The sequence below is a fragment of the Pseudomonas sp. PGPR40 genome, assembly GCF_022014505.1.
GTDB lineage: Bacteria > Pseudomonadota > Gammaproteobacteria > Pseudomonadales > Pseudomonadaceae > Aquipseudomonas.
The window spans coordinates 1-192,898 of record NZ_JAKLSP010000007.1 but is presented as its reverse complement, the minus strand read 5'-3'; the positions used below and the strand labels follow the sequence as shown (position 1 = coordinate 192,898).

171 protein-coding genes, 2 tRNA genes and 7 pseudogenes are annotated in these 192,898 nt (G+C 58.2%); 85 read left to right on the top strand and 95 right to left on the bottom strand.

The genetic code is table 11. The features are described from left to right. The 5 genes and pseudogenes from MEB48_RS08920 to MEB48_RS08900 form a co-directional block, all read left to right on the top strand. Positions 1-407, top strand: a pseudogene (locus MEB48_RS08920) (S-type pyocin domain-containing protein); the annotation flags it as partial. Between the two features lie 7 nt (positions 408-414). After that, positions 415-699: a bacteriocin immunity protein gene (locus tag MEB48_RS08915; protein ID WP_237883769.1), complete on the top strand. Its 285-nt coding sequence runs from the start codon at positions 415-417 to the stop codon at positions 697-699. Between the two features lie 319 nt (positions 700-1,018). Continuing rightward, positions 1,019-1,915, top strand: coding sequence for a DMT family transporter (locus MEB48_RS08910; protein WP_237883768.1), 897 nt, complete (start codon positions 1,019-1,021; stop codon positions 1,913-1,915). A gap of 541 nt (positions 1,916-2,456) precedes the next feature. Next, positions 2,457-3,155, top strand: coding sequence for a lipid II-degrading bacteriocin (locus MEB48_RS08905; RefSeq protein WP_237883766.1), 699 nt, complete (start codon positions 2,457-2,459; stop codon positions 3,153-3,155). A gap of 52 nt (positions 3,156-3,207) precedes the next feature. Continuing rightward, positions 3,208-3,651: a hypothetical protein gene (locus MEB48_RS08900; RefSeq protein WP_237883764.1), complete on the top strand. Its 444-nt coding sequence runs from the start codon at positions 3,208-3,210 to the stop codon at positions 3,649-3,651. A gap of 168 nt (positions 3,652-3,819) precedes the next feature. Here MEB48_RS08900 and MEB48_RS08895 read toward each other — a convergent pair whose 3' ends face one another. Then, positions 3,820-4,719 (bottom strand): LysR family transcriptional regulator, encoded by a 900-nt coding sequence (locus MEB48_RS08895; RefSeq protein WP_237883762.1) that lies wholly within the window; start codon positions 4,717-4,719, stop codon positions 3,820-3,822. A 152-nt stretch (positions 4,720-4,871) separates the two neighbouring features. On the opposite strand from MEB48_RS08895, the gene MEB48_RS08890 reads away from it, so the two are divergent. Then, positions 4,872-6,119 (top strand): MFS transporter, encoded by a 1,248-nt coding sequence (locus MEB48_RS08890; protein ID WP_442969075.1) that lies wholly within the window; start codon positions 4,872-4,874, stop codon positions 6,117-6,119. Here MEB48_RS08890 and gspM read toward each other — a convergent pair. The 24 genes from gspM to MEB48_RS08770 form a co-directional block, all read right to left on the bottom strand. Then, positions 6,112-6,543, bottom strand: a complete 432-nt coding sequence (gene gspM / locus MEB48_RS08885; protein WP_237883758.1) for a type II secretion system protein GspM — start codon at positions 6,541-6,543, stop codon at positions 6,112-6,114. The genes MEB48_RS08890 and gspM overlap by 8 nt on opposite strands. Further along, positions 6,540-7,643 (bottom strand): type II secretion system protein GspL, encoded by a 1,104-nt coding sequence (gene gspL, locus MEB48_RS08880; RefSeq protein WP_237883756.1) that lies wholly within the window; start codon positions 7,641-7,643, stop codon positions 6,540-6,542. Before gspL ends, gspM begins: the two co-directional genes overlap by 4 nt. Then, positions 7,640-8,491: a type II secretion system protein GspK gene (locus MEB48_RS08875; RefSeq protein ID WP_237883754.1), complete on the bottom strand. Its 852-nt coding sequence runs from the start codon at positions 8,489-8,491 to the stop codon at positions 7,640-7,642. The genes gspL and MEB48_RS08875 overlap by 4 nt, the downstream gene beginning before the upstream one ends. After that, on the bottom strand, positions 8,488-9,030 hold the full coding sequence (locus MEB48_RS08870; RefSeq protein WP_237883753.1) for a type II secretion system protein GspJ: 543 nt from the start codon (positions 9,028-9,030) through the stop codon (positions 8,488-8,490). The genes MEB48_RS08875 and MEB48_RS08870 overlap by 4 nt, the downstream gene beginning before the upstream one ends. Continuing rightward, entirely contained in the window at positions 9,023-9,406 is a 384-nt protein-coding gene (gene gspI / locus MEB48_RS08865; RefSeq protein WP_237883751.1) for a type II secretion system minor pseudopilin GspI, read from the bottom strand. Before gspI ends, MEB48_RS08870 begins: the two co-directional genes overlap by 8 nt. Continuing rightward, entirely contained in the window at positions 9,399-9,866 is a 468-nt protein-coding gene (gspH, locus tag MEB48_RS08860; protein WP_237883749.1) for a type II secretion system minor pseudopilin GspH, read from the bottom strand. The genes gspI and gspH overlap by 8 nt, the downstream gene beginning before the upstream one ends. Positions 9,867-9,869: 3 nt before the next feature. Then, on the bottom strand, positions 9,870-10,325 hold the full coding sequence (gspG, locus tag MEB48_RS08855; protein ID WP_237883747.1) for a type II secretion system major pseudopilin GspG: 456 nt from the start codon (positions 10,323-10,325) through the stop codon (positions 9,870-9,872). A gap of 2 nt (positions 10,326-10,327) precedes the next feature. Beyond that, on the bottom strand, positions 10,328-11,536 hold the full coding sequence (gene gspF / locus MEB48_RS08850) for a type II secretion system inner membrane protein GspF (RefSeq protein WP_237883745.1): 1,209 nt from the start codon (positions 11,534-11,536) through the stop codon (positions 10,328-10,330). Positions 11,537-11,539: 3 nt separating this feature from the next. Then, the gene (gene gspE / locus MEB48_RS08845) at positions 11,540-13,021 is read right to left on the bottom strand and encodes a type II secretion system ATPase GspE (RefSeq protein WP_237883743.1); all 1,482 of its coding nucleotides are present in this window, start codon (positions 13,019-13,021) and stop codon (positions 11,540-11,542) included. Continuing rightward, positions 13,018-14,946 (bottom strand): type II secretion system secretin GspD, encoded by a 1,929-nt coding sequence (gspD, locus tag MEB48_RS08840; RefSeq protein WP_237883742.1) that lies wholly within the window; start codon positions 14,944-14,946, stop codon positions 13,018-13,020. Before gspD ends, gspE begins: the two co-directional genes overlap by 4 nt. Positions 14,947-14,953: 7 nt before the next feature. Beyond that, positions 14,954-15,403, bottom strand: a complete 450-nt coding sequence (locus MEB48_RS08835; RefSeq protein WP_330932700.1) for a hypothetical protein — start codon at positions 15,401-15,403, stop codon at positions 14,954-14,956. Between the two features lie 56 nt (positions 15,404-15,459). Next, a complete protein-coding gene (locus MEB48_RS08830) occupies positions 15,460-16,002 on the bottom strand; it encodes a cytochrome b (protein ID WP_237883740.1) in 543 nt (180 codons plus the stop codon). 77 nt (positions 16,003-16,079) lie between these two features. Then, positions 16,080-17,546 carry an N-acetylglucosamine-binding protein GbpA gene (gene gbpA / locus MEB48_RS08825; RefSeq protein WP_237883738.1) on the bottom strand — a complete coding sequence of 489 codons (1,467 nt, stop codon included), beginning with the start codon at positions 17,544-17,546 and terminating at the stop codon, positions 16,080-16,082. 291 nt (positions 17,547-17,837) lie between these two features. Beyond that, positions 17,838-18,905, bottom strand: coding sequence for a uroporphyrinogen decarboxylase (hemE, locus tag MEB48_RS08820; protein ID WP_237883736.1), 1,068 nt, complete (start codon positions 18,903-18,905; stop codon positions 17,838-17,840). Between the two features lie 251 nt (positions 18,906-19,156). After that, complete coding sequence (locus tag MEB48_RS08815) at positions 19,157-20,575, bottom strand: FAD-dependent oxidoreductase (RefSeq protein WP_192346761.1); 1,419 nt, start codon at positions 20,573-20,575, stop codon at positions 19,157-19,159. 32 nt (positions 20,576-20,607) lie between these two features. After that, positions 20,608-25,053 carry a glutamate synthase large subunit gene (gene gltB, locus MEB48_RS08810; protein WP_237883734.1) on the bottom strand — a complete coding sequence of 1,482 codons (4,446 nt, stop codon included), beginning with the start codon at positions 25,051-25,053 and terminating at the stop codon, positions 20,608-20,610. Positions 25,054-25,403: 350 nt separating this feature from the next. Then, entirely contained in the window at positions 25,404-27,014 is a 1,611-nt protein-coding gene (locus MEB48_RS08805) for an SPOR domain-containing protein (protein WP_237883732.1), read from the bottom strand. Between the two features lie 10 nt (positions 27,015-27,024). Beyond that, complete coding sequence (gene aroB / locus MEB48_RS08800; protein ID WP_237883730.1) at positions 27,025-28,125, bottom strand: 3-dehydroquinate synthase; 1,101 nt, start codon at positions 28,123-28,125, stop codon at positions 27,025-27,027. 151 nt (positions 28,126-28,276) lie between these two features. Next, positions 28,277-28,795 (bottom strand): shikimate kinase AroK, encoded by a 519-nt coding sequence (gene aroK / locus MEB48_RS08795; protein WP_033864863.1) that lies wholly within the window; start codon positions 28,793-28,795, stop codon positions 28,277-28,279. Between the two features lie 4 nt (positions 28,796-28,799). Further along, on the bottom strand, positions 28,800-30,875 hold the full coding sequence (pilQ, locus tag MEB48_RS08790; RefSeq protein WP_237883728.1) for a type IV pilus secretin PilQ: 2,076 nt from the start codon (positions 30,873-30,875) through the stop codon (positions 28,800-28,802). A gap of 13 nt (positions 30,876-30,888) precedes the next feature. Further along, positions 30,889-31,416 carry a pilus assembly protein PilP gene (locus tag MEB48_RS08785; RefSeq protein WP_237883726.1) on the bottom strand — a complete coding sequence of 176 codons (528 nt, stop codon included), beginning with the start codon at positions 31,414-31,416 and terminating at the stop codon, positions 30,889-30,891. After that, entirely contained in the window at positions 31,413-32,036 is a 624-nt protein-coding gene (gene pilO, locus MEB48_RS08780; protein WP_237883724.1) for a type 4a pilus biogenesis protein PilO, read from the bottom strand. The genes MEB48_RS08785 and pilO overlap by 4 nt, the downstream gene beginning before the upstream one ends. Then, positions 32,033-32,599 (bottom strand): PilN domain-containing protein, encoded by a 567-nt coding sequence (locus tag MEB48_RS08775; protein ID WP_237883722.1) that lies wholly within the window; start codon positions 32,597-32,599, stop codon positions 32,033-32,035. Before MEB48_RS08775 ends, pilO begins: the two co-directional genes overlap by 4 nt. Next, positions 32,599-33,663, bottom strand: coding sequence for a pilus assembly protein PilM (locus MEB48_RS08770; protein ID WP_237883720.1), 1,065 nt, complete (start codon positions 33,661-33,663; stop codon positions 32,599-32,601). Before MEB48_RS08770 ends, MEB48_RS08775 begins: the two co-directional genes overlap by 1 nt. A 219-nt stretch (positions 33,664-33,882) precedes the next feature. Between MEB48_RS08770 and MEB48_RS08765 the strand changes: the two genes are divergently transcribed. After that, positions 33,883-36,327, top strand: a complete 2,445-nt coding sequence (locus tag MEB48_RS08765; protein ID WP_442969074.1) for a penicillin-binding protein 1A — start codon at positions 33,883-33,885, stop codon at positions 36,325-36,327. 242 nt (positions 36,328-36,569) lie between these two features. Here MEB48_RS08765 and MEB48_RS08760 read toward each other — a convergent pair whose 3' ends face one another. The 3 genes from MEB48_RS08760 to rpmE all read right to left on the bottom strand — a co-directional run bounded on the left by MEB48_RS08760 (position 36,570) and on the right by rpmE (position 39,067). After that, positions 36,570-37,838 (bottom strand): malic enzyme-like NAD(P)-binding protein, encoded by a 1,269-nt coding sequence (locus MEB48_RS08760; protein WP_052965064.1) that lies wholly within the window; start codon positions 37,836-37,838, stop codon positions 36,570-36,572. A 183-nt stretch (positions 37,839-38,021) separates the two neighbouring features. Continuing rightward, positions 38,022-38,822 (bottom strand): thermonuclease family protein, encoded by an 801-nt coding sequence (locus MEB48_RS08755; protein ID WP_237883716.1) that lies wholly within the window; start codon positions 38,820-38,822, stop codon positions 38,022-38,024. A 14-nt stretch (positions 38,823-38,836) separates the two neighbouring features. Beyond that, positions 38,837-39,067, bottom strand: coding sequence for a 50S ribosomal protein L31 (gene rpmE / locus MEB48_RS08750; RefSeq protein WP_077747612.1), 231 nt, complete (start codon positions 39,065-39,067; stop codon positions 38,837-38,839). 274 nt (positions 39,068-39,341) lie between these two features. Between rpmE and MEB48_RS08745 the strand changes: the two genes are divergently transcribed. From MEB48_RS08745 to MEB48_RS08700, 10 genes are all read left to right on the top strand, one after another. Then, on the top strand, positions 39,342-41,561 hold the full coding sequence (locus MEB48_RS08745) for a primosomal protein N' (RefSeq protein WP_237883714.1): 2,220 nt from the start codon (positions 39,342-39,344) through the stop codon (positions 41,559-41,561). A gap of 228 nt (positions 41,562-41,789) precedes the next feature. Continuing rightward, positions 41,790-43,526 (top strand): arginine--tRNA ligase, encoded by a 1,737-nt coding sequence (gene argS, locus MEB48_RS08740; RefSeq protein WP_237883712.1) that lies wholly within the window; start codon positions 41,790-41,792, stop codon positions 43,524-43,526. A gap of 1 nt (position 43,527) precedes the next feature. Beyond that, positions 43,528-44,235, top strand: coding sequence for an SPOR domain-containing protein (locus MEB48_RS08735; protein WP_030129222.1), 708 nt, complete (start codon positions 43,528-43,530; stop codon positions 44,233-44,235). 233 nt (positions 44,236-44,468) lie between these two features. Continuing rightward, positions 44,469-44,999 (top strand): ATP-dependent protease subunit HslV, encoded by a 531-nt coding sequence (hslV, locus tag MEB48_RS08730; RefSeq protein WP_007899242.1) that lies wholly within the window; start codon positions 44,469-44,471, stop codon positions 44,997-44,999. 54 nt (positions 45,000-45,053) lie between these two features. Beyond that, on the top strand, positions 45,054-46,394 hold the full coding sequence (gene hslU / locus MEB48_RS08725) for an ATP-dependent protease ATPase subunit HslU (RefSeq protein ID WP_095052782.1): 1,341 nt from the start codon (positions 45,054-45,056) through the stop codon (positions 46,392-46,394). A 179-nt stretch (positions 46,395-46,573) separates the two neighbouring features. Then, positions 46,574-46,951: a gamma-butyrobetaine hydroxylase-like domain-containing protein gene (locus MEB48_RS08720; RefSeq protein ID WP_019581848.1), complete on the top strand. Its 378-nt coding sequence runs from the start codon at positions 46,574-46,576 to the stop codon at positions 46,949-46,951. Positions 46,952-47,207: 256 nt separating this feature from the next. Then, the gene (phaC, locus tag MEB48_RS08715) at positions 47,208-48,887 is read left to right on the top strand and encodes a class II poly(R)-hydroxyalkanoic acid synthase (RefSeq protein ID WP_237883710.1); all 1,680 of its coding nucleotides are present in this window, start codon (positions 47,208-47,210) and stop codon (positions 48,885-48,887) included. Between the two features lie 134 nt (positions 48,888-49,021). After that, positions 49,022-49,876, top strand: a complete 855-nt coding sequence (gene phaZ / locus MEB48_RS08710; RefSeq protein WP_237883708.1) for a poly(3-hydroxyalkanoate) depolymerase — start codon at positions 49,022-49,024, stop codon at positions 49,874-49,876. A gap of 114 nt (positions 49,877-49,990) precedes the next feature. Continuing rightward, positions 49,991-51,673: a class II poly(R)-hydroxyalkanoic acid synthase gene (gene phaC / locus MEB48_RS08705; RefSeq protein ID WP_237883706.1), complete on the top strand. Its 1,683-nt coding sequence runs from the start codon at positions 49,991-49,993 to the stop codon at positions 51,671-51,673. A 59-nt stretch (positions 51,674-51,732) separates the two neighbouring features. Continuing rightward, entirely contained in the window at positions 51,733-52,353 is a 621-nt protein-coding gene (locus tag MEB48_RS08700; protein WP_237883704.1) for a TetR/AcrR family transcriptional regulator, read from the top strand. A 271-nt stretch (positions 52,354-52,624) separates the two neighbouring features. Here the strand turns inward: MEB48_RS08700 and MEB48_RS08695 are convergent, their stop codons facing one another. From MEB48_RS08695 to MEB48_RS08685, 3 genes are all read right to left on the bottom strand, one after another. Next, the gene (locus tag MEB48_RS08695) at positions 52,625-53,386 is read right to left on the bottom strand and encodes a phasin family protein (protein ID WP_237883702.1); all 762 of its coding nucleotides are present in this window, start codon (positions 53,384-53,386) and stop codon (positions 52,625-52,627) included. Between the two features lie 10 nt (positions 53,387-53,396). Continuing rightward, the gene (locus tag MEB48_RS08690; RefSeq protein WP_007899266.1) at positions 53,397-53,819 is read right to left on the bottom strand and encodes a phasin family protein; all 423 of its coding nucleotides are present in this window, start codon (positions 53,817-53,819) and stop codon (positions 53,397-53,399) included. 243 nt (positions 53,820-54,062) lie between these two features. Further along, positions 54,063-54,338, bottom strand: coding sequence for a polyhydroxyalkanoic acid system family protein (locus MEB48_RS08685; protein ID WP_237883701.1), 276 nt, complete (start codon positions 54,336-54,338; stop codon positions 54,063-54,065). A 153-nt stretch (positions 54,339-54,491) separates the two neighbouring features. Between MEB48_RS08685 and ubiE the strand changes: the two genes are divergently transcribed. The 12 genes and pseudogenes from ubiE (at position 54,492) to MEB48_RS08630 (ending at position 63,768) form a co-directional block, all read left to right on the top strand. After that, positions 54,492-55,262 (top strand): bifunctional demethylmenaquinone methyltransferase/2-methoxy-6-polyprenyl-1,4-benzoquinol methylase UbiE, encoded by a 771-nt coding sequence (gene ubiE / locus MEB48_RS08680; RefSeq protein WP_237883699.1) that lies wholly within the window; start codon positions 54,492-54,494, stop codon positions 55,260-55,262. Beyond that, positions 55,262-55,885, top strand: coding sequence for a ubiquinone biosynthesis accessory factor UbiJ (locus MEB48_RS08675; RefSeq protein WP_237883697.1), 624 nt, complete (start codon positions 55,262-55,264; stop codon positions 55,883-55,885). Before ubiE ends, MEB48_RS08675 begins: the two co-directional genes overlap by 1 nt. Next, complete coding sequence (gene ubiB / locus MEB48_RS08670; RefSeq protein ID WP_237883695.1) at positions 55,882-57,486, top strand: ubiquinone biosynthesis regulatory protein kinase UbiB; 1,605 nt, start codon at positions 55,882-55,884, stop codon at positions 57,484-57,486. The genes MEB48_RS08675 and ubiB overlap by 4 nt, the downstream gene beginning before the upstream one ends. Before the next feature lie 91 nt (positions 57,487-57,577). Continuing rightward, positions 57,578-57,979, top strand: a complete 402-nt coding sequence (hisI, locus tag MEB48_RS08665) for a phosphoribosyl-AMP cyclohydrolase (RefSeq protein WP_125925768.1) — start codon at positions 57,578-57,580, stop codon at positions 57,977-57,979. Then, positions 57,972-58,304, top strand: coding sequence for a phosphoribosyl-ATP diphosphatase (locus tag MEB48_RS08660; protein ID WP_007899279.1), 333 nt, complete (start codon positions 57,972-57,974; stop codon positions 58,302-58,304). The genes hisI and MEB48_RS08660 overlap by 8 nt, the downstream gene beginning before the upstream one ends. 23 nt (positions 58,305-58,327) lie before the next feature. Beyond that, positions 58,328-58,606, top strand: a complete 279-nt coding sequence (locus tag MEB48_RS08655; RefSeq protein ID WP_237883693.1) for a twin-arginine translocase TatA/TatE family subunit — start codon at positions 58,328-58,330, stop codon at positions 58,604-58,606. A gap of 10 nt (positions 58,607-58,616) precedes the next feature. Beyond that, positions 58,617-59,030: a Sec-independent protein translocase protein TatB gene (tatB, locus tag MEB48_RS08650; RefSeq protein WP_237883691.1), complete on the top strand. Its 414-nt coding sequence runs from the start codon at positions 58,617-58,619 to the stop codon at positions 59,028-59,030. Further along, complete coding sequence (gene tatC / locus MEB48_RS08645; RefSeq protein ID WP_269137427.1) at positions 59,027-59,821, top strand: twin-arginine translocase subunit TatC; 795 nt, start codon at positions 59,027-59,029, stop codon at positions 59,819-59,821. Before tatB ends, tatC begins: the two co-directional genes overlap by 4 nt. After that, positions 59,818-60,525 carry a 16S rRNA (uracil(1498)-N(3))-methyltransferase gene (locus MEB48_RS08640; RefSeq protein ID WP_237883689.1) on the top strand — a complete coding sequence of 236 codons (708 nt, stop codon included), beginning with the start codon at positions 59,818-59,820 and terminating at the stop codon, positions 60,523-60,525. Before tatC ends, MEB48_RS08640 begins: the two co-directional genes overlap by 4 nt. 220 nt (positions 60,526-60,745) lie before the next feature. Continuing rightward, positions 60,746-61,804 (top strand): annotated as a pseudogene (locus tag MEB48_RS29360) (methyl-accepting chemotaxis protein); the annotation flags it as partial. Next, a complete protein-coding gene (locus MEB48_RS29355; RefSeq protein WP_442969073.1) occupies positions 61,790-62,662 on the top strand; it encodes a methyl-accepting chemotaxis protein in 873 nt (290 codons plus the stop codon). The pseudogene MEB48_RS29360 and the gene MEB48_RS29355, both read left to right, overlap by 15 nt. 248 nt (positions 62,663-62,910) lie before the next feature. After that, complete coding sequence (locus MEB48_RS08630) at positions 62,911-63,768, top strand: hypothetical protein (RefSeq protein ID WP_237883684.1); 858 nt, start codon at positions 62,911-62,913, stop codon at positions 63,766-63,768. Between the two features lie 133 nt (positions 63,769-63,901). Here MEB48_RS08630 and MEB48_RS08625 read toward each other — a convergent pair. From MEB48_RS08625 to hutC, 19 genes and pseudogenes are all read right to left on the bottom strand, one after another. Further along, positions 63,902-64,103, bottom strand: a pseudogene (locus tag MEB48_RS08625) (peptide ABC transporter ATP-binding protein); the annotation flags it as partial. An 80-nt stretch (positions 64,104-64,183) separates the two neighbouring features. Further along, complete coding sequence (gene mdoH, locus MEB48_RS08620) at positions 64,184-66,754, bottom strand: glucans biosynthesis glucosyltransferase MdoH (RefSeq protein WP_237883682.1); 2,571 nt, start codon at positions 66,752-66,754, stop codon at positions 64,184-64,186. Beyond that, complete coding sequence (locus MEB48_RS08615) at positions 66,747-68,564, bottom strand: glucan biosynthesis protein G (protein WP_237883681.1); 1,818 nt, start codon at positions 68,562-68,564, stop codon at positions 66,747-66,749. Before MEB48_RS08615 ends, mdoH begins: the two co-directional genes overlap by 8 nt. Before the next feature lie 321 nt (positions 68,565-68,885). Beyond that, positions 68,886-69,323, bottom strand: a complete 438-nt coding sequence (gene dtd / locus MEB48_RS08610; RefSeq protein ID WP_237883679.1) for a D-aminoacyl-tRNA deacylase — start codon at positions 69,321-69,323, stop codon at positions 68,886-68,888. Next, positions 69,320-70,291, bottom strand: coding sequence for a prolyl aminopeptidase (pip, locus tag MEB48_RS08605; protein WP_237883677.1), 972 nt, complete (start codon positions 70,289-70,291; stop codon positions 69,320-69,322). The genes dtd and pip overlap by 4 nt, the downstream gene beginning before the upstream one ends. Positions 70,292-70,405: 114 nt before the next feature. After that, positions 70,406-71,326: an alpha/beta hydrolase gene (locus MEB48_RS08600; protein WP_237883669.1), complete on the bottom strand. Its 921-nt coding sequence runs from the start codon at positions 71,324-71,326 to the stop codon at positions 70,406-70,408. Between the two features lie 210 nt (positions 71,327-71,536). Further along, positions 71,537-72,484: a choline ABC transporter substrate-binding protein gene (locus MEB48_RS08595; protein WP_237883667.1), complete on the bottom strand. Its 948-nt coding sequence runs from the start codon at positions 72,482-72,484 to the stop codon at positions 71,537-71,539. Positions 72,485-72,735: 251 nt separating this feature from the next. After that, on the bottom strand, positions 72,736-73,536 hold the full coding sequence (gene hutG / locus MEB48_RS08590) for an N-formylglutamate deformylase (protein ID WP_237883665.1): 801 nt from the start codon (positions 73,534-73,536) through the stop codon (positions 72,736-72,738). Between the two features lie 10 nt (positions 73,537-73,546). Continuing rightward, on the bottom strand, positions 73,547-74,752 hold the full coding sequence (hutI, locus tag MEB48_RS08585; RefSeq protein WP_237883663.1) for an imidazolonepropionase: 1,206 nt from the start codon (positions 74,750-74,752) through the stop codon (positions 73,547-73,549). A gap of 17 nt (positions 74,753-74,769) precedes the next feature. Continuing rightward, on the bottom strand, positions 74,770-76,179 hold the full coding sequence (locus MEB48_RS08580; RefSeq protein WP_237883661.1) for an amino acid permease: 1,410 nt from the start codon (positions 76,177-76,179) through the stop codon (positions 74,770-74,772). A gap of 145 nt (positions 76,180-76,324) precedes the next feature. Then, the gene (gene hutH, locus MEB48_RS08575) at positions 76,325-77,857 is read right to left on the bottom strand and encodes a histidine ammonia-lyase (RefSeq protein ID WP_237883659.1); all 1,533 of its coding nucleotides are present in this window, start codon (positions 77,855-77,857) and stop codon (positions 76,325-76,327) included. Between the two features lie 130 nt (positions 77,858-77,987). Further along, complete coding sequence (gene hutH, locus MEB48_RS08570; protein ID WP_237883657.1) at positions 77,988-79,511, bottom strand: histidine ammonia-lyase; 1,524 nt, start codon at positions 79,509-79,511, stop codon at positions 77,988-77,990. Positions 79,512-79,669: 158 nt separating this feature from the next. Further along, complete coding sequence (locus tag MEB48_RS08565; protein WP_050681951.1) at positions 79,670-80,500, bottom strand: quaternary amine ABC transporter ATP-binding protein; 831 nt, start codon at positions 80,498-80,500, stop codon at positions 79,670-79,672. Beyond that, a complete protein-coding gene (locus tag MEB48_RS08560; protein ID WP_030129253.1) occupies positions 80,497-81,348 on the bottom strand; it encodes an ABC transporter permease in 852 nt (283 codons plus the stop codon). The genes MEB48_RS08565 and MEB48_RS08560 overlap by 4 nt, the downstream gene beginning before the upstream one ends. A gap of 71 nt (positions 81,349-81,419) precedes the next feature. Then, positions 81,420-82,388 (bottom strand): ABC transporter substrate-binding protein, encoded by a 969-nt coding sequence (locus MEB48_RS08555; protein ID WP_052966803.1) that lies wholly within the window; start codon positions 82,386-82,388, stop codon positions 81,420-81,422. Positions 82,389-82,456: 68 nt separating this feature from the next. Then, entirely contained in the window at positions 82,457-83,929 is a 1,473-nt protein-coding gene (locus tag MEB48_RS08550) for a purine-cytosine permease family protein (RefSeq protein WP_237883655.1), read from the bottom strand. 136 nt (positions 83,930-84,065) lie between these two features. Beyond that, a complete protein-coding gene (hutU, locus tag MEB48_RS08545) occupies positions 84,066-85,748 on the bottom strand; it encodes a urocanate hydratase (RefSeq protein ID WP_237883653.1) in 1,683 nt (560 codons plus the stop codon). Positions 85,749-86,265: 517 nt separating this feature from the next. Then, entirely contained in the window at positions 86,266-86,835 is a 570-nt protein-coding gene (locus tag MEB48_RS08540; RefSeq protein ID WP_237883651.1) for a HutD/Ves family protein, read from the bottom strand. A gap of 23 nt (positions 86,836-86,858) precedes the next feature. Continuing rightward, on the bottom strand, positions 86,859-87,569 hold the full coding sequence (hutC, locus tag MEB48_RS08535) for a histidine utilization repressor (RefSeq protein WP_201087442.1): 711 nt from the start codon (positions 87,567-87,569) through the stop codon (positions 86,859-86,861). Positions 87,570-87,715: 146 nt separating this feature from the next. Here hutC and MEB48_RS08530 point away from each other — a divergent pair, with 146 nt between their 5' ends. Next, the gene (locus MEB48_RS08530) at positions 87,716-89,080 is read left to right on the top strand and encodes a formimidoylglutamate deiminase (RefSeq protein WP_237883648.1); all 1,365 of its coding nucleotides are present in this window, start codon (positions 87,716-87,718) and stop codon (positions 89,078-89,080) included. 118 nt (positions 89,081-89,198) lie between these two features. Here MEB48_RS08530 and MEB48_RS08525 read toward each other — a convergent pair whose 3' ends face one another. Both MEB48_RS08525 and MEB48_RS08520 read right to left on the bottom strand, forming a co-directional pair. Further along, positions 89,199-89,768: a lipocalin family protein gene (locus MEB48_RS08525; RefSeq protein WP_237883646.1), complete on the bottom strand. Its 570-nt coding sequence runs from the start codon at positions 89,766-89,768 to the stop codon at positions 89,199-89,201. Positions 89,769-89,801: 33 nt separating this feature from the next. Then, on the bottom strand, positions 89,802-90,056 hold the full coding sequence (locus MEB48_RS08520) for a hypothetical protein (protein ID WP_008068804.1): 255 nt from the start codon (positions 90,054-90,056) through the stop codon (positions 89,802-89,804). Between the two features lie 281 nt (positions 90,057-90,337). Here MEB48_RS08520 and MEB48_RS29350 point away from each other — a divergent pair. After that, positions 90,338-91,372, top strand: a pseudogene (locus MEB48_RS29350) (HAMP domain-containing protein); the annotation flags it as partial. A gap of 93 nt (positions 91,373-91,465) precedes the next feature. After that, positions 91,466-92,230 (top strand): methyl-accepting chemotaxis protein, encoded by a 765-nt coding sequence (locus MEB48_RS29345; protein ID WP_442969072.1) that lies wholly within the window; start codon positions 91,466-91,468, stop codon positions 92,228-92,230. A gap of 125 nt (positions 92,231-92,355) precedes the next feature. On the opposite strand, the gene MEB48_RS08510 is transcribed toward MEB48_RS29345, so the two are convergent. From MEB48_RS08510 to MEB48_RS08490, 5 genes are all read right to left on the bottom strand, one after another. Continuing rightward, the gene (locus MEB48_RS08510; protein WP_237883642.1) at positions 92,356-92,958 is read right to left on the bottom strand and encodes a DUF924 family protein; all 603 of its coding nucleotides are present in this window, start codon (positions 92,956-92,958) and stop codon (positions 92,356-92,358) included. A gap of 3 nt (positions 92,959-92,961) precedes the next feature. Further along, entirely contained in the window at positions 92,962-93,972 is a 1,011-nt protein-coding gene (locus MEB48_RS08505) for a class 1 fructose-bisphosphatase (RefSeq protein ID WP_237883641.1), read from the bottom strand. 314 nt (positions 93,973-94,286) lie between these two features. Beyond that, positions 94,287-95,654 (bottom strand): DUF3999 domain-containing protein, encoded by a 1,368-nt coding sequence (locus MEB48_RS08500; RefSeq protein ID WP_237883639.1) that lies wholly within the window; start codon positions 95,652-95,654, stop codon positions 94,287-94,289. Next, positions 95,651-99,235, bottom strand: a complete 3,585-nt coding sequence (locus MEB48_RS08495) for a DUF2339 domain-containing protein (RefSeq protein ID WP_237883637.1) — start codon at positions 99,233-99,235, stop codon at positions 95,651-95,653. Before MEB48_RS08495 ends, MEB48_RS08500 begins: the two co-directional genes overlap by 4 nt. 289 nt (positions 99,236-99,524) lie before the next feature. Then, the gene (locus MEB48_RS08490; protein WP_237883635.1) at positions 99,525-101,975 is read right to left on the bottom strand and encodes a glycogen/starch/alpha-glucan phosphorylase; all 2,451 of its coding nucleotides are present in this window, start codon (positions 101,973-101,975) and stop codon (positions 99,525-99,527) included. Positions 101,976-102,232: 257 nt separating this feature from the next. Between MEB48_RS08490 and MEB48_RS08485 the strand changes: the two genes are divergently transcribed. Beyond that, a complete protein-coding gene (locus MEB48_RS08485; RefSeq protein WP_237883772.1) occupies positions 102,233-102,673 on the top strand; it encodes a YkgJ family cysteine cluster protein in 441 nt (146 codons plus the stop codon). Positions 102,674-102,862: 189 nt separating this feature from the next. Here the strand turns inward: MEB48_RS08485 and typA are convergent, their stop codons facing one another. Together typA and thiI are read right to left on the bottom strand one after the other, a co-directional pair. Then, complete coding sequence (gene typA / locus MEB48_RS08480; RefSeq protein ID WP_237883633.1) at positions 102,863-104,683, bottom strand: translational GTPase TypA; 1,821 nt, start codon at positions 104,681-104,683, stop codon at positions 102,863-102,865. A gap of 137 nt (positions 104,684-104,820) precedes the next feature. After that, the gene (gene thiI / locus MEB48_RS08475) at positions 104,821-106,275 is read right to left on the bottom strand and encodes a tRNA uracil 4-sulfurtransferase ThiI (RefSeq protein ID WP_237883631.1); all 1,455 of its coding nucleotides are present in this window, start codon (positions 106,273-106,275) and stop codon (positions 104,821-104,823) included. Positions 106,276-106,606: 331 nt separating this feature from the next. Between thiI and glnA the strand changes: the two genes are divergently transcribed. From glnA to ntrC, 6 genes are all read left to right on the top strand, one after another. Further along, positions 106,607-108,013: a glutamate--ammonia ligase gene (gene glnA, locus MEB48_RS08470; protein ID WP_007907861.1), complete on the top strand. Its 1,407-nt coding sequence runs from the start codon at positions 106,607-106,609 to the stop codon at positions 108,011-108,013. 133 nt (positions 108,014-108,146) lie between these two features. After that, the gene (locus MEB48_RS08465; RefSeq protein ID WP_237883628.1) at positions 108,147-108,695 is read left to right on the top strand and encodes a chorismate mutase; all 549 of its coding nucleotides are present in this window, start codon (positions 108,147-108,149) and stop codon (positions 108,693-108,695) included. Between the two features lie 101 nt (positions 108,696-108,796). Beyond that, positions 108,797-109,312 carry a DUF4124 domain-containing protein gene (locus MEB48_RS08460; RefSeq protein ID WP_237883626.1) on the top strand — a complete coding sequence of 172 codons (516 nt, stop codon included), beginning with the start codon at positions 108,797-108,799 and terminating at the stop codon, positions 109,310-109,312. Next, entirely contained in the window at positions 109,309-109,911 is a 603-nt protein-coding gene (locus MEB48_RS08455) for a DUF4124 domain-containing protein (RefSeq protein ID WP_237883624.1), read from the top strand. The genes MEB48_RS08460 and MEB48_RS08455 overlap by 4 nt, the downstream gene beginning before the upstream one ends. Before the next feature lie 340 nt (positions 109,912-110,251). After that, the gene (glnL, locus tag MEB48_RS08450; RefSeq protein WP_038978561.1) at positions 110,252-111,337 is read left to right on the top strand and encodes a nitrogen regulation protein NR(II); all 1,086 of its coding nucleotides are present in this window, start codon (positions 110,252-110,254) and stop codon (positions 111,335-111,337) included. Then, the gene (ntrC, locus tag MEB48_RS08445) at positions 111,334-112,770 is read left to right on the top strand and encodes a nitrogen regulation protein NR(I) (RefSeq protein ID WP_030129274.1); all 1,437 of its coding nucleotides are present in this window, start codon (positions 111,334-111,336) and stop codon (positions 112,768-112,770) included. Before glnL ends, ntrC begins: the two co-directional genes overlap by 4 nt. Positions 112,771-113,313: 543 nt before the next feature. On the opposite strand, the gene MEB48_RS08440 is transcribed toward ntrC, so the two are convergent. Further along, positions 113,314-113,754, bottom strand: a complete 441-nt coding sequence (locus MEB48_RS08440) for a hypothetical protein (RefSeq protein WP_237883622.1) — start codon at positions 113,752-113,754, stop codon at positions 113,314-113,316. Between MEB48_RS08440 and MEB48_RS08435 the strand changes: the two genes are divergently transcribed. After that, complete coding sequence (locus MEB48_RS08435; RefSeq protein WP_095052739.1) at positions 113,753-114,208, top strand: tRNA (cytidine(34)-2'-O)-methyltransferase; 456 nt, start codon at positions 113,753-113,755, stop codon at positions 114,206-114,208. The two genes, MEB48_RS08440 and MEB48_RS08435, sit on opposite strands and share 2 nt — an antisense overlap. A 205-nt stretch (positions 114,209-114,413) precedes the next feature. Here MEB48_RS08435 and secB read toward each other — a convergent pair whose 3' ends face one another. From secB to MEB48_RS08420, 3 genes are read right to left on the bottom strand one after another with little or no spacing between them, the layout of a single operon-like run. Continuing rightward, complete coding sequence (secB, locus tag MEB48_RS08430) at positions 114,414-114,899, bottom strand: protein-export chaperone SecB (RefSeq protein ID WP_237883620.1); 486 nt, start codon at positions 114,897-114,899, stop codon at positions 114,414-114,416. Positions 114,900-114,954: 55 nt separating this feature from the next. Next, a complete protein-coding gene (grxC, locus tag MEB48_RS08425) occupies positions 114,955-115,209 on the bottom strand; it encodes a glutaredoxin 3 (protein WP_237883618.1) in 255 nt (84 codons plus the stop codon). A 1-nt stretch (position 115,210) separates the two neighbouring features. After that, positions 115,211-115,624 (bottom strand): rhodanese-like domain-containing protein, encoded by a 414-nt coding sequence (locus MEB48_RS08420; protein ID WP_237883615.1) that lies wholly within the window; start codon positions 115,622-115,624, stop codon positions 115,211-115,213. A gap of 152 nt (positions 115,625-115,776) precedes the next feature. Here MEB48_RS08420 and gpmI point away from each other — a divergent pair, with 152 nt between their 5' ends. From gpmI to MEB48_RS08395, 5 genes are all read left to right on the top strand, one after another. Next, positions 115,777-117,306 carry a 2,3-bisphosphoglycerate-independent phosphoglycerate mutase gene (gene gpmI, locus MEB48_RS08415; RefSeq protein ID WP_237883613.1) on the top strand — a complete coding sequence of 510 codons (1,530 nt, stop codon included), beginning with the start codon at positions 115,777-115,779 and terminating at the stop codon, positions 117,304-117,306. 241 nt (positions 117,307-117,547) lie between these two features. Then, positions 117,548-118,840 carry a murein hydrolase activator EnvC family protein gene (locus MEB48_RS08410; protein WP_237883611.1) on the top strand — a complete coding sequence of 431 codons (1,293 nt, stop codon included), beginning with the start codon at positions 117,548-117,550 and terminating at the stop codon, positions 118,838-118,840. A gap of 31 nt (positions 118,841-118,871) precedes the next feature. Then, positions 118,872-120,191 (top strand): S41 family peptidase, encoded by a 1,320-nt coding sequence (locus MEB48_RS08405; RefSeq protein WP_237883609.1) that lies wholly within the window; start codon positions 118,872-118,874, stop codon positions 120,189-120,191. A gap of 1 nt (position 120,192) precedes the next feature. Further along, positions 120,193-120,990 (top strand): divergent polysaccharide deacetylase family protein, encoded by a 798-nt coding sequence (locus MEB48_RS08400; RefSeq protein ID WP_237883607.1) that lies wholly within the window; start codon positions 120,193-120,195, stop codon positions 120,988-120,990. Between the two features lie 106 nt (positions 120,991-121,096). Continuing rightward, complete coding sequence (locus tag MEB48_RS08395; RefSeq protein WP_237883605.1) at positions 121,097-122,335, top strand: trypsin-like serine peptidase; 1,239 nt, start codon at positions 121,097-121,099, stop codon at positions 122,333-122,335. A 3-nt stretch (positions 122,336-122,338) separates the two neighbouring features. Here MEB48_RS08395 and MEB48_RS08390 read toward each other — a convergent pair whose 3' ends face one another. The 7 genes from MEB48_RS08390 to MEB48_RS08360 form a co-directional block, all read right to left on the bottom strand. Further along, entirely contained in the window at positions 122,339-123,094 is a 756-nt protein-coding gene (locus MEB48_RS08390) for a substrate-binding periplasmic protein (RefSeq protein WP_237883603.1), read from the bottom strand. 72 nt (positions 123,095-123,166) lie between these two features. Next, a complete protein-coding gene (gene hisF / locus MEB48_RS08385; RefSeq protein ID WP_007897430.1) occupies positions 123,167-123,937 on the bottom strand; it encodes an imidazole glycerol phosphate synthase subunit HisF in 771 nt (256 codons plus the stop codon). 9 nt (positions 123,938-123,946) lie between these two features. Further along, positions 123,947-124,684 (bottom strand): 1-(5-phosphoribosyl)-5-[(5-phosphoribosylamino)methylideneamino]imidazole-4-carboxamide isomerase, encoded by a 738-nt coding sequence (gene hisA / locus MEB48_RS08380; RefSeq protein ID WP_007939449.1) that lies wholly within the window; start codon positions 124,682-124,684, stop codon positions 123,947-123,949. 42 nt (positions 124,685-124,726) lie between these two features. Beyond that, positions 124,727-124,984 (bottom strand): DUF2164 domain-containing protein, encoded by a 258-nt coding sequence (locus MEB48_RS08375; protein ID WP_018929213.1) that lies wholly within the window; start codon positions 124,982-124,984, stop codon positions 124,727-124,729. Further along, on the bottom strand, positions 124,985-125,623 hold the full coding sequence (hisH, locus tag MEB48_RS08370; RefSeq protein WP_237883601.1) for an imidazole glycerol phosphate synthase subunit HisH: 639 nt from the start codon (positions 125,621-125,623) through the stop codon (positions 124,985-124,987). It abuts the gene before it with no gap. Continuing rightward, entirely contained in the window at positions 125,623-126,216 is a 594-nt protein-coding gene (gene hisB / locus MEB48_RS08365) for an imidazoleglycerol-phosphate dehydratase HisB (protein ID WP_007939452.1), read from the bottom strand. Before hisB ends, hisH begins: the two co-directional genes overlap by 1 nt. A 271-nt stretch (positions 126,217-126,487) precedes the next feature. Beyond that, the gene (locus MEB48_RS08360; protein ID WP_237883599.1) at positions 126,488-128,149 is read right to left on the bottom strand and encodes an OFA family MFS transporter; all 1,662 of its coding nucleotides are present in this window, start codon (positions 128,147-128,149) and stop codon (positions 126,488-126,490) included. A gap of 476 nt (positions 128,150-128,625) precedes the next feature. Here MEB48_RS08360 and MEB48_RS08355 point away from each other — a divergent pair, with 476 nt between their 5' ends. The 5 genes from MEB48_RS08355 (at position 128,626) to MEB48_RS08335 (ending at position 132,853) form a co-directional block, all read left to right on the top strand. Beyond that, complete coding sequence (locus MEB48_RS08355; RefSeq protein WP_237883597.1) at positions 128,626-129,030, top strand: acetyl-CoA sensor PanZ family protein; 405 nt, start codon at positions 128,626-128,628, stop codon at positions 129,028-129,030. A 76-nt stretch (positions 129,031-129,106) separates the two neighbouring features. Further along, entirely contained in the window at positions 129,107-131,341 is a 2,235-nt protein-coding gene (locus tag MEB48_RS08350) for an AsmA family protein (RefSeq protein ID WP_237883595.1), read from the top strand. Then, positions 131,338-132,405, top strand: a complete 1,068-nt coding sequence (gene mutY / locus MEB48_RS08345; RefSeq protein WP_237883593.1) for an A/G-specific adenine glycosylase — start codon at positions 131,338-131,340, stop codon at positions 132,403-132,405. Before MEB48_RS08350 ends, mutY begins: the two co-directional genes overlap by 4 nt. Further along, complete coding sequence (locus MEB48_RS08340) at positions 132,402-132,674, top strand: oxidative damage protection protein (RefSeq protein WP_047272894.1); 273 nt, start codon at positions 132,402-132,404, stop codon at positions 132,672-132,674. The genes mutY and MEB48_RS08340 overlap by 4 nt, the downstream gene beginning before the upstream one ends. Positions 132,675-132,777: 103 nt before the next feature. Further along, positions 132,778-132,853 (top strand) — tRNA-Phe (locus MEB48_RS08335). Positions 132,854-132,937: 84 nt separating this feature from the next. Here the strand turns inward: MEB48_RS08335 and MEB48_RS08330 are convergent. Continuing rightward, positions 132,938-133,387 carry a carboxypeptidase regulatory-like domain-containing protein gene (locus MEB48_RS08330; RefSeq protein WP_237883591.1) on the bottom strand — a complete coding sequence of 150 codons (450 nt, stop codon included), beginning with the start codon at positions 133,385-133,387 and terminating at the stop codon, positions 132,938-132,940. A 262-nt stretch (positions 133,388-133,649) separates the two neighbouring features. On the opposite strand from MEB48_RS08330, the gene MEB48_RS08325 reads away from it, so the two are divergent. The 19 genes and pseudogenes from MEB48_RS08325 to MEB48_RS08235 all read left to right on the top strand — a co-directional run bounded on the left by MEB48_RS08325 (position 133,650) and on the right by MEB48_RS08235 (position 152,902). After that, the gene (locus MEB48_RS08325; RefSeq protein WP_237883589.1) at positions 133,650-134,705 is read left to right on the top strand and encodes a PDDEXK nuclease domain-containing protein; all 1,056 of its coding nucleotides are present in this window, start codon (positions 133,650-133,652) and stop codon (positions 134,703-134,705) included. Between the two features lie 55 nt (positions 134,706-134,760). Further along, positions 134,761-134,904: pseudogene (locus tag MEB48_RS08320) on the top strand (alpha/beta hydrolase); the annotation flags it as partial. A gap of 36 nt (positions 134,905-134,940) precedes the next feature. After that, positions 134,941-135,357, top strand: coding sequence for a hypothetical protein (locus MEB48_RS08315; RefSeq protein ID WP_237883587.1), 417 nt, complete (start codon positions 134,941-134,943; stop codon positions 135,355-135,357). A 6-nt stretch (positions 135,358-135,363) separates the two neighbouring features. Then, positions 135,364-135,816 (top strand): hypothetical protein, encoded by a 453-nt coding sequence (locus MEB48_RS08310; RefSeq protein ID WP_237883585.1) that lies wholly within the window; start codon positions 135,364-135,366, stop codon positions 135,814-135,816. Between the two features lie 180 nt (positions 135,817-135,996). Continuing rightward, positions 135,997-136,227, top strand: a complete 231-nt coding sequence (gene vapB / locus MEB48_RS08305) for a type II toxin-antitoxin system VapB family antitoxin (protein WP_237883583.1) — start codon at positions 135,997-135,999, stop codon at positions 136,225-136,227. Further along, complete coding sequence (gene vapC / locus MEB48_RS08300; protein ID WP_237883582.1) at positions 136,227-136,634, top strand: type II toxin-antitoxin system tRNA(fMet)-specific endonuclease VapC; 408 nt, start codon at positions 136,227-136,229, stop codon at positions 136,632-136,634. The genes vapB and vapC overlap by 1 nt, the downstream gene beginning before the upstream one ends. Before the next feature lie 341 nt (positions 136,635-136,975). Continuing rightward, a complete protein-coding gene (locus tag MEB48_RS08295) occupies positions 136,976-137,749 on the top strand; it encodes an ABC transporter ATP-binding protein (RefSeq protein WP_007897462.1) in 774 nt (257 codons plus the stop codon). Between the two features lie 13 nt (positions 137,750-137,762). Then, entirely contained in the window at positions 137,763-138,509 is a 747-nt protein-coding gene (locus MEB48_RS08290; RefSeq protein ID WP_237883580.1) for an ABC transporter substrate-binding protein, read from the top strand. Positions 138,510-138,587: 78 nt separating this feature from the next. After that, positions 138,588-139,283 (top strand): ABC transporter permease, encoded by a 696-nt coding sequence (locus MEB48_RS08285; RefSeq protein ID WP_223488539.1) that lies wholly within the window; start codon positions 138,588-138,590, stop codon positions 139,281-139,283. After that, on the top strand, positions 139,280-139,969 hold the full coding sequence (locus MEB48_RS08280; protein WP_237883577.1) for an ABC transporter permease: 690 nt from the start codon (positions 139,280-139,282) through the stop codon (positions 139,967-139,969). The genes MEB48_RS08285 and MEB48_RS08280 overlap by 4 nt, the downstream gene beginning before the upstream one ends. Further along, the gene (locus MEB48_RS08275; protein ID WP_237883575.1) at positions 139,950-141,179 is read left to right on the top strand and encodes a methyltransferase; all 1,230 of its coding nucleotides are present in this window, start codon (positions 139,950-139,952) and stop codon (positions 141,177-141,179) included. Before MEB48_RS08280 ends, MEB48_RS08275 begins: the two co-directional genes overlap by 20 nt. 343 nt (positions 141,180-141,522) lie before the next feature. Continuing rightward, complete coding sequence (locus MEB48_RS08270; RefSeq protein ID WP_237883573.1) at positions 141,523-142,338, top strand: FkbM family methyltransferase; 816 nt, start codon at positions 141,523-141,525, stop codon at positions 142,336-142,338. 77 nt (positions 142,339-142,415) lie between these two features. After that, positions 142,416-142,491 (top strand) — tRNA-Thr (locus MEB48_RS08265). Between the two features lie 172 nt (positions 142,492-142,663). Then, positions 142,664-143,986 (top strand): tyrosine-type recombinase/integrase, encoded by a 1,323-nt coding sequence (locus MEB48_RS08260; protein WP_237883571.1) that lies wholly within the window; start codon positions 142,664-142,666, stop codon positions 143,984-143,986. A 909-nt stretch (positions 143,987-144,895) separates the two neighbouring features. Further along, positions 144,896-145,876, top strand: coding sequence for an integrase domain-containing protein (locus MEB48_RS08255; protein ID WP_237883569.1), 981 nt, complete (start codon positions 144,896-144,898; stop codon positions 145,874-145,876). After that, the gene (locus MEB48_RS08250) at positions 145,873-146,226 is read left to right on the top strand and encodes a hypothetical protein (RefSeq protein ID WP_237883567.1); all 354 of its coding nucleotides are present in this window, start codon (positions 145,873-145,875) and stop codon (positions 146,224-146,226) included. Before MEB48_RS08255 ends, MEB48_RS08250 begins: the two co-directional genes overlap by 4 nt. A 372-nt stretch (positions 146,227-146,598) precedes the next feature. Further along, the gene (locus MEB48_RS08245; RefSeq protein ID WP_237883565.1) at positions 146,599-147,111 is read left to right on the top strand and encodes a hypothetical protein; all 513 of its coding nucleotides are present in this window, start codon (positions 146,599-146,601) and stop codon (positions 147,109-147,111) included. Then, positions 147,108-147,554 (top strand): hypothetical protein, encoded by a 447-nt coding sequence (locus tag MEB48_RS08240; protein WP_237883563.1) that lies wholly within the window; start codon positions 147,108-147,110, stop codon positions 147,552-147,554. Before MEB48_RS08245 ends, MEB48_RS08240 begins: the two co-directional genes overlap by 4 nt. 14 nt (positions 147,555-147,568) lie before the next feature. Then, positions 147,569-152,902, top strand: coding sequence for a reverse transcriptase domain-containing protein (locus MEB48_RS08235; RefSeq protein WP_237883561.1), 5,334 nt, complete (start codon positions 147,569-147,571; stop codon positions 152,900-152,902). Positions 152,903-153,625: 723 nt separating this feature from the next. On the opposite strand, the gene MEB48_RS08230 is transcribed toward MEB48_RS08235, so the two are convergent. The 6 genes and pseudogenes from MEB48_RS08230 to MEB48_RS08205 form a co-directional block, all read right to left on the bottom strand. Further along, a complete protein-coding gene (locus MEB48_RS08230) occupies positions 153,626-154,375 on the bottom strand; it encodes a hydroxypyruvate isomerase family protein (protein ID WP_237883559.1) in 750 nt (249 codons plus the stop codon). A 197-nt stretch (positions 154,376-154,572) separates the two neighbouring features. Continuing rightward, positions 154,573-155,283 carry an SDR family NAD(P)-dependent oxidoreductase gene (locus MEB48_RS08225; protein WP_237883557.1) on the bottom strand — a complete coding sequence of 237 codons (711 nt, stop codon included), beginning with the start codon at positions 155,281-155,283 and terminating at the stop codon, positions 154,573-154,575. Between the two features lie 104 nt (positions 155,284-155,387). After that, positions 155,388-155,490: pseudogene (locus MEB48_RS08220) on the bottom strand (DsbA family oxidoreductase); the annotation flags it as partial. Beyond that, positions 155,487-155,708 carry a tautomerase family protein gene (locus MEB48_RS08215; protein WP_237883555.1) on the bottom strand — a complete coding sequence of 74 codons (222 nt, stop codon included), beginning with the start codon at positions 155,706-155,708 and terminating at the stop codon, positions 155,487-155,489. The gene MEB48_RS08215 and the pseudogene MEB48_RS08220, both read right to left, overlap by 4 nt. A 246-nt stretch (positions 155,709-155,954) precedes the next feature. Continuing rightward, complete coding sequence (locus MEB48_RS08210) at positions 155,955-156,239, bottom strand: helix-turn-helix domain-containing protein (protein WP_218536832.1); 285 nt, start codon at positions 156,237-156,239, stop codon at positions 155,955-155,957. Continuing rightward, a pseudogene (locus MEB48_RS08205) lies at positions 156,229-156,547 on the bottom strand (transcriptional regulator). The gene MEB48_RS08210 and the pseudogene MEB48_RS08205 overlap by 11 nt, the downstream one beginning before the upstream one ends. A gap of 725 nt (positions 156,548-157,272) precedes the next feature. Here MEB48_RS08205 and MEB48_RS08200 point away from each other — a divergent pair. Further along, a complete protein-coding gene (locus MEB48_RS08200; RefSeq protein ID WP_237883551.1) occupies positions 157,273-158,199 on the top strand; it encodes a LysR family transcriptional regulator in 927 nt (308 codons plus the stop codon). Here MEB48_RS08200 and MEB48_RS08195 read toward each other — a convergent pair. From MEB48_RS08195 to MEB48_RS08175, 5 genes are all read right to left on the bottom strand, one after another. Beyond that, positions 158,116-158,433, bottom strand: a complete 318-nt coding sequence (locus MEB48_RS08195; protein WP_038978526.1) for an AzlD domain-containing protein — start codon at positions 158,431-158,433, stop codon at positions 158,116-158,118. The genes MEB48_RS08200 and MEB48_RS08195 overlap by 84 nt on opposite strands. Then, on the bottom strand, positions 158,412-159,128 hold the full coding sequence (locus tag MEB48_RS08190) for an AzlC family ABC transporter permease (RefSeq protein ID WP_237883549.1): 717 nt from the start codon (positions 159,126-159,128) through the stop codon (positions 158,412-158,414). The genes MEB48_RS08195 and MEB48_RS08190 overlap by 22 nt, the downstream gene beginning before the upstream one ends. Continuing rightward, positions 159,125-159,538: a GNAT family N-acetyltransferase gene (locus MEB48_RS08185; RefSeq protein ID WP_237883771.1), complete on the bottom strand. Its 414-nt coding sequence runs from the start codon at positions 159,536-159,538 to the stop codon at positions 159,125-159,127. The genes MEB48_RS08190 and MEB48_RS08185 overlap by 4 nt, the downstream gene beginning before the upstream one ends. A 46-nt stretch (positions 159,539-159,584) precedes the next feature. Next, entirely contained in the window at positions 159,585-160,331 is a 747-nt protein-coding gene (locus MEB48_RS08180) for a 2OG-Fe dioxygenase family protein (protein ID WP_095054401.1), read from the bottom strand. Between the two features lie 204 nt (positions 160,332-160,535). Further along, a complete protein-coding gene (locus MEB48_RS08175) occupies positions 160,536-161,207 on the bottom strand; it encodes a DsbA family protein (protein ID WP_237883547.1) in 672 nt (223 codons plus the stop codon). Between the two features lie 254 nt (positions 161,208-161,461). On the opposite strand from MEB48_RS08175, the gene MEB48_RS08170 reads away from it, so the two are divergent. Further along, entirely contained in the window at positions 161,462-163,555 is a 2,094-nt protein-coding gene (locus tag MEB48_RS08170) for a TonB-dependent receptor (protein WP_237883545.1), read from the top strand. Positions 163,556-163,756: 201 nt separating this feature from the next. On the opposite strand, the gene MEB48_RS08165 is transcribed toward MEB48_RS08170, so the two are convergent. The 4 genes from MEB48_RS08165 to MEB48_RS08150 form a co-directional block, all read right to left on the bottom strand. After that, entirely contained in the window at positions 163,757-163,969 is a 213-nt protein-coding gene (locus tag MEB48_RS08165; protein WP_237883543.1) for a hypothetical protein, read from the bottom strand. A gap of 244 nt (positions 163,970-164,213) precedes the next feature. Next, on the bottom strand, positions 164,214-165,320 hold the full coding sequence (gene aguA / locus MEB48_RS08160; RefSeq protein ID WP_237883541.1) for an agmatine deiminase: 1,107 nt from the start codon (positions 165,318-165,320) through the stop codon (positions 164,214-164,216). A 3-nt stretch (positions 165,321-165,323) separates the two neighbouring features. Further along, positions 165,324-166,202 carry an N-carbamoylputrescine amidase gene (aguB, locus tag MEB48_RS08155; protein ID WP_237883539.1) on the bottom strand — a complete coding sequence of 293 codons (879 nt, stop codon included), beginning with the start codon at positions 166,200-166,202 and terminating at the stop codon, positions 165,324-165,326. A 376-nt stretch (positions 166,203-166,578) separates the two neighbouring features. Further along, entirely contained in the window at positions 166,579-169,491 is a 2,913-nt protein-coding gene (locus MEB48_RS08150) for an aminotransferase (RefSeq protein WP_237883537.1), read from the bottom strand. A 178-nt stretch (positions 169,492-169,669) separates the two neighbouring features. Here MEB48_RS08150 and rfbC point away from each other — a divergent pair, with 178 nt between their 5' ends. The 4 genes from rfbC to MEB48_RS08130 all read left to right on the top strand — a co-directional run bounded on the left by rfbC (position 169,670) and on the right by MEB48_RS08130 (position 174,017). Further along, positions 169,670-170,215, top strand: coding sequence for a dTDP-4-dehydrorhamnose 3,5-epimerase (gene rfbC, locus MEB48_RS08145; RefSeq protein ID WP_095054407.1), 546 nt, complete (start codon positions 169,670-169,672; stop codon positions 170,213-170,215). 106 nt (positions 170,216-170,321) lie between these two features. Continuing rightward, a complete protein-coding gene (locus MEB48_RS08140) occupies positions 170,322-172,130 on the top strand; it encodes a sensor histidine kinase (protein WP_237883535.1) in 1,809 nt (602 codons plus the stop codon). Beyond that, a complete protein-coding gene (locus MEB48_RS08135; protein WP_237883533.1) occupies positions 172,127-173,521 on the top strand; it encodes a sigma-54-dependent transcriptional regulator in 1,395 nt (464 codons plus the stop codon). Before MEB48_RS08140 ends, MEB48_RS08135 begins: the two co-directional genes overlap by 4 nt. Before the next feature lie 40 nt (positions 173,522-173,561). After that, positions 173,562-174,017, top strand: a complete 456-nt coding sequence (locus tag MEB48_RS08130; protein ID WP_237883531.1) for a thioesterase domain-containing protein — start codon at positions 173,562-173,564, stop codon at positions 174,015-174,017. 104 nt (positions 174,018-174,121) lie between these two features. On the opposite strand, the gene cysQ is transcribed toward MEB48_RS08130, so the two are convergent. Both cysQ and nudE read right to left on the bottom strand, forming a co-directional pair. Next, entirely contained in the window at positions 174,122-174,955 is an 834-nt protein-coding gene (cysQ, locus tag MEB48_RS08125; RefSeq protein ID WP_237883530.1) for a 3'(2'),5'-bisphosphate nucleotidase CysQ, read from the bottom strand. Next, complete coding sequence (gene nudE, locus MEB48_RS08120) at positions 174,952-175,518, bottom strand: ADP compounds hydrolase NudE (RefSeq protein WP_237883528.1); 567 nt, start codon at positions 175,516-175,518, stop codon at positions 174,952-174,954. Before nudE ends, cysQ begins: the two co-directional genes overlap by 4 nt. A 90-nt stretch (positions 175,519-175,608) precedes the next feature. Between nudE and yrfG the strand changes: the two genes are divergently transcribed. Continuing rightward, entirely contained in the window at positions 175,609-176,271 is a 663-nt protein-coding gene (gene yrfG / locus MEB48_RS08115; RefSeq protein ID WP_237883526.1) for a GMP/IMP nucleotidase, read from the top strand. Positions 176,272-176,396: 125 nt separating this feature from the next. On the opposite strand, the gene lysM is transcribed toward yrfG, so the two are convergent. Then, the gene (gene lysM / locus MEB48_RS08110) at positions 176,397-176,837 is read right to left on the bottom strand and encodes a peptidoglycan-binding protein LysM (protein ID WP_237883524.1); all 441 of its coding nucleotides are present in this window, start codon (positions 176,835-176,837) and stop codon (positions 176,397-176,399) included. A gap of 137 nt (positions 176,838-176,974) precedes the next feature. Between lysM and MEB48_RS08105 the strand changes: the two genes are divergently transcribed. The 4 genes from MEB48_RS08105 to MEB48_RS08090 all read left to right on the top strand — a co-directional run bounded on the left by MEB48_RS08105 (position 176,975) and on the right by MEB48_RS08090 (position 181,983). Continuing rightward, positions 176,975-177,862, top strand: coding sequence for a LysR family transcriptional regulator (locus MEB48_RS08105; RefSeq protein WP_237883522.1), 888 nt, complete (start codon positions 176,975-176,977; stop codon positions 177,860-177,862). A 93-nt stretch (positions 177,863-177,955) separates the two neighbouring features. Then, the gene (gene fdhD, locus MEB48_RS08100) at positions 177,956-178,795 is read left to right on the top strand and encodes a formate dehydrogenase accessory sulfurtransferase FdhD (RefSeq protein WP_237883520.1); all 840 of its coding nucleotides are present in this window, start codon (positions 177,956-177,958) and stop codon (positions 178,793-178,795) included. Next, entirely contained in the window at positions 178,792-181,140 is a 2,349-nt protein-coding gene (locus MEB48_RS08095; protein WP_237883517.1) for an FdhF/YdeP family oxidoreductase, read from the top strand. Before fdhD ends, MEB48_RS08095 begins: the two co-directional genes overlap by 4 nt. A 357-nt stretch (positions 181,141-181,497) precedes the next feature. After that, complete coding sequence (locus MEB48_RS08090) at positions 181,498-181,983, top strand: glycine zipper domain-containing protein (protein ID WP_237883515.1); 486 nt, start codon at positions 181,498-181,500, stop codon at positions 181,981-181,983. A 67-nt stretch (positions 181,984-182,050) separates the two neighbouring features. On the opposite strand, the gene MEB48_RS08085 is transcribed toward MEB48_RS08090, so the two are convergent. Together MEB48_RS08085 and MEB48_RS08080 are read right to left on the bottom strand one after the other, a co-directional pair. Next, on the bottom strand, positions 182,051-182,488 hold the full coding sequence (locus tag MEB48_RS08085; RefSeq protein WP_442969071.1) for an acyl-CoA thioesterase: 438 nt from the start codon (positions 182,486-182,488) through the stop codon (positions 182,051-182,053). A 120-nt stretch (positions 182,489-182,608) separates the two neighbouring features. Then, positions 182,609-183,835 carry a 3-hydroxyacyl-CoA dehydrogenase gene (locus tag MEB48_RS08080; RefSeq protein ID WP_237883511.1) on the bottom strand — a complete coding sequence of 409 codons (1,227 nt, stop codon included), beginning with the start codon at positions 183,833-183,835 and terminating at the stop codon, positions 182,609-182,611. A 309-nt stretch (positions 183,836-184,144) separates the two neighbouring features. On the opposite strand from MEB48_RS08080, the gene MEB48_RS08075 reads away from it, so the two are divergent. Further along, positions 184,145-185,647 (top strand): Fic family protein, encoded by a 1,503-nt coding sequence (locus MEB48_RS08075; protein ID WP_237883509.1) that lies wholly within the window; start codon positions 184,145-184,147, stop codon positions 185,645-185,647. A 24-nt stretch (positions 185,648-185,671) separates the two neighbouring features. On the opposite strand, the gene MEB48_RS08070 is transcribed toward MEB48_RS08075, so the two are convergent. Beyond that, positions 185,672-187,606: a RecQ family ATP-dependent DNA helicase gene (locus MEB48_RS08070; protein ID WP_237883507.1), complete on the bottom strand. Its 1,935-nt coding sequence runs from the start codon at positions 187,604-187,606 to the stop codon at positions 185,672-185,674. A 404-nt stretch (positions 187,607-188,010) separates the two neighbouring features. On the opposite strand from MEB48_RS08070, the gene MEB48_RS08065 reads away from it, so the two are divergent. From MEB48_RS08065 to MEB48_RS08055, 3 genes are all read left to right on the top strand, one after another. Beyond that, positions 188,011-188,289: a hypothetical protein gene (locus MEB48_RS08065; protein ID WP_237883505.1), complete on the top strand. Its 279-nt coding sequence runs from the start codon at positions 188,011-188,013 to the stop codon at positions 188,287-188,289. Between the two features lie 108 nt (positions 188,290-188,397). Continuing rightward, complete coding sequence (locus MEB48_RS08060) at positions 188,398-189,525, top strand: hypothetical protein (RefSeq protein WP_237883503.1); 1,128 nt, start codon at positions 188,398-188,400, stop codon at positions 189,523-189,525. Between the two features lie 385 nt (positions 189,526-189,910). Beyond that, positions 189,911-190,210 (top strand): hypothetical protein, encoded by a 300-nt coding sequence (locus MEB48_RS08055; RefSeq protein WP_237883500.1) that lies wholly within the window; start codon positions 189,911-189,913, stop codon positions 190,208-190,210. 203 nt (positions 190,211-190,413) lie between these two features. Here the strand turns inward: MEB48_RS08055 and MEB48_RS08050 are convergent, their stop codons facing one another. Genes MEB48_RS08050 through MEB48_RS08045 form a run of 3 tightly spaced genes read right to left on the bottom strand, consistent with a single transcriptional unit; the run spans position 190,414 to position 192,134 of the window. Continuing rightward, complete coding sequence (locus MEB48_RS08050) at positions 190,414-190,641, bottom strand: hypothetical protein (protein ID WP_237883499.1); 228 nt, start codon at positions 190,639-190,641, stop codon at positions 190,414-190,416. A gap of 29 nt (positions 190,642-190,670) precedes the next feature. Next, entirely contained in the window at positions 190,671-190,910 is a 240-nt protein-coding gene (locus MEB48_RS29340) for a pyocin S6 family toxin immunity protein (RefSeq protein WP_442969069.1), read from the bottom strand. Positions 190,911-190,925: 15 nt separating this feature from the next. Next, positions 190,926-192,134: an S-type pyocin domain-containing protein gene (locus MEB48_RS08045; RefSeq protein ID WP_237883497.1), complete on the bottom strand. Its 1,209-nt coding sequence runs from the start codon at positions 192,132-192,134 to the stop codon at positions 190,926-190,928. A 194-nt stretch (positions 192,135-192,328) separates the two neighbouring features. On the opposite strand from MEB48_RS08045, the gene MEB48_RS08040 reads away from it, so the two are divergent. Further along, positions 192,329-192,694, top strand: a complete 366-nt coding sequence (locus MEB48_RS08040; RefSeq protein ID WP_237883495.1) for a DUF1493 family protein — start codon at positions 192,329-192,331, stop codon at positions 192,692-192,694. The last annotated feature ends 204 nt before the right edge of the window (positions 192,695-192,898 follow it).

Genomic DNA, 192,898 nt, shown 5'->3' with positions numbered 1-192,898 from the left:
ATATCGTGCTCAATGCCCGGTTTGAACCCGGCGGGGTGACGGGGGTGGGCGAGGATGTGTCGGGGGTTTGGCTCATCGGCGCAAGGTCAGGAATGGGCGCGCCTATTCCTACAGAAGTGGCTGATGCACTGAGAGGACGTAGTTTCAAAAGTTTCGATAAATTCAGATCAGCACTTTGGGAAGCAATTTCAAAGTCGACGGTTGCTGATCAGTTCATCAAACAGAATGTAAGCCGTATGCGCACGGGTAGGGCTCCACGGGCAAGAAAAGCCGACAGGGTCGGGGGGAGGTTGTCTTATGAGCTGCACCACCTCGACAAAGTATCGAACGGTGGTGACGTGTATAACGTTGACAACCTGCGGGTAAACACCCCAAAAAACCACATTGATATTCACCGGAGCGAATAGGCTAGCCATGGCAGACACACTCCTGAAAAACAGCTTCTCGGAGTACACCGAAACCGAGTTTATCGAGTTGCTAAAAGAACTCGCCAAGGAAGATGCAGAAGCCGAAACAGATGATCGTGCCGATCTGCTTCTGCTGCACTTCGAGAAAATCAGCGAGCACCCGGATGGGTCAGACTTGATCTACTACCCGCAAGACGGTGCAGATAACTCCCCTGAAGGCATCACACGGACTGTAAAGGAATGGCGTTCAACTCAGGGCCTGCCAGGTTTCAGAACTGATCCTGAAAACTGAAGCAGTACCCATGAGCAAACGACGTCGCCGACCTGGTTCGATATCGGGGTGACCATTAAAAAGATCGCAGCCTTCGACAATTCCAGATTCGATGTAAGCCGCAATATCGCGGTCGAACACAATCCTGGGTAAGAGCTGCCGAAGGCTGCGATCTTTTGCTTTCAACCAGCGCGGGCTGTGGTGACGCCTCGCCCCTTCATCCTCCGATAAGCAGGAGCTTTTATGGAGTCAATGCAACGCAAAATCCAGTCCCATAAATGACAGGACTACCAGCCATGCCCAGCGTACAAAATCGTGTTGCGTCCAGGATGACGACTTGATGGATACAAGACCCAGCGTAAAAACTGCTCTGGCGGCGATTTTTGTAATTATTTGCTGGGCCTATTCCCCCATTGGAATCCATATTGGGCTAAAGGCTTACGAGCCCGGTCATCTCGCGTTGATGCGATTTCTCATTGCCTCAACCTTCATGGCCGGGGTCGCCTTGGTGATGCGTATTTCACTGCCCCGTCTTAAAGACCTGCCGCTGCTGGCCGTGCTGGGATTCCTTGCCGTCAGCCTGCATCACATAGCCCTCAACTATGGCCAACAAGGCGTTAGCGCCGGGGCCGCCAGCGTACTGGCACAATCCACACCGCTGTTCAGCACGTTATTGGCGCATTTCGCGTTCAAGGATCGGGTCAACGGTTGGCAGTGGATCTGTGTGCTGTGCGGCCTGGTCGGTGCCGCTGTGGTAGTCACCGGGGACCGTGGGTTTGGTGAGCTGGACGCGCACGGGTTACTCATCCTGCTGGCGGCGTTGTCCTGGAGTCTGTATTTCGCCTTGCAAAAACACCATTCCCATCGTTATGACGGGCTGACGATGGTGTGTTACACCATCTGGTCCGGCACGGTATTGCTCCTTGTGTATGTTCCGGGCCTGTGGAACGAAGTGCAAAATGCCTCAACTTCGGTCAACTTGGCGGTGCTCATTCTGGGCATTTTCCCCAGCGCCCTTGCGTACCTCGCCTGGGCATACGTACTGGCGCACAGCAACGTGAGCCGCGCTTCCATTTCGCTTTACCTGATACCGCCCACAGCCATGTTGATGGCCTCATTGGTTCTGAGTGAACGCCCTTCAGCCATGGTCATCGTCGGAACTGTCATTGTGCTGACAAGCGTACTCGCCCTCAATCTGGAACCATCGAAAGTCGCGGTTCCTGCCGACAAAGTTTGAACAGAGATTGACGCAGAAAATTCGTCCGCACCGCGGCCCAACTACTGGAAAGCTTCGCATTTAGAGAGGGTGCTTACAGCGAGCTGGCGCGTGTGTTGGTGACTTCATTGCGCGATGGTTGCGATTTGATGGACATCATTGGTCGACGATTGCAGGTGCAGGTTTTTGCCTGGACAAGAAAAACGGACGATCTTGCTTGGGTCGTCTGTTTTTTGATCAGTGATCTGGAGGCCAATGCAGCATCCCGTATCGCCGGATCATTCCGTAACTTGTGTAATACATTTCCGAGTGTGTATTTACCCCATTGAGCGCTTTTCTGAACCATGGTTAATTATTGATGAGTCTGAATAAAAGCTCAGAAACTTTCTTTCATAAACCTTACTAGATCAAAGCCGACAAGGATGTAGGTAATGACACAAATGGAATTAACTTACCCGCTACAAACGTTACTGGAACCTGGAAAGGTTCGACGGGAGGATACTGGTCTACAGACGGTATCATCATTGATGGCACTTACGTTCTCCCTCCTCCTCAACCCGAGGTGCTTACTGAAGAAAACAAACCCTACAACATCGACATGATAAAGCGTCAGACAGGGCTTGATGACTTCACCTTCAACTTGCGAATCCTGGATAAAGCTTTAAATACAAACGATGCTTACGGAGCAATCAAAGATATTTGGCGCATCGTAGAAAGTGATCGTGGCTGGGTAGACCCGCACTGGAGAATCAACGATGACTTATTCAAAAACAAAGTCGTAAATTTTAGCTTGGCTGACGCCCTTAGCCCAGTCAAGGCACTTGGGCATTACCTATGGGGAAACGGGCAAACACTTGAAGTCGATATAAATACCATCGGTCTTAACATCATAGAGCATAAGTTACCGCTATTAAGACAGGCTATTGAAAACACTAAATCGCCTGGCGCGTATCATCTGGTTGACCCGCGCATTGAATACAATACATTTGACGACAGCGTTGCAACAGGAGCCTATCTGGGCCGCATTACTTTGAACATGGCGGGTGATTTCACACGGAGTCATGATGGGGCCTGGCGATTCATTGGAACGATAAAGGCATATCATGACAGATACGATTTCAACGCAAGCAATAGACCTCGCGCATTAGAAGAGTTAACTACCGCTGGCCGGGCACTGCCGGGGAAAAGTTACGAGATAGATATTTCAGGTGAGCATAAAATACATCTAGTTGGAATGGGGTATAAACCCCAGCCATTCTAACTACTACCTAAGCAGTCAGATCGCATCTGACTGCATTTATCAGGAAGGCGCCATGATTACAATAAACACTAGATTTCCAATACTGTATTTCACGACGCCATTTACTTCTTCACTCACGAGTTACTACATCGTAACTTCAAATTACCGAAGCGGCATCTACCCCGCCACGCAAGACTCGATCGCCATTCCACTCATCGCTACAATTGGAATGCTGGTGATACTTCCAATATCCTCACTGATCCAGCTGCCACTCTACAAACGCTTAAAGCATGAAAAACCAGCGGGCATACTTTCGATTACACTGGCACTATTTGCAACGACACTTTCATCGGCATTGCTTATTGAAAGAGTTCATTACTGGCTTGCCCCAAGCCACTTAACCATCTCCGCACTTTACTTCATCACACTCTCGTTTTATGCAATTCACCAGGTCAAACTTTACAAAAGGCTCATCTCGCGGACAAAAAACTCAAACGGGGCAATGCCAGTCAGTTAAACACGGAACTCTGTAGGTGCGAGTTTGCTCGCGAAGCGGTATGTCAGGCGACATCAATGTTGACTGTAGCCGTCTTCGCGGGCAAGCCCGCTCCTACAGGGTGCATTTAACTGACTGGCATCGCTCAAACGGGGGCTTTTGATTTGATAGAGCATCATCCAAATATCCTTATACGACGGACTCAACCTTGCGCGTCAACAACTCCACAAACGCCTTGGCCATCGGCGACTTCTGATCCTTGCGCTGCACCAGCCATACCGCCGACACCGCTTCCGGATCCAGCAACGGGCGATAGACCACACCATCAATGCGCATCCGCTGATACGACGCCGGCAACACCGACACCCCCAAACCCGCCGCCACCAGCCCAATGATGGTCATCGCCTCGCCAGCCTCTTGCGCAAAGTGCGGGCTGAAGCCGGCATCGCGCGCCAGGCTGAGCAACTGTGCATACAGACCGCTGCCATAGCTGCGTGGGAAAAATACGAAGGGTTCGAGGGCCAGCGCAGAGAGGAATAATCCGTCTTCGCTGCCGCTCACCAGCGGATGCTTGGAGCTGAGCACCGCCACCAAGGGCTCGCGCATCAGTTCCACCACGCTGAGCGAGTCCGGCAAGCCCAGCGGCCGCATGATGCCGACTTCGATTGATTCGTCCACCAATGCATCGGCCACTTGGGTGCTGCTCATTTCCCGCAGGTGCAGGTGCACCGCCGGGAAACGCTGGCGAAACGAAAAGATTGCCTGGGGAATGGTCGAGTTGAACGGTGCCGATGAGGTGAAGCCGATCTTCAACTCACCCAGTTCACCGAGTTGTGCCCGCCGTGCCACGTCCGCCGCTTTGTCGACCTGAGCCAGCACTAAGCGCGCCTCTTCCAGAAACAACCGCCCCGCCTCGCTGAGTTCGACCCGACGATTGGTCCGTTCGAATAACCGGGCGCCGACCTCCTGCTCCAGCGCCTGAATCTGCTGGCTCAGCGGCGGTTGCGAGATGCCTAGCATCTGGGCGGCGCGGCCGAAATGCAGTTCTTCGGCGACGGCGATGAAGTAGCGTAAGTGGCGCAGTTCCATGAAAACTCCATTGGGTCGCTAAACCTATCAAACAGGTCGAACAATATATTGGATAGAAACATTAGCCAGCTATATGATTTTTTCATTGCCTGACCGGCTGCGCCCTCCCGAGGTCTGAAGTGAAAACTGCTGTCGCCCCACTCGCCCATGAAATTCCACCCACTGCGCTGGAAGATGTCGTCGTCGGGAAAAGTGAGATCTACATCGAAAAAGGCACGCCGATGTTCATGCGCACGGTGCTGGCGCTGTTCTCGGGCGGCTTCGCAACTTTCGCGCTGCTCTACTGCGTGCAGCCGATGATGCCGCTGTTGTCCCGCGAGTTTTCCATCAACGCGGCCCAAAGCAGTCTGATCCTGTCGGTTGCCACCGGCATGCTCGCCATCGGCTTGCTAATCACTGGCCCCATCTCTGATCGCATCGGACGTAAACCGGTGATGGTCGCCGCGCTGTTCGCCGCCGCACTCTGCACCATGGCCAGCGCAATGATCCCGAGCTGGCAGGGCGTGCTGGTCATGCGGGCGCTGGTGGGGCTGTCATTGAGCGGTCTGGCGGCGGTCGCGATGACTTACTTGAGCGAAGAAATCCATCCGCAACACCTTGGCTTGGCCATGGGGTTATACATCGGTGGCAATGCCATCGGCGGTATGTGTGGACGGTTGATCGTCGGGGTATTGATCGACTTCGTCAGCTGGCACACGGCGATGCTGGTCATCGGTGGTCTGGCGCTGATTGCCGCAGCGGTGTTCTGGAAAATCCTTCCGGAATCGCGCAACTTCCGCGCCCGCTCGCTGCATCCGCGCAGCTTGCTGGACGGCTTTACCATGCACTTTCGCGATGCCGGTCTACCACTGCTGTTCCTCGAGGCGTTCGTGTTGATGGGCGCGTTCGTCACGCTGTTCAACTACATTGGTTATCGCTTGCTGGCCGAGCCATACCACATGGATCAGGCCTTCGTCGGGCTGCTCTCGGTGGTGTACCTGTCGGGCATCTACAGCTCGGCGAAAATCGGCGCCCTGGCCGACCAACTTGGCCGACGCAAAGTGCTCTGGGCAACCATTGTGCTGATGATTGCCGGCCTCGCCCTGACCATGCTCACACCACTGCCGGTAGTGATCATCGGCATGCTGATCTTTACCTTCGGCTTCTTCGGGGCGCATTCAGTGGCCAGTAGTTGGATTGGACGCAGGGCGATCAAGGCCAGAGGACAGGCATCGTCGCTGTACCTGTTCAGCTATTACGCCGGGTCGAGTATCGCGGGTACGGCGGGTGGCGTGGCCTGGCACTTGGGTGGCTGGAACGGGATCGGGTTGTTTATCGGCGCGTTGCTGGTGGTGGCGCTGTTGATTGCGTTGAAACTGGCTCGTCTTCCATTGCTGCCGGGTAGCGGCTCAACTACCTGAGCACCACTCGCGCCTCAAGGACCACATCGCGCTTTTCCAATGTCAGCGATTGCAGTGCGGCGCCCTCGCGCTCAGCGTGGTCGAGCCATTGCAGCAGCGCCTTTGCATCGCCGCTGAGGGTCAGGCGCAAGAGGTCGTTATCGGCTTCCATCTGATGCAATTCGAGCCCCGCCGCGGTGGTGCTTTCGCTGACTCGCAGAGACAAGGGCTGGTCCGCGACAGTGCGCGCGATGCGTTGGGGTTGTGCGCGTTGCAGCTGTGCAGTCAGGGCCAATTGCTGCTGATACTCGCGCTCGACGGTTTCCAGGCGTTGGCGTGTCGGCTGCCAGATCAGGCTGAACGCTACGACGGCAAGTAAAAAAGCGCCCATGGCCAGCAACAAACGTTGTTCGCGAATGGACAGGCGTTGCCATGCGGTTTTCATGTGTTGTCCTCCACAGCCAGCGTTGCCTGCACGCGGTTGCGTTCTTTGCTTGCGTTGTCGAGCCTGAGCGCCACACCTTGCTGTCGCCCGCGCTCACGCAATTGCTCAAGCTCGGCGAAACTGTTGGCGGTCAGCTGAATTTTCCAACCGTCGCCGGCGCGATATTCAATGCGGCGCACTTCGACAGAACTCGCGCCGATGACCTGTTCGATCAGATTCACCAGAGCGGCGATGCGCGTGTTTTCTGGTTCAGCGGTTTGCCTTTGCAGCACTTTGAGCTGTGTCGCCAGATCGACGATGCGGCTCTGGTCAGGGTAAAGCGCCTTGAATCGCTGCTCGTTCTGGCTGTACAGCCAGCGTGTTTCACTCTCGAGAAAATGCACGCGCGTAGCGCTGGCGCCCCACGTCAGCAGGGCCAGCATCAGCAAAGCCGCTGCGCCGAAATGCCAGGGCAGGCGTTTGCTGCGCGGGGCGAATTCACCTTGCAACAGGTTGATGGCCGGCGAGGGACGCAGTGTCAGGGAGTCGACATTGACCGCATCCTGGCGCTCATCGATCCATTGAGTGTCCACGGGCAAGGTTGATCCGAGCAGCGTCAACCCGTCATTCGACATTGCCATGCGGGCCGGCATTGCGCCGCCCAACAACCATCGACCGAACCATCGGACAGCCATCGGCTGAGACCCGGCCAACACATCGGCATCGACATACGTTGAACGGACCTCAATGCCCGATTCGGCCAGCCGCGCGAGCACCGCGGTCAAGCGTTCGCGAGCCACCACCATCACCGGATAGCGGCCCTCCCGATCGCGAGCACCAATGCTCAGGTGCAGTTTTTCCAGCGGTTCGCTCAGTTGATCTTCCACGGCAAATGCGATGGCTTGCGCGCCGGGATGGCGCCTGGAAGGCCACGGATCACTGCGCACCCAACTGCACAATTCCATGGGTAACAGCAAATCAACCGCCTGCCCATTCAGTGCCTGAGCCGCTTGGCTCAATGGCATGAACTGTCGTTGTCCGGTTGAGGACCAGATGCAGCAAGGCCAATCGGTCGATGCTGTGTCCAGACCCTCGGCGGTCAGGTAAAGCCAGTGGTTCATCGCGGCATCTCGGGGGCACTCGAAGGAAGCAGACGTCGTTGCACAAGGGTGAATTGATGGGTGTCGGGATCACGTTGGACATCAGTGGCCAGCCGCAGACGGCTGCGCCCCTGGATGACCTGCACGGTGATTCGGAACCAGCGGCTGCTGGTGCCCAGGCCGTGACCGCTCAGGCCTGAGCCGGACAGCAGCGGATCCTGAGTGAAGGCCTGAACGCTGGTCCATGGCGCGGTCGAACGCTGCTGGACCAGCGTGTCGGCCATCGTCGCCTCCACGCCATCAAGCATCCTCAGTACCAGCGTCGGCGCGGTGTTGATGTTCAGCGCGGCGTCTGCAGGCAGCAGTGCGACCCACGGTTCCAGTTGACGCAACACCTGGCCGTCAACGCCCGGCAGCAAGCGCAACTGGCTCAGTTCTTGTAATGCACCGACCTGACTCAGCTCCAGCGGCGCAAGATCAAGCACGCCAAGCAAGCGTTCCCAACGGTTGCGGGTGACCTGATCGATCTGCCCCTGACCCAACATCAAATTAAGGTTGAACCGTCCGGCGAGGTCTTCGATATCGACGCGCAGTTGCACATCTTCAATGTCCAAGTCAGGTGTGGCCCGTGCCCATTCCTGAGTCAGGTCGACGGTTTTCTGCGTGCCCTGCGCGGCTTCCTGCAAGCGCAACAGCGCCCAGGTTTCCCCGGCAACCGCGAGTTGGCGCAAGTGGACGTGCTGCAACGCTTGCCCGCTGCTTTGCAGCGACAGGCGATGGCTGCGCAGCAAACCGCTGGTGATCAGCAGTGCCAGGCTCATGACCAGCAACACACTGATCAGTGCGATGCCGCGTTGACGCCCGTTCATGGCAACGCGCCCGGCAACAGCAACACTCGTCGAATCTCTTGGAAACGGCCCACCGACACTTGCAGTTCCACGGCCTTGGGCGCCTTCACATCACGACCGGACGGCCAATCGCTGCGCCAGCCGGACTGTGCGTCGAACAGTCGCCAGCTCACGTCCCGGACCTCGGTCAGTAGCTTTTGCCGCTGCACAGTCTGAGAGCCTTCACCCTGGCTTTCACGCCATAGTGCGCCGTTGTCGAGTCGATACGTCAGTGTCTGGCGTTCGCTGCGAGGTTGATCCAGTGGATTGCGCCAGTGGCTGCGCTGCAATTGCAGTACCCCTTGTTGAAGCACGACAGGCTGTTCAGTGACGTGAAGCAGATCCCGCTCGATCACCGCCACTGCCCGTTGCAGGCCTCTGAACGCTCGTTCGTGCGCCGTTGTGCTCTGCTGTACACGTATCACGCCATCAAACAGCCCCCAACTGGCCAGGCCCAGCAAAGCAAATATCGCCAGGGCAATCACTAATTCCAGCAGGGTGAACCCGGCCTGTTTAATCATGACGATCAGGTATCCAGCCACTGGCGCGGTGGAGGGTTTGTTCGCGACCGGAAAGGCTCACATCAATCTCGACTTGCAGCAGGCGCGGTTCGGTCGAAGCGCTGATGTGCTGACGCAACAACCAATCGCGACGATCCATCTGCATGACTCGCTGTTGCTGGCCTACGGTCAACGCGGGTTGCAAGCGCAGTTCATTCAGAAGGTTGTCTGCCAGCCACGCAGCAAAGAGTCGCTCTTCGACCGCACCGGTCTGCTTCACCACGTATTGGCTCGCGGACATCACCGCCGCCGCCAGCGTCGAGAAGACCGCCAGGGCCACCATGATTTCCAGCAAAGTGAAGCCGCGCATGCGTGACACCGACGCTCCCTTAGTCATCGATCAGCACCTCGCCGAGGCCGTCGCTCGACAGGCTCAGCGACGTCCGGCCAGCGGTCGCGAACGTCAGCGTGAAGGGGCTGGTTTCGTCACTGCTGAACATCAGCAACTGCGGCGCTCCTTCGTCAGCCCCCAGGATCAAGGCATCCCCGTCCTGCTCAAGCCGCAGCTGCAGGTTATCGGGCCATATGTGCAGCGCCGCCATCGGCTCCCAGCCGTAAGCGGTGAGCCGCATCGCGCGATAGCCGCTGTTATTCAGCCGTATGCCGTACTCCTCGCCGTCGAGCACCGCCCGCTCACGCAAATGTTGAATCACACTGATGAAACCATGCGCTTCGAGCCGAGCCTGGCGCGCCGGGTTCGGGCCGGTGGCGAAGCTGACCATGCCCAGCAACACGCCAATCAGGACGATCACAATCATCAACTCAAGCAAGGTAAACCCCTGGCACCGTCGCCGCATGAGTCAGTCGCTCCAGTTGCCGATATCGGCCGCATGCCCTTCGCCTCCTATTGCGCCATCGGAGCCCAGGGAATACAGGTCATAGCTGCCATCAAGCGCTTGCACGCCAGGATTGAGGAATTGATAAGGCGTGCCCCACGGGTCAACGGGCAGGCTTTTCAAATAACCCTGAGGGTTCCAGTGTCTCGCCGCAGGCATGCCCGACGGCCGCTTGCTCAACGCTTCCAGCCCTTGCTGCGTCGAGGGGTAATGGAAGTTATCGAGGCGGTATATTTCCAGGGCGGTGGTAATGGCCTGGATGTCTATTTTGGCGGCGGTGACTTTGGCCTGATCGGGCCGGCTCATGAATTGCGGCACCACGATGGCCCCCAATACGCCGATGATGACCACCACCACCATGATTTCGATCAGGGTAAAACCGCGTTGGGCGGCAGGTTTGCTGCTGCATAGGGATTGCATGATCAATTCACCAATTGGTTGAGGCTGAGAATCGGTAGAAGGATGGCCATCACGATCAGCAACACGACGCCGCCCATCAGCACCAGCACGGCCGGTTCGAAAAGGCTCACGACCAGAGCGATGCGCGCCGCCAGGCTGTTTTCCTGTTGTTCGGCCGCTCGCACCAGCATGCGATCGAGTTCGCCAGCACGTTCGCCGCTGGCGATCATGTGCAGCATCATCGGCGGGATGTCGCCGCTGAGCTCCAGGCCACGGGTCAGCGTTCCACCTTCGCGGACCGAGCGGGCGACGTCGACCATGCGCGCACGAATAGTCAGGTTGCCAATGACGGCGGCAGCGATTTCCAGCGCGTCCACCAGGGGCACCGCACTTTTGCCGAGAATAGCCAGGGTGCTGGCAAATCGTGCCGCTTCCATCGCCCGTAATACCTCGCCCGCTACCGGTATGTTCAACGCCAGTCGATGCCAGCGCAGGCGCCAGAGCGGTTGGCGCAGACTCCAGCGCCACAGGCCGATCAGCGCTGCCACCACGCCCGCCAATGGCAGGAAGTGGCTACGCAGCCCATCGCTCAAACCGATCAGCGCTCGGGTCAGCCAGGGCAATGGCTGGCCGCTGTCGACGAAGATTTTCACTACGTCCGGCACCACATACCCCAGCAGAAACCCGACGATCGCCACGCTGGCCAACATCAGGATCAGCGGGTACACCAGGGCCATCTGGATTTTCTGCCGCGATGACTGACGGGCCTGGGTGTAAGCCGCCAGTTGCTCCAGCACATGCCCCAGATGCCCGGATCGTTCGCCGGCGGCAACGGTGGCACGAAACAATTCAGGGAAGGCTTTGGGAAACAGACCCAGCGCCGTTGACAGGGCATGCCCCTCCATCACACGGCTCCTGACGGCCGACAACAGACCGGCAACCTTTCGCCTGGCACTCTGTTTCGCCACTGCGTCGAGGGCTTCCTCAAGGGGCAAGCCGGCCTGAACGAGGGTGGACAATTGCAGCGTCAGTAGCGCCAGGTCGGCGGCGCTCAAGCGTCCGCTACGAGGCCGCGTCCCGGCGTCGCCTCCGGTCCTGACTTCGTTCAATTCGCGCGGCCATAAACTCCGCTCACGCAGGAGTTGCCGGGCATGACGCGGGCCATCGGCTTCCAGCCGTCCCTTGCAACGTCGGCCCCGGGCATCGTCCGCACGGTAATCAAATGTCGGCATGCGCTAGTCCTCCTGTGTCACGCGCAGCAACTCATCAAGGCTGGTCATGCCGTCCAGCACCCGTTGCCGACCATCCTGAAACAGACTGCGCGACAGCTTGCGTGCCTCTTCGATCAACGCCTGTTCGCCGACACCTTGATGAATCAGCGTCGATATGGCCGGTGTCACGCTGATCAGTTCGTAGATGCCGATGCGTCCGCGATAACCGTGTTGACAGTGTTCGCAGCCCACGGCCTTAAACAGTTGGTGCACCGTCGCAGGATCGAGCCCGAGGCGCTGACACGTCGCGGCATCGGCGCTATACGCCACCTTGCAATGGGGGCACAACGTGCGCAGTAATCGTTGGGCCAGAATGCCCACCAGCGACGACGCCAACAGGTAGGCATCGACCCCCATATCCACCAGCCGCGTCACGGCGCCCACCGCGCTGTTGGTGTGCAACGTCGAGAGCACCAGATGCCCGGTCAGCGATGCCTGAACGGCGATTTCCGCCGTCTCGCGATCACGGATCTCACCGACCATCACCACGTCCGGGTCCTGACGCAGGATCGCCCGCAGACCCCGGGCAAACGTCATGTCGACTTTCGGGTTGACCGGCATCTGACCGACACCCGGCAGGTGATATTCGATGGGATCTTCGACGGTGAGAATGTTGCGCGTGTGGTCATTCAGGCTGCTCAGGGCAGCGTAGAGGCTGGTGGTTTTGCCGGAGCCGGTGGGGCCAGTCACCAGCAGAATGCCGTGAGGTTTGCCGAGCAATTGGCGCAGCGACGCAAGGGTTTCATCCGGCATGCCCAGTCGCTGTAACTCAAGGCGTCCGGCCTGCTTGTCGAGCAGCCGCAGCACCACCCGTTCACCGTGCGCCGAGGGCAATGTCGAAACCCGTACATCGACTTCATGGCCGGCCAGTCGCAGGGCCATTCGCCCGTCCTGAGGGACACGTTTTTCGGCGATGTCCAGACGCGCCATGACCTTGATGCGCGACACCAGCAAGGTCGCCAGTTCGCGCCGGGGCCGGAGCATTTCTCGCAGTTGCCCGTCGACTCGCATGCGCACCGACAAATACTGTTCGAACGTTTCCAGGTGCACGTCCGAGGCGTGCTCGCGCACCGCTTCGCTGAGTAATGCATTGATCAGCCGGATGATCGGCGCGTCACCCTGTTGCTCCAGCAGGTCGGCAGTTTGCGGCACCTGATCCACCAGACTCAGCAGGTCCAGTTCTTCGTCCAGTCCTTGGGCAACCTGCTGCGCCGCGCTCTGACCTTCACGGTAAGCGGCGGCCAGACGCGCGGCGAATTCAGCCGGTTGCAGAATCCGCATCGGCAGGTCCCGACCGCACACCCGGCGCGCTTCGGACAATGCCGTGAGCGACGTATCAGCACGCAGCGAAAGGTTGAAATCGGCGCCTTCGCGCTCCAACAGCACGCCGAAACGCCGGGCGAAACCGAAGGGCAACAACTCGGGAATTTCGCTCGGTCGGCTCATGGCGTTACCGGCGTTCGGTTACGTAAATCGAACACCGGCGCAGTAGGCTGCGAATCGAACAATTGGCGCGCCTCCGCAGGCAAAAGCAGCGAATTGTTGCCTCGCGCGCCAGGCTTGCTCAACTCGCGCAGCGCGTCGTAACGCTGCTGGCTCACGTCGGCCAGGTCTTCTTTGCTGCGGACAATGGTGGGCCGCAAAAAGACCATCAGATTGCTTTTGGTTTGCGTATCCCGGGTCCAGCGAAACAGCGCACCCAGATAAGGAATGTCGCGCAGCAGCGGTACGCCGCTTTGCTGAGTACGGACGCTGTCGCGGATCAGGCCGCCGATCACAATGATCTCGCCATCATCCGCGAGGATGGTGCTCTTGAGCGCACGTTTGTTGGTGATCAGGTCCGAGGAATCAATACCCGACACAGAGGGTGCGATGTCCGAAACCTCCTGTTCGACCTCCAGGCGTAACGTCGAACCTTCATTGATATAGGGCTTGATCTTCAGGCTGATACCCACGTCTTTGCGCTCGACGGTGGTAAACGGATTGTCCGCGCCATTGCTGTTGGTGGCGTAGGAGCCAGTCTTGAACGGGACGTTCTGGCCAACGATGATTTCTGCTTCCTGATTATCCAGGGTCAGCAGGCTTGGCGTGGACAGCAGATTGCTTCGCGTATTGCTCGCCAATGCCGAAATCAACGCGCCGAAGCGGTCACTGCCCAGTTGCAGCACCGCGCCTTCCGGCGCTGATTTTTTCTCGTCGAAGGTCAGCCCGCCAATGATCGGAATGTCGGTGCCGGGAAAGTTGATGAAGCCTTTCGCGTCGCCGCTGCTGACGCCCCACTGCCCACCCACGGCTTGGGCAATGTCTCCGGAGATTTCGACAATGGCGGCGTGGATCAGCACCTGGGCCCGAGGCTGGTCCAATTGGCGCACGATGTTTTCGATGGTGCGGATTTGCGCCGGTTCGGCGATCAACACCAGCGCATTTTGGCTCTCGTCGGCCTTGATCATGAACGTGGTGTTGGCCGACGTGTCCTTGGCGCCGCTGGGGGCGGCAGCCTGTTTTCTGCCTTGGCCCATCGCTTCCAGTACTTCAGCCATTTGCTTGGCATCGCTATGACGCAGGCGAATCACCCGGGCATTGTCGAGGGAGGCGGTACCGGGTGTATCGAGGCTGCGTGCGAGGTCGACCAGACGTTGGCGCACCGACGGTGGACCAATGAGGATCAGTCGGTTGGTTCTGGCGTCGGCCAAGACTTGAATCACCGTATCGGCGGTGCGTTTGCCCAGGGAGGACTCAATCACGGATGCCACATCCGCGGCCTGCGCGTGTTGCATCTGCACCACGGCATGCCGATTGTTCTGGCCTGCGTCCAGTTGCCGAATGACCTCAGAGATACGGTTTACATTGGCAGCGGTATCGGTCACGACCAGTGCATTGGCCGACACCGATGGGCCGACATAACCGTTGACCGATACCAATGGCCGCACCAGCCCGGCAAGGTCGGACGCGCTGCTGGTGTTCAGCTCGATGACCTGAGTGATGAATTGCGACGCCGTGGCGTTTTTTGCAGCGCCCTGACCGGCACGGGTTTTGGCTTCGGCGACTGGGGTAATGAAGATGCGCTCGCCCTCGTCGATCACGGTGAAATTGTGCGCATCCAGCACCGAGTAAAACAACCGGCGAACACCCTCACGGTCGAGGGCCTGATGGGACATGACCGTGACACGCCCGGTGACTCTGGGATCGAGCACGACCGTGGTGCCGAGAATAGTGGAAATTTCTTCGACAATGTCACGCAGTTCCGCGTTGTTCATCGCCAGTTGCCATTTCTCTTCCTCGCTGCGCAACGCGTCATGAAAGAACACTGTCGCGAAAGCAGCAAGAAAAAGCAGGGGGCGCAACATAGGTGCGCGGATGGAGCCGTTCATAGGTAGATCACTCTGACTGCCCAGGGAGCGAGCGTAGGAAATGCGCAGACTTCGCCGGTGTCGGCGCCTCGGCTGATGCGCCGAAGGGACGCAGAAAACGCGATACGGGCATTTGCAGCGTCAACACCTCTTCTCGCCCCTTGTTCCACAACACCGCTTGATTCGCCTCGACGCGGCGCAGCACGCTGCCGCCCGGCAACGGATCGCCGACCTGGTATATCCGCGAGCCTTGAGTGCCTGCCAGTAACGCTCTGGACAGTCCGGTGCCGACGACAAAACTGGCGTGCAAAGTCAGCGGCTCGGCGCTGGGCAGCAACGTGGTGTCAGCCACCAGACCGAGCACCGTTGCGACCGCTGTTGTATCGAGAGGCTCACGGGGCGGGGCTGCCGTGTCCGTCGCGGCGAATGACAATGGCGCAGCAAGGCTTTTGCGAAAAACCGACTCTTGCCACGACAAAAAACCTCCGTAGCCGGCGCAAATCGCCAACAGGAAGAGCTTGTAAAAGCGCGAGTTCACTTGAGTCGTTCACTTCGAACAAGGCTGCACAAGGACATTCGCCGCAGAACGCGGTGGCCGCAGGCCTCGTGGACAATCACCGCGCCGACATGCATCACGATCAGCAGCAAAAGGACCAGGGATGAGCCGAAGTGAATCGTGACAAATCGGGAGATGAGCGCAGGATCAGCCAGTGGCTGCGCAATCTCGAACACCCCGAAGACATCAATCGGGCGATCCATCATCAACACACCGGTCACCAGCACGACTGTCACGGCGACGTAAATCAGCGTGTGGACGAACAGTGCGAGCTTTTCCATCAATGACAACGTGCTCACGCTAATGGAGCGGGCGTGAACCCCAAAAATAAACAGACGCCAGGCGAAAAACGGAATGAACACCGTCGTCAGCGAGACGTTCATGAAGGCGACCCACTCACTCACGCGAACAGGCACTTCGACACAGGCCACATAAAATCCCGACGCCAGCGTCCAGATGATCACAGCCGCCGATAACCAGTGCAGCCAGACACGCTGTCTGGAGTACCCCATAACGGACATTCTTTCACTCGACTTTCAAACAGCAAATGAGCTTCAGGCGATCCGTTACAGATCGCCTGGAGTGTCACAGGGAGGACTTAAAGCTTGTTCCAGGCCATGTGCCAATGTTCACCGTTGCCAGGCTCGAAACCATTGGCGGTCGGGCTGTATTGCTTGCAGTAACCGGACGCGGGGAATGGCTTGCACTCGTAGACTTCGTTGGTCTTCGGTTGCAGCACTTTGGTGCCGGCGGTGTATTCGCTCAGACCTTCAGGGAATACGAAGTCGTATTCGATACCGATACCTTCACCGGTCATATTGGTGGGCTGAGTGTCCTGGCGCGTGGTACGGCCATCCAGCGTGGTACCCACCAGTGTCATGGTGTGCTTACCGGGATTGCTGCGAACGTCGATGGCCAGCCATGTCGAGCCGCTGTCCACCTGGGCCGCTGTCGAGCCAACCGGTTTGTTGTGCTCGTCGAACAAGGTCGCTTCGACGTTCATCTTGCGGTTGGAGAGCATGCTGAACTCGACCTTGGCCCGGCCTTTTTCCAGCACGTATTCGGGTTGCTGGGAAGCGAGGGACATGCGAGCTGCAGCGTCCTCTTGCATAGCAAGCTGTACTTCGTAACGCACGACCCCACTTTCTTTTTGAGCGTACAGGGTGTTGTTGCCCCGTACCGGTTCAATGGCGCCGCTTTCATCACGAATGCCCGCACGGATCAGCGTGTGAGTCTTGTTGATTTTCTCTGCCAGCTTGAATGCCCAGTTGTTTGGCAAACCGTCTTCGGCGGTATCGATGGAGATATCAACGCTGTATTCCGCGCTCTCGCCGTTAGCGGTGAATGCACGAGCCTTGACCTTGTCACCGACCAGCAATTGAGTCGACGCAGCGATGCCGCCGACAGACGACCAGCCACCAGGCAACTCCGCTTCCGCGATGATGTTCACATCGGTGGCATTGTAAAAGGCCGCGTCGGTGTCGCCGACCGTCCAGATCGCCAGAATCACATGCTGGCCAGACTTGTCGGCCGGGATGTTGCAGTTGTGTTTGTCGCTGTTGGATGGCTTTTGATTACCGCCATCGATGGTGCAGAACGGCGTACTTTCGAAGGTGGCGCGTTTCAGCGCTTCGTTCGGATTCCAGCCGTTGCGAGAGATGAAATACTCATGCTTGGTCGCAGGGTGAACAGCGGTATAACGCCATTGGAAATCGATGTTGCGATCCTTGATTTCCGTCAAATGCCAACGGGTGGCGGACTGCGCATCCATAGCGGAGAACAACGGGATACCGCCACTCGCGATCTTGCCGTCGATCGGTCCCTGAAGAGGAGCGCCGCCATTACCGGCCGGAAAACCCTTGAAGGTTTCGCCAACACTTTGTGGTTCATATTGCGCGCCGCCACAGTTGGTATTCGTGCCTTGCTGGCAAAGCAGCGCACGCGAGGGAGGCACTTCCAGATACCCGTGTGCGGAAACACTCTGAGACGCCAACATTGCCGATAACAGGATCATCGAGGAAGTACATGCGGTTAACGCACCTCCCTTATAAAAGGTATTTTTCATGATATGTATTCCAGACTGCTTATCGAAATTAGGGCGCATTTGCTGGCGCCGATGTTCGTAATCTCGTTCGGCGGTACACCGAACGAAGGTCTGGAACCTTACCGGGATGAAGCACAGTTCTATGTAGGACAAGTCATCACTGACCTGAGGATTAATCTCTGTTTTCACTTATCTGACAAAGAGAGAAAACATTCTTACAGGCAGTAATCTTTAAACGGACGAAATTTCAACAAGAACAAAAAAGCCTGCCCGAATTCACGCCGGGCAGGCTTTTGATTATTGCAGTCTGCGTTACTCGTGATACTGCGCCGACAGCTCATGCACCGCACGCAGGAACGCACCCGCATGCTCTGGATCAACTTCAGGCGTAATGCCATGGCCGAGGTTGAACACATGGCCGCTGCCCTTGCCGTAGCTGGCGAGAATACGACCGACTTCGGCACGGATGGCTTCCGGTTTGGCGTAGAGCACCGTCGGGTCCATGTTGCCCTGCAAGGCGACTTTGCTGCCCACGCGCTGGCGGGCCTCACCAATGTCACAGGTCCAGTCCAGGCCCAATGCGTCGGCGCCGGCGTCGGCAATGCTTTCCAGCCACAGGCCGCCGTTCTTGGTGAACAGGATGACCGGCACTTTGCGGCCTTCGTGTTCGCGGATCAGGCCGCTGACGATTTTGCGCATGTAGGCCAGGGAGAATTCCTGATAGGCCGCCGCCGAGAGGTTACCGCCCCAGGTATCGAAGATCTGCACCGCTTGCGCGCCAGCCATGATCTGGCCGTTGAGGTAGCTGGTGACCGACTGTGCGAGCTTGTCCAGCAGCAGATGCATGGCTTGCGGGTTGTCGTAGAGCATGGCCTTGGTTTTGCGGAAGTCTTTCGACGAGCCGCCTTCGACCATGTAGGTGGCCAGGGTCCATGGGCTGCCGGAGAAGCCGATCAGCGGCACGCGACCGTTCAGTTCGCGACGGATGGTGCTGACCGCGTCCATGACGTAGCCGAGGTCTTTGTGCGGATCAGGAATCGGCAGGGCTTCGATGTCGGCCAGAGTGCTGATGACTTTCTTGAAGCGCGGACCTTCACCGGTCTCGAAGTACAGGCCCTGGCCCATGGCATCGGGGATGGTCAGGATGTCGGAGAAAAGGATCGCCGCATCCAGTTGCGGATAGCGGTCGAGCGGCTGCATCGTGACTTCGCAAGCGAACGCCGGGTTCATGCACAGGCTCATGAAGTCACCGGCCTTGGCACGGCTGGCGCGGTATTCAGGCAGGTAGCGACCGGCCTGACGCATCATCCACACGGGGGTGACGTCTACGGGTTGCTTGAGCAGGGCGCGAAGGAAACGGTCGTTCTTCAGGGCAGTCATGTCGGCATCCGGAAAAAAAGTGCGGGCATTTTCTCAGAGCGCGACACAAAAGGCACGGCAAGAGCTTAGCCTTTTGTCTATCGGGTCAATTTGTCGCGGTGGAACACAGCTTTGGCAACACCACAAAACCAATGTGGGAGCGGGCTTGCTCGCGAAGGCGGTGAGTCAGTCGACATCAATATTGACTGTTACACCGCCTTCGCGAGCAAGCCCGCTCCCACATTTGATCGCATTCCAATGTTGGAATACGGTTAAACGCCCAGGTAATCCAGGATCCCTTCAGCCGCATTGCGGCCTTCGAAGATCGCCGTTACCACCAGGTCGGAACCGCGCACCATGTCGCCACCGGCGAAGATTTTCGGGTTGCTGGTCTGGTGCTTGTACTGACCTTGTTCCGGCGCCACGACGCGGCCCTGGCTGTCGGTCTGGATGCTGAACTGCTCGAACCACGACGCCGGGCTTGGACGGAAACCGAAGGCGATGACCACGGCGTCGGCCGGGATGATCTCTTCGGAACCCGGGATCGGCTCGGGGCTGCGACGGCCACGGGCGTCCGGCTCGCCGAGACGGGTCTCGACCACCTTCACGCCTTCGACACGATCTTCACCGACGATAGCGATCGGCTGACGGTTGTAGAGGAATTTCACGCCTTCTTCCTTGGCGTTCTTCACCTCTTTGCGCGAGCCCGGCATGTTCGCTTCGTCACGACGATAAGCACAGGTCACCGCCTTGGCGCCCTGACGAATCGAAGTACGGTTGCAGTCCATCGCCGTGTCGCCACCGCCCAGTACCACGACTTTCTTGCCTTTCATGTCGACGAAATCTTCTGGCGACTTTTCAAAGCCCAGGTTGCGGTTGACGTTGGCGATCAGGAAGTCCAGCGCGTCATGCACGCCCGGCAGATCTTCACCGGCAAAGCCGCCCTTCATGTAGGTGTAGGTGCCCATGCCCATGAACACCGCATCGTATTCTTCGAGCAGTTGCTCGATGGTTACGTCCTTGCCGATTTCGGTGTTCAGGCGGAACTCGATACCCATGCCAGTGAAGACTTCGCGACGATTGCTCAGCACGGTCTTTTCCAGCTTGAACTCGGGAATGCCGAAGGTCAGCAGCCCGCCGATTTCCGGGTTCTTGTCGAACACCACCGGGGTCACGCCGCCACGTACCAGAACGTCGGCACAGCCCAGGCCGGCAGGGCCCGCACCGATTACCGCGACACGCTTGCCGGTCGGTTTGACCTTGGACATGTCCGGGCGCCAGCCCATGGCGAACGCGGTATCGGTGATGTACTTCTCGACCGAACCAATGGTCACCGCACCAAAACCATCGTTAAGGGTGCAGGCACCCTCGCACAGACGGTCCTGAGGACAAACCCGGCCGCAGACTTCCGGCAGGGTGTTGGTCTGGTGCGACAGCTCGGCGGCCTGCAGGATGTTGCCCTCGGCCACCAATTTCAGCCAGTTGGGAATGAAGTTGTGCACCGGGCACTTCCATTCGCAATACGGGTTACCGCAACCCAGGCAGCGGTGGGCCTGGTCGGCCGACTGCTGGGGCTTGAACGGTTCGTAGATTTCCACGAACTCTTTCTTGCGTTGACGCAACAGTTTCTTCTTCGGATCCTTGCGCCCGACATCGATGAACTGGAAGTCGTTATTCAGACGTTCAGCCATTTTAAAACCTCATCAAACTCTTCAGGCGCATATCACTGCGGGTTGGCACGGGTGCTGGAAAGCAACGATTTCAGGTTGGCAGCCTTGGGCTTGACCAGCCAGAAACGACGCAGATAGTCATCGAGGTTTTCAGCGAGGTTACGACCCCACTCGCTGTCGGTTTCCTCGACGTATTCGTTCAGCACGCGTTGCAAGTGGCTGCGATAGGCTTCCATCGCCTCACCGCTGATCCGCTGGATTTCCACCAGTTCGTGGTTGACCCGGTCAACGAAGGAGTTGTCCTGATCGAGCACGTAGGCGAAACCGCCGGTCATGCCTGAGCCGAAGTTGTAACCGGTCTTGCCCAGGACGCAGACGAAACCACCGGTCATGTACTCGCAGCAGTGATCGCCAGTGCCTTCCACGACAGTGTGGGCACCAGAGTTACGCACGGCGAAACGCTCGCCCGCGGTACCGGCGGCGAACAGCTTGCCCCCGGTGGCGCCATACAGGCAGGTGTTGCCGATAATGGCGCTGTCCTGAGTCCGGTAGACGCTGCCCTTCGGCGGCACGATGACCAGCTTGCCACCTGTCATGCCCTTGCCGACGTAGTCGTTGGCGTCGCCTTCCAGATACATGTTCAGGCCACCGGCGTTCCACACACCAAAGCTCTGACCGGCAGTGCCTTTGAAGCGGAAGGTGATCGGCGCGTTGGCCATGCCCTGGTTGCCATGCTTGCGAGCGATTTCACCGGAGATCCGCGCGCCGATGGAACGGTCGCAGTTACAGATATCCAGGGCAAAATCAGCGCCGCTCATGTCGTTGATGGCCGAGGTGGCCAGGTCGACCATTTTCTCGGCCAGCAGGCCTTTGTCGAACGGCGGGTTGCGGTCGACCTGGCAGAACTGAGGCTTGTCTGCCGGGATGTGATCGCTGCCCAGCAATGGCGTCAGGTCCAGGTGTTGCTGCTTGGCGGTCTGGCCTTCGAGGATGTCCAGCAGATCGGTACGGCCGATCAGCTCTTCGAGGGAGCGCACGCCCAGCTTGGCCAGCCACTCACGGGTTTCTTCGCCGACGTAGGTGAAGAAATTCACCACCATGTCGACGGTACCGATGTAGTGATCCTTGCGCAGCTTCTCGTTCTGAGTCGCGACGCCGGTGGCGCAGTTGTTCAGGTGGCAAATACGCAGGTATTTGCAGCCCAGGGCGATCATTGGCGCGGTGCCGAAGCCGAAGCTTTCAGCGCCGAGGATCGCTGCCTTGATCACGTCGAGGCCGGTTTTCAGGCCGCCGTCAGTCTGTACACGAACCTTGCCGCGCAAGTCGTTGCCGCGAAGGGTCTGGTGGGTTTCGGCCAGGCCGAGTTCCCACGGAGCGCCCGCGTATTTGATCGAGGTCAGTGGCGATGCACCGGTACCGCCGTCGTAGCCGGAAATGGTGATCAAGTCCGCGTAGGCCTTCGCCACACCGGCAGCGATGGTGCCGACGCCTGCTTCTGCCACCAGCTTCACCGAGACCAGCGCCTTCGGGTTGACTTGTTTCAGGTCGAAAATCAACTGCGACAAGTCTTCGATCGAATAGATGTCGTGGTGCGGCGGAGGCGAAATCAGGGTCACGCCCGGCACCGCATAACGCAGCTTGGCGATCAGACCGTTGACCTTGCCGCCAGGCAGCTGACCACCTTCGCCCGGCTTGGCACCCTGAGCGACTTTGATCTGCAGCACTTCAGCGTTGACCAGGTATTCCGGGGTGACCCCGAAACGGCCAGTCGCGACCTGCTTGATTTTCGAGCTCTTGATGGTGCCGTAGCGCGCCGGGTCTTCGCCGCCTTCGCCGGAGTTGGAACGCGCGCCGAGGCGGTTCATGGCTTCGGCCAGGGCTTCGTGGGCTTCCGGCGACAAGGCGCCCAGGGAGATCCCGGCGGAGTCGAAGCGCTTGAGAACCGATTCCAGCGGTTCGACTTCGCTGATATCCAGCGGCTGCTCAAGGGTTTTGACCTTGAACATGTCGCGGATCATCGACACCGGACGGTTGTCCACCAGCGCCGTGTATTCCTTGAACTTGCTGTAGTCGCCCTGCTGCACAGCGGCTTGCAGGGTGCTCACCACGTCCGGGTTGTAGGCGTGATATTCGCCGCCGTGAACGAACTTCAGCAGGCCGCCTTGCTGGATCGGCTTGCGCGGGCTCCAGGCTTCGGCCGCCAGGGCTTTCTGCTCGGCTTCGATGTCGACGAAACGCGCGCCCTTGATGCGGCTTGGCACGCCACGGAAGCTCAGTTCGCAGACTTCTTCGGACAGACCGATGGCTTCGAACAGCTGCGCACCGCGGTACGAAGTGACGGTCGAGATGCCCATCTTCGAGAGGATCTTGAGCAGGCCTTTGGTAATGCCTTTGCGGTAGTTCTTGAACACCTCATAGAGGTCGCCCAGCACTTCGCCGGTGCGGATCAGGTCGCCCAGCACTTCATACGCCAGGAACGGATAGACCGCCGAAGCGCCGAAACCGATCAGTACGGCGAAGTGATGCGGGTCGCGAGCAGTGGCGGTTTCCACCAGGATATTGGAGTCGCAACGCAGGCCTTTTTCGGTCAGGCGGTGGTGCACCGCGCCGGTGGCGAGCGAAGCGTGGATCGGCAATTTTCCCGGGGCGATGTGACGGTCGCTCAGCACGATTTGGGTGCGACCGGCGCGAACGGCTTCTTCAGCCTGATCGGCAACGTTGCGGATCGCCGCTTCGAGGCCGACGCTTTCATCGTAGTTGAGGTCGATGATCTGGCGTTCGAAGCCCGGACGATCGAGGTTCATCAGCGAGCGCCACTTGGCCGGGGAAACGACCGGCGAGCTGAGGATCACGCGCGAGGCGTGTTCCGGCGACTCCTGGAAGATGTTGCGCTCGGCACCGAGGCAGACTTCCAGCGACATGACGATGGCTTCACGCAGCGGGTCGATCGGCGGGTTGGTGACCTGCGCGAACTGCTGACGGAAATAGTCGTACGGCGTGCGCACGCGCTGGGACAGCACGGCCATCGGCGTATCGTCGCCCATCGAGCCAACGGCTTCGTAGCCTTGCTCGCCGAGCGGACGCAGCACCTGGTCGCGTTCTTCGAACGTGACCTGGTACATCTTCATGTACTGCTTGAGCTGATCGACGTCGTAGAACGCCGAACCATGGTCGTTGTCTTCCATGGTCGCCTGGATGCGCAGGGCATTCTTGCGCAGCCATTGCTTGTACGGATGACGGGATTTCAAGCGGTTGTCGATGGCATCGGTGTCGAGGATCTGACCGGTTTCGGTGTCCACGGCAAAGATCTGGCCAGGTCCGACACGACCCTTGGCGATCACGTCTTCAGGCTGGTAGTTCCAGACACCGATTTCCGAGGCCAGGGTAATGAAGCCGTTCTTGGTGGTGACCCAACGTGCCGGACGCAGACCGTTACGATCGAGCAGGCACACCGCGTAGCGACCGTCGGTCATGACCACGCCGGCCGGGCCGTCCCACGGTTCCATGTGCATCGAGTTGTATTCGTAGAACGCCCGCAGATCCGGATCCATGGTTTCGACGTTCTGCCACGCAGGCGGAATGATCATCCGCACGCCACGGAACAGGTCGATGCCACCGGTGACCATCAGCTCGAGCATGTTGTCCATGCTGGAGGAGTCGGAACCGACGCGGTTGACCAGTGGGCCGAGCTCTTCCAGATCCATCAGATCGTTGGCGAACTTGGTGCGACGGGCCACTGCCCAGTTACGGTTGCCAGTGATGGTGTTGATCTCGCCATTGTGGGCGAGGAAGCGGAACGGCTGCGCCAGCGGCCATTTCGGCAGAGTGTTGGTCGAAAAGCGCTGGTGGAACACGCAGATCGAGGTTTGCAGGCGCTGGTCGCTCAGGTCTGGATAGAAGGCGGTCAGATCCGCCGGCATCATCAGGCCTTTATAAATGATGGTCTTGTGGGAAAAGCTGCAGATGTAGTGATCGACGTCGGCGGCGTTGGCCACAGACGAACGACGACGGGCGCTGAACAGCTTGATCGCCATGTCCTGATCGCTCAGGCCTTCACCACCGATGAACACTTGTTCGATCTGCGGCAGGCGCTCGAGGGCCAGACGGCCGAGGACACTGGTATCGATCGGCACTTTACGCCAGCCGATAAGTTGCAAGCCTTCGGCCAGGATCTCGCGGTTCATGTTCTCGCGAGCGGCTTCGGCCTTGACCGGATCCTGGTTGAAGAAAACCATGCCCACGGCGTATTGCTTGGGCATTTCGACGCCGAAGGTTTCCTGGGCGATGGCCCGCAGGAATACATCCGGCTTTTGAATCAGCAGACCGCAACCGTCACCGGTCTTGCCGTCGGCGTTGATCCCACCGCGGTGGGTCATGCAGGTCAGGGCCTCAATGGCCGTTTGCAAAAGGGTATGACTGGGCTCGCCCTGCATATGGGCTATCAGGCCGAAACCGCAGTTATCCTTGAATTCATCTGGTTGGTACAGACCTGCTTTCATAGACACTTTCTCACCAGGCTGCCTCTTGTCGAGGCAAATTTCTTTTCAATTCAACCAGTTACCATCCACACCGAACGTACGCCAGCTTTGCGGGGGCAAAAGGGAGGTCATTGTACACACCGACACAAAGGCTCACAAATTTGACGACGAAATGTCGCAAATCCATGTCGCATTTGTGAAAGGTTTAAAGCGATATGCTGTGCTAGTCAAAACTTTTTTAATTTTGACCGCAGCGACTCAAAGACTACTGTGACGCAGACACCACAAGGCACGCGGCCTGGAGAGGCGGCATGCGCTTGCAGAAATTTTGAGGTGCCGGGAGAGGCGGCCTGGGTAAGGCCGCCGAATCTTCAGCGAGTTGTTGCCAGTTCCTGTTGGACGCTGGCGACAGTGCGAGGCCAAGGTTTACCAGCCTGAACCTTCGCTGGCAAGGCCTTGATGGCGGTAACGGCTGCATCGCGGTTGGCGAAGCTACCGTAGGTGATGACGTAAAGCGGCTTGCCGTTGAGTACTTTCTTGAAATAACGGTACTCGCCGCCCTGCTCCTTGACGAAGCTTTGCGCGGCCGATTCGGAGCTGGTGCCGAGGATTTGCACTACGTAGTTACCCGGCGCCTGGCCTGCGTACCAGCTGCCACCGGCGGCTTTGGCCACGGTGACTGGCTTCTCGACAGGTTTGACGGCTGCAGCCGGCTTGGCGGGCGCTGGAGCCGGTTTGGCTACAGGTGCAGGCGCTGGCTTGGCTACAGGTGCAGGCACTGGCTTGGCTGTCGCGACCTGAGTCGGCGCTGGAACCGGTTTGACGGCAGGCGTTGGCGCCGGGCCCGGCTGGATACCCGCAGGCGGCGCAATCGTGGTCACGGTTGGCGGTGTAGCGCTGGAGCCTTCGACCGGCACGCCGTCGTCGCCTTCGGTGATACCCCCGGCCGCTTCGGCCAACGGACCACGCATGACCGGCTGCGAGTTGCCGACCAACGGCAACGGCATCGGTTGCGAATTACCGGCGAATTCCACGGCGGGAGCGCCATTGCTATCAGGTTGTGGCGCGCCCTGGCCCAGCGGCAATTGCGCCTGTTCGTTGGCAGGCGCGCCGGTGGTCGGTGCTTTGCTGCGACCCGGCATCAACCAGGCGGCGGCTACCGCGACCACGACAACGGCGGAAATCGCCAATACGTGTTTCTTCGGCATGTTGAACCCCATACTTGGACGCTTCACCGCTGAGCGGCTGGCAATCATTGCTTCGATCATCGCATCGCGGGCAACCTGGTTGATGGTGCCAGGCCAGCCGTCGGAGCTTTCGTGAATATCAGAGATCTGATCCGCGGTAAAAAGTTCGATACCCCGGCCGGCGCCCTCAAGACGCTGGTCCAGATATTCGCGGGTTTCTTCTTCGGTGTAGGGCTGCAATTCGATGACGTGAAAACGCTCTTCCTCGAGGCTCAGCGCGTCAAGCTGAGCAATCAGCGACGATTCGCCGAACAGGAACACGTGCGGGCGACCTTCCGGAGCACCCGAGGCCAAAGCCAGCAAGGCTTCCAGCGCAGATTCGTCGAGTTGCTCGGCATCATCCACCAGCAAATAGACTTCCTGCCCCGTGAGAGCAAGCTGCACCACTTGGGCCAGGATCGCGCCGATTTCGACTTGCTCGACGTTCAACGCCTGAGCCACCTGATACAGCAAACCGGCTGCATCGCCGGCGCCACGGGCGGAAACCACCACGCTCTGCACTGACTGTTTGTTGGTGCTGGCCACCAGGGCCTGACGCAACAGGGTTTTGCCGCTGCCTTGAGGGCCAGTGACCACCAGCAACAACTGGCTGTAACGGGCCAGATGATGCAGCTGACCCAGCACCGGTTTGCGCTGGGCCGGAAAAAATTTGAAGCCAGGCACCCGTGGAGCGAAAGGGTCATGACTTAACTGGTAATGGCCGAGGAAAGCCTCGTCGGCATGCAAACTAGTCATCGGGATCTTATTAACCTTTAAGCTGAGCCAGGGCGCGGTAATCCGCTCCCAGCGTGGCCTGTAAAATCTCTTTCGGATAATCGTCGGTCACCACTGCTTCGCCCATGTGGCGCAGCAGCACCAGGCGCAAACGACCGTCGATCACTTTCTTGTCAATTGCCATGTGTTCGAGAAAATCGGCTTCGGTCATTTCTTCCGGCGGGATGACCGGCAGGCCGGCACGCTGGAACAGGCGAATACCGCGATCACGCTCCTGCTCGCTGATCCAGCCCAGGCGCGCGGACATTTCCAAAGCCATTACGGTGCCAGCAGCGACTGCTTCACCATGAAGCCAGACACCATAGCCCATGTGGGTTTCGATCGCGTGGCCGAAGGTGTGACCCAGATTCAATGTGGCGCGCACGCCCGTCTCTTTCTCGTCGGCACCGACCACCGCAGCCTTGGCCGCGCAGGAACGTTCGATGGCGTAAGTCAGGGCGGTCTGGTCCAGCGCTCGCAGGCGATCGACGTTTTCTTCGAGCCAGGTCAGGAACGGCTCGTCGCAGATCAGCCCGTACTTGATGACTTCCGCCAGCCCGGCGGACAGTTCGCGGGGCGGCAGGGTGCTGAGGGTGGCGGTATCGATCAGCACCACATTGGGCTGATAGAAGGCGCCGACCATGTTCTTGCCCAATGGGTGATTGATCCCGGTCTTGCCGCCCACCGAGGAGTCGACTTGCGACAACAAAGTGGTCGGCACCTGGATGAAATCGACGCCACGCTGGTAGCAGGCGGCCGCGAAACCGGCCATGTCACCGATCACGCCGCCACCCAGGGCGATTACCGTAGTGCGGCGATCGTGCCGGGCAGTCAGCAGGCCGTCGAAAATCAGTTGCAGGGTTTCCCAGGTCTTGAAGGCTTCGCCGTCGGGCAGCACCACGGAAATTACCGAGAACTGCGCAAGACTGCGGGTCAGACGCTCGAGGTAGAGTGGCGCGACGGTCTCGTTGGAGATGATCGCTACTTGCCGCCCGCGGATATGCGGGGCCAGCAGCTCAGGCTGGTCCAACAAACCTTCGCCAATATGAATCGGGTAGCTGCGCTCGCCTAGATCGACCTTGAGTGTCTGCATGTGTCCCCACAGTGAAGATGGAATCAGGCATCCCTGCCTTGAGTTAACGAATTCCACGACGTCTGCTGGTGTGACGCCGTTCGGTAGCCAGCCGCCATAACCTTGAATGGCTGCGACAGGACGCCGAGGATAGCGCATTTCGCGCCGCGCATTAACGTGGAGGTAGCTGCTGCAAGCGTTCGAGGATGTCGAGCACCACCATCCGCGGTGGCCGCTCATCGGTTTCCACCACCAGGTCGGCGATTTCCCGATACAGCGGATCACGGATCGCCAGCAAGTCCCGCAGGGTCTTGGCCGGATCGGCAGTGCGCAACAGTGGCCGATTGCGGTCGCGAGCCGTTCGGCCGACCTGCTGCTCGACAGACGCATGCAGATACACCACCCGACCACCGGCGTGCAGCGCCCGCCGATTGGCTTCGCGCATGACCGCCCCGCCACCGGTCGCCAACACTACGCCGTCGAACGCGCACAGTTCGGCAATCATCGCCTCTTCGCGGTCACGAAAGCCCGGTTCGCCTTCCTTATCGAAAATCCACGGAATATTGGCGCCCGTGCGCAATTCAATTTCCTTATCGGAATCTTTGAACGGCAGGCGCAGCTCTTTGGCCAGCAAACGGCCGATGGTGCTTTTTCCAGCCCCCATCGGTCCAACAAGAATCAAATTTCGCACAGAATCAATGACTCACAGCAATCGCCTGATTGTTCATGATACGCGGAGTGAGAAATACCAGCAGCTCGGATTTTTTCTCCGAAACCACGTCACGCCGGAAAAGGCGGCCAAGATACGGCACATCACCGAGAAATGGCACCTTATCTACAACCTTGCTCTGAGTATTTGAGAAAACACCCCCAATAACGATGGTCTCGCCATCGTTGACCAGGACCTTGGCGTTGACCTCGTTTTTCTTGATCGGCGGCACGTCCTGCACTTTGTTCAGGTAGTCCGGTTCGTCCTTAGTGACTTTGACTTCCATGATGATGCGGTTGTCCGGCGTGATCTGCGGCGTCACTTCAAGGGACAGTGAGGCCTCCTTGAACGACACCGAGGTGGCGCCGCTGGAGCTGGCTTCCTGATAGGGAATCTCGGTGCCCTTGAGTATTTTCGCGGTTTCCTTGTCGGACGTGACCACCTTGGGCTGCGAGACGATTTCCCCGTTGCCGGTTTTCTCCATGGCCGAAAGCTCAAGGTCCAGCAGCACATTATCGGTAATGAAGGCGATGCCGATCCCCGAGGTATTGGCAGAGGCCCCCAGGTCAACGAAGGGCGAGTTGGTACTGGTGCTGCCCGGCGTACCGATGGTGGTCGAAGAGCCGTTGACCCCGGACGTATTCCAGTTGCCCTTCTGCACCGAACCACCCCAGCGTACGCCAAGACTTTTGTCGTAATCGACATTGGCCTCGACAATGCGCGCCTCGATCATCACCTGACGCACCGGAATATCCAGTTGCGCAACGATGCGACGCAGTTCGTCGAGCCGATCCTGAGTCTGGTAAGCAATGATGTTGTTGGTTCGCTCGTCAACAGTGATTGACCCTCTCTCGTCGATTTTCGCCTCGGCGCTGGTCACCGACTGGAACAGCTTGGCGATATCGGCGGCTTTGGCGTAGTTGACCTGCAACAGCTCGCGACGCAGAGGCGCCAGTTCAGCGATCTGCTTCTGCGACTCCAGTTCCTGGCGTTCCCGGGCAGCGATTTCATCGGCCGGCGCCACCAGCAGCACGTTGCCGATCTTGCGTTTATCCAGACCTTTGGTTTTCAACACCAGGTCCAGCGCCTGATCCCACGGCACATTCTGCAGGCGCAACGTGATGCCGCCCTGCACCGTGTCACTGGCCACCAGATTGAGGTTGGTGAAATCGGCGATCAGTTGCAGCACCGAGCGCACATCGATGTCCTGAAAATTCAGCGAGAGTTTTTCGCCGGTGTAGGCAAAGCGTTCGGCGTTGCGCTTGTGCAAGTCATCGACAGTCATCGGACGGATGCTGACGGTCAGTTTGTTGTCGGTCTGATAGGTCGAATAATCGAAGGCACCGCTGGGCTCGATACTGATAACAGCACGGTCGCCCGTGGCGCTGGCATTGACGAACTGCACCGGCGTGGCGAAATCCTTGACGTCGAGGCGCACACGCAACCGCTCAGGCAGTTGCGTCCTGGTGAAGCCGACGATGATTTTGCCCTCGCGTTCCTGAATGTCCGGGGCAATGGACGGATCCGACAGATCGATGACTACATTGCCCTCACCCTGAGTGCCGCGCTGGAAATCCACGCCCCGGATGGCTTTGCCCACGGGGGCATTGACTCTGGCGGGAGCTGGCGTCGCAGTGGCTGCACGCGGTGCGGGGGTGATCGGTCTGGATGCCTTGTTACCGGCCTCTTGCCCGACGACCACGAACAGAGTGTTGCCTTCGACGCGTGCGTTGTACGGGGTTAATTGAGTCAGGCTGATGATCAGCCGTGTGCGGTCCTTGGCCTCAACCACCGTGGCGCTGCGGGCATTGCCGCCACCCAGGTCCCGATTCTTGTTCGCCAGCTGACTGGTGACCCCCGGCAGATCCAGCGCAATCCGCGCCGGCTGTTCAGTCGTGTAACCGTGGGGCTGCGGCGGTGGCCCATCGAACGACAACTTCAACTCGACGCGGTCACCGGGTAGCGCGGCGACATCCAGCGCTTTGAGGTTGGCCGCCTGTACCATCGGCGACAGAAACGCTATCCATAGCGAAATACCGAAGGTTGAGAAAATCCTGTTCATTATTCGAGTTCCACTATGAGTGCTCTTTCAAAGGGATGGTTCGCGGCCGTTCCAGCCAGGCACCTTCGCCATCGGGAACGATTTCGACCACATCGACTTGCGAACCGCTGATGGCGACGATCCGTCCATCGTTACGCCCCAGGTAATCGCCGACTTTCAGCCGGTGCACGCCGCCCGCCCCGCGCAGCAGCGCAAAGGAGCCATTCGAATTGGAGATCGTGCCGACCATTTCAAATTGCTCGATGTTGAAACCTTCGAGGTACTGCTTGACCCGGCCGGGGTCGGGTTTGACGTTACGCGAGCCGTGCTTCTGCCCGGCCAGATCGACTCTGACCTGCCGGGAGAACGGGCTACGCAGGTTGACAGCGTTGTAGGTGAATGTCGGGTAAGACCGGAATGTCGGCGTTGGTTCAATCTTGCCGGGCGCACGCAGGCGCACTTCGTTCAAATAGGCATCCAGGTCGCTGAAGTCAGCGTCGCCGCCACAACCGGCCAGGATGACCAGACACATAACCATCGACAGGCAACGGATCGGGTTCATTTCTGCAACCCCTTGTCGTTGTATCGGTAGGTCTTGGCAAGGATGCTCATGCGCAACTTCTGACCGCCGTCGGGATTGGCCGGCGCCAGGTCGAAGTCATGCAGGGTGACGATCCGCGGCAGCCCGGCCACGCCGCTGACGAAAGTGGCCAGGTCGTGATAGGCGCCAGTGACGGTGATCTGGATAGGAAGCTCGATGTAGAACTGCTGGGTGACCTCCGGGAGCAGCTTGATTTCTTCGAACTCCAGGCCACTGCCCAGACCGGTGCGAGTGATGTCTTCCAGCAGGCCGGGCACTTCGGTGTCGCTGGGCAATTGCCGTAATAGCATGCCGAAGGAGTTCTCCATTTCCTTCATCTGCTGGGTATACAGCTCCAGATTCGCCGCCATATGGGCTTTGGTCGCGAATTGCTCCCTGAGCGTCGACTCTTCCTCGCGCCTGAGTTCCAGATGATTTTGCAGATCGCTGATCAAGAAGCTGTAGCCCAGGGCCAGCACCAGAACCATCAGCAGGACACTCGCCAGGACCTTGATCGCTGGAGGCCAGGACCCCATGTTGTTGGTGTCCAGATCGTTGATGTCGATCTGGCGCAACCCTTCAAACCATTCGGACAGTCTCATTTAGTGCCCCCCACAACGGCGGGCTGAGTCTGACGGACAGTCAATTGAAAAACATTGGCCTGATCCAGCTGACCGGCGGTGGTCGCTTTGACTTCCGTGAGATTGGGCGCATCGAACCAGTCGGACGCATCAAGATTGCGCATTAGATCCGAAACACGATTGTTGGACTCAGCCGCGCCGGTGATGGACAACGTCTTGCCGACCATTTTCACTTCGGTGAAATAAACGCCGTCCGGCAAAGTACGCGCCAACTGATCGAAAATCCTCCCGCTGATCGGCCGGTTTCCTTGCAGGTCCTGAATAATGCGCATGCGTTCGACGAGTTGCTGTCGGCGGGCCTTCAGGTCGCTGATCTGTTTGATCCGCTCATCGACCACCGTAATCTGCTTGCCGATGTAATCGTTACGGGCGACTTGCCGACTAATGGCGCCGTTAATGACCTGGTCCGCAATCAGCAGCGCGCCCACCGCCCCCACCAGCACACCGACCAACGCCAGCAAAAAGCGTTTGCGACGCCCTTCACGCAACTCTTCACGCCAGGGTAAAAGATTGATCCGCGCCATCAGTCGAAACTCCTGAGGGCCAGCCCGCAGGCGATCATCAATGCCGGGGCATCGCTCGCCAAGGCACCGGCGTTGACCTTGCTGCTCAGGGTCATGTCGGAGAATGGATTGGCGACCAAGGTCGGCGTACCCAGTCGCTGCTCGATCAATCGCTCCAGCCCTGGGACCGAGGCGGTGCCGCCGGCCAGGAGGATGTGATCGACCGAGTTGTACTGGCCGGAGGCAAAGAAAAATTGCAATGAGCGCGACACCTGTTGCACCAATGCATCACGAAACGGCTGCAAGACCTCGCTGACATAATCGTCCGGCAAGCCGCCCTGCTTCTTCGCCAGCCCGGCCTGCTCGACGGTCAGGCCATAACGACGCTGGATCTCTTCCGTCAGTTGACGGCCGCCGAACAATTGTTCGCGGGTGTAGATGATCCGCCCGTTGTGCAGCACGCTCAGGGTGGTCATGGTGGCGCCGATGTCGACCACCGCCACGGTCAGACGCTCCTGAGAAGCGGCCAACTGGGTTGCCAGCAGGCCAAACGATCGCTCCAGCGCATAGGCTTCGACATCGACCACGCGCGCAGTCAACCCGGCCAGAGCCAGGGCCGCTTCGCGGACCTCGACGTTTTCCTTGCGACACGCAGCCAGCAGCACATTGACCCGCTCGGGGTTGCGCGCCGACATGCCCTGCACTTCGAAGTCGATCGCCACCTCATCCAGTGGATAAGGAATGTACTGATCAGCCTCGATCTTCAGCTGGTTTTCCATCTCGTCGTCGGAAAGACCGGCGTCCATCTCGATGGTCTTGGTGATCACCGCCGAACCGGCCACAGCCACGGCAACGTTCCTGAGGCTGGTTTTGGCCTTGGACAGCACGCGCGCAAGAGCCTGACCCACGCCTTCGAGCTCGGCGATATTTTTCTCGACCACGGCACTGGCGGGCAGCGGTTCGACCGCATAGGCCTCAACCCGATAGCGATCGCCCTGGCGACTTAGCTCCAATAGCTTCACCGACGTGGAGCTGATGTCGATCCCCAGAAGCGTATTGGCTTTTTTATTGAAGAGTCCTAGCACTACCAATTCCCTATGACTATCCGTGAGTTACGGACTCTGTAATATCCATTGCGTTCAATACCCCCCGTCTTGACAGAAGCGCAAATGACGCCCCCGACGGAAAAATGCTTATAATACCGAGCGTTTTTTTCCGCTTTCACTGCAAGCGCGGGTCATTCTCTGTATAGCCTGAAACCTGATGCCTAATTCATTCTTTGCCCTGGATACCCAAAAGCCTTGATTCGTCTGCTGAAATTTTTCGGTTGGTCCATCGTCGCCGTTTTCTGCGGACTGCTTCTGGGTCTGAGTGGCGCCTTTCTTTACCTTAGCCCCGGATTGCCATCCGTGGAGGCGCTGAGAAGCATTCAGTTGCAGATTCCATTGCGGGTTTACAGCAGCGACAACAAATTGATCGCAGAATTTGGCGAAATGCGCCGTACTCCGATCCGTTTCGCCGACATTCCCCCAAATTTCATTAATGCGTTACTAAGTGCTGAAGACGACAATTTCGCCAACCACTATGGCGTCGATCCCAGCAGCCTGATGCGTGCCGCCACCCAACTGGTAAAAAGCGGACACATTCAATCCGGCGGCAGCACCATCACCATGCAGGTGGCGAAAAACTTCTTCCTGACCAGCGAACGTAGCTTCTCGCGCAAAACCACCGAAATCCTTCTGGCACTGCAGATCGAACGGCAGCTGACCAAGGACGAAATCCTCGAGCTGTACGTCAACAAGATCTACCTGGGCAACCGCGCCTACGGCATCGAGGCAGCGGCGCAGGTCTATTACGGCAAATCGATTCGTGACGTCAGCCTGGCGCAGATGGCAATGATTGCCGGCCTGCCAAAAGCCCCGTCGCGTTTCAACCCGCTGGCCAACCCGACCCGCAGCAAGGAGCGTCGCGACTGGATCCTGGGGCGCATGTACAAGCTCGGCAAGATCACCGAAGCCGACTACACCACCGCGATCAATGAGCCGCTGAACGCCAGCTATCATGTACCGACCCCGGAAGTGAACGCACCGTACGTCGCCGAAATGGCCCGTGCCGAAATGGTGGGCCGCTATGGCAGCGATGCGTACACCGAAGGTTTCCGTGTCACCACCACGGTGCCGAGCGATTTGCAGGAGATGGCCAACACCGCGGTTCACGAAGGCTTGATGACCTACGATCAACGGCATGGTTATCGCGGCCCCGAATCACGCCTGCCGGGTAAAACCCGAGAGGCCTGGACACAGGAGTTGACCAAACAGCGAATCATCAGCGGTCTGGAACCGGCGATCGTGACCCAGGTCGACAAGAACGGCGTGCAGGTGTTGACCCGCACGGGCACCGGCGAAGAGCACGTCGCCTGGGACACCATGAAGTGGGCTCGTCCGTTCCTGAACACCAACAGCATGGGCGCCAATCCGAAGCAGCCGTCGGATGTCGCGCAGGTCGGTGATCTGATTCGCGTACAGCGTCAACCAGACAATTCACTCAAATTCAGCCAGATTCCACAGGCCCAGGGCGCACTGGTTTCCCTTGACCCGCAGAACGGTGCCATTCGTTCACTGGTCGGCGGTTTCGCCTTCGAGCAGAGCAACTACAACCGCGCCATGCAGGCCAAGCGTCAGCCGGGTTCGAGCTTCAAGCCGTTCGTCTACAGCGCCGCCCTGGACAATGGCTATACCGCCGCCAGTCTGGTGAACGACGCACCAATCGTGTTCGTCGACGAGTATCTGGACAAGGTCTGGCGTCCGAAGAACGACACCAACACCTTCCTCGGCCCGATTCGCATGCGTGAAGCGCTCTACAAATCGCGCAACCTGGTATCGATCCGTCTGCTGCAAGCGTTGGGTGTCGACCGCACCATCGACTACATCAGCAAGTTCGGCTTTAACAAGCAGGACCTGCCGCGCAACCTGTCCCTGGCGCTGGGCACCGCGACGTTGACCCCAATGGAAATCGCCACTGGCTGGGCTACATTCGCTAACGGCGGCTACAAGATCACCCCATACATCATCGATAAAATCGAAAGCCGCAACGGCGACACGCTATTCGTCGCCAACCCGCCGAGCGTTCCAAAAGGCGCCGTCGTCAGCGATGGCATCGCCGTGCCGGCCTCCAATACCTTCACGGTCAACGCCACTCCAGGCGAAGCACCGAGCACCCAGCCAGTGCCACAAACGCCAGCCGTGGCCGAACGTATCGTCGATGGGCGCACCACCTACATCCTCAACAGCATGCTCGAGGACGTGATCAAACTCGGCACCGGCCGCCGTGCGCTGGCCCTGGGTCGCAGCGACATCGCGGGCAAGACCGGCACCACCAACGAATCCAAGGACGCCTGGTTCTCCGGCTATAACGCCGATTACGTAACCACCGTCTGGACTGGCTTCGATCAACCGGAAAGCCTGGGCAAACGCGAGTTCGGCGGCACCGTCGCCCTGCCGATCTGGATGAACTACATGGCTGCTGCCCTCAAGGACAAGCCGCCGCATACCCAGCCAGAGCCGGAAGGCATCCTCAGCCTGCGAGTCGACCCGGTCAGCGGCCGTGCAGCTACTCCAGGCACGCCAGGCGCCTACTTCGAACTGTTCAAGGCCGAAGACACGCCACCGTCGGTGAGCGAACTGGGCAACGGCAATGTGCCGGGCAGCCCGCTGCCCGCGGATGAAGCGGCGCCGATCGATTTGTTCTGATCGCGCAGCGACACCAAAAAGCCCCGCCTTCGAAAGAAGAGCGGGGCTTTTTTGACCTGCCGATCGTTCCCACGCTCTGCGTGGGAATGCAGCCCGGGACGCTCCGCGTCCCTTTCTAGAGCTGGAACGCGGAGCGTCCCTTGAGGCATTCCCACGCAGAGCGTGGGAACGATCAACCCTCAGATACAAAAAAGCCCCGACTCAGAGCGAGCCGGGGCTTTTGGCTGAAGCGCTACAACGGCTTAGCCGTTGAACACGTCATCCACGCTTTTCAGCGGGTAGTTCTTCGGATACGGCAGGGTCGCCACACCGGTCTCGATCGCAGCCTTGGCCACGGCATCGGAGATCAGGGTGATCAGACGGGCATCCATTGGTTTCGGAATGATGTACTCACGACCGAATTCCAGTTTGATGCCGCCGTAGGCGTCGCACACTTCCTGAGGCACTGGCAGCTTGGCCAGTTCACGCAGGGCGTTGGCGGCCGCCACTTTCATTTCTTCGTTGATGCGCTTGGCGCGAACGTCCAAGGCACCACGGAAGATGAACGGGAAGCCCAGTACGTTGTTGACCTGGTTCGGGTAGTCCGAACGGCCGGTGGCCATGATCACGTCGTTACGGGTGGCGTGGGCCAGTTCCGGGGCGATTTCCGGATCCGGGTTCGAGCACGCGAACACGATCGGGTTGGCCGCCATGGATTTCAGGCCTTCAGCGCTCAGCAGGTTCGGGCCGGACAAGCCAACGAACACGTCAGCGCCTTCCAGCGCGTCAGCCAGGGTGCGCTTCTCGGTCGCGTGAGCGAACACAGCCTTGTACTGGTTCAGGTCGTCACGGCCGGAATGGATCACGCCGGTACGGTCAACCATGTAGATGTTTTCGATGTTGGCGCCCATGCTCACCAGCAATTTCATGCAGGAGATGGCAGCCGCACCGGCGCCCAGGCAAACGATTTTGGCGTCAGCCAGGGTTTTGCCAGCGATTTCCAGGGCGTTGATCATGCCGGCCGCAGTAACGATTGCGGTGCCGTGCTGGTCATCGTGGAATACCGGAATGTCGCACTGCTCGATCAGAGCGCGTTCGATCTCAAAGCACTCAGGCGCCTTGATGTCTTCCAGGTTGATGCCACCGAAGGTGATGGAGATACGCTTGACGGTGTCGATAAAGGCTTGCGGGCTTTCGGAGTCGACTTCGATGTCGAACACGTCGATACCGGCGAAGCGCTTGAACAGCACGCCCTTACCTTCCATAACCGGCTTGGAGGCCAATGGGCCGAGGTTACCCAGGCCGAGAATCGCGGTGCCATCGGAAATGACTGCAACCAGGTTGCCTTTGCCGGTGTATTTGTAGGCCAGTTCAGGATCGCGGGCGATTTCGCGTACTGGTTCGGCTACGCCGGGGCTATAGGCCAGCGACAGGTCGCGGGCGGTAGCGGTGGCCTTGGTGAGCTCGACACTCAGCTTCCCTGGACGGGGATGGGCATGATATTCGAGAGCGGCAGTTTTCAGATCAGACATAGGGGCATTCCGCTTTTTACTGTTGGACAGACGGACCGCCGAGGATACTCGCCTCGCAAAGCCCCCACAAGACTGACCAGTCACCCCTGTCAAGCGCTCGACCCTACGACTTTGGGCCAAGAGCCACGGAACACAAGGGGTAGACTGTTCACAATCAACAGAACAAATGTCTACAATTTTTTCTTATGGCGCCGCCTGCAACATCGCCGGATCGGTCAGCGGCAGAAGCCAGCGCGCCTGACCCGGCTGCAGACCGCCCCGGCGCGAACGATCCACTACCCAGCCTCGAGCCTCGATTTGCTTGCCTTTGAGCTGTTCAAGTGACGCGACATCGAACTGGCCTAGCAGATTGGGTGCAACCCGCAATACAACCGAATCCTGCAACTCGATCCAAATCCCGCCGCGATTGCGCTGAACCTTGCTCACACGACCACTGAGCACGGCGAAACCGGAAACGCTGATCTGCTCCGCTTTCAGTACAGGTGATTGGCGCCACAACCCGAGGCCGGCCTGACGGGCACTGCGTTCCGCCACTTGCTGGCAACCGACCAAATCGACATTCGGCGCCACCGCCACCTGAAAACCGAGACCCTCGGCGAGCATCTGCGCTTCGAAGTTGGCACCATCAACGCCGTAGACATGCGCCAGAGTGCGACCGTAATGGTCCTTACTTTCTTTACCCGGCAGCAAACCGACCTGCCCGTCGCTGGCAGCCACCAGCGCCTCAAGGCGCTTGCGCGCGGCCACGGCGAACGGCTCGTCGGAACGGCCCTGTTTGCCCAGCTCAGGCGTATTCAAACCAATCATGCGCACGCTACGACCATCGCGCAGACGCAAGGTGTCACCATCCACTACCCGCTGCACCGCGACCGACGTCAGCCCGCTCGGCGCCGGGCAGAAGGCTTGGGCAGCGGAAAGCCAAATCGCGGACACAAAAAAGGCGCCCGCGAGGGACGCCTTTTTCATCAGCAAGGAAAAGCCCATCGGGCTCTTCAACCTTACTCTGCAGCAGCTGGAGCTTTCTTGCCGAAAGCGCCGAAACGGTCTGCGAAGCGCTGTACACGACCGCCAGTATCCAGAGTCTTCTGCTTACCGGTGTAGAACGGGTGGCACTCGTTGCATACGTCGATCGGCAGTGCTTTGCCGAAAGTCGAACGAGTTTCAAACTTGTTGCCACAGCTGCAAGTAACAGCAATGACTGGGTAATCTGGATGGATATCGGCTTTCATGGTGTATTCCTCAGGCTAGCGTGCCGCCACCCAACACTATTGTTGAATACCGCACGTAATTAGGCCGCGGATTCTACCAGACAATCCCGATCACGCAAGCTGTCCCTTACACCGACCGTCTGCTAGGCTCCCGGCCCTAAGCGCACCACTGTAGGAGCGAGCTTGCTCGCGAAAGCGTCGTGTCAGATGACATAAATGCCGGCTGACACAGCCTCTTCGCCTCGCTCCTACAGGTCACGCGCTCTCTTTATTTCCGCTTATCGAGATCCCCCGCGTGCCCGACGCCATTCTGCGCCTCGCCCTGCCTTCGCCCCTGCGCCGCCTGTTCGACTACCGCGCGCCGGCCGGAGTCCTGCGTGCCCAGTTGCATCCGGGCATGCGCTTGCGGGTGCCATTCGGTCGACGGGAGATGATCGGGATTCTGGTGGAAATCACCGACCACAGTGAAGTCCCGACGGAAAAACTCAAACCGGCCCTGGCGCTGCTCGATGCCGTACCACCGCTACCGCCCGCGCTGTTCAAGCTGTGTCTGTGGACTTCCCAGTATTACCAGCACAGCCTCGGCGACACGTTGAGCTGGGCGCTACCGGTATTATTGCGTCAGGGTGAACTGGCCGAAGCTCGTCAGGAGCGCTTCTGGTCCGCCGCGCCCGGCGCCAGCCTCGATGATCCGCGCATTGCCCGCGCACCGCGACAGCGTGAAGCCCTGGCGACCCTGGCCCAGCATCCCCACGGCGTCGCGCATCAACTGCTGAGCAAATTGAGGCTGAGCAAGGACAGCCTCGATCTGTTGCTGGCCAAGGATCTGGTGCAGGTAGACATCCGCAAGCACGCGCCCGGAGTGCGCCACGAACACTGGCTGGCGCAACCGGAATTGCCGCTCAACCCGGAGCAGCGCGCCGCTTACGAGGCGATTCGCTCCGGGTTCGACCGTTATCACGCGTTCCTGCTGGCCGGCGTCACCGGCAGCGGCAAGACCGAAGTCTATTTACAACTGATCCGCGAAACGCTCGAGGCCGGCAAGCAAGCCCTGGTGCTGATCCCGGAGATCAACCTCGGCCCGCAAACCCTGGCGCGCTTCGAGCAGCGCTTCAATGCGCGCATCGCGCTGATCCACTCCGCCGTCAATGACCGCGAACGCCTGGAAGCCTGGCTGGCGGCACGGGATGGCGAGGCCGACATTATTATCGGTACCCGTTCGGCCCTGTTCACGCCGATGAAGAACCCCGGCCTGATCATCATCGATGAAGAGCACGACGGCTCCTATAAACAGCAGGAAGGCCTGCGCTACCACGCCCGCGACCTGGCACTGGTTCGCGCCCGGCAGGAAAACATTCCGATTGTCCTCGGATCCGCTACACCTTCGCTGGAAAGCCTGCAAAACGCCTACACCGGTCGTTACGGCCTCTTACGCCTGAATGAGCGCGCCGGTGGCGCCAAGCAACCGCGCTTTCTGCGCCTGGACGTGAAAAGTCGCCCGCTGGACAGCGGCATTTCCGGGCCGATGCAGCAAGCCATCGGTCAGACCCTGGCCGCCGGCCAGCAGGTGCTGGTGTTCCTCAATCGCCGAGGGTTCGCACCCACCCTACTCTGCCACGACTGCGGCTGGATGTCCGAGTGCAAGCGCTGCGATGCGCGGATGACTGTGCACCAGCGCTCAGGCGAACTGCGTTGTCACCATTGCGGCGAAGTCGAGCGGGTGCCCCGCCATTGCCCGAAATGCGGCAAAGTCGATTTGCGCCCCGTGGGCGCTGGCACCGAACGCGCCGAAGAACGCTTGGGGATTCTGTTTCCGGACGTGCCGGTGCTACGAGTCGACCGCGACAGTACTTCACGCAAAGATGCGATGAATCAACTGTTCGCCACCATTCAGAAAGGCCAGCCGTGCATTCTGATCGGCACGCAGATGCTTGCCAAAGGACACCACTTTCCACGGGTGACCCTGGTGTCGATTCTCGATGCCGACGGTGGACTGTTCTCTGGCGATTTCCGTGCCAGCGAACGCATGGCGCAGCTGATCGTCCAAGTCGCCGGGCGCGCGGGGCGGGCCGAAGAGCCGGGCAAAGTGATCATCCAGACGCACCTGGCGGACCATCCACTGCTGGTGCAACTGACCGAACAGGGCTATTTCGCCTTTGCCGAACAGGCGTTGAGCGAACGCCGCTCCGCAGGGCTGCCGCCGTTTGCGCATCTCGCACTGCTGCGGGCCGAAGCGCATAAACCGGGGCAGGCCGAAGGCTTCCTCGATGAAGCCTGCAGCGAGGCCGAGCGTTTGCTGGCCGAGCAGCATCTGACCGGTATCGAGTTGCTGGGGCCGGTGCCGGCGCCGATGGAGCGTCGAGCCGGGCGTTACCGCGCACAGTTGTTGCTGCAAGCCACGGCCCGGGCGCCGCTGCATCGATTGCTGAGCAGTTGGTTGCTGGTTTTGGAGCAGATGCCGAGTGGGCGGGCGGTGCGTTGGTCGCTGGATGTCGACCCGGTCGATTTGTATTGATTTAGAGATCGCCTTCGCGGGCAAGCCTCGCTCCTACAGGGATCACGCAAATCTCTGTAGGAGCGAGCGGTGCGGCGATCCGACTTGCCCGCGAAGGCGGCCGAATTGTCACCACATATCCATAACCTGCCCGCTATAGTTGGCAAGCCGGTCTTCGCAACGGATAATGCCCAGTTTTTCCACCAGCGCATCGAAGCGCCGCCGCGCTTGCGGTCGACAGAGAACACCATGAAAGACACCATTCGCCAGCTGATCCAACAAGCCATCACCCAACTCGTCAACGAAGGTGTGTTGCCTGAAGGCCTGTCGCCGGCGATCCAGGTGGAAAACTCTCGCGACAAGAAAAACGGCGACTTCGCCAGCAACATCGCCATGATGCTGGCCAAACCGGCGGGCATGAAACCCCGTGACCTGGCCGAGAAAATCATCGCCGCGCTGCCGGCTGACGAGAACGTCTCCAAAGCTGAAATCGCCGGCCCTGGCTTCCTGAACTTCTTCCAGAACACTCAAGCCCTGGCGACCCGCCTGGACGCGGCGCTGGCCGACGACCACATCGGCGTGCGCAAAGCCGGCCCGGTGCAGCGCACCGTGGTAGACCTGTCGGCACCGAACCTGGCCAAAGAGATGCATGTCGGCCACTTGCGTTCAACCATCATCGGCGATGGCGTGGCGCGGGTTCTGGAATTCCTCGGCGACGAAGTGATCCGCCAGAACCACGTTGGCGACTGGGGCACCCAGTTCGGCATGCTGATGGCTTATCTGCAGGAAAACCCGATCACCAGCGACGAGCTGTCAGACCTGGAAAATTTCTACCGCGCCGCCAAACAACGCTTCGACGAATCCGCAGAGTTCGCTGATCGCGCCCGTGGCCTGGTGGTCAAGCTGCAAGCCGGCGACCCGGACTGCCTGGCGCTGTGGACCAAGTTCAAAGACATCTCGCTGTCGCACTGCCAGAAAATCTACGAGCTGTTGAACGTCAAACTGACCATGGCCGACGTAATGGGTGAAAGCGCCTATAACGACGACCTGATCAACGTGGTCAACGACCTCAAGGCCGCTGGCTTGCTGGTCGAAAGCAACGGCGCCCAGTGCGTGTTCCTCGACGAATTCAAGAACGCTGACGGCGAACCGCTGCCGGTGATCATCGTCAAGGCCGATGGCGGCTACCTCTACGCCACCACCGACCTCGCGGCCGTGCGCTACCGCAGCGGCGTGCTGAAGGCTGATCGCGCGTTGTACTTCGTCGACCAGCGCCAGGCCCTGCACTTCCAGCAAGTGTTCCAGGTCGCGCGCCTGGCCGGCTTTGTGACCCATCCGATGGAAATGGAACACATGGGCTTCGGCACCATGAACGGCGCCGATGGCCGTCCGTTCAAGACCCGTGACGGCGGCACCGTGAAGCTGATCGACCTGCTGACCGAAGCCCAGGAACGCGCCTACACACTGGTGAAGGAGAAGAACCCGGAACTCGCCGAAGACGAGTTGCGCAACATCGCCAAGGTTGTGGGCATCGGCGCCGTGAAATACGCCGACCTGTCCAAGCACCGCACCAGCGACTACAGCTTCAACTTCGACCTGATGCTGAACTTCGAAGGCAACACCGCGCCGTACCTGCTGTACGCCTACACTCGGGTTGCCGGTGTGTTCCGCAAACTCGGCAAGGATTTCAGCGAAGTCGAAGGGCAGATCGTCCTCGAAGCCGCACACGAACATGAGCTGGCGGCGAAACTGGCGCAGTTCGGCGAAATCCTCAATAACGTGTCCGACAAAGGCACACCGCACATCCTCTGCACCTACCTGTACGATGTTGCCGGCCTGTTCTCCAGCTTCTACGAGAACTGCCCGATCCTCGGTGCGGACACCCCGGAGCAGATGCAGAGCCGCCTGCGCCTCGCCGCGCTGACCGGTCGCACTCTCAAGCAAGGCCTGGAACTCTTGGGTCTGGAAACTCTGGAGCGCATGTAAGTTGGCCGCCAAGAAAAAACCTGCACCCAAACGGGGCGCCAGCCGTTACCAAGCTCCTGCAAAGCAACCGATCCCGGGCTGGCTGTGGATGGCCATCGGCCTGACGGTCGGCGCGTTCATTGTGTTTCTGATGAAGCTGGAGCCGGGCAAGGGCAGCGATACCGTCAAGCGCGAGAAGATCGAGCAGCAGAAAGCCACCAAGATCGCCGAGGCCAACAAGACTCCGCCGAGCCCGACGCAACCGGTGAAGCCGAAGTACGACTTCTACACCTTGCTGCCGGAATCGGAAGTCATCGTGCCGCCGGACGCGGTGCCGGAGAAAACCCTGCCAACGCCACAAGTGCCGGCCATTCCGACCACGCCGGTGACGCCTGCGGAAGCAGCGAAGATCGACACGGCCCGGGCTCAAGCGGCATTGGCCGGCATCACCCCGCCGCCAGCACCGCCCGTGGCGAAAGCTGCGCCGGTGACCAAGTTCTTCCTGCAGGCCGGCTCATTCCGCAAAGAAGCCGATGCCGACAAGGTGCGTGCGCAGATCATCCTGCTGGGTCAGGCCGTGGCGGTTGAATCCGGCACGGTGAAGGACGAGACCTGGTATCGGGTTTTGGTCGGCCCGTTCAGCAACCGCGAACAGTTGACTACGGCCCAGAAGCAACTGGCGGGCAGCGGTTTCAGCAATCTGTTGTTACAACAACGCCAGAGCCGCTGATCCCGCGCCTGATCGTTCCCACGCTCTGCGTGGGAATGCAGCCCGGGACGCTCTGCGTCCCTTCCGGCGCCGGAACGCGGAGCGTCCCTTGAGGCATTCCCACGCAGAGCGTGGGAACGATCGCCTGTCAGGCACCGCTCGTCCCCCGCCGCATCCTACAGTTGAAAAACGCTCCACCACCCCCATATGAGTGGGCAGAAGGCATTTTCGCCCCGCTGCGTGGAGACTCTCCCTTGACCACCATCGTTTCAGTTCGCCGCCACGGCAAAGTCGTCATGGGCGGCGACGGCCAGGTTTCGCTCGGCAATACCGTAATGAAAGGCAACGCGAAGAAAGTTCGTCGCCTGTACCACGGCCAGGTTATCGCCGGTTTTGCCGGGGCCACCGCTGACGCCTTCACCCTCTTCGAGCGTTTCGAAGGCCAGCTCGAGAAACATCAGGGTCACCTGGTTCGCGCCGCCGTCGAACTCGCCAAAGAATGGCGTACCGACCGCTCCTTGAGCCGCCTCGAAGCCATGCTCGCGGTTGCCAACAAAGATGCCTCCTTGATCATCACCGGCAACGGTGACGTGGTTGAACCCGAAGAAGGCCTGATCGCCATGGGTTCCGGCGGCGGCTACGCCCAGGCTGCTGCGAGTGCCCTGCTGAAGAAAACCGATTTGTCGGCTCGGGAAATTGTCGAAACAGCGCTGGGCATCGCCGGCGACATCTGCGTATTCACCAACCACACCTTCACCATCGAGGAGCAGGATCTCGCTGAGTAAGCCTGTTTCGGCCTAGCGCCACGGCTCACTTTTGCTTGAGGACCGCCAATTATTATGCCCATGACCCCCCGTGAAATCGTCCACGAACTCAATCGCCATATCATCGGCCAGGACGATGCCAAACGCGCCGTCGCCATCGCCTTGCGTAATCGCTGGCGCCGGATGCAGCTGCCCGAAGAGCTGCGCGTCGAAGTCACCCCCAAGAACATCCTGATGATCGGCCCGACCGGTGTCGGCAAAACCGAGATCGCCCGTCGCCTGGCCAAGCTCGCCAACGCGCCGTTCATCAAAGTCGAAGCGACCAAGTTCACCGAAGTGGGCTACGTCGGCCGCGACGTCGAATCGATCATTCGTGATCTGGCCGACGCCGCGATCAAGTTGCTTCGCGAACAGGAAATGACCAAAGTTCGCCACCGCGCCGAAGACGCCGCCGAAGAGCGCATCCTCGACGCTTTGCTGCCACCGGCACGCATGGGCTTCAGCAACGAGGACGCCGCACCGTCCCAGGATTCCAACACCCGTCAGCTGTTCCGCAAACGCCTGCGTGAAGGTCAGCTGGATGACAAGGAGATCGAAATCGAAGTGGCCGAAGTGTCCGGCGTCGATATCTCCGCGCCACCGGGCATGGAAGAAATGACCAACCAGCTGCAGAGCCTGTTCGCCAACATGGGCAAGGGCAAGCGCAAAAACCGCAAGCTCAAGGTCAAGGAAGCGTTGAAACTGGTACGCGACGAAGAAGCCGGTCGCCTGGTCAACGAAGAAGAATTGAAGGCCAAGGCCCTGGAAGCCGTCGAGCAGCACGGCATCGTGTTCATCGACGAAATCGACAAGGTTGCCAAGCGTGGCAACTCCGGTGGCATCGACGTGTCCCGCGAAGGTGTACAGCGCGACTTGCTGCCGCTGATCGAAGGCTGCACCGTCAACACCAAACTGGGCATGGTCAAGACTGACCACATCCTGTTCATCGCTTCCGGTGCGTTCCACCTGAGCAAGCCGAGCGATCTGGTGCCCGAGCTGCAAGGTCGTCTGCCAATTCGTGTTGAGCTCAAGGCCCTGAGCCCGGAAGATTTCGAGCGCATTCTCAGCGAACCGCATGCCTCACTCACCGAGCAGTATTGTGCATTGCTGAAAACCGAAGGCTTGAACATCGAGTTCCAGCCGGACGGCATCAAGCGTCTCGCCGAGATCGCCTGGCAGGTCAACGAGAAAACCGAGAACATCGGTGCCCGTCGCTTGCACACCCTGCTCGAGCGCCTGCTCGAAGAGGTGTCGTTCAGCGCCGGTGATCTGGCCAGCACCCATGAGGACAAGCCAATCCTGATCGATGCCGATTACGTCAACAGCCACTTGGGCGAATTGGCGCAGAACGAAGACCTGTCCCGTTATATCCTGTAAGCCATACTTACAGTGTCAGCGAACCTGTGGGAGCGGGCTTGCTCGCGAAGAGGCCGTAACATTCAACATCTGCGTTGACTGTTACACCGCTTTCGCGAGCAAGCCCGCTCCCACATTAGAACTGTGGTGTTTTGCAGATCAGGTTCCAACAGGTCTCCCACAAAGACGGACTGCCGGCCATGACCCAACTCCCCACCGACATCAAACTCCACAAAGCCTCAAAAACCCTGACGCTTAAATACGCGTCCGGTGAGGAATATCACCTGCCCGCCGAGTTTCTTCGCGTGCACTCTCCTTCCGCCGAGGTCCAGGGCCACGGCAAACCTATCCTGCAATTTGGCAAGATCGGCGTAGGCCTGAGCAAGGTCGAACCGGCCGGTCAGTACGCACTGAAATTGACCTTCGACGACGGCCACGACAGCGGTCTGTTCACTTGGGAATATCTATACCAGTTGGCAGTGCGCCAAGAAGATCTGTGGAACGATTATCTTGCTGAACTGAAAGCGGCTGGAAAGACCCGCGATCCGAATGAGTCAGTCGTCAAGCTGATGCTCTAAATCAGGCCTTTGGCTATTTAGAGGGCATTTTCTAATTCCATCTGTTTGAATGCTCCGCTGCGGTGTCAACGATTGGCCCGCTTGCGAAAAAAATTAAACTCGGGTAACCAATGGAGCTGGCAAGTTCCGTGCAGTGCTCTCTGAACTAAAAAGCAGCGATGCGCAATTAACAGTCACCCGAGCAGTAGTACCTGGCGTGCTGTGTGATTACACAGCTGGACTCGGGTACTCGCCTCAGGACAATGGAGCGTCGTAGATGAGTAACAAGCTTAACGATGACTTGAAATTTCAGGCTTCGGAAAATACCTTGGGGCTGAATCCAGTTGTTGGACTACGTAGAAAGGATCTCTTGGGCTCTGCCCGAATGGTACTGACCCAGGCCATCAGACAACCCATCCACAGTGCCAGGCATGTCGCCCATTTCGGCATCGAACTCAAGAATGTGCTGTTCGGAAAATCCGAACTTCAACCGCAAAGCGACGACCGCCGTTTCCTTGACCCGGCCTGGAGTCAAAACCCGCTCTACAAACGTTATTTGCAAACTTATCTGGCGTGGCGCAAGGAACTTCACGCCTGGATCGATGACAGCAACCTCTCGCCCAAGGACGTCGCTCGTGGGCATTTCGTAATCAACCTCATGACCGAAGCCATGGCCCCGACCAACACGGCGGCCAACCCGGCGGCGGTCAAACGTTTCTTCGAAACCGGCGGCAAGAGCCTGCTCGACGGTCTCTCCCATCTGGCCAAGGATCTGGTGCACAACGGCGGCATGCCGAGCCAGGTCAATATGGGCGCGTTCGAAGTTGGCAAGAGCCTGGGCGTAACCGAAGGCGCGGTGGTCTTTCGCAACGACGTGCTGGAGCTGATCCAGTACCGACCGATCACCGAGCAGGTGCATGAACGCCCGCTGCTGGTAGTGCCGCCACAGATCAACAAGTTCTACGTTTTCGACCTGAGCCCGGACAAGAGCCTGGCGCGTTTCTGCCTGCGCAACAATGTTCAGACGTTCATCGTCAGCTGGCGCAATCCGACCAAGGAGCAGCGCGAGTGGGGCCTGTCGACCTACATCGAAGCGCTCAAGGAAGCGGTCGATGTCGTCACGGCGATCACCGGCAGCAAAGACGTGAACATGCTCGGTGCCTGCTCCGGCGGCATCACCTGCACCGCCCTGCTGGGTCACTACGCAGCGATCGGCGAGAAAAAAGTCAATGCCCTCACCCTGCTGGTCAGTGTGCTCGACACCACCCTGGACAGCGACGTGGCCCTGTTCGTAGACGAACAGACCCTCGAAGCCGCCAAGCGCCATTCCTACCAGGCTGGTGTGCTGGAAGGTCGCGACATGGCGAAAGTCTTCGCCTGGATGCGCCCCAACGACCTGATCTGGAACTACTGGGTCAACAACTACCTGCTGGGTAATGAGCCACCGGTTTTCGACATCCTGTTCTGGAACAACGACACCACCCGGTTGCCGGCGGCGTTCCACGGTGACCTGATCGAGATGTTCAAAAACAACCCATTGATCCGCCCTGATGCCCTGGAAGTGTGCGGCACGCCGATCGACCTCAAGCAGGTGACCGCCGACATCTTTTCCCTGGCGGGTACCAACGATCACATCACTCCGTGGAAGTCCTGCTACAAATCCGCACAGCTGTTCGGCGGCAAGGTCGAGTTCGTGCTGTCCAGCAGTGGGCATATCCAGAGCATTCTGAACCCGCCGGGCAATCCGAAAGCGCGCTACATGACCAGCACCGACATGCCGGTCAAAGCCGAAGAGTGGATGGAAAACTCCACCAAGCACACCGATTCCTGGTGGTTGCATTGGCAGGCGTGGCAGGCCGAGCGCTCGGGCAAACTGAAGAAATCCCCCGCCAACCTTGGCAACAAGGCCTTTCCAGCGGGTGAGGCTTCGCCGGGCACTTACGTGCATGAACGTTGAGCTTCAAATAACTCGCAGTCCGCGGCACTGGGAGGTGCCGCGATTTCTACCCATCACTCTCGAGGCCAGCCTCGAACATTCTGCGACGGCCCGGGACGGCTCGATCCGCGTTTAAAACCTACAGGGCTCCGTGCATGCCGCAACCGTTCGTCTTTCGTACCGTCAACCTGGATGGCCAGACCCTCCGCACCGCGGTACGCCCCGGCAAGCCTCACTTGACGCCCTTGCTGATTTTCAACGGCATCGGCGCCAACCTGGAGCTGATATTCCCGTTTGTCCAGGCCCTGGATCCGGATCTGGAAGTCATTGCCTTCGACGTACCCGGCGTCGGCGGCTCATCAACGCCCAACCGCCCGTATCGCTTTTCGAGCCTGGCGAAACTCACAGCGCGCATGCTCGACTATCTCGATTACGGGCAAGTCAACGTGATCGGCGTGTCGTGGGGTGGAGCTCTGGCGCAGCAGTTCGCCCATGACTATCCCGAGCGCTGCAAGAAGCTGGTGCTGGCGGCCACGGCGGCCGGTGCCGTGATGGTTCCGGGCAAGCCGAAAGTGCTGTGGATGATGGCCAGCCCACGGCGCTACATCCAGCCATCCCATGTGATCCGCATCGCACCGATGATCTATGGCGGCTCGTTCCGTCGCGATCCGACCCTGGCTGCCAGTCACGCCGCCAGAGTCCGCTCGGCAGGCAAACTCGGTTATTACTGGCAACTGTTCGCCGGCCTCGGCTGGACCAGCATTCACTGGCTGCACAAAATCCACCAACCCACTCTGGTGCTGGCAGGCGACGACGATCCACTGATCCCGCTGATCAATATGCGCATGCTGGCCTGGCGGATTCCCAATGCCCAATTGCACATCATCGACGACGGGCATCTGTTTTTGATTACCCGGGCCGAAGCGGTGGCACCGATCATCATGAAGTTTCTTGAGGAAGAACGTCAGCGCGCGGTGATGCATCCGCATCCAGCGCCATCGGGTGGCTAATCGGCCCAATGTCGGATGGCAGGACGCCGGGCAGCGCAACAACCCGTAACAGCGTCTATGGTGTTTTGTTCGGGTGTGTTTGTTTTTGGCCTGATGACGAAGGAGTGTTAACTCATGCGCGACAAACCAGCGAAGGGCTCTTTGCCCACTCCCGCTGTATTCATCAATGCACAGAATGCGGTTACCGGTCTGCGCGGCCGGGACCTGCTTTCGACCTTGCGCAGCCTGGCCACCCACGGCCTGCGCAACCCGGTGTACACGGCCCGGCATGCCTTGAAGCTGGGTGGTCAGTTGGGCCGCATATTGCTGGGTGAAACCCTGCACCCGATCAACCCGCAGGACAGTCGCTTTGCCGATCCGACGTGGAGCCTCAATCCTTTTTATCGCCGCAGCTTGCAGGCTTATCTGAGTTGGCAGAAAGAGGTCAAGAACTGGATCGACGAGAGCAACATGAGCGCGGACGATCGTGCCCGTGCCCACTTCGCCTTTGCCTTGATCAACGACGCCGTGGCGCCGTCCAACACTCTGCTTAACCCGCTGGCGATCAAGGAAATCTTCAACTCCGGTGGCAGCAGTCTGGTACGGGGTGTCGGCCATTTGCTCGATGACCTTATGCATAACGATGGCCTGCCCAGACAAGTCACCAAACAAGCGTTCGAGGTAGGCAAAACGGTCGCCACCACCACCGGCTCCGTGGTGTTTCGCAATGAGCTGCTGGAGCTGATCCAGTACAAGCCGATGAGCGAAAAGCAGTATTCCAAACCGTTGTTGATCGTGCCGCCACAGATCAACAAGTACTACATTTTCGACTTGAGCCCCGGCAACAGTTTCGTCCAGTTCGCCCTTAAAAACGGCTTGCAGACCTTCGTGATCAGTTGGCGCAATCCTGATGTGCGTCATCGTGAATGGGGGTTGTCTTCTTACGTCGAAGCCGCCGAAGAAGCGATGAATGTATGCCGGGCAATCACTGGCGCTCGCGAGGTCAACCTGATGGGGGCCTGTGCCGGCGGGCTGACCATTGCCGCGCTGCAAGGGCACTTGCAAGCCAAACGACAGCTAAGGCGGGTATCCAGCGCAACCTACCTGGTCAGTTTGCTCGACAGTCAGATAGACAGCCCGGCCACCCTCTTCGCCGACGAAGAAACGCTGGAAGCGGCCAAGCGCCGCTCATATCAGAAGGGTGTTCTGGAAGGTCGCGACATGGCCAGGGTGTTTGCCTGGATGCGTCCCAACGACTTGATCTGGAATTACTTCATCAATAATTACCTGCTGGGCAAGGAGCCGCCGGCGTTCGACATCCTCTACTGGAACAATGACAACACGCGCCTGCCGGCAGCATTTCATGGCGACCTGCTGGATTTCTTCAAACATAACCCACTGAGTCATCCGGGCGGACTGGAAGTGTGCGGCACACCGATCGACCTGCAGAAAGTCACCGTCGACAGTTTCAGTGTGGCAGGCATAAATGATCACATCACCCCATGGGATGCGGTGTATCGCTCGACATTGCTGCTGGGTGGCGAGCGGCGCTTTGTGCTGTCCAACAGCGGTCATGTGCAGAGCATTCTCAACCCGCCCAATAATCCAAAAGCCAATTACATCGAGAATCCGAAACTGAGCAGCGACCCGCGAGCCTGGTATTACGACGCCAAGCACATCGATGGTAGTTGGTGGACGCAATGGCTGGGCTGGATTCAGGAACGCTCCGGCGCGCAACACGAAACCCAGATGGCCCTCGGCAACCAGAACTATCCACCGATGGAGGCGGCACCCGGTACTTACGTGCGCGTGCGCTGACGTTCAACGAACCACGGCCGCCAATGGCCGTGGCATGACTCGACCATTAAGAAGACTGGATGAAAACCCGCGACCGGATTCTCGAATGTGCCCTGCAGTTGTTCAATCAGAAGGGCGAACCGAATGTGTCCACCATGGAAGTGGCCAACGAAATGGGCATCAGCCCGGGCAACCTCTATTACCACTTCCACGGCAAGGAGCCGCTGATCCTCGGTCTGTTCGAGCGTTTCCAGGCGGAGCTGACGCCCTTGCTCGATCCACCGTCCGACGTGGAGTTGGCGCCCGATGATTACTGGCTGTTCCTGCACCTGATCGTCGAACGCCTGGCCCACTACCGGTTTCTGTTCCAGGACCTGTCGAACCTTGCCGGCCGCCTACCGAAACTGGCCAAGGGGATACGCAGCCTGCTCAATGCGTTGAAGCGCACACTGGCGTCATTGTTGGCGCAGTTGAAAGCTCAAGGTCAGTTGGTCAGTGACACCCAGGCGCTGGGGCAGCTGGTGGAGCAAATCACCATGACGTTGCTGTTCTCGCTGGACTATCAGCGGATTCTCGACCGTGAAGGTGAAGTGAGGCTGGTGGTGTATCAGATCATGATGCTGGTTGCGCCGCATTTGCTGCCGCCGATCAAGGTTGCGACCGAGCGGTTGGCACTTCAATACCTGGAAGAACACGAGTAAAAATGTGGAAGCGGGCTTGCTCGCGAAAGCCGTGTGTCAGTCGACATCAGTGTTGAATGATGAACCGCTTTCGCGAGCAAACCCGCTCCCACATTGGATCTATCGTGTTCTTTAGAATGCATGCACAAACAAAAACGCCCGACCTTCGCAGGCCGGGCGTGATCGTTCCCATGCTCCGCGTGGGAATGCAGCCGGTGACGCTCTGCGTCACTGCCGCAATGGGACGCGGAGTCCGGTGAGGCATTTCCCACGCGGAGCGTGGGAATGCTCATCAGGACTGACTGGTTGGCGTCGACGGAGCCGGCGCGATAGTCGGGGTTACAGCAGGGGTCGGCGCAGTGGCGGAATTCGCCGTGCTCACCGGGGTTGCCGGTTTGGCGGCAGCCGCTGCTGGTTTCGGCGCGGCCGCTTTCGGGGCTGCCGGTTTTTTCACTGCTGGCTTCTTCGCGGCAGCCGGTTTGGCCGCTGCGGTTTTAGCTGCAGGTTTAGCGGCCGCTTTGGCAGCAGGTTTCGCCGCTGCAGTTTTGGCTGCCGGCTTAGCGGTAGCCTTGGCCAATGGTTTGGCAACGCTTTTGGCTGCTGGTTTGGCCGCCGCGGTTTTCGCCGCAACAGGCGCAACTTTGGCACCGGTGAGTTTTTCGATTTGCTTGGTCAGGGTATCGACCTTGCTATGCAGCGCTTTTACCTCATTGCGGCTCGGTACACCCAGGCGCGAAATGGCGCTGTTCAGACGCTTGTCGAAAGCCCCTTCCAGCTCATCCCATTTGCCCAGTGCGCGATCTTTCACGCCGCTGATGCGCGACTTGGCCGATGAAGCGGAGTCCTTGGCGGCATCGACTTTTTTGCCGACAGCGCTCTTGGTGAGCTTCTCGGCTTTCTCGCCGTCCTTGACCAATGCATCGAAGAGTTTGCTGCCGTCAGTGTCAATCTTCGAGTACACGCCTAAACCAGCCAGCCAGATCTTGCGGGAGTAGTCTTCGACCTTCCCGATCCACGAGCTGCCTTCTTTTTCAGTAGTCTTTTTGCCAGCCATCCCGTTCTCCTTAAGATTTACGCGCGACACGTTCGAGCAATGCCGTCAGCTCATCGAGCTTAGCAGAGAGTGTCTCCACGTCATGTTTAGACGGAATGCCGATACGATTCAAGGCGCTTGCGATACGTGTATCGAAAGCCCTTTCAACTTTGTCGAGTTGAAGTTCGACTTTGCCTTTGAAAGTGCTCACTTCACTCTTGGCTTCATCGATCTCGGCATTAGCCGCTTCAAGTTTTTCAGTGACTACTTTTTTGCCTTTCTTTTCAACAGCTTGACCAGCCTTGATCAGCTCTTGAACGTACTCGCTACCCTCTTGACCGACCTTGGTGTAAGCACCCAGACCAGCCAGCCAGATCTTGCGGGCATACGATTTGACGTCGCCCAAGGCGTTAGTCTCAACGTCGACTTTTTTCTTCAAAATAACTTTGGCCATGGTGCACCTCACGCGCAGAAGGGTCGAGGAACTGCCCGCAGAGAGTCGGGCTCAGGCACAAAGTAGTGAGAATAATTAGAAACGGCACCCTAACAAATGACATAAAACCTGTAGACGCAGAACAAATGTGGGAGCGGGCTTGCTCGCGAATGCGGTGTGTCATTCAGCATTGATATCGACTGACATACCGCATTCGCGAGCAAGCCCGCTCCCACATTAATCGTATTCCACACAACGACCGGATTACGCCAACGCTTTATCGAGGGCCCTTTCGATTTCCGATTTGATGGTGCCGCTCATGGCGGACATCAACAGGCCCAGTTCGACATCGACCTTGATCGAATCCTCACCCACATGCACCGCCCCTTTTACACCCGAGCGTCGCAGGTTCAGGGTGTCGCCGGACCACTGCGGCTCCAGGCCATATTGTTCGGACAGTTTCTGCGCCAACTTGTCGGCCTTCTCGCGGGCCGCTTCCTTACCCAGGCCATGGGCACGTTCAACACTAATACGGGCCATCGAATGACTCCTGCTTTATGAATATTTCCTGAAAATCTTGACCGTAGCTGCGTCAAAACGTCCCGGTGATTGCCTATCTTACCTTCAGCCTTGCCAAGACAAAGCAGGCCACCGGGATTAGAATGTCCCGCATTCTCTTTTGGTGACAGCGATATGACTGATCAGCGCAAAGGCAGCGATGCCGAACCCACCACTCACTTCGGCTTCAAAAACGTTCCGGAAAGCCAGAAAGCGGATAAAGTCGCTGAGGTTTTCCACTCGGTTGCCGCCAAGTACGACCTGATGAACGACCTCCTGTCGGGCGGCATGCACCGTCTGTGGAAGCGCTTCGCGATCGAGCTGTCAGGCGTGCGCACCGGTAACCGCGTGCTGGACATCGCCGGCGGCACTGGCGACCTGACCCGCAAGTTCTCGCATCTTGTGGGACCGACTGGCCAGGTAGTGTTGGCCGACATCAACGAATCCATGCTCAAGGTCGGTCGTGACCGCCTGCTGGATCTGGGTGTGTCCGGCAACGTCGAATTCGTCCAGGCCGATGCTGAAAAACTGCCGTTCCCGGACAACCATTTCGATTGTGTGACCATCGCCTTCGGTCTGCGCAACGTGACGCACAAAGAAGATGCCCTGCGCTCGATGCTGCGCGTGCTGAAGCCGGGCGGCCGTTTGCTGGTGCTGGAATTCTCCAAACCGACCAACGCGCTGATGTCCAAAGCCTACGACGCCTATTCGTTCGCCTTCATGCCGTTGATGGGCAAGCTGATTACCAATGATTCGGAAAGCTATCGCTACCTGGCCGAATCGATCCGCATGCACCCGAATCAGGAAACCCTGAAGTCAATGATGGTCGAGGCCGGTTTCGACCGTGTGACCTATCACAACATGACCGCAGGCATCGTCGCCCTGCACCGTGGCATCAAGCCCTGATGTTGCTGGCCGGCCTGCTCGCCAGCGTTGAGCTTGGCCTGAACCGGGTGCTGCGTCTCGATAGCACGGCGCTGCCGCGCCTGGCGCATTTGAGTGGCAGGGTGATTGCCGTCGACTGCCGCAGCCCGGCGCTGCAACTGTTCATACTGCCCAGCGATGAAGGCCTGATGCTCGCTTCCCAGTGGGAAACCGGTGCCGACTGCACTTTGCGCGCACCGGCCTCAAGCCTGCTGAAACTGGCGACAAGTAACGACAAGACTTCGGTTCTGCATGCCCCGGAAGTCGAACTCGACGGCGACAGTGGCGTGCTGCTGGAATTGGCGGCGATCCTTCAGGACCTCGAACTGGACTGGGAGTACGAACTCTCGCGCTGGCTCGGACCTGTCGCTACGCAACTGGTCGGTGGTCATCTGCGCAGCCGCGCGCGCTGGTACCAGCAAGGGTTCGCCAGCCTGAACCAGAACCTGGGCGAATACCTGGCCGAAGAATCGCGCGCCCTCGTCGGTCAGCGCGAAGCTGACGCCCGTTTTAATGAACTGGACCAGATCAAGCTCGATCTGGAACGTCTCGAGGCGCGTTTCGAGCGCCTCTCCCGATCCCTCGACCCAAGCGATAACGCATGAAGCTGCTTGCCGTCCGCCGTTTGTTACGCATCCAGCGCGTTGTGATCCGCTACCGCCTCGATGACTTGCTGTTCGCCCTGCCGCTGCCCTGGTTTCTGCTGGCGCTGCGCTACGCCTTGCCGTGGCGCTGGTTTCCGCGCAAGACGCTGGACCTGAGCCGTGGCGCACGACTGCGCCTGGCGTTGCAGGACCTGGGGCCGATTTTCATCAAGTTCGGCCAGATTCTTTCGACCCGCCGCGACCTGCTGCCCGAAGACATCGCCGATGAACTGATGAAGCTGCAGGACCGCGTGCCGCCGTTTGACTCGCAAGTGTCGATCCGGCTGATCGAAGAGCAGCTCGGCAAAAAGATCAGTGAAGTTTTCAGCCGTTTCGACGTCGAACCGCTGGCCTCGGCCTCGGTGGCGCAGGTGCATGCCGCGCAGCTGAAAACCGGCGAAGAAGTGGTGGTCAAAGTGATCCGCCCGGGCCTGAAACCGATCATTGCCCAAGATCTGGCGTGGCTGTTCATTCTTGCCCGCGCCGCTGAAAAACTCTCTGCCGATGCACGCCTGCTGCACCCGGTGGACGTGGTCAGCGACTACGAAAAAACCATCTACGACGAACTCGACCTGCTGCGCGAGGCGGCCAATGCCAGCCAATTGAAGCGCAACTTCGACGGTTCACCGCTACTCTATGTGCCGCAAGTCTATTGGGACTGGTGCCGGCCGAAAGTGCTGGTGATGGAGCGCATCTACGGGATTCAGGTCACCGATCTCGCGACCCTGGCCGACCAGCGCACCGACATGAAGATGCTCGCCGAGCGTGGTGTGGAGATTTTCTTCACCCAGGTATTCCGCGACAGCTTCTTCCACGCCGACATGCACCCCGGCAACATCTTCGTCAGCACCGTGCAACCGTGGAGCCCGCAGTACATTGCGATCGACTGCGGCATCGTCGGCAGCCTGACCCCGGAAGACCAGGACTATCTGGCGCGCAACCTGTTCGCGTTCTTCAAACGTGATTATCGCCGTGTCGCGCAGTTGCACATCGATTCTGGCTGGGTGCCGGCGGAAACCAAACTCAACGAATTCGAAGCGGCGATCCGCACGGTGTGCGAGCCGATCTTCGAAAAACCGTTGAAAGATATTTCCTTCGGTCAGGTGCTGATGCGCCTGTTCCAGACCGCTCGACGCTTCAACATGGAAGTGCAGCCGCAGTTGGTCTTGCTGCAAAAAACCCTGTTGAACATCGAAGGCCTGGGCCGTCAGCTGTACCCGGACCTCGATCTGTGGAACACCGCCCAGCCGTTCCTCGAACGCTGGATGCGCGAGCGCGTCAGCCCCAAAGCCTTGATCGGCAACGTGCAGAGCCAGTTTGAGCAACTGCCGCATCTGGCCAACATGGCCCGCGACCTGCTTGAGCGCATGTCTCAGCCCCACGCCAACGACCCGCCGCCCCCTTGGCACAAGCGCAAGGACGACTGGTTCCTGCGGTTGCTCGGCACCGCTCATTTGGCCGGTGGCACGATACTCGCCGCCGGTGGCCCGCTGAACGAACTGGGGCATTGGCCCGCCGGAATCATGGTGGCGGTCGGCTTGTATCTGGTCGTTCGCCGATAGCCAGTTGGATGATCGGCTGGCACACTGTTTGAACGCTGAATTTGAACATTGGCCTCAACTATTGAAGTAGAGCCCGCTGTCGGAGTCGAAGATGAAAAACTGGCTGGACGAGATCAAGTGGGACGCCGATGGCCTGGTGCCTGCGATTGCCCAGGATCACAAGACCGGACGCGTCCTGATGATGGCCTGGATGAACCGCGAAGCATTGGAATTGACCGCTGCCGAGAACCGTGCCATTTACTGGTCACGTTCCCGTGGCAAGCTGTGGCGCAAGGGCGAAGAGTCCGGCCATGTGCAAATCCTGCATGAGATGCGCCTGGACTGTGACGCCGACGTGATCATCCTGATGGTTGAGCAGATCGGCGACATCGCCTGCCATACCGGCCGTCAGAGCTGCTTCTATCGCGTCTTCGAAAACGGCGACTGGAAAACCGTCGACCCGGTGCTGAAAGACCCACACGCTATCTATTCCGCAGGACACACACATGAGTGACACCCTGACCCGTCTGGCTCAAGTGCTGGAAGAGCGCAAAGGCGCCGCTGCCGACAGCTCGTATGTCGCCAGTCTGTACCACAAGGGCTTGAACAAGATTCTGGAAAAAGTCGGCGAAGAGTCGGTCGAAACCATCATTGCCGCCAAGGATGCCGCCATCAGCGGTGACTGCAGCGATGTGATCTACGAGACCGCCGATTTGTGGTTCCACAGCATGGTCATGCTCGCCCAGTTGGGGCAGCATCCACAGGCTGTGCTCGATGAACTGGACCGTCGCTTCGGTCTGTCCGGACACGCCGAGAAAGCCTCTCGCCCGTCCGCCTGAACAATTATTGAGAGGAACGCAACATGGGCATTTTTGACTGGAAACACTGGGTCGTCATCCTGGTTGTTGTGGTGCTGGTGTTCGGCACCAAGAAACTGAAAAACCTCGGCACTGATGTGGGCGAGTCGATCAAGGGCTTTCGTAAAGCCATGAACGACGACGAGAAACCGGCCGATCCGACAGTGACCCCGGCCCAACCGGTTCCGCCTGTTCAGCCACAGACCACACAGTCCGTGAACTCGCCGCACACCATCGATGTGCAGGCGCAAAAAGTCGAAGAGCCGACCCGCAAAGACTCGTGAGCACTGACTAATGTTTGGTATCAGCTTCTCTGAACTGCTGCTCGTCGGCCTCGTTGCCCTGCTGGTGCTGGGGCCCGAGCGCCTGCCGGGTGCTGCGCGCACGGCCGGCCTGTGGGTCGGGCGGCTGAAGCGCAGCTTCAACGCAATCAAACAGGAAGTTGAACGTGAAATCGGGGCCGACGAGATTCGCCGGCAACTGCACAACGAGCACATTCTGTCTCTGGAGCAGGAGGCGCGGAAGATCTTCACGCCAACTCAACAGGAGCCGACGCCGGTGGAACCTGTGGCGACGCAGACGATTCATGCTCAGGCCATCGTCGAACCTGCGCCTGCTGCAGCAACCCCGGTTGAACCTGTTACACCTGCGGCTGCGCCTGCTGCGCCAGCCCCTCATGATCCAACATTACCGCCGCGAGCCCCATGAGCGAACTTCCGGAAAACGACCAGCACATGCCGCTGGTTTCGCATCTCACCGAGTTGCGCACTCGCCTGCTGCGTTGTGTCGTGGCTGTGTTCATCATTTTTGCCGGGCTGTTCGCCTTCACCCAGCAGATCTACACCTTTGTCTCCACGCCGCTGCGCCAGTACCTGCCGGCCGGCGCGACGATGATCGCCACCGACGTGTCGTCGCCGTTTCTGACGCCGCTGAAACTGACCATGATGGTTTCGCTGTTCCTGGCGATCCCGGTGATCCTGCATCAGATCTGGGGCTTTATTGCGCCGGGTCTGTACAAGCATGAGAAGCGCATCGCGGTGCCGTTACTGGTCTCAAGCATTCTGCTGTTCTACACCGGCATGGCCTTCGCCTATTTCCTGGTGTTCCCGCTGATCTTCAAATTCTTCGCCGCCGCCACTCCCGCCGGCGTGGAAATGATGACCGACATCACCAGCTACCTCGATTTCGTCATGACGCTGTTCTTCGCCTTCGGCGTGGCGTTCGAGATCCCGGTAGCCGTGGTGTTGCTGGTGTGGATCGGCGTGGTCAACGTTGCCTACCTGAAAAAAATCCGCCCGTACGTGATCATTGGCTGCTTCGTGGTCGGCATGATCCTGACGCCGCCGGACATCTTCTCGCAGACGCTGTTGGCCGTTCCGATGTGGCTGCTGTTCGAGATCGGCATCCTGTTCGGCAGCCTGATCAGCAAACGCGGCGAGCACCCGGACGATCAGCCGGCTGACGATCACAACGACCAGCCGCCAGCGACTCAAGCGTGAACCTGCTGCTCCTTGAAGAGGCCGACTTCATCGCGGCCGACCGGGCGATCCTGCGCGATCGCCGGTTGACTCATATGCAGGAAGTCCACCGCTGCGAAGTCGGTGACAGCATGCGCGTCGGGCGTATTGGCGGACTGATGGGCACAGCCGAGGTGCTGCGTCTGGACGTCGATGAAGCCGAATTACGCGTCACCCTCGACCAGCCGCCACCGGCCAAGCTGCCACTGACGTTGGTGCTCGCCCTGCCGCGACCGAAAATGCTCCGTCGGGTGTTCCAGACCGTGGCCGCCATGGGTGTGCCGCGCATCGTGCTGGTGAACAGCTATCGCGTCGAGAAGAGCTTCTGGCAAACCCCGTTCCTGGAACCCGAGGCAATTCGCGAGCAATTGATCCTGGGCCTTGAACAGGCCCGGGACAGCGTGCTGCCGGAGGTCGTCATCGAGAAGCGGTTCAAGCCCTTTGTCGAAGATCGTCTGCCGGCCATTGCCGAAGGCACTCTCGGTCTGGTCGGCCATCCCGGTCATTACCCGCCCTGCCCTCGCGGCCTGGACGAGCCCGTGACCCTGGCCATCGGCCCCGAAGGCGGCTGGATTCCCTACGAAATCGACTTGCTGGGCAAGGCCGGCCTGCAACCGGTGCAACTCGGCGAGCGCATCCTGCGGGTCGAAACCGCCGTCACTGCGTTGCTTTCGCGACTGTTTTAACCCCAGACACTTACCCTGTGGCGAGGGAGCTTGCTCCCGCTCGGCTGCGAAGCAGTCGTAAAACCGGTGAGTGCGGTCTTGCTGGAAAAAAAGCGGTGGTCGCTTCGCGCCCAAGCGGGAGCAAGCTCCCTCGCCACAACTGTTTACTCCCCTACAGATCCCTGTCAGCCGGCCGATACAGTTCCCATAAAACCGATTAGGTCCTAGGGGGAGTTGCAGCATGTACCGTTGGCTAGCCGAGAAACTGGGAAACGTAAGCGTCAATCGCAAACTGGGTATCGGCTTCGGTCTGGTGCTGCTTCTGACCTTGTTGATCACCTTCACCGGCTGGACCGGTCTGAGCGGTGTGATCAGCCGTGGCGATACGCTTGGGTTTATTTCCAGCCTCAATGAGCTGACCAAAGATCTGCGCCTCGCCCGCCTGGATTACGACATGCGCCGCGGCGAACAAGGCCCGGGCGCTGTCAACGAGCTGATCGGCCAACTCGATACTGGCCTGAAAACCGCCCGTACGCTGATCGAACAGCCTGCCGACGTGGCAATGATCGACCAGCAACTAGCCGCAGTCAGCGAGTACAAACGCGCCTTCGCGGACATGACTCAAGCCACCGCCATCCGCGAAGATGCTCGCAGCAAACTAGGCGCCACCGCCGATAACGCCGTGGCCCGGGTCGCTGAAGTCGAAAAATCCCTGCTGCAAGGCGACAGCGTCGCTCAGTTCAACAGCGTGATCGACCTGAGCAAGCTGATCCAGCAAGCGCGTTTCCAGGTCCGCGGTTACACCTACAGCGGCAAACCCGAGGCCGAGCAGCCGGCGCTGGACGCCATCGGCAATGCTCTGAAAAACCTCGAAAGCCTGCCGTCTCAACTGCCGGAACAACACATCGCCAACCTGCAACAGGCGACCGACTCACTCAAAGCCTATCGCGCGGCCGTCAGCCAGTTCCGCGACTCTCAGGTCGCCAGCGCTGCAGCCTTCAAGCGTATGAGCGCGCAAGGCGACATTCTGTTCGACACCAGCAAAAAGCTCACTGCCTCGCAAACTGTCGTACGTGACACCGACACAGCGCATGCCAAGAACATGCTGCTGCTGGCTACTGTCCTCGCGTCGGCCTTCGGTTTGTTTGCAGCCTGGGCCATCACCCGCCAGATCGTCATTCCTCTGAGCCAGACCCTTAAAGTGGCCGAGCGCGTCGCCGCAGGCGACCTGACTCATAACCTGACCTCCGAACGTCAGGACGAACTGGGCCAGCTACAGCGCGCCATGCAGAGCATGACCCTGGGCCTGCGGGAACTGATCGGTGGCATCAGCGATGGCGTGACCCAAATCGCCAGCGCCGCTGAAGAGCTGTCGGCCGTCACCGAGCAAACCAGCGCCGGAGTCAACAGCCAGAAGGTCGAGACCGATCAAGTAGCCACTGCCATGCACGAAATGACCGCCACCGTGCAGGAAGTCGCACGCAACGCCGAGGAAGCGTCTGAAGCCGCCGTTGCCGCCGACCAGCAGGCCCGCGAAGGTGATAAAGTGGTTGGCGAAGCCATCGCCCAGATCGAACGCCTGGCGACCGAAGTCGGCCACTCCACCGTCGCCATGGGCGAGCTTAAACGCGAAAGCGACAAGATCGGCAGCGTGCTCGACGTGATCAAGTCCGTGGCCCAGCAAACCAACTTGCTGGCGCTCAACGCCGCCATCGAAGCCGCCCGCGCCGGTGAAGCCGGGCGTGGTTTTGCGGTGGTCGCCGACGAAGTCCGTAGCCTGGCCCAGCGCACCCAGAAGTCCACCGAAGAAATCGAAGAACTGATCGTCGGCCTGCAAACCGGCACTCAGCAAGTCGCGACCATCATGGACAACAGCCGCAGCCTGACCGACAGCAGCGTCGAACTGACCCGCCGCGCCGGCAATTCGTTAGGCAGCATCACTCGCACCGTGTCGGCAATTCAGTCGATGAATCAGCAGATCGCCGCCGCTGCCGAGCAACAGAGCGCGGTGGCCGAAGAGATCAACCGTAGCGTGCTGAACGTACGCGATGTGTCCGAGCAGACCTCGGCCGCCAGTGAAGAGACCGCGGCCTCCAGCGTCGAACTGGCGCGGTTGGGCAATCACCTGCAAATGTTGGTGGGGCGCTTCAAAGTTTGAACATTGAAAGGGACTTGTCATCATCAGCCCAAGTGCAAACAAGTCCCCTCTCACCCTTAATTAGCAGCGAACAACTTATACCCACTTGAAACACCAAGAACAATAAGTCAAATACAAACTAAAAATCCAGCATGCTAAGTTCACCCTTCAAATCAAAGTAGTAACAGGAAAGCACTGCGATCATTACCTGGTTGCGATTGTTATGCATGCGCACACCTGTTGACTACTAATCACAAGGAGTGAACTTCATGAACAAAATCCAACTCACGCTTAGCAATACCTGGATGACAGGCATATACGAACACATCAAGAAACTGCGAGTACACCAACTCGCTTTACCCTCTGCACATAACTCCGGCCTGGATAAAGGCTCGGTGGATCCTATTGGTGGTATCTGGGCGGCATGCCAGGACAATATTTTCGCCACCCAGTTGAACCAAGGCGCCCGTGTCTTCGACTTGCGCATTACTGATTACAGTCATAGGAAGGATGTCGGCGGATCGAAGATTCCTCGGTATAGATTTGTCGAGGAATTCAAGTGCGAACACGGTTTGCCGGGAAGAAACTTCGACCATTGTCTTACGGCTGTCCGCGCATTTGCAGAATCAAATCGTGGCGAACTGGTAATACTGGACATTCACAAGTTTGATCGGAACAGAAATTTAAACGACAGTATCGGGCGCTTCAAACAAAAACTAAGCCAACTTAATCACTTACTAATTCCACCCTCTGCCAGCACCCTCACATTGGCCGAAATCAAAAAAAATCACCCCAATCGAAACGTAATCATTTGCTGGGGAGGTGGCGCATACTGGAATACCATCAGACATATATGGTCCGGCGACCAGAATTCTAAAGCACAACTTGAAGGTTTCATTATTAACACAGCGAGGAAAAAAGTTTCCAGTACAGCACTGACCTCACTGTCAGCAACTGTTTACAACAGTGGAGGCCCTATGCGCCTGAGAAGGGGCGAGAGAGTCTGGACAGAGGTGTTCCATCCGCAACACAGCGTTTTCAACATCATCAATGCTGACTTCTTTCAAGACACAGGCATCGTTGAAAAATGCATTGAGCTCAACAAGGTCAGATCTGCACGCAGCTAATGGACGACAGGTGAGTCAGCATAAAATTTCCAATCTGTCGGGACGTCGCTGAGCCTATTCGCGGCTCAGGGACGCCTTAGATAACAACTCCCCCTCGGCACGACAATCTTTGCTTAAGCTGATAACGATCACGCTATAAAACCTGCCGCAAAAAACGCCTGCGCCCGCGGATCCTTCGGCGCATCGAAGAATTCGGTCGGTGAGGCGTCTTCCAGCAGTTTTCCATGATCGAAGAACAGCACCCGATCCGCCACTTCCCGAGCGAAGCCCATTTCATGGGTGACGCAGACCATCGTCATGCCTTCCACGGCCAGGGTTTTCATCACATCCAGCACGCTTGCGCGCAACGCGCCATGCCTGGCGCACCCAAAAAAAAGCCCCGCTTATTTAGCGGGGCTCATTTAGCGGCTTTTCGTCAGGCCAACTGAGGCTGCACGCTCACAGGCTTGAGCGGCAACAGCGGCGCATGGGGATCGGCATCCACCGATGTTCGCCAGGCTTGCAGCCACTCGGCATGGCCTTCGTTCCAGACCTGCTCATGCAAGCGGCCCAATGCCACCGGATCACTCAGCAGCTCTACGCGCTCGTTGTTGGTCAGCCCGGCAGGACCGACCTTCATCGCATGGCGAACCCGCTCGATACGCAGCCACTCGATCGGCTCGGCCTGACGGTGACGGGACGTCGCCAGCGCACAGGCCAAGGCGTTCTGTTGCGGATCGACCACTGCCCGGACGAAACCGTCATTCAGCGCATGCCAACGGTTTTCGTGGGTGTACTGATCGGTTGCCAGCAACGCCTGTGGCGGATTGTATTCCTCAGGAATCAGGAACAGGCTTTCGTCACGGGACTTGAGGCCCAGGCCGACACGGCTGGAGATCACCGATACCGGGATCGACAGCATCAGCGAACCGACAATCGGCACCAGCCACCAGAGAAAGCTCGGGTTCAGCCAGATCACCAACAGCGCCCAGAAGAAGCCCAGCAAGGTTTGCGGACCGTGGCGTTTGACCGCTTCGCTCCATGGCGTGGAGTCATCGTCACGTTGTGGCGAGTTCCAGGTCGCGGCCCAGCCGAGGAACGCGGCGAGTACGAAACGGGTGTGGAAGATCATACGCACCGGCGCCAGCAACATGGAGAACAACATCTCCAGCAACATCGACAGCGTTACCTTGAACTTGCCACCGAACTCTTTCGCGCCCTTGGTCCAGATCAGGATGATGCTCAACAGCTTCGGCAGGAACAGCAGCACGATGGTCGTCGAGAACAGCGCAATCGCCTTGTCCGGCTGCCATTGTGGCCACAGTGGATAAAGCTGACGCGGCTCCAGGAAGTATTGCGGCTCCATCAACGTGTTGACCGCCAGCAAGGCCGTCGACAACACCAGGAACAAGAACCACAACGGCGCCGACAGGTACGACATCACGCCGGTCAGGAATACAGCACGGTGCACCGGGTGCATGCCCTTGACCAGGAACAGCCGGAAGTTCATCAGGTTGCCGTGGCACCAGCGACGGTCACGCTTGAGTTCGTCCAGCAGGTTCGGTGGCAGCTCTTCGTAGCTGCCCGGCAAGTCGTAGGCAATCCATACGCCCCAGCCGGCACGGCGCATCAGCGCAGCCTCGACGAAGTCGTGGGACAGAATCGCACCGGCAAACGCGCCTTTACCGGGCAACGGCGCCAAGGCACAGTGCTCGATGAACGGCTTCATGCGGATAATCGCGTTGTGGCCCCAGTAGTGGGATTCGCCCAACTGCCAGAAGTGCAGACCGGCGGTGAACAGCGGACCATACACACGGGTCGCGAACTGCTGCATACGCGCATAAAGGGTGTCCATGCCCGACGCACGCGGCGCGGTCTGGATGATCCCGGCGTCCGGCGTGGCTTCCATCAGGCGCACCAGACTGCTCAGGCATTCACCGCTCATCACGCTGTCGGCGTCGAGCACGACCATGTACTTGTAGTCACCGCCCCAACGACGGCAGAAGTCGTCGAGGTTGCCGCTTTTACGTTTTACCCGACGGCGACGGCGGCGATAGAAGACCTTGCCGAAGCCCTTGGCCTCACGGCAGACATCCAGCCAGGCCTGTTGTTCGGCAACGCAGATATCGGCGTCGTTACTGTCGCTGAGCACGAAAAAGTCGAAGCGATCCAGATTGCCCGAGGCCGCAACCGATTCGAAGGTCGCCCGCAAACCGGCGAACACCCGCGGCACGTCTTCGTTGCAAATCGGCATCACCAGTGCGGTGCGTGCATCCTTGGCGATCGGCTCGTTGCCGGCGCTGGCGCCGGAAATGCGGTACTTGTCACGGCCAGTGATCAACTCAAGGAAGCCCATCAGCGCGGTCCAGAAACCGGCCGAGACCCAGCAGAACAGAATCCCGAACATAATCAGAATGCTGGTCTGCAAGGCATAGGGCAGCACTTGCGTGGCGGTTTGGGTCAGCGGTTGATGCAGGACTTCTTCAAGATCGACGAACGACCAGCCCTGGTACGGCATGATGCCTTTCATGTACCAGCCGGCGACGATGGTCTGACCGAGCATCAGCACCAGAAGAATGTAGCGGCGGATCGAACCGACGGTGCGCCAGCGAGCCGCCGGCAGCACATTCTCATCTTTCGGCGGGGCCGGCGGATTGGTGCGACCGGTCAGCCGACGCCAGCCACGCACCAGAATGTTGGTGCGCCACGGCTCGGGCACGACTTTGGTCCGACGGATCGGCGGGGTTGCCTTCAGGCAAACCCGACCACTGGCGTCGAGCACCAGCATTTCCGCCTCCGCCAGTTCTTCGGCGGTGTTCAGGGTCAGGCGCCGGCCGACAGAGGCTTGAGCAGCCTCCATCGGCGCGTCGAACGTCGAGGACGACAGACGTTCGTGCAGTTCACTGAAAGACTTGCAGCCCGCGAGTTCCGCGCGCTGTTCGTCGCTCATTGGCAAATGCGCCAAATACTCGGCAAGCGATTGTGGCTGTACGTGTGAATTACTCATCGGCGGGCAACTGATAGCTCCAGGTCTCGGTCAGGACTTGTTCAGTCGGTGCCGATTCCGTTGTGGCTGGGGCCGCTTCGGCAGCGACAGGCTGCTTGGCGTCTTTGTTGTCCTTGTCCTTGGTGTCCTTGACTTGCTGGGCTTGTACTTGGGCTTGTGCTTCAGCCTGCTTGGCTTCCTTGTCCTTCTTCTCCTGCTGTTTGGCGGCAATCTTGTCGGCCTTGGCAACGGAGGAACTGGACGCTGGCGCCGCGGTCTTGAGCGCCTCGGCAGGTGAGATATTCTTGACCAGCGCTGCGCGCATTTCGGTGGCCTTGCTCGGATCCTTGATCTTCATCCGCAAAGTCAGGCGCCAGCCCTTGGTTTCAGGGTTGTAACGCACGCTGTTCTCGACCAGTTCTGCGTTGTCGCCAACGCTCACCTGGCTGCGCACTTCAGCATTTTCCGGCAGGACTTGCAGGGACGGGCCTTCGAAATCCACCAGATAGGCCACGCTGCCGTCCGGCTGACGAATCAGGTTCGACTGCTTGACGTCACCCGTGGAACGCAGGGTCTGTTGAACCCAGGCGCTGTCCGGCGAATGCAGGGAGGCTTCGTCGATGGTCCAGTGCATGCGGTATGCAACGTCCAGGGACTGGCCAGGCTCAGGCAGTTTTTCCGGGCTCCAGAAAGCGACGATATTGTCGTTGGTTTCGTCGGCGGTAGGAATCTCTACCAGATCGACGGAGCCTTTGCCCCAATCGCCTTTCGGTTCGATCCAGGCACTTGGGCGCTTGTCGTAGCGGTCATCGAGGTCTTCGTAGTGACTGAAGTCACGGCCACGTTGCAGCAAGCCGAAACCGCGCGGGTTCTCGATCGAGAAGTTACTCACGGACAGGTGTTTCGGATTGTTCAACGGGCGCCAGATCCATTCGCCGTTGCCAGCATGAATCGACAAGCCGCTGGAGTCGTGCAGTTCGCGACGATAGTTCAGCACTTTCGACGGCTGGTTGGCGCCGAACAGGAACATGCTGGTCAGCGGCGCAACACCAAGCTTGGTGACCTTGTCACGCAGGAACATCCTGGCCTTGACGTCGACGACCGTGTCGCTGCCCGGACGCACGGTCAGGCGATAGGCACCGGTGGCACGCGGCGAATCCAGCAGGGCGAAGATCACCAGGTGCTTGTCGCCCGGCTTGGGCTGTTGAATCCAGAACTCGGTGAAGCGCGGGAACTCTTCGCCGGATGGCAACGCGGTATCGATGGCCATGCCGCGAGCGGAAAGACCGTACGTTTGCCCCTTGCCGATGACGCGGAAATAACTCGCGCCAAGCATGGTCATGATTTCGTCTTGCTTGTCGGCCTTGTTGATCGGGTACAACACACGGAAACCGGCATAACCCAGTTGTTCGGTGGCTTTAGGATCGAATTTCACGTCGCCGAAATCGAAACGACTTGGGTCGTATTTGATCTCTTCGACGGTGTTGGCCGTGATTTCGTTGATTTTCACCGGCGTATCGAAGTGCATACCCTGGTGATAGAACGACAGCTTGAATGGGGTTTTCTGGTTCGCCCATTCGGCTTTTTCAGTGAGGAACCGAATTTTTTGATAATCCGCGAATTTCATCTCGCGAAATTCATTCGGCAGGTTACTGCGCGGGGCTTCGTATTTTTGCCCGGCCAGCTCTTTTGCCTTGACCGATACGTCATCCAGATTGAATGCCCAAAGCTGGCCGGCGCTGAACAGGCAGAGCAGTGCAGAGCCTGCTACCAGAGCGCTTCGAAACCGTTTGGCAGACAATTTTGGTGCATTACAGGGACTAACAATCACGAGCAACCCTCGCCGAAAACAGATCAAAAAACCAACGGCCAGTTAAAGTGCCAGCACGGTGTGCGGTGGAAAAAAACCGACCCTGCGAACGACTCTTGCCAAGTTGGCGAGCATTGTTCCGACTCCTGTGGGGCAAAATGATTCCCCAACAGGTCTCGGACAAGTCTCTACCTAAGTCAAAACGGACCAACGAACGCCGATCCCCGTAGCGCGCGATTATCTAGCAGGCCGCGTTACAACGCATCAGGGCGAACCAAGTATTTATCGGGAAAAGCCCCCGTTTTCAGTCGAAAGGCCCTTAAAAAGATGTTTTAAGCGCTTTCACGTCTGTAACAGGAAGGTTACCGGGCCATCATTGACCAGATGCACCTGCATATCCGCGCCGAATCTACCTGATGCCACAGTGCCATGCACCTGTTTCGCTTTACCCAATAGATAGTCGAACAGCTCCACGCCCAAAGCCGGAGGGGCCGCAGTCGAAAAACCTGGGCGCAAGCCGTTTTTGGTGTCGGCGGCCAGGGTGAACTGTGAGACCAGCAGCAACCCGCCACCTACGTCCGCCAGGGACAGGTTCATCTTGCCCTCGGCGTCACTGAATACTCGATAGTTAAGCAGTTTATGCAGAAGTTTGTCGGCGCTGGCCCGAGTATCGTCGGGCTCGACCGCTACCAGCACCAGTAACCCCTGATCTATTGCGCCAACCACCTCTCCCGCCACCTCGACTCGCGCGCCATGCACGCGTTGCAGCAGGCCCTTCATGCTTCGTCAGGCGACAAGTTGAGCATACGACGGGCCATCTGATCAGCGGCGCGCACCAAGGCATCGGTGATACCCGATTCGGACGCCGCATGGCCGGCATCGCGAATCACCTGCAATTCGCTGTTCGGCCAGGCCTGATGCAGTTCCCAGGCGTTGTCCAACGGACAGATCACGTCGTAACGACCGTGGACGATAACGCCGGGCAGGTGGGCGATCTTGGCCATGTCGCGAATCAATTGATTCGGCTCCAGGAAAGCATTGTTGGTGAAGTAGTGGCACTCGATACGGGCGATGGACAACGCACGCTGAGGCTCGGAGAAACGGTCGACCACCAGCGGATTCGGTCGCAGTGTGGCGGTTCGGCCTTCCCACATGGACCAGGCCTTGGCCGCATGCATCTGAGCAATCTGATCGTTGCCAACCAGGCGTTTGTGGAACGCAGAGAGCAAGTCGTGGCGTTCGTCCTGCGGAATCGGCGCGATGTAGTCCTGCCAGTAATCGGGAAACAGACGGCTGGCGCCACACTGATAGAACCACTCGATTTCCTGGGGACGGCAGAGAAAAATCCCGCGCAGAATCAAACCGTGCACGCGCTCCGGGTGGGTTTGCGCGTAGGCCAGGGCCAGGGTCGAACCCCAGGAGCCGCCGAACAGTACCCATTTGTCGATGCCCAGGTGCTTGCGAATCCGCTCGAGGTCGGCGACCAGATCCCAGGTGGTGTTGTTTTCCAGGCTGGCGTGGGGCGTGGAGCGACCGCAACCACGCTGGTCGAAGGTGACAATGCGATACAGATTCGGATCGAAATACCGGCGGCTCTGGGCATCACACCCGGCGCCAGGACCGCCGTGGATGAACACTACCGGCAAGCCTTCTGGCGAACCGCTTTCATCGACATACAGGGTGTGGGTTTTATCGACGGCCAGATCGTGCCGGGCGTGGGGTTTGATCTGCGGGTACAAAGTCTGCATTGCGCGCTCCGTAAGGGGTCGAGGTCATCCCTGTAGGGACTTCTATTATTCTGCCGTCCGGCATCATAAACCCGAATTACTTCAATGAGCATGCCCCTGCAGCGTCAGAGTTTGTCAGCCCGTTTTTTCAGCCAGATAGCCGAACAGGATTTCATAGAGTCGGTCGACCTCGGCGACCTGCCCCCGCGCCCGCAAACAGCCGTGAACCAGCCCCTCTCCGTAATAAAGGATTGCGTCCACGTCTGCGGCGGTGAGTCGCTCAGCGTAAAGCATGCCGTCATCGCGCAACGGGTCGAACTGCGCCACGGCGATCAATGCCGGTGGCAGACCGCTGAAGTCGTCGGCGAGCAGGGGCATCGCATAAGCACCCGGTTGTCGGGCACCGCCTAAATACAACGCGTGATAACAAGCCAGATCGCTGCTGCTGAGCAATGGTGCGTCGGCGCATTCAAGGCGCGACGGCAATCGGTGATCGCCGCCCAGCCCCGGATAGATCAGAACTTGCGCGCATGGCATTGGCTCGCCGGTATCGCGCAAAGCGAGACACAACGCAGCGGCGAGGTTGCCGCCGGCGCTGTCGCCCGCCACCAGCGTCCGCGAAGGGTCGAGCTGAAACGGTCCTGTGTGCAGCGCGCGCCAGACACTCAGGCAGTCATCGAACGCCGCCGGAAACGGATGCTCCGGTGCCAGTCGATAATCGACGGCGATCACCAGCACCCCGAGCACCGACGCCAGTTCGGCGCAGATGAAGGCGTGGGAATCCAGATCGCCCACCACCCAACCACCGCCATGCAGATACACAATGCACGGCCAACCGTTGGTCGGTGGCGTGACCAGCGGTTGCCAGGAACGTACCGCGACGCCCGCCAATTCGAAATCGACCACCTCAAGTCCCGCAGGACGCGGCGGGGTGAACGCCCGGCACATCTCGCTGTAGGCCTGACGCAAACCGGTGAGGCTGCTGTCGGTGCTGTTGAAGCTGAGGGTTTTCTCGACGAACGCCGTCATGGGCTTGGAGAGTGGATAAGGAGCCATAAGTCTGCAGCCAGCCAAATAGAGGAATGGGGTCTGTCGCGAAGGGGCTTGCCGGGCAAGTTAAGGACGACGGAAATCCTGTGGGAGCGTGGCTTGCCCGCGAAGAATGCACCGCGGTTTTTCAGGTATTACGCGTCATCGTTCTTCGCGGGCAAGCCTCGCTCCCACAGGTTCTGCGTCCCCCTCGCCACAGTGATCTCGCTTGCCCTGTCAGTTTTTCAAACTGGCCTGAACGGTTGCCACACCCTCCTTCCCATCAAAACTGCTGACGCCCGCCAGCCAGCGCTGAAGATCTTCCGGATGATCACGCAGCCATTGCCTGGCGACATCCTGTGGCGTCTTGCGCGCCATGATCGGCACCATCAACTGGCTTTCCTGGGCGGCGGTAAAGGTCAGGTTTTCCAGTAGGCGGTTCACGTTCGGGCAGCGTTCGGCATAGTCCGGCGCGGTCACGGTGGAAACGGTCGCCGCACCTTCGTTCGGCCCGTAGACGTCTTCGCTGCCGGTCAGGTAGGCGATGTTCATGTTGATATTCATCGGATGCGGGGTCCAGCCGACGAACACCACGAACTCTTTGCGATTGACCGCCCGTTGCACGGCAGCGAGCATCCCGGCCTCACCGGACTCGATCAGTTTGAAATCCTTCAAGCCAAAGTGATTGGTCTCGATCATGGTTTTGATGGTGGTGTTGGCGCCGCTGCCAGGCTCGATGCCGTAGATCTTGCCGCCCAGCTGATCTTTGAATCTGGCGATGTCGGCGAAGGTTTTCAGGCCGGCGGCAGCCACGTAGTCAGGCACGGCGAGCGTCGCCTGAGCGTCGGCCAGACTCGGTTTGTCCATGACCTTCACCTGATTGGCCGCCACGAACGGCGCGATGTTTTTATCCATCGCCGGTTTCCAGTAACCGAGGAAGATATCGAGGCGTTTGTCGCGGATGCCAGCGAAGATGATTTGCTGCACGGCGCTGGTTTGCTTGCTTTCGTAGCCTAGGTCGTTGAGCAACACATCAGCCATGCCGCTGGTGGCGATGACGTCGGTCCAGTTGACCACGCCCATACGTACGGTCTTGCAGGACGCGGGGTCATTAGCGAGAACGCTGGTGCTCAGAAGAGCCGTGCCGCAGAGGATTGAGAGACAGCGGGTGAACAGTCTTTTCATCGGGAGAGTCTCGTGCGGCAGATTATTGTGAGGGCCGGTGTCTTCGTGCACCGTGCCCAGAACATTACGCAGCGTCGAGAGGGTAAAAGCGAACTGTAGCGACCGAGATTTGCACGGTGGCGACAGTTCCAGTGTCGATCGTTCCCACGCTCCGCGTGGGAATGCCTCAAGGGACGCTCCGCGTCCAGTGACGCGGAGCGTCACGGGCTGCATTCCCACGCGGAGCGTGGGAACGATCAGTCAGCGATCAGTCAGCTGTAGTGCTTTTCGCCCCACGCCAACAGCCCTTGCAGCAATTCCCTCAGCACCACTTGCGTCGGCGCCGCCAGGTCCGGGCGATAGCGGAACGGCTCGAACTCTTCCATGTACGTGCACTGACCCAACTCCAGTTGCACGGCATGGATGTTCTCGGCCGGGTTGCCGTAATGCCGGGTGATGTGCCCGCCCTTGAAGCGACCGTTCAGCACATGGCTGTAATCGCCATGCCGTGCGCAGATGGCTTCCAGTTGGCTGGCCAATTGTGGGTCGCAACTGGCGCCGTTGAAGGTGCCTAGGTTGAAGTCCGGCAGCTTGCCATCGAACAGGTGCGGGATGATCGAGCGGATCGAGTGCGCATCGAATAGCAGCGCGTAGCCGAATTCGGCTTTCAGGCGCGCCAGTTCTTCCTGCAAGGTGCGGTGATACGGCGTCCAGATGTGCTCCAGATAAGTCGCCCGTTCCGCGGCCGATGGTTCCAGCCCTTCGCGGAACAATGGAATACCGTCGAACAGTGTCGCCGGATACAGACCGGTGGTGGCGCCGACATATAAAGGCTTGTCGTCGGACGGTCGGTTCAAATCGATGACAAACCGCGAGTACTCGGCTGCCAGAGTGCTGGCGCCCAGCTCGGCGGCGAATTCGTAAAGCCTTGGGATGTGCCAATCGGTGTCCGGCAGGCTTTTCGCGTCGGGGATCAACCCGGCTTCGACCGCCGGAGTCAGGCGTAGACCGGCGTGGGGCATGCTGATCAGCAGCGGCACGCGGCCTTGTTTGAAGTTCAGAACCTTATCCACAACTGCTCTCCTAAACGCTTGTTTCGACGCCGTGACGCACGACGCGTTTTTCCAGGTCGCCGCCCAGCCAGTACGACAGGTCGGCCGGACGATCAATCTGCCAGGCGACGAAGTCGGCGATTTTGCCGGCTTCCAGCGAACCATGAGTCTCGGCCATGCCCAGCGCGGTGGCGGCGTGAATCGTTGCGCCAGCCAATGCTTCTTCCGGCGTCATGCGGAAGCAGGTGCAGGCCATGTTCAGCATCAAGCGCAACGACAGCGCCGGCGAAGTACCGGGATTGAGATCGCTGGCGATGGCGATTTTTACACCGTGTTTGCGCAGGGCTTCCATCGGCGGCAATTGGGTTTCCCGCAGGAAGTAAAACGCGCCGGGCAACAACACCGCGACGGTGCCGGACTTGGCCATGGCGATGGCGTCGTCTTCGGTCATGAATTCCAGATGATCGGCGGACAGTGCGTGATAACGCGCCGCCAGGCTCGAACCGTGCAGCGACGACAATTGCTCGGCATGCAGCTTCACCGGCAAGCCGAGGTTCTGCGCGGCGACGAAAACCCGTTCGACCTGTTCCGGCGAAAACGCCAGGTATTCGCAGAAAGCGTCCACCGCATCCACCAGCCCCTCGGCCGCCAGGGCCGGGAGCATTTCGCTGCAGATGTGATCGATGTAAGCGTCGGCGCGGTCCGCGTATTCCGGCGGCAGAGCGTGGGCGGCCAGGCAGGTGCTGCGCACGCTGACTGGCAATTCGGCGCCGAGACGGCGGATCACCCGCAGGATTTTGCGCTCGCTGGTCAGGTCCAGGCCATAGCCGGACTTCATCTCGACCGTGGTGACGCCGTCGCGCATCAGGCTCTTCAGGCGCTTGGCGGCGCTGGCGAACAACTCGTCTTCAGTCGCCGCGCGAGTAGCGCGCACGGTGCTGGCGATGCCACCACCGGCCGCTGCGATTTCCGCGTAGCTGACGCCTTGCAGACGTTGCTCGAACTCGCCGCTGCGGTTGCCGCCGAACACCGTGTGGGTGTGGCAGTCGATCAGGCCCGGGGTGACCCAGGCGCCTTTAAGATCGTTGACGGCCGGGTACTCACCCGCCGGCAACTCACCACGCGGACCAATCCACTCAATGTGCGCACCTGACGTCACGATGGCCGCGTCCTCGATGATCGAGTAGACGCCTTGCGCCATGGTTGCGACGTGGCAATGTTGCCAGAGCGTTTTCATCCTTGGTCTCCGTTAGGTTATCGATGAGAAAAAACAGGATCGCGCGCTACCAAGGCTGCCTGGCCTGCCGCCGGTTTTACCCATATCAGGTAGGCCAGCACCAGCAGCACGATCCAGACTATGCCGACGATCAGCGCCGCCTGGGTATTCGGGAAATAGCCCAGCACGCCGAAAATGAACAGCATGAAGGCAATCGCCGCCATCGGCGCGTAAGGCCAGAACGGCACCGGGAATTTCAGTTGGGCGACCTGTTCGGCGCTCATGGAGCGACGCATGGCCACCTGGGTGAATAGAATCATCAGCCAGACCCACACCGTGGCAAACGTCGCGACCGAGGCGATCAACAGAAAGACGTTTTCCGGAATCAGGTAGTTCAGCAGCACGCCCAGCAGCAGCGCGGCACTCATCACCACCACGGTCATCCATGGCACACCATTGACCGACAGGCGGGCGAAGCCTTTGGGTGCGTGCCCTTGCTGGGCCAGACCGTACATCATGCGGCCAGCGCCGAAGATGTCACTGTTGATGGCTGACACCGCCGCCGAGATCACCACGATATTGAGGATGGTCGCCGCCGAACTGATCCCGAGGTTGTCGAAAATCTGCACGAACGGACTGCCCTGGCTGCCGATCTGCTGCCATGGAAAAATCGACATCAGCACGAACATCGTCAACACGTAGAACAGCAGAATACGCAACGGTACAGCATTGATCGCCCGCGGCAGCACGCGCTGTGGGTCTTTGGCTTCACCAGCCGTTACGCCGATGATTTCAATGCCGCCAAATGCAAACATCACCACGGCAAACGAAGCGATCAGGCCGCCCACGCCGTTGGGCATGAAGCCGCCATGGCTCCAGAGGTTGCTGATGTCGGTTGCCTGGGCGCCGGGCGCGGTGCTGATACCGAACAGCATGATGCCGAATCCACCCAGGATCATCGCAACGATGGCCGCGACCTTGAGCAGCGACAGCCAGAACTCCATTTCACCGAAGACTTTGACGTTGCACAGGTTCAAGCCGCCGACCACCGACACGATGCCCAGCACCCAGATCCAGCGGTCGACTTCCGGAAACCAGAAGCCCATGTAAATACCGAACGCGGTGACGTCGGCCATGCCGACGATGACCATTTCAAATGCGTAGGTCCAACCGAGGATGAAGCCCGCCATCGGCCCCAGATAGGTGCTGGCGTACTGACCGAAAGAGCCGGCCACCGGGTTGTGCACCGCCATCTCGCCGAGGGCGCGCATGACCATGAACACCGCCGCGCCACCGATCAGGTAAGCGAGCAGTACCGCCGGCCCGGCCATTTGAATGGCCGAGGCAGAACCGTAAAACAGCCCGGTGCCGATCGCCGACCCCAGCGCCATGAAGCGAATATGTCGGGCAGAGAGCCCGCGTTTCAAACCTTTTGCTGGCTGTTGCATTGCTCGTCCTTAATTATTTTTATTGGCGACTGATCGCTCCCACGCTGCGTGGGAATGCAGCCCGTGACGCTCCGCGTCACTGGACGCAGAGCGTCCCTAGAGGCATTCCCACGCAGAGCGTGGGAACGATCATCAGAAGGAGCCGTTACAGGCTCGGCAGCAACTTCGCCGAAACCAGTTCGCTCAGGCAACGGCTCGCCAACAACTCGCTCGCTGCGTTGATATCAGGAGCAAAGAACCGGTCCTTCTCATAGAACGGCACTTCGGCACGCAGGATGGCACGAGCCTTTTCCAGTTTGGCCGAGGTTTTCAGACCTTCACGCAGGTCGAGGCCCTGAGCTGCCGCCAGCCATTCCACCGCCAGAACACCACGGGTATTTTCCGCCATTTCCCACAGACGCTTACCTGCCGCCGGGGCCATGGACACATGGTCCTCCTGGTTGGCCGACGTCGGCAAACTGTCCACCGAATGCGGATGAGACAGCGCCTTGTTCTCGCTGGCCAATGCCGCGGCAGTCACCTGAGCGATCATGAAGCCGGAGTTCACGCCGCCATTGGCCACCAGGAATGGCGGCAGTTGCGACATGTGCTTGTCCATCATCAGCGAGATGCGGCGTTCGCTCAGGGAACCGATTTCGGCGATGGCCAACGCCATGTTGTCGGCGGCCATGGCCACCGGTTCGGCGTGGAAGTTACCGCCGGAGATCACGTCGCCTTCAGCGGCGAATACCAGCGGGTTATCGGAAACGGCGTTGGCTTCGACAGCCAGCACTTCGGCGGCCTGACGGAACTGGGTCAGGCAGGCGCCCATGACTTGCGGTTGGCAGCGCAGGGAGTACGGATCCTGGACCTTTTCGCAGTTCTGATGCGAGTCGGACACTTCGCTGCGCTCGCCCAGCAGGTCGCGATAAGCAGCAGCGGCGTCGATCTGGCCTTTCTGGCCACGAGCGGCGTGAATGCGTGCATCAAACGGCGAGCGCGAGCCCAGTACCGCTTCGACGGTCAGGGCACCCAGCGCTACGGCACCGGCGAACAGATCTTCGCCTTCAAACAAGCCACGCAGTGCGTAAGCGGTGGACACCTGAGTACCGTTGAGCAGCGCCAGACCTTCTTTCGCGGCCAGGGTCAGCGGTGTCAGACCGGCAACTTTCAGCGCTTCGGTGGCTGGCAGCCACTCGCCTTTGTAGCGCGCCTTGCCTTCGCCCAGCAGCACCAGCGACATGTGCGCCAATGGCGCCAAATCGCCAGAGGCGCCGACCGAACCTTTCAATGGAATGTGCGGGTAAACCTCGGCATTGATCAGCGCGATCAGTGCGTCGATCACCTGGCGACGAATGCCGGAGAAACCACGGCTCAGGCTGTTGACCTTGAGCACCATGACCAGCCGCACCAAGGCGTCGCTAATCGGCTCGCCGACACCGGCGGCGTGGGACAAAACGAGCGAGCGCTGTAGGTTTTCCAGGTCTTCGCTGGCGATGCGGGTCGAGGCCAGCAGGCCGAAACCGGTGTTGATGCCATAAGCAGTGCGATTCTCGGCGAGGATCTGTTCCACGCAGGCGACGCTGGCTTCGATTTGCGCCGAAGCACTTTCGTCGAGGGTGATGCTGACCGGTTGCTGATAGACAGCACGCAGTTGGGCAAGGCTCAGTTGGCCGGGAATCAAGTTAAGCGCAGTCATTTTGTGCTCCTTTTGAGAGTTTTTATTCTTCATAAATGAAGAGGACTCACCAGACGCTCCGGAAATGTCCGTTGTCCGTCGCTTCCCGCCTTTTGGGGGGCCGCGCCTTGGCACGCTGGTGTTGTGGAAATCAGTTCAGGTTCGGTAAAGCCTTGTGCAGCAAAATCGGGTCTTTCAACACGCTGGCAGCGGCGGCGATGTCCGGCGCCAACCAGCGGTCCTGGTCGTAGGCCGGGACTCGCTCACGCAGCAGGCGCCATGCGGCATCGGTGCCAGTGCCAAAGCGTTGTTCTTTCAAGAATTCAAAAGCCTGGGATGCCAGCAAGTACTCAATCGCGAGAATCTGCGTGCAGTTTTCCAACGCGCGATGCAGCTTCAGCGCGGCGTTGGTGCCCATGCTCAGGTGGTCTTCCTGAAGCCCCGAGGTGACGTAGTTATCGAGCACCGCCGGTTGCGCCAACTGGCGGTTTTCCGCACACAGGGAAGCGGCAACGTATTGCACGATCATCATCCCGGAGTTCACTCCCGGATTGGCCACCAGAAACGCCGGCAGACCGCTGACATGCGGGTTGATCAAACGGTCCAGGCGACGCTCGGCGATGGAGCCGATTTCCGCCATGGCGATGGCGAGCAAATCAGCAGCCAGCGCAACGGATTGGCCGTGCGGGTTGGCCTGGGACACCACCCGGAAGTTGTCCGGCGTGCCCAGCAGCATCGGGTTGTCGGTGACAGAGTTGAGCTCGGTTTCGATCTGCTTTTTCGCGTGCTCAAGCTGATCGCGAGCGGCGCCGTGGACTTGCGGGATCGAACGGATGCTCAGCGCATCTTGAGTACGAATGCCCTTGCTGCTGGCAATCACTTCACTGCCATCGAGCAGCGCCCGCAGGTTGATGCCGACTTGCTGCATGCCTGGGTGAGGCTTGAGCGCGATGATCTCGGCATCGAACGCGGCGATCTGACCGCGCTGAGCTTCGAAGCTCATGGCACCGATCACATCGGCCCACTGCACCAGACGCGTCGCATCGGCGATTGCCAGGCAACTGAGACCGGTCATGCACGGCGTGCCGTTGACCAGGCACAAGCCATCTTTTGCGCCCAACTGAACCGGTTGCAGACCTTCTTCGGCCAAGGCTTGCTGTGCGGAAACGATCTGCCCGCGGTAGCTGACATTACCAACACCCAGCAGAGCGATGCTGATGTGGGCCATGTGAGTCAGGTAACCCACCGACCCCTGGGAAGGCACTTGCGGAGTGATTCCACGATTGAGCAGCGCCAGCAGGGCTTCGACCACCCGACGGTGAATGCCGGATTTGCCATGGCTATAGTTGCGAATAGCGGCGCAGATGATTGCGCGGGTCTGCTCGTCGGCCAGTGGTGTACCGACGCCACAGGCGTGACTGAGCAAGGTGTTGCGCGACAGTTGGCTGAGTTGATCGTCTTTGAGCGAGACGTTGCACAAGGCGCCAAGGCCGGTGTTGACGCCGTAGGCACGCTCGCCGCTGGCGACGATGCGCTGGACGATGGCCTGGGCATTCTCGATCCGCGCCCAGATCCGGGGCAACAGCTCGAGCTGTGCGCCGTCACGGGCTACGGCAACCACATCCTGCCAACGCAACGGGGCGTCGGCGATAACGATTTTTTCAGCCTGGGACATCATTAACCTCTTGAATTTGATCGTTCCCACGCTCTGCGTGGGAATGCCGCCTGGGACGCTCCGCGTCCCGTTGTCACCGCAAGGCTCAAGCCCTGCGCATGTGTGACGCGGAGCGTCACGGGATGCATTCCCACGCAGAGCGTGGGAACGATCGGCCTTTAAACCACCGCCGCCCGACGCTGAACGAACCGATCGACATACTCATCCGCCGGCGAATGCAGGATCTCTCGTGGCGTGCCGACCTGAATCAGCCGGCCATCCTTGAGGATCGCGATGCGGTTGCCGATGCGCACGGCCTCGTCGAGGTCGTGGGTGATGAAGACAATGGTCTTGTGCAGGGTCTTTTGCAGTTCCAGCAACTGGTCTTGCATTTCGGCGCGGATCAGCGGGTCGAGGGCGCTGAACGCTTCGTCCATCAAGATGATGTCGGTGTCCGCTGCCAGTGCGCGAGCCAGACCCACACGCTGGCGCATACCGCCGGAAAGCTGATGCGGGTATTTGTTTTCGTAGCCCTTTAGGCCCACGGTGTTGATCCAGTGCAGCGCACGCTCGGCGCACATTTGCTTGCTCTCGCCACGCACTTTCAGGCCGTAGGCGACGTTATCCAGCACGGTCTTGTGCGGCAGCAGGCCGAAGCTCTGGAACACCATGCTGATCTTGTGCCGGCGAAATTCGCGCAGGGCTTCCATGTCGTATTGCAGGATGTCCACGCCGTCCACCAGGATCGCGCCGCTGGTGGGGTCGATCAGGCGATTGAAGTGGCGCACCAGGGTCGACTTGCCGGAACCCGACAGGCCCATGATCACGAAGATCTCGCCGGTGCCGATGCTCAGCGACAGGTCGTTCACGCCGACCACGCAGCCGGTTTCGGCCAGCACCTGGTCTTTGGTCTTGCCCTGGCCAATCATGCCCAGCGCATCCTTGGAACGGCTGCCGAAAATCTTGAAGACGTTTTTGACTTCGATCTTGCTAATGGCTTCGCTGCTCATTTGCTCACCTCATGCCGTGGCCGACCATACGCCTGAGTAATGCGGTCGATGACCACTGCCAGAATCACGATCGCCAGACCGGCCTCAAGCCCACGTCCGACGTTGAGGGTCTGAATCCCCACCAACACATCTTCACCCAAGCCACGGGCACCGATCATCGAGGCGATCACCACCATCGACAGCGCCATCATGGTGGTCTGGTTGATCCCGGCCATGATGCTCGGCAGAGCCAGCGGCAGTTGCACGCCAAACAGTTGTTGCCAGCGATTGGCGCCGAAGGCGTTGATCGCTTCCATCACTTCACCGTCGACCTGACGAATACCCAGATCGGTCAGGCGGATCAGCGGCGGCGCGGCGTAGATCACCGTGGCGAAAATCGCCGGGACCTTGCCCAGGCCGAACAGCATCAGCACCGGGATCAGGTACACGAAACTCGGCATGGTCTGCATGATGTCCAGCAACGGCATCAGCACCGAACGCAGACGATTGCTGCGCGCCGAGAGAATGCCCAGCGGAATGCCAATCAGCACCGAGATGACCGTCGCCACCATCATCAGCGCCAGGGTCTGCATCAGCTTGTCCCAGAGGCCGACCGCACCCACCAGGAACAGCAGACCGACGATGACCGAGGTGGTCACGACTTTGCGCGTCGCGTGCCAGGCAACGCCCGCCACGATCGCCAGCATCAGCCACCAGGGCGCCGCACGCAGTAGCCCTTCGAGATTGACGATGGCCCACAGCAGGGTGTCGGAGATGCTGCGGAACACATCGCCGTAGTTGGTGACCAGCGAATCGACCCAACTGTTGACCCAGTCGGCGATGGAAAAGGTAAAGCTTTCGGGAAACATAAAAAGACTCTCAATCAAGGGGTTGCGATCAAGCATCCGACTGCCGTTGTCGACAGTCGGAGAAGCTCGACCTACAAGGCCGCGTCGATCTTTTTGGCTGCGTCTTCGCTCACCCATGCGTGCCAGACTTCAGGATGTTCCTTCAAGAAGATCTTGGCCAGTTTTGGCGATTCGATCCGCTCTTTGGCCATGCGCCCGAGGTTCTGATTCAGCAGGTCGATCGGCAGGTTGACCTTTTCCAGCACGGCCACCAGTTCCGGGGCTTGCTCGTGGAAGGTCTTGGACAGGCCGACCTTGATGGTCACTTCCTTGTTCACGCCTGGTTTCTCTTCGAGTTTAACCAGGTCAACCTGGCCCATCAGCGGGGTTGGCGACCAGTAGTAGAACAAGATCGGCTCGCCACGCTTGTAGCTCGACAACACCGCAGCATCCAGTGCCGGACCGGTGCCCGGACGGAAGTTGGTGTAGGTGCTTTCCAGGCCGTAGCTTTTCAGCATTTCGCTGTTGTCCAGCTCACAGGTCCAGCCGGCCGGGCAGTTATAGAAACGGCCCTTGGATGGCTCTTCCTGATCCTTGAACACTGCAGCGTATTTACCCAGATCGGCAATCGCTTTCAGGTCCGGAGCTTTAGGCTCCAGCTTGCGCTTGGCGTCGCCTTCGATCACGTAACGCGGCACGTACCAACCTTCGACAGCACCCACGACAGGCGCGCCGACACCGACAACTTTGCCGGCCTTCTCGGCCTTGTTCCAGACTTCGCTGCGACCGACCCACTCTTCGGCAAACACTTGAATGTCATTGCTGCTCAGGGCGTTCTCCATGGTGATGGAGTTGCCTGGCAGGCTGTCGGTCTTGCAGTCGTAACCTTTCTCCAACACGACTTGCATCACGTCGGTCAGCAGCATGGCGCTTTCCCAGTTCAGGCCAGCGAACTTCACCGGTTTGCCCGATTCGCACCAGCCGGCCGCCTGGGTGGCGCCGGCACTGGCCAGCAGGCCCATGGACAGTAATGTGGTCAGCAGGGTCTTGTTCGATTTCATTGTGTGACGCTCCTAATCATGAGTTGGCTTACGGCAGTCAAGAGGCATCCAGCCCTGTCCACGTCCAATCAGGCCTGCGCCGCAGCGCGACCGGCCCCGCTTGTTTCAGGTTGTACATCGCTGTCCTGCTCGACCGGCAGAATCAGGTGATCGGGTACTGCGCTGTGCCATTTTTTCGCGCACACGTAATACAGGCCTGCGGGAAGCACCAGACCGATGATCCAGGAAATATCCACACCCCCCAGAGCGTCCACCAGCGGACCGGTATAGAACTTGGTAGAGATGAACGGCAGTTGCACCAGCACACCGAAGACATAGACGCTGATACCGAGGGGGTTCCAACGGCCGTAGCGACCGTTCGGATCGGCCAGCGCCGGCACGTCATAGCGCTCGCGAGTGATGCAGTAGTAGTCCACCAGGTTGATCGCACTCCATGGCGTGAAAAAAGCCAGCAAAAACAGGATGAAGGACTTGAACGCACCGAGGAACGAGTGCTGACCGAGCAACGCCATCAGGGTCGCAGCACCGACGATGACCAGTACGAAAACCAAACGTTGCAAGCGCGTTACCTTCAGGTCACCCCGGAAACCGCTGATGATGGTCGCAATGCACATGAAGCTGCCGTAGGAGTTCAGCGTGGAGATGGTGACCTTGCCAAAGGCGATGCTGAAGTACAGCAGCGCAGCGGTGGCACCGGTACCGCCCAGACCAACGATGTAGGCCACTTCGTGGCCGGCGTATTGCCCGTTGGCCGAAGCGGCAGCGAACACGCCGAGGACCATCGCCACCTGTGCACCAATGACCGAACCTGCGCCGGCGGCGAAAAAAGTTTTCACCGAGGAAATCTTGCTCGGCAGGTAGCGAGAATAGTCAGCCACATAAGGGCCGAAGGCGATCTGCCAGGACGCCGCGAGCGACACCGCGAGCAGGAAACTGCTCCAGCTGAAATGGCGGATTTGCAACAGTGCGCCAACGTCAACCTGGCTCATCAGACGGCTGAACAGATAAACAAAGGCAATCACACCAATGATACTGGCAACACGGCCGATCCAATGAATCACCCGATAACCGAGCACCGTGACCAGCACGATGACACTGGCGAAAAGGAGGATACCGATGGTGTCGCTGACGCCAAACAACTGGCCCAGCGCCTGGCCGGAAAGTACGGTGCCCGTTGCGGTGAAGCCCAGGTACATCAGGCACACCAGCACGATCGGGATAGCCGCGCCATAGACGCCGAACTGTACCCGGCTGGAGATCATCTGCGGCAGACCAAGCTTTGGCCCTTGCGCCGCATGCAGCGCCATTACGCCACCGCCGAGCAGTTGACCGATCAACAGACCGATCAACGACCAGAACACGTCACCGCCCAGCACCACGGCCAGGGCCCCGGTGACAATCGCGGTGATTTGCAGGTTGGCACCCATCCACAGGGTGAACTGGCTCAACAGACGACCGTGTCTTTCCGCTTCCGGGATGTAGTCGATCGAACGTTTCTCGATCAACGGTTTACTGCCTGCACGATCGTCATTAACAGCCATTGTTCAACCTCTATGGATTGTTGGTCTGGGTTGGTTGCCCTGTAGGAGCGAGGCTTGCCCGCGAACAGCGGTGTGTCAGAAAAAACGCCTTCGCGGGCAAGCCTCGCTCCTACAGGTTTTGCGTTAAGCCAAGGTTTTATTTGCCGGTAATCATCGGCAGGTTCAGCCCTTGTTCCTTGGCGCAGTCGATGGCGATCTGGTAACCCGCATCGGCGTGACGCATGACACCGGTGGCCGGGTCGTTGTGCAGCACGCGAGCGATACGCTCGGCCGCTTCGTCAGTACCGTCGCAGACAATCACCATGCCCGAGTGCTGGGAGAAGCCCATGCCGACGCCGCCGCCGTGATGCAAAGAAACCCAGGTCGCGCCGCTCGCGGTGTTGAGCAGAGCGTTGAGCAGTGGCCAGTCGGACACGGCATCGGAACCGTCCTGCATGGATTCGGTTTCGCGGTTCGGGCTGGCTACCGAACCGGAGTCCAGGTGGTCGCGACCGATCACGATTGGCGCGGACAACTCACCGCTGCGAACCATCTCGTTGAAGGCCAGACCGAGCTTGGCACGCAGACCCAGGCCAACCCAGCAGATACGTGCCGGCAGGCCCTGGAAGCTGATGCGCTCGCGCGCCATGTCCAGCCAGTTGTGCAGGTGCGCGTCGTCCGGGATCAGTTCTTTTACTTTGGCGTCGGTTTTGTAGATGTCTTCGGCGTTGCCCGACAGTGCAGCCCAACGGAACGGACCGATGCCACGGCAGAACAGCGGACGGATGTAAGCCGGTACGAAGCCTGGGAAGTCGAATGCGTTCTCGACGCCTTCTTCTTGGGCCATCTGACGGATGTTGTTGCCGTAGTCGAAGGTCGGAATACCCATTTTCTGGAAGTCGAGCATCGCTTTAACGTGCACCGCCATGGACTGCTTGGCGGCTTTGACCACGGCAGCAGGCTCGGTCTTGGCGCGAGCGCGGTACTCTTCCCAGGTCCAGCCGGCCGGCAGGTAGCCGTTGAGCGGGTCGTGGGCGCTGGTCTGGTCGGTGACCATGTCCGGGCGCACGCCGCGCTTGACCAGTTCCGGCAGGATTTCAGCCGCGTTACCCAGCAGGGCGATGGAAATCGCTTTGCCTTCCTTGGTGTATTTGTCGATGCGAGCCAGCGCGTCGTCGAGGTCGGTGGCTTGCTCATCGACATAGCGGCTGTTCAGGCGGAAATCGATGCTGACCTGCTGGCATTCGATGTTCAGCGAGCAAGCGCCGGCCAGGGTCGCTGCCAGTGGTTGAGCGCCGCCCATGCCGCCGAGGCCTGCGGTCAGGACCCAACGACCTTTCAGGTCATCGTTATAGTGTTGGCGACCGGCTTCGACGAAGGTTTCGTAGGTGCCCTGGACGATGCCCTGGCTGCCGATGTAGATCCAGCTGCCGGCAGTCATCTGGCCGTACATGGCCAGGCCTTTGGCGTCGAGTTCGTTGAAGTGTTCCCAGCTCGCCCAGTGCGGCACCAGGTTGGAGTTGGCGATCAGCACGCGCGGGGCGTTGCTGTGGGTCTTGAACACGCCGACCGGCTTACCGGATTGCACCAGCAGGGTCTCGTCGTCATTCAGGTTGGTCAGGCTTTCGACGATCTTGTCGTAGCATTCCCAGTTACGTGCCGCACGACCGATACCACCGTAAACCACCAGTTCTTTAGGGTTCTCGGCGACTTCCGGGTCGAGGTTGTTCATCAGCATGCGCAGCGGCGCTTCAGTCAGCCAGCTTTTGGCGGTCAGCGTGTTACCGCGGGCAGCGCGGATTTCAACGTCACGGTATTTAGTGGGCTTATTGTCAGTCACGAAAAAGACTCCTCATCAATCAATCCAAACCAACCCTGGCGGTGGGTAAGCCAGCCTGTGCGCGTCAAAGCGACACAAGCGAATCAGTGGACGTTGCGAGGAGTCTTGGTCGACTCATACGCATACGTCTTTACTTGTACATACAAGCATATGCAATCAAGCGGCCAACTTGCTGGATGAGTGCTCAAGAAAAGTCTTGAAAGGGCTGGAAAGGCTGTAGATCAAGGGTTTTTAGGAAGATGAAATTTTTTGGGGGGGATTTTCGCGGGGAAGGACAGCTGTTACTTGAACGTGGTTTTGCGCCACGCTGGGGCGTTCGGTAACAAAGTGGTGCGCAGGGAAACGGGTTTCGAGTCAGTTAAGCCGCGAAACCCTGTAGGAGCGAGCTTGCTCACGAAGACGGCGGCACAGCAAACATTGATGTTGCCTGACCCACCGCTTTCGCGAGCAAGCTCGCTCCTACAGGAATTTCGCTTAACTGACTGGCATTGAGGCTTGCCCGCGAAAGGATTTGGAATCAGCGTGCGATCAGCTCGATCACACAGCACTGCCCCTTGATAGAGACATCCAGCAGGCCAACGTTACCACTCAGCTGCAGACAATCATGGCGCCCTAGCTGAGAGGCGTTGTTACCCACCGTCACTTCAAGCTGTTCAGCGACGCTGAACACCAACACGGTGCCGGCCGAACTGAAAAACCGCTGTTCGCCCTCCAGCCACTGCAACCGCGCGCTGTAACGGTCCGGCGCATAAATCAGGTTGAAATCGCGAATCGGTCCACCGAGCAATGTGCAGGACACATGACTCTCGCCACTGAAAGCAAACGGATCCAGCGGTAACAACGCCCGCGTGCCCTGACCGTCGACGCGTAAGGTCATGCCCTCGCCTTGCAGCACGGTGATCACCCGCTCATAGCCGGCAAAGGTGGAAAACCCGCCCGACTCGCCGATGTCGGCAATCGACAGACGCCAGCCGAAACCCTCAAGGCCAGCACCTCCATCACGGGTGATTTCTTCAGTGCTGCCGCCGCCGTTTTTCCACGGCATGCGCGGGTAATCGGCCGCGCGTAAAACTTTCAACTGGCTCATTAGGGCTCTTTATTTATGGCTCTTTATTTGTGGAACCGTCCTTCCAGACGATGACGGGAACCGGGGTGGATCAAACGGGCGGCGGTCACTGGCTGACGGCCGGACCAGGTGCGGCGACGAATCAGCAGGCACGGTTCGCCTTTTTCAATCTGCAGCAATTTGCATTCGGACGGTTCGGCGAGAATCGCTTCGACCACATGCTCGCCTTCGGTCAACGGCGCGACCTGGTTCAGATAGGCATAAGGCGTTTGCAGGGTGAAATCTTGCTTGAGGTAGTCCGGGGCCACCAGCGCGTTGACGAAACGGTCTTCGATTTGCACCGGAATATCGTTTTCGAAATGCACGATCAGCGAATGGAAAACCCTCTGGCCTTCGCGCATGTCCAGGGCCAGGGCCCGCTCGGAACCGGCGGCCTCTTCTTCGAGGGTGATCACCTTGCAGGTGTGGCGATGGCCACGGGAGGCGATCTCGTCGGCGATGTTATGCACTTCAAACAAGGCAGACTGACTTTTCGGCTCGGCGACGAATGTTCCGACGCCTTGCATACGCACCAGCAAGCCGTCGGCAGTCATCTCACGCAGGGCGCGGTTGATGGTCATGCGGCTGAAACCCAGCTGGCTGACCAACTCGCTTTCCGATGGAACGCGGTAGTGCGGCGGCCAGTTTCCACTGTCGATTTGCTGGGTAATCATCTGTTTCACACGGGCGTACAAGGGCGCCGGACTGTCGCCCATGTGTGCGGCCAACGGGGAGACTGCAGGCGGAGTCGGCACGGTTGATCCTTGTTCGTTGAATAGGAGTTGCTAGCTTGCCGGAGTTTACCGAGCAGGCAAACGTCTGTATATGTATATACAAATAACACACGATGGGGTGCTGAACCATGTCCGCCTTCTTTGCCGAACGCGCGCTGCTGCCTAGTGGATGGGCCAACAATGTACGTCTTGAGGTCAGCGCCGATGGCGTGCTGACCCATATCCAGGCCGATTCTCATGCAGATGACGCCGAACGGCTGAGCGGTCCGCTGCTGCCGGGGATGCCGAATTTGCACTCCCACGCCTTCCAGCGGGCCATGGCCGGTTTGGCGGAAGTGGCGGGTAATCCAAACGACAGTTTCTGGACCTGGCGTGATTTGATGTACCGGCTCGTCGGAAAAATCAGCCCGGATCAACTCGGCATCATCGCCCGTCAGCTGTACATCGAAATGCTCAAGGCCGGTTATACCTCGGTCGCGGAATTTCACTACGTACACCACGACACGAAGGGCCAACCATACGCAGACCCGGCCGAACTGGCGCTGCGCATCAGCCAGGCCGCCAGCTCCGCCGGTATTGGTTTGACTCTGCTGCCAGTGCTCTATAGCCACTCCGGTTTCGGTGGCCAGACTCCGAACGAAGGTCAGCGCCGCTTTATCAACAGCACCGAAAACTACCTGAAACTTCAGTCGCGCTTGCAGCCGATCCTGGCGCAGCAACCGGCCCAGGCCTTGGGTTTGTGTTTCCACTCGTTGCGCGCGGTCACACCGCAGCAGATCAGTGAAGTGCTGACGGCCAGCGACAAGCAGTGCCCGGTACACATTCACATTGCCGAGCAGCAGAAAGAAGTCGATGACTGCCTGACCTGGAGCGGTCGCCGTCCGCTGCAATGGCTGTACGAAAACACCGAAGTCGATCAGCGCTGGTGCCTGGTCCACGCGACCCACGCCAACCCGGAAGAAGTCACGCTCATGGCCAACAGCCGCGCCATCGCCGGCCTGTGCCTGACCACCGAAGCCAATCTCGGCGACGGGATTTTCCCGGCGGTGGACTTCCTGGCGCAGGGCGGGCGCATGGGCATTGGTTCCGACAGCCATGTGTCATTGAGCGTGGTGGAGGAACTGCGTTGGCTGGAATACGGCCAGCGTCTGCGCGATCAGCGGCGTAATCGTTTGTATGGTGCGGATCAGCCGATGGTTGGCCGCACACTGTACGACGCTGCACTGGATGGCGGTGCCCAAGCGCTGGGACAGCCGATTGGCGCCCTGGAGGTCGGCAAGCGTGCAGATTGGTTAGTGCTCGATGGCAACGATCCGTACCTGGCGACGGCCAGTGGCGACGGGATTCTCAATCGTTGGCTGTTTGCCGGTGGTGATCGCCAGGTACGGGATGTGCTGGTGAACGGCCAGTGGGTCGTGCGTGATGGGCGGCATGCCGGGGAGGAAGAAAGCAACCGCGCCTTCACCCAAGTCCTGCGCGATCTGTTGGGCTGACACAAAAAAATGTGGGAGCGGGCTTGCTCGCGAAGGGGCCGTCATCTTCAACACAATTGTTGACTGACAGACCGCTTTCGCGAGCAAGCCCGCTCCCACATTTAATCTTCGTTGGCAATCAGTTCGAAGTCTTGGCCATCTGCGTATCGGTCGTGCGCCAGATCAGCCGTGTCGTGTCATACCCCTGCTGACGCGCCTTGCTCAGCAGTTCTTCGCGCACTACACCATTGACCGTCGGGGTCCGTGACAGCAGCCAAAGGTGACGGCGGCTCGGGTCACCGACAATCGCGGTCTTGTAATCATCGCTGACGTACAACACCCAGTATTCTCCCTTCGCCACACCGGGTATCAGTCGCGAGAACCAGGTATCGAACTCGACCCAGAGCTTGTCAGCCTTGCCGGGCACCTGTGGATAAGCCGTGCCTTTGGCCTCTTCCCATTGCCAGTCCGACGTCAGGCAGCGATTCAGCACGGCCATGTCGCCATCAGGCTTGAGGGTGTAATGGGCCTCGGATTGCGCACAGTTGCGCTGGAAATACATCGGCAGACGCGCCAACTCGTACCAGGTTCCCTGGTAGCGCTTGAGGTTGACCGTGTTGACGGTCTTTGGCGCCAACGGATCTACGCCAGAAGTGGCACAGCCGGCCAATACCAGGCCGGCAAAAAGAACGATCAATAACCGCTTCATTATTTTTTTCTCCCGTGGGCGAATAGCCCCGGTTTACTTCAGGCCTTGGCCAGAAAACATCAGCACTTTGTCACCGGCGTACTGCACGCTGATAAAGCTGTTCTTGTCACCCCAGGTGCAACTGGACATGCCGAGCGCGCCCGAACAATCGGCAGGTTTGCCCAGCAAGGTTTCAACCTCGGCCTTGGGCATGCCGGTCGACAGCTTCGAGTAATTTTCCTGATTGATCTTGCCGCACGCGGCCAACAACACGCAGAACGAGAGCAAGGCGATAGAACGCAGCGACATGGTGTAACTCCTGGGGCGAAGGGAATGGCATGGCTGCCAAGCTGAAGCTTAGAAGAGAAAACCCCTGTCTGGTTCCCTGAGCATTCGGCTATTTGTTTGGCCGCCCGTCCGCCTTTTGACGAGTAATCAGCCACTTTTTCGCGCCGCTGAGTATTTCGTCGGTTTTCGCAGTAACCGCCTAATCTTTGGCGCCGGCCAGTCGACATAAGAAGTAGCGCAAAGCCTTCCACTGTGGAAAATTGACACCCCTTGTTGACCAGCCCTTCGCGGTAGCTCATTTAATGACCAGAAACATGAAGTTCAGCCACAAAATCCTGTTGGCGGCCGCCCTCGTGGTGGCCGTTGCATTCGCCTGTTTCATCCTGTTCAACGATTATCGCCAGCGGCAGACCCTGCGCAGCAGCACCGAATCCTCGATGCAGGAACTCGGCAGCCTGACCACCAGCAACATCCAGACCTGGCTGGAAAGCCGCATTCAATTGCTGCAATCGCTGTCCCAGCAGATCGCCGTGGACGGCAGCGCACAGGTCAATCTCAAGCGCGCCATCGACCTGCCGGCCTACACCAGCAACTTCCAGTTGAGCTACTTTGGCGGCACCGATGGCGTGATGTTCTCGGTCCCGGCCGGCAATCGCGCCGCCGACTACGACCCCCGCGCCCGTGGCTGGTATAAGGCGGCTAACAATGCGCAACAGACCATTGTCACCGAACCCTACATCGCGGCTTCATCGGGCAAACTGGTGATCACCGTTGCCACGCCGGTGAAGCATCAGAATCAAATGATCGGCGTCGCCGGCGCAGATATCGACCTGTCCAGCGTCAGCGCGATTATCAACTCGCTGAATTTCGGCGGTCATGGCCATGCGTTTATCGTCAGCGCCGACGGCAAGATCCTGATCCACCCGGACAGCAAACTGGTGCTCAAGAACCTGGTCGACGCCTACCCCAACGGTGCGCCGAAAATCAGTCAGGGCCTGAAGGAAGTCGAACTGGACGGCAAAACCCAGTTCATCTCCTTCACTCACATCAACGGTGTGCCAACGGCGGATTGGTACGTAGCGCTGGTGCTGGATCAGAGAACCGCATTCTCGATGCTCAGCGAATTCCGCACCTCGGCGATCATCGCCATGATCATTGCCGTGGTGATCATCATCGCGCTGCTGAGCATGTTGATCCGCGTGCTGATGCAACCGCTGCTGACCATGGGCCGCGCCATGCATGACATCGCCGAAGGCGAAGGTGACCTGACCAAGCGTGTGACCATTCACGGCCAGGACGAATTCGGTGCGCTGGGCACCTCGTTCAATCGTTTTGTGGAACGTATTCACACCTCGATCCGCGAAGTGTCCTCGGCCACCGGCCAGGTCAACGAAGTCGCCTTGCGGGTCGTCGCCGCGTCTAATTCGTCGATGTTCAATTCCGATCAACAAGCCTCACGCACCAGCAGCGTGGCTGCGGCGATCAACGAACTCGGCGCCGCCGCTCAGGAAATCGCCCAGAACGCCGCCCTCGCCTCGCAGCATTCGAGCGACGCCCGCGCCTTGGCTGAAGACGGTCAGCAAGTGGTGGATAAAACCATCGCCGCGATGCAGCAGCTGTCGGCGAGGATCAGCGATTCGTGCGGCAACATCGAAACCCTGAACAGCAACACGGTGAACATCGGCCAGATTCTGGAAGTGATCACCAGCATCTCGCAGCAAACCAACCTGCTGGCACTCAACGCGGCCATCGAAGCAGCCCGTGCCGGTGACGCCGGTCGTGGTTTTGCCGTGGTCGCGGATGAGGTCCGTAATCTCGCCCACCGCACTCAGGATTCGGCGCAGCAAGTGCAGAAGATGATCGAAGAACTGCAAGTCGGCGCCCGGGAAGCGGTCAGCACCATGACCGACAGCCAGCGCCAGAGCGAAAGCAGCGTCGGCATCGCCAACCAGGCCGGCGAACGCCTGGGCAGCGTGACGCAGCGCATCGGTGAAATCGACGGGATGAACCAGTCGGTGGCCGCCGCGACCGAAGAGCAGACGGCCGTGGTCGAGTCGATCAATGTCGACATCACCGAAATCAACACGCTGAACCAGGAAGGTGTGGAGAATTTGCAGTCGACCTTGCGTGCGTGTGCTGACCTTGAGCAGCAGGCGGCGCGGTTGAAGCAGTTGGTTGGCAGTTTCAGGATCTAACTACCGAGCGCTGATCGTTCCCACGCTCTGCGTGGGAACGCCTCAACGGACGCTCCGCGTTCGGCTCTGGAAGGTACGCGGAGCGTCCCGGGCTGCATTCCCACGCGGAGCGTGGGAACGATCAGTTAGAACCGGGACCCGGGCCCTGAAAGGAACTCAACTTCCTCAGCCGTAGATTCACGCCCCAGCACCGCATTGCGATGGGGAAACCGTCCAAATCGCGCAATGATTTTCTGATGCCGTTCGGCATAATCCAGGTTGTCGGCAAATACCGCCCGATCCGCCTCCGGTTGCTGTTCAACCAGATCAAGAAACCGCGAAACCGCTTCGTTCTGCACGGCCAGGTTTTCGCAGTGCTCGAACACCAGATAGATGAATACTCGCTGGATCGGTCGCAGTTGCCGATCGAAATCCGCGGCAATGCCTTGCGCTACCAGTGCTTGAGCCCTGAGGTCGCCTGAAAAGGATTTGGGGGTGTCGCGAAAGATCATTCGCGGCAGTTGATCGAGCAGCAGCACCAGGGCCAGCCAACCTTCAGGGCATTGCACCCATTCGGTCAATCCGCCGGCCAGTGCCTGCTCGACCAGATCCGCGAAACGCATCCGCGCTTCGAGGTCCTGGCTGTCGCGCTTGCCGAACCATAACTTGCCCTTGTCAGCCGCTATTTCGTTGGGTGATTCGAAAGATCCGAACCACCATTCGAGTAACGGCTGCCAGGGCGCGGTCATGGTTTATTCCTTGTGGTAAGCCGTGACGCGTTCGACTTCTTCTTTCGAGCCGAGGAACACCGCAACACGCTGGTGCAGGCCTTCCGGCTGGATGTCGAGGATGCGCTGGTGGCCGTCGGTAGACGCGCCGCCCGCCTGTTCCACCAGGAACGACATCGGGTTGGCTTCGTACATCAGGCGCAGTTTGCCCGGTTTCGACGGCTCGCGGCTGTCGCGTGGGTACATGAACAGGCCACCACGGTTCAGGATGCGGTGCACGTCGGCGACCATTGCGGCAACCCAACGCATGTTGTAGTTCTTTTTCAGCGGGCCTTCATCACCTGCCAGCAATTCGCCGACGTAGCGCTGTACCGGTGCTTCCCAGTGACGCTGGTTGGACGCGTTGATGGCAAATTCCTGGGTGGTTTCAGGAATGGTGATGTTTTCGTGGGTCAGGACGAAACTGCCCATTTCGCGGTCCAGGGTGAAGCCTTTCACGCCATCGCCCAGGGTCAGGATCAGCATGGTCTGCGGACCGTAGATCGCGTAGCCGGCGGCCACTTGCTGGGTACCTGGCTGCAGGAAGGCCTTTTCATTCAAGGGCTCGTTCTGGGTCAGGTATTCGTTCGGGCAACGCAGTACCGAGAAAATCGTGCCGACCGGCGCGTTGATGTCGATGTTCGACGAACCGTCCAGCGGGTCGAATACCAGCAGGTACGCGCCTTTCGGGTATTTGCCCGGGATCTGGTAGGCATTGTCCATTTCCTCGGACGCCATGCCGGCCAGGTGACCGCCCCATTCATTGGCTTCGAGCAGGATCTCGTTGGAGATCACATCGAGCTTCTTCTGCACTTCGCCCTGGACGTTTTCAGTGCCCATGCTGCCCAGAACGCCACCCAGGGCGCCTTTGGACACGGCGTGGTTGATCTCCTTGCAGGCACGCGCCACCACTTCGATCAGGAAACGCAGATCGGCAGGAGTGTTGTTGCTGCGGGTCTGCTCAATCAAATAGCGACTCAAGGTAACGCGGGACATGGAAGACTCCGGAATGGGGGGCTAAAAACCCGCGCAGTTTAACGCGAGTCGGGGCGCATTTCCTCCTATCAGACGTGATGCGTCCCATAGAGTTCATGCGCGGGGTTGAGCGTAGTTCGAAATGGGGCCGATGTGGCTTGTGGATCAGTGGCAGATTGAGTTTTTTTGTGGCGGATAGACCGCTTTCGCGAGCAAGCCCGCTCCCACAGTAGATCTTCAGCGTACACAACATTTGTGTACGACCGAGATCCAGTGTGGGAGCGGCGGTGCGGCGATCCGACTTGCTCGCGAATGGCGCGTAGCGCCAGCCATCCTCAGGACTTAACAACCGGGTTGCGCAGCAAGCTGAAGGCCATGGCCCCCAGAACCAGCACGCTGAGCAACAACACCGCCCACAATCCGATTTTCTTCCAGTTCGTGTCCGCCACCGTTGGCACGGTCGCCGCCGGTGTCACCACGACCCCACCCTCCACGGTCGCCTTGCCCAACGCCGCCAGCTTCGCAGCGCTGTATTCCGGAATCAGCGTCGACAATGGCAAGCTCGCCGCCTTCACCGTCGCACTCCCCAGCGCCAGCGTATAAGGCCCGGCCCCGCGCGCCAGAAACACCAGTTGCGTGGAGCGCACGGCAAACCGGACGGTCGGTGCTTCGGCGCCCAGGCCACCGCCGCGCTCATCCACCGTCAGCTTCAATTGCTGCACGGTCTGGCCCGGTAGCTGCAATTCGTTCTGCACCACGTCCTGGCCATTCTGGGTCAAGCGATAGAGCAAACCGCTGGTCAGCGTTTGCCACGGCAGACTGGTTTCCCGGCGACCCGACAACGTCACCGGTGCCAGGCTGTTGGGTTGATTCAGCTCGATCTGCAAGCGCTGGACATTCAATCCCATCGGCAATTGCCAGATGTACTCACCGGCCTTCACGCTGGTGCCAGCCAGCGGCTGCGACCAGACCAACGGCAGCGGCAAGGTGCGAGGGTTGGTGCTTTCCAGTTGCGCCGAGGTCAGCACCGGCGCCGACTGCGGTGAACTCCACAGCAAGCGCAAATAGCGCGCCGATTGCCCCGGCAGGCCGACTTCATGTTGTTCGACCCGTTCGTCGGCAAATGTCAGACGCGCCACCTGCCCTTCGCCCCAAGACTGCCAATGCTGTAAGTCGTCGCTGGCTTCAATGCTGAAACGCTGGAAACCGTCGCGATCGCTGGTCCAATCGAGGATCAATTGCTGTAACGGCGCCTTGATGCCGCTGGCGTCGAGCAACCAGCCGCGCAGCTCTTCTTCGCCCGCCTCCAACTGGCTGGACGGCTGCACTTCAATCAACGTGCCGTTGGTGTTCGATTGCACGCGCACACTCGGCGCGCGTTCGGTGGCATCCGCCGAGTTGTACAACGGGAACCATTTCACGTCATTCAGCGTGCGGTTTTCGCGGGTCTGCGCGGGTTCTCGGGCCAGAGCATAAGCCTGAGGCTCACCGGCGCCGTTGAACACGCGAAGATCGCTCAGATCGGTTTGCCGCGCTTTCAGTTGCACACCCAAGGGTAATTCCAGGCGATACCACGGGCCTTCGCCACTCACCGACAATGGCACCTGCGTGGCGAAGTCCGGCGGTTTTTCCTGTGCGCCGGCCGACAGCGTCACACCCAACACCACAGCCCCCCACCAGCCCAGGTTCAGCTTCTGACTCAAGACGACACTCCTTCGGTTTCAGGGGCCGGTTTTTCAACATCCGGCACAGCCTCGGCACGCTTGGGCGGCAATGGAGCGAAATAGCCCACCACCAACAACAACACGCCAACGCCGATAAACGACACGATCCGCGCCAGCCCGCCGCGGTTACTCAGTTCCACGAAGAACAGCTTAGCGACCACCAGCGCGATCAGCGCCGCGCCGATCAGCCAGACTTCGCGACGATGACGCAGATGCCCACCGATCATCAGACTCAGGGCCATCAGGGTCCAGACGATGGACAGGCCGGCCTGCACCAGCATCGACTCAAGCAGCAGATCCAGCGCGAACGGCACGCCGCCCCAATGATGGGCCGTGCGCATCACCAGCGCGGTGAAGAAGGCAAATAGCGAAACACCAGCGATCACTTGCGTGGCGTTATCGGTGTACTCCTTGCGAATCGCCAGTTGCGTGACCGCGCCGCGGGACCAGACATAAACGCCGAACAGGGCGAACAACAGGCCCAGCTCCAGCGGGTTGATCAGCGGCACATACGGCAACGGCTCGGCAGCGCCATCGCTGGCGATGTTCGCCAGCCAGAACCAGCCGAGCATCAACAAGGCCAATGGCGCAGCGGCATAGACCCGGTACTCGCGAGGATACTCCGACACCGGCCACGGCCACGCACGCGGTGCGGCCATCAGCACCAGATACAGGCTCGGCAGAATCGCCCAACCCAGCCAGCGCCAGGCGTTGTACTGCTCCGACAACAGCAGCAGACCATAACGCAGCTCCAGAGCCAGCACTCCGATCAACAGCCAGCAGCCGAGCACATGGGCGGTGCTCAGGGCGCTTGCGGGCAGCGTCGGCGCCAGACGCCGCAGCGAGATGAAATGCACGACGAACACCGCAGCCCAAACCAGCCAGCCGAAGTTGCCCGCCGGGTGATAACGCGAATGCCAGGCCGCGAGCAACACCAGACCGGAGGCGGGAATCAGCAAGGTGCAGAGCAAGCCCTGCGACGACCACTTCAGGCGCAGCGCCGACAACGTCCACAGCGCGATACTCACGGCCGCGACCGCCAGCAACAAAGTGGCTTGCAGATTCGACGGCGCAAAGCGCAGCACTTCGCTGACCCATGCCAGCGCCCACCAACCCGCGCCCCACACCAGCAACACTTCGGACAAGCGCTGCAGGCTCAACCCATCGAAGGCCGAAGCATGATTGCCGAGCTGCAAACGCCAGGCCCCGACAAACGCAGCCAGACCCAGCACCAGTGGCGTCCAGAAACCGCTATGCGCCAGCGGCCGCAGTCCTTCGCTGAGCAGCGGACCGAGCAGATCCGGCCCGGCGAACAGGAACGCAGCACCGCCGATCACCTGCAACAGCAGACCAAAGACAAAACTCACGCGCTGTTTCAAATACAGACTCAGCCAGATAATGAACAATCCACTGGCGGCCCACACCGCGCTCGCGGTTTGCCATGGCAACACGAATAGCACGGCGAGGTTGATCAGCACCAGACCGGCCAGCAACACCACTGACAAGCCGCGCAGCAAACGCACATCGCTGCGCACCATTTCGTCGCGGGCCGCCAGCAACATGCCGGCGATCAACGCCAGCCCGATCAAAGACGCGCTGAGCAAGCCGCTCCAACCGGCGTTGAATACCGCAGCCGACTCACCGTCCGCCCCTTGCAGCCGCAACAGAAACAACGCACCGCCGAGCAGTTGCACGGCGAACGCGGTGAACAGAAAGGTTCGCGATTGCAGGCGCAGGCCGACGAACAGCGTCGCCAACCCGGCCAGCGCCCAACTGATCGCCGTGCCATGAGTGAAGAAGAACAGCGGCGCCAGCAGATAAAGGAACGTCAGCCCCAGACAGGCCAATACCGGCAGCCCTTGGCGCTCCCACTTTGAGGCCTGTTCGGGCAATGCTTTGCGCAATTGGTAAAAGCTGAACAGCAGCGCCACGCCGAGCATCAACGCCCCCAACGGGGCGCCATCGAGCAGGCTGTTCTCGCCGATCCGCAGCTCGCTGAGGAAGGCCAGTGCCGAGCCCAGTTGCAGCAGCAAGGCAAAGGCTCGTGCCAACGGTCGTTGTTGGCGCAGGCCGAGCCAGAAAATCCCCGCGCCTTCCACCGCCCAAGCCGCCGCGGTCCAACGTGCATCGAGCCCCAAGGGGATCGCCAGGCTGGCAAAGATCACCCCCAGCGCCAGACAGGTTTCCGCCAACAACAGCGCTCGACCGCCCATCAGCAACCGGGCCAGCCCCATGTAAATCATGCCCAGCGCCAAGGCGCTGAAAGCAGCGGCAAACTCCAGGTGCTCCACCAACGCAAACTGCAAACCGAAGCCCACCAGCGGTGGTGCGAACAGCATGGTGCCGTCAACGTAATCGCCCTTGCGCGCCGACCAGTGCAGCAGTGCATTGCGGCTGTCATCCTCGGGTCCGTCGCTCATCTCCAGCAACTTGCGCCGAGCGAACAACAAGCCGATGGCCAGGTACATCAGGAAAAACAGAATCAGGAACGGCTCGGTGCTCCACAGCAACTCTGGTGTGTAGGAACGCAGGCCCCAAGCCAATCCGATGCCGAAGGTGCCGACAAAACCGATCAGGTTGAGTAGCCGCCAGGCCTTGAACCAGGCGATGGCGAGGATGCCGGCATTGAGCAAGGCAAAGTAGCTGAACAGCGCGACATGGTTGCCGGCGCCGGTAGAGGTCAGGATCGGCGCGGCGAAACCGCCCAGCGCGGCAGCGGCGGCCAGGCCCAGGGCGTTCTGGGTAATGGCAAGAATTGCCGAGAACACCGTCACTACCACCAGCAAGCCCAGCGCCGCCGTCGGGTCGAGCAACGGGTGCAGACGCATCGCGGCAAATACTGTCAGGTACAGCACCGCGATCCCGGTGCCTTGCAGCATCAGTGCATAATTGCTGTTGCGCAGTCGCAGCCACCAACCCAGCGCGAGCAAGCCCAAGGCCGCCCCCGCGACACCGGCGTAACGCAACTCGACTGGCACCACCATGCCTTCAGTGGCATAGCGCAACAGGAAGGCCAGACCGAGAAACAACAGCACCACGCCGACCCGCAGCACGGTATTGCCGCCGAACAGCCAGTTGCGCGCGCCGCTGATGGCGCGCTCGATGAAGTTCGGGCCGCGCGGCGCTGCCGGTTGCTGTGGTTCGCGGGTGACGGGCTCGGGTTTCCAGGCATCTTTCTGCGGACGACTGGTTTCGGTGGCGGCTGCTGTGATCGGTTCGAGTTCGGGCGGCAGTTCCCAGACCAATTCCGCGGTGGCGACAGGGGCTTGCTCGATAATGATTTCAGGAGATGGAACGGATTCGCTGGCCACAGTGTCACTGGCTTCAGGCGTTTTGACGCCCGACACTTCCAGCAACGCCAGTCGCTGCTCGACCGCATTCAGCGCAACCTGAGCCTGATCGAGCAAGCGTCGCTGCTCGGCGGTTTGAGTCGTCAAGCGGCCGATGCGAATGGCCTGGCCGATACCCAGTCCGAGCAAAGCGCCCAACAGTGCACCGCTGAACGACTCGTCAAGCATCCAGCCGAGCAGCAGCCCAATCAGCATGAACATCCATTGCATGGTCGATATCCCTAAGCGGCCCCGCGGTGGGGCAAATCCGGGCGATACAGCGTCAGACTCATTCTAGTGAGCAGACACCCGGAGTCCAGTGTGAGAGCAAATTGCATCTGCCACCACCAATCCAATGTGGGAGCGGGCTTGCTCGCGAAGAGGGCCTGACATTCAGCACTGATGTTGAATATCAGGCCCTCTTCGCGAGCAAGCCCGCTCCCACAAGGGTCAAGTTGGTGCTTAGTATATCGATCAGGCCCAACGGACGTTGGGCCTTGCTCACATTTGTCGCTAAAAGTTACTCCAACGCCTTCCAGATATCCGTGGCGTACTCGCGAATGGTCCGGTCGGACGAGAACCAACCCATCCGCGCGCTGCTCAATACCGCTGAGCGCCACCACTCTTTGGAGTCGTGCCAGTGCGCTTCAACCCGCATCTGCGCGTTCCAGTAAGCGTCGAAGTCGGCGCAGACCAGGAAGCGGTCGTGATCCACCAGCGAATCGATCAGCGTGGTGTAACGGGATGGATCGTCCGGTGAGAACACCCCGCCGCGAATCGCTTGCAGCACGTCGTTGAGGCGATGGGAGGCGGCAATGTCTGGTGCCGCGTTGAACTCATGGTTGAGCTTGCGCGCTTCCACTTGCTCGGCGCTGAGGCCGAAGATAAACATGTGTTCGGCGCCGATGAGTTCGCTCATTTCCACATTGGCCCCATCCAGGGTGCCGATGGTCAACGCGCCGTTGAGGCCGAACTTCATGTTGCTGGTGCCCGAGGCTTCGAAGCCGGCGGTGGAAATCTGCTCCGACAAATCCGCCGCCGGAATGATGCTTTCAGCCAGGCTGACGTTGTAGTTGGGCAAGAACACCACTTTGAGCAGACCGCGCACGGTCGGGTCATTGTTGACCACCCGGGCGATGTCGTTGGTCAGCTTGATGATCAGCTTGGCCTGGTGATAACTGGCCGCCGCCTTGCCGGCGAAGATTTTCACCCGCGGAACCCAGTCGATTTCCGGTTCGGCACGAATGGCCTGATACAGCGCAACGGTGTGCAGCAGGTTGAGCAACTGACGTTTGTATTCGTGGATTCGCTTGACCTGCACATCGAACATCGCCGCCGGATTGATCGCGATCCCCAACCGCTCGTGAATCAGGTACGCCAAGGCTTTCTTGCTGTGCAGCCGCTGTTCGGCGAACTGTTTGCGAAATTCAGCCTTCTCGGCAAACGGCTCCAGCCCTATCAGGCGCTCTTCGGGGTTATCCAGCAGATCCGGGCCGAGGGCATCGACCATCATCGAGGTCAGCTCGGGGTTGGCCTGATAGAGCCAACGGCGGAAGGTAATGCCATTGGTCTTGTTGTTGATCCGCTCCGGATAGAGTTTATGCAGCTCAGAGAACACCGTGCTGCGCATTAGTTGCGTGTGCAGGCCGGACACTCCGTTGACGCTGTGAGAGCCAAGGAATGCCAGGTTGCCCATGCGCACCCGACGACCGTTGTCCTCCTCGATCAGCGATACCGCACGCAATACGTCGAAATCGTGAACGCCCTTGGCCCGCAATGAGTCTATGTGATGGGCGTTGATCAAATAAATGATCTGCATGTGCCGCGGCAGCATCCGCTCCATCAAACCGACCGGCCAGGTCTCCAGCGCTTCCGGCAATAGCGTGTGGTTGGTGTACGACAGCGTGTCGACAGTGACCTGCCACGCCGCATCCCATGCCACGTCATAAACGTCGACCAACTGACGCATCAGCTCGGCCACGGCAATCGAAGGGTGCGTGTCGTTGAGTTGAATGGCCGCGTGATCGCCCAGGGTCAGCACCGAGGTGTGCATGTTGCGATGGCGGCGCAACAAATCCTGCAGGGACGCGGCGACGAAGAAGTATTCCTGCCGCAGGCGCAGTTCCTGGCCGGCATCGGTGCTGTCCGCCGGGTAAAGCACGCGGGAGATACTTTCGGCCCGGGCCACTTCGGCTACCGCGCCCAAGTGGTCGCCAGCGTTAAAGCGCTCCAGGTGCAAATCTTCCATGGCCCGGGCACGCCACAATCGCAGCGTATTGACACTCGCGCCGTGCCAACCGACCACCGGGGTGTCATAAGCGATGGCCCGCACGGTTTCCGCCGGGGACCAGACTTGCCTGGATTTGCCGTTTTCATCGGTCACGGTTTCGACACTGCCGCCGAAGCCGATCGGGTAGGCGACCTCTGGCCGTTCGAACTCCCACGGATTGCCGAAATCCAGCCAGTGTTCGGTCTGTTCCTGCTGCCAGCCGTCGACGATGGCCTGGCGGAACAAACCGTGTTCGTAACGAATGCCATAACCATGGCCGGCGATGCCGAGGGTCGACATGCTTTCCATGAAGCACGCCGCCAGACGCCCGAGGCCTCCGTTGCCCAGTGCCGCATCGGGCTCCAGCAGACGGATGCGCTCGATGTCGACACCAAGCTCGGTCATGGCCTCACGGGCCACATCGAGCAGGCCGAGGTTGCTCAGGCTGTCGTAGAGCAAGCGGCCGATCAGGAATTCAAGGGAGAGGTAATAGACCCGCTTCTGACCTTTACGGTAGATCTGCCGGGTGTGGTCCATCCAGTGCTCGACCATGTGATCGCGCGCCGCCAGGGCGATGGCTTCGAACCAGTCGTGGTCGAAGGCGTGATCCGGGTCTTTGCCCACCGCATAGGTAAGCTTGGTCAAGACGGCGTCGCGGAATGCGGCCACCTCTGCTTCGCGAACAAGTGGTTCTTGAGTCATCGATAGGACCTCGAGCGAGCGTGAAGTTGTCTGAGCCTAGTCGGTCTGACAGACCATTGAGACTCTGGTTCGGCAGTTTTCCCTATTAGTGCGAGATATCGGCATCAGGTTATCGCGTGCCTGAAACAATGCAGGGGTCGTGCCGGACACAAGGACTATTTTGCGCCAAGCAAAAAAATCTGGCGAAAGGTTGTTCAAAAATCCACCAGTCCCGGTATCATCGCGCGCCCTGATGCACACGCTGGTAACAACCGATGATGAAGCCCAACCTGATCGCCGCCGCGGAAATCGATCGCCTCGATACCTGGGCCAAGTACTCTGCCCCAATGTGCGGTTCCTGCGTGTCCAGCTGCTGCACCTTGCCGGTGGAGGTCAAGATCAAGGATCTGATCCGTATCGGCATTGTCGACGAATTCGAGCGTGGCGACCCGCCGAAGAACATCGCCAAGCGTTTGCAAAAGGAAGGGATCGTCGAGCGCTATAACCAGAAGTCCGAGATCTTCACCCTTCAGCGCATGAGCAACAACGATTGCCTGTACCTGGATCGTAAGAGCCGTCTGTGCACTATTTATGATAAGCGCCCGGACACCTGCCGCAACCACCCGAAAATCGGACCGCGGCCGGGGTATTGCGCGTACAAGCCTAAAGAAGTGGTGCGTGAGAGCAGCAATAGCCGTCGCACCCTCGAGAAGTTTTAACCCTACCATGATCGTTCCCACGCTCCCGCGTGGGAATGCAGCCCGGGACGCTCCGCGTCCCAAAGCGGACGCAGAGCGTCCATTGAGGCATTCCCACGCAGAGCGTGGGAACGATCATCAAACCCCAGACAAAAAAACGCCCCCGACCTTGCGGTCGGGGGCGTTTTTTTGGCCAGCTAACTAAATGACTTAGTTACCGGACTTCTTCGCAGCGCGGGTACGCTCGCTTTCGCCCAGGATCTTCTTGCGAAGACGGATGGACTTAGGAGTGACTTCACACAGCTCGTCTTCCTGTACGAACTCCAGAGCTTGCTCCAGAGTGAACTTGACAGGCGGAACCAGAGCGATGGTTTCGTCTTTACCCGAAGCACGCATGTTGTCGAGCTTCTTGCCTTTAGTCGGGTTAACACCCAGGTCGTTGTCGCGGCTGTTCAGACCAACGATTTGACCTTCATAGATGTCCTGGCCGTGTTCTACGAACAGCTTGCCACGCGCCTGCAGGGTTTCCAGCGAGTAAGTCAGTGCCTTACCGGTCGCTACCGACACCAGTACACCATTCTGACGGCCGGACATGTCGCCGGACTTCATCACGTCGTAACGGTCGAAGATCGAGGTCAGGATGCCGCCACCGGAAGTGAGGGTCAGGAACTCGTTACGGAAACCGATCAGGCCACGTGCCGGGATGTTGTACTCAAGGCGCACACGGCCCTTGCCATCCGGAACCATGTTGGTCAGGTCGCCTTTACGCAGACCCATTTGCTCCATGATCGCGCCCTGGGATTCTTCCGGCAGGTCGATGGTCACGTTTTCGTACGGTTCGTGCTTGACGCCATCAACCATACGGATGATCACTTCCGGACGACCAACACCCATTTCGAAGCCTTCGCGACGCATGGTTTCGATCAGTACCGAGAGGTGCAGCTCACCACGGCCGGAAACTTTGAACTTGTCAGCCGAGTCGCCTTCTTCAACGCGCAGAGCAACGTTGTAGAGCAGTTCCTTGTCCAGACGTTCCTTGATGTTACGGCTGGTCACGAACTTGCCTTCTTTACCGCAGAAAGGCGAGTCGTTTACCTGGAAGGTCATGGAAACGGTTGGCTCGTCGACGGTCAACGGCTTCATCGCTTCAACAGCGGTCGGGTCGCACAGGGTGTCGGAGATGAACAGTTGTTCGAAGCCGCTGATGCAGACGATGTCGCCGGCAGCTGCTTCTTCAACGTCGATACGGTGCAGACCGTGGTGACCCATCAGCTTCAGGATACGACCGTTGCGCTTCTTGCCGTCGGCGTCGATAGCGACAACCGGAGTGTTCGGCTTGATGCGACCACGAGCGATACGGCCAACGCCGATAACACCCAGGAAGCTGTTGTAGTCCAGAGCGGAGATTTGCATCTGGAACGGACCGTCACGGTCGACTTTCGGTGCGGGTACGTCGTCGATGATCGACTGGTACAGCGGAGTCATGTCTTCAGCCATGGCGGTGTGGTCAAGACCAGCAATACCGTTCAGGGCGGAGGCGTAGACGACTTTGAAGTCCAGCTGTTCTTCGGTGGCACCCAGGTTGTCGAACAGGTCGAAGATCTGGTCCAGAACCCAGTCCGGACGCGCGCCTGGACGGTCAACCTTGTTGATGACCACGATTGGACGCAGGCCGGCTTCGAAAGCCTTCTTGGTCACGAAACGGGTTTGCGGCATAGGGCCGTCTTGAGCGTCAACCAGCAGCAGAACGGAGTCAACCATCGACATTACGCGTTCAACTTCGCCGCCGAAGTCGGCGTGGCCCGGGGTATCCACGATGTTGATGTGGTAGCCGTTCCAGTTGATGGCGGTGTTTTTCGCCAGAATGGTAATACCGCGTTCTTTCTCCTGGTCGTTGGAGTCCATCACGCGCTCGTCGTTGAGCTCGTTGCGCTCCAGGGTGCCGGATTGACGCAAGAGTTTGTCTACCAGGGTGGTTTTACCATGGTCAACGTGAGCAATGATGGCGATGTTGCGTAGATTTTCGATCACTTGTGTATCTCGATCAGAGGATTCGGTGTGCTGACAAGTCTTGGCAGCGATTAACGTTGCGTCCGTAAAGCCGTTACAGCTTGACGGCGGCGTCGGGGGGCCGGTGACGCAGGCCACAGGCAAACAGCCCCGGGCACTTAGCTCGGTCGATAAACGCGCACATTGGCATGCCCCTCACTGAGCAAATGGTGGGCATGCAGGCGACTCATCACGCCTTTGTCGCAATAGAGCAGGTACTGGCGAGTAGGGTCCAGTTCCTTGAAACGAGCGTTCAGTGCATAAAACGGCATCGTTTGTACCTCGATGCCAGAAAGCGTAAGCGGGTCGTCTTCAGCGGCATCAGGATGACGGATGTCGATGACGATTTGCCCCGCCAGCGCTTCGCTGACTTCTTCAATCTGCAAGTCCTGGCCCAATTCGTCGATCACGCGATCGATCGGCACCAGTTTGGCGTTCTCGAGCGCACGCTCGAGTACCGCCATATCGAATTCTTTCTCTTCATGCTCCACGCGATGGCGCTTGGCGTGAGTCTTGGGGTTCACCGAGATGACCCCGCAGTACTCCGGCATGTGCTTGGCGAAGTCGGCAGTGCCGATTTCGTTGGCCAGGTCGATGATGTCCTGCTTGTGACTGGCGATCAGCGGACGCAAGACCAGCTTATCGGTCACGCAGTCGATCACGGACAGGTTCGGCAACGTCTGGCTCGACACCTGGGAAATCGCTTCGCCGGTGACCAGCGCTTCGATGTCCAGCCGATCGGCAATACGGGAAGCAGCGCGCAACATCATACGCTTCAAAACTACACCCATATGACTGTTATCGACTTTACCGAGAATTTCTCCCAGTACTTCCTCGAACGGCACACTGACAAATAACACGCGTTGGGAGCTGCCGTACTTCTTCCAGATGAAGTGCGCGACTTCCATGACGCCCAGTTCGTGGGCACGTCCGCCCAGATTGAAGAAGCAGAAATGGCTCATCAGCCCGCGGCGCATGATCTGGTAGGCGGCGACAGTGGAGTCGAAGCCGCCGGACATCAGTACAAGCGTCTGTTCCAGGGCACCCAGCGGATAACCGCCGATGCTGTTGTGCTGGCTATGGATCACGAACAACCGTTTGTCGCGAATTTCGATGCGAACTTCGATTTCCGGCTCTTTGAGCGAGATTCCGGCGGCGCCGCACTGACGACGCAGTTGGCTGCCGACGTATTTCTCGACATCCATGGAGCTGAATTCGTGCTTGCCGGCACGCTTGCAGCGCACCGAAAAAATCTTCCCGGCCAACGCATCACCGAAATGCTGTTTGCACTTGGCGACGATGTCGTCGAAGTCGCCCAACGGGTATTCATCGACCTGCAGGAAATGCGCAATGCCCGGCATGCAGCTCAGGCGCTCGGTCATCTCCGCCAGGGCTTTCGGATCGCTGACGCGGGTTTCCAGCTCGAGATTGTCCCACACACCGTTCACCACCACGGCCGGGTCCAGATCGCGGAGCACGGTACGGATGTTTTTGGCCAACTGGCGGATGAAACGCATCCGTACCGGGCGGCTCTTGATGGTGATCTCGGGGAAGACTTTTACGATTAGTTTCATGAAAACAGCGCGCGCTGGGCCAGCCGAAAAAGGGGGGCGCGGATTATAGCGGAAATTGCTCAAGGTTTAACCAGTTAATGTAGAGAAGGTTTTACACGCACCAAAACAGGTCATTTATAGATTTCGACGCTACATTACAGGGCAATGTTTTGCGCTTTTCGAGGCACTACAGCTTTATAAGCGTGATATTGGGGCAAAAAACCCATGGTGGGGCACTGGCATGCAATTTGCTCCCTTGTGAGGCAGGTTGCCTTGGCAGAGTATTCGCGCCGGCATCACCCACATTTAAGGGCATCCACCTACTAGCCCTAAGCCACCCGGAGAGGACACTATGTCGAAGTCGGTTCAACTCATCAAAGATCATGACGTCAAGTGGATTGATCTGCGCTTCACGGACACCAAAGGCACTCAGCACCACGTGACCATGCCGGCTCGCGATGGGCTGGATGAAGCTTTCTTCGAAGAAGGCAAAATGTTCGACGGTTCCTCCATCGCTGGCTGGAAAGGCATCGAAGCCTCCGACATGATCCTGATGCCGGACGACAGCACTGCCGTTCTCGACCCGTTCACCGAAGAGCCGACCCTGATCCTGGTTTGCGACGTGATCGAGCCTTCGACCATGCAAGGCTACGACCGTGACCCACGTGCGATCGCCAAGCGTGCCGAGGAATACCTGAAGTCGACCGGTATCGGCGACACCGTATTCGTGGGTCCAGAGCCTGAATTCTTCATCTTCGACGAAGTGAAGTTCAAGTCCGACATCTCCGGCTCCATGTTCAAAATCTTCTCCGAACAAGGTTCGTGGATGTCCGACCAGGACGTGGAAGGCGGCAACAAAGGCCACCGTCCAGGCGTCAAAGGCGGCTACTTCCCGGTTCCGCCGTTCGACCACGACCACGAAATCCGTACCTCCATGTGCAACGCCATGGAAGAAATGGGCCTGGTCATCGAAGTTCACCACCACGAAGTGGCGACTGCCGGCCAAAACGAAATCGGCGTGAAGTTCAACACCCTGGTTGCCAAGGCTGACGAAGTTCAAACCCTGAAGTACTGCGTACACAACGTTGCTGACGCCTACGGCCGCACCGCGACCTTCATGCCTAAGCCTCTGTACGGCGACAACGGTTCGGGCATGCACGTTCACCTGTCCATCGCCAAAGATGGCAAGAACACCTTCGCTGGCGAAGGCTATGCCGGCCTGTCCGATACCGCTCTGTACTTCATCGGCGGCATCATCAAGCACGGTAAGGCGCTGAACGGCTTCACCAACCCGTCGACCAACTCCTACAAGCGTCTGGTCCCAGGTTTCGAAGCACCCGTGATGCTGGCCTACTCGGCTCGTAACCGTTCGGCTTCGATCCGTATTCCTTACGTGTCCAGCCCTCGCGCTCGCCGTATCGAAGCTCGCTTCCCGGATCCGGCAGCTAACCCGTACCTGGGCTTCGCTGCACTGTTGATGGCTGGCCTGGACGGCATCCAGAACAAGATCCACCCAGGCGACGCTGCTGACAAAAACCTGTACGACCTGCCGCCTGAAGAGGCGAAAGAGATCCCACAAGTTTGCGGCAGCCTGAAAGAAGCCCTGGAAGAGCTGGACAAAGGTCGTGCGTTCCTGACCAAAGGCGGCGTTTTCAGCGACGACTTCATCGACGCTTACATCGCCCTGAAAAGCGAAGAAGAAATCAAGGTTCGTACCTTCGTACACCCACTGGAATATGAGCTGTACTACAGCTGCTGATCCGGTAGCGCTGCAACACGCGGCGTGACAAAAAAAGGCCTCCTTCGGGAGGCCTTTTTTATGGGCGACCGCCTGTCATCGGGTGCTCGGTTGCGTGCATCATGGCCTTCATCCGATAAAGACGAGATGCCCCATGCGCCTACGCCCATGCCTTGCCCTGCTCACCGCCCTGCTGACCAACAGCGCTTTTGCCAGCCCGGCACCTGCCGCCCTGGCCCCGCTGCTTGGCACCATCGAAGAACGCCTGGCAATTGCCGATCAGGTCGCGCTGAGCAAATGGGACAGCGGCAAACCGGTCGAAGACCGTCAGCGCGAGCGCGAAGTCATTGCCGGCGCCGTCGCCCTGGCACCTGCTTATAAATTGAGCAACGAAACCGTCGAACAGTTCTTCTCGGCGCAGATCGAGGCCAACAAACTGGTGCAATACGCGCACCTGTCTGACTGGCATGCGCAAGGCAAGGCGCCCAACGATCCTCGCCCCGATCTCGTCGGACAGATCCGCCCACAACTTGATCGGTTACAAAAACGCCTGCTGCAACAACTGGCCGATTTCAGCTCTTATCGCAACGACCCTCAGTGCCCGGCCTGGCTGGCCAAGGCCAATAAAACCGGCGCCCAAGCGCCATTGCGCGAGCTTGCCCAGGTACGTGCCACCGCTGAGTTGTGCAGCGCCAGCCGCTGAGCCGACCTGCCGATGTGCGCTGAAGTGCTCTATGCTCAGCGCTTAGTCGCCATGAACGGAATTGGGCCGGACACTTGCCCAACGGCCAATGGAAGCCTGCGATGCGCTCATTGTTGTTATGCCTGCTTGTGCTGATCGCCCTGCCCGCCGCCGCGCAGATCTACAAGTACACCGACGCCAACGGCAACACCGCGTACAGCAATCAACCGCCTTATGGCGTAAAAGCTCAACCCGTGGAGTTGCCACCGCTCAATAGCGTCGAGCTTCAACCACCGAGCGAGCCAGTAGCGCCTGCGCAATCCAGTCGCCGTGAACAGCCCAACAGCGCCTATCAGGTGCTGGAGTTGACCGGTCTGCCCACCGAAGAAGCCTTGCGCGCCAACAACGGCACGTTCACTGTTGGCGTATTGATCCAGCCGCGCCTGCAAGGCCCCCATCAATTGAGGCTGTTACTGGACGATCAACCCTACGGCCAACCGAGCAACGTACCGATTCTGCAACTGGTGAACATCGACCGTGGCGAACACCGCCTCGCGGTGCAGGTAATCGATGGGCAAAATGTCGTGCAGCAGAGCCCCACCGTGACTTTCACCGTACAACGGGTGCATAAGCCTTGAAGTTCTGGCTGTTGGTCGCTTGCCTGATCTGCCTGCCGGCAATGGCCGAGGTTTTTACCTATATCGACGCCCAAGGCAATCGGGTCTTTACCGATCAGCCGGGCACTCGTAACGCCAAGCGTGTGCCACTGGCGACCAGCAATCGAATGTCGGCCAACCCGAATGGCGCCGCGCCAGTCACGGACACAAAAGCCAAACCATTGTTTCATTACGACATGCTTCGTGTGCTGGTGCCGGACCCGGATGCCACGATCCGTAGCACTGCTGGTGAATTGATCGTCAGCGTTACCAGCGAACCCGGCCTGCAACAGGGCCATCGGTATCGTCTGCTGCTGGATGGCCAGCCCACCGCCGAGCCCGGTCCGAGCCCGGTGTTCGCCCTGAGTAATATCGATCGCGGCAGCCATCACTTATCGGTGGAAATCCTCGACGAACACGGCCGCACCGTTGAACGCACGGCCAATCAACCCTTCCACATGCAGCGCATTTCCCTCGCACAAAAACGCCAGGTCAAACCCTGCGCCCTCACCGACTACGGCCAACGGCCGGAATGCCCGCTCAAAGATAAACCTGAAGAAGAAAAAAGCTTCTGGCGCTAATGCCCGTCAGTCAAGCGCAACCCTGTAGGAGCGAGCTTGCTCGCGAAAGCGGTGTATCAGGCGACATCAATGTTGGCTGTCCTGCCGTCTTCGCGAGCAAGCTTCGCTCCTACAGTTCAGGTTTGCGCACCATATTGGTGCAACCGAGTGCACAATACTCATATCCCAACCCATTTTGGTTCGAAAGTACCCGTAAAAGCTGGCAGAACGCCACGCAAAAGAGCGTCAAACGCCTGTTTCACGCTCTAAACGCTTCTTTTCGGAGCCTTGGTTTGGTTTTTGCATTTTCCCCGTATCGGCGCGTTATTCACGCGCATGCCCTGCTCCAAAAGAGGTCCTGATGACCATTAGCGACGCACTGCACCGCTTGCTACTCGACAACCTGACCACCGCCACCATTCTGCTCGACGCCGAACTGCGCCTTGAGTACATGAACCCGGCGGCGGAGATGCTGCTGGCCATCAGCGGTCAGCGAAGCCATGGGCAGTTCATCAGCGAATTGTTCACCGAGTCCACCGAAGCGCTGAATTCCCTGCGTCAGGCGGTCGAGCAGGCGCATCCGTTCACCAAACGTGAAGCGATGCTCACCGCCCTCACCGGCCAGACCCTGACCGTCGACTACGCCGTGACACCGATCCTGAGCAATGGCGCTACGCTGCTGCTGCTGGAGGTTCACCCGCGTGACCGCTTGCTGCGGATCACCAAGGAAGAGGCGCAACTGTCGAAACAGGAAACCAGCAAGATGCTGGTACGCGGCCTCGCCCACGAGATCAAAAACCCGCTGGGCGGGATTCGTGGCGCGGCTCAGCTGCTCGCCCGTGAATTGCCGGAAGAAAGCCTGCGCGATTACACCAACGTCATCATTGAAGAAGCCGATCGCCTGCGCAATCTGGTGGATCGCATGCTCGGCTCCAACAAATTGCCGTCATTGGCCATGTGCAACGTCCATGAAGTGTTGGAACGCGTGGGTCAGTTGGTAGAGGCCGAAAGTCAGGGATGCATCACTTTGGTGCGCGACTACGATCCAAGCATTCCGGATGTCTTGATTGATCGCGAACAGATGATTCAAGCCGTGCTGAACATCGTACGCAACGCGATGCAGGCCATCAGCAGTCAGAACGAACTGCGCCTTGGCCGCATCAGCTTACGTACCCGCGCCATGCGCCAATTCACCATCGGCCACGTGCGCCATCGCCTGGTGACCAAGATCGAAATCATCGACAACGGCCCGGGCATTCCCGCCGAGTTGCAGGAAACCATCTTCTTCCCCATGGTCAGCGGCCGCCCGGACGGTACCGGGCTCGGCCTGGCCATTACCCAGAACATCATCAGCCAGCACCAGGGCCTGATCGAATGTGACAGCCATCCAGGCCACACCACCTTCTCGATCTTTCTGCCACTGGAACAAGGAGCCACATCGACATGAGCCGTAGTGAAACCGTGTGGATCGTCGATGACGACCGTTCTATCCGTTGGGTCCTGGAAAAAGCCTTGCAGCAGGAAGGCATGACCACGCAAAGCTTCGACAGCGCCGATGGCGTGATGAGCCGCCTGGCGCGCCAGCAGCCGGACGTGATCATCTCCGACATCCGCATGCCGGGCGCCAGCGGTCTGGACCTTCTGGCACGGATTCGCGAACAACACCCACGGCTGCCGGTGATCATCATGACCGCGCACTCCGACCTGGACAGCGCTGTCGCGTCCTATCAGGGCGGCGCATTCGAATACCTGCCCAAGCCGTTCGATGTCGACGAAGCGGTGTCGCTGGTCAAACGTGCCAACCAACACGCTCAGGAACAGCAAGGCCTGGAAGTCCCGGTCGCCCTGACCCGCACCCCGGAAATCATCGGCGAAGCGCCGGCGATGCAGGAAGTGTTTCGCGCTATCGGGCGCTTGAGCCACTCCAACATCACCGTGCTGATCAATGGCGAATCCGGTACCGGTAAAGAACTGGTTGCCCACGCCCTGCACCGTCACAGCCCACGGGCGGCCTCGCCGTTCATTGCGCTGAACATGGCGGCGATCCCCAAGGACCTGATGGAGTCCGAACTGTTCGGCCATGAAAAAGGCGCATTCACCGGCGCGGCCAACCTGCGTCGCGGGCGTTTTGAGCAGGCTGATGGCGGCACGCTGTTCCTCGATGAAATCGGTGACATGCCGGCGGACACTCAGACTCGTTTGCTGCGGGTATTGGCAGACGGCGAGTTCTACCGTGTCGGCGGCCATGTGCCGGTGAAGGTCGATGTGCGAATCATCGCCGCGACGCACCAGAATCTGGAAACCCTGGTGCATGCCGGAAAATTCCGTGAGGACTTGTTTCACCGCCTCAACGTGATTCGCATCCACATTCCACGGATGTCGGACCGTCGCGAAGACATCCCGACCCTGGCCAAGCACTTCCTGGGCCGCGCCGCGCAAGAACTGGCAGTGGAACCCAAGCTGCTGAAAAGCGAAACCGAGGAATACCTGAAGAACCTGCCGTGGCCAGGCAACGTGCGTCAGCTGGAGAACACTTGCCGCTGGATCACGGTGATGGCTTCGGGTCGCGAAGTGCATATCAGCGATCTGCCGCCGGAGCTGCTGAGCCTGCCGCAGGATTCGGCGCCGGTGACCAACTGGGAGCAAGCGCTGCGCCAGTGGGCTGATCAGGCGCTGGCTCGCGGCCAGTCAAGCCTGCTCGACAGCGCCGTGCCAAGTTTCGAGCGGATCATGATCGAAACCGCCCTCAAACACACCGCCGGCCGCCGCCGCGATGCCGCCGTGTTGCTGGGCTGGGGGCGTAATACCCTGACGCGTAAGATCAAGGAATTGGGGATGAAGGTTGATAGTGGGGATGATGATGAGGGGGATGAGGGTTAGTCCCTTCGCCTGATCGTTCCCATGCTCTGCGTGGGAATGCCTCAATGGACGCTCTGCGTCCGCTTCGGCAGGGACGCGGAGCGTCCCGGGCTGCGTTCCCACGCAGAGCGTGGGAACGATCATCGCCCCCGCGTGCACCGCCGCAATGCACCGTGAACTGCAATCGCGCACGGCAACAGATCCGAAATCCCGCCTGCGCTCGCAATCGAACCTCTATCGAAAAAACACAAAAGCCCCGGATTACGGGGCTTTCAGCGCTGCTCATCGGCTTTCTGTTGCAACATATTAAAAACTGGCACGCCCCCTGCATTAGTCCAATCAGTGATTCGATTCACTACCCAGTTTCGGGGACCTTGGTACAGGCAGGCCGGGGATTCCCCTCTTTACACCGGGCTCATACCGCAACTGCGACGAGCCCATCCAGTTTTGGGGTCCTTGGTACAGGCAGGCCGGGGATTCCTTCTTTACACCGGGCTCACGCCGCAATGCGCGAGCCCTCCCGTTTTGGGAACCTTGGTACAGGCAGGCCGGGGATTCCCTCTTTTATTGCTCTCGGAGATGGATCTCCAGCCGCCAGCGGTCATCGACCTCGCTACCGGCCCACTCGCCCTGCAGCGGCCGGGCAGCCACCAGCGTCAGTAACAATCCGCCATCACTCAACCGCGTTCGCCAGTTCACGTCCTTGCCGTTGAGCTTGAGCTGACCTTTCTGCGCTTTGCCTTGCGCCTCGAACAACAGCGCCACGCTGCCGTCGACCAGTTCGCCGTGGGTTTTGGGTTCGTTGTTGAACCACACCACCAGCCCATCGTTCGTCACCTCGACTTGCTGCAAAACGCTGGGGTCGGGCGTTGTCAGGCGACCGATCATCAGGCCCACCATCACCCCGACAATCGCCAGCGAAGCCATCACCCGCGGGAATAGTTTCGAACGAGGATCCTTTGGCGGCGTAGAATGCCCGTCATCTTTATCTTCGGAGCCGTGCATGTTTCACGTCATCCTTTTCCAACCAGAAATTCCGCCGAATACCGGCAACGTTATCAGGCTGTGCGCCAACAGTGGCTGCCACCTGCATTTGATCGAACCGCTGGGCTTCGAGATGGATGACAAGCGTCTGCGCCGGGCCGGTCTCGATTACCACGAGTATGCCACCCTGCAACGTCATGCAGATCTCGCCAGCTGTCTGGAAAGCCTCGGCCATCCTCGGCTGTTCGCCTTTACCACCAAGGGCTCGCGGCCATTTCACGAGGCCAGTTTCGCCGAGGGCGATGCCTTCCTGTTCGGGCCGGAAAGCCGCGGTTTGCCGGCCGAAGTGCTCGACGCCCTGCCCAGTGAACAACGCCTGCGCCTGCCCATGCGCGAAGGCTGTCGCAGCCTGAACCTGTCCAACACCGTGGCCGTCGCGGTGTATGAAGGCTGGCGCCAGCTCGGGTTCAAGTAGCCCCCCGACTGATCGTTCCCACGCTCTGCGTGGGAATGCCTCAAGGGACGCTCCGCGTTCCAGCAGCACCGCTGGCGTCGGGCCTGGCACCGATGTGACGCGGAGCGTCACGGACTGCATTCCCACGCAGAGCGTGGGAACGATCATCTCCCGCCCATGAAAAAAGCGCCTGTTACGGCGCTTTTTTCGTTACTGCATCGAATGTTTACTGAACGGTCGGAGCGTCGCCCGCCGCCTGCATGCGTTGCAGCTCTTGTGCGTACAGCGCGTCGAAGTTCACCGGGGCCAGCATCAGGGCCGGGAACGAACCGCGGGTCACCAGGCTGTCCAGGGTTTCGCGAGCGTACGGGAACAGGATGTTCGGGCAGAACGCGCCGAGCGTGTGGCTCATCGAAGCGTCATCCAGGTTCTTGATCAGGAAGATCCCGGCCTGTTGCACTTCAGCGATGAATGCCACTTCTTCACCGTTTTTCACGGTGACCGACAGGGTCAGCACGACTTCGTGGAAGTCGCCTTCCAGAGCCTTCTGACGGGTGTTCAGATCCAGACCGACGCTCGGCTCCCACTGCTGGCGAAAGATCGCCGGGCTTTTCGGGGCTTCGAAGGACAAATCGCGTACGTAGATGCGCTGCAAGGAGAATTGCGGTGCGGTTTCTTCTTCGCTAGCTGCAGTGTTCTGTTGGTCAGTCATCTCAGATCCTTTCTGATCTCGGGTCTTGTAGGGTTGGCTATTTCAAGTAAGGCAGTCAGGCCTTGAGCAGTTCGTCGAGCTTACCGGCGCGCTCAAGGGCAAACAAATCATCACAGCCGCCAATGTGGCGCTCACCGATCCAGATCTGCGGCACGGACGTACGCCCGGCCTTCTGAGCCATCGCGGCACGCACCTGCGGCTTGCCATCGACCTTGATCTCTTCGAAGGCTACGCCTTTGTTCTCGAGCAGGTACTTGGCTCGCGAGCAATAACCGCAGTAATCGCTGGAATAGACGACGACGTTGCTCATATCACTTCACCAACGGCAGATTGTCGGCTTTCCAGCTGGAAATACCGCCGGACAGCTTGGCGGCGGTGAAGCCGGACTTCATCAGTTCGCGGGCGTGGGTGCCAGCCGTCTGGCCCATGGCGTCGACCAGGATAATGGTCTTGGCCTTGTGCTTTTCCAGTTCGCCGACGCGAGCAGTCAGTTTGTCGTGAGGAATATTCAACGCACCAACAATGTGACCAGCGGTGAAATCCTTGGTCGAACGAATGTCGATTATCACGCCTGCGTCCTTGTTGACCAGCCCGGTCAGTTCACCGGTGCTCAGGCTGCGGCCGCCGCCTTGCATCTGATAAGCGATCAGCAACGCCAGCAGTACGACGAAGATACCGACGAGCAGATAGTGGTTAGTGGCAAATTCAATCAGGTGAGCAACCATCGAAGGAGGTTCCAGGGCGTTAAAATGTCGGCCAGTATACACAGCCACTATGGTGGGCCAAACCCCGTCCGGCGGTGACGCGGCTGGAACTTCGCTTTAAACTGCCACTCCCTTTTCCATCGCCTTCTTTAACTCAGCCACGAGCGGAATCCATGACTACCACGCCTAAACCTTTGGTCCTGATCATTCTCGACGGCTTCGGTCACAGTGAGAGCCCTGAATCCAACGCCATCTTTGCGGCCAAAAAGCCTGTCTTGGACCGTTTGTGGGCCACCGTGCCGAACGGCCTGATCTCGGGCAGCGGCATGGACGTCGGCTTGCCGGACGGCCAGATGGGCAACTCCGAAGTCGGCCACATGAACCTCGGCGCCGGTCGCGTGGTGTATCAGGATTTCACCCGCGTGACCAAAGCGATCCGCGACGGTGGGTTCTTCGAAAACCCGACCATATGCGCTGCGGTGGATAAAGCCGTTGCTGCCGGCAAAGCCGTGCATTTCATGGGCCTGCTGTCCGATGGCGGTGTTCACAGCCATCAGGATCATCTGATCGCCATGGCTGAACTGGCCTACAAGCGCGGCGCCGAAAAAATCTATCTGCACGCCTTCCTCGACGGCCGCGACACGCCGCCGAAAAGTGCCCAGTCGTCGATCGAACTGCTGGACACAACCTTCCAGGCCCTCGGCAAAGGCCGGATCGCCAGCATCATTGGCCGTTACTACGCCATGGACCGCGACAACCGTTGGGATCGTGTATCCCAGGCGTACAACCTGATTGTCGATGGCGCCAGCGAGTTCAACGCCGCCACCGCGCAGGAAGGTCTGCAAGCCGCTTACGAGCGTGGCGAGAGCGATGAATTTGTCAAAGCCACGTCCATCGGCGAACCCGTGAAAGTCGAAGACGGCGACGCCGTGATCTTCATGAACTTCCGCGCCGACCGTGCCCGGGAACTGACCCGCGTGTTCGTCGAAGACGATTTCAAGGAGTTCGAACGCGCTCGCCAGCCAAAACTGGCCGGTTTCGTCATGCTGACCCAATACGCCGCCAGCATCCCCGCGCCGTCGGCCTTCGCGGCGGGCAGCCTGGAAAATGTGCTGGGCGATTATCTGGCGAAAAATGGCAAGACGCAGTTGCGCATCGCCGAAACCGAGAAGTACGCCCACGTGACCTTCTTCTTCTCTGGCGGTCGCGAAGAACCGTTCCCGGGCGAAGAACGCATCCTGATCCCGTCGCCGAAAGTCGCCACCTATGACTTGCAGCCCGAGATGAGCGCCCCGGAAGTCACCGACCGCATCGTCGATGCCATTGAAAACCAGCGCTACGACGTGATCGTGGTCAACTACGCCAACGGCGACATGGTCGGTCACAGCGGTGTATTCGAGGCGGCAGTCAAAGCGGTCGAGTGCCTGGACCTGTGCGTCGGCCGTATCGTCGATGCCCTGGAAAAAGTCGGCGGCGAAGCCCTGATTACCGCCGACCACGGCAATGTCGAGCAAATGTCCGACGAAACCACCGGTCAGGCACATACTGCCCACACCACTGAGCCGGTGCCGTTCATCTATGTCGGCAAGCGCGACTTCAAGGTTCGCGACGGCGGCGTGCTGGCGGATGTGGCGCCGACCATGCTGATGTTGCTGGGGCTTGAGAAACCTGTGGAAATGACCGGGACTTCGATTCTGGTGTAATCCGGTCGCTCAAACTCCGTAAAACCCTGTGGGAGCGGGCTTGCTCGCGAAAGCGGAGTGTCAGTCGACATCAAAGTTGCCTGACACTCCGCTTTCGCGAGCAAGCCCGCTCCCACATTGGTTTCCCGGTGATTTCAATACCGATTCAGCTCCAGTTATCACACAACCCCAATTGGGCATTTTTTTTGCTGCGCATGGCGGGCATACTAGGCCGTCCCTTTCCCTGGTGTCACCCGCCTCTATGCTTCGCGTCCTGATAGCCCTTGCCCTGACTTGCCTGCTCCAACCGGCCTTTGCCGACGAGCGCACGCAAACCCAACAACAGTTGGACGCCACGCGTCAGGACATTGCCGAGCTGAAAAAATTGCTGGGTAAACTCCAGGAAGAAAAGTCCGGGGTGCAGAAAGACCTCAAGGGCACCGAAACCGAGATGGGCAAGCTCGAGAAGCAGGTCGAAGCCCTGCAAAAAGAGCTGAAGAAAAGCGAATCCGAGCTACAGCGACTCGATGCCGAGAAAAAAAAACTCCAGAGCGCGCGCATTGAACAGCAACGACTGATCGCCATCCAGGCCCGCGCGGCCTATCAGAATGGCCGTCAGGAGTACCTGAAGCTGCTGCTCAACCAGCAGAACCCGGAAAAATTCGCCCGCACCCTCACCTATTACGACTACCTGAGCCAGGCCCGCCTGGAGCAGCTGAAGAATTTCAATGAAACCCTGCGCCAACTGGCCAATGTCGAAAAAGACATCGCCATGCAGCAGGCGCAATTGCTGGTGCAAAAAAGCAGCCTCGACAGTCAGCGCGACGAACTCGACAAGGTCCGCAAGGAGCGCCAGCAAGCCCTGGCCAAGCTTAACGATGACGTGAAGGCTCGCGATCAGAAACTGGCGGCGCGCGAGCAGGATCAGGCGGACCTGTCTAAAGTCCTTAAAACCATTGAAGAAACCTTGGCCCGTCAGGCCCGAGAGGCAGAAGAAGCGCGGCAAAAAGCGCTGATCGCCCAGCAGGAAGCCGAAAAAAAGCGTTTACGTGAGGCCCAGGCTGAAGCAGATGCCACCGATGCCCCACGCAAAACCGTTAAATCGACACCCGGCGTACTGGTTTCAAGTTCAGGCGAAACCTTTGGCGGCGCCTTTGCTTCCACCCGCGGCAAACTTCCATGGCCGGTTGATGGTCGATTGCTGGCGCGCTTCGGTGAAAGCCGTGGTGACGATGTCCGCACCAAATGGGACGGCGTAATGATCAGCGCCTCCGCCGGCAGCCAGGTGCATGCCGTACACGGTGGCCGCGTGGTGTTTGCCGATTGGTTGCGAGGCGCCGGGTTGCTGGTGATCCTCGACCACGGCAACGGTTTTTTGAGTCTTTACGGTCACAACCAGACGCTGCTCAAGTCTGCGGGTGACGTGGTAAAAGCCGGTGAGTCCATCTCCACTGTCGGTAACAGTGGCGGACAGGACACACCAGCACTGTATTTCGCTATTCGTCAGCAGGGTCACCCGAGTGATCCGGCGCAATGGTGTCGTGCGCAAGGATAAGCACGTTACCTAATTCAGGAGTTCGTTCGACATGCTGTATTTGTCCCGCCTTACCTCGCTGGCCCTGACGATTGCCCTGGTGATCGGCGCACCATTGGCATTCGCCGCTGAGCCTGCCCCGGCGGTCGCACCTGCAGGCACTGCCGCGACCACCAAGGCGCCATTGCCGCTGGACGAGTTGCGCACCTTTGCCGAAGTCATGGACCGGATCAAGGCAGCCTATGTCGAACCGGTGGACGATAAGACCCTGCTGGAAAACGCCATCAAAGGCATGCTCAGCAACCTCGACCCGCACTCCGCGTACCTTGGCCCGGAAGACTTCGCTGAATTGCAGGAAAGCACCAGCGGCGAATTCGGCGGCCTGGGCATCGAAGTCGGCGCCGAAGACGGTTTCATCAAAGTGGTTTCACCCATCGATGACACCCCGGCCTCCAAGGCTGGCATTCAGGCTGGCGACTTCATCGTCAAGATCAACGGCCAGCCGACTCGCGGCCAGAGCATGACCGAAGCCATCGACAAGATGCGCGGCAAGATCGGCCAGAAGATCACCCTGACCCTGGTACGCGACGGCGGTGCGCCGTTCGACGTAACCCTGGTCCGCGCCATCATTCAAGTGAAGAGCGTGAAGAGCCAGTTGCTGGAGTCCGGCTACGGCTACATCCGCATCACCCAGTTCCAGGTCAAGACCGGCGAAGAGGTCTCCAAGGCCCTGGCCAAGCTGCGCAAGGACAACGGCAAGAAGCTCAGCGGCATCGTCCTCGACCTGCGCAACAACCCGGGTGGCGTGCTGCAATCGGCGGTGGAAGTGGTCGACCACTTCATCACCAAGGGCCTGATCGTCTACACCAAGGGCCGCATCGCCAACTCCGAACTGCGCTTCTCCGCTACCGGCAAGGATGAAAGCGAAGCCGTGCCAATGGTCGTGCTGATCAACGGTGGCAGCGCCTCGGCCTCGGAAATTGTCGCCGGCGCCCTGCAGGATCAGAAACGCGCGGTGGTCATGGGCACCAACAGTTTTGGCAAAGGCTCGGTCCAGACCGTGTTGCCGCTGAACAACGAACGTGCACTGAAAATCACCACGGCGCTGTACTACACGCCGAACGGCCGCTCGATTCAGGCCCAGGGCATCGTCCCGGACATTGAAGTGCGCAGGGCCAAGATCACCAACGAGCAGGACGGCGAATACTTCAAGGAAGCCGATCTGCAAGGCCACTTGGGCAATGGCAACGGCGGCGCCGACAAACCGACCGGTTCCGCTGGCAAAGCCAAGGCCATGCCACAAGATGACGATTACCAGTTGGCCCAGGCCCTGAGCCTGCTCAAAGGGCTGAGCATCACCCGCGGCCACTGAGATGCGCGTGCGGTTGCTCCTCGGCCTGCTGTGCTGTCTGGCGGGTGTCGCTCACGCGGCGCCTACCATAACAGCGGCCACACCCCCGAAGGCTTATCTGAGCCTGATCATCGATGACCTGGGACAGAATCAGCCCCAGGATCGCCGCGTACTGGCGCTGCCCGGCCCGGTCACCACGGCCATCATGCCCGACACACCCCACGCCACCGAGTTCGCCCGCGAAGCCCATCGCGCCGGCAAAATCGTCATCCTGCACATGCCCATGGCCCCGGCCACCGGGCCGTTTGCCTGGCATCCCGAGCAGCCCATCGAAGAACTCGAGAAGCGCTTGAGCGCGGCGTTCAAGGCGGTGCCGTATACCGCTGGCATCAACAACCACATGGGCAGCCGCATGACCGCGCAGCAACCGGCCATGGCCTGGCTGATGGCGGACTTGCAGCGTCGGCACAAGTTCTTCGTCGATAGCCGCACCAGTGCACAAACCGTGGCAGCCGCCGAGGCGCAGAAGATTGGTTTGGCGAGCGTGTCGCGGGATGTTTTCCTCGATGACGAGCCCACTGAAGCCGCGATCTTCACTCAGCTACAGACGGCTATCAGCCTGGCGCGCAAACAGGGTTCTGCGGTGATGATCGGGCATCCGTATCCGCAGACATTAGCGGTGCTTGAACGCGAATTGCCCAAGCTCAAGGCTCAGGGTATTGACTGGATCGATATCAAACAGATGATCAGCGTGCGCGGCAATCGTGCAACGGCAGCGCACGGCAAGGATGGCCAGTACCGCCTCCCGACCGCCCGGTAAGTACTCGCAGCCCCACTCCATTAACGCGATAACTATTTATACCTGTCGGTCCACAGAGCCGTGCCACGATAGCGCTCACCCTGAATTTCATCACCAAGGAATGGACATGAAATATCTCAGCTTCTTTTGCTTCTCAGGCCTGATTGGCCTGCTGGCTATTTCCGCAGTGCAGGCTCGCGATCTGGGCGAAGGCGCCATCAACGATTCCCCTTCAAGAACCCTGCAAAACAGTGAGCATCTTTATGAAATCTGGAGCGGCGTGGGACGGCTCAGCCTCCAATCGGGCGAGACCTGTAGCGCCGTTCTACTGGATACGCGAAACAGACACGGCCAAGCCACCGGCCCTGCTTACCTGCTCACCAGCGGTCATTGCGTGTTCTTTGAGTACGGTTCGGCAAGGACCAATCTGCTTTTGCAAGCCAGCGTCACCTTCCACTACTTTCATGACGTGCCACAACGTAAGCGCCAATACGCCATCCGGACTGCCCGATGGAGCAGTCTGGTCGGGACCGATCTTGCAGTACTCGAGGTCGATGCGACATTGGCGGCGCTGATACAGGCCGGGGTCAACCCGCTCAAGCTGGCGTCCCATCAAACCTATGAGAGTCAGGATGCGCTTAACATTGGCGCGCCGGGCGGCTTTACCGAACAGGGGCTTCGATTGAGCGCCTGTGCTGAACAAACCGCCGGAACGTTCATCGATCACCCCGGGGTGTTCCCTTTGGCCATGAAAAACAGTTGCGACCTTTACGCTGGCAGCTCCGGTAGCCCGATGCTGAACCGCCGCACCAATGAAATCACCGGCATCGTCAGTAAGATCGGCGCCTATCGCAGCATGTCAGCTCCCCCCGGCTGCGAACATTCCTCGTCCTGCCAGGCAACGCGTTTCAACTACAGCTATTCCGCCAACTTCCTGTACTACTGCTTTATCGACGGCATCTTTACCCGTAATGGGCGGGACTGTTCCCTGGAACCGGTCGAACTGACTGTCTCGGAGCCTTGGAAGCTCAGGTCATACGTTCATAAAACACAAAACGCGAAAGGGCAGATCGTATTGCCTACGTGGGACTTCAGGTTTTCCCTCGAGACGCCCTGGTATCGTTACAAAACCGTCAGTAACGCCAGGGACTGCAAGGCTCCCGACAATTACAGCGCCGCCATCGGCGCTGAAGATGCTTACATCGATTCTGAAATCGGGCCACAAAGCGGCGCACATGCACTGTGCATTATCGGTGTTGCCTCAGGAGAACAGCAGCTTACAAGGGCAATGTTGAATAACGTGTTTACAAGTGCCGTGTACCTGAGCGCGATGCCGGACGTTGCGCTTCAGACCACATCGAGATAATTGCTACAGATAGCGCCCCATGATGTCGTCAACGACGCCTTCCTTGCGCAGCTGATCCAGCGCGGCTTGCAGCTTGGCGACGGTTTCGTCCGGCACGTCTTTATTCAGCGCCAGGTACAACTCGGCGCTGTTGAAACGCAGCACGGTCTTGAGCCCGTTCACACCTTCCTGGCGCGCCAGATAGCGGCCTGCCGGGTCACCGGTGGCCCACAGGTCGATCTGGCCGTTGACCAGTTTTTTGGCATTGTCCTGATCGCGCAGCACAACGATCGGTTTCAATCCTTGCTTGGCCAGCGTCTCGGCAATCGCATCGCCCTTGTAGGCGCCAATCTTGTATTTGCGCGCCTGCTCCAGCGACTCGAGGGTGATCTTGCTATCGGCCTTGGCCAGCATGATCCAGTCATCCGGGCCGATAGGGCCGACCCACTTGAAGAGTTTCTCGCGATCCGGCAAGCGCGCCATCACGAACACGCCATAACCAGGTTTTTCCAGGGCGAGTTTATAGATTCGCTCCCAAGGGAAACGCAGCGTCAGGCTGTAAGTGATGTCGGCGCGTTTGAACATCTCGCGGACGATGTCCACGGCAATGCCGTTGATGTTCTCGTCCTGAGCGAAATTTTTGCCATTCTTCGCCATGTTGTACGGCGGGAAGTTTTCCGTCAGCAACACCAGACCGGTGCCGGGATTTTCTTCGGCGTGAGCTCCGTTGATGAACAACAGAGAAGCGCTGGCGAGGACAAGAAGAAGACGTTTAAGCATGTCGGGCTACCGGAATCCATGGCGTGCCCAAGAGTGCCTTGAGCTCGCCACACTGTCCACTGGCCTGACTGTTTAACGCATCACTATGCCGCGATGAGCCATGTAAGCCTTGGCTTCCTGCACGGTGTATTCGCCAAAGTGGAAAATACTCGCCGCCAGCACTGCGCTGGCGTGGCCTTCGAGAATGCCATCGGCCAAGTGCTGCAAGTTGCCGACACCGCCGGACGCGATCACCGGAATCCCCAGCGCATCACTGATGGCACGGGTAACGCCCAGGTCGAAGCCGTTTTTCATGCCGTCCTGGTCCATGCTGGTCAGCAGGATTTCACCGGCGCCGAGGCCTTCCATCTTCTTCGCCCACTCAACGGCGTCGAGGCCGGTTGGCTTGCGACCACCATGGGTGAAGATTTCCCAGCGCGGGGTTTCGCCCGGACCGGAAACTTTCTTCGCATCGATGGCGACGACAATGCATTGCGAGCCGAAATGCTGAGCCGCTTCGCCGACGAATTCCGGGTTGAACACCGCAGCGGTGTTGATCGAGACCTTGTCCGCACCGGCATTGAGCAAGTTGCGAATGTCCTGCACGGTACGCACGCCACCGCCCACGGTCAGCGGGATGAACACCTGGCTGGCCATGCGTTCGACGGTATGCAGCGTGGTGTCGCGACCGTCGACGCTGGCGGTGATGTCGAGAAAGGTAATCTCGTCGGCACCTTGCTCGTCATAACGACGGGCGATTTCCACCGGGTCGCCGGCATCGCGAATGTTCTCGAACTTGACGCCCTTGACCACCCGGCCGTTATCCACGTCCAGGCAAGGGATGATGCGTTTGGCCAGCGCCATGGTGAGTCCTCAGCCTTTGTACGAATCGCAGAAAGCTTGCGCTTCAGCGACATCGAGGGTGCCTTCGTAAATCGCCCGGCCGGTGATGGCGCCGATGATGCCTGGCGCCTTGGCGTCGAGCAGCGACTTGATGTCACCCAGATTGTGGATACCGCCGGAAGCGATCACCGGAATCTTCGTCGCCGCGGCCAAAGCGGCGGTGTACGAAACGTTGCAGCCCTGCATCATGCCGTCTTTGGCGATGTCGGTATAAACGATCGCGGACACGCCGTCGGCTTCGAATTGCCTGGCCAGGTCAATCACCTGAACGGTGCTGATTTCAGCCCAGCCGTCGGTGGCGACAAAACCGTCTTTGGCATCCAGACCGACGATCACTTTGCCCGGGAACGCGCGGCAGGCTTCAGCCACGAAAGCCGGATCTTTCACGGCTTTGGTGCCGATGATCACGTAGCTCACGCCTGCTTTGACGTAGTGTTCAATGGTTTCCAGCGAGCGGATACCGCCGCCGATCTGAATCGGCAGGTTCGGGTAGCGCTTGGCGATGGCAGTGACCACTTCGCCGTTGACTGGCTGGCCTTCGAAGGCACCGTTCAGGTCGACCAGATGCAGACGACGGCAACCGCCTTCCACCCACTTGGCAGCCATGCTCACCGGGTCATCGGAGAACACCGTGGAATCTTCCATGCGGCCCTGGCGCAGACGAACACAGGCACCGTCTTTGAGATCGATAGCGGGAATAATCAGCATCTGGCAAACCTTCAAATTCGAGTATTCAGCTTCGCTCGGAAATCAGTTTTTCTCGAGCGCCCACAGGTCGCTTTCAATGCTTTCGAACCTCTCTTTGAGGTGCGTCTGCACATCGAAAATCGCCCTGTTGTAATAGTGCGGAGCAATTTCACGGGTAAACAGCTCAAGGATTTCAGCCGCTTCGAACGAACCCAGGTCCAGCTCGAAGCGATCCTCCATGAAGCGTTTGATCTTGTGATTGGCCTCGCTCTCCTGTTCGGGAGTGAGGGTCAGGATCGGCGGCTTCTTTTTGGCAGCCATTTACCAGCGACCATCCCACGCAGCGAAGTTCTGCAGCAATTGCAGGCCATGGGTATGGCTCTTCTCCGGGTGGAATTGCACGGCGAAACGCGAGCCGTCGGCCAGCGCAGCGGCGAAATCGACACCGTAGTGACCGCTACCCACCACCTGCCGCGCATTGCCGGCAGCGATGTAGTAGCTGTGCACGAAGTAGAAACGCGCCAGGTCCGGAATGTCGTGCCACAGCGGGTGACTCACCGTCTGCTTCACTTCGTTCCAACCCATGTGCGGGACTTTCAGGTGTTCGCCGTCTTCGTGCAAATCCTTGCCGAAGAATTTCACCTGGCCTGGGAACAGACCGATGCAGTCCACGCCGTCGTTCTCTTCGCTACGGTCGAGCAAGGCTTGCATGCCCACGCAAATGCCGAGGAACGGACGGTCCTGACTGACTTCACGCACCAGCGAATCGAAGCCCAGGCGACGGATCTCCGCCATGCAATCGCGAATCGCGCCGACGCCGGGGAAAACCACCCGGTCGGCTTCGCGAATCACATCGGCATCGCTGGTGATCAAGACCTTGCCGGCACCGACGTGCTCGAGGGCCTTGGCCACCGAGTGCAGGTTGCCCATGCCGTAATCGATAACCGCGACCGTCTGCATTACAGAACGCCTTTGGTCGATGGCATCTGACCGGCCATGCGGTCATCCAGCTCTACGGCCATACGCAGGGCGCGGCCGAAAGCCTTGAACACGGTTTCGATCTGGTGGTGGGTGTTGTGCCCACGCAGATTGTCGATGTGCAGGGTGACGTTGGCGTGGTTGACGAAGCCCTGGAAAAATTCCTGGAACAGGTCAACGTCGAAACCGCCGACGGTCGCGCGGGTATAAGGAACATGCATCTGCAGGCCAGGACGGCCGGAGAAGTCGATCACCACACGCGACAGCGCTTCATCGAGCGGCACGTAGGCGTGGCCGTAGCGACGGATGCCTTTCTTGTCGCCGATGGCTTTGGTGAACGCCTGACCCAACGTGATACCGACGTCTTCCACCGTGTGGTGGTCGTCGATATGCAGGTCGCCCTTGCTGACAATATCCAGGTCGATCAGCCCGTGACGGGCGATCTGGTCCAGCATGTGCTCAAGAAAAGGTACACCGATATCAAATCGGGCCTTTCCGGTGCCATCCAGGTTGATCGAGGCTTTGATCTGGGTTTCCAGAGTGTCGCGCTCGACAGACGCCATACGTTCGGCCATCACCAGCTCCGCAAAAATCATTGGGGCGAAAAAGGCAGCCATTATAGGGTCGCGGGCGCTAAACAGAAACACGAGAGGTGATATCACTGACGGAGTGAATCCCCTGCTGTCGGGGATAGACATGTCAGTACAAGCCGGCAAACACAAAACCTGTGCCCACGGAGAGCAAATGTGGGAGCGGGCTTGCTCGCGAAAGCGGTGTGCCAGGCAACATCGATGTCGACTGACACTCCCTCTTCGCGAGCAAGCCCGCTCCCACAGGGGTTTTGCGTTAGTGGAAGAGAACCGCAGTCTTCTGCATCGTCACCCAAACACCCCACGCCAATGGAATCCCCACCACCAGCCACGCAGCTACCGCCAACGGCTTGGTGCCCGCATCCGCTTTCCATTGCAGTACGGTGCTGGCGTCAGCACCCTTGTCGTGGCCCAGCGCCTGTTCGGCGGCCAGTTCGGCGTCGGTCATGAAGTACTTCTCGGCCACCGGGCGAACCATCAGGTTGCACAAGAAACCCAACACCAACAGGCCCGCAAGGATGTACAGGGTGATGTCGTAAGCCGCAGCACGTTCAACGCCAATGCTCAGCTGATATTCACGCAGGTAGTTCACCAATACCGGCCCCAACACACCCGCCGCCGCCCACGCCGTTAGCAGACGACCATGGATCGCGCCGACCATTTGCGTACCGAACAGGTCCGCCAGGTAAGCCGGAACAGTCGCAAAACCGCCGCCGTACATCGACAGAATGATGCAGAACGCCGCCACGAACAGCGCAACATTGCCCAAGTGACCGAGGTTCGGGATCAGCGCGTACAGCGCGAAACCGAGGGCGAAGAATACGAAATAAGTGTTTTTGCGACCCAGATAATCCGAGAACGAAGCCCAGAAAAACCGGCCACCAATGTTGAACAGGCTCAACAACCCGGTGAAGCCGGCAGCAATCGCTGCGATCGAGGCCAGTTGCCCGGCATCCAGCTGACCAAATGTCTGGTCGGTGCCCAGCAATTTACCGGCAAAGACTTCCTGCAACAGTGGCGAAGCCATGCCGAGGATGCCGATACCCGCCGAAACGTTCAGGCACAGCACCAGCCACACCAGACGGAATTGCGGAGTTTTCCACGCCACATTCACATGGACGTGACGGTGAGTGATCATCGAGTTCGACGCTTTTTTCGCCGGAGCAGTCCAGCCTTCAGGCTTCCAGCCGGTTGGCGGAACGCGGTAGGACAGCGCGCCACCGATCATGAACACGAAGTAGATCGCGGCCATCACCAGGAAGCTCTGCCATACGCCCACGCTTGTTGGCGAAGCGAAATGGCCCATCAACGCTGCAGCCAGTGGAGCACCGACCATCGCACCACCGCCGAAGCCCATGATCGCCATGCCGGTAGCCATGCCGCGTTTGTCCGGGAACCACTTGATCAGGGTCGAGACCGGCGAGATGTAACCCAGCCCCAGGCCGATACCGCCGATGACCCCGGAGCCGATCCACATCAGCCAGATCTGGTGGGTATAGACCCCCAGCGCCGAAATCAGCAGACCGCCACACCAGCACAGCGCCGACACCACACCCGCCTTGCGCGGACCTGCGTGTTCCAGCCAGCCGCCCCAGATGGCTGCCGAGCAGCCAAGGAAGATGAAGAACAGGGTGTAGATCCAACCGAGCATCGAGATCGGCCAGTCGCATTGAGACGAAAAGACCTGAGCGATGAAGCTCATGTCCGGCGCGCAAGTCACGGCCTTGGTGACGCCCAGGGCTTTGGACAACGGCAACCAGAACACCGAAAAACCGTAGGCCATGCCGATGCACAAGTGGATGGCCAGAGCGGCCGGTGGTACCAGCCAACGGTTGAAACCGGGCTTGGCGATGATACGTTCCTTGGACAGGAACGCGGGCTGATCGGCAAAGCCGTCCGCCGTGATGCTCGTAGTCATGGTGTTTCCCCCAATTATTAGTATTGTTCGCCAGCCGTACTTCACCCCCAGCCTTAATGCACGCAGGGCATGACTGTTTTTTAGATGAAACTCCATTTTGGTACGACATCAGGTCGCAGAAGGGACGGACGAACGGGCAGAGGTTACCATTTGCACGTGACAGAAAAACCAAAGTGACATCACGCATTGCATGTCATCTGATCTCATTCACGCTGTGAACAACACCGAATTCGTAGGAGCCGGCTTGCCGGCGAAGGCGTTTTCAAGAACGCTGCATGCTGTGAGGCCGCCTTCGCTGGCAAGCCAGCTCCTACGCTGTGAACAACACCGAATCCGTAGGAGCCGGCTTGCCGGCGAAGGCGTTTTCAAGAGCGCTGCATGCTGTGAGGCCGCCTTCGCTGGCAAGCCAGCACCTACAACCGGGAACACGTCAAGACGGTATCTACGGGACCGGATCAGCTTTCAAGGGAGACACCATGCCGATCATTGTCGAGCTGCTGAACCACACCACTTATCAGGACCAGCAAGATCTTCAAAAAATCTATCGCGACGCCCCGGACTGGCTGTTTGCGCCATTTACAAGTGACCTGCAGCTGATTGAAGACTGCCTGCAGAACGGTTCGCTGATCGCCGGACGCTTCAACGATCGGCTATTGGGGGCGGCACGTTTGCAACGGCACCCCGATGTCTGGCACTTGTCCCATTTATGCGTACGAAAAATCACTCGTCGTCGTGGCGTTGCTGAGCGTCTAGTGAACGAAGCGCAAAAAATGGCGTCGCAATCGGGCGCGACATTGCGTCTGCTGGCGCCTGCCGGGCACCTCGAAGCTCAAGCGCTAGCGGCTAAGCTGAAGGTGCCGCTGGATGTACTCCCGACGTGATCACTGACCGGCCGGCCACTTCGGAGCGCTATACTCCCCGGCTAAATTTGAATTCGACTAATACAAGGACTCGCCCATGAAAGCGTTCGGCAAAATCCTGGGTCTGGTACTTCTCGGGCTGTTGCTGATCATTGTGGCGCTGGGCTTTGCCCTGACGCACCTCTTCGATCCCAACGACTATAAAGACGAGATTCGCCAGATTGCCCGCGACAAGGCCCACATCGAGCTGACGCTCAATGGCGATATCGGCTGGAGCCTGTTTCCCTGGCTAGGCCTGGAGTTGCATGAAGCCAGTGTGGCGACCCTGGCCAAGCCTGCCGAACCGTTCGCAGACTTGCAGATGCTCGGCCTGTCGGTCCGCGTGATTCCGCTGCTGCGCCGCGAAGTGCAGATGAGCGATGTGCGCGTCGAAGGCCTGAACCTGCGCCTGAATCGCGACAAGAACGGCCACGGCAATTGGGAAGACATCGGCAAGGCCCCGGCACCTGCCACCCCGAGCGGCACGACCACGCCGCCCGCCACCGCTGGCGAACCGGCACCAACGACCACCACCCAGGCAGAAAAACCGGCCCAGCCGATCCGCCTGGACATCGACAGCCTGACCGTCAACAACGCCCGCGTTGAATACAGCGACGAGAGAACCGGCAGGCAGTTCAGCGCCGAAAGCATCCAGCTGAGCACTGGCCCGGTGCATGATTCGACCAATATCCCGGTCAAACTCACCGCGTTCCTCGGTACCAACCAACCTGTTCTGCGGGTGCGGACCGAGCTGGCCGGCGAGTTGCGTTTCGAGCGCGCGCTGCAGCGTTACAAATTCGAAGACATGAAACTCTCCGGTGAAGTCGCCGGCGATCCGCTGCAAGGCAAGACCATGACCTTCGCCGCTCAAGGCCAATTGCTGCTGGACAGGGCTGCCAACGTCGCCGAATGGACCGGCATCAAAATCTCCGCCAACCAACTGCGCGCCTTGGGTGAATTGAAGGCCAACGACCTCGACAAGACCCCGCAAATTAGCGGCGGCCTGTCGATTGCCCAATTCGATCTGGTGAAATTCGTCGACAGCATCGGCCAGAAATTCCCTGCAATGGCCGAAGGCAGTTTGAGCAAAGTCGAACTGGTGAGCCAGGTTGCCGCCACGCCAACCAGTTTGTCCCTCGACGGCCTCAACCTGAAACTCGACGACAGCACTTTCAGCGGCCGCATCGCTGTCGAGGACTTCGCCAAGCAATCGCTGCGACTGAACCTCAAGGCTGACACCTTCAACGTCGATCGTTACCTGCCACCAAAATCCGCCGAAGCCAATAGTGCGAAGCAAGTGCGTCAGGCCGAAGTGGCCAACACCGAGAGCGAGGCCATGGCGGGTGCAGGTGGTTCACCGCTGCCGCCATCACCGACCAAAGGGCCATGGAGTACCGACCGTCTTTTCCCGGTGGAGCGCCTGAACAAACTCGACGTGGATGCCGACCTGACCTTTGGCCAACTGACCCTCGACAAACTGCCGATTCAGAATGCTGCACTCAAGGCCTCTGGCCAAGGCGGCCTGCTGACGCTGGAAAACCTGCGCGGCGACCTGTACGACGGCAACTTCGAAGCCAAAGGTACCCTGGACGCGCGCCAGCAAGTACCGGCGCTGAACATGCAGACGCGCATCAGCAAAGTGCCCGTGGAAAAAATCCTCGAAAGCCAGGGGAAAACCCCACCCGTCCAAGGCCTGGTTACGCTCACCAGCGCGCTGACCAGCAGCGGCAATAGCCAGAACGTGCTGATCGATAACCTCAACGGCAACGCCAGTTTCGTCATCAATAACGGCGTGCTGCTCAATGCCAACCTGGAGCAGCAACTGTGCAAAGGCATCGCCACCCTGAACCGCAAAACCCTCACCGGCGAGCCACGGGGCAAGGACACACCGTTCGAAGAGCTCAAGGGCAACCTGACCTTGCGCAACGGCGTGGCCAGTAACCCCGACCTGAAAGTGCGTATCCCGGGCATGACCGTTAACGGTAACGGCGACATCGACCTGCGGGTGCTGGGCATGGATTACCGCGTCGGCGTGATCGTCGAAGGCGACAAGAGCGACATGCCGGACCCGGCCTGCCAGGTCAGCGAGCGCTTCGTCGGCATCGAGTGGCCACTGCGCTGCCGCGGCCCGCTGGAACTGGGCGCCAAGGCTTGCCGCATCGACAACGAACGCATGGGACAAGTCGCCAGCAAACTGGCCGGCGAACGGATCAGCGAAAAAATCGACGAGAAGCTTGGCGATAAAGTCAGCCCGGAACTGAAAAACGCGCTCAAGGGGCTGTTCAAGCGATGAGAGCCGAGCAGTTTTCAACAGCAGTGCTGGACTGGTACGACCGACATGGCCGGCACGATTTGCCTTGGCAACAGGGCATCACCCCATACCGGGTGTGGGTCTCGGAAATCATGTTGCAGCAGACCCAGGTCAGCACCGTACTGAATTACTTCGACCGTTTCATGGCCTCGCTGCCGACAGTTGAAGCTCTGGCCGCCGCGCCGGAAGACGAAGTGCTGCACCTGTGGACCGGCCTCGGTTACTACACCCGCGCGCGCAATCTGCAAAAGACCGCGAAGATTGTCGTCGCCGAATATGGCGGCGAGTTTCCCCGTGATGTGGAAAAACTCATCGACCTTCCGGGTATTGGACTTTCCACTGCTGGCGCAATTGCCAGCATCAGCATGGGCCTGCGGGCGCCGATCCTCGACGGCAACGTCAAACGGGTGCTGGCGCGCTTTACCGCGCAAGAGGGTTATCCGGGCGAGCCCAAAGTTGCCAAACAGCTGTGGGCCAACGCTGAGCGCTTTACGCCGCAGACCCGTGTCAATGCCTACACCCAGGCGATGATGGACCTGGGCGCCACGCTCTGCACCCGCAGCAAACCGAGCTGCCTGCTGTGTCCGCTGGAAAAGGGCTGCGAGGCGCACCTGCTTGGCCTGGAAACCCGCTACCCGATCCCCAAGCCGCGCAAAGCCGTGCCACAGAAGCGCACATTGATGCCAATGCTCGCCAATGGCGAAGGTGCGATTCTGCTTTACCGTCGCCCTTCCACGGGCCTGTGGGGCGGTCTCTGGAGCCTGCCGGAACTCGATGACCTCGACGACCTGCAACATCTGGCTTCGCAGCATTCGCTGGAACTGCGCAGCCAACAGGCACTGCCGAGCCTGGTGCACACCTTCAGCCACTTTCAGTTATCCATTGAACCCTGGCTGGTTCAGGTCCAGGAAGCCGGCCATCACGTGGCCGAGGCCGACTGGCTCTGGTATAACCTCGCCACCCCGCCGCGCCTGGGCCTTGCCGCCCCGGTCAAAACCTTGCTCGAACGCGCGGCCGCCGTATTGAACGCAGGAGAGTCGTCATGACCCGTACCATCATGTGCCGCAAGTACAAAGAAGAATTACCCGCCCTGGAGCGCGCGCCATTTCCGGGTGCAAAAGGTCAGGACATTTTTGACCACGTCTCGGCCAAGGCCTGGGCGGACTGGCAGAAACACCAGACCCTGCTGATCAACGAAAAACGCCTGAACATGATGAACGCCGAAGACCGCAAATACCTTCAGGGCGAAATGGACAAGTTCTTTTCCGGCGAGGAATACGCCAAGGCCGAAGGCTACGTTCCGCCATCGGAGTAACCCTGCAAAATCGGGGTCCGGATCGTAAGCGACGGAATAAATTAAAATTTTTTTGAAAACTTTCTTGACGACCCCCTGAAAAACCAGTTTAATGCGCCCCGTTGCCCAGATAGCTCAGTCGGTAGAGCAGGGGATTGAAAATCCCCGTGTCGGCGGTTCGATTCCGTCTCTGGGCACCAAATACCGAAAACCCTGAATCGCAAGATTCAGGGTTTTTTTATGCCCGCGATTTGATCAGGCATCGTGCAAGCGTTTCTCTTGGGCTAGTTTTCAGTATTCCAGTGGAAGACAAGATTGCGAGCGGCACCACTTCCTACATCCGCCGTATCACGCCGTTCCTCACCATTGCGCGTCGCGACGACGGTGTACTTGCCAGGTGGCAGCTGTACGTAAACCAGCGGGCCAGCCTCACTCAGCGTCAGCACGGGTTGCCCCGGGTCTTTCTGAATGACCAGATTTACATCCGGAACATATTTGCCCTCCGCCCCGATGGAGAAGGTCATGTGCAGGTTGTAGCCCTGGGTTTGTTGAATGGCTCGAGCCTCATCCTCTCCGATCCCCCCGGACAGGTACGTAATCCCGTTTTGCTGTTGCTGCTGGACTTGCACGCCTGTGCTGTCGATCGGTTCAAGACTGGCGGCGCTCAGTACGACTGGAAACATCAGTACGCCGACAGCGGCGATGGGCAGCATGAATGAATGGACGTTCTTCATGATGGCGACTCCCGGGTTGCGCAGAACCCAATCGTTACTCTTTTTAGATTTGTTACCGAATGTTCAAGTTTTAGATCGATTAGCACTTGGGCTCACTGCGAATCGGACTACACGGTGTACTCCTCAAATACGGACCGCAGTCGGCCCGGTCCTGCAAAACAAATCCGCCTTTCCTTCCGACTTACCAGCAACGCCCGGCATCGCGGACTATCACTCTCTTGCCATCCTCTTGCGTCTGTTTCCTTCAGCCGCGGAAAATGTCATGACCTCCCTCAAACCCGGTAACACTCAAGATCCACAGATCACTTCACTGCTCGGCAATCTTGGCGAACTGATCCGCGAAGCGCGTCAGAAGGTGTTGCGAGCGGTTGATACCGTTCAGGTGCAAACCTGTTGGCAGATTGGCCGGCATATTGTGGAGTTCGAGCAGGAAGGCGCTCGGCGGGCGGTGTATGGCAAGCAGCTGCTATCGACGCTGGCGAAAGTGCTGACGTCGGAGTTTGGGAAAGGCTTCGACGTTTCCAACCTTCGCTATATGCGCCTGTTCTATCAAGCATTCCCAATTCGTGACGCACTGCGTCACGAATTGAGCTGGACCCATTACCGCAGACTGTTACGAGTCGACAATGACCACGCTCGCCAGTGGTACATGAACGAATCTGCTCTGCAGAATTGGTCAAGTCGCGCCCTCGAGCGTCAGATCAACACCCTCTACTACGAGCGCTTGCTGGCAAGCCGCGACCGGACTGCCGTCAAACAGGAAGCCGCTACCAATATCCAGCAAATGAACGCCAAGCCCCGGGATTTCATCCGGGACCCGGTGCTACTGGAGTTTCTCGGCCTGCCCAATGCGGGCTTGATCCAGGAAAGCGAACTTGAACAAGCATTGATCAATCAACTCCAGGGCTTCCTGCTCGAATTGGGCAAAGGCTTCGCCTTCATCGCTCGCCAGCAACGCATCAGTACCGAGAGCAAAGACTTCTACATCGATCTGGTGTTCTACAACTACCTGCTCAAATGCTTCGTCATCTTCGACCTCAAGCGCGGCGTACTGACCCATCAGGATGTCGGCCAGATGGACATGTACGTGCGCATGTACGACGACCTCAAGCGCGGACCGGAGGATGGCCCTACCGTCGGCCTCATTCTCTGCGCGCAAAAAGATGAATCGGTGGTGCGCTATTCAGTGCTGCAAGGCAATGAGCAATTGTTCGCCAGTACCTACAGACTGGTGCTGCCGAGCGAGGAGGAACTTCGCACAGAACTGGATCGGGAATGGGCGGTGCTTGAGGAGCGGTTACTCAGGCAGCGGTCCTGATAAACAGGGAAGGACTGTTCATGAACGGCGTGACCAGGATGGCTGGTTAGCCGCAAAAGACATCAACGAAGAAGAAGTCGGACATTTCGCCTTTTTTCGCAGCGCATACCAAGCCACACTATGGCCCATTGCATTGTCCTGGCTGCAGACCGGCGAGCTGGCCCCCGATACACCCGGGTGGCGAGTGCCATGCAGTTGATTAATGCGCTCCCTCAATGAATTACGGAACGACACTATGGCCTCCGCCAACAAGCAGAACAAACGCGCCTCCCGCGCCAAGGCCAAGGCCAAGCAGAACCGCACCCAGCGGGCCGCCGCGCCAGTCGAGCTGGACCCGAACGACGATCGCATCGACTTCGAATCGGTGGACCTGACCGAACTGTTCAAAGAGATGATCGATGCGGCAAAGATCAGTCAACAGGCGATGTGCGTGGCCTTTCTTGAACACCCACTGCTCGCGCTGGTGCTGGAACAGGAAGGCGAAGAAACCGCGACAGACTTCATCATTGCTGCACTGATCGAATATCGCCAATGGTCCACCGAAGCCGACGAAGCCAGCGCCTTGGCGTGGATCGAATCCCCGGCCTTCCAGGCTGACTACGTGGCAGCGTCCGAAGTCATCGCAGCCCAAAACCAACAGAAACCGAACTGAGTTCCCATGGCCTCCCTGAACAAGCAACAGAAACGCGCCAAACGCGCCAAGATCAAAGCCAAACAAATCAATATCCATGGCAGAAAACCCGCCGCGCTGGACGATGACCTGGGCGAACCCGGCGAGCCGATCCCGGAATACACCCTGGCGATGTTCAGCAAAATGCGCGACGCCGAAGCCACCAGCCGCAACGACATGCTGCAGACCCTGCTGTCGAACCTCGCCGGGATCATCAGCGACCATCCAGAACTGCTGGACATGGAAAACGCCGACAACGAAGCCATGGCCGCCACACATCTGGCCGCCGACATGCTGATCGATTACCGCATGTGGGCCGACGGCATGGACCGCGATGCCGCCCAGGCCTGGCTAACCGATCCGCAATTCATCAGCGACTTTGGCGATGCGCTGGACAATTATCGTCAGTCGCTGGACTTGCCGGTGGAAAAGGCTGAGTAAGGTCATCCCGGGAAGTAAAAACGGCCGCTTGTCATCTCTGACCGCGGCCGTTTTTTGTAACAATGAAACTATCGCGACTATCACAACCCTTCGTCAGTCGCCACGTATATCCCATTGACATATCCCGCCTGAGTTCTATCCTCCTGACTTCAAGCGTCAGCAAAAGCACAGGAGGCCACCATGGAACAAACCACCCTTTTTATGAGTAATCGAAGCCAGGCCGTCCGCCTGCCCAAAGCCGTCGCAATGCCTAGTGATGTGAAGCGAGTCGATGTTATCGCTATCGGCAGGGCGCGCCTCATCACCCCGGCAGGAGAAGCCTGGGATAGCTGGTTCGACGGTGAAGGCGTGAGCGCAGATTTTATGGCCGACCGTGAGCAGCCAACCGATCAGGAGCGTGAGTCGTTCTAATGATCAAATTCATGCTCGATACCAACATCTGCATCTTCACCATCAAGAACAAGCCACAGGTTGTGCGCGAAGCCTTCAATCGTCATCACGGTCAGTTGTGCATCAGCGCCGTCACCTTGATGGAGTTGATATACGGTGCCGAGAAATCTGCCGCACCGGAAAAAAACCTCGCTGTCATTGAAAGCTTTGTTGCCCGTCTTGAGATATTGCCTTTTGACTATGAAGCAGCAGCACACACCGGAATGATTCGCTCGGAACTGGCTAAAGCAGGAACACCAATAGGCCCTTATGACCACATGATTGCCGGCCACGCACGCTCTCGAGGATTCACCATCGTGACGAATAACCTTCGGGAATTTGAACGTGTATCCGGTTTACGGGTTGAAGATTGGGTTCACCCCGATTGAATCGAGCACAACGGACAAAAAAACGGCCCTACCGCTCCATAACTATAAAAGTGCAGATCAGGAACGTTTGTCCGGTTAGCGCTTCCAACACCTCACCAAAGCTGGCAACATCGCGCCTTTTTTTACGCGGCAGCCATGCCGAAGCCATGCCGAAACTGGTTCAAACGGCTGTTCGGTTGTTGATGGGGCGACAGTCTGCTGTGCCGATGCGACAACCTGCCACATGCCACCCGTTTACTGTCCGTAGCGCTGTTGGCTGCCATTCGAACGCTATGCTAGCTTGGCCGCCTCGCCAGGAAGGCCGCCAATAGCAGGAGCACAAAACACTATGAGGAACGCACATGGCTGAGGCCACGCCCGCGCTTGAAATCCGCAACTTGCATAAACGCTACGGACAGCTTGAGGTGCTCAAAGGCATCTCGCTGACCGCCCGCGACGGCGACGTGATCTCGATCCTGGGTTCCTCCGGTTCCGGCAAGTCCACGTTCCTGCGTTGCATCAACCTGCTGGAAAACCCGCACCAGGGCCAAATCCTGGTAGCCGGCGAAGAACTCAAGCTCAAAGCCGCCAAGAACGGCGAACTGGTTGCTGCCGATGGCAAGCAGATCAATCGCTTGCGCAGCGAGATCGGTTTTGTATTTCAAAACTTTAATCTCTGGCCGCACATGAGCGTGCTCGACAACATCATCGAAGCCCCGCGCCGCGTGCTCGGCCAAAGCAAAGCCGAGGCCATCGAAGTCGCCGAAGCCTTGCTGGCCAAGGTCGGCATCGCTGACAAGCGTCACGCCTACCCGGCGCAACTCTCTGGCGGACAGCAACAACGCGCAGCCATCGCACGTACCCTGGCAATGCAGCCCAAGGTGATTCTGTTCGACGAGCCCACCTCCGCCCTTGACCCGGAAATGGTCCAGGAAGTACTTAATGTCATCCGCGCATTGGCCGAAGAAGGCCGCACCATGCTGCTGGTGACCCATGAAATGGGCTTCGCCCGTCAGGTTTCCAGCGAAGTGGTGTTCCTCCACCAGGGTCTGGTAGAAGAACAAGGATCGCCGCAGCAGGTGTTCGAAAACCCGCTTTCGGCGCGCTGCAAACAATTCATGTCCAGCAACCGCTAACGGAGCTACCCGCATGCAGAACTACAAAAAAATCTTCCTGGCCGCTGCTGTCACCCTGGCCTTCAGCGCCGGTGCCGCCGCCGAGACCTTGAAGATGGGCATCGAGGCGGCCTACCCGCCGTTCAACAACAAAGATGCCAGTGGCAATGTCGTCGGCTTCGACAAAGAAATCGGCGACGCCCTGTGCGCCAAGATGAAAGTCGAGTGCACCGTGGTTACCTCCGACTGGGACGGCATCATCCCGGCCCTGAATGCCAAGAAGTTCGACTTCCTGATCTCCTCGATGTCGATCACTGATGAGCGCAAGCAAGCGGTTGACTTCACCGAACCGTACTATTCCAACAAGCTGCAGTTCATCGCAGCAAAAAACGTCGATTTCAAAACCGATAAGGAATCCTTGCAGGGCAAGGTGATCGGCGCCCAACGCGCGACGCTGGCCGGCACCTGGCTGGAAGACAACATGGAGGGCGTTGAAGTCAAACTCTACGACACCCAGGAAAACGCTTACCTGGATCTGACGTCGGGTCGTCTGGACGCCATCCTCGCCGACAAATACGTCAACTACGAGTGGCTGAAAAGCGACGCCGGCCGTGCTTACGAATTCAAGGGCGATCCGGTGGAAGAAAGCGACAAGATCGGCATCGCTGTTCGCAAGAACGACCCGATCCGCGAAAAACTGAACATCGCGCTGAAAGAAATCGTCGCTGACGGCACCTACAAGAAGATCAACGACAAGTACTTCCCGTTCAGCATCTATTGATTCTGACCTGCCCGACCGGCGCCGTTCGCTGACGGCGCCAGTCCTTGGCATTGCCTGCCGCGATTTGAAAAGATATCCATGATTATCGACCTCTACGGATTCGGCCCGGCGCTCGCCGCCGGTGCGCTGATGACTGTGAAACTGGCACTCTCGGCCTTGTGCCTGGGGCTGGTGCTCGGTCTGCTCGGCGCCTTGGCCAAGACTTCCCCGTACAAGCCGCTGCAATGGCTTGGCGGTACTTATTCGACGCTGGTTCGCGGCATCCCGGAATTGCTCTGGGTGCTGCTGATCTACTTTGGCACGGTCAACCTGATGCGCGCCCTGGGCGAGTTCTTCGGTAACCCCGACCTCGAACTCAATGCCTTCGCCGCCGGCGTGATTGCGCTGGGGCTATGCTTCGGCGCCTACGCGACGGAAGTGTTTCGCGGTGCGATTCTGGCGATCCCCAAAGGTCACCGTGAAGCCGGCGTGGCCTTGGGTCTGTCGAAGTTCCGCATCTTCACCCGGCTGATCATGCCGCAGATGTGGCGCATCGCCCTGCCGGGCCTGGGCAATCTGTTCATGATCCTGATGAAAGACACCGCATTGGTGTCCGTCATCGGCCTGGAAGAAATCATGCGTCATGCACAAATCGGCGTGACCGTGTCCAAGCAACCGTTCACCTTCTATATGGTGGCCGCCTTCATGTACCTGGGCCTGACCATTCTGGCCATGACCGGCATGCATTTTATGGAACGACGCGCCGCTCGCGGCTTCGCGAGGAGCACCCAATGAACTGGGAAGTCATCATCAAGTGGCTGCCAAAACTGGCTCAGGGCGCAACGTTGACCCTGGAATTGGTGGCCATCGCCGTGATCGCCGGGTTGCTGCTGGCGATTCCGCTGGGCATCGCTCGTTCGTCACGACTCTGGTACGTGCGGGCATTCCCCTACGGCTACATCTTCTTTTTCCGTGGTACGCCGTTGCTGGTTCAGCTGTTCCTGGTCTATTACGGCCTGGCACAGTTCGACGCGGTGCGTAACAGCTCGATGTGGCCGTACCTGCGCAGTCCGTTCTGGTGCGCCACCGTGACCATGACCCTGCACACCGCAGCCTACATCGCCGAGATCCTGCGCGGTGCGATCCAGGCGATTCCACCGGGCGAGATTGAAGCGGCACGGGCGCTGGGTATGTCCCGGACCAAAGCGCTGTTCTACATCATGCTGCCGCGTGCTGCGCGCATCGGCCTGCCGGCCTACAGCAACGAAGTGATCCTGATGCTCAAGGCTAGCGCCCTGGCCAGCACTGTGACCTTGCTGGAATTGACCGGCATGGCCCGCACCATCATTGCTCGCACCTACCTGCCAGTGGAGATCTTCTTCGCCGCAGGCATGTTCTACCTGCTGATGGCTTACGTGCTGGTGCGCGGCTTCAAGCTGCTGGAGCGCTGGTTGCGCGTCGATGCCTGCCAAGGGCGTTGATCCCTGCGTGCTGACGGGCGAGGCCCTGCTCGCCCGTTTCACCGCGCTGGATGCTTTTCTGATCGAGCATCAGGCGCTGTGGAAGCCTCGGCCGTTTACCCACCTGCAATTGCCTTGGGAAGCGTCCTACCCGGAGTTGGCTTTTTGGCTACGCGGGCGGTCGCTGGAGGATGCGGAAAAGAGTCATAACCAACCTTGTTTGCTTGATGCGCCGGAGCCGTTTGCTTCATTGGCGGCGATGTCTGCTGAACTGAGCACGGTGGGTGAATTGCCGCCTCATGCGCTTGAAACGGCGGGCCATCGGTTGAATGTCGATGTGCCGGGTCGCAAATGGCAGCAGATTGAAGCGTTCACCAGTTGTTTGCAGTTTACTCAAGCACCGACGCATTGGCTGGATTGGTGCTCGGGCAAGGGCCATTTGGGGCGACGTCTGCTGCAAACCGGTCAACGACTGACTTGTCTGGAATACGACCCGGCACTGGTCGCCAGCGGCCAGGCACTCAGCCAGCGTCATCAGTTACAGGCGCTGCATGTCGAGCAGGATGTACTCGCGCCTGGCGCAGCGTCTTTGTTGAATGCCGATCACACGCCTGTCGCGCTGCACGCCTGCGGTGATCTGCATGTACGGCTGATCCAGCTCGCCAGCGCCGCCGGTTGCAAACAACTGGCCATTGCACCGTGCTGCTACAACCGGATCAATCTGAACAGCTATCAGCCGCTTTCCTGTGCGGCTGAGCGCTCCGTCCTACACCTTTCCCTCGATGATCTTGCGCTGCCGATGAGCGAAACCGTCACCGCCGGTGCTCGCGTCCGACGTCAGCGCGACACCTCCATGGCCCGGCGCCTGGCGTTCGACCTGCTGCAACGGCAACTGCGCGGCGTCGACGAATACCTGCCAACCCCTTCTCTGCCCAGCGCCTGGCTGGACAAACCTTTCGCCGATTACTGCCGCGATCTGGCCGCGCTCAAAGACTTATCCACAGTCGGCACGCCAGATTGGGCCGCGCTGGAAGACGCCGGTTGGCAGCGATTGGCCGAAGTGCGCAACCTGGAGCTGCTGCGAGGCCTTTTCCGACGGCCTCTGGAGCTGTGGCTGGTACTTGATCGGGTACTTTTCCTCATTCAGCAGGGTTACACCGTTCGCCTCGGCACTTTCTGTGAAACCTTACTGACGCCGCGTAATTTCCTGCTCATGGCGGAACGCCCTTAAACAGTCTTCGCCTGTGGATAACTCTGTTGATGGAATTATCATGGATCCAATACACAAGCTGTTTTACGTCCGGAAGATGACTGATCATTTTTTAGTCAACCCAATAAAAAACCTGTAAAACAGACATTTGCGGACAAATGAGAACCCGTCCACAAAATCGTCATGAGCAGATAGTCGTCTCTGCCACATTGTGCATAAGCATTTCATCACAACGACATAAACGCCGAATACCGGACAACCATCGCGGAAAATTGCGCCCGGTAACGCCCCTTGCTATACCAGCATGCAGGGGGCCGACAGTGAGGCCATGAACGAGAAAGAATCTGACCGACAGGATGCGACCGTGACGTTCATTTCTTACGCACAGAATTTCGAAGACATCCGCCTGTGGCGTGCCCTCAAAAACGTTGAAAACGGCTTTTACATCGATATCGGGGCTAACGACCCCACCCAGGACTCCGTTACCAAGGCCTTCTATGACCGTTGCTGGACCGGCATCAATGTCGAACCCATGCCGAATTACTACGCTGCCCTGTGCGAGCAACGCCCTAACGACATCAATCTGCAGTGCGTGGCCGGCGAAAGCGCCGACGACCTGACCTTCTACGGCATCGCCGGCACCGGCCTGTCGACCCTTGATCCGGCTCTGGCCCAGCAACACAAAGATGCCGGCATGGATGTGCGCAGCCAAACCGTCAAATCCCGCACCCTGGCCTCCATCTGCGAACAACACGCACGGAATCGCCCCATCCACTTCCTGAAAATAGACGTCGAAGGCCACGAAGAAACCGTCCTGCGCGGTATGGACTTCACCCAATGGCGACCGTGGATCATCCTCATCGAAACCCCATGGGAACGCGACCAGACCTGGGAAACCCTCGTCACCGGCGCTGGCTACCAGTCCATCCTGTTCGACGGCATCAACACCTACTACCTCGCCGAAGAACACCTGGCCCTCAAACCCGCCTTCGACATCCCGCCGTGCAACCTGGACGACTTCCAGTTCTGCAAAGGCCACAACTTCAGCCACCCCACCGAAAACCACCTCGCCGCCGCCCTGCAACGCGCCGAACACGCCGAAGCGCAACTGCGAGCCATGCAAAACAGCCGAACCTGGAAAGCCATTCAGAAACTCAAGAAAGTGCTGGTTCGTGCCTGACCGAAAGCCTATGTAAAAATAGTCTGAATTCAGGGGTTTACAGAACCAGCCCAATCGCTATAATCGTCGCCCAACACGCCGGTATAGCTCAGTTGGTAGAGCAACTGACTTGTAATCAGTAGGTCCCGGGTTCGACTCCTGGTGCCGGCACCATACAAGGTTCCAGAGAAGGCTTTCAAAATCTCTGGAACCCCCGAAAAACCCGCCTTATGGCGGGTTTTTTCGTTTTGGCGTTCCGTCGGATTCCGCCAAAATCTTATGGATACCAGCCGTTTTAAGGATAAAGATAGGGGTAAGGTCATTCGATAAAGGGAGGAGTACCCTTATGTCGCGCACCACTGCTCCACTCTCCGATTCGGCTTGCCGCTCAGCCAAGCCCACCGACCGCGCCTACAAGCTTTTCGACGGCGACGGCCTCTACCTTCTAGTCCAACCCAATGGCCGTAAAGGCTGGCGTTTCAGGTATGTAAAACCTGATGGCCGTGAAGGACTGACCTCGTTCGGCAACTACCCCGTGGTCGGCCTCGCCGATGCGCGCAAGAAGCGCGTGGAGGTCAAGCGGATGCTGGCGGAAGGCATCGACCCCATAGAGAACAAACACCAAGCCAAGACGCAAGCCACAATCCGAGGCCGAACCTTTGAGAGCGCAGCCTTGGACTGGCACAAAGCGATGTCTGCCAAATGGGCTCCGGGCCATGCCAAGACGGTCCTGAGCCGTCTCAAAACCCATGTTTTTCCACTAATCGGTGATCGCGCTATTGTCGACCTAGACACCCACGACTTGATGCAACCTCTGGAAGCAATCCAGAAGCGTGGCACGATTGACGTCGCGTTAAGGGTACAAAACTACCTGCAAAGCATCATGCGCGAGGCGAAACGTGCTCGACAGATCGCGGCAAACCCTGCCTCCGACCTTGAAGGTTTGATCAAAGCCCCGAGGGTAGTTCACCGCCCAGCTTTACCCTTATCGCGTCTGCCTGAATTGCAGGAGCGCATCGACACCTACAAAGGACGAACGCTGACTCGGCTGACAGTCATGCTCTCGTTACATGTGTTTGTCCGCTCCAGCGAACTGCGCTTCGCCCGCTGGAGCGAGTTCGACCTCAAGCGCGGCACCTGGGAGATACCGGACACTCGACCCGCGCTGGATGGAGTACCCTTTTCAACAAGAGGTACGAAGATGGCCGGGGACATCCACCTTGTACCCTTATCGCCGCAAGCCGTGACCCTTCTTGAACAGATCCGCACCCTCACCAGCGAATTCGACCTGGTATTTGCAGGCGATGCCAACCCGTCGAAACCGATGTCTGAAAACACGGTGAACAGCGCGCTTCGGAATATGGGTTACGACACCAAAACCGAAATCTGTGGCCATGGCTTCCGCTCGATGGCCTGCAGCGCACTGATTGAGTCAGGACTGTGGTCCGAGACCGCCATTGAAAGGCAGATGAGCCACAAAGAACGCAACAACGTCCGCGCCGCTTACATCCACAAGGCCGAATTCATTGAAGAGCGCAGATTGATCATGAACTGGTGGAGCCGGTACCTTGAGACGAATCGACAGGAGCATGTCACCCCCCACGAATTCGCGAACCAGACTGGACCGAACGTCACCCGCTTAAAAGCAAAACGTGGCGCAACCGAGTAAGCGCTCGGTCTTCATATCTCAGTGATCCGCTTGTCCACGCGGGTCCATCCAAACAGGGCTGCAAAGCCGCCCTGCTTGGATGGACCTCACTTAAAAAATCTAAAGCCCGCGCAACTGTCTGTGGAAAACCACTGATTTCCACCGGTGGATAATTTCATCCACAGGTGCAGAACTCCCGAAAATTGGAGTCTTGACCCGAATTATCCACAGGCGTAGAAAAGATCGGGCAAAGCGCTGTCGTCGACAGCAACCCAGGTAGCCAGAACCTTTAAGGCTACGCCACACGGTGGTGGTTCACCCAAAGTGCGATTAGCGTCCGGCGGCTCGCACGCTCACAGCAATGTGATGGATGCCTACTTCTACCAGAGTGCCCACTGCGGCAACTCATCCCCTTTTATAGCTGCCCTGCAGCAACCTCTCCGCTTGGCCATTTCATTGCGCCAACCTGCGCCCGTCTCTTTCTTCCGGAAAGAGACGGGCGCTCCTACCGCTGCTGCAGCCCAACTCGTACAAGGGTTTGCGGCATTCCCCCTCGTGACAATCGGCGTGACAAACACCGAAGTCACCAGCAACAGCGATTAGATGATGGTGCCGCAGCCCAAGGAATGGACTGCACCTGACTGACAGTCAGGCATGCCCCGGTCATCGCATCACTGCCTTCACCCGACTCAGGATCTCGCGGCACTGGTCTCGTCAGCCAGTGCAGCCTCCACCCGCCCACTTCTTCGGAAGTGCTCAGGAGGTCAGATCATGAGATGCCCAAGCTCCCGGTCGTAAAGAGCCGCCAGTCCCGCGTTAGTGGACAACCCTCACAGGTCGCAGGGGCCTTGATCCCTGATAACACTCAACATTCTTGGCGGGATGACGTGGGAAAAGTTTCAAAGATTTGGCTTCGAGAGGAATTTGGTCATGGGATTGGTAGGTAGACGGGATGGGCGCAATTTTGGCTATGGCCGGCAGCTGAGTTATGCCGGGCCGCAGGCATTGCGAGATCTATTTGGCGGAGGGCATTACGGCACAGTCAAGGCACACAGTGATCGCTGGCAGGCATTTGTACGCTGGTGTCACTCGGAAGATGGGCCGGGGTTTAACGATGCGCGGCAGATTGATCGGCAGACCTTGCTGGACTACGCCGCACATCTGCGTCAGCAAGTGGAACAGGGGGCTATCTGCACCGCCACCGCGCAAAACCGATTGTCCAGCGTCAACCGAACCATGGCCGCGCTTCGCGGTGATCAATATGTGAAGGTCGTGAGTCCGAGCAAGGCGCTGGGAATGCGGCGCACCAGTGTCCGCACTGTGACACCGCAAGGCCAGAATCGTGAACAGGTGAAACGGATCGTAGAGGTGCTTTGCGAACACCAGCAGCTGCGCCCCGCGGCCATCGTTCAGTTAACACGAGCCACTGGCATGCGCTTGCGCGAGGCCATTTTGGCCGACCTCCCTCGCCTGCAACGTGAGGCTGCACGATACGGCAAGATCAACATCCAAGATGGCACCAAAGGTGGGCGCTCAGGCGCGTCGGTACTTCGTTGGGTTACGGTAGATGAGCATATTCGTGACGCGCTGAGGTTTGCCGAACAGGTCTCGCCCGACGGTAGCCGCAACCTGCTTGCGCCGAACGAAAGCTACCTCAATTTCCAACGGGAAATCGTCCGCCCCGCGCGGGACCTCCTCCATAAGCACAACCTCAAAGGCTTCCATGAATTACGGGCGGCCTTTGCATGCGAACGCTATGAGCAAATCACCCACTATCCAGCGCCCATCAATAATGGTCGTTGCTACCAACTTGACCGACACCTTGATCATGCGGCCAGAGCACAAATCAGCTATGAGCTTGGGCACGGTCGTATCGACGTGGTATCTGCTTACATTGGGGGCCGAGCATGAGCAAGCCATTCGATATGGAGGTTTTTCTGGCAGGGATGCTGAGCGGGTCGCATACCACACGCAAGCGTCACCTTCGCCAGGCAAAGACCATTCAAGAGGCGATTTTTGATCGCTGGAACCGAGATAATCCATGGAACTGGCAGAGAAAGCACCTCGACTGGTTTCTAAATCAGCACCTGAATCAGCACGCCGAGTCAACGCGCTATTACTATCTGCTGACCATGAATTTACTCACTCTCCGCCTAGCCAAACCTTGGCAGTTCACAGCGAGAGGCGAGGTCGGCATCAATGGTAAACATCGCGTTGACGATTCCATACAAAGAGAAACCGTCAGGAAATGCCCCAGGTGAGACCGTCAAAACAGTCCACGCCAACACAGGCTCATTAGATTACTCGCCCCTTCACTACCTGACGCCAACCGGCCAATCACGTTGTCGAGGAAGCCAGGGGCAACTCACGCATCGCGAAGCGATGTCTCCTACTGGCTCAAGCGACCGCCGATGATCTCGGAAAAATCCGAATGATTGCCTCTATTGTGATATCACGCGGTGCTAGGATTGCCTCCACATATGTGGCACCGTAGGGTTAAAGATGGCGACGCTCAGGATGAAAGCCCTTGGCATTGAGACGTCCAAATCAGACGTCACGGGTGGTCCCAATAAACCCGCACATTCAATGCCCAGACGGACGTAAAAAACTGGGTGACTATGATAGAGCGCGTAATGGATGAGAGCGTGTACGTCGGTGGCAATGAAGCTCAAGGCTACTTCTTCAGCAAGCTGGAGTTGTATGATAAGAATGAATTTGTAAAGAAGCGCTGCATCGCCTCAGAACTATCATATGCCCAGACCATGCCACGCCACCGGTTGGCATTTCACGTTTCTGCCAGCATTAAGTGCTTAGTCGTGACCGCTTTCCACGATAAGCATCTGTACAAAAGCCTGGCGTATTTTAATGTGCGACGAGAGCTGGCTTTAAACTCTCACGCCTTCACCAGTGCCTGCAACCAATGCCCGCCAGAGCGCTTGAGTAACCAAATCGGACCAATCCGCAACTCAAACGTCGATGCCTCCTACAAGAGAAAAATGTTCAAAGAAGATTTCTGCACGCATAAATGCGGGAAGTGGGCATATAAACATCCCCATGGACTAGAAATAATACATAGGCTTGCCGCTCAGCCTAACTTCCTAAGATGGCAAACTTCGCAAAATAGACCGCAATGTTTTGCAGTATGATGATCAAACTGGTCTCCGCAAAAGTGGATACAGCCAAGCATATTGCTCCCCCACCCGAAACAAGGATCGACTGTGTAGATGATGTCCTCCTGTTCAGAAACGAGGGGAAACTCAGTAGTATTGCCGAGGTGAAGTATGGCAGCGGAATTAGTACTTGGCCTTCTCTAGCTTCCTTTGCATTCGTAGACTCCCTTAGTAAAGCTCGAAGTTTTCATAAGGAAGCTCTAGCGCAATATCTTGATCAGAATCCGCCTGAAAGGCTGATTGAAAAATTATTTTCAAATAGCCCACTCCAGATAAGCATACTTATTCATGGGGCCAAATTGCATGAACTTAAAAAAGAACTAAACACCAATACAGCACGATACAAATACAATATTTTCTGTCAAGGCGACACGCATAACCTTGACAAAATAAATATCCAAATAGCGGTTTATACTTAGTTATGGAGTCGACTATGTTGAACGAATTAGCAGCACTACTACATGATTTTTTCGCCACAGATCAAGCTTCCCACGCACAGCATCAGCCGGATGGGAAGTACAGGAGAAAACCTGGCGCAGTTACGAAAAAGCTTTTGGAGAAGACTTTAAGGACTTCCGGATCACTTGCAATTTACCAAAAAAATAACGACCTAACAATCAAATGGATCTGTTTTGATTTCGACATTTCAAAACCAAATTTAGAGAATGAATTAAGGCCGATTGCACAAGCTGAGCTTGAGCGCGCGGTCAATAGCTTCTGTACATCACTTAGCAAGCTACATGTCCCTTATCTACTTGAATTCTCTGGAAACAGAGGCTTTCACGTTTGGATAACGTTCAAGGAGAAGACCAGCTATCGTACAGGCTACGAAATCCAACAGGCTTTAATCGAGAGCACACAACTTTTCTATAATAAAGACCTGATAGGAGTAGATCTTTTTCCGAGTTCAGGTACTCCAACAGACGGCACTGGACTAGGTGTAAAGGTTCCACTTTCAAAACACACCAAATCAAAGCGTTATGCTGTGCTATTAAAAGCGCAATCGGAACTTGGCACATTCAAACAAACCACCGAACTTGATAGCGAAACTATAAAGTCCAACCTTGACATTCTAAAACAACATAAAAGCACAAGCAAATCTGAATTAGAAACTGCCTTAGGGGTTATCTTCAACTTCACTCACGATGAAACATTTCGCCCTGCAAGAATAAAATCTATAGGAATACAGAACAACGGTTTCACATTAGATATGTTGCAGGCACACTGGAAAGATCACCCGCCACTCCATACTCTAGGCAATAAAATAATAGACGGCGGAAACCTCAGCCATGAGGAAAGAAAACTTCTTGTTGGCATGCTTTACAACATCAAAGCAAAAAACATAGAAGATGCAGGACAAAAAATCCTGATAGATATATTTAGCAAGAGCGAAAACTACAATCCTGAGATAACGATTCGATCCATAAAGAAACTGTCTTCATTTAACTTTCCATCACAAGAACAGATAGAAAACACTACGAATGTAAAATTTAGTAATTCGCTAGCAGTCGAAGATCTGATAAAGGCTTGTATTCCGACATACACGCACTTTACAGACGCCACATTTGAGATATCAAAATCCGACATTGAGATAACTAAGACAGCTGAACTTAACTACTTATTTCTAAACGACGAAGCTCAGTCAAAAGTAGTAATCAACGAACTGTCTTCCACCGATAGCTACCGATTGCTAACCTTAGTAAATAAAGTAATACAGAACCCTAAATCAGCAGAATTTTATAAGCACCTACGCAACGAACAAAATAAAGTTCGGACGCTCATCACGCTAAAAGCGCCCGAAAGACTTGCAACCTCTTGCATATTGAAGCAACTGATTTATTTTTTAAATATCCCCCCAAGCAGCAACTCTCATGGATATAAACCAAACAAAGGCTTTAGTGACGGCTACATATTTCAGCCATGGTTGTATCTATGGATCAAATTCGTATCTAACATAAGCAGCGGAATCGAAGATCCAGACAACCAAAACTATTACATCCTTAAAACAGACATAAAAAGTTTCTACGATACTATCCCTCATGACAATCTCAAAAGGATGTTACTAGGAGGAGTTAACCCAAGGATCGACGCGAAACTAATTGAGTTATCAGCAGAATCAAAAAGCTCATACCAATCGCACATTGACACACTCTTTGAAATAACGGAAAAAGCTGTTAACTCAAAAGTTGGCTTGCCTCAAGGCCCAGCTTATGCAAGATACTTAGCAGAGCTATACCTTGATAATCTTGATCTAAAACTCGACTCAAAATTGCAACTAGAAGAAATTCAGCTCTACCAACGTTATGTCGATGACATTTTCATTATTGCCCCCTCCGAAGATTCTGCCAAATCAGCACTCGCATTGCTTCGTGCAGAACTCGAATTGCTAGGGCTAGATATAAATAATGAAAAAACCAGCATTACTAAAATAAGACATTTCTCGAAGGACTTTAACACTTATCGCTCTCAATCAAAGTATGCTGTTGACAGAGTCTCAAGAAACTTTGCCGACTCGACGACTACACAAAAAAATCTAGCGATAAATGAGTTCATTAAACTCGTTCAGTCCGACAGCTGCAATGACGACTTGGCCTTTATATTTTCCCATCTAGCAGGCGTAGCAACTCTCGACCCATTAAAAAGAGAAAAGGTCGAACCAACACTGAACGCCAGAATCGGGAGAGGAAGCCTATATAAACACTTATTTAATTTTGTTTTAGATTCACCTGAAAACTGGGACGCGCTTGAGTCAGTAGATAATCTTGACGAGCTTCAATCAGAAGTATTCACTGCGAGCCTTATAACCGCACTTGAATCTAGCAAGTCGGCTTCAGACGACCTTAAAAAACTGATAACTCGGCTTGAGAAAAAATTATCAAAATCTGAGTTAACGAATGAAAACCTTACCTACCTAGCATTAGTTTTTGGTGTAGAAATCAACTTAAAGGAAATCCCTTCACCACATATAATAAACTGCTTAATAAGCCTCCCTGAGAATGAAAACTTAGAGATAAATACAAGGTTAGTCGAACAGCTAAACACCGCCCTAAACGATATAAAAGAACTGCCAAGATTCATTGAGGCTATGTACCCCCTTTGTGCAAGCTCAAGAACTGAACGCAAAGATCTCAATGATCTAGCCGCTACATTCTATGCAAAACTTTCGACGGATGAAAGAAATGGAAAGCTATCGATAGATTCCCCCCCAGAGATATGTGCTCCTTCAACGGCGTCCAAATACTACTATCTGTTATGTCTGTTCTCTATATCCAGCAAAAACAAGTCCACCGAACTATTGAGAAGTTCCTGGAAATACTGCGCACATATATTCAATACCTATGAAACAGAAATAGCTCACCGGGCACCTGACTGGTTCAAAAAAATAAGCGACATAGAATACAGCCAAGATAACGCACTACTTTTAATATCTACAATTGTTGATGGGAATATATTTCGCGGACTTGTTGACAAAAGAAAAATCTTTGAGAAATTTCATAGCCTCCTACTAATATACATAACGCTCCAAGACAACGATCTTAAAAGCGCAAGCATTGAGAGAGCGCTTGACGAACTCAAAGATAAAGCCGATTTCTACAAGTGGCTTATAGACAAAGACCAGACGTCAATATTTCCGACAACGAATAAGTCTTGGTTTGAGAAAAACATTATCGAAAATAGTTCGATCGTATTAAAAAGAGAAAAATCTATTCTTTTTAGGAAGCCAACTACCAATTTTCATTCAACAAGCAGTCCTCTAAATGAGCACAACGGTTATAGTGAAATAGTTGTCGATTATACACCGGAAAATCTAAAAACCCTGACTGAAACTATTTCAGAACAGACCACAGGGCAAAAGCTTAAAAAGCTCCTTAACATAATAAATGTGTGTAAGAGTTCTGGGTCGTATCCAAATATATTCTGTAAAGACCGGCTGCTTACTGACAATACATTATTGCCCTTCAGTCAAGAGTTTATAAATTCAAGGACAATAATACTTGAAGATAGGGACGGCAATATTGAGACACTAGTCAATAACCAGAAAAACTTTATTAAAGGTTACTTTCGGTCTACTTCAAGCCACGACGCCAACATACTTATAATTAAGGATAAGTATATTGACAACTTGGGCGAAGCTATTGACGCTGTCGAATTTATAAAACACTTGCTACTACAGATTGAGGAAATAAATGGATCTGAAGATCCGTTTTACTTTGACTTAGCTGCAGCAGCTGCTCTATATCTATCGATCGACGAAACTGAGCCGGCAAGAAGAATCGACAAATTTGTTGATCAATACCATCGTTTTAATCAAAAGGACAGCGATCGCCATATATACGCCATCGATCAAAGTACGACCCCCATTGACAGCACACCAATACATTTATTAAACACTATAGAAACAGCTCTAAAATTAATTCCTACAACAGTGACTCCTTCTTTAGCCTTATATCTTCATATCGATATTGAGCAATATAGAAAGAGCTTTTGTGAACTCGTAGAGCAGCACAGCTCCAAAACATCAACCTTAGACACAGTTCAATTCAAGCGCATCAGACCTATAGTATCTCCAATCAACGAGTCACTACATTTTGATGGCAAAGATTATCCATTTAATATGATACAGCTAGTAAATATAACAACGAATGAAGTCCATCAATTTGAGACGAAACACTCCATAGCTATAAGTTCGTCTGAGCACGTTTACTTCTACGAGGACTCGTCCGGAATTTATATTGCAGCCATGCACAGTTTTATAAGCAAGATATATAAATCTATAACAAGCAGACTGGATCTTTACTCATCCAAAGGCAATCACTTTAAAAGCTACCCAACTACTATTTTTGACGAGAAGAATATATTGTCATTAAATGGTTTCAGCTCTGCCGTGGATGTAGTTTCAACACACAGAGATATATCTAAATCCGATGCGCACTCGAATTTGGTACAGTGGCTCAGCTCCCTGCCAAAAAAATTCCACCAAGCGCTAGTAACATTAATATCTGCTCACACCGTGATGCATAAAGAGGACATCTCTAAGTTCACAAAAAAAGTCGAATTCTTACTAAGTGAAGAAGGTAGCAACCCTTTTCTTATAAAGCACATCGGCGACTACAATGGCACGCACCGAGTATTATTTAAGGACAATGATATTGGCCGGAGTATCGAGAGTCTCTCTCCGGCAAGTATCGGAATTGATTCAGAAAGAGCGACCATTATAACCGATACAATCATCACAGGATCGCAAATAATTTCCTCAATGAATTTTTATTTGACGGGCATAGAAACCAAATCTAACTCAAATAACTTCTTAATCCCAGTCGAACACAGGGAAGTCTTGATATCAACTTTGAAAAAAATAAAATCCATTGATATCTGTACAATTTTATACACAACAAATGCAATTAAAAACATTGAAGTATTTCTAAAAAGTGCGATGAATGAGGCCGTAAAGGTAAATGTCATCTGTGGAAAAGATATCGGTGAGGATGCGCTCTTCGGCACTACGAGCCGAATAGGAGAACAGGATAAGGATTTAATTCGCACCATCCTCAGGGACCAAGAGTCGATGCAGAATCTTCTCGACCATCTTGATGTGATACCCACCTTCAAAAAGTCGAAGTCAAATATAGACGAGGAAATAAATAAAACTAATTTGGTTGCCCGATATCAATCGTTACCAAAGAAATGTTTTGCATTCCTAAAAACAGGTTTGAGGCATGAGCCTACATGTCATCCACTTACTCGGATACGCGAGCTAAACGAGTAGCCTGGGAGTTAGGCCCATCTAATAAAGTTTAAGATGGCAAGGGGATATTTGTTGTCTGTCCCCTTACCTCTCCAAGGAAGAGTCCGTAGAGCTGCTGTAACATTGATCGCAGACAGGCGGCTTCAATACTCTCAATGTTCGACAGCGAAGAATCAGAACAACTCTAAGCCAGATCACATTAACCTACTCGGTCGAATTCAAACTGAGTGAGCCATCGTCCAATCTGTTTCGCGGCTCTCCTACTTCGGAGAGGTCCGTGCTCATACGATTTTGAAAATGGGTGCCTCCGACTGTTTGTACGCATCTAACTAACCTTGGAACGCAAAAAGCGGATGCGAGGCATGGATCACCCCAATATCGAAATTTACCTTCACTTGAGTCTGGAACAGGTCAATAGCCCAGCAGCTTGTGAATTATTGGTTCTGCTTCCCTGGAGAATCACCTGAATCAGATCCATCCGCAAAAAACGTCTACGACTCCATTCCGAGCGAGCCCCCCTCTCTAACGATCGACGCAGGGGCGCAGGGGCGCGGCCTAACGATAAGGATAGGTTTAGGGATAGAAAGCTAAAGAACTAGATAAGAAGTCATTTATTTACACAAAGTTATGGATATTTTCGACTCCTGGTGCCGCACCATACAAAACAAAGCCCTCGTAGAAATACGAGGGCTTTGTTGTTTCTGGCATACGTGAAATCCGAGTCCCGTTCACGCGTCGCAAGCCCTAAGCACTTAGCTGCTTAATCCAGTCAAGGCTCGCAACGGTCGAACCGGAAGGATGGTATTCACAACCGATCCATCCTGGGTAGCCACGCTGCTCCAGCGTCGCGAACAAGGCAGCAAAGTCGATGCTCCCCGTTCCCGGTTCGTGACGACCCGGGCAGTCGGCAATTTGCACATGGACGGTTCTGTCAAAAAACCGAGCCAGAACATCTGCTGCATCTGCAGCCAGAAGCTGGGCATGGTAAAGATCGAGAATCAGCCCAACACTCGGGAAGGTCTCCAGCACCTGTTGCGCCTTGCTGAAGTCAGACATGTAGTAGCCCGGCATCGCCTGCGAACTGATCACTTCGATAAGCGGCCGCAAACCCTGGTCTTCGAAGTACTTGACTGCATATTCCAGGTTGCCCCCGAAGATACGCTCGGCATCATCCTGCGTCGTAACGCCCGACATGATGTGGACATTCGGACACGCCAGCGCCTTTGCATAGCTGGCGGCCTGGAGCAACCCGTTGCGAAACTCTTGTTCCTTGCCCTGCAAGGCGGCGATGCCTTTGGTAACGCCAGCCGGCGCAGCGAACTGAATCAACGGCAAACTGTATTGGGCTAGATGGTCGGCCAGGAGACTTGCGTCGAATTCATAGGGCGACGGGAACTCCACCGCCTGAAAACCGGCTGCGGCGGCGGCTTCGATGCGTTGCAGAAAAGGCAATTCATTGAATTGGAAACCGAGATGAGCATTGAACTTGAGCATCGATAAACATCCATGTAGTGATTTTGGCGTTCATATACATTGTAACTGCTTCATGAACCCCACATTCAAAGCGCTTATCTGATCCCGAATGTTGTGTTCCCGATTCTATCGGGAGCCATCGATGGTGCCCGCACATACAAAACAAAGCCCTCGTAGAAATGCGAGGGCTTTGTTTCTGGGCTTTGGAAAATCAGGTCTCAGTGCCCCGCACTCTGCCCACCATCGACATGCAAGATCTCGCCGGTGACAAAGTTGGCACTGTCCAGATAAACAACAGCCTGAGCAATATCGCTGATTTCCCCCATGTGTCCTACCGGGTGCAAATTCCCCAGCGCTTCGTGAGTTTCCTCACCATGCATTGGCGTTTTGATGATGCCCGGGGAAACCGCATTCACCCGAATCCCGCGCTTGGCATACTCGATGGCCAGGGACTTGGTTGCAGCGTTCAAGCCACCCTTGGTCAATGAGGCCAGTACCGACGGCACGCCGTCGATGGCATGGTCCACCAGGCTGGTGGTGATATTGACGACGTGGCCGCTGCCCTGTTTTTCCATCTCGGTGACTGCGAGTTGGGTGATGTAGAAGAAACCATTCAGATTGACCGACAGCACCGCGGCGTAATCTTCGTGGGTGTAGTCGGTGAACGGCTTGGCGACGAAGATTCCGGCGTTGTTGACCAGGGTGTCGATACGGCCAAAACGTTCGATCGCTTCACGGATGACTCGCTGGGCACTCGCCGGGTCGCCGATGTCGCCGGCCACGGTGAGAATGTCTGGGTCGGAGGATGGCTGAATCGAACGCGAAGTGGCGACAACCTTGTAATCGAGATTACGGAACGCCTTGACCATGCCTGCGCCGAGACCTTGGGAGGCGCCTGTAATAACGATGACTTTTTTCGAATTGCTCATGATGAACCTCTACTAATAAATGATGGTTTTGAAGAGTGATCAATCAGGCGATGGCCTCACCGGTTCAGCTCGAAGGGCTTGTACGTCAGCTCGACCGAGACTTAACCGGTTACGTTCTCGATCCGCCTGCTCCAGCGCTGTCACGCCCAAGACACACCACGGACACACCACATCGGAGACAAAATCGATGGTGATGGACGGTGTCATGATTGCCCCTGCACCTCAGCCAGTTGCTTTCGGTACTGGGTGGTGGTGATGCCGGCATAGCCCCAGTTATCGGTGTCGACTTCTTCGATCACGATGTGGGTCAGGTCCGGACGCTTGTTGAGGACGCGTTCCAGGGTTTCAGTGATTTCGGCGATCACCTGAGCTTTCTGCTCTGAGGTAACACCGTCGCGGGTGATGCGTACGCTGACGAAAGGCATGATGAATCTCCAAGTGACCTTCTCATCGGAATGATGGGGGAGGCGTTGGAGATCAATGTATGAGGTTGGTCTGGGGGGATAAAGGTGGGGAGGGGAACATCATTAGTGACGTGGTGTAATGAGTTCAAAGTAGGACGTCATACTTGACGAGCGTTGATTGGCCGGTTAGCGCTGGAAAGAAATCATCCAAATAAAGGACACCCATTAGTCTTGGCTTGAAACCAGCTAATGGGTACCCGTCTGATCCTAAACCGCCTGTAGATCGCGCAATGCCTCAGGATGCTGGCTCGCAACACGTAGTAGCGTCTGCGCGGCTCCCGTTGGTTGCCGCCGCCCTTGCTCCCAGTCCTGCAGCGTACGCAAACTGACTCCAATCAGCTTGGCGAACGCGCTCTGAGAAACGCCCACTTTGGCTCGCGCTTCGGCAGCCGCTGACAGCGGCACCTCTGTCACGCGAGCAGCTTTGCCGGCTTTCATTTGACGCACAGAGTCCAGCAAGTCCTGCTGGAACTGTTCCAGTTCATTGACCATTGCTGATTTCCTCCTTCAGTTGCTTGAGGAAGGCTGTAGGTAAATTGTCGAATTTCGTCTTGGTGTAGGCGATCAGCAACCAGATAGAGCCTTCGGAAAGCGTGTTGTAGTAAATGACACGTGTACCACCTCGTTTCCCCCATTCCGCTACGGGACCAACGAACCTTGCGCAAGCCTCCGCTACCAGAAACCACATCGTCGGCCAACGGATTAGCCGCCAGCCAGGTAATGAATTCATTACGTTCGCCATCGTCCCAGATGGACTCAGCATAGCGCTTGAAAATTTCGGTTTCGATAATCGTGAACATGAGCCGAACTATACGGCTTTGCCGTATAGATCAGCAACGCACGTTTGTCTGATCGAACCTGACGCTTGGGCACTTACACCGCTCGAACAACACTGAATCAAGCTATAGGCCCTGCTCTAGAGCCTTTGGTATTCGATAGTCGAAATTATGAATAATTATGGCTGGCCAATAATTATTGCCCACCCATAAAAATCCCTAAAATTCACACCCACGCCGCATGCGGCTCACGCTGACTTCAAATACCGCCCAAACAGACGCCGACACACGGTCAAATACACCCGTTGACACCCGCCTCACACGGGCAGAAAATTTAATCGAGAGCGCGAAACCGACTGCCTTCAGGTGGCGATAGTCGACGCTAGGAACCCCGTTGATGACCTGAAAATCAGCGCTCGGGTAACCTCTCCTCCCCTGCTTGAGGGAGCACAATATCAAGCACCTTTTCACGAAAGCAGCCTGATCAGGCTGCTTTTTTTTGCCCCTGGAAAAGGTTTCGTCGATCAACGTACTTTTCCCATCCAGGCATTTTTCTGAACCGATTACTCGCCCCCAAACCAAAATCCCCGATCCTGTGCAAGCCTCCAACCATCGGGCACGGACTCATTTCGCTACTAAACTCGGGACAAGCATGCTCAGGTGCAGGATCATAGCCAGCACGCGACCGACGCCTACCCGGCGGCAAGGTACACAACAATAGCCAGCCCACTTTAGAGGGCATTACCCAAATGGATAGCAGAACCTTACGTAACCTCATGCGCATTGTGCAGACCGGCTCATTGTCGGCGGCGGCAGAGCGCTCCTGTTTGACCGTGCAGGCCTTGGCCGCGCAGTTGAACAAGGTCGAAGAGCAGTTCGGTTTTCGGTTGTTTCGTCGCTCCAACAAGGGGCTGACGCTGACAACCCAGGGCACGGAGCTCACGCCCTACATGGACAAGGTGTTGGTCGCTACGCGGCAACTGGAAGAAAAAGTCGCCGCGCTCAAGGTGCCCGGGCAGCGCACGCTCAAGGTTGCACTTAACACTACGCTCTCGGCCGACTTCAACCGGCGAATGATCGGACGCCTCTTTGAGGTTTTTCCTGATTATCAGCTGGAATTCAGCTACGCGGAGTCGATGGAAAACCTCAGTAAGTTGAAGAATGAGGACTTCGACCTGGCCGTGCTGATTGGCCCGCAGCAACCGGGTTTACCCAGCATTGCCCTGCCCGATGTACAGGTGCAGGTGGTCGGTGCTCATTGCGGTCAGGAGAACGATCCGCTGATGCTGCTCGGCAATAAGGTTCAGGTTCGTCCGGCCGACGATTGTCCGTATTCCCACAGCTTCTTGCGCTTTCTCGACGCCGGTCTTGGCAATTACGAGTCAGGCAAGCGGATGATCTACTCCTGCAGCGAGACCCTGACCCTGTCGTTGATCACGCAAATGGACGGCCTCGGCATGGTTTCCCGTGAGGCGGCCCTGCGTAATGGTTTGACCATTTTCCCGGGTTTCGAGGATTCCCTCGAAGTGCGGCTGGCAGTCAATAATCCCGATTTGTCGGGCCAGGCCCTGAACGACGTGGTCGCGCTGTCGCTACATGAACGATCCGAGCGCGATGTACGCAGCCGTTCCCACCGCTACGCTGAGAAAGAGGTTTTTGCTGAAATACGCACATAACAACGTCGGAATCGCTGCATAGAATTCCGGGCGATCGAGCTGCACCTGTTGATCCTTGATCAACAGCGGCGTAAGGCTGATGGCAGCGACGATCGCCACCGGCAGGTATTCCAGCGCGCGCGCGACCAGGGGTGGCCAATGGTCAGTGCTCACCTGCAGCGGCAACGCGCGTGGCAGGAACGTCACGGCCATCATCAGCACGACGACCAGGATCAGGAACGTTTGGTCAGGCATACACCCACCCCGCAGCCCACAAATGTGGCGATGAATACGTTGAAGGGTGAATTGCCGACCAGGCTCAAGACACCCATGCAGGCGACCGCGGCCAGTGCGGCGATCAGTTTGTTGCGGGTGTTGCACAGCGATACCAGCACGTAGAGCATCATCGCGGTCAGCGCATAGTCGAGCTGGTATTTGATCAGGTGCGCCGCGTACTGTGCGCAAATTGCGCCCAGCAAACCACCCAGCACCCATGACGTGTGGCAGTACAGATTGAAGCCGATCAGGTAACGCACATTGACCGGCGTGCCCTTGTCCAGTTTGACGCTGTGGAAGGCGAACGATTCATCGGTCAGCCCGCCTGCATAACACCAGCGCTCGAGACGACTGAGCCCCATTGCCTGCAAGGCCTTGGCCATGTAGACCGACATCAGCATGTGCCGTGCATTGATCAGAAACGTGGTGAGGATGATGGTGGTCAGCGACGCACCACTGGAGATCAGCGCCAGGGCGGCGAACTGCGAGGCACCGGCGTAGACGAACAGGCACATCGCGACCGGCAGCCACACGGGCAATCCGGCATTGACCGCCATCAAGCCGAACACAAACGATACCGTGAAGTAGCCCGCAACAACCGGGCTGGCTTCAGCGAACGTGCGCGAGGGCTGGGACTCGACCATTAGCGGCTGGCTGTTGGACGTCTCATTCATAGGTCCCTCTCAAAAGTCGTTTCGCCGCGTGGCTCGCAAAAGCCCTGGGCACTCCAGAAACGTTTGCCGGCAAGATTAGCATCGTCGACAAACAGGAACATCCGCAGCACGCCCACCCGTTTCATGTCCGCCGAGGCCGCTTCCACCAGGCGCTGACCGACGCCTTGGGCGCGATACTGCGGGCTCACCGCCAAGTGATTGATGGTGCCACGGCTGCCGAGCATGCCGCCCAATACCGCGCCGACCACTTCGCCACAGAGATCGAGCGCGAGGAACGCAGTGGTGGTTTTCTGCACCAATACACCGCGCAGGCATTTGGCGTCCTGCCATTCACAGAACGACACTTCTTCGAATTGCCGAAAGAAGTGCTCCAGGCGTTGGGCATCCTTCGCCATCGCGCGTTGCAGCATCACCGGTGCCGGGCACTCGGCGATGTGCATCATGGGGTCTAGCTGTTCAGCGAACAATGTCGAAAGCGGTCCCGGGCCGCGAGAAGGAAATGGCCAGAATCTGCCGATAGGCCATTTCGTGAGCGTGGGTGTTGCGTGCCGGTGTCACGTAGTGACGCATGTCGCGATCGAGGAAGTAAGTGGTGTCGAGAATTTCCAGATAGGTCGTCACCGCCAATTGTTCCTCCTGGGCCGAATACAAACGGCTCTCCGCCCCATCCACGTTGTTGCGGCCCCAGAAATGCACACCGCTGAACGGATAACCGTCGCAGTGAATACCTTCCGGGGTGATTTCCAGTTGCTTGCCCGGCTTGATCTCGATGCGGATCTGATGAATCTGGCATTGCCAGATTTCGTCGTGCAACTCCGGCGGCAATACGTTTTTGTACACCTCGAAATCCGCATCGATGAGGCTGCGCATCACCGGCGAATTGATGACTTCATTAGAGAAATCCTGGAAGTGCCGCTCAAGCCCCCCGACATAGCTGTTGTTGGCCTTCGATTGCACGTAGGCGCGGTGCTCCAGCTGCTTCAAATCACGGGTGACCGGGTTGTATTCGAAATCGCTGTAACGACGAAAACGCATGCCAGCATCGGCCTGGCCGTAATAACTGTCCGGCTCCATGCTTTCCCAACTTTTGGTCAATCTGACGAAGTCGGAAAAATGACCGAAGAGATTGAAGTCGGCTCCCTTGACGTTGACATACTTGTCGCGCCGTAGCGATTCGCCAACTTCTCTGTTCAACACGATCATTACCAAGTCTCCGCTCCATTAAGCGGCCTAATCTAGTAGGTGCGGGTTTTGCGGCCCATGAGAAAGAATTTCAGGCATATCAAGCGTTGATTGAAATGCGGTATGAAGTTGCTTTAATTCGATTTTTTATGATCGAAAACAGCGTTTTTGATGCTTTACCAGGGTTATGAGGCAAAAAACCAAACCAGTCAGGCGTTTTTAAATTTAATGGGCACAGCCGTCGAGACCACAGATCTGAAGCGTGGATGAATGCTCTTTTGCCGTAAGTGACTGGCTCAACCATTGGGCGAAGGCTTGTGGCTTGCCAAGCCATGGGCCTATGTCGACCAGGGTGAACTGGCCATCCTGTTCCAGCGCAAAAGTCGGGAAACCCTGGCCACCGACCTTGGCCAAAAGTGCGCGACTGTCCTTGATATGGCGCTCGGTGTCGGCTTCATTAAATGCCTGTTGGAACGCCTCAAGTTCAAGACCTGTCTGTATGGCGAGTTCCAGCAGAACAGCTTCGTCAGCGATGCGTCGACCCTCCACATAATGAGCCGTCTGCAAACGCCCCAGCAACGCTAGACCGCGTCCAGCGATCTGCTCGGCTGCCAGCACGGCGGCAATCGGCGGCGCGGAATCGAACACCGCCGTCTCATCGCGCAGCAAACCCTCAAAATACGCCTCGCCAAACGGCTGGCCGGTGTACTCGGCGATGCGTCGGTCATGGGGCATGACGTAATTGCGCAGTTGTGGCGAAACGGTCTGGCGGTTGGCGCCGGTCATCATGCCGCCACCGTGGGCGATCACTGGCAATACGGCTTGGGCAGCCTGGACCAATGGTTTGGCGCCGTAACACCAGCCGCACAAAGGGTCGTAAATGTAGTGAAGGATCATGGGGAAAACTCCGGCAACAAAGTAAGAAAACTCGATGCCGGCAGATTAATCCCCAGACAGTTTCGGAAAAACGCTGGAATGGCTTTCAGTCTGTTTCATGAACGGTCGAATACGCCCTCAATACTTTTGTACCAATCACGACACAACTCGAAACAATCAAACGAAGATCCCCTTCAAGAATAATTAACGAAAGTAAATAACAAGCATTACCATTCGCGCCCTCGAAATTCTCTCCCCTTCCGGATGCGCTTTAGATGCCTGCCCCCTTCCGCCTTACGCCCGTCACCCTTGGGCTCTCCGCCTTTCTGTCTGCCGGTTTTACCTGCGCCGCCACAACTGTTTTACCCGAGACCTCGATCAGCGCCGAAGCGCAAGCTGACGATCCACGCGTAAAGGAAACCAGCACCGCCACTCGCACGGCTACACCGGTGCGTTACGTTCCGCAGGCCATCGACTCGGTGAGAACCGCGAACGTGGTGGATTACGGCACTAACGATCTGGGCACGGCACTGAGCGGCATCCCCAATGTCAGCAGTGGCGCCGATACCCGCTTCGATAGCCTGCGCATCCGTGGTTTCGACGCCAGCAACGACTTCTATCTCGATGGCATCCGTGACGACAGCCAGTACGTGCGCGACTTGCACAACATCGAACGCATCGAAGTCCTCAAAGGCCCGGCAGCGGTGTTGTATGGACGTGGCAGCCAAGGCGGGATCGTCAACCGGGTCAGCAAGCTGCCGGAGTTCGGCCGCCGCTCGACCCTTGAAGCCCAGGGCGGCAGCGACGATCTGCGTAGTCTTTACGCCGACCTCAGCACCGATCCGAGCGAGAACATCAGCCTGCGCCTGAACATGGGCAACATGGACCAGAACAGCTTTCGCGATGGCGTCAGTGGCAATCGCCAACTGTTCGCGCCGTCCATGAGCTGGCAACTGACGCCCGACCTGAACTGGTTGGTGCAATACGAATACAGCCGCTACAACCGTACACCGGATCGCGGTATCCCAGGAGTCAACGGGCGCCCGGCGGACGTAGGACGGGACACGACCTACGGCAGCGAGCATGATTTCATCGACGACAAGTCGCAATCCCTGCGCTCGAAACTCAGCTATGAACTCAGCGACAACTGGCAGCTGCGTCATACCTTGGGTGTGTTCAAGCTCAACAGCGATTTCGACAACACTTACCTGACCGGTTACACCCCGGCGACCAACAAGGTCACGCGCCAGCACTGGCAGCAGGACCTGACCACCCGCAACGTCTATAACAACATCGAGCTGGAAGGCGGCTTCGACGCATTCGGCCTGGAGCATCGCCTGCTGACCGGTATCGAGATCGGCAGCCAGCGTCGCGATCCGACGTTGTATAACGCAGCAACCTCCGGACTCGGTAGTTCCCCAGTACCGGCGCTGGACTTGTACAACCCCAATCGCGACTTGCGCCACACCGGGCGCATGCAGGTGTCGAGCAGCACCCATACCGAAGTCGAAAGCCGTGCGGTGTACGTGCAAGATCAACTGCGTCTGAACGATCAATGGCAACTGCTCGCCGGTTTGCGTTACGACACCTTTGATATCGAGTCGACCAACAAGCTGCGGGGCATTTCCGAAGATCGTGACAGCCACAGCACCAGCCCGCGTGTAGGCGTGGTCTGGACGCCGCTGCAGAATCACTCCTTCTACGCATCCTGGACCAAGACCTTTTCCCCGGTCGGCGGCGGCTTGATCGGCATCACCCCAGGCGCGGCCGGCAACAGCAACGACCTGAGCCCCGAGCTGACCAAGCAGAAGGAAATCGGCGTGAAGAGCGACTGGCTCGACGATCGCCTGAGCACTACGCTGGCGATCTATGAACTGGAACTCTCCAACCGTCGCACCAGCGACCCGAACGATCCGACCGTGACATTGCTCACCGGCCTGCAACGCTCCCGCGGGATCGAGCTGACCGGCACTGGCAAGATCGCTGGCAACTGGTACGTGCGCGGTGGCGTGGGCGTGCAGGACGCAACGGTCGAGAAGGACAACAACGGCTTCGAAGGCAAACGCATCAGCAACGTGGCCAAGCGCAACGGTAGTCTGTTCCTGACTTGGAAACCGGAAATGGGCTGGTACGCCGAAACCGGTTTGACCTTGGTGGGCCAGCGTTACGCCGACAACCTCAACACTACCGTGCTGCCAGGTTACGGCCGTTGGGATGCGTTGGCCGGGTTCCGACACAAGGATTGGGATTTGCGGGCGGCACTGAACAACATCACCGATCGCGAGTATTACTCGTCGGCCACCAGTGCAGCTCAGATTCAACCGGGCGCACCACGGAGCCTGGTCGTGACCGGTACTTACAGCTTTTAATCACTGTTGATACGGTTTGGGTTGATCGTTCCCACGCTCTGCGTGGGAACGCAGCCAGGGACGCTCTGCGTCCCCAATGGACGCGGAGCGTCCGGTGAGGCATTCCCACGCAGAGCGTGGGAACGATCATTCATAAAACCTTCGCCCATAAAAAAGCGCCGCCTTCCCGGCAGCGCTTTTATCAATCCATTGTTTTCCTTCTTATCCTTCCACCACATCCCACAGTGCTTCCAGTTCCGCCTCGCTGAACAAACCAGCGGGGTAGCGCTCGATCATCATCCGGCGCGGATCAGCTTCCCTGATCTGACGCGTTCCATTGGACTTCAACCATTGCGCCAAGACCTGGAGCGATTCGCTGTTAACTGCCAGGGGATGCAGTGCCCGCTCGCTCACGACGTTCATTTCGGCGTTCATCTCAGCGCTCTCTCCTGGTTTGTGAGCGGCTAACTTATCCAAGGTTTATGACAGAACATCGAAGTTCTCTCCCTCCCTAGTTGCGCCATCGAAGATACAAGAGCTGTGCCAATGTTTTCGAAGTCTCGATAAGTGGATACAAAAAAGCCCGCGGTCCTGATGGGCTGCGGGCTTTCTGTGAAACAACGAGGCTGAATCGTTGCTCAATCGATTCTTCAATCAACTCAAGCTGTTACGACCTCACTCACTCCTTGTGCGGTGCGGGCTGTTGTTGGGTAAGGCAATGGATGTTACCGCCGCCCAGTAACAGTTCACGACCCGGCACCATGACCACTTCGTGTTGCGGGAACAACCTCTGCAAAATCTCTTTGGCCGGCCCATCCAACGGGTCGTCGAAGCTCGGCGCGATGATACCGCCGTTGACGATCAGGAAGTTCACGTAAGAGCCGGCCAGACGAACAGTCGGATTGCGTTCCTGAGTGCCGTCTACCGGATCCACGCCAGCGCACTCTTCTTCGGTCGCATACAGCGGCCCCGGAATCGGCATCTTGTGCACTGTGAACGGGCGACCCTTGGCATCGGTGCTGTTTTGCAGCACGTTCATTGCCGCCTGGCAGCGCGGGTAGTTCGGGTCCTGCGGGTCGTCGGTCCAGGCCAGCAGTACTTCGCCCGGACGCACGTAGCAGCAGAAGTTATCCACATGGCCGTCGGTTTCATCGTTGAACAAACCGTCTGGCAACCAGATGATTTTATCCACAGCCAGATTGGCGCTGAGCACCGCTTCGATCTGCGCACGGTCCATGTGCGGGTTGCGATTGCGGTTGAGCAAGCATTCTTCGGTGGTGATCAGGGTGCCTTCGCCATCGACATGAATCGAGCCCCCTTCGAGCACGAAACCTTCGGTGCGGTAGCGCGCGCTGCGCTCGATTTCGAGGATCTTGCCCGCCACCTGCGAGTCACGGTTCCACGGCGAATACAGGCCACCGTCGAAACCGCCCCAGGCATTGAAATCCCAATCCACACCACGAACTTCGCCACGATTGTTGATGACGAACGTCGGGCCCGTATCCCGAACCCAGGCGTCATCGCTGGACAACTCCACCAAACGAATATTCGGCACGTCGAGACGGGCACGAGCATTTTCGTACTGGCCGGCGGAGACCGCCACGGTCACCGGTTCGAATCGGGCGATGGCCTTGGCCACTGCCACGTGCGCGGCTTGCGCCGGTTTGCCGCCCAGGCGCCAGTTATCCGGGCGCTCGGGCCAGACCATCCAGGTCTGGGTCTGTGGCGCCCATTCGGCTGGCATGTAAAAGCCGTCGGTGCGAGGGGTGCTGTTCAACGTGGTCATGGTTCAGGACTCCAGGGAACCGTCGAGGGTTTTGATCGCGCCGTACAGGTTCGGGCGACGGTCACGGAACGAGCCCCATGCGCTGCGGATGTGCTCCAGCTCATCGAGGTCGAAACGGTGAACCAGAATGCCTTCTTCTGTTTCGTTCAGCTCTTGGACTTTCTCGCCAAACTGGTCGGCAATGAACGACGAGCCATAGAAGGTAATGTCGTAGCCGTCCTGCTCTTCATTGCCGATGCGGTTGCTCGCAATAACCGGCATCAGGTTGGCGCCGGCATGGCCTTGTTGCACGCGCTGCCAGTGGTCGCGGGACGAAATGGTCTTGTCGTGTGGTTCGCTGCCGATGGCGGTCGGGTAGAACAGGATTTCCGCACCTTGCAGCGCCATGCTGCGGGCGCACTCAGGGAACCACTGATCCCAGCAGATGCCCACGCCGATTTTCGCGTAACGGGTATTCCAGACTTTGAAACCGGTATCGCCCGGGTTGAAGTAGTACTTTTCGTGGTAGCCAGGGCCATCCGGGATGTGGCTTTTACGATAAATCCCGAGGTTGCTGCCGTCGGCATCGATGATTGCGATGCTGTTGAAACGTGCGCGGCCTGCCAGTTCGTAGAAGCTGATCGGCAGAACGACCTGCAGTTCTTTGGCGACTTTCTGGAAGTGCTTGATGGCGACGTTATCTTCGACCGTCGTGGCCAGTTGCAGGTAATCAGGGTTCGGTTTCTGGCAGAAGTACGGCGCCTCGAACAGCTCCTGAATCAGGATGATTTGCGCGCCTTTCGCCGCAGCCTCACGGACCAGCTTCTCAGCGGTCTCGATGTTGGCCTCAAGGTCCCAGGAACAAGCCATCTGGGTAGCGGCGACGGTAACGATACGGCTCATGAATCATCTCCTGGGCAAGTGCTTGAGGGTCGAGAGTGGCATCGACCGATGACAGAAAGAGGCGGCACCGGGCATGGCTCATCCATACAGTGGGCAATGGCGACTTTATAGCCGATAAAAATCGGCTTTTAAAGCGATAAATATTCTCCCCGTCTAAAATCACTCACTTAAACCCGATAACAATCGATATTTTATGGCGCTTTCGCGGGCAAGCCTCAATGCCAGTCAGTAAGCGAAATCCCTGTGGGAGCGGGCTTGCTCGCGAAGACGGCGGCGCAGTCAACATTGATGTCGCCTGATGCACCGCTTTCGCGAGCAAGCCCGCTCCCACAGGTTTCGCGGCTTAACTGATTGGCATTGAAGGCGCTATCAAGTCTTACAACCCTTCATCCAACACCTTCGAGAGCATGTCGACAAAGAAATCCACACTCTGACGCGAGGTAACCATCGGCGGTTTGATCTTGAGGATGTTCAGGTAGTCACCCGTTGGCTGCATGAAGATCCCCAACTCACGAAGGCGATCGCACAACGCCGTGGTTTCTTCGGTCGCGGGCTCCAGGGTTTCCCGATTGCGGATCAACTCCACGCCCAGATAAAAACCGGAACCATGCACCGCCCCCACCAACGGATGCCGGTCGATCAACGCTTCAAGACGCTCCTTGAAATACCCGCCCACGACCTGGGCGTTTTCCCAGAGTTTTTCTTCTTCCATCACATCCAGCACCGCCATGCCGATCCGGCAACTGACCGGGCTGCCGCCGGCCGACGAGAAGAAGTAACCTTCGGCCTCCAGCGCTTCGGCAATTTCCCGGCGAGTGATCACCGCGCCCAACGGCTGGCCGTTACCCATGCCTTTGGCCATGGTGATGATGTCCGGCACCACGCCCTGCTCCTCGAAGCCCCAGAAGAATGTGCCCATGCGGCCGTAACCGACCTGCACCTCATCGGCGATGCACACCCCGCCCTGAGCGCGAACCAATGCATAGACCTGTTTCAAATAGCCCGGCGGCAGCGAGATACCGCCGGCATTGCCATACACCGGTTCGCAGATGAAACCGGCCAATTGGCGCTTTTGCTCGGCGATTTTCGCCAGGTTGTGTTCGACGCTGCGCACGTAATCCGATGCGCTGTCGACGCCACGAAATTCACCGCGATAGGTGTTCGGCGCGGTCACCGGATGCACCCAGTCCGGACGGCTGCTCAAGGCCTTGGGGTTGTCGGCAATCGACGTCGAGACCGCATCCGCCGCCACTGACCAGCCGTGATAAGCCTCCAGCACACTGAGCATGTCGCGACCGCCGCTGTAGGCCCAGGCCAGGCGGATCGCCAGGTCATTGGCCTCGGTGCCGCTGTTGACCAGAAATACACGGTCCATGTTGTCCGGGGCCAGCTTCAGCAAACGCTCGGAAAATTCGGCAATCGCCGCGTAGTGAAAACGCGAATTGGTGTTGAGCAGCGACCACTGCCGACTGGCGACGGCAGCCATGCGCGGATGGCCATGACCCAAGACCGCGACGTTGTTGAGCATGTCGAGGTAAGAGCGGCCCTGCATGTCGATCAGGTGATTGCGCCAGCCTCGTTCGATGCGCGGCGGGTCGATGTAATAGTGTTTTTGCGAGCGAGCGAAACTCGCATCACGGCGGGCCAGCAATGTCTGCGGGTCGAGTTCTTCTTCGGCATCGCAGGCCAGACCCAGCAATACCGCAGGTGAAGGACACAACGCCTGCCACGCTGCGGCGCGCGAAGGTGTGCAAAACAACGGCGCATCTAAGTGAGCACTTCGGCACAATTGCACGATCAATGGCCCGCTGACCGAACCCAGCACCTGACCTTTGACCAGTGCTGCGCCACTGCGCATCGATGGAGTCACACCCCACAATCGGACGCTCAGTTCCGGGCCATCCAGTTGCAGCAGGTTTTCCCCTTCAATATGGATAACGCCGGCAAACGGTGCTTCGACCGCCGTGCCGTCGGGCACTCGCAACGCAACGTGCAACGCAAAAGTGTCCGGTTCGCTGGCACTGTCCGGTCGGGTTTGAGACAGACGATATTGGCCATATCGACTGGCCGCCAGACCGTGAGCAGCGGCGGCTTCCGTCAACAGACGCAGATCGATCCCCTCCTGCTCCCAGTTACCCGCTTCGAAATGCGGGCTGAGCACGCCCAGATCGATCAATGCAAATTCGCGCCCCACCAGACTCGGCAACAATGGCGCGAAGCCTTCACTGCCGATGCTCGGCAGGCTTTGACCGACGGCGGCAAGAATCGCCGCCTCCATCAACGCCAATGGCACCGACGTAGCAACGCGAAAAATCTCCCACTCATGGGTCAGGTTGTCGCGACTGTACTCATTACCCGGATCGATGCTGACCTGCTGCTCGCCACTCAGCACCAGCACCGCCGAGCGGGCGACGATCAGCGGCCATAGCGCCAGCAATTCTTCATGCTGCAGCGGATTGACCGCGTGATAAGCCCGCACCGCCGGCAAAATATAGAACGGATCGCCATCGGCATGGTGCAGCAGCGCGGCGCAGGTCACCGACAAATCAGTGATCCGCCAGGTTCGGACCAGATCGCCGAAATCGATCACGCCCTGCAACTGCCATTGGCGCTGCGAATCCCGCTGCCAGACCACGTTGTCGTCGGTAATGTCCATGTGAATCGCCTGCAGCGGCAACTTATCCACCAGTAACTGCAAATGGCGCTCGGCCTGCTCGGCCGCTTCAGCAATCAACGCTCGTTGCCGCTCATCCTTGATCACCGGCAGCAAATGCGCGATCAACGCGTTGGCGTGGCGGGCATCCCATTGAAGGGTACGCTCAAGGCCCGGATGATCGAAACCGGCCAGCGCCAGGTCCATTTCGCCGCAGAGCCGACCAAAACCGGCGACCACTGAATGGCTCAAATGATCGAGGTGCGTCAGGGATTGGCCGTCGATGTAATCGAGCAGGCGCATGTGCACCGCCTGGCCCCCAACTTCCAGGGAAAGAAGGTCTGCGCCGTTTTTCGCAGAGATCACTCGCGGCACCTGCACACCGGAGTGTTCAGCCAGATGCTTGAGCCCTGCGTGCTGGGCTTGCAGCTCCAGCGCCGAGTAATCGCCACGGCAGATTTTCAGGACGAAACGCCCCTGCTCGCTGTCGACCCGGAAATTGAGATCCTGCTGGCTCCCAAGCGCCTGCAACCGCCCGCTCAGCCCGTAATGTTCCTCCAGCAGCTCAAGCGCTTGCGCCGCAGACACGTGCGGGCTCGGCAAACTGGCGCGGTGAATCAAAGTAGCGAGCGGCATACAACGACCCCTGAAATATTATTAGGCGCTTATATCGCCATTGCTTGGGGCGATACGCAACCCCCTCCCTGGTTGGCGCGAATCAAATGTCCACGCAACTCTCTTTACCGCCCCACTCGCACCGACCGCCACTTTGAGCAAGAATGTCGGCCATCACGCCTATTGCTGGAGAAACACCATGAATGTAGTCACCACCGACCTGCCCGGTGTTCTGATCCTCGAACCCAAGGTATTTGGTGACGAGCGCGGCTTCTTCTATGAGAGCTTCAACGCCAAGGCTTTCGAAGAAGCGACCGGTCTGAATACCCAATTCGTTCAGGACAACCATTCCCGCTCGCAAAAAGGCGTACTGCGCGGTTTGCATTACCAGCTGGAAAACACTCAGGGCAAACTGGTCCGCGTCACCGTCGGTGAAGTGCTGGACGTGGCGGTGGATATTCGCCGCAGCTCACCGCATTTCGGTAAATGGGTGGCGGTGCGCCTGTCCGCTGACAATCATCGCCAACTCTGGGTACCGGAAGGTTTCGCCCATGGTTTTGTGGTGTTGAGTGATTTCGCCGAGTTCCTCTACAAAACCACCGACTACTACACGCCGTCGGCCGAGCGCAGCATTCGCTGGGACGATCCGGACCTGGGCATCGACTGGCAGCTGGACGAAGCACCGAAACTGTCGGCCAAGGATCAGGCCGCCGCGCTCCTCAAGGACGCCGACGTCTTTTCCTGAATGCCTGTGTGAATCTTCACCGCCAGCGCGCACTTGATCTCAGGTGCGCAGACTGCGCCCGCAAGCCTAGGCATAATGCATCTGTCCCCCCAGGCGCTTGATGCTCATGACACCGACTCTCCCTCGCAGACCCCGCTGGCGCAGCCTGGCGCTTTTAGCGCTGTGCCTGGCGCCCTTGCTGTGGCCGCTGGAGCATCTGGCCGAGCGTTACTACCGCAGCGAATTGGCCGGACAAAACCGCCAGACCCTCGACCTCTACGTCGCCAACCTGCTGGGCACCCTGCACCGGTATGAAGTGTTGCCGCAGATTCTCGGCGAGTTGCCCGCGCTACGTGCGACATTGTCTGCACCCGATGAGGGCGTGGTTCAAGGCAATGCCAATCGCCTGCTGAAAAACATCAGCGCCCAGACCGGCGCCGAAGTCATGTACCTGATGGACACCACCGGCAAGACACTGGCGGCCTCCAATTGGGACAAACACGACAGCTTCGTCGGCCGCAATTTCGCTTTCCGTCCTTATTTCAGTGAAGCCATGGCCGGGCGTCTGGGGCGTTTCTTCGGCCTGGGCACCACCTCGGCCAAACGCGGTTACTTCTTTGCGGCGGCCATACGTGATCGCGAAAAAATCATTGGCGTGCTGGTCATCAAGGTCGACCTCGACCACACCGAAAGCCTCTGGGGCAAAACCCCGGAACAGCTGTTGGTCACCGACCACAACGGCGTGGTCATCCTCACATCGAGGCCCGAGTGGCGTTTCCGCTCGACGCGCCCATTGAGCGACGCAGAGCGCGAGGCCATCACCGCCATTCAACCCTACCCGACCCGCGATCCAAAGCCGTTGAGTCTTGACGCCAACGCCTGGTTGACCCAAACCCGGCAGATCGAAGAAACCGGTTGGAGCGTCAGTATCCTTGCACCGCGTACCCTGATCGACCGCCCGGTGCGCACGGTCGTGGCCATCGGCGGCGCAACGCTGTTGGTATTGATGTTGCTGCTCGGCCTGATGATGCAACGCCGACGCCATTACCTGGAGCGGATCGCCTTTGAAGGCAAGGCCCGCCAGGAACTGGAAGGCCGGGTCGCCGAACGGACCAGCGACCTCGAAGGCCTCAACCGTCGACTGAAGCAGGAGGTGCTGGAGCGCGAACACGCTCAGCAGGAACTGGTGCGCGCTCAGGATGACCTGGTGCAGGCCGGCAAGCTCTCGGCGCTGGGAACGATGTCGGCCAGCATCAGCCATGAACTCAACCAACCGCTGGCGGCGATCCGCAGCTATGCGGAAAACGCCGAAATACTGCTCGATCATCAGCGCACCGAAGATGCCCGCGGCAATCTCAAGCTGATCAGCGAATTGACCGGGCGCATGGCGTCGATCATCGCCCACCTGCGCGCCTTCGCCCGGCGTGATCGCCACGCCCCGGAAAGCGTGGCCCTGCAACCGGCACTGGACGACGCGCTGGCGTTACTGGCCAAGCGTCGGCGCAGCATGGAAGTCGAGCTGATTCGTGACCTGCCGGCCGCCACCCTGTGGGTCGAGGCCGGTGAAACCCGTCTGCGCCAGGTACTCGGTAACTTGCTGGCCAATGCCCTCGATGCCCTGACGGAAAAAGGCCCGCCGCGTAAACTCTGGCTGAGTGCCGAGTCCACCGCCGACGGCGTCAATCTGTACATTCGCGACAATGGCCCAGGGTTCTGCATGGAAGCGCTGGGTCGTGCCGGCGAGCCCTTCTACACCACCAAGACCCGCACTCAGGGGCTTGGGTTGGGGCTGGCGATCTGCGACACGCTGATGCGCGCCTTCGGTGGTGAACTGTCGTTCTCCAACCACAAGGAAGGTGGCGCCCTGATTACCCTGAAGTTGCGCGCAGGCGCACCGGGCGTGAGCCTGCAACCGTCCGAGGACCGAAGTGCATGACCATCGACAACCGCATTCAGGTCGTGTTGATCGACGACGATCCCCACCTGCGCCAAGCCCTGAGCCAGACCCTGGACCTGGCCGGCCTGAAGATCCTGCCGCTGGCTGAAGCCAAAGGCCTGGCCGGGCAACTGGAACGCGACTGGCCGGGGGTGGTGGTCAGCGACATCCGTATGCCGGGCATGGACGGAATCGAACTGCTGACCGAACTCCACGCCCAGGACCCGGAGCTACCGGTACTGCTGATCACCGGCCACGGCGATGTGCCGCTAGCCGTACAAGCCATGCGCGCCGGGGCCTATGACTTTCTGGAAAAACCTTTCGCCAGCGACTCTCTGCTCGACAGCGTACGTCGTGCCCTGGACCTGCGCCGGCTGGTGCTGGACAACCGCAGCCTGCGACTGGCCCTGAGCGATCGCAACGAGCTGAGCGCTCGACTGGTCGGCCAATCAGCGCCGATGCTGCGCCTGCGTGAGCAGATCGGGGCTCTGGCGGCGACCAAGGCGGACGTGCTGATCCTCGGCGAAACCGGTGCGGGTAAAGAAGTGGTCGCCCGCGCGCTGCACGATTTGTCGAGTCGGCGAAACGGCCCGTTCGTGGCGATCAACGCCGGAGCCCTGGCCGAGTCGGTGGTGGAAAGCGAACTGTTCGGTCACGAACCGGGGGCGTTTACCGGCGCGCAGAAGCGCCGTATCGGCAAGTTCGAATTTGCCAATGGCGGCACGTTGTTTCTCGATGAAATCGAAAGCATGAGCCTGGATGTGCAGGTGAAATTGCTGCGTTTGCTGCAAGAGCGGGTCGTCGAGCGCTTGGGCGGCAATCAGTTGATCCCGCTGGACATCCGCATCATCGCCGCGACCAAGGAAGACCTGCGTCAATCCGCCGATCAGGGCCGCTTCCGCGCCGACTTGTATTACCGCCTGAACGTTGCGCCGCTGCGCATTCCGCCGTTGCGCGAGCGGGGCGAAGATGCGCTGGTGCTGTTTCAGCATTTCGCCGATGAAGCCAGCGCCCGCCACGGTTTACCACCCCACGAATTGCAGCCGGGGCACCGGGCGCTGCTGCTGCGCCATACCTGGCCAGGTAATGTGCGGGAACTGCAGAATGCCGCCGAGCGTTTTGCCTTGGGCCTGGAACTGGCACTGGACAACAATGCACCGGATGGCGGCGTCGGCAGCACGGTTGAAGTGGTCAGCGGCGGTCTGAGCGAGCAAGTGGAGAACTTCGAGAAGAGCCTGATTGCCGCCGAACTGGCGCGCTCGCACAGCTCCGTGCGCAGTCTTGCCGAAGCGCTCGGCATTCCGCGCAAAACCTTGCACGACAAACTGCGCAAGCATGGCCTGAACTTCGGCGACAGCGGCGCCAGCAACCCCACCGACGACCTCGATTGAGCTACCGTAAAATCATCCTCTTCAAACAAAAGGCCCGTGAATGAACCGCGACAGTCGTCACCTGGAATCGATCCTCCATTCCGATATCCCCCTCACGCGGGACATGGGCCTCAAAGTGCTCGACTGGCACGACCAACAACTGCGCCTGCATCTGCCACTGGAAGCCAACGTCAATCACAAGAGCACCATGTTCGGCGGCAGCCTGTATTGCGGCGCGGTGCTGGCCGGCTGGGGCTGGTTGCATTTGCGCTTGCGCGAAGAAGGCATCGAAGACGGGCACATCGTGATTCAGGAAGGGCAGATCAGCTACCCGCTGCCGGTCACCATGGACGCAACGGCGATTTGCCAGGCACCGAGTGCGGCGGTCTGGAAGAGGTTTCTGGCGATGTATGAACGATATGGACGGGCGCGGTTGACGCTGCATTCCCGGATCGTGAATACCGGGAGTGATGAGGATGCGGTGAAGTTTACCGGGCAGTACGTCCTTCACCGATGACTGATCGTTCCCACGCTCTGCGTGGGAATGCAGCCCGTGACGCTCCGCGTCACTGGACGCAGAGCGTCCCTTGAGGCATTCCCACGCGGAGCATGGGAACGATCTTAGTTGCGGGCCAAAGCCAACAACTTCTCCCGCCACGCAGCCTTAGCCGGCAGCGCCAGGAAGAACTCATTCAGCAACGACTCCCGCGCCGGATAACAGAACGGCTCACCGCTCAAATCCAGCACCTCACCACCCGCACCTTCCAGCACACCTTGCGCAGCCGCCGTGTCCCACTGCGAAGTCGGCGCCAACCGCGGATAGCAATCCGCCGCCCCTTCCGCCAGCAGGCAAAATTTCAGCGAGCTGCCGATATTCGCCAGTTGCAGCTCACCCAGGCTGTCACTCAACCCCGCCAGTAACCGCTCCTGCTCAGGGCTCGTATGCCGACGACTGGCGACCACCGTGAACGCTTCACTCGCAGCCGGAACCTCGCGAACCTGAATTGGCAACGGCTCGACACCTTTATCGCCGCGCCAGGCACCCAACCCGGCACCACCGACATAAAAGCGCCCATTGGTCGGCATCGACACCACACCAAATACCACGCGCCCCTGTTCGATCAGCGCAATGTTGACGGTGAACTCTTCGCTGCCGGAGATGAACTCCTTGGTCCCGTCCAACGGATCGACCAGCCACCAGCGCTGCCAGCCGGCACGCACGCTCTGAGGGATATTGGCGTCCTCCTCGGACAGCACCGGAATGCTCGGATCCAGCGCCGTCAGCCCGGCCAGAATCAGATGGTGAGCGGCCATGTCGGCGGCCGTGACCGGTGAATCATCTGACTTTGCAGTGACGGCAACATTGACGCGCCAGAACGGCAAGATCACCTCGCCAGCCTTCAAAGCCAGTTCAACGACCGGCGCCATCAAAGGATGGGGGAAATTCAACTTCATGGCAGGAACACCCCACGCTGAGTCAGCAAATCACGGACCAGGTACAACGCCGCCAAGGCCCGACCCTCTGTGAATTGCGGGTTCAGCGCCAAGGCCGACAATTCACGCAGGTTGACCTTGTCGACCCGCATCGGCTCAGGCTCGTCGCCCTCCAGGCGTTCTTCGTACAAATCGGAGGCCAGCACCACCTGGATTCTTTGGCTCATATAGCCGGGTGACAACGACAATTCGGTCAGATATTCCAGCTGCCGCGCACCATATCCGGCCTCCTCCATGAGCTCCCGCTCGGCCGCCGCCAACACGTCTTCGCCCGGCTCGATCAAGCCTTTGGGCAGGGACAATTCGTATGCATCGGTGCCGCCGCAGTATTCCTCCACCAATACGGCGTGATCCGCATCGAGCATCGCCACGATCATCACTGCGCCATGCCCGGTGCCTTTGCTGACCAGACGCTCGTAAGTGCGTTCCACACCATTGGAAAAGCGCAATTTCAGCTCTTCGACACAGAACAAACGGCTGGTGGCGACAATCTCGCGGGCGAGTACGGTGGGTTTCTGGCGCATAAAAAGCTCCTTGGCGTGAACGCGTTACTATACCCGGCCTATCCTGATTGTTTATCCCGGATATCTTTTTTACCGCTGGAGAAGTTTTTTATGTCCCTGCTGCCCTGGCACGACATCGATACCGTTTTGCTGGATATGGACGGCACGCTGCTGGACCTGCACTACGACAACCATTTCTGGATGGAACATCTGCCCCAGCGTTATGCCGAGCTGCATGGGGTGAGCCGGGCCATGGCGGAGCTGGAATTACAACCGTTGTTCGAACGTAATGCCGGCCAGTTGCAGTGGTACTGCCTGGATTTCTGGAGCGCCGAGCTAAAGCTATCGGTGCGCGAGCTGAAACTGGAAACGGCGCACCTGATCGCCCTGCGCCCGGATGCGGACACTTTTCTGGGGGCGATCAAACGGGCCGGCAAACGTGTGATTCTGATCACCAACGCCCACCGCGACTCGCTGTCATTGAAGCTGGAACGAATTGAACTGGCGCCGTATTTCGAGCGATTGATCAGCTCCCACGATTACGGTTTTCCCAAGGAAAGCCCGCAGTTCTGGGATGCCTTGCAGGCCGACATCGGCTTCGACCCGACGCGTAGCCTGTTTATCGACGACACGTTGCCGATCCTGCGCAGTGCGCGCAATTTCGGCGTGACGCACCTGCTGGCCGTGAGCGAGCCGGACAGCCGCAAAGGGCCGAAGGACACGGCGGAGTTTGCGGCGGTAGGGGATTATCGGGAGTTGATTGCCGGGCTTTAGACCGAGTCGTCTGCTTCGCGGGCAAGCCTCGCTCCTACAGGTCCTGGTCGTGTGCATATTCCGCGCACGACCAGGACCTGTAGGAGCGAGGCTTGCCCGCGAAGGCCATCACACAGTCTCGAACCTTACTCAGGAATCCGCAACACTTGCCCCGGATAGATCTTGTCCGGGTGCGAAAGCAGTGGTTTGTTGGCCTCGAAGATTTTGTTGTACTTGTTCGCGTCGCCGTATTCGGCCTTGGAAATCGCGCTGAGGGTGTCACCCTTTTTCACCGTAACGAAACGCGCGGCCTTCGCCACCGGCCCAGTCACAGTAATCTGGTCATCAACACTGCCGACACCTTGGATATTGCCCACGGCCAGCAGAATCTTTTCCTTTTCTTCCTGACTCGCCACGTCACCGGTGACGATGACTTTGTCACCCTCGATGGTCGCCTGAACATTCGGATTACCCAGGCCGACCTTGCTGATGTGTTCCTTCAACTGCTCGCTGGCATCGGCATTGCCAGGTGTCAGCAGATCGATAAGTTTTTCGCCTGCTTCTTTCACAAAGCTAAAAATACTCATGACGCATTCTCCTTGGGGTTTAGGTTCCAGACGCCAAAGACTAGACCAGCCTTGCGAAGCCCGGCTCCCAGCCGACCAATGACCCCACCCCGCGCAGACGGTAGAATCGCAAACCTTGCCCGCGCCCTGGAGCGAAGATGGACATCAAGCAGCTCAAATTCCTCATCGCCCTCGACGAAACCCGGCACTTCGGCCAGGCCGCCGCGCGTTGTCACATTACCCAGCCGACCCTGTCCATGCGCCTGCGCAGCCTCGAAGAAGAGCTTGAGCTGCCGCTGGTCAACCGTGGTCAACGTTTCGAAGGTTTCACTGCGCCGGGCGAGCGCGTGCTGGCATGGGCGCGGACGGTGCTGGCGGCCTACGACGGTTTGCAGGCCGAAGCAGCAGCCTGTCGCGGCAACCTCGTGGGCACGTTGCGTCTGGGCGTGGTGCCACTTTCGAGTTTCGACCCGATGCCACTGATGCAACGCCTGCACGCCGAACACCCGAACCTGCGCTTCGAACTCTCGGCGTTGAGCTCCGAACAGATCCTTGAACAATTGGCGAATAACCGCCTCGATATCGGCGTCTCCTACCTGGAACGCCTGGACGGTGAGCGTTTCGATTCCCTGGCCTTCAGCGAAACCAGCATGGGCCTGCTTTACGATCAGCGGTTCTTCAGCTTCGGCGAGGCGCCGTTAAGCTGGGAATCGTTGATTGAACTGCCACTGGGCATGCTCACCAGCGGCATGCATTTTCGCCAGTCCATCGACCATAACTTCCACAGCCGTGGCTTGGCCCCCCAACCGTTGCTGCAAACCGATGCGGTCCACCAATTGTTACAAGCGGTACACGGCGGTCTGTGTTGCGCCGTGATGCCATTGGAAGGTGGTCTGGAAAACCTCACTGATCACTTGCGCCTGCAACCCATCGAAAGCGCCCAGACCCTCGCCCGGCTGGGGCTGATCATGCGTCGCAGCGCTCCACGTTCAGCGCTCGCAGAAGCCTGTTTCGCGATCTTTCAACAATCACTGACAGGCTCTTGATCGATCTCATCTATCGGTAGATCAGTAATAGCGATTAGACGCGACAAGTTGACGCGCCTAGGCTTAAAGCTGACCAAACCGTTGGTGATGCCCATGAACGCCAAGCGCCCTGCCCGCGCGGCGCCTGCTGTTGAAACGCCCGCGACCGCCGCAAGCCAGACCTACAGTTACTGCAACCTTGAATACACCGAATCGGCCAGCACCGCGCTGGCCGAGGAAGTTGCGTTGGCGATCGCCTACAACGGCATCAACCAGGCGGTCATGTTGGTGACGCCGACGGACCTTGAAGACTTCATCGTCGGCTTCAGCCTCGGCAGCGGCATCATCGAAGACGCTTCAGACATCTACGACTTGCAACTCAGTGGCACGGGGTCGGCGCAATACGCGCAAGTGACCATCGCCAACCGCGCCTTCTGGAACCTCAAGCAGCAGCGTCGGCAACTGGCCGGCACCAGCGGTTGTGGGCTCTGCGGCGTGGAAGCCGTGGAGCAAGCACTGCCCGACCTCAAAGTACTGCCCGGCGCCCCACTGCCTCCGGCGCAATGGCTGGATGGATTGCGCCATCGCATCGGCGAATTCCAGCCTCTGGGTCAGCATTGCGGTGCGGTGCATGCTGCGGTGTTCATGAATGGAAACGGCGAATTGCTGCTGGGCCGCGAAGACATTGGTCGGCACAACGCCCTCGACAAGCTGATCGGCGGGTTGATCCGCCAGAAGATCCCGACCACTGGCGGCCTGGCGATTGTCACCAGCCGTTGCAGCCTTGAATTGATCCAGAAAGTTTTACGCGCCGGCATCCAGACCCTGGTCAGCCTGTCGTCGCCCACGAGCCTTGCCGTGCAATGGGCCCGTCGACACAACCTCAACCTCATCCACCTGCCGCAGAAAAATGCGCCACGGGTTTACAGCCCTGCTAGAGAGAATCAAGCGTGAGCCAACATCGTCAAGCCGACCAGAAACCCGTCCCCCGTTATAAGCCCTATAAAGGCCCGGCCGGTGGCTGGGGCGCGCTGATCAGCGTCGCCCAAGCCTGGTTGACCAGCGATAACGCGCTGAAAAACCTCCGCATCATGCTCAAGACCAACCAGAACGGCGGCTTCGACTGCCCCGGTTGCGCCTGGGGCGATTCTCCGGAAAAGGGCATGGTGATGTTCTGCGAGAACGGCGCCAAAGCGGTGAACTGGGAAGCGACCAAACGTCGTGTCGACGGCGCGTTCTTCGCCAAACACAGCGTCAGCTCGCTGCTGGAGCAGAGCGACTACTGGCTCGAGTATCAGGGCCGATTGACCGAGCCGCTGAGCTATGACCCCGAGACCGACCGTTACAAACCCATCAGCTGGGAAGACGCCTTCGCGCTGATCGGCAAACATTTGCAAGGCCTGTCGAGCCCGGACCAAGCCGAGTTCTACACCTCGGGTCGCGCCAGCAACGAAGCGGCGTACCTCTATCAGCTGTTCGTGCGCGCCTACGGCACCAACAACTTTCCAGACTGCTCGAACATGTGCCACGAGGCCAGCGGTGTGGCCATGGCGCAGAGTATCGGCGTCGGCAAAGGCACCGTGACCTTCGATGATTTCGAACACGCCGATGCGATTTTCGTCTGGGGCCAGAACCCCGGCACCAACCATCCACGAATGCTCGAACCCCTGCGCGAAGCGGTGAAACGCGGCGCTCAGGTGGTGTGCGTCAACCCGCTGAAAGAACGCGGCCTGGAACGCTTCCAGCACCCGCAGCATCCGCTGGAAATGCTCACCAACGGCGACAAGCCGACCAATACCGCCTACTTCCGCCCGGCATTGGGCGGTGACATGGCGGTGCTGCGTGGCATGGCGAAGTTCCTGCTGCAATGGGAACGCGATGCGCAGAAGAGTGGCGCCCCGGCAGTGTTCGATCACGACTTCCTGAATGAACATGCGGTCAACGTGCTGGAATACATGGGCGTCATCGACGACACCCCATGGGAACAGATCGTCGAACAGTCTGGCCTGACGCTGGTGGAAATCGAGCAAGCGGCGCGCATGTACGCCAAAGGCAAGAACGTGATCATGTGCTGGGCCATGGGCATCACCCAGCATCGTCATTCGGTGCCGACCATCCAGGAAATCGCCAATCTGATGCTGCTGCGCGGCAACATTGGTCGGCCGGGTGCCGGTCTGTGCCCGGTGCGTGGCCACAGTAACGTGCAGGGCGACCGGACGATGGGCATCAACGAACGTCCACCGGTGGCATTCCTCGATTCTCTTGAGCGGCGCTTCCAGTTCAAGGTGCCGCGTGAAAACGGCCACAACGTGGTCGAGGCGATTCATGCCATGGCCGACGGCCGCTCGAAAGTCTTCATCGGCCTGGGCGGCAACTTCGCCCAAGCCACCCCGGACAGCACGCGCACCTTCCAGGCTCTGGCCAACTGCGACCTGACCGTGCAAATCAGCACCAAGCTCAACCGCAGCCATTTGGCCCACGGCAAAGACGCACTGATCCTGCCGTGCCTGGGCCGTACCGACATCGATATCCAGACCGAAGGCGCTCAAGCAGTGACCGTGGAAGACTCGTTCAGCATGGTCCACGCCTCCAACGGTCAGCTGCAGCCACTGTCGAATCAGATGCGCTCGGAGCCGGCAATCATCGCCGGTATCGCCGCCGCGACCCTTGGCAGCAATCCGGTGGACTGGAACTGGCTAGTGGCCGATTACAGCCGCATCCGCGACCTGATCGCCGAGACCATCCCGGGCTTCCGGGATTTCAACGAAAAGATTCAGAACCCGGGTGGTTTCCATCTGGGTAACAGCGCCGGCGCACGTCGCTGGAATACCCCATCGGGTCGGGCCAACTTCCGGGCGAACAGACTGCCCAAAGACCTGGTGCACGAACGCACCCGCGCCACCGGCGTATTGCCGGACTTGATCATGCAGTCGATGCGTTCCCACGATCAGTACAACACCACGATTTATGGTCTTGATGATCGTTATCGCGGGGTGAAAGGTCAGCGGGATGTGTTGTTCGTCAATGAAGCCGACATCATTCGCCTGGGCTTCAAACCGGGAGAGAAGGCTGACATCGTTTCGATCTGGGATGATGGCCGTGAGCGTCGGGTGAAGGGTTTCACGCTGCTGGCATTTGATATTCCTGCCGGGCAAGCGGCCGCTTACTATCCGGAAGTGAACCCGTTGGTGCCGCTGGAAAGCACCGGAGATGGCAGTCATACGCCGACGTCGAAGTTTGTGGCGATTCGGTTGGAGGCGGCGAGTGAGACCGGGTTGATCATGGCCAAGTCGGCTTGACGCGGCGGCAGGGATGGCCTCTTCGCGGGCAAGCCTCGCTCCTACAAAGTTGTGTCGTTCACAGTATTAGGCGGATGACACTAAAACTGTAGGAGCGAGGCTTGCCCGCGAAGACATTCGACTTGGCAACACATGTATCGACCCCTTCGAACACTTTTCAATCGCCCACAAAAAAGGCCGTTTTTATATAAAAACGGCCTTTGCGAAGTAGTTAAAGACCGACGAAAAACAGTTAAGTTCCGCCCAAAAAACAGTAACTTATAGAATTGTGTTGAAGTCGTGTTATTCGTCGGATTTCGATTGTCACAACCACAACACAGCCTCAGGATCGCGCCGTCATCCCCTTGAGGTTCCTCTATGAAGTTCTCCTCGATTCTCTTGTTGTCCCTTGGCCTGGTCAGTGGCTTCGCTTCTGCAGGCGGCACCACCGAAGCAGGTGTGGGCGGCGCATTGGGCGGGGTTCTTGGCTCGGTCGTCGGTCAATCGTTAGGCGGCAGTACAGGTTCAACCATTGGCGCAGCCCTGGGCGGCGCGGGTGGTAGCGCAGTCGGCGCAGACAAACGCAGCCGTGGCGAAGCAGCCATCGGCGGTGCGTTGGGCGCAGCAGGCGGTAACGTGGTCGGCCGCAGCATGGGCGGCACCACCGGCAGCCTGATCGGCTCCGCAGCAGGCGGCGGCGCCGGTGGTGCGCTGGGTAACTACATGGGCAAAGAGAGTGATCACGACGATGATCGTCGTCGCTCCTATCGTGATCGTGACGATCGCCGCTACTACCGTGACGGCCATCCAGGACGTGGCCATGCCTACGGCCATCGCAAGCACAAACATCGCTATCGCGACTGAGGCTTGAATCGCCCCGTTTACCGGTAGTTCAAAATCGCAGCCTTCGGGTTGCGATTTTTTTTGCCCCTCAAATCACCAGTCGCTCCAACGCCCCGCGTAATCCGCCAGGAATCGCCACCGGTTGATTCGATGCCCTATCCACGAACACATGCACGAAGCGCCCCGCCGCGCAGGCCTCGTCTTCTCCTACCTTGAACACCGCCAGCTCGTATTGCACCGAACTGTTGCCCAACTTGCCGACCCGCAGGCCGATCTCGATCCGGTCCGGGAAAGCGATAGAGGCGAAGTAGTCGCAGGCCGAGCTCACCACAAACCCCACCACCTCGCCATCATGGATATCCAGGCCGCCGACTTCGATCAGGTAGGTGTTCACCGCCGTGTCGAAGAAACTGTAGTAGGTGACATTGTTGACGTGACCGTAGGCGTCATTGTCATGCCAGCGGGTGGTGATGGGCTGGAAGTGCGGGTAGTCGGAGCGTTGGGGCATCGGAGCGGGTCCTTTCATGATCGTTCCCACGCTCTGCGTGGGAATGCAGCCCGTGACGCTCTGCGTCACATTCAGGAGCGGACGCAGAGCGTCCATGGAGGCGTTCCCACGCAGAGCGTGGGAACGATCAGTATAAAATCACACGTCAGCAAAACCTCTACCCTCTGCCGCCAACTCACCAATCAACCGCGCCGGCGCCCAGTGATCGCCCTGCTTGGTCTCAAGCTGCAACAACCGCAGATGAATATCTTCCAACCCTTGCTGATCCGCCCAGGCCATCGGCCCGCCCTTGTCCGCCGGGAAGCCATAACCATTGAGATACACCAGGTCGACGTCGTGCGCCGACGTCGCAATACCTTCCTGAAGAATCTTCGCCCCTTCGTTGACCAGCGCCAGCAAACAGCGCTCCAGGACCTCTTCAGGGCCAATCTGGCGACGCTGGAACCCCAATCCTTCGCTGATTTCCAGTACCAGCGCATCGACTTCCAGATCATGCTCAGCCTGGCGACTGCCCGGTTCGTAGTGATAATACCCATCGCCACTCTTCTGACCGAAACGCCCGAGCTCGCACAAGCGGTTGTCCACTTGAACCTCCGGCGCATCCTGACCCTTGCCAGCCAGTTCCCGAGCGCGCCACTCCAGGTCGATGCCGACCACGTCGTACATGCGGAACGGCCCCATGGCGAAACCAAAACCTTGCAGCGCCGCATCCACCTGATAAGGCAAAGCGCCCTCCAGTAGCATCTTGCGCGCTTCGAGCACATACGGATGCAGCATGCGGTTGCCGATGAAACCGTGGCAGTTGCCCGAGACCACGCTGACCTTGCCCATGCGTTTGCCCAACTCCAGCGCCGCATCAAGCACCGTCGGTTCCGTTTGGGCGCCGCGAACAATCTCCAGCAATTTCATGATGTGCGCCGGACTGAAGAAATGCAGGCCCAGCACCTGCTGCGGACGGCAAGTGGCAGCGGCGATGGCGTCGATGTCCAGTGCCGAGGTATTGCTGGCCAGAATCGCTTCAGGTTTGAGCAAGCCGTCGAGTTCGCGAAAGATTTTCTGCTTCAACTCGAGGTTTTCGTAGACCGCTTCGATGACCAGATCGACATCGTGGATCGCCGCGTAATCGGCTGCCGCCGACACCCGTGAAACGCGCGCATCCGCCTCGGCCTGATCGATCCGCCCCTGACGCACGTTGTGCGCGTAAGTGTCAGCCACGCTGGTCAGCGCCTGCTCAAGCATTTGCGGATTGTTGTCGACCCATTGCACTGGCACTCCGGCGTTGGCCAGGCACATGACAATGCCACGACCCATGGTGCCCGCGCCGATCACGGCGGCGCGCTGAATATCGAACGGTGTCTGGCTCATGGTTGTTCTCTTGTTAGCGATCCAAAGACAGTCCTCACCATAGTCAGGCGCCGGGCTTTTTTGAAATTTATTCCTGTGATGGGCGACATTCAGGGGATGGATGTGCCATTCATTGCGGGGAGCCCATTCCCACAACCGCTACCTGCTCTGGGGAACCAGAACTCAGGAAGAACCACAAAGGAGTGAACCAGACCCAAATGGGTGCTAGCCAACAACTTTAATCAGGTTAAAATTTTCTTATCTGATTTGATGATTTTAAAAAAAATCTTGGCGTGGTAAAAAAAATCTTACCCAGATAGGGGAACTGCAATGGGAAACAGAGTGGGCTATGCCCATTTGATTGATGCGCTGGATCTAAAAGCTATTGAGGTGAAACGGCCAGCGCTCATCCAGCCAGTCACCCGCCTGGAGAAAATCGGCGGTGCGTTGTCCGTTCCGCTGAGTGTTGCGCCATCGAAAGAAGACTACCTCTCACACATCATGTTTGCGCTAAAGCATGAGGGCGTCAATCTCGCCATTCTGGCTCAGGCACTCCCCCGCATTGATGGCCAAATATTGGTCAAAGCCATCACCGAAGCTCCCAGTAGTGCCTACCTGCGCAAAATTTGCTTCCTCTGGGAGTCTTTCACCGACCAGCATCTGGACTATCCCGACAACCCACGTGGCACCGCTACTTTTCTATTTGATCCAGACAATTACATCACTGGGCCATCAGTCCGAAACTCGCGCTGGCGAATCGACTTCAATGGGCTCGGCACGCTTCGATATTGCGCAACAGTCGAACGCACAACTGAAATTCAGGCCCTGCTCGACTATGACATTCTTGGTCGATCAAAAGCCTTTATTGGCTCCCTCCCAAAAGAAATGATGGATCGGGCGATCAATTGGGCGTATCTGAGCGAAACCGAAAATTCGTTTGCAATCGAGAAGGAAGCACCCAGTGAGCAGAAGGCGCAACGATTTGTGCAACTGCTCCGCCAGGCACATGAGCGCCAGCCGCTTACGGAAGATTATCTCGTCGCGCTGCAGAACAGCGCGATCTCCAACCCCTTTGATCGTGCAGCAGCATTCCGACACGAACAAAACCACCTGAGTAATTCATTTCGCGGTGCTGCCGGAGTGACCTACGTGCCGCCAGACCCCGAGCTCTGCCGTGAGTTGATGGAAGAGCTGATGACCTTTGCCAACAGAGCGCCAGAGCAACTCGACCCATTGGTCGCCGCAGGCATCGCGTCTTCTGGCTTCGTCTTTCTGCACCCCTTCATGGATGGCAATGGCCGTCTTTCGCGCTTCCTGATCCACCTGGCTCTGTGCCGAAGCGGTGCTCTCGAAAATGGCCTCTTGCTACCTGTTTCGGTCGCTATGAAGCGTGAAGAACAACACTATCTGGAAGCACTACAGTCTTTCTCCAAGCCAGCCCGTGAGTTTTGGGATGTTCGCTGGATCGATGCGGAAACACTGACCTTCAACTTCATCGGCGATTCCAGTATCTATCGCTATTGGGATGCCACCGATTGCGTAGCGTTCACGATGGAAATGGCCAAACGAGCCCTCGAGGTGGACCTGAGAGAGGAAACCGATTTTCTTCAGCGATTCGATACTCTCGTGAAGGTTGTAAACGAAAACTACGACGTTCGAGGCAATCTTTTGTCCAGGCTAGTCATGCAGTGCCTGGATCAAAACGGCATCGTGTCCAAAGGCCGTCGCAAACAATACCAAGGATCGATTCAGGAAGAGGTCTTCGATTTTCTTGAGCAACAAGCTCAGGCGCTATTGGCCGATGCTTACGGTGAGTCTCCTGAAGGCGTTTGAACGGCCTTTGTGGGAGGCCGTGTTTCAACTTGGTAGATGCGCTTGAGCCCACTCCCGCACGTCGCCATACGGATAATCCTCCAACGCCGCAAACCCCGGAATCGACCGCGCCTTGAGCTTGGTAAACAGCGGCACGCTGATCCCGCACAGAAACCGTGTCACGCGCTCCGCCGATGGAGCACTCCCCGTGTACTGCTCGTGCCTGTGGATAAAATCACCACACAGTGCCTCGAAATTTTTATCCACAAGCGCTGGCAATTCCGGTGGCTCTGGCAGCCGTGCCACGTGGCCGTGACACACGGAACAATGCCCGCACCGCTGCGGCGCGTTTTCGTCGCCAAAGTATTCGGCCAGCCGATAGCCCAGGCAGCGGTCAGTGGCGAACAGATCCAGCATGGCGTGAATCCGCGCGATCTCGGTGCGCTCGTGTTGGGTGAAACAGGCGTGCAATTCGGCGCTCAGGGTTTGGGCATCAAAGTCTGCTTTCTGCAGGCTGTAGACCTCGGTCATCTGCTTGCTTTCAAGCTCTACCCAACCCTTCTCCTGGAAGTAATCCAGTGCCTTGACCACCCGACTGCGTTCGGCCTGATGCCGCTCGTACAGCGCATCGAAATTCACCGTGGCCCAGGTTCGTGCACGGCTGGAAGTCTGGATGATCGCCGAGACGAAGTCTCTGCGCTCACCTTCGAAACGGGCAAGCAATGCCTCAGGTTCCTGCAAATACTTGAAGCGGTATTCCGCGTAATAGGCATAACGCGGTGCGATTATTGCGCGCAGCTCCAATTGCACCAGCAAGGTCTTGAGCGGTAATTGGCGAATGTTGCTCTGATCGGCCAAAGGTCCCAGCAGAAACTCCCATTGCCCCTCGGGTGCGGCAGCTTGCAACTCCTCGAGCACGTAACGAATGCCATCCCGTTCCGGCGTGTCGCCGTAAACGAAGTTTTCCAGCACATTGAGGCTGTCGCGGTTGGCCAGCACCAGGCAATCGGAAGGCTGCCCGTCTCGGCCGGCGCGACCGATTTCCTGGCTGTAGTTTTCGATGGATTTAGGCAGGTCGAAATGCACCACGTTGCGGATGTCGCTTTTATCGATGCCCATGCCGAAGGCAATGGTGGCGACGATGCAATTGGACTGCCCGCCCATGAACCGTTTCTGTATCCCTTCCCGCTGCTCATGGGGCAAACCGGCGTGATAGGCCTCGGCCTGTATGCCGTTGCGCCCCAGATGTTCGGCAATGTGCTCGGCGGTTTTCTGCAGGGTCACATAGACGATGCTCGGCTGGCCGGGACGCTGGCTCATCCACTCGACAAGACGTCGGCGCTTGTCCTGGCCGCGTACCGGCTCCACCAGCAGATTGAGGTTGGGTCGGTAGAAACCGGTGGTCACCACATCCTCGGGGGCGATGGCGAATTTGGCCTCCATGTCGGCGATCACCTTGGGTGTCGCAGTGGCGGTCAGCAGCAGTGCCTGAGGGATATTGAACTGGCGCTGGTAGTCCGGCAGCTTGAGGTAATCGGGGCGGAAGTTATGCCCCCATTCAGAGATGCAGTGGGCCTCGTCCACCACCAGCAGAGAGATCGGCACTTGCTGCAAAAAATGGCGGAAGCGCTCGTTCTTCAAGCGCTCCACGGAAATCATCAGAATCTTCAATTCGCCGGACTTTGCCCGGGCCATCACATCACTGGCGTCATCACGGCTCTGGGCCGAATCGATACTGCCCGCCGCAATGCCGTGACGCTGCAAAAACGCTAACTGATCCTGCATCAACGCCAACAGCGGCGACACCACCAAGGTCAGGTGCGGCAGCAACAAGGCCGGCAATTGATAGCAAAGCGACTTGCCCGAACCGGTCGGGAAAATCGCCGCTGCCGAACGCCCGGCCAGCACCGCGCTGACCGCTGCCTCCTGGCCGGGCCGAAACTGTGGATAACCGAAAACCTGTTCCAGGGTGTTGTGCATAAGCTGTCACTCCGTTGACCGCTGCGAAGCCCAAAGCCTAGCCGGAGAACGCAGCGAGTCGAGAAAAGGTCGGGGGTAAAAACGATACGGGATGATACCGCGGATGGCACGAGTCAACTCAGACGCTTCGAAACGTCCTACAAACTCTGGCGCGCACCATCCCGAGGCTTGATGCGTTAAGCCTGACAATCCTGTAGGAATATCGACCGCTAGGGGAATAGCTTAAAAAACAGTCGGGATGCATGTAGGCAAAGGACGATAGCGCCGATAAACCCCCTACAAATCCTGTCCATTTGCGCCACCTTGCGACGCCTCGCCGCCGACCTCTATAGTTTTCGACGCGGCTGAAAACACTGTGTCGGCCCGCCAGCGAGACTGCCCGACTTCCCACAGGACCGACTTCGATGAACACGCGCCACTCGTTAACCGACCGCTATCGCCCTCTCAAAACCAGCTACAGCGATACCCCCGTGCTGGTCATCGACACCGAAGCCAATCCTCACGAGATTCTCAACGCCGCCCAGCAACGCATCCGCGCCGCCAGCGACCTGCTCGAAACGCTCTATTGCCTATGCTTCAAACAGGCCGACGTGAAAGACATTCCCAATATCGTCAATGCTCTTTACTTGCTGACCCAGGATGGCTGCGAACTTCTCGAAATCGCCAAACAGCGAATAAAATAAAAAACAAACAACTCATACACCTTACAAAAACAGCAACAACTCATCACTTCACTCTTCAAACAACACAAACTAACGTGCCAGCTCTTACATCAAACAAGAGCAACACCAATGACTATACTAACTATTTTCTTCTGCGGCACTGGCTCAACTAAATTTGACGACACCCATGCAAATTACTGGGACGGCGAACTGGTGTCGACACTCGCCTCCCACCATCTCGGCAGGGAGTTCGCCGAATGGATCGTGGTCGACGGCCCCGGCAGCGGTAACCTGCAAGCCGATGATCTCTTTACCAAGTCCAAGGAGTACGGCCTCAGCGGCACACTGTTCGGCAAGGGCTGGGAGCAAAACGTGGAGCATGCGATGAACATCGTCAAAGGCCAATGCAGCTGGCAGCGTGAGCAACTGACCGAAGAGGAATACAACCGCCTCAAAGCGGCCGGTATCCCCATCGAAGACGTGAAAGTTGAAGGCTCGTGGTTCTGGCGCAAATACAACTATGGCGATCGCAGCGTGACCCAACAGGCGTTACAAGAACAGATCATTAAAACCTTCCGCAAGGGCGGTGTTATTCCCACCCAAGTCAACCTGGTTGGCTGGAGCCGCGGCGGCATTAGTTGCCACATGCTCGCCAACGCCATGTTCAAGGACAGTGAACTTAAAAACATCCCGGTTAATATCTTTGCGATTGACCCGGTGCCTGGCATTGGCAACTTTCAGGATGACAAAGTCAAACTCGGCGCCAACGTCAAAGAGTATGTAGGTTTCTATGCCCGGGACGAACGCTCGAAAGGTTTCAGCTGCGTCATTCCGCAAACCGCAACCGGCACCAAAACCCACATTTACCCCATACCCGGTCGTCATGCCACCCTGGTTGGCAATGCCTCGTTAAATGGTGTCAGCGGCCCGAAAGTACTGGCCGAACCCGGCCGGTTCGTCCGCCACTTTGCCGAAGTCTGCCTCAAGCGTTGGGGCGTGCAACTGGACAAGTCGTTGAACCGGACCCAGGCCGATCTGACGAACCTCGGCAAAGCCATGGTCGTCAACGAAGCGAAGTACCGGCTGATGCACAACTACTCCTACACCTACTTCACCGAGCTGGATCAAGGCGAGCGCTACGTTTCGCTGGGCGGCCAAGGGGTCAACTTCTCGGCGGTGAAAGGCACGATCTATACGCCGGCGACAGGGCTGACGACTAGCGTGCTGGATGTTGCGGCGTATCAGTATATTTGTTGAAGCGATGGGCGCGGGTTGGCGGAAAAGCGCGAGAAATTTCGTCGCGAAAAATCCTATAGAAACGGCCTAGCCAAGGCTCATCCCATTCCTACAAGCGGGGACTCCTTGTCGTCTATCGCTGCCCGGTGCTCGCACCTATAGTCGTGACCGTCGCTGCCAAATCAGCGACTCGGGCTTGGTCACCCGAATAGAGAACTCATTTCGCTTCCGTTGTATGCTGCGGCACCTCAAGTGCTGCACGCTATATGGTGGCTGTGTTCGGGACGCCTTCGGGCGTACCGGCAAAGTGAGTTCTCACCGGTTTGACCAACCCGAACACAGTCCGCCTCCCATCGCTTGGTCACGATGGCGGCGGTTTCTCCCGATGCACTTGAGAATTCTCACTATGAATAAATGGAATCCGCTTACAAATATTCGCTACATCCCTCTCAACACCAACCTCACCGACACCCCGCCCCTGATCATCGACACAGAGGCCAACCCGCAAGACATCCTCGAAGCCGCCCTCCAGCGAATCCGAGCCTCCAGTGATCTCCTCAAAACCCTGCACTGCGTTTGCTTCAAACACGGCGACATCGAAGACATTCCCCACATCACCCACGCGCTCTTCCTGTTAACCCAGGACGGCTGTGATCTGCTTAAAGTCGCCCAGCAACGCATGATGGACTGGAAAGCGCCTGCCTGACGCCGAGAGAAGATCGTTCCCACGCTCTGCGTGGGAATGCCTCTACGGACGCTCCGCGTTCGGCTCTTGGCTCAAAGAGCTGATGGAGTGGAAGGAACCAGACGATCCCATCTATGAGTACGAGCTATCGCACGAGCAAATAAACAGCCTGGAGGTACTCATTGGGACAAATCCTGCGTTAATCCCACAGAGCCCCTCTCCCCTCAACCAGAAGAAGTTAGATAAAGATCCAGCTCTTCAGGAAAAGTCACCGAGGCCAAGCGCTCAATCTCAAGCGCCTGTGCTGTTGTGAGCCGGAAATCCACACCCACGCAGTCATTGCTGTTCGTCCATTGCATCACGAGGGTCATGCCCTCCACCGATAAGCTAATAGTCTGCTCAAATACCAATTCATCCTTATCCGGATGAAAACCCATCACCAGAAAATTCATGGTTTACCTTCTGCATCGAGACACCGGGTCTATGAGTAGCTCCCGATGAAAAGACTTAGCCTTTCTATCGCAGGCTCCCCAAGAACTGCAGCCATACGCGTCACCTGCTCGGGCGCTAGTTCTGATTGCCCACCCAAACCATCGTCAAGTGAAGACCAGCCCATTACCTCTAATACCGATGGTTCTAAATCTTTTTGTATGATTCGTTTGTACTGCAAGGAGTCATCATCGTCCGGCTCTGGAAAAAAGCCTGTTATGCGTAAGTACATAAGTGACCTCTCAGTTTATTTTGGTGTGGTTCTTCCGGATTTTGCTGGTTTGTTTTGCTTGCCCGTATCAGGATTGAACTCGCCCAAGTGCTTCCCTTGGCGGTCATAGATCTCAACTGCACCGTGCTGAAAATCCCATTCATAAATCCTACCTTTCCGGTCTTTCCAACGATCCCGTTTTTTTCCTCCACCTTGAACTGTCGACTTAGGACGTACACTTACGGCATCCGGAAAAGCGGGTAGCAAATCTGGAGCGGCGTAGTAGCCAACATTCGCTGCAACACTGACCACAATGTACAGCGGCCGAACCCCCGAATCCGCCGGAAACACCAGAATAAAATCCTGATACTCCGGCGGATAAACCGGGCTGACGATAATGTTGTCCGCCTGCTCCGTCGGCGGAAAAACCCAGACTTGGGGCGCTTGCGGTGCCGCCTCCAGCGCCGGGATACCCATCGTATCTGCCGGGTTTTCTGCGGGAGTCCAAATCAACTCAACCCCGCTGCCAAAGTCAGCCACCTGCTGAGATCCGCGCGTTACAAACGTCACGACAGGGACCATCTCCCAATCACGACGGCTCTGTGTGTTGTAGCCATACCCCTTGAGCGTTCCGTCAGTCCGCTCCTCTACCCGCAGACGAACTCGCGTTCGAGCTTGTTTGAGTGATCTGAGTTGATCGTCGGTATACAGCGCGCCATCACCCAGCCTCGATGGCGCGAGCAAAGCAACTAATCCCACCAATGTAGCGGCAGCAACGCCAGCGGTGACAACTCCAGCGCCAGTGCCTACGACAGAGGACGTTGCCGGAGCGATCGCTGCCCCACCCAATGCCAAAGAGCCAATACCCGCCGGCAAAACACCACTGATCTTCTTGAGCGGCAAACGGCCAGAGCCATCAGCCTGACGACCTCCCAACAAGGTGAACTCACCATACTCACCGACGCTGTCCGTCGGCACAAACCCGGATGGGCTGGTGTAGTCGATGATTGAATCCGGCAACTTACAAGACTTGGCAAATACACAACCGGCGAGCGACTGGCGCTTTTTCTGAAACGCCACTTCCCGGCTCTTTTCGAATGCGTCCTGCCTGGCGAGCATGGCTTCGTAGGCGTTTTGCCTGGCCTCCCGCTCCGCCATTTCAGTAGCGGTCATGTCCCGTAGCCAACGGTAACCGCCTCCATCGTTATCGTAGTGCTGCCACACTTGCGGTGTGTCCTTGCCCATCCGCCCCCTCCGTCACCACTAAAACCACGGCTCAATGCCGAGACAGGTGAAGTTACCGAGTGTTGGAAAGTGCGGTTGTAGGGCTAATCTGAACCTGCCGTGCGATCCTTCTATTGCGGATGATTCCAGTCCAAACTTGCCGCAAAATCCGGCCCAAGCCGATTCATCGGCATGCCCCTAACGGAAGATGCACCATGAACCTCGCCCCCAACTTCCCCGACGACCACGCCATGCACCTGCTCATGCAGCTGCTGCACGAAGAACTCGGCCTGCCTGAACGCAAAACCATTAGCCTCCCCACCTCGATCAACTTCGACCTGGGCTGCGACGGCGCTGATGCGCCGCAGCTGATGGAAGCGCTAGAAGAACAGTTTGGGATCGACTTCGTGGACTACGATGCGTATCGGTATTTTCAGCCGGAAGGGTTTGATGTGTTTCTCAAGCGTCGGGCGAAGGGTCGTGGCGAGAAGGTGCCCTTGACCATTGGCATGCTTTACCAAGCGATCAAGGTGCAACGGTGGGATACGCAGGAGTTGGAAGGCATCCGTCCGGATGCGTAAGTGGCATTATTCTGGCTGTTTAACGCTTTTTCAGCTGGAATAATGGCAGTTGTATTTCTGATGGTCTAAATCGCGCCATCGAGTAGGAGGCGGATTTACATCCGCCGTCCTCTCACACCACCGTACGTACGGTTCCGTATACGGCGGTTCAGGCTATGCGGCTAAGCCGGTTTATCGTATCCAGTATTGAGATCAACCCTAGCT

Bases quoted from the DNA above. Each gene is read 5' to 3' on its own strand.
- MEB48_RS08175 (WP_237883547.1), bottom strand. From the start codon at position 161,207: ATGATCCTTCACTACATTTACGACCCTTTGTGCGGCTGGTGTTACGGC.
- MEB48_RS08195 (WP_038978526.1), bottom strand. From the start codon at position 158,433: ATGCCTGACCAAACGTTCCTGATCCTGGTCGTCGTGCTGATGATGGCC.
- MEB48_RS08235 (WP_237883561.1), top strand. From the start codon at position 147,569: ATGTTGAACGAATTAGCAGCACTACTACATGATTTTTTCGCCACAGAT.
- MEB48_RS08755 (WP_237883716.1), bottom strand. From the start codon at position 38,822: ATGGGCTTTTCCTTGCTGATGAAAAAGGCGTCCCTCGCGGGCGCCTTT.
- MEB48_RS08135 (WP_237883533.1), top strand. From the start codon at position 172,127: ATGACCATCGACAACCGCATTCAGGTCGTGTTGATCGACGACGATCCC.
- MEB48_RS08390 (WP_237883603.1), bottom strand. From the start codon at position 123,094: ATGCTTAAACGTCTTCTTCTTGTCCTCGCCAGCGCTTCTCTGTTGTTC.
- MEB48_RS08460 (WP_237883626.1), top strand. From the start codon at position 108,797: ATGCGCTCATTGTTGTTATGCCTGCTTGTGCTGATCGCCCTGCCCGCC.
- vapC (WP_237883582.1), top strand. From the start codon at position 136,227: ATGATCAAATTCATGCTCGATACCAACATCTGCATCTTCACCATCAAG.
- MEB48_RS08830 (WP_237883740.1), bottom strand. From the start codon at position 16,002: ATGTCCGTTATGGGGTACTCCAGACAGCGTGTCTGGCTGCACTGGTTA.
- aguB (WP_237883539.1), bottom strand. From the start codon at position 166,202: ATGAGCCGTATCGTTACCGTCGCCGCTACCCAGATGGCTTGTTCCTGG.
- MEB48_RS08080 (WP_237883511.1), bottom strand. From the start codon at position 183,835: ATGAGCCAGACACCGTTCGATATTCAGCGCGCCGCCGTGATCGGCGCG.
- MEB48_RS08180 (WP_095054401.1), bottom strand. From the start codon at position 160,331: ATGATCGTGTTGAACAGAGAAGTTGGCGAATCGCTACGGCGCGACAAG.
- MEB48_RS08280 (WP_237883577.1), top strand. From the start codon at position 139,280: ATGAACTGGGAAGTCATCATCAAGTGGCTGCCAAAACTGGCTCAGGGC.
- phaC (WP_237883706.1), top strand. From the start codon at position 49,991: ATGCGCGACAAACCAGCGAAGGGCTCTTTGCCCACTCCCGCTGTATTC.
- MEB48_RS08245 (WP_237883565.1), top strand. From the start codon at position 146,599: ATGGATGAGAGCGTGTACGTCGGTGGCAATGAAGCTCAAGGCTACTTC.
- glnA (WP_007907861.1), top strand. From the start codon at position 106,607: ATGTCGAAGTCGGTTCAACTCATCAAAGATCATGACGTCAAGTGGATT.
- MEB48_RS08055 (WP_237883500.1), top strand. From the start codon at position 189,911: ATGAATAAATGGAATCCGCTTACAAATATTCGCTACATCCCTCTCAAC.
- MEB48_RS08895 (WP_237883762.1), bottom strand. From the start codon at position 4,719: ATGGAACTGCGCCACTTACGCTACTTCATCGCCGTCGCCGAAGAACTG.
- gspL (WP_237883756.1), bottom strand. From the start codon at position 7,643: ATGAACCACTGGCTTTACCTGACCGCCGAGGGTCTGGACACAGCATCG.
- MEB48_RS08050 (WP_237883499.1), bottom strand. From the start codon at position 190,641: ATGAATTTTCTGGTGATGGGTTTTCATCCGGATAAGGATGAATTGGTA.
- MEB48_RS08395 (WP_237883605.1), top strand. From the start codon at position 121,097: ATGAAATATCTCAGCTTCTTTTGCTTCTCAGGCCTGATTGGCCTGCTG.
- MEB48_RS08660 (WP_007899279.1), top strand. From the start codon at position 57,972: ATGAGTGACACCCTGACCCGTCTGGCTCAAGTGCTGGAAGAGCGCAAA.
- MEB48_RS08040 (WP_237883495.1), top strand. From the start codon at position 192,329: ATGAACCTCGCCCCCAACTTCCCCGACGACCACGCCATGCACCTGCTC.
- MEB48_RS08565 (WP_050681951.1), bottom strand. From the start codon at position 80,500: ATGAGCAGCGAAGCCATTAGCAAGATCGAAGTCAAAAACGTCTTCAAG.
- MEB48_RS08225 (WP_237883557.1), bottom strand. From the start codon at position 155,283: ATGAGCAATTCGAAAAAAGTCATCGTTATTACAGGCGCCTCCCAAGGT.
- MEB48_RS29355 (WP_442969073.1), top strand. From the start codon at position 61,790: ATGCAGAGCATGACCCTGGGCCTGCGGGAACTGATCGGTGGCATCAGC.
- MEB48_RS08325 (WP_237883589.1), top strand. From the start codon at position 133,650: ATGACCTCCCTCAAACCCGGTAACACTCAAGATCCACAGATCACTTCA.
- yrfG (WP_237883526.1), top strand. From the start codon at position 175,609: ATGTCCCTGCTGCCCTGGCACGACATCGATACCGTTTTGCTGGATATG.
- MEB48_RS08700 (WP_237883704.1), top strand. From the start codon at position 51,733: ATGAAAACCCGCGACCGGATTCTCGAATGTGCCCTGCAGTTGTTCAAT.
- cysQ (WP_237883530.1), bottom strand. From the start codon at position 174,955: ATGAAGTTGAATTTCCCCCATCCTTTGATGGCGCCGGTCGTTGAACTG.
- MEB48_RS08130 (WP_237883531.1), top strand. From the start codon at position 173,562: ATGAACCGCGACAGTCGTCACCTGGAATCGATCCTCCATTCCGATATC.
- MEB48_RS08560 (WP_030129253.1), bottom strand. From the start codon at position 81,348: ATGTTTCCCGAAAGCTTTACCTTTTCCATCGCCGACTGGGTCAACAGT.
- MEB48_RS08525 (WP_237883646.1), bottom strand. From the start codon at position 89,768: ATGAAGCGGTTATTGATCGTTCTTTTTGCCGGCCTGGTATTGGCCGGC.
- MEB48_RS08785 (WP_237883726.1), bottom strand. From the start codon at position 31,416: ATGAACCCGATCCGTTGCCTGTCGATGGTTATGTGTCTGGTCATCCTG.
- secB (WP_237883620.1), bottom strand. From the start codon at position 114,899: ATGACTGACCAACAGAACACTGCAGCTAGCGAAGAAGAAACCGCACCG.
- MEB48_RS08085 (WP_442969071.1), bottom strand. From the start codon at position 182,488: ATGAAAGGACCCGCTCCGATGCCCCAACGCTCCGACTACCCGCACTTC.
- MEB48_RS08510 (WP_237883642.1), bottom strand. From the start codon at position 92,958: ATGACCGCGCCCTGGCAGCCGTTACTCGAATGGTGGTTCGGATCTTTC.
- hutI (WP_237883663.1), bottom strand. From the start codon at position 74,752: ATGAAAACGCTCTGGCAACATTGCCACGTCGCAACCATGGCGCAAGGC.
- MEB48_RS08540 (WP_237883651.1), bottom strand. From the start codon at position 86,835: ATGAGCCAGTTGAAAGTTTTACGCGCGGCCGATTACCCGCGCATGCCG.
- MEB48_RS08275 (WP_237883575.1), top strand. From the start codon at position 139,950: ATGCCTGCCAAGGGCGTTGATCCCTGCGTGCTGACGGGCGAGGCCCTG.
- MEB48_RS08465 (WP_237883628.1), top strand. From the start codon at position 108,147: ATGCGCCTACGCCCATGCCTTGCCCTGCTCACCGCCCTGCTGACCAAC.
- MEB48_RS08875 (WP_237883754.1), bottom strand. From the start codon at position 8,491: ATGAACGGGCGTCAACGCGGCATCGCACTGATCAGTGTGTTGCTGGTC.
- MEB48_RS08340 (WP_047272894.1), top strand. From the start codon at position 132,402: ATGACCCGTACCATCATGTGCCGCAAGTACAAAGAAGAATTACCCGCC.
- mutY (WP_237883593.1), top strand. From the start codon at position 131,338: ATGAGAGCCGAGCAGTTTTCAACAGCAGTGCTGGACTGGTACGACCGA.
- gbpA (WP_237883738.1), bottom strand. From the start codon at position 17,546: ATGAAAAATACCTTTTATAAGGGAGGTGCGTTAACCGCATGTACTTCC.
- MEB48_RS08805 (WP_237883732.1), bottom strand. From the start codon at position 27,014: ATGACTAGTTTGCATGCCGACGAGGCTTTCCTCGGCCATTACCAGTTA.
- MEB48_RS08060 (WP_237883503.1), top strand. From the start codon at position 188,398: ATGACTATACTAACTATTTTCTTCTGCGGCACTGGCTCAACTAAATTT.
- MEB48_RS08495 (WP_237883637.1), bottom strand. From the start codon at position 99,235: ATGCAATGGATGTTCATGCTGATTGGGCTGCTGCTCGGCTGGATGCTT.
- rfbC (WP_095054407.1), top strand. From the start codon at position 169,670: ATGAATGTAGTCACCACCGACCTGCCCGGTGTTCTGATCCTCGAACCC.
- MEB48_RS08405 (WP_237883609.1), top strand. From the start codon at position 118,872: ATGCTGTATTTGTCCCGCCTTACCTCGCTGGCCCTGACGATTGCCCTG.
- MEB48_RS08915 (WP_237883769.1), top strand. From the start codon at position 415: ATGGCAGACACACTCCTGAAAAACAGCTTCTCGGAGTACACCGAAACC.
- thiI (WP_237883631.1), bottom strand. From the start codon at position 106,275: ATGAAACTAATCGTAAAAGTCTTCCCCGAGATCACCATCAAGAGCCGC.
- argS (WP_237883712.1), top strand. From the start codon at position 41,790: ATGAAAGACACCATTCGCCAGCTGATCCAACAAGCCATCACCCAACTC.
- MEB48_RS08630 (WP_237883684.1), top strand. From the start codon at position 62,911: ATGAACAAAATCCAACTCACGCTTAGCAATACCTGGATGACAGGCATA.
- dtd (WP_237883679.1), bottom strand. From the start codon at position 69,323: ATGAAGGGCCTGCTGCAACGCGTGCATGGCGCGCGAGTCGAGGTGGCG.
- MEB48_RS08555 (WP_052966803.1), bottom strand. From the start codon at position 82,388: ATGAAATCGAACAAGACCCTGCTGACCACATTACTGTCCATGGGCCTG.
- ubiE (WP_237883699.1), top strand. From the start codon at position 54,492: ATGACTGATCAGCGCAAAGGCAGCGATGCCGAACCCACCACTCACTTC.
- MEB48_RS08400 (WP_237883607.1), top strand. From the start codon at position 120,193: ATGCGCGTGCGGTTGCTCCTCGGCCTGCTGTGCTGTCTGGCGGGTGTC.
- gspH (WP_237883749.1), bottom strand. From the start codon at position 9,866: ATGCGGCGACGGTGCCAGGGGTTTACCTTGCTTGAGTTGATGATTGTG.
- MEB48_RS08065 (WP_237883505.1), top strand. From the start codon at position 188,011: ATGAACACGCGCCACTCGTTAACCGACCGCTATCGCCCTCTCAAAACC.
- tatC (WP_269137427.1), top strand. From the start codon at position 59,027: ATGAGCGAACTTCCGGAAAACGACCAGCACATGCCGCTGGTTTCGCAT.
- MEB48_RS08695 (WP_237883702.1), bottom strand. From the start codon at position 53,386: ATGGCTGGCAAAAAGACTACTGAAAAAGAAGGCAGCTCGTGGATCGGG.
- MEB48_RS08720 (WP_019581848.1), top strand. From the start codon at position 46,574: ATGACCCAACTCCCCACCGACATCAAACTCCACAAAGCCTCAAAAACC.
- hisF (WP_007897430.1), bottom strand. From the start codon at position 123,937: ATGGCGCTGGCCAAACGCATCATCCCTTGCCTGGACGTGGATAACGGC.
- fdhD (WP_237883520.1), top strand. From the start codon at position 177,956: ATGAACGCCAAGCGCCCTGCCCGCGCGGCGCCTGCTGTTGAAACGCCC.
- pilQ (WP_237883728.1), bottom strand. From the start codon at position 30,875: ATGAACAGGATTTTCTCAACCTTCGGTATTTCGCTATGGATAGCGTTT.
- MEB48_RS08870 (WP_237883753.1), bottom strand. From the start codon at position 9,030: ATGATTAAACAGGCCGGGTTCACCCTGCTGGAATTAGTGATTGCCCTG.
- MEB48_RS08815 (WP_192346761.1), bottom strand. From the start codon at position 20,575: ATGGCTGAACGTCTGAATAACGACTTCCAGTTCATCGATGTCGGGCGC.
- gspG (WP_237883747.1), bottom strand. From the start codon at position 10,325: ATGCAATCCCTATGCAGCAGCAAACCTGCCGCCCAACGCGGTTTTACC.
- gpmI (WP_237883613.1), top strand. From the start codon at position 115,777: ATGACTACCACGCCTAAACCTTTGGTCCTGATCATTCTCGACGGCTTC.
- hslU (WP_095052782.1), top strand. From the start codon at position 45,054: ATGCCCATGACCCCCCGTGAAATCGTCCACGAACTCAATCGCCATATC.
- MEB48_RS08240 (WP_237883563.1), top strand. From the start codon at position 147,108: ATGATGATCAAACTGGTCTCCGCAAAAGTGGATACAGCCAAGCATATT.
- hutH (WP_237883657.1), bottom strand. From the start codon at position 79,511: ATGTCCCAGGCTGAAAAAATCGTTATCGCCGACGCCCCGTTGCGTTGG.
- MEB48_RS08350 (WP_237883595.1), top strand. From the start codon at position 129,107: ATGAAAGCGTTCGGCAAAATCCTGGGTCTGGTACTTCTCGGGCTGTTG.
- nudE (WP_237883528.1), bottom strand. From the start codon at position 175,518: ATGCGCCAGAAACCCACCGTACTCGCCCGCGAGATTGTCGCCACCAGC.
- MEB48_RS08315 (WP_237883587.1), top strand. From the start codon at position 134,941: ATGGCCTCCGCCAACAAGCAGAACAAACGCGCCTCCCGCGCCAAGGCC.
- glnL (WP_038978561.1), top strand. From the start codon at position 110,252: ATGACCATTAGCGACGCACTGCACCGCTTGCTACTCGACAACCTGACC.
- MEB48_RS08070 (WP_237883507.1), bottom strand. From the start codon at position 187,606: ATGCACAACACCCTGGAACAGGTTTTCGGTTATCCACAGTTTCGGCCC.
- MEB48_RS08690 (WP_007899266.1), bottom strand. From the start codon at position 53,819: ATGGCCAAAGTTATTTTGAAGAAAAAAGTCGACGTTGAGACTAACGCC.
- MEB48_RS08375 (WP_018929213.1), bottom strand. From the start codon at position 124,984: ATGGCTGCCAAAAAGAAGCCGCCGATCCTGACCCTCACTCCCGAACAG.
- MEB48_RS08910 (WP_237883768.1), top strand. From the start codon at position 1,019: ATGGATACAAGACCCAGCGTAAAAACTGCTCTGGCGGCGATTTTTGTA.
- hutH (WP_237883659.1), bottom strand. From the start codon at position 77,857: ATGACTGCGCTTAACTTGATTCCCGGCCAACTGAGCCTTGCCCAACTG.
- MEB48_RS08550 (WP_237883655.1), bottom strand. From the start codon at position 83,929: ATGGCTGTTAATGACGATCGTGCAGGCAGTAAACCGTTGATCGAGAAA.
- MEB48_RS08210 (WP_218536832.1), bottom strand. From the start codon at position 156,239: ATGGTCAATGAACTGGAACAGTTCCAGCAGGACTTGCTGGACTCTGTG.
- gspM (WP_237883758.1), bottom strand. From the start codon at position 6,543: ATGAAAACCGCATGGCAACGCCTGTCCATTCGCGAACAACGTTTGTTG.
- MEB48_RS08090 (WP_237883515.1), top strand. From the start codon at position 181,498: ATGAAGTTCTCCTCGATTCTCTTGTTGTCCCTTGGCCTGGTCAGTGGC.
- hisH (WP_237883601.1), bottom strand. From the start codon at position 125,623: ATGCAGACGGTCGCGGTTATCGATTACGGCATGGGCAACCTGCACTCG.
- MEB48_RS29340 (WP_442969069.1), bottom strand. From the start codon at position 190,910: ATGTACTTACGCATAACAGGCTTTTTTCCAGAGCCGGACGATGATGAC.
- MEB48_RS08230 (WP_237883559.1), bottom strand. From the start codon at position 154,375: ATGCTCAAGTTCAATGCTCATCTCGGTTTCCAATTCAATGAATTGCCT.
- phaC (WP_237883710.1), top strand. From the start codon at position 47,208: ATGAGTAACAAGCTTAACGATGACTTGAAATTTCAGGCTTCGGAAAAT.
- MEB48_RS08775 (WP_237883722.1), bottom strand. From the start codon at position 32,599: ATGGCGCGGATCAATCTTTTACCCTGGCGTGAAGAGTTGCGTGAAGGG.
- gspD (WP_237883742.1), bottom strand. From the start codon at position 14,946: ATGAACGGCTCCATCCGCGCACCTATGTTGCGCCCCCTGCTTTTTCTT.
- gspF (WP_237883745.1), bottom strand. From the start codon at position 11,536: ATGCCGACATTTGATTACCGTGCGGACGATGCCCGGGGCCGACGTTGC.
- ntrC (WP_030129274.1), top strand. From the start codon at position 111,334: ATGAGCCGTAGTGAAACCGTGTGGATCGTCGATGACGACCGTTCTATC.
- MEB48_RS08295 (WP_007897462.1), top strand. From the start codon at position 136,976: ATGGCTGAGGCCACGCCCGCGCTTGAAATCCGCAACTTGCATAAACGC.
- tatB (WP_237883691.1), top strand. From the start codon at position 58,617: ATGTTTGGTATCAGCTTCTCTGAACTGCTGCTCGTCGGCCTCGTTGCC.
- MEB48_RS08045 (WP_237883497.1), bottom strand. From the start codon at position 192,134: ATGGGCAAGGACACACCGCAAGTGTGGCAGCACTACGATAACGATGGA.
- MEB48_RS08595 (WP_237883667.1), bottom strand. From the start codon at position 72,484: ATGAAAAGACTGTTCACCCGCTGTCTCTCAATCCTCTGCGGCACGGCT.
- MEB48_RS08420 (WP_237883615.1), bottom strand. From the start codon at position 115,624: ATGGTTGCTCACCTGATTGAATTTGCCACTAACCACTATCTGCTCGTC.
- MEB48_RS08190 (WP_237883549.1), bottom strand. From the start codon at position 159,128: ATGAATGAGACGTCCAACAGCCAGCCGCTAATGGTCGAGTCCCAGCCC.
- MEB48_RS29345 (WP_442969072.1), top strand. From the start codon at position 91,466: ATGTTCAATTCCGATCAACAAGCCTCACGCACCAGCAGCGTGGCTGCG.
- MEB48_RS08520 (WP_008068804.1), bottom strand. From the start codon at position 90,056: ATGTCGCTGCGTTCTATCGCCTTGCTCTCGTTCTGCGTGTTGTTGGCC.
- MEB48_RS08355 (WP_237883597.1), top strand. From the start codon at position 128,626: ATGCCGATCATTGTCGAGCTGCTGAACCACACCACTTATCAGGACCAG.
- hisB (WP_007939452.1), bottom strand. From the start codon at position 126,216: ATGGCCGAACGTATGGCGTCTGTCGAGCGCGACACTCTGGAAACCCAG.
- vapB (WP_237883583.1), top strand. From the start codon at position 135,997: ATGGAACAAACCACCCTTTTTATGAGTAATCGAAGCCAGGCCGTCCGC.
- MEB48_RS08260 (WP_237883571.1), top strand. From the start codon at position 142,664: ATGTCGCGCACCACTGCTCCACTCTCCGATTCGGCTTGCCGCTCAGCC.
- MEB48_RS08330 (WP_237883591.1), bottom strand. From the start codon at position 133,387: ATGAAGAACGTCCATTCATTCATGCTGCCCATCGCCGCTGTCGGCGTA.
- MEB48_RS08440 (WP_237883622.1), bottom strand. From the start codon at position 113,754: ATGCACGGCTCCGAAGATAAAGATGACGGGCATTCTACGCCGCCAAAG.
- MEB48_RS08200 (WP_237883551.1), top strand. From the start codon at position 157,273: ATGGATAGCAGAACCTTACGTAACCTCATGCGCATTGTGCAGACCGGC.
- MEB48_RS08215 (WP_237883555.1), bottom strand. From the start codon at position 155,708: ATGCCTTTCGTCAGCGTACGCATCACCCGCGACGGTGTTACCTCAGAG.
- lysM (WP_237883524.1), bottom strand. From the start codon at position 176,837: ATGAGTATTTTTAGCTTTGTGAAAGAAGCAGGCGAAAAACTTATCGAT.
- gspI (WP_237883751.1), bottom strand. From the start codon at position 9,406: ATGACTAAGGGAGCGTCGGTGTCACGCATGCGCGGCTTCACTTTGCTG.
- pip (WP_237883677.1), bottom strand. From the start codon at position 70,291: ATGCAGACTTTGTACCCGCAGATCAAACCCCACGCCCGGCACGATCTG.
- MEB48_RS08250 (WP_237883567.1), top strand. From the start codon at position 145,873: ATGAGCAAGCCATTCGATATGGAGGTTTTTCTGGCAGGGATGCTGAGC.
- MEB48_RS08255 (WP_237883569.1), top strand. From the start codon at position 144,896: ATGGGATTGGTAGGTAGACGGGATGGGCGCAATTTTGGCTATGGCCGG.
- MEB48_RS08580 (WP_237883661.1), bottom strand. From the start codon at position 76,179: ATGCAACAGCCAGCAAAAGGTTTGAAACGCGGGCTCTCTGCCCGACAT.
- MEB48_RS08530 (WP_237883648.1), top strand. From the start codon at position 87,716: ATGTCCGCCTTCTTTGCCGAACGCGCGCTGCTGCCTAGTGGATGGGCC.
- mdoH (WP_237883682.1), bottom strand. From the start codon at position 66,754: ATGAGTAATTCACACGTACAGCCACAATCGCTTGCCGAGTATTTGGCG.
- grxC (WP_237883618.1), bottom strand. From the start codon at position 115,209: ATGAGCAACGTCGTCGTCTATTCCAGCGATTACTGCGGTTATTGCTCG.
- MEB48_RS08290 (WP_237883580.1), top strand. From the start codon at position 137,763: ATGCAGAACTACAAAAAAATCTTCCTGGCCGCTGCTGTCACCCTGGCC.
- MEB48_RS08410 (WP_237883611.1), top strand. From the start codon at position 117,548: ATGCTTCGCGTCCTGATAGCCCTTGCCCTGACTTGCCTGCTCCAACCG.
- rpmE (WP_077747612.1), bottom strand. From the start codon at position 39,067: ATGAAAGCCGATATCCATCCAGATTACCCAGTCATTGCTGTTACTTGC.
- MEB48_RS08505 (WP_237883641.1), bottom strand. From the start codon at position 93,972: ATGTCCCGCGTTACCTTGAGTCGCTATTTGATTGAGCAGACCCGCAGC.
- hemE (WP_237883736.1), bottom strand. From the start codon at position 18,905: ATGACTGCCCTGAAGAACGACCGTTTCCTTCGCGCCCTGCTCAAGCAA.
- MEB48_RS08360 (WP_237883599.1), bottom strand. From the start codon at position 128,149: ATGACTACGAGCATCACGGCGGACGGCTTTGCCGATCAGCCCGCGTTC.
- gltB (WP_237883734.1), bottom strand. From the start codon at position 25,053: ATGAAAGCAGGTCTGTACCAACCAGATGAATTCAAGGATAACTGCGGT.
- MEB48_RS08170 (WP_237883545.1), top strand. From the start codon at position 161,462: ATGCCTGCCCCCTTCCGCCTTACGCCCGTCACCCTTGGGCTCTCCGCC.
- MEB48_RS08140 (WP_237883535.1), top strand. From the start codon at position 170,322: ATGACACCGACTCTCCCTCGCAGACCCCGCTGGCGCAGCCTGGCGCTT.
- MEB48_RS08310 (WP_237883585.1), top strand. From the start codon at position 135,364: ATGGCCTCCCTGAACAAGCAACAGAAACGCGCCAAACGCGCCAAGATC.
- MEB48_RS08150 (WP_237883537.1), bottom strand. From the start codon at position 169,491: ATGCCGCTCGCTACTTTGATTCACCGCGCCAGTTTGCCGAGCCCGCAC.
- aguA (WP_237883541.1), bottom strand. From the start codon at position 165,320: ATGACCACGTTGAACAGCACCCCTCGCACCGACGGCTTTTACATGCCA.
- hutC (WP_201087442.1), bottom strand. From the start codon at position 87,569: ATGGGCGACAGTCCGGCGCCCTTGTACGCCCGTGTGAAACAGATGATT.
- hisA (WP_007939449.1), bottom strand. From the start codon at position 124,684: ATGCTGATTATTCCCGCTATCGATCTCAAAGACGGTGCCTGTGTTCGT.
- MEB48_RS08655 (WP_237883693.1), top strand. From the start codon at position 58,328: ATGGGCATTTTTGACTGGAAACACTGGGTCGTCATCCTGGTTGTTGTG.
- hisI (WP_125925768.1), top strand. From the start codon at position 57,578: ATGAAAAACTGGCTGGACGAGATCAAGTGGGACGCCGATGGCCTGGTG.
- MEB48_RS08285 (WP_223488539.1), top strand. From the start codon at position 138,588: ATGATTATCGACCTCTACGGATTCGGCCCGGCGCTCGCCGCCGGTGCG.
- MEB48_RS08490 (WP_237883635.1), bottom strand. From the start codon at position 101,975: ATGACTCAAGAACCACTTGTTCGCGAAGCAGAGGTGGCCGCATTCCGC.
- MEB48_RS08165 (WP_237883543.1), bottom strand. From the start codon at position 163,969: ATGAACGCCGAAATGAACGTCGTGAGCGAGCGGGCACTGCATCCCCTG.
- aroB (WP_237883730.1), bottom strand. From the start codon at position 28,125: ATGCAGACACTCAAGGTCGATCTAGGCGAGCGCAGCTACCCGATTCAT.
- gspE (WP_237883743.1), bottom strand. From the start codon at position 13,021: ATGAGCCGACCGAGCGAAATTCCCGAGTTGTTGCCCTTCGGTTTCGCC.
- MEB48_RS08185 (WP_237883771.1), bottom strand. From the start codon at position 159,538: ATGCTGCAACGCGCGATGGCGAAGGATGCCCAACGCCTGGAGCACTTC.
- MEB48_RS08105 (WP_237883522.1), top strand. From the start codon at position 176,975: ATGGACATCAAGCAGCTCAAATTCCTCATCGCCCTCGACGAAACCCGG.
- MEB48_RS08075 (WP_237883509.1), top strand. From the start codon at position 184,145: ATGGGAAACAGAGTGGGCTATGCCCATTTGATTGATGCGCTGGATCTA.
- MEB48_RS08685 (WP_237883701.1), bottom strand. From the start codon at position 54,338: ATGGCCCGTATTAGTGTTGAACGTGCCCATGGCCTGGGTAAGGAAGCG.
- MEB48_RS08600 (WP_237883669.1), bottom strand. From the start codon at position 71,326: ATGGCTCCTTATCCACTCTCCAAGCCCATGACGGCGTTCGTCGAGAAA.
- MEB48_RS08760 (WP_052965064.1), bottom strand. From the start codon at position 37,838: ATGTCTGATCTGAAAACTGCCGCTCTCGAATATCATGCCCATCCCCGT.
- MEB48_RS08675 (WP_237883697.1), top strand. From the start codon at position 55,262: ATGTTGCTGGCCGGCCTGCTCGCCAGCGTTGAGCTTGGCCTGAACCGG.
- MEB48_RS08900 (WP_237883764.1), top strand. From the start codon at position 3,208: ATGATTACAATAAACACTAGATTTCCAATACTGTATTTCACGACGCCA.
- pilO (WP_237883724.1), bottom strand. From the start codon at position 32,036: ATGAGACTGTCCGAATGGTTTGAAGGGTTGCGCCAGATCGACATCAAC.
- phaZ (WP_237883708.1), top strand. From the start codon at position 49,022: ATGCCGCAACCGTTCGTCTTTCGTACCGTCAACCTGGATGGCCAGACC.
- ubiB (WP_237883695.1), top strand. From the start codon at position 55,882: ATGAAGCTGCTTGCCGTCCGCCGTTTGTTACGCATCCAGCGCGTTGTG.
- MEB48_RS08485 (WP_237883772.1), top strand. From the start codon at position 102,233: ATGAAGCCCAACCTGATCGCCGCCGCGGAAATCGATCGCCTCGATACC.
- MEB48_RS08435 (WP_095052739.1), top strand. From the start codon at position 113,753: ATGTTTCACGTCATCCTTTTCCAACCAGAAATTCCGCCGAATACCGGC.